The following is a 215297-nucleotide window of genomic DNA, read 5'->3' as shown; positions in this document are numbered from 1 at the left end:
TCCCCCCGACGGGGGTCGTCCCTTTGCGTCCGCAGTGAGATCAGGGCGCGTACCCGGGGCCGGCGACCGCCTCGGCGATGCGGGTGAGCCAGTGCAGATCGTTGGCCCGGGACTCCGTACTGGCCGCCGGATCGAGGATGCTGCCCAGAAACGCCGCTACGTCGTCGAGGTGCCGCTCGCTGCGGTAGTAACGCAGCAGGACCGGGTCCGGCTCCAGCGGTCCGTAGCCCTCGCGGAAGAGTTCGGCCCGGCGCGCGTTGATCGGGTGGTCGCCGAAGTCGGTGCTGTAGACGAACATCAGGTCCCGCTCGCGCGGCGCGAGGATCGGCGCGTCCCAGTCCACGACGTGCAGCGGCCCGTCGCCGTCGGCGATGAGGTTGCCCGGATGGATGTCCGCGTGGCAGATGACGTGCTGCCCCGGCGCCACGCGCGACGCCAGGTCGTCGACGGTCTCCGCCAACCGGTGCAGCGCGGCGCCGTGCCGCGCCCAGAAGGCGCCCAGAACCTCGCTCGTCGCGGCCTGCCCGCCGAGGGTGCGCAACCGCTCGCCCGCGCTCGACCGGTACGTCTCGGCCGGCAGGACGGCGGCGACCTCCGCGCTCGGCGTGACCCGGTGCAGCCGGCCCAGGAACTCGCCGTACTCGATCCACTGGCGGTCGGTGAGGCCGCGCCCCCACAGGCTGCCGCCGTCGTGGAACGGGTAGAGCAGTAGCCGATAGTCCCCGAACCCGCGCCCGGCGCCATCGTCGGGAAGGTCCAGCGGCGCGACCACCTGCCGAAGGCCCTGCGCCCGGAGTAAGCCGGGCAGCAGGACGGCGGCCGGCGTGAAGTCACCCCGCCGCACCTTCAGGAAGTAGCGCCCGCCGTCGGACGTCTCCACCCGGTACGCCCACGCCTGCCCGTCGAGTCCGACCGGCATGAACACCAGGTCGACGACGTCCACCGGCCAGGCGGCGGCGACCTCGGCCGCCAGCGTCCGCTCGTCGATATCAGGCTTGTCGATCACCCGGCGGAGCGTCGCAGCCGCCGGTCGGGCCCGGCAAGGGAGTTACCGGATCACCGCGCGCAGCGTCCGCCGGTCCGGCTCGAAGCACACCAGGCCTCGGCCCCGCTCGTCGGTCACGACCCACGGATGACCGACGTACGTCTGCTGCCGGTAGGACTGCCCGGGGCGCAGAACCGCGTACTGCTGTCGACGGCCGTCGTAGTTGATCCAGTGGACCACGACTGTCGACTCCCGGGCGTTGACGAAGTCGATGAAGGTCGACGGACCACCGCCGTGCGAGCGCAGCCGCGACTCGCGTGAGGCCGGCAGCGGGGCCAGCTCCCCGGGCCCGACCATCGGCGGCTTCGGCCGGGGAGGCGTGGGCTTCGACGAGGTCGGCCGGCTGCCCGGGGTGGGGCGGCGGGTCGGTGCGGCGGTGCGGCTGGGCGCCACGGCACGGCTGGAGAACGACACCGACGGCGGCGCGTAGGACTCGGCGGGCGTCTCCGTCACCGACCCCGCCCTCGTCGGGGACGCCAGGATCGCCTGGCCTTCGAGCGGCGGCGGGAGGTCGGGGCGACGGGGTGTGGCGAAGACGCTGACGATGCTTGCCAGCACCACGACCACGAGTCCGATGGCGATGGCGGCGAGCAGCGTCGGCGACGGATCGCGGAGCCAGATCTCGTTGCCGGCCGCGGGGGCGGACCGTGAGTGGGGTCGTACCGAGGGGGGCGTGAGGGGGTGCGGTGAATCGGTCATGGCCTCGATTCCGCAAGCCGGTGCCGTTCATCGAGCGGCGAGGGGCCCCGATTATCCGTTATTGATCGTCCCCGTCGTCAATGGCCGGCGGGCCACTCGTTGTCTCCGTCTCCGGCGCATAGCAGATCAACCGGGCCACCGAGGTCTGTCCACAACGCCCTCCGTTGTCCACAGGGCACCGGTCCCGCCTCCTCCGCCCGGGCACGCTGCACCCGGCACGTCCGAGTTCGACTGATGGAGGCCGCCATGCCGCCCCGTACCCCGCTCCCGCCGTACCGTCGCCTGCCCCTGCTCGTCACCTCCGACGGCGACCTTCTCGACGAGCTGTTGCGACTCGCGGCGGCCGGCGGCACCGAGGTCGAGCTGGCGGCCGACCCGGCCGCCGCCCGGGCCCGCTGGGCGCCGGCGCCGCTGGTGCTCATCGGCGCCGACCAGGCGGCGGCCTGCCTGCGGGCGCGCCTGCCCCGCCGCGCCCGCACGGTCCTGGTCGGTCGCTCCGGAGAGCTCGATCCGGGTACGGAGTTGGCCGAACTCGTCGGCGCGGAGCACGTCGCGACGTTGCCGGCGGCCGAGCCCTGGCTGGTCGACCGGTTCGCCGAGTGCGTGGCCGGTCCGGCGGGCCCGGGTCAGGGCCGGGTGGTGGCCGTCCTCGGCGGCCGGGGCGGCGCCGGAGCCAGCGTGCTGGCAGGTGGGCTCGCCGTCAGCGCGGCCCGGTCCCGGCTCCGCACGCTGCTCGTCGACGCCGACCCGCTCGGCGGTGGTCTCGACCTGGTGCTCGGCTGGGAGCAGCTCGACGGGTTGCGCTGGCCCGAGCTGGCCGGCACGGACGGGCGGGTCGACCCGCCGTCGCTGATCCGTGCGCTGCCCAGCCGGGGTGACCTGGTGGTGCTCTCCTGGGACCGGGGCGACCTGCGGCACCTGCCGGCCGAGGCGATGGCCGCCACCGTCGACGCCGGCCGACGGGGGCGGGACCTGGTCGTGCTCGACCTGCCCCGGCACCTCGACGACGCGGCGGTGATCGCGCTCCAGGCCGCCGACCGGGCTCTGCTCGTCGTACCGGCCGAGCTGCGGGCGGCAGCCGCCGCGGCCCGGGTCGCCGCCGTCGCCGCGCCGCACTGCGTCGACCTGTCGGTCGTCGTGCGCGGTCCAGCGCCCGGACGGCTGCGCGCGGCCGAGGTGTCCCGGGCGCTGGGGCTGCCGCTCGCCGGCACGCTGAGACCCGAGCCCGGGCTGTGCCGTGGGCTGGAGCGGGGCGAGGCGCCGGGCGCGAGCGGGAAGGGGCCGCTCGCCGTGCTGTGCCAGCGGCTCGTGGACGAGATGGTCGGGCCGTCCGCAGCGGGTGCGGCGTGACCGCGCTCGCCGACCAGGGGGAACTGGCCGCGCGGGTCCGGCACCGGTTCGCCGCCGAGGCCACCCCGGTCACGCCCGCGGCGATCGTCTCCGCGGTACGCGCCGAACCGGCGACGGCGGTGCTCGGCGACACCACGCTGCTGCGGATCGCCGACCGGGTGCACGACGACCTGGTCGGCGCCGGTCCACTGGCACCGCTGCTCGCCGACCCGCAGGTCACCGACGTACTGGTGAACGGGGTGCGGGTCTGGGTCGACAGGGGACGGGGCCTTCAGCAGGTCGCCGTGCCGTTGGGCACGCTCGACGACGTACGCCGGTTGGCGCAGCGCCTCACCTCGGCGGCCGGTCGGCGGCTCGACGACGCCTCCCCGTACGCCGACGCGCGCCTGCCCGACGGCACCCGCCTGCACGCGGTGCTGCCTCCGGTGGCGACCGACGGGCCCTACCTGTCGCTTCGTACCTTCCGGCAGCGGCCGTTCACCCTTGACGAACTCGTCGAGCGGGGCACGGTGCCCCGGCCGGTCGCGCCACTGCTCGCCGCGCTCGTGGCGGCCCGCCTCGCGTACCTGGTCAGCGGCGGCACCGGATCCGGCAAGACGACGCTGCTGAACACGCTGCTCGGGCTGGTGCCCGGCACCGAGCGGATCGTGCTGGTGGAGGACGCCGCCGAGCTGCGTCCGGTGCACCCGCACGTGATCGGCCTGCAGGCGCGGACGGCGAACGTGGAGGGCGCCGGTGCCGTCGGGCTCGGTGACCTGGTCCGGCAGGCGCTGCGGATGCGGCCGGACCGGCTGGTGGTGGGCGAGTGCCGGGGCGCCGAGGTGGTCGACCTGCTGGCCGCGTTGAACACCGGCCACGACGGCGGGGCGGGGACGCTGCACGCGAACGCGCCGGCCGACGTTCCGGCCCGGCTGGAGGCGCTGGGGATGCTCGGCGGCCTGCCCCGGCTCGCGCTGCACGCCCAGGTCGCTGCCGCGTTGCAGGTCGTCCTGCAGCTCCGCCGCACCGGCGAGGGACGCGTCCTGGACTCCATCGGCCTGCTGCTGCCCGACGGGCCCGACCGGGTGGTGAGAGTGGTGCCGGCCTGGGTGCGAGGCAGAGGTCTCGGTCCGGCGGCGCGGGCGCTCGCCGACCTGGTGCGCGAGCGGGGAACGCCGGTGCCGCCGATGCTCCAGGCGGCGTGGCCCACCCCGGCGGAACCGTCGTGACCGGCCACCTCTGGCTTGCGGTGCTGCTCCTGGCCGCCGCGGCGGTGGCTGTCGCCTGGCCGGTGCGGGCCGGTCGCGCCCGGCGGCTGGCGGTCCTGGGCGAGGCGGGCACCCCGGCCGAGCGGGCGAAGGGCGCGCGTGCAGCACCGCCGGACCCGCCACGTCGGCCGCTCGACTCCGGGCCGAAGGCGTTCCCCCGTCCGCCCGGCCGGGGCCGGGATCGGCGTCGCCCCGGGCATCAGATACGGCGGTGGACCGAGCTCGTGCCGGTTCCGGTGCCACCCTCCGCGGCATCGTCTCCTGCTCCGGCGCTCTCCGCCGGACGTGTGCTGCCGGTGGCGGCGCTGTGTGGCGCCGTGGCCGGGGCGCTGCTCGGTGGCCCGGTGGCAGCCGTGGTGCTCGCCGCCTACGGGGTGCTCGGGGCCCGGGCGGTGCTGCGCCGGCGTACCCACCGGACGGCCGCCCTCGCGCACCGCCGCGACCTCGACCGGCTCGCCGCCGTCGCCGCCGACCTGCGGGCCGGGCTACCTGCCGACGGCGGTGTCGACGACGGCCCGGGACGCGTCGCGCGGCTGGCCCGAGCCGCCGGAAGGCTGGCTGACCGGACCGGCGCGCCGCTGGCCGATCTGCTGGAACGGATCGAGGCGGACGCCCGCGCCGCCGACCGGGGACTTGCCGCTGCCGCCGCCCAGGCCGCAGGGGCGCGGGCGACCGCCTGGCTGCTCGCCGCGTTGCCGCTCGGCGGGATCGGGCTCGGCTACGGCATCGGGGTGGATCCGGTGGCGGTGCTCCTGCACACGCCGGTGGGTGCGGGTAGCGCGGTGGCGGCGGTCGTGTTGCAGGTCGGCGGTTTGCTCTGGGCCGAGCGGCTCGGCGTCACGCCCGGGCGGGCCGCCTGATGTCGCGCCAGGTGCTGGCCGCCGTCTGCCTCGGCGGCGCCGCGTCGCTCCTAGTCGTCGCCGGTCCGGTCGTCCGCCCGGTACGGCGGCTGCGCCGGCTCGCCCCGGCACCGCCGCCGACTCGCCCGGCGTGGTGGCCGGATCGGGTACGCCTCGGCGCAGCGCTGGCCGGGATCGCCGTGGCCGTGGTCGTCGGCGGGGTGACGGGCGTGGTCCTCGGGCTGCTGGCCGGTGTCGCCGCAGACCGTCTGCTGCGCCGGATCGAGCCGCGCGCCGTCCGGGAACGGCGACTGCGGGAGACCGCCGACCTGCCGCTGGCCGCTGACCTACTGGCCGCCGCGCTGCGGGCGGGCGCGCCGGTCGACCGCTCGGTGCTGGCCGTCGCGGAGGCGCTCGGCGGGCCACTCGCGGACCGGCTCGGCCGGGTGGGCCGGACGGTCCGGCTCGGTGGCGGCCCCGGCGAGGCGTGGGCGCACCTGGACGGCGTCGCCGGTGCCGAACCCGTGGTCGCGGCGGCCGTCCGCTCGTCGAACAGCGGCGCCGCCCTGGCCCGCGCGCTGACCCGGCTGGCCGACGAACTGCGTGCCGAACGGTCGACCGCGGCCGAGGCGGCGGCCCGTCGCGCGGGTGTGCTCATCGTGCTGCCGCTCGGGCTGTGCTTCCTGCCCGCCTTCATTCTCGCCGGTCTGGTGCCGGTGATCGTCGCCGTTCTCGGCGACGTGCTGTGAACCATCGAGAAGGGACGTACGACATGCGCAAGCTCCTCACCCGCCTGCGAGGTGACGCGGGTATGAACACCGCCGAGTACGCGGTGGGCACTCTCGCGGCGGTCGCCTTCGCTGGGATCCTGCTGAAGGTGCTGACCTCCGGCAACGTGCAGTCCGCGCTGACCGCCGTCATCGACCGGGCCCTGAAGTGATCGGGCGCCGGCGGGCCGGCCGTGGTGGCCGGTCGGCCCACCCGCTCGACGTGCCGACCGAGCCCGCCCGGGACACCGTCGGCCGCCGGGCCGGGGCGCTGTGGCGCCGGTGGCGCTCGCGGATCGCGTGCGAGCGGGGTTCGTTCACCGCCGAGTTGGCGGCCGGCCTGCCGGCGCTCATGCTGCTCCTCGTCGCCGGGCTGACCGCGGTGAACGCGGTGGGTACCCGGGTCGCGTGCGTCGACGCGGCCCGGGAGGCGGCTCTCGCCGCGGCCCGGGGCGAGTCCGGCACGGTCGCCGGAACCCGCTACGCCCCGGGCGGCGCCGAAGTGGCCGTGACGGTGGCCGGTGATCGGGTCACCGCGGCGGTCCGGGCACCGGTCCGGACGTTCGGCACGCGGCTGCCCCGACTGGTCGTGTCGGCGGAGGCGGTGGCCGCCGTGGAACCCGGCGCGCCGGGCCCGGTGCCGTGAGTCCCAGCAGTGCCGGGGCCGACTCCTCGTTCCGCCGGCTCGCCGTGGAAGGGCCAGCCGACACGAGCAGGCTCAGAACGAGCAGGCTCAGAACGAGCGGGCCCGGGACGACCACATCCCGGGTGGACGGGACCGTGGGGAGCGGAGAGCGCGGGGAGCCCGTTGGTAGGGCGCCCTCGGCCGACCGGGGCGGGGCCACGGTCTGCCTGCTCGCGATCGGACTGGTGTTCGTGCTGGTCGGGGTGTTCGGCGCCGCGGTCGGGGCGGCGCGGTGCGCGCGGCATCAGGCCCGCAGCGCGGCGGACTTCGGTGCGCTGGCCGGTGCCGGTCGGGTACTCGACGGGGCGGACGCCGCCTGCGCTCGCGCGGCCGACCTGGTCTCGGCCAACGGCGGCCGGATGACCGGATGCCGGGCCGACGGACTGGACCTGATCGTCACGGCACGGGTACGCGTCGCGCCGCTGCCGGGACTGACCCGGGACGCCACCGCGACGTCCCGAGCCGGCCCGGCCCGCTCCTGACACGCGAAGACCGTGCCTGAGCCGCGAGCCGGGCCCGGCTCGGCGGGTGAGCCGTCGGGCCAGGTCAGCGGGACTGGAGGGCGTCCAGTCCGACCGACATGGCGATCACCAGCCGACGGTCGATCTGCGGGTGCTGGATCTCCACCGAGTACCGGTCCCGCAGGCCCCACTTCCGGTCGACCGAGAACACCGGCTGGCCGCCGGCCATGAAGTCGAAGTGGTACGGCAGCCAGGAGAGCGAGTCGACGAACCGGCGCAGCAGCGCCACCGGCAGGCTGCGCTCCTGCCCGGTGGCGGGCGGCAGGCCGGGCTGCTCGACGTGCCACGTCGAGCGCAACAGCGACTGGGCGAAGTCCTTGCGGAACAGCCCGATGGGGTTGCCCGCGTGATCGGTCACGTCGTAGGTGGCGCCGAGGTCGAGGCGCTGACGGGCCTTGAAGCCGAGAAGGGGGTACTGCTTGGAGTCATCGGTGTAGATGGTCACCTGCTCCTTGAAGGCGAGCCGCTTCTGCTGCGCGAACGCGAGCAGCCCGCCCTCGGAGCCGTCGGGCGCGACCGAGTGCACCTCGTACTGGTTGACCATCATCCGGAGCCGCTGACGGATGATGAACCGGTGCTGGGCCTGCAGGTTGTCGGGCGACATGGGATCTCCTTCGAGGGGTCGCCGGAGTCTTGCACAGCAGACCGACCACCGCTCACCCGATCGCACCCACACACCCCGACGCCGGCACACCGGGCGAGGCGCAAGGTCAGCGAGGTCAACGACCGCCGTCGACCGTGGCCTTCATCGCCCAGCTGTTCAGCACCTGGTGGATGCCGCGCAGGCGCTCGTTGATCTGCTCCAGCCGTTCCGCCTGGGCGAGCGTGGCCATCGCGGTGCCCAGCGCTATCTGCTGGTCGGGCGTGAGGTTCTCCTGGTCGATGGTGTAGAGCAGCTCGACGGTCTCGGCGATCGTGTCGGCCACGGCGGCACCTCCGGCGGGACGGGTCTCGGGTCACCTGTGCGCTACCGGAAATGATGCATGGAAGCGCTCCCATACATCAATGCCCCGACGGCCCTACCCTCATGCACCCGTCCCACCAACCAGACACCTGGGCACCCGCGGAGCCGCACGGCCCAGCTTGATCGACACCAGTTCGGGGAAGTGGCGGGGTCCAGCACCTGTCGATACCGCAACCTCCCCGAAGTGGCGGCGGGCAGCCCCAATCGGCCTGGTGCGGTCAGGCGGGTGGGGCACCGGCCGCCTGAGCTGGGCGGGCCGCCCGGTCGTCCTGCCGGGGCAACACCTCGCCGCGCTCCGGGCCGCCCGAGTCCGGGCCGGCCACCGCCTCCGGGCCGGCCACCGCCTCCGGGCCGGCCACCGCCTCCGGGCCGGCCACCGCCTCCGGGCCGGCCACCGCCGCCTCGCCGCCGGCCGTGGCGAGGTTGGTCAGCACCACGTCGAGGACCTTCACCGCCTCCGCCTTGGCCAGCGGGTTGTTGCCGTTGCCGCACTTCGGGGACTGGACGCAGGACGGGCACCCGGTCTCGCACCCGCACTCGGCGATCGCGTCCCGGGTGGCGCGCAGCCAGGCGGCGGCGGTGGCGTACGCCCGCTCGGCGAAACCCGCGCCGCCGGGGTGACCGTCGTAGACGAAGACGGTGGGCGCCTCGGTGTCCGGGTGCAGCGCGGTGGACAGCCCGCCGATGTCCCACCTGTCGCACGTCGCCATCAGCGGCAACAGACCGATGGCGGCGTGCTCGGCGGCGTGCAGCGCGCCCGGCACGTCCGCCGCCTCGACACCGGCGGCGGTCAGCGACTCGGGGGAGAGCGTGAACCACACCGCCACGGTGCGCAGCTCCCGGGCGGGCAGGTCCAGCGGGCGCGTGTCGATCACCTCGCCGGTGGCGATGCGCCGCCGCTGGTACGACACCACCTGGCTGGTCACGTCCACCTCGCCGAGGAACAGGCCGACCGGGCCGGCGTCCACGTACGAGCGGACCGACACCACGGACAGCGAGGTCACGTCGCGGGCGTGGGTGGACCAGTCCGGCTCCTCGGCGTGCACCAGCGCGCACCCGTCGGCCAGGTCGAGCGAGTCGACCACGTACGAGACGCCCTGGTGCAGGTAGACCGCGCCGGTGTGCAGCAGGAAGTGCGCCGACCCGCCGTCGACGGTGCCGAGCAGCCGTCCGGTGGACTCCTCCACCACGCACACCGGGGCGCCGCCCTCGCCTCGCAGGTCGACCTCGGGGCGTTCCCGGTGCCGCCAGTACCAGCCGGTGGGCCGCTGCCGCAGCGCCCCCGCCTCGACCAGCGAGTCCACCGCCTCCTTCGCGCCCTCACCGAACAGGTCCAGGTCGGCCGGGGTGAGCGGGGACTCGTGGGCGGCGCAGGCGAGTTGCGGCGCGAGCACGTACGGGTTGGCCGGGTCGAGCACCGTCGCCTCGACCGGCCGCCCGAACAGTGCCTCCGGGTGGTGCACCAGGTAGGTGTCGAGCGGGTCGTCCCGCGCCACCAGCACGGCGAGCGCCTCGTCGCCGGAGCGCCCGGCCCGCCCGGCCTGCTGCCACAGCGACGCGCGGGTGCCGGGCCAGCCGCAGATCAGCACCGCGTCCAGCCCGACCAGGTCGACGCCGAGTTCGAGCGCGTTCGTGGAGGCGAGCCCGAGCAGGTCGCCGTGCAGCAGCGCCCGTTCCAGCTCGCGGCGCTCCTCGCGCAGGTAGCCGGCCCGGTAGGCGGCCACCCGGTCGCCCAGCCCGGGCACCGCCTCGTCGAGCGACCGCCGGGCGTTCGCGGCGACCACCTCGGCGCCCCGGCGGGACCGTACGAACGCGAGCGTGCGTACCCCCTCGACCACGCTGTCGGCGAGCAGGTCGGCGGTCTCCCGCAGCGCCGAGCGCCGGACCTGGACGAGGTCGGCGTCGACTGACGAGTCGGTGGGCGGCAGCAGCGGCGGCTCCCAGAGCGCGAACGTCACCCCGCCGCGCGGCGACGTGTCCTCCGTGACGGCGGTGACGGGCAGGCCGGTGAGCCGCCCGGCCGCCGTCGCCGGGTCACCCGAGGTCGCCGAGGCCAGGAGAAACACGGGGGTACGCCCGAAGCGCGCGCACTGCCGCCGCAACCGCCGCAGTACGTGCGCGACGTGTGAGCCGAAGACCCCCCGGTAGGTGTGGCACTCGTCGACCACCACGTACGCGAGCCGGCGCAGGAACCCGGACCAGTGGGCGTGCCCGGGCAGGATGCCGTGGTGCAGCATGTCCGGGTTGGTCAGCACGAACCGGGAGTGCCGGCGGATCCACTCCCGCTCGGCGCGCGGCGTGTCCCCGTCGTAGGTGGCGGGGCGTACCCCGTCGAGTTCGAGACCGGCGACGGCGCGGAGCTGGTCGGCGGCGAGCGCCTTGGTCGGCGCCAGGTAGAGGACCGTGGCGCGCGGGTCGGCGAGCAGCGTGCTCAGCGCGGGAAGCTGGTACGCCAGGGACTTGCCGGACGCCGTGCCGGTGGCGACCACCACGTGCCGGCCCGCGTACGCCAACTCGGCGGCCTCGGCCTGGTGCCGCCACGGGGCGGTGACGCCGCGCCGCGCGAACGCCGCCCGCAGTTCCTCCGGCGCCCAGCCGGGCCACCCGACCGGCTCGCCGGCGCGGGCCGGGACGCGTTCGACGTGGGTGACCGGGTCGGTGCTGTGACGCAGCCGCAACCGGCGCAGCAGCTCGCCCGGCGCACGCCGCGGGCCGGGGCTGTGGTCGGTCACGTCCTGCACTCTCGCACTGGTGTTCGGAATTGGGAACCGCAGGGTGGGGGTATGGGGAGGGCGTGGCCGGTGACCCGAGAGGGCCGCACGGGGGGATGGTTAGATGCCCAGGAGAGTTTACCGAGGAGGGACCGATGGAGCTGTCGCTGGCGACCCGCGCCGTGGGGGAGCACACGGTGCTCGAGGTCGGTGGTGAGGTGGATGTCTACACCGCCCCCCGCCTGCGGGAACGGCTCCTGGAGTTGATCGACGGCGGGGCCCGCCACGTGGTGGTCGACCTCGGCCGGGTGGACTTCCTCGACTCGACCGGGCTCGGTGTGCTCGTCGGCGCGCTCAAGCGGCTGCGCTCGGCCGGTGGCTCGTTCGCGCTGGTCTGCGACAAGGAGCCGCTGCTCAAGATCTTCCGGATCACCGCCCTGGACCAGGTCTTCCCGCTGCATCCGACGGTCGACGCGGCCATCGCCGCCGACTCCACCGGCGCGTGATGGCGACCGTCAAGCTGTCCTTCTCTCCGGCCCCGGTGCACGTGCGCACCGCCCGCCTGGTCGGCGTCGCGGTGGCCCGGCGGGCCGGCGTACGCGAGGACCTGCTGGACGAGGTGCGCCTGGCCATCGGTGAGGCGTGCACCCGGGCGGTGGCGCTGCACCGGCAGTACGGCCTGGCCGACCCGGTGTACGTGGAGATGTCCGACGGTGGCGGCTACACGGTCCGGGTGGTGGACCGGGCCCCGATCGAGGCGGGTCTCGGCCTGGCCGCGCTCGGCCCGGACGAGCTGGCCAAGGAGTCGCTCAGCGAGGACGCGCTCACCACCGGCGTGGGCTTCGCGCTGCTCGCCGGTTTCGTGGAGGACCTCCAGGTCCGCCCGGTCGACGACGGCGTCGGCACCGAGGTACGGATGTCCTGGCCGGCCGGCCGCGCCTGACCGATTCGCACACGCAGGCCGCGTTCCCCGCGAGGGGGGCGCGGCCTCGTCGTATTGGCCGCGCCATATATCAGATTTCTTCGCATAACACAGTTACGAAGATCATCGAGACACGGTGCCCCCTCGGTGTGACCTCCGCCACGCCGGAGGGCTACAGTACGCGGGTTGTCAGCAAGTGATCCCATCCCGTAGCCAGCGGGAACGGGAGTTCATCGCTGGTCCGCCGGGGTGGGTTGGCGCGCGCTTGCGAGTCCGCATCCAGGCGTCGGCCCGTGCGTCTCCACAGGTCGGCGCGAGTTGTTCGGTACAGGAGGACATAGATGTCCGGGACCTTGGCCGCCGACGGCGGCGCACTGTCCCTTACCGGAGCCAACGTGACGTACGTCGTCATCGCCGCGGTCATCGCGCTGGTGGCGCTCGTCTTCGCGGCCGCCCTCACCAGGGCGGTCCTGGCGGCCGGTAAGGGAACCACAAACATGCAGGAGATCTCCGGCGCGGTGCAGGAGGGCGCGTCGGCGTACCTGCTGCGGCAGTTCCGCACACTGGCGATCTTCGTGGTGATCGCCGTCGTGCTGCTCTTCCTGCTGCCGGTGCACGACACCGACGGCAACGAAACGCTGGTGAAGGTCGGCCGCTCGGCGTTCTTCGTGGTGGGTGCGCTGTTCAGCGCGTTCATCGGCGGCGCCGGCATGTGGCTGGCCACCCGCGCCAACCTGCGGGTGGCGGCGGCCGCGCGGGAGCGGGAAGGCGGGCGCGAGGGCGCCATGAAGATCGCCTTCCGCACCGGCGGCGTGGTCGGCTTCCTCACCGTCGGCCTCGGCCTGTTCGGTGCGGCGCTGGTCGTGCTGATCTTCCGGGGTGACGCCCCGACCGTGCTGGAGGGCTTCGGCTTCGGTGCCGCGCTGCTCGCCATGTTCATGCGGGTCGGCGGCGGCATCTTCACCAAGGCCGCCGATGTCGGCGCCGACCTGGTCGGCAAGGTCGAGCAGGGCATCCCCGAGGACGACCCGCGCAACGCCGCCACCATCGCCGACAACGTGGGCGACAACGTCGGCGACTGCGCCGGCATGGCCGCCGACCTGTTCGAGTCGTACGCGGTCACGCTCGTCGCGGCGCTGATCCTCGGCCGGGCCGCGTTCGGCGAGACCGGCCTGGTCTTCCCGCTGATCATCTCCACCATCGGCGTACTGGTCGCGATCGTCGGCGTGTTCATCACCCGGCTGCGTGCCAGCGACCGCAACGGCCTGACCGCCATCAACCGGGCCTTCTACCTGTCCGCGCTGATCGCCGCGGTGCTCGTCGCGATCGCCGCGTTCGCGTACCTGCCCGCGACGTTCGCCGAGCTGGAGGGCGGGCTGACCGACGTCGACCGCAACCCGCGGCTGGTGGCGATCGGCGCGGTCGTGATCGGTATCGTGCTGGCCGCCGCGATCCAGGCGCTGACCGGGTACTTCACCGAGACCAACCGGCGCCCGGTGCAGGACATCGGCAAGAGCTCGCAGACCGGCGCGGCCACCGTCATCCTCGCCGGCATCAGCGTCGGCCTGGAGTCGGCCGTCTACTCGGCGCTGCTGATCGGCGCCGGCGTCTTCGGCGCATTCCTGCTCGGCGGCAGCTCGATCACGCTGTCGCTGTTCGCGGTAGCGCTGGCCGGCACCGGCCTGCTCACCACCGTCGGCGTCATCGTCGCGATGGACACGTTCGGCCCGATCTCCGACAACGCGCAGGGCGTAGCCGAGATGTCCGGCGACATCGACGAGCACGGCGCGCGGACGCTCACCGAGCTGGACGCCGTCGGCAACACCACGAAGGCGATCACCAAGGGCATCGCGATCGCCACCGCGGTGCTGGCCGCGACCGCGCTGTTCGGCTCGTACACCGACACGCTGCGCTCGGCCTACGAGGACGCGGGCGTGGGCGACGTCGGCACCGAGATTCTCAACTCGCTCAACGTGTCCAACCCGCGCAACCTGGTCGGCCTGATCATCGGCGCGGCGGTGGTCTTCCTCTTCTCCGGCCTGGCCATCAACGCGGTCTCCCGCTCGGCCGGCGCCGTGGTGATGGAGGTACGCCGCCAGTTCCGCGAGCTGCCCGGCATCATGGACCGCACTCAGCGGCCCGAGTACGGCAAGGTCGTGGACATCTGCACCCGGGACGCGCAGCGCGAGCTGATGACCCCCGGCCTGCTGGCCATCCTGGCCCCGATCGCTGTCGGCTTCGGCCTCGGCCCGGGCGCGCTGGCCGCGTACCTGGCCGGCGCGATCGGCGCGGGCACGCTGATGGCGGTGTTCCTGGCCAACTCCGGTGGAGCCTGGGACAACGGCAAGAAGCTGGTGGAGGACGGCGCGTACGGCGGCAAGGGCTCGGACGCACACGCCGCCACCGTCATCGGCGACACCGTCGGCGACCCGTTCAAGGACACCGCCGGCCCGGCGATCAACCCGCTGATCAAGGTGATGAACCTGGTCTCGCTGCTGATCGCCCCGGCCGTGGTGGCCTGGAGCGTGGGCGACGACCAGAACAACCCGCTGCGCATCACGATCGCCGTGGTGGCCGCGCTGATCATCGCGGCCGCCGTGGTGTTCAGCAAGCGCAAGGGTGTGGCGATGACCGACGAGGACAGCGGCGCCGGCACGCCCGACCAGCGTCCGGAGACGGTGAACGCCTGATCGCACGCGACGGTTCCCGGCCGGCCACGGCCGGCCGGGAACCCCGTACCCGGCAAACCTGACCGGTGGCGGTTCCGCCCGGAGGTCGTACGCTGCTTCGCATGCGTACGCGCCGGGCGGCAACCGCCGGAAAGCTCACGGTGGTCCTGGCCACGCTGGTCCTCGTGCTCACCGGGTGCGGTGGCGGTCCCAGCCCTCGGGTCTGGGCCGCGTCGGTGTGCCAGGCGCTCACCCCGTGGCGCGCGGAGATCTCCAAGCTGACCAGCAGCACGCAGCAGCAGATGACCGCGCAGACCACCCCTGCGCAGGCCAAGGAGAACCTGGTCCGGCTCTTCGCCGGCGCCGAGCAGGCCAGCGAGACGGCCCGGCGCAAGGTCGAGGAGGCGGGCGTACCAGAGGTCGAACGCGGCGCCGAGGTGTCCGCCGGATTCCTCGGGTCGCTGAGCAAGATGCGCGACGCGTACGGCCGGGCCCGGGGCGCCATCGACCGGCTCGACACCGCCCAGGCCGGGCCGTTCTACGACGGCGTGCGCGCCGCCGTGGACACGCTCAACAAGGAGTACGACGCGAGTGCGCTGGACACCAGCAAGCTCAACTCGACCGAGCTGAAAGAGGCCTTCGACGAGGTCCCGGAGTGTCGCTGACCCCTCCCACCCCGAACCCCGCCCGCCAGCCCTCACTGTTCTCCACCGAGGCGGCCGATCCGGCCCTGGCGGATCTCGCCGGCCTGCTCGCCGGGCCGGGTGAGGTGGGGCGGATGGGCGGCACGGCCCGGATCTCCGTGGTGGTCGACGCCGCCTGGCGGGTGCACGTGCTGGTGGCCGAGCTGGGTGCCCGGGGCGTGCCGGCGAGCTGGGAGCCGACCGAGGACGGGCGGCACCGGGTGCGCACCGCGTACACGAGCATGCTGGCGCCGCTCGCGCGGGCCTGGCTGCGCGGTGGTGTGAAACGGCCGCCGGCCCGCTTCCACCTGGACGGACGGCGGCTGCGGCTCTGGGCGGCCGCGGCCGGCACGGCCGAGCCGGCCGGGTTCCGGCTGCGGCTCGGACCGGCCGACGAGCCGTCCTGGCCGGTGGTCCGCGCCGCGCTGGCGGCGGTCGGCCTGCCGGCCGCGTTCGTGGAGCCGGACGACGGCGGACCCGCGTTCCGGATCGGCGGGCGGCGCATGTCACGGCTCGCCGAACTGGTGGGGGAACGGCCGGCCACGGCGCCGGCGGCCGAGTGGCCGGGCTCGCCCGGCTGACCGCCGGGTGTCCGAAGCCGGACACCCGGCGACGGCTGCGCCGGGTGTACGCGATCGTCACAGTGACCCGCCTGTCGCCCTACCCACGGTGTACCGTGACGCCGTCCGGCAGGGTGCGGCCGGCGGTCGCCGGGAGGGCGGCCCGTTTGCCGCCCACGAAACCCGGAACGCGGACGGCGCGTTACGTTGGACATCCGGACCGCCTCTGGTCCGGGTGGCGCAACACGGCCCGAAGCGGGCATGGCGTAGGAGTGAGGTCGGGGAGAGACGTGCCGAGCAACGCTGGAACCACCCGTCTGGTCATCGTCGAGTCACCGGCGAAGGCCAAGACGATCTCGGGCTACCTCGGCCCGGGGTACGTCGTGGAGGCCAGCTTCGGCCACGTCCGGGACCTGCCCCGCAACGCCGCCGACGTCCCGGCGAAGTACAAGGGCGAGCCGTGGGCGCGCCTCGGCGTCGACGTCGACAACGGCTTCCACGCCCTCTACGTGGTGTCGCCCGACCGTAAGCAGCAGATCAGCAAGCTGGTGAAGCTGGCCAAGGAGGTCGACGAGATCTTCCTGGCGACGGATGAGGACCGCGAGGGCGAGGCCATCGCCTGGCACCTGGTGGAGACGCTCAAGCCCAAGGTGCCGGTCAAGCGGATGGTCTTCCACGAGATCACCAAGCCGGCCATCCAGGCCGCCGTGGCGAACCCCCGGGAGATCGACCGCGACCTGGTCGACGCCCAGGAGGCGCGGCGCATCCTCGACCGCCTCTACGGCTACGAGGTCTCGCCGGTGCTGTGGAAGAAGGTCATGCCGAAGCTGTCGGCGGGCCGGGTGCAGTCCGTGGCGACGCGGATCGTGGTCGAGCGGGAGCGCCAGCGGATGGCGTTCCGCACCGCTGAATACTGGGACATCCTGGCCACGCTCGCGGTGGCGAAGCCGGGCGAGGGCCCGCGCACGTTCAACGCCACGCTGGTCGCGCTGAACGGTGACCGGATCGCCACCGGCAAGGACTTCGAGCCGACCACGGGTCGTGTCCGGGCCGGTGCGGGTGTCGTCCACCTCGACGAGGGCGGGGCCCGGGGGCTGGCCGCGCGCCTGGCCGACCGGCCGTTCACCGTCACCCGGGTCGAGGAGAAGCCCTACCGCCGCCGCCCGTACGCGCCGTTCATCACCTCCACGCTCCAGCAGGAGGCGGCCCGCAAGCTGCGGTTCTCGTCGCAGCAGACGATGCGCACCGCGCAGCGCCTGTACGAGAACGGCTACATCACCTACATGCGTACCGACTCGGTGAACCTGTCCGAGACGGCCATCGCGGCCGCCCGTCGGCAGATCGTCGAGCTGTACGGCGAGCGCAGCGTGCCGCCGGAGCCGCGCCGCTATACCGGCAAGGTGAAGAACGCGCAGGAGGCGCACGAGGCGATCCGCCCGGCCGGAGACAACTTCCGCACCCCCGGCGAGGTGGCCAAGGAGCTGTCCGCCGAGGAGTTCAAGCTCTACGAGCTGATCTGGCGGCGCACCATCGCCTCGCAGATGACCGACGCGGTCGGCTCCAGCGTGTCGGTGCGCATCCGCGCCGTCTCCTCCGCCCAGGAGGAGGCCGACTTCGGCGCGACCGGCAAGACCATCACCGACCCGGGCTTCCTGCGTGCGTACGTCGAGTCCAGCGACGACGAGAACGCCGAGGCCGAGGACGCCGAGCGGCGGCTGCCCACGCTGGTCAAGGACCAGCCGCTGACCGCCGACGAGCTGGCTGCGCAGGGCCACCACACCCAGCCGCCCGCCCGCTACACCGAGGCGTCGCTGGTCAAGGCCCTCGAAGAGCTGGGCATCGGCCGGCCCTCCACGTACGCGTCGATCATGCAGACGATCCAGGACCGCGGGTACGTGGTGAAGCGCGGTCAGGCCATGATCCCGTCGTTCCTGGCGTTCGCGGTGATCGGGTTGATGGAGCGGCACTACCCGCGCCTGATCGACTACGACTTCACCGCCAGCATGGAGAACGAGCTGGACGAGATCGCCGGTGGTGACCATGCCGCCGTCGACTTCCTCACCTCCTTCTACTTCGGCAGCACAAACGGCACCGGCGACCAGGCCATCGCGCACGCCGGTGGCCTGAAGAAGCTGGTCACCGAGAACCTCAGCGAGATCGACGCGCGCAGCGTCAACTCCATCCCGCTGTTCACCGACGACGAGGGCCGCGAGGTCGTCGTCCGGGTCGGCCGGTACGGGCCGTACCTGCAGCGGGCGCTGCCCGGCTCGGCCTCGGGCCCGGCCTCGGCCGCGGGTGAGGGTGAGGGCGAGGAGAGCGGCTCGCAGGGCGACCGGGCGCCGATCCCGGAGGGCCTGGCGCCGGACGAACTGACCCCGGAGAAGGTGCACGAGCTGTTCCTGGGCGGCGGCGGTGAGCGCAAGCTCGGCGACGACCCGTCAACCGGCGAGCCGATCCTGCTCAAGTCCGGCCGGTTCGGCCCGTACGTGGCCAGCGGCGAGCGCAAGTCGTCGCTGCTGCGCTCGCAGACGCCGGACAGCCTCACCCTGGAGCAGGCGTTGCAGCTGCTGCGCCTGCCCCGGCTGATCGGCGTGGCCCCGGACGGTGCCGAGGTCGTCGCCAACAACGGCCGCTACGGCCCGTACGTCAAGCGCGGTGACGAGTTCCGCTCGCTGGACTCGGAAGACAAGATGTTCACCGTCACGCTGGACGAGGCGCTGGCGTTGCTGGCCGCCCCGAAGACGCGTCAGCGCCGGGCCGCCGCGCCGCCGCTGCGGGAGATGGGCAACGACCCGCTCACCGAGAAGCCGCTGGTGATCAAGGACGGGCGCTTCGGGCCGTACGTCACGGACGGCGAGTTCAACGCGTCGCTGCGGCGCGGGCAGACGCCGGAGGAGCTGACGCTGGAGCAGGCGTCGGAGATGCTGGCCGAGAAGCGCGCCAAGGGCCCGGCGCCGAAGAAGAAGGCCGCGAAGAAGGCCGCCCCGGCGAAGAAGGCGGCGGCTGCGAAGAAGACCACGGCGGCCAAGAAGACGACGGCCGCGAAGAAGACGACGGCCAAGAAGGCCGCCCCCAAGAAGGCGACCTCAACCCCGAACGAGTGATCTTGGTACGGAGGCGCCCCTGGAAGGGCGGGTCCGTACCAAGATCTCAGCCGGGCCAGCCTGAGGATCGCAGGGCGGCGCGCAACTGGGTCACGACGCGGGTCGGGTCGTTGCGGACGGCCCACGCGGGGAAGCGCAGGACCCGGTCACCGGTGGCCCAGACGTCGTTCTGCCGCTGCATGTCCGCCCAGGCGGTCTTCGGGTCGAGGTGCTGCCCACCGTCGATCTCGACGTGCACCCGCCACCGCTCGAACCAGACGTCCAGGTAGCGCCGCCGCCCGGTGGCGTCACGCCGGACGACCTGGAGGGACGGTTCGGGTAACCCGGCCCGCCGGACGAGATCGAGGAAGTCGATTTCGGCGAGGGAGTGAGCGCCGCCGGCCGCGTCCGTGGCGGTCGCCAGGATCAGCCGGCGCCGACGTGCGCGAGGGAGCCGCTCCAGCACCCGATGCAGGTCGTCGCCCCAGACCAGGCGTTGCTGGAAGCCTGCCGCGATGACAGCCCGTGCCTCCTCGTCGGTCGCCGCCCACTGTGCCGCGTCGACGAGCGAGCGGGCCGGCATGGTCCGGCGGGGCTTGCCGACGTCCAGCACGTCCTCCGGCGGCAGTGCGGTGGTGCGATGGATCCGCACACCCGGTGGCAGGGTTCGCGTCTGATGCCGGGCCGGCAGCAGCAGATGCACCAGCCGGCTCTCGTAGCGCCGCAGGCCCCATGCCTGGGCCGCGGTGAGTCCACCCAGCGTCGCTGCCGGTCCCGCCGCGAGCACCGCCACCCAACGCCACTCTTTCGGACCCACCGGCCCGTTGTGGGTGACGTAGACGCGCCGGTGCGCCTGCCGCCAGCGCCCGCTGCCCAGCCGGTGCCGGATCGCCTTCTCGGACAGGAACCGTCGAGCCTGCGTCGCTTCGAGCACCCGTTCCTGATGGAACAGCAACCAGCTCAACTCGTCCGCGTCATCCCCCGGCATCTCCACACATGAATCTCACCCGCTGTCCCGTCGTCCCTGCTGCCCCTGTGGACAGCCGCCGAGATCTTGGTACGGGAACGCCCCTCCAGGGGCGCCCTCGTACCAAGATCTTCAGCTGCCCAGGACCTGGGACAAGTACGGGTTCTGGAAGATGCGGGACGGGTCCAGGCGGGTGCGGACGGACTGGAAGTCCGCGAACCTCGGGTAGGCGGTGGCCAGCGACTCCGCGTCTCGCCAGTGCAGCTTGCCCCAGTGCGGCCGGCCGCCCAACTCCGCCGCCACCTCCTCGAACGCGCGGAAGTACGGCTCGTACGGCATGCCCACGTACTGGTGCACGGCGATGTACGCCGAGTCCCGCCCGTACGAGTGGGACAGCCAGATGTCGTCGGCGGCGGTGAACCGGACCTCGACCGGGAACAGCACCTTGAACGGCAACCGGTCCACGATCCGGCGCAACTCCGCCAGCGCGGTGGGCAGCGCCTCGCGTGGCAGGCCGTACTCCATCTCCACGAAGCGGACCCGGCGCGGCGTGCAGAACACCCGGTCGGAGCGGCCGGTGTAGGTGCGTTCGGTGAGCGCGCGTGCGGAGACGGCGCTGATCGTGGGTGCGAGGGCGGGCACGGCGCGGCCGAGGCGGCAGGCCCCGGCGAAGACGGTGTTGGAGAGGAACTCGTCGTCCAGCCAGCCGCGCCAGCCGGGCAGTGGCTGGTCGTCGGCGGGTACCCGGTCGTTGGTCTTGACCTGCACCCGGTCGGTGTACGGGAACCAGTAGAACTCGGCATGGTCGTGCGCGTCGTAGAGGCCGGGCAGGTCGTCGAGCACCTCGGCGAGCGGGGCCGGGCGTTCGTGTGCGCGCAGCACGAAGGCGTCCACGCAGCGCAGCGTGACCTCGACCAGCACGCCGACCGCGCCGAGCCCGACCCGGGCGGCGTCGAACACGTCACGGTTCTCCTCGGCCGAGCAGCGCAGCACCTCGCCGGTGCCGGTGACGAGCGTCAGCCCGACCACGAAGGTGGACAGGCAGCCCAGTTTCGCCCCGGTGCCGTGGGTGCCGGTGGAGAGCGCACCGGCAATGGTCTGGGCGTCGATGTCGCCCAGGTTCGGCATGGCGAGGCCGTGCCCGGCGAGCAGTTCGTTGAGCGTGTGCAACGTCATCCCGGCCGGTACGGTGACCAGGCGGCGCGCCACATCGACTTCGACGTCCGTCTCCAGCGCGGCGAGGTCGATCCGGTGCCCGTCGGCGACGGCGGTGGCGGTGAAGGAGTGGCCGCTGCCGGTGGCCCGGATGGTCCGGCCCGCCGCCGCGGCCTGGCGCACCGCCTCGGCTACGTCGGAGACGCTGTGCGGGCGCACGGTGAGGAGCGCGGTGCTGTGCTGGTTGCCGGCCCAGTTGGACCAGGTGGCGGTGGTACCGGTCATCGCGGCCACTCCTCGACATGAATATGAACTGAATTCATATCAGGAACGTTGTGCCTGGTAAATACCGCAATCGAGCCCGGCTCGTTGTACCGGTAGTCACAGACTCGTGACGTGCAGATATGTTCATCCGTCGAAGGGGGGTGGCGCCGAGTGTCCACACCAGCCGCCACGACCGGGCCGCTGCGTCGGGTACCGGTGCAGGGTCGAAGTGTCGCGCGGGTCCAGCGGATGCTGGACGCCTGCGCCGAGCTCGTCGACGAGGTGGGGTACGAAGGGCTGACCACGACCCTGCTCGCCGAGCGTGCCGAGGTGGCGATCGGGTCGGTCTACCAGTTCTTCCCGGACAAACGGGCGATCGTGCAGGCGCTGACGCTGCGCACCATGGAGTCCTACCTCCAGCGGCTCGACGAGCGGTTCTCCTCGGACGACCTGACCCACTGGTGGGACGGCGTCGACGCGGCGATCGACGAGTACATCTCGATGCACCGCACCGTCCCCGGCTTCCGTACCCTGCACTTCGGCGACGTGGTCGACCTGCACCTGCTGGACGACCAGCGGGACAACAACGGGGTCATCGCGGAGCAGCTCGCCCGCGTCCTCACCGAGCGTTTCGGCCTGGCCGGGGTGCCCGACCTGCGGTTCCACCTGGAGGTCGCGGTGGAGGCCGCTGATGCCCTGATCAAGCTGGCCTTCCGCCGCCGCACCGACGGCGACGAGCGGGTGCTGGTCGAGGCGAAGGCGCTCATCCGGGAGTACCTGCATCGGCAGGTGAACGCCCCCACGGAGGCCGCCCACCAGGGCTGAGCGGCACGCCGAGCGGCGGGTTCCCGGGTGCGCCGGGGCCCGCCGTCGTCACGTGGTGGGGCAGAGCCGCGGGGCGGCTCAGAGGAAGGCGTGCCCCTCGCCCCGGTAGGTCGGCACGGTGGCGACCACCGCGTCCCCCTCGATCAGGTGCACCTCGTTGACGTGCTCGCACAGCTCGCCCGCCTTGGCGTGGCGGAACCACACCCGGTCGCCGACGCGCAGGTTGTCGGCGGCCTTCCCGGCCAGCGGGGTCTGCACCTCGCCGGCGCCCTCCGCGCCGAGCAGCTTCAACCCGTCCGGCAGCCAGGGCCGCGGCAGCCGGCTGTCCGCCGCCGGGCCGGAGGCGATCCAGCCGCCGCCGAGCACCGTGGCCAGCCCGGGCGCCGGGCGGCGGACCACCGCGCAGGCGAAGAACGCCGCCGGGGTCGGCTGCCAGGCACGGTACGCGTCGAACAGCGTCGGCCCGTACAGGCCGGAGCCCGCGGTGACCTCGGTGACCGCGGGGTCCGCGCTGGTGGCGGCCACGCTGCCGGTGCCGCCGCCGTTGACGAACTCCAGGTCGGCGTGCTCGCGTACCGCACCGACCGCGGCCGAGCGGCGCGCGAGCAGTTCCCGGTACGACCCGCGCTGCGCGACCCGGATCGCCGAGCCGAGCATCGCCTGTCCGGGTGGTGCGTCGCCGAGGCCGGCGATCTGTGCCTCGTACGACATCAGGCCGACCAGCCGGAAGCCCGGCCGGCCGGCGACGGCGGCGGCGAGCGCGCCGGCCGCCGTGGCGCTGTGCACCGGGGAGCGGCGCACGCCGACGTGCACCCGGCCGCCGAGTGGGCGCCAGGAGGCGTCCAGGTCGAGGCAGATCCGCAGCGCGGGGCGGCGCGCGGGCGGGCACACCGCGTCGATCAGGTCGAGCTGTGCGGTGTCGTCGATCATCAGCGTCACCGCGTCGGCGAGCGCGGGGTCGGCGGCCAGGTCGGTGAGGCCGCCCCGGTGGGCCGTCGGGTACGCCACGAGCACGTCGTCGCTGACCCCGGAGCGGACCAGCCACAGCGCCTCGGGCAGCGTGAAGGCCATCACGCCGTGCCACCCGGGCCGCTTGAGCGCCCGGGTCAGCAGCTCGCGGACGCGTACCGACTTGCTCGCCACGCGCAGCGGCTTGCCGCCGGACCGGCCGGCGAGCGCCTCGGCGTTGGCGTCGAACGCGGTGAGGTCGACCACCGCGTACGGCGGGTCGAGGTGAGCGGTCGCCCGGTCGAGACGATCGCGAGTTTTGTCACGGTCGATGGCCACGTCTGCACGCTAACTGTCTGGACGGCAATGCGAAATACCCTCGCGTCTGTCCGGGCTGCGGGCGGTGGTCCCGGCGGCCTAGGCTCGGCGAGCAGGTGAATGTCGCGGGGGACGACCCTTCCTGCGCGACTAGAGTGTTCCACCGGGGATGCCCAGACCTGGGCCGGCACGTGGAGGTACGGCCATCGAAAGCCAGAACAACGGCGAGTCGCCCGGCGTGTCGTCGCCCGGGACAGCCGCCGACCACTCCGGCGTCGCCGCGATCCGCTCGGTGCTGCGCATCCGGCCGTTCCGCAGGCTGTGGATCGTGCTCAGCGCGGCCTCCTTCGGCGACTGGCTCGGCCTGCTCGCCACCGCGCTGTTCGCCGCCTCCCAGGTCTCCGGCAGCACCGCCCAGGGCGCCGCGTTCGGTGGCGTGACCGCGATCCGGCTGCTCCCGGCGCTGGTGCTCGGCCCGGTGGCCGGTGTGTTCGCCGACCGGTTCGACCGCCGGTGGACGATGGTCATCTGCGACCTGCTGCGCTTCGTGCTGTTCGCCTCGATCCCGCTGTACGCGCTCACCGGCGCCGCGGGCGGGCTGGTGGTCGGCTGGGCGCTGATCGCCACCTTCCTGATCGAGTCGATCACGTTGATGTGGATCCCGGCCAAGGAGGCGGCGGTCCCCAACCTCATCCCGCGTACCCGGCTGGAGGCGGCGAACCAGCTCACGCTGATCACCACGTACGGCCTCACGCCGGTCGCGGCGGCCATCGCCCTTGCCGTGCTGGACCGCGGCGTCCGCGGCGCGGTCGGCGGCGACCTGCCCGACTGGGCCGAACCCGCACAGCTCGCGCTCTGGTTCAACGCCTTCTCCCGGCTGGCCACCGCGCTCGTGGTGGCGTTCGGGATCAAGGAGATCAGCCACGCCCAGCGCGGCGAGGCCGAGCGCTCCGAGCAGAGCATGTTCCGGCAGTTCTCCGAGGGCTGGAAGTACATCGGCAAGACCCCGCTCGTCCGCGGCCTGGTGCTGGGCATCTTCGGTGCGTTCGCCGGCGGCGGCATCGTGGTCGGCACCGCCAAGTTCTTCGCCAACTCGCTCGGCGCCGGTGACGCCGCGTTCTCGCTGCTCTTCGGCGCGATCTTCGTCGGCCTGGCGCTCGGCATCGGCCTCGGGCCGATGATCGTGCGGGACATGTCCCGCCGCCGCTGGTTCGGCATGAGCATCGTGCTCGCCAGCGCCTCGGTGCTGGTGCTCGCGTTCGCCATCCACCTGTCGATGGCCATCCTCGGCGCGATCCTGGTCGGTGCGGGCGCCGGCATGGCGTTCCTGGCCGGCACCACGCTGCTCGGCGGCGAGGTGGCCGACGAGGTGCGCGGCCGGGTCTTCGCGGTGGTGCAGATCGGCACCCGGCTGGTGCTGATCCTGGCCATCGCGCTGAGCAGCCTCCTGGTCGGCGTCGGTGGCTCCCGCCAGCTCACCATCGCCGACCTGGGCATCTCCATCTCCTCCACCCGCCTGCTGCTGCTCGCCGCCGGCGCGGCCGGCATCATCGCCGGAATCAGCGCGTTCGGCCAGATGGACGACAAGAAGGGCGTACCGGTCCTCGCCGACCTCTGGGGCTCGATCCGGGGCCGCCCGCTGATGCCGGCCGAGCCGTTCGTCTCCAGCGGCCTGTTCGTGGTCTTCGAGGGCGGCGAGGGCGCCGGCAAGTCCACCCAGCTCGCTCAGCTCGCCGACCGGCTGCGCGCGCAGGGCCGCGACGTGGTGGTCACCCGCGAGCCGGGCGCCACGCCGGTCGGCGAGCGGATCCGCTCCCTGGTGCTCGGCACCACCCCCGGCGAGGCGCCGTCGCCGCGCGCCGAGGCGCTGCTCTACGCCGCCGACCGGGCGCACCACGTGGCCACCGTCGTCCGCCCGGCGCTCGTACGTGGTGCTGTGGTGATCAGCGACCGGTACGTCGACTCGTCGCTCGCCTACCAGGGCGCCGGCCGGACGCTTCCGGTGGACGAGGTCTCCTGGCTCTCGTCCTGGGCCACCGGCGGCCTCAAGCCCGACCTGGTGGTGCTGCTCGACGTCGAGCCGCGTACCGGCCTGAGCCGGGTCGAGGACCGCGCCGAGGGCACCGACCGGCTGGAGGCCGAGTCGCTGACGTTCCACGAGCGGGTCCGGTACGCCTTCCTCGACCTCGCCGCCGGCGACCCGAAGCGCTACCTGGTGCTCGACGCGTCCCGCCCGATCGACGAGACCGCCGACGCGGTCGCCCGCCGGGTGGGCGAGCTGCTCGCCGATCCGGCCGGCATCGTGCACCCCCGTCCGGCGCAGGGCCCGGACACCTCGGTCCAGCCCGAGTTATCCGACGCGGAGCTGGTGACGATGGAGCAACCCCGACGATGACCGACGTCTTCGGCGATCTGGTCGGGCAGAACGAGGCGGTGGCCATGCTGCGGCGGGCCGCCGCCTCGGCCGCCGCCCTGCTGCGTGCGCCGGTGACGTCCCCCGCGGGCGGGTACGACGACCTCGACGCGCTCGCCGAGGAGCACGACGGCGAGCCCGGCTCGGCCGCGCCGGCCGACCCGGGCGGCGGCATGACCCACGCCTGGATCTTCACCGGGCCGCCCGGATCGGGCCGCTCGGTGGCCGCCCGCGCCTTCGCCGCCGCGCTGGAGTGCGTGCACGGCACCGGCTGCGGCACCTGCCCCGGCTGCCACACCACGCTCGCCGGCACCCACGCGGACGTCCGTCTCGTGGTTCCCGAGGGCCTCTCCATCGGCGTCAACGAGATGCGCGCGCTGGTGCTGCGGGCGGCCAGCGCGCCGTCCGGCGGCCGGTGGCAGATCGTGATCATCGAGGACGCCGACCGGCTCACCGAGGCCGCCGGCAACGCGCTGCTCAAGGCGATCGAGGAGCCGCCGCCGCGTACCGTCTTCCTGCTCTGCGCCCCGTCCACCCACCCGGACGACATCTCCGTGACCATCCGGTCGCGCTGCCGCGTCGTACCGCTGCGGCAGCCGCCGCCCGCAGCGGTGGCCGAGGTGCTGGTCCGCCGCGACGGGGTTGCGCCGGACGTGGCCGAGTGGGCCGCCGCGGCGGCGCAGGGGCACGTGGGCCGGGCCCGGCGGCTGGCCCGCGACCCGGAGGCCCGGCAGCGGCGCGACGCGGTGCTGGCCGTACCGCGTCGGCTGACCGGCGTGGGCGCGGCGTTCGACGCGGCCTCGGCGCTGATCGAGGCCGCCGAGGCGGAGGCCGCCGCCTCGGTCGCGGAGATCGACGAGGCGGAGCGTACGGCGTTGCAGACCGCGCTCGGCGCGGGCGGCACCGGCCGGGGCGCGGCCGGCGCGATGCGCGGCGCGGCCGGTCAGCTCAAGGACCTGGAGAAGCGGCAGAAGTCGCGGGCCACCCGCGCCCAGCGGGACGCGCTCGACCGGGCCCTTGTCGACCTGGCCGGGTTCTACCGGGACGCGCTCGTCATGGCGCTGCGGGCGCCGGTCGCCCCGGTGCACACCGACACCGCGTCGCTCGCCGGTGCGGGCGCGCAGAAGTGGGACGCCGAGGGCTCGCTGCGCCGCCTGGAGGCGGTGCTGGAGTGCCGCGCGGCGATCGAGGCCAACGTCAAGCCGCGGATCGCGGTGGAGGCGATGATGCTGGCCCTCTGGCGCGGCTGAGCCGGCCCCTTCCGCACTGTCCACAGGGCATCGACACGCGCGATTGGCGTGCGGTACGGTCCGGTGATGCCGCGGTGACCGAGGCGGCACGCTCAGTGAAGGCCGGACCGGCCGGGAGGAGTCCGCCGATGCCGCGGGGCGAGATCGACGAGGCCTGGATCGAGGAGGCGGTGCGGCGCTACCGCCGGATCGAGAACCTGCAGGCCGAGTTCGACCAGGCGGTCGCGACGGTCGAGGTCACCGTCCGCTCACCCGACGGGCTCGTCGAGGTGGTGGTGACCGCCGGCGGGCGCATCACCGACGTGCGCTTCCTCGGCCCGCTGCACCACCGCAGCCCGCGCGACGTCGCCGGTTCGGTGCAGGCCGCGGTGACCGCCGCCGCCGACGCGGCGCAGTGGGCGCGGGAGAAGCTGCACAACGAGACGTTCGCGGCCTACCGGCCGCTGGCGGGGGCCTGACATGGAGACGCTGCGTGCCCTGGCCGCCCGTCTCGACGAGGCCGGCGCTACCCTCGCCACCCTCGCCCGCACGGTGCCCGCCACCGACCCGCCGCATCCCGCATTCGGCGCGCACGCCACCGGCCGCCCCGGCGAGGTGGGCCGCGCACTGCACCGCCAGTGGACGCTTGCCACAGCCGACCGGGCGCGCGAGGCGCAGGCCGCCGCCGTCCGGCTCGCCGCCGCCGCGGCGGCGCTGCGCAGCGCCGCCGACCGCTACGCCGCCGCCGACGACGCGGTCGCCCGGCGGCTGGCCCGGGAGGCCTGATGGACGCGCTCGACCGCCTCGCCGAGCCGGGGCTCGACCTGCTCGCCCGCGTCGACACGCTGCTGGCCGCCGGCGCGCCCGAGGGGCACCGGCTCTGGCCGCTGCTGCGCCGCATGCAGGTGCTCCCCGGCGCGGCCGTGCGCGAGTTCCTCGACCTGCATCCCGCGCCGCTGACCGGCGCCGGCCACGCCGTGCGCCGGCTCGTCCGGGGGTACGACGACACCTGCGCCCTGCTGGCCGACCAGGTCGCCTGGTCCGGTGCCGCCGCGTCGGCGTACGACGAGGCACGTGCCGCCCTGCTGCGGCACCTGGACGAAGGCCCGGACAGCCTGGTCGGGCGGCTGGAGTCGACGGCGGGCTACGCCGACGCGCTGGCCGGCTGGGTGGAGGGCAGCCGGGCCGCGCTGGCCCGGGCGCTGGCCGAGGTGCTCGGCTCGGCCGAGGCGGTCGCGGTGCACGCGGCGACGAGGCCCGGCGCCGAGGCCGGACGGGCCGGGGCGTCCGCCGCGGCCGAGATCGCGACGAGGATCCTGGGTGTGCTCGGGGTGGCCTATGACGGTGCCGAGACGCTGCTACGCCAGTGGGGGCCGAGCCTGGCCGAGACACAGTGGCGGGACCGCGCCATTACCGGCCCGCGCTACGGCGGCACCACCCGGATCGGCTACTGACGGTCCACGGCGCCGCGCGCCGATCCGGCCGTGGCCGGGTGACGGCGGCGACGCCGTGGCCTTCCCCTGCACCCCCCGCAGGTATGCCTTCACTCAACGCGCCCGGGCGGTGTTTGTCAGGAGCCCCACGCAGATTCAGCCGTCCGGGCGAGGCGATGGGGCCGGTTCGGCCGGGTCGACGACAATGATCGCTGCGGTGGGTGACCGGGCGGCGACAGGTGCGCCGTGCGGCGGTCGTCGATCCGCGTAGGGTGTGGCGTATGGGCATGCTCTGCGCGGTCAGCTTCAACCGGTACGGGCGCCTCTACTACCTCGACCCGGGCGAGCTGCGCCCGCAGGTGGGCGACCGGGTGCTGGTGCCCACCGACGAGGGGCCCGAGGTGGCCGAGTGCGTGTGGGCCGCGCAGTGGGTCAGCGAGGACACCGACAGCTTCCCGAAACTGGTCGGGATCGCCGGCGACGACGACCTGCGCCGCGACGAGACGCTGCGCCGACGCAAGGCCGAGGCGAAGGTCGCCGCCAAGCGGCTGATCCGCGAACACGGCCTGCCGATGAAGGTGGTTGCCGTCGACCACGTCCTGGCCACGCCGGAGAACGGCAGTGACCGCACCACCATCTACTTCACCGCGCCGCACCGCGTCGACTTCCGCTCGCTGGTCCGCGACCTGGGCGCCACGCTGCACTGCCGGGTCGAGCTGCGGCAGCTCTCCGCCCGCGACTCCGCCCGGGTGCAGGGCGGCATCGGCTCCTGCGGGCGCGACCTGTGCTGCGCCACGTTCCTGACCGACTTCGAGCCGGTGACCATCCGGATGGCGAAGGACCAGGACCTGCCGCTCAACCCGCTGCGCATCTCGGGGGCGTGCGGGCGGCTGATGTGCTGCCTCAAGTACGAACACCCGCTGTATCAGAAATTCCAGGAGTCGGCCCCGGCGGTCGGCAGCCGGGTGTCCACACCGCAGGGCGAGGGCAAGGTGGTCGGCCACAGTGTCCCGCGCGACGCGGTGACGGTCCGGCTGGACGCGGACGGCTCCCGCTCGATGTGCTCCCGCGCGTCGGTCTGCGGCCCCAGGCAGGCCCACGACCAGCACTACCCCCAGCCCTGACCCGCTGCCTCTCCTCCCGCCCCGGTCTTTCTCCGTCGATCATGAAGTTAGCGGTCGAAATGGTGATCGACTTCGCCGCCAACTTCATGATCGACGGAGTGAGGTCCGGTGTGTGCCGGGTGGGGTCAGCGGATGACGATGGGGGGTTCGGCGAGGCGGGGGGTCAGCGGGGTCTTCGGGGTCAGCCAGGAGGCGGTGGGGGACTGGTCGGGGTTCAGCTGCCAGTCGTGGGACACCTTGTCGACGGCGATCGGATAGATCGTCAGCGTGCCGTCCCTGTCGATCCGGAACCGCAGGAACGCCTTCGAGTCCTCGATGCCCTGCGCCGCGAACAACTCGTTCAGGTTCACCCCGAACGCGCCCGCCACCAGCAGGTAGAGCGCGACGAGCTGGCTGGCCACCAACCCGCTCACCGGCCCGTAGAGCACCACCGCGGCGACCGCCGGCATCGGCCACGGCCAGTCGTAGAACGGCAGCTGCAACCAGACCCACGTGCCCCCGGCGGCGAGGGCGATCTGGGCCAGCCCGTGCGTCACCCCGAGGATCCAGTGCCGGGCGTGCCGTTTCCCGCCCGCCGTCGGTGGCTTGGCGAAGAACACCGCACCCATCATCGCCACCACCAGCATGATCGCCAGCGGTACGCTGAACAGCCGCTGCTCGGTGGTGCCCACCCGCTGCACCGCCACCCCGGCCATCGCCAGCATCAGCAGCGTGTGCAGGGTGCCGAGCAGCGTGGTGAAGCCCGGGTTGCGGAACGGCAGCCGGGCGAAGATCCCCCAGCCGTACCGGCGGGAACGGGCCTTGTCCGGGTAGCGCGCGGCCAGGTTGTACTCCTGGGTGTTGCTGGCCCGGCGGGTCAGCGTGTCACGCGGCGGCACTTCAAGCTTCTCGGGCAGCCGGTGCGTGGGGTAGAGGTAGGCGCCGCCACCGCCGCACGTGATGAGCTGCCGGTCCGTCCCGGCATAGCGGGCGTAGTGGTGCAGGTCGCCGGAGATCAGCACCCGCACCTGCGCCCCGGTCGGTGCGACGAGGGTACGGATGAAGTAGTCGATCGAGTCGTACGCGTTGGGGTGGTCGACGGCCTTGACCCACGTCGGCGCCGGCACCGCCAGGATCACCTTGGACTCCGGGGTGAGCTTGCGGGCCACCTCGTCGAAGTAGGTGAGCTGCGGGTCGTCCAGGTACGAGCCGGACTGGTCGTCGAGGCCGAGCAGCCACCAGCCGGCCGGCAGCTCGACAGCGAAGTACGAGCGGGACTGGCCGGTGCCCCAGCCCCCGAAGTGCCGGTCCCGGGTACGTACGAACAGGCGCAGGAACGCGGTCAGCCCGTCGTACCAGTCGTGGTTACCCGGCACCGCGAACAGCGTCGGCTGCTCCGGCGGGGCGACAGGCAGCGCCGACTGGTACGGGCCCTTGCAGCGGTCCTCGTACGCCTCGTAGCCCGCCGCCGGGTAGACCTGGTCGCCGCCCATCACCAGCGTCTGCGCGCGGGGGAGGCGATGCCCGTCCACCGTCAGTTCCGGCTGGGCGAGCAGGTACGCCACCGAGTACGTGGCGTCGAAGCCGTCACCCAGGTCGGCCACGTAATCGAGCCAGAGCCCGCCGTCCGGCCCGACCTGCCGGAACGTGCCGTCGCCGAACGCGTTCTGCAACTCGCGCTTGTCCAGGTACGCCCCGAACAACATGGCCAGCAACGTCCGCAGGCCGGTGCTGATCAGCAGCAGCGGCGCGAGCCAGGGCACCGGCCGGCGCGGGGTGAAGCCCAGCTCCCGGGGGTCGATGCTGCGTGGGCGGCGGGTGGCCCGCTCGCCGGGATGCGCCTCGGGAGCCGGTGGTCGCGGCGGTTCGTCGGTCACCCGCCGCAGGGTAGTCCGGACCGGGCGCGAAGTCTCTCCCGTGGCGGGGCGGATGTGGCCCGGTGTCCGGGTTCGGCGACGGGGGGATCCGGTTCGGCTTCCGGCGGGGCGTGCCGTACACTTGACGATCGTTGCCGCCTTAGCTCAGTCGGCTAGAGCGACGCACTCGTAATGCGTAGGTCGACGGTTCGATTCCGTCAGGCGGCTCGGTACAGAAGCCCAGGTCATCGGCCTGGGCTTCGCCGTTTCCGAGGGCCGATCATCCCTCCGCCGACGGGGTGCCGGTCCGCGAACGCGGCCGGCCGACCAGGCCGGCGGCAGCCGCCCAGGCCAGCAGTACGCCCATGGTCAGGCCGGGCGGCAGGTACCAGAACGTGAGGAAGCCGGCCGGTGGCGTCAACGGCAGTGCCGCGACGAGCGCCCACGCGACGCGGCGTGGCAGCACACCGCGACGCAGCCCTTGCAGGCCACACCAGACGGTGCCCACCAGCGCCGTCAGCAGGGCCAGGAGGTCGAAAATCCACCCGTACCCGGGGCTGTTGTATTCCAGGCCGATCGCGATGGCCGCGGCGAGGAGCCCGTAACGCGTGAGGCGCCGGGGCGTCGCGGTGGCGTGGCCGGTCACCGTCCAGACGAGCGGCAGCGCCAGCAGCACCGACACGAAGAAGGGCCCACGCCAGATCCACGCGGGCTCCCCACCGTCGAACAACGGCAGGTTCTCGGCCATCCATCGCGCCGGAGCGGGGAGAGAGCTGACGGCTCGGCCGCCGCCGACCTCCCACTGCGTGGCCATCGCGGCGCCGAGCACCGCGGCGACCAGCGGCGCGAGAATCGCAAGGGCGCGCCGCCAGCGGGCGACCGCCCACTTAGCCTCGACACCGGGCGTGCCGGTGCGATCGGGTACGTGCCGCGGATGCTCCTGTCGCATCGGATGATCGTCCCCGCGCTGCTCGGAAATCCCATCAGGAGAACAGTCGGGATCACCAGTAGCGTTTCGGCTGTAGACGCGGTTACGAGGCCGCCCGTGCTCTTCTGCCCGGAGCGGGCAGTTCGGCGGCGACCGTGCCCAGCAGCGCCAGGGCCTGCGCCGAACGACTGCCGGGCTCGGCCTGGTAGACGACCATCTGCTGGCCGGTCGCGCCCGCGACGGTGAGGGAGTCGTACGTGAGGGTCAGCTCGCCGACGTCGTGATGGTGGAACAGCTTCGCCTCGTGCGTCTTTCCCCGTACGTCGTGGCGGGCCCACAGCCGGCGGAACTCCGGACTCTTCAGCGATAGTTCCCCGACTAGTTCGGTGAGCCGCGCGTCGTCGAGCATGTCGGCTGCGGCGGCCCGCAGCGCGCCCAGGCTGGACCGCGCGACCCGGTCCCAGTGGGGATAGAAGGAGCGGGCCGCCGGGTCGAGGAAGACGAACCGGACGAGGTTGGGCTCGTCGGCCTCGAACAGCTTGGCGAACAGGGCGCGTCCGAGCCGGTTGGCAGCAAGCACGTCCATCCTGCGGTCGATGATCAGCGCGGGTGTGTGCAACCAGCCGTCCATCAGGCGCAGCAGGCTCGGCCGGACGGTCTCCCGCGTACCCCGGCGGACAGGCTTGCGGCCGATCCTGGCCAGCAGGTGCAGATGCGCCGTCTCCTCGGCGTCGAGTCCGAGGGTGCGGGCCAGGGCGTTCAGCATCTGTTCCGACGGATGCTGTTCCCGCCCCTGCTCCAGGCGCGCGTAGTAGTCGGTGCTGACCCCGGACAGCTGGGCGACCTCCTCGCGCCGCAGACCCGGCGTGCGGCGCCGGCCCGAGGAGACGATGCCGGCCTCCGCCGGACTGGTCGTCTCACGCCGGGCACGCAGGAACTCGCCGAGCGGATTGCTGCCGTCCACCACCCCAACATAACCGCGGCCGACCGGCCGCCAGGAGCCTCAGCCGGGGTGTGACGCACCCTGGTTGCAGCAGGCCGTACTCCGCACCGTGGAGTCATGGAATCCACACAGAAGGTCGTTCTGGTCACGGGCGCGAGCAGCGGGATCGGTGAGGCGACCGCGCTGCGTCTGGCCGCCGAGGGGCACGCCGTGGTCGCGGGCGCGCGGCGCGGCGAGCGGCTCGCCGCGCTCGCCCAACGGCACGACAACATCAGGGTACGGCGGCTCGACGTGGCCGACCGTGAGGACGTCGCGGCGTTCGTCGGCAGCGCAGTGGCTGAGTTCGGGCGGGTCGACGTGCTCGTCAACAACGCGGGTCTGATGCCGTTGTCCCGGCTCGACGCCCTGCTGGTGGACGAGTGGGACCGGATGATCGACGTCAACGTCCGGGGTCTGCTGCACGGCATCGCGGCCGTCCTACCGGTCTTCCAGCGGCAGGGCAGCGGCCACCTGATCACCGTCGCCTCCGTCGGCGCGCACGAGGTGGTGCCGACCTCCGCGGTGTACTCGGCGACGAAGTTCGCCGCGTGGGCGATCACCGAGGGTCTGCGCCTGGAGGCCGACCCGAGCCTGCGGGTCACCACGATCACGCCCGGCGTCGTCGAGTCGGAGCTGGCCGAGTCGATCACCGACCCGGTGGCCCGGGAGGCGATGCGGGAGTACCGCCGGAACGCGATCTCGCCGGACGCGATCGCGCGAGCCATCTCGTACGCCGTCGGCCAGCCGGCGGACGTGGACGTCAACGAGATCATCATCCGTCCGACCCGGCAGCGAGGCTGACATGTCCGGCACCAACCACCGCAAGGCCGCCACCGTCTTCCTGACGGCGGCGCTCACCGCCTGCGGGACGGAGACGCCGCCCCCATCCCGGTCCGCGCCGGCCACGACGCAGGCGCGGCCCCCGGCCTCCGGAACCGTCCATCCGTACGTCGGGATGTGGGTCACCGCCGACGGCTACATCCGGCAGGAGCTGCTGCCCGACGGCCGGTACGACGAGGCGCGTGGCGACCGGGCGAGCGCCTACACCGGCCGGTACGAGGTGACCGGCGAGCACATCGACTACTGGGACGACAGCGGGTTCACCGCCGATGGCCGCTTCGACGGCGACGTCCTGCACCACGGCGGCTACCTGTTCTACCGGGAGGGCAGCGCTGCCCACCGGCAGGCGGTCTCGCAGCGGGCGTCCACTCGCCCGTCCGGATAGGGGAGCGCGCCGACCGACAGGGGAGCGCCGGGCGCCCCGGTGGCGGCGCCCGCTACCGGCGCCCGGCCCGCTGCCGGGCGGCCTCGTAGAGCGCCACCGTCCCGGCCGCCGCCGCGTTCAGCGAACTCGCCGCCCCCACGATCGGGATGCGCACCATCCGGTCGCTCGCCTCCTGCCAGCCCTTGCTGAGTCCGTGCGTCTCGTTGCCGATGAGCAGGAGAGTGGGGCCGGTCAGGTCGTGCTCGGCGACGTCGACGTCCCCGTGTTCGTCCGTACCGATGATCTGGACCTGCGGAAGTCCGTCCGCGCGCACGGCGGCGACCCAGTCCAGGACTTCGCGGTGACTGGCGACGCGCACCACCGGTACGGCGAACAGCGAGCCGGTGCTGGCCCGGACCGCCTTGGGGTCGTACGGGTCGGCGGCGTGGCCCGTGATGATCACGCCGGACGCGCCGAAGGCGTCGGCGGAGCGGACCAGCGTGCCGATGTTGCCAGGGGTCTTGGGGCGGTCGAAGACCACCACGAGCATCGCCGGCCCGACCGGGATGCGGACGAGGTCGTCGGTGGGCTGCGCCACCACGGCGAGCAACTCGGGGGACTCCTCGTCCTTGCCGCTCAGTTCCCGCATCAGCTCCGGCGCGAGCGCGACCCGCCGGGCGTCGGCGCGGTCGAGCAGGTCACGACACCAGCGGGACAGCGGCTGCCGGTCCGGGTACAGGAGCGCGCGGATCTCCCAGCCCTGCTCCAGGGCCACGGTGATCGGGCGTACCCCCTGGACCAGGAACTCCCCGGACCGCTGCCGCTTGGTGCGGTTGGTCAGCAGCGCCTGCCACTGCTGGAAGCTCGCGTTGCGGGTGGTGATCGTCAGGGTCTTCGCCACGCAGCCGATTCAACCGCATCGGGGTCGGCGGCCACGCGGCGGTGAGGCGTACGACGCGGCGCGATTGTCCCGCCGAGTGACCAGCCGCTATCGTTCCCTCGCCCCCAGCCGCAGAGTTTGAGGATCGCGATGACTTCCCCGCCGTTGACGAAGGTTGCCGATCGGGAAGGCTCACCCTCCGAGGAGCCGGGCGGTACGGCGACCACGCGCGAGCCGGGCAAGGAGGCGACGCCGAGCCGGTTCCGGGCCGACGTCGCCGGGCTCCGGGCCGTCGCCGTGGGGCTGGTGCTGCTCTACCACGCCGGGCTGCCGTTCATCCCCGGTGGTTTCGTCGGCGTCGACGTCTTCTTCGTGATCTCCGGTTTCCTCATCACCGGGCAGCTCATCTCCGAGATCGAGCGCAGCGGCCGGGTCTCGCTGATCGGCTTCTACGCGCGCCGGGCCAAGCGCATCCTGCCCGCCGCCACCGTGGTGCTGGCGGCCACCGCCGTCGCGGTCCGGCTGTTCGTACCCCGGGGTGAGTGGCAGGTCGTCGGCGGTGACATCGCCGCCGCGGCGACGTACATCGTGAACTGGCGCTTCGCCGACCGCGCGGTCGACTACCTGGCCGAGGACGTCGCGCCGTCGCCGGTCCAGCACTTCTGGTCGCTCGCCGTGGAGGAGCAGTTCTACCTGCTCTGGCCGCTGTTGATCGTGCTGGCCATCCTCGCCGCGCGCAAGCTCCGGCGGGCGAACGTACGGCCGGTCCTGTGGGTCGGTCTCGCGGTGCTGGCGGTGCCGTCGTTCGTCTGGTCGATCGTCGAGACGGCGAACTCGCCGCAGCGGGCGTTCTTCGTCTCCACCACGCGGTTGTGGGAACTCGGGGTCGGCGCCGCCATCGCGCTGCTGGCGGTCCGCGCCGCCCGGATGCCCCGGTCCGTGGCGGTCGTCCTCGGGTGGCTCGGCCTCGCCGCGATCGTCGCGGCGGCGCTGCTTGTCAGCGGGAAGACCGCATGGCCGGGGTACGCGGCGGCGCTGCCCACGCTCGGCGCGGCGGCGGTGATCGCGGCCGGCGCGGCAGCGGGCCCCCGCGGGCCGGTGATGGTGCTCGGCACGCGTCCGTTCCAGTGGATCGGTGACCTGTCGTACTCGCTGTACCTGTGGCACTGGCCGATGCTCGTGGTGGCCGCCGCGCACTTCGGTGACCTGTCGCTGACCGAGGGCCTGCTGGTGGCGCTCGCCTCGGTGATCCCGTCCTGGATCACGTTCCGGCTGGTGGAGAACCCGCTGCGCTACTCGCGGAAGATCTCCACGTCGCCTCGTCTGGCGTTGAGCCTGGGCGGCAACTTCACGCTCGTCGGCATCTGCGCCGGCATGGTCCTGGTGCTGATGGGCGCATGGGCCGCCGCCGCGACCACCACCAAGGGCCAGTACGCCCCGGGGGCCGCGTTGCTGTCGACAGCGCCCGGTACCGCCCCGATCGGCCCGGTCCCGGAGCGGTTCGACGTGATCAAACCGGATCCGCTGCAGATCCGGCAGGGCTTCATGGACGTGCCCGACACCAACCGGGACAAGTGCTTCCAGCAGGTCGACGGCGCCGAGGTGCTGTCCTGCACGTACGGCAACCCGAACGCGGCCACCACCGTCGCGCTCGTCGGCGACTCGAAGATGGACCAGTGGCTGCCCGCGTTCCAGGTGCTGGCCGAGCAGAACGACTGGAAGATCCTGATCGCCGCGAAGGCGTCGTGCCCGTTCACCAGCGCGCCGGCGGTCCGGGCCGACGACCCGAGCAAGCTCTACACCGACTGCATCGACTGGAACCGGTCGCTGATGCGCAAACTGGTCGAGGAGCGACCCGACTACCTGGTCACCTCGCAGGGCGCGGCGCGCGCCTTCGACAGCGACGCGAAGGAGCCGACGGTCGAGGCGATGGTCGCCGGGGTCCGGTCGGCGTGGAAGAAGCTCGACGCCGTGGGCACGCAGGTCGTCGTGCTCGCCAACAACCCCGGCCCCGGCCCGGCGGTGACGTGCGCCGACAAGAACCGCAAGCGCCTGTCCCGGTGCGCGTTCGACAGGGAGCGGCACGACCAGGACCCGGCGTACCGGATGCAGCGGCAGGCGGTGTCCGGCGCGCCGAAGGTCAAGATGATCGACCTGTTCGACGCCGTCTGCCCGACCGACAGGTGCCCCGTGGTATTCGGCAACGTGCTCATCTACCGGGGTGGCTCGCACATCGGCGCGGCGTACGTGAAGACGACAGCGCCGCACCTCGCCCGCGCCCTGTCCGACGTCGGCGTGCCGGCGCGCTTCAGCCCGGCCGGATAGCTCGCCCGGGTTGCGGCGCCCGGTCACGATGGCGGAGTGATCATGCGTCGGCCGCTCTGGCTCAGCCTCGCGTACGCGCTGCTGGCGGTCGCCGGTGCCACCCTGCTCTGGCTGCCGTTCCACACCCAGTCGGCGCTCGACGACTGGGGGGTGACGCTGCGCGAGCGGGGTACGCCCGCCCGGGCGACGGTGGTCGACCAGGTGACCGAGAGCGGCGGTAACAAGGGTTCCTCGTCGAGCACCATGTACTTCAGCTACGTGGTCGAGGGCCGGACGCACGCGCAGGAGGTGCCCTGCTTCGAGGTGTGCCGGGCGGCCGGCGCCGAGGTGCCGATCTGGGTCAACCCGGCGGACCCGGGCGATTTCGTCACCGACTTCGGGCAGCTCAGCGGGCATCGCGGGCGCGTGCAGGGCGTACTCGGCGTGGTCGGGCTGGCCGCTCTGGGCGCCGGTGTGGTGCTGACGCTGTCCCGCATCCGGCGCGCCGCCCGGCCAGGCCACGACCGCGCAGCCCGGCCGGGCAGAGACCGCGCCGTCCGGCTGCGCCGGGTGGCGCCGGCGCCGGTCGGAGACGGCCGCCTCTACACCGGCCGGGGCAAACGCAAGCGCAACGTCCGGCGCTGACGCACCGCTCGGCGGCGACGCGCTCAGCGGTAGAGCGTCTCCAGGTACGCCGGGCCGTAGTGGCGCTCCAGGTCGGCCAGGCTCTCCGCCGGGGCCTCCACCTCCTTGATCAGCCGGGCCCGCGTCGGCAGCACGTCCGGCTGCCAGGTCTCCGGCTGCCACAGCTCGGAGCGCAGGAACGCCTTCGCGCAGTGGTAGAAGATCTGCTCGATCGCGACCTCGACCGCGAGCAGCGGCCGGTGACCCTTGACCTCCATGTCGGCGAACCACGGCGCGTCGGAGATCAGCCGGGCCCGGCCGTTGATCCGCAGCGTGTCGGTGCGGCCGGGGATCAGGAAGATCAACCCGACGTGCGGGTTGGCCAGGATGTTGCGGTAGCCGTCGGCCCGCCGGTTGCCGGGCCGCTCCGGAATCGCGATCGTGGTGTCGTCGAGCACCAGCGCGAAGCCGGGCGGGTCACCCTTCGGGGAGACGTCGCAGGTGCCGTCCGCTCCGGCGGTGGCGATCAGGCAGAACGGCGAGGCGGCGAGCCACTCCCGGTCGCGTTCGTGCAGCGTACGGCGGTCCTTGGCGGCAGCGCGCGGCATCGGCGTGCCGATCAGCTCACGTAGTTCGGACTCGCTGGTGATCTCCCGGGTCGTCACGTCTTCCTCCCCCGTCCGTTGACCTTGACGGCGGTTTCGCCCCGCGACGGGCCGCGATCCGCCACTGTCAGCCTAGGAGAGCGCGTCGAGCGCCGGGTTTGCCCCCGGGGCCGGCGGGTAGGGACCGGTTCGCAGCGTGCGGCCGGACGTGACGGATGGAGGCCGAGATGGAGAGCCGGCTCAAGGTGCTCGGCCATCCCGTGCATCCGATGCTCGTGATGTTCCCGGTGGCGCTCTTCGTGACCGCGGTGATCTTCGACGTGGTGGACACCGTGGGCGGGCCCGGCTTCCTGGCCGAGGTCGCGTACTGGAACATCACAGTCGGTCTGATCGGCGGCCTGCTGGCCGCGGCGGCCGGGGCGTTCGACCTGCTCGCCCTGCCGGCCGGCACCCGCGCCAAGCGGGTCGGTGTCACCCACGCCGCCGCCAACGTGGCGGTCATCCTGCTGTTCGCCGCGGTCTGGGCGGTCCGGCTCAACGCCGACTCCCGGGCGGCCGGCGGCGCACTCGTCGCCATCGAGGTGGTCGCCCTGGCGATCCTCGGCGTCAGCGCGTGGCTCGGCGGCGAACTGGTGGACCGGCTCGGTGTCGGCGTCGACCCGGAGCACGATCTCAACGCGCCCAGCTCGCTGCGACCCCCCTCGGCGACACAGCGGATCGGAGACGCGCGATGACGGAACAGGGCGGCGGACGGGGCTGGCGTGGCCGCCAGCAGGGCTGGGATCCGATGGGCGAGCTCCAGTCGCTGCGCTCCGAACTGAGCCGGCTGGTCGGCGGACGCTCCGGCGGCCAGGACGTGGACCTGGCCGAGACGGCCGACGGCTGGGAGGTGGTCGTCCGGCTCCCCGGCGTCGCGCCGGAGGAGGTCGCCGTCGAGCTGGACGACCGCGAGCTGTGCGTCCGCGCCCGGTCGGAGGCCGAGGTGAACGCCGACCACGGCATCCCGGGCGGGTTCACCACCCGGGGCTTCGAGTACCGCGTGGACCTGCCGTCCCGCGTGGACCCGGACCGAATCGACGCGGTGATGGACCACGGTCTGCTCCGGGTGCGTCTGCCCCGGGCGACCCGGCCCGCGCCGCGCACCATCACCGTCGGGCGGACCGGTCCGCGACCGGGTGCCGACCGTACGCAGATGCCCGCCGACCCGGCCGCGGACCGGGAGCTGCACCACCCGGACACCGCGCTCGACGAGATCGACAGGCCGTAGGGGCCGCGTGACCAGCCCGTCGGGCGACTCCGACTCGCCGCGCCGCGACCCGGGGCCGTCGTCGGTGCTCGGACCGGTCGGCGAGCGCGTCCCTGACGTCGAGCGGATCGCCGTGCTGCGCGCCAACGCGCTCGGCGACTTCATCTTCGTGCTGCCGGCGCTGGACGCGCTGCGGTCCGCGTACCCGTCGGCGGAGATCGTGCTGCTCGGCGCGCCGTGGCACGCGGCGCTCTGGCGCGACCGGCCCGGCCCGGTGGACCGGGTGCTGGTGGTGCCGGCGGTGCCCGGCATCCGCGATCCCGGGCCCGGCGATTCGCCGGGTGACGTCCCGGCGTTCCTGGCCGCCGCCCGCGCCGAACGGTTCGACCTGGCGTTGCAGGTGCACGGCGGCGGCGGCAACTCGAACCCGTTCGTGGCCGGGCTCGGCGCGCGGGTCACCGCCGGGCTGCGGGCCGAGGGAGCGCCGCCGCTGGACCGGTGGCTGCGCTACGTCTACTACCAGCACGAGGTGATCCGCTACCTGGAGGTGGCCGCCCTGGTCGGCGCGCCCGCCACCACGATCACCCCGGCGCTGGAGGTCACCGCCGCCGACCGGGCGGAGGCCGCCGCCGTGCTCGGCGAACCCACCCGGCCGCGGGTCGCGCTGCACCCGGGCGCCACCGACACGCGGCGGCGCTGGCCGCCGGAACGCTTCGGCGAGGTCGCCCGCGAGCTGACCGGAGACGGGTACGAGGTGCTTGTCACCGGCACCCCCGCCGAGCAGGAGACGGTCGATGCGGTGGTGGCGGCGGCAGGCGTTCCGGTGCGTCCCCAGGTCGGCACGCTCAGCCTGGGCGCGCTCGCGGCCGCGTACGCGGAGTGCGCGCTCGTGGTCTCCAACGACACCGGCCCGCTGCACCTGGCCGCCGCGGTGGGCGCGCCGACAGTCGGCGTCTTCTGGGTCGGCAACCTGATCAACGGGGCGTCGCCGCTGCGCGGGCGGCACCGCCCGATCGCCGCCTGGACCACCCACTGCCCGGTCTGCGGCGTCGACTGCACACCCGGGATCTACCCGCACCGGCCCGGCGACGGCGAGTGCCCGCACCGCGTCTCGTTCGTGGCCGACGTGCCGGTGGCCGAGGTGGTCGAGGCGGCTCGCGAACTGCTCACACCTCCGCCGGCGACTCGCTGAGCACCACTTCCCACGCCTCCACGTCGCGTTCGGTGACAGTGGTCGGCGACTCCAGGTGGTAGGCCCCGCTGGGCAGCACCCCGGCGCCGCCGTGGCGCTCCAGCACGGCGAGCTGCGCGGCGACGTCCTCGCCCTGGTGCCGCTCGGGCAGCCGCTCCCAGAAGTCGAAGCCGCCGGCGTCGACGAGCTTGGCGCGGTCGTAGAGCACGCACCCGCCGATCCAGGAGACCTTGTACGCGCGCCACTCGCCCGCCGCCAGGTTCAGCTTCTCGGTGATGTGCAGCAGGTTCGCCGCCGGGTGGATGGACGCCCGGTGCCACTCCGGCGTGCCGGGCATGATCCGTTCCGGCACCGGCGGCCCGGTCCACTCCTCGTAGTGCCGGTGCGTGTCCGGGCGGACGTCGTCGGCGTAGGAGAGGCCGTGCACCGCGTTGCCGACGAACCCGCAACCCAGCTCGTCGAGCGCGGTGACCAGGCGGGACAGCGCACCCGGCTCCAGCCACACGTCGTCGTCGAGGCAGAGCACGACGTCGGCAGCCGACTGGGCCAGCAGGTAGGACCGGTGCTCGGCCAGGCCGCGGCGGGGCAGCCGCCGGGTCAGCAGCACCGGGTGCCCCCGGTGGCGCAGCGCCCGGACCATCGTGGCGGCGGCCGGGTGCGCGTACGCGGGCTCGCCGTCGGACTGGTCGCTGACCACCACGCCGAACCCGGGTACGCCCTCCTGGGCGGCCAGCCCGGACAGCGTGACAGCCAGTTCGGCGGGCCGGTTGCGGGTGGGGATCAGCACGTCGAGCCGCCGGTGGTGCCGGAACCGTCCGGGCGTGCCCGGGTCGAGCGGACGGGTCACGCCGGCCTGCTCTCGCCGACCGTGTCCGTGACCGGGTGGGCACGGATCCGGTCGATGATCGCCGAGGTGGAGCGGTCCGGCACGTACCCGAGCGTGCGCACCTGCCCGCCCAGCCGCCGTACCAGCGGCGCCTCCGGCACCATCTCCGGCGGGTAGTCGCCGCCCTTGACGTAGACGTCGGGCCGGACCGCCTCGATCAGCCGGGCCGGGGAGTCCTCCTCGAAGACCACCACATGGTCGACGCAGGCCAGCGCCGCCAGCAGGGCGATCCGGTCCTCGACCGGGTTGACCGGCCGGTCCGGGCCCTTGAGCCGCCGGACGCTGCCGTCCGAGTTGACCGCCACGATCAGCAGGTCACCTAGCGCGCGGGCCTGGGTCAGGTAGCGGACGTGCCCGGGGTGCAGCACGTCGAAGCAGCCGTTCGTGAACACTACCGACCGGCCTGCCTGCCGGTGCTCCTCCACCAGCGCGGCCAGCTCGTCGGCGCCGACCAGCGCCGGGTGCCCGCCCTCGTCCGGGCCGGTGCCGAGCGCGGCCAGCAGGTCCTGACGCCGGCACACGCAGGTGCCGGTGTCGGCCACCGTGATGGTGGCGGCGAGCTGGGCGAGCTGGGCGGCGGTGGGCAGGCCCGCGTCGGCGGCGAGCGCCAGCGTCATGGCCGCCAGGTACGCGTCCCCGGCGCCCACCGCGTGGCTGGCCGGGACCGGGGTGCTGTGGCTGCGCCGGGGCTCGCCCTCGGCGCCGCCGACCACAGCGCCCTCGGTGTCCAGGGTCACCGCAACCACGTCGGCGCCGGTGTGCGCGCGCAGCTCGGGCAGGCGCGACTCGGCCAGCACAGCCCGGTCCACCCCGGCGCCGGCCGCCGCGCTCACCGTCACGCCGGTCCCGGTGACGCTCAGCCCGTCGCCGGTCAGCGCCACCCGCTCCTCGCCCGGCACCGGCTCGCCGGTCGGCCCGGTGGGGGCCTCGGCGGCGGGCGTACCGGAGGTCGGATGCGGGCTGCCCGGTACGCGCTCACCCGATCCGCCGGGCGCGGCGCCCACCATCAGCTCGGACGGGCCGTCGGCCTCGGCCGGGTGGTCCAGGTGCACGTCGCCGCTGGGGACGGCACCCCGCTCGGCGTGCGCGAACCCGGCGGCGGCGCGGGCCAGCAGCCGGGTCGCCTCCGCGAAGCTCGGCGTCACCACAGTCGGGTTCAGTCCGCGCCAGTCGGCCAGGTCGTGCGCGTCGAGCGCCACGGTGCCGTACCGGTCGCGGTTGGCGACCAGCCAGGCGCGCACCGCCGACGGCAGCGCGCCCAGGCCGTAGTCGCAGACCACGAGCGTGAGCGGCTGGCCGGCGGCCACCGCCCGCAGCTCCTCGGTGGCGCAGTGCAGCGCGGTCAGCAGGCGGGCCACGCCGTCGGCGTCCAGCCCGTCCTCCGGGCCGCCGGAGTCCTCGCGGAGCAGGATCTGGTTGCCGGCGAGCATCCGCCGCTTGACCGGCGTGGGCCGGCCCGGCTGGCTCACCGTACGGTCCCAGACCGCCGCCCGGTCCAGGCAGTCGTGCAGTTCGTCGCCGGCCACGTCGGCGCCGACCGGGGCGACCAGCGCGGCCCGGCCGCCGAGCGCCGCGACGTTCACCGCCGTGTTGGCGGCGCCTCCGGCCGCGGAGATCCGCCGCCGCAGGGTGAGGACCGGCGCGGGTGCCTCGCGGCAGAGCCGCTCCGACTCGGCGAACCGCCACTCGTCCAGCATGGCGTCCCCGACGACCAGCACGGGGCGCTGCTGCCAGCTCGTCACGACTGTGGCGAGCCGGCGCTCTTCCGCTGCTGCTCCTGCCATGCCCCTGCGGATCCCCCCGGGCCGTCGGGCCAAACGCGACGCGGGCCACCCGATGCGTCCGGTTTCGTGGCATCGGGCCGGGGAACCGTCTCAGACGTACCCCGGAGAGGAGAGAACAGCATGGCAGCGACACTTCAGGGCAAGCGCATCGCCTTCCTGGCCGCCGACGGCGTCGAGGAGGTCGAGTACACCAAGCCCCGGGAGGCGGTGGAGAACGCCGGCGCCCAGGTCGAGCTGGTCTCCATCGAGTCCGGCACGATCCAGGCCTTCAACCACCTCGACCACGGCAAGCAGTACCAGGTCGACGTCACCACCGAGGAGGCGGACGCCGGGGCGTACGACGCCCTGGTCCTGCCCGGTGGCGTGGCGAACCCCGACTTCCTGCGGACGGACCCGGAGGCGGTCCGGTTCGTCAAGGCGTTCTTCGACGCCGGTAAGCCGGTCGGGGTGATCTGCCACGGCCCGTGGACGCTCGTCGAGGCGGACGTGGTGCGGGGCCGCACCATCACCTCCTGGCCGAGCCTGCGCACCGACCTCACAAACGCCGGCGCGAAGTGGGTCGACCAGGAGGTCGTCACCGACAACGGGCTGGTCAGCAGCCGCAAGCCGGACGACCTGCCGGCGTTCTGCGCCAAGATCGTCGAGGAGTTCGCCGAGGGGCGACACGCCGCCCGGTGAAACTCGTACGCCCACCGGGGGCATGATCCGCCCCCGGTGGGATAGGAAGCGGGATGACCGCCCAGGCCGCCCCTCCCGCGTTGCCCGCCCGACAGATCCGCCTGCTGATGTTCGGTCTGATGACCGGCATGCTGCTGGCGGCGCTGGACCAGACCATCGTCGGTACCGCGTTGCCGACCATCGTCGGCGAACTGGGCGGCATCAACCACTACTCCTGGGTGGTCACCGCGTACCTGCTGGCCTCGACCGCCTCGACGCCGCTGTACGGCAAGATGGCCGACCTGTACGGGCGCCGGCCGGTCTTCCTGTTCTCCATCGGGATGTTCCTGCTCGGCTCGCTGCTGGCCGGGCTGTCGCAGGACATGACCCAGCTGATCGTCACGCGGGGCGTGCAGGGCCTGGGCGCGGGCGGCTTGATGACGCTGGCGTTCACCATCATCTCGGACGTGGTGTCGCCCCGGGAGCGTGGCCGCTACCAGGGGTTGTTCGGCGCGGTGTTCGGCGTCTCGTCGGTGGCCGGACCGCTCGTCGGCGGTTACTTCGCGGAGAACAACTGGCGGTGGATCTTCTACATCAACGTGCCGCTGGCGATCCTCGCCATCGTGGTCTGCTGGCACGTGATGCGACTGGTGCCGTTCGAGCGGCGGGAGCACACGGTCGACTGGATCGGCGCGGCGCTGCTCGTGGCCGGCGTGAGCTGCCTGCTGCTGGCGCTGAGCTGGGGCGGCGCCGAGTACGCCTGGGGCTCCGGCGTGATCGTCGGGCTGTTCGCCGCGGGCGCGGTGCTGGGTGTGCTGTTCGTCGTCCAGGAGGCCCGGACCAGGGAGCCGATCCTGCCGCTGCGGCTGTTCCGCAGCGCCACGTTCGCGCTCGCCAACGGCGCGGGTTTCGTGCTCGGTCTGGTGATGTTCGGGTCGATCATCTTCATCCCGCTCTACCTCCAGATCGTCAAGGGCGCCTCGCCGACCCGCAGCGGTCTGCTGATGCTGCCGATGATGGCCGGCGTCATCGTCACCTCCGTGCTCACCGGCCGGGCGATGAGCCGGATCGGCAGGTACAAGTGGTTCCCGGTGGCCGGCGCGGCCGTACTGGTGGCCGGCATGCTGCTGTTCCAGCAGCTCCAGGTGGGCACCTCGCTCTGGCTCGCGTTCGGCTACATGGTGGTGATCGGCGTCGGGCTGGGCCTGTGCATGCAGTCGCTGATCCTGGCCGTGCAGAACGCGGTGAGCGTCCGCGACCTGGGCGCGGGCACCTCGTCGGCGACGTTCTTCCGGTCGCTCGGCGGCTCGTTCGGTGTGGCCATCCTCGGTGCGGTGCTGTCGTCCCGGCTCACCTCGGAGATGTCCGCGCGGCTGCCGGGTGCGCTGGCACAGCTCCCGCCGGAGCAGCGGGCCGCGGTGACTGCCGGCGGGGACTTCTCGATCAACGATCCGGCGGCGATCCTCGCCCTGCCCGCCCCGGTACGCGCCGCCGTGCAGGCCGCGTTCGTCGAGTCGCTGCACCTGGTCTTCCTGACCACCGGGCTGATCGCCGTGATCGCCGTGCTGGTCACGCTGGCGATGCCGAACCTTCAGTTGCGCGGCACCGGCCCGCAGGGCGCCACCGGTGGCGCCGACCCGCTCGGCGGGAAGGCGCCCGCGCCCGGCGGCAAGCCGCTGACGAAGGAGTCGAAGGACGAGGCCGCCGCCGACATGGAGGCGAAGTCGCAGACGATGCTGTGACCTGCGGCTACTTGAGGATCAGCCGGTTGGTCTGCTCGAACACGTCGAGGTCGGCGAGCGTCTCGTGCACGCTCGACGACAGCGGGTGCGGGAAGTCGGCCGGGTGGAAGAAACCGGAGTCGGTGGTCTCGTCGGTGAACCGGGCGAGTTCGCCGTCCCACTCGTCGACCCGGAACGCCGTGGTGAAGACCTGGTACGTGTGCCCGTACATGTTGGTGTGGGTGCGGTCGGGGCCGGTGTAGAGCGCGAACGCGCTGACCCGCAGCGCCCGCAGCCCGGTCTCCTCCCGGACCTCCCGGACCGCGCAGTCGGCGATCGACTCGCCGAGTTCCATGGCGCCGGCCGGCAACGCCCACTGGCCGTTGTCGGAACGCTGGATCAGCAGCACCCGGGCGGCGTTGTCGCGCACCACGGCGCGCGCGCCGACGAACATCAGGGTGCGGTCACCGGCCAGGGCGCGGAGCTGCCCCACGTACGAGTCGGCCCACGAGATGCTCACCCGGACAATCTACGCACCATCCGTGATCACCTCGCCGATTCCGGGGGGTTCCGCAGATGTGACCGCCGCCACTACCTTGTTACCCATGCGTAGCACGATGATGGATGCCCCTCTCCAGGTCGCCCGGATCCTCGAACACGGCTCCACCGTGCACGGCGCGGCGGAGGTGGTCACCTGGACCGGCGCCGAACCCCGCCGGATGACGTACGCGGAGGTCGGGCGCACCGCCGCCCGGCTGGCCCATGCGTTGCGTGACGAGTGCGGGGTGACCGGCGACGAGCGGGTCGGCACGTTCATGTGGAACAACAACGAGCACCTGGTGGCGTACTTCGCCGTGCCGAGCATGGGCGCGGTGCTGCACACGCTCAACATCCGGCTCTTCCCCGACCAGGTCGCCTACATCGCCAACCACGCGCAGGACCGGGTGGTGCTCGTCGACACCACGCTCATCCCGCTGCTCGCCCGGGTGATCGGCGAGATGACCACAGTGGCTCACGTGGTGGTGGTCGGCGGTGGCGACCCGGCGCCGCTGCTGGCCGCGGCCGGCGACCGGATCACCGTGCACCACTGGGATGCGCTGCTGGCCGACCGCCCGGACCAGTTCGACTGGCCGGAGGTGGACGAGCGCGACGCCGCCGCCCTCTGCTACACCTCTGGGACCACCGGCAACCCCAAGGGCGTCGCCTACTCGCACCGCTCGATCTACCTGCACTCGCTCCAGGTCTGCATGCCGGAGGGCTTCGGGCTCGGCCCGAACGATCGGGAGCTGGCGATCGTGCCGATGTTCCACGCGATGTCGTGGGGCCTGCCGTACGCGGCGTTCCTCTCCGGCGCGTCGCTGATCATGCCGGACCGGTTCCTCCAGGCCGAGCCGATCGCCGCGATGATCGCCGCCGAGCGACCCACGCTCGCCGGCGCGGTGCCGACCATCTGGACCGACCTGCTGGCCTACCTGGACGCGCACGAGGTGGACCTCTCCTCGCTCAAGGAGGTCATCGTCGGTGGTTCGGCCTGCCCGCCGGCGCTGATGCACGCGTTCCACGACCGCTACGGCATCGACGTCATCCACGCCTGGGGCATGACCGAGATGTCGCCGCTGGGCTCGGTCTCCCGGGCACCGGCCGGTGCGACCGGCGACGACGCCTGGCGCTACCGCTACACGCAGGGCCGCGTCCCGGCGGGCGTGACCGCGCGGATCGTCGGCCCGGCCGGCGAGCCGCTGCCGGCCGACGGGACGTCGGTGGGGGAGCTGGAGGTACGCGGGCCGTGGGTGACCGCCCGCTACATCGGCGACGACGCCCCGGACGAGGAGAAGTTCCGGGACGGCTGGCTGCGGACCGGTGACGTCGGCACGCTCTCGCCGGACGGCTACATCACGCTCACCGACCGCGCCAAGGACGTGATCAAGTCGGGCGGGGAGTGGATCTCCTCGGTCGAGCTGGAGAACGCCCTGATGGCGCACCCGGCGGTGCTGGAGGCGTGCGTGGTGGGCGTACCGGACGAGCGCTGGGACGAGCGGCCGCTGGCCACCGTGGTGGTCCGCGAGGGCACCTCGGTGACGGCCGAGGAGCTGCGGGACTTCCTCGCCGGCTCGGTGGCGCGCTGGCAGCTGCCGGAGCGGTGGGCGTTCATCGACGCGGTGCCGAAGACCAGCGTCGGCAAGTTCGACAAGAAGGTGGTGCGCTCGCGGTACGCCGACGGCGGCCTCGACGTGCGGGAACTGACCGCGTCGTAACGTTTCGCGGCGTACCGTCGCCTACACGGGTAGGACGCGTTCCCAACGGACATTCCTCCCAGAGGGCGGCCCCGGCGTTCGCACCGCGCCGGGGCCGCCCGTCCGTTACGGGGTGACCCGCACCGTCATTGTTGCGAAACTTGTTCGCTTCTGTCCGGCTGTCGCGGAAATCCGGTCGCCTACTCGTCGGCGGTGCTCACCAGCACCTTGCCCACCACGCTGTCCTGCACCGCCTGCTGCGCTGCAGCGGCCTCCGCCAGCGGATACCGGTGCAGCGGCAGGCCCGCCTCCTCACCGACCCGGATCGCGCCCTGAGCCACCGCCGCCGCGATGTCGGTGACCGCCTGCGCCTTCGCCACCTTCGGCGCGGTGTAGATCAGCACGAACTGCCAGCGCGCGTTCGGGACCATCAGCGGCCGGATCGGCAACGTCACCCCGTCGCCGCCGTCGTCGGCGTACACGCAGACCGCCCCGCCGGTGCGCAGCATCCGGACGTCGGCGGCGGCGTTGCGGGCGGCGGACACCTCGACGATCGTGTGCACCCCGTCGGGCGCGACCTTGCGGACCTCCTCGACCACGTCCTGCTCGCGATAGTTGATCACGAAGCTGGCGCCGGCCGCCGCCGCGAGCTGCGCCTTCTCCGGGCTGCTCACCGTGGTGATCACGCACGCGTCGGCCCAGCGGGCGAGCTGGATCGCCGCGTTGCCCACCGCGCCCGCACCGCCCTGCACCAGCACCACGTGGTCGCTCAACGCACCGGCGTGCAGCTTGTCCGGCATGAACTCACCGGCGGTCAGGCAGCGGTGCGCGGTCATGAACGGGATGCCCAGCGCCGCGCCCAAATCGAACGAGGCCGGACCGAGCGGCACCGCGTGCCGGACCGGCACCAGCGTGTACTCGGCGGCGGTGCCCCACGGCCGCTGCCACGCCGCCTCCCACACCCAGACCCGCTCACCGATCAGCGTCCGGTCGACGCCCTCGCCGACCGCCTCGACCACCCCGGCGCCGTCCTGGTGCGGGATCTGCCAGCCGGCCGGCAGCGGCCACGCCTGGCGGGCCTTCCAGTCGGTCGGGTTCACGCCCGACACGGCCATCCGGACCAGCACCTCGCCCGGCCCGGGTTCCGGCACCGGCCGCTCCACCACCTGGAGCACCGAGGCGTCCCCGCTGCGCTCGTACACGATCGCCTTCATCGCCGTCCCTCCGCCGTCCTTCCGGGTGCGCTACCCGGCAGCCGCCCGAACATGCGGCCCCGGGCACACCCGGCCACCGTACGACGGCTCGTCAGGCGGCCGGCTTGAGCACGACCTTCGAGTAGCCCGGTTCGCGGCGGTCGAAGCGCTGGTACGCCTCCGGCGCCGCGTCCAGCGGCAACTCCTTGCTCACCACGAAGCTCGGGGTCGCCCGCCCCGCCGTGATCAGGTTCCGCAGGTACGCGTTGTAGGTCTTCACGTTCGCCTGCCCGGTGCCGATCCGCAGGCCCTTCTCGAACAGCTTGCCCACCTTGAACAGCAGCTCACCCCGGGCGGAGTGCTCGTCCGGGGCGCCCGGGTCCGCCGAGAGGTAGAGCCCGACCACGCCGATCGCCCCGGTCGCGCGCACCACCTCCACCAGCGTGTTCAGCACCAGCGCCGGCTGCTCCTCGCCGCTGGGTGCGGACGCCTGGTATCCCACCGCGTCCACGCCGTGATCGGTCCCCACCCCGGCGGTCCGGTCCCGGATCTGCTCGACCGGGTCGCCCGCGCTGAAGTCGATCGGGGTGGCGCCGATCGACTCGGCCAGCCGCAGCCGGTCCGGCACCCGGTCCACCACGAACACCTCGGACGCCCCGATCAGCACCGCCGAGTACGCGGCCATCAGCCCGACCGGCCCGCCGCCCATCACCGTCAGGTTCTCGCCCGGCCGCAGCCCGGTCATCGCCACCCCGTGGTAGCCGGTCGGGAAGATGTCGGCGAGCATCGCGTAGTCGTTCTCGTGTTCGGTGCCCGGCGGCAGCTTCAGGCAGTTGAAGTCGGCGAACGGCACCCGCAGGTACTCCGCCTGCCCACCCCGGTACGGCCCCATCGACACGTAGCCGTACGCGCCGCCGGCGAAGCCCGGATTCACCGTCAGGCAGAACCCGGTGCGCTGCTCGCGGCAGTTGCGGCAGAACCCGCACGCCACGTTGAACGGCATCGAGACGCGGTCACCCACGCGCAGGCTCGTCACGCCCGGCCCGGTCTCCACGATCACGCCCATGTTCTCGTGGCCGAACACGATGCCCGGCTCGGCGGCCGTCCGTCCCTCGTACATGTGCAGGTCGGAACCGCAGATCGCGGTCGTCGTCACCTGGACGACCACGTCGTTCGGGTCCTCGATCCGCGGATCGTCGACCTCGTTGACGGCCACCTCGTGCGGCCCCTCGTACACCACAGCCCTCATGTCACCGACCGTAGGCCGGGTGGCGGCGGCGGGTGGGTGGTTCAGTCGATCCCCGCCACCACCTCGGGCGTGAGCGCGCCGATCGAGGGGAGCAGCACGGCCGCGAGCGCCTCGGCGTCCGGATCGAGCGGGTACGACGCATGCGGCACCGCCACCACCCGGCACCCGGCGGCGGCCGCCGAGCGGACCCCGTTCGACGAGTCCTCCACCGCGACGCACCGGGCCGGGTCGACGCCCAGCCGCTGCGCCACCGCGAGCCACACGTCGGGCGCGGGCTTGCCCCGGGCGGTTTCCTCGGTCGACAGCGTCGCGCCGAACGAACCGGCCAGGCCCGTCGCGTCGAGCGCCGCCGCGATCAGCCGGGTGGGTGAGGAGCTGGCCAGCCCGAGCGGCCACCGCGCGGCGATGCGGCGCACGACCGCGTCGGCGCCGTCGATCAGCGGTACGTGTTGCGCGTACCGCCGGGCCATCTCGGTCACCACCTCGGTGGCGACCTGCTCGGCCGACCTGTCGACGCCCAGCTCCCCGCTCAGGTAGCCGGCCCACTCGGCGGTGCTCATGCCCATCAGCCGACGCTGGGTGTCCGGCTGCCAGACGCCGCCGTGCTCGGCCACGTACGCCCGCCGGACCTCCTCCCACACCGGCTCGGAGTCCACGATCACGCCGTCCAGGTCGAAGAGCACCGCGTCCACCATTCCGCCATCCTGCCCCAGCCGGCGGCCCGGTTCACCGCGGCTGCGCCGCCTTCGCCGAACGCTGCGCCGGAAGGCCGATCGGGGCCTTGGCCGGGATGATCGTGCGGCAGCGCGTCGCGATCGGTTCCAGCAGCTCCCGCAGCCGGGCGGTACGCTCCGCGCCCAGCGCCCGCCACGGGCCCGACGCGGCCCGGTCGGTGGCCTCCTCGACCACGCGGAACGTCTCCGTGGCGTACGCCGTGGGGTCCAGGTCGTCGGTCAGCCAGCCCTTGTCCACGAGGCGCTGCTCGGCGGCGGTCCACTGCTCGTCGGTCCAGCCCCGGGCCGGCTGGTGGAACTCGCGCGACTGGTCGACCCGGCACCGCCAGGCCACCACCTCGACCGGTTCCAGGCCCGTGGTCACGAGCGCCGCCACGTGCCCGTCGCCCCGGTGCTCGCGCAGCGTCGCGGCGGCCTGCCAGAGCCGGGCGAGCGGGTACTCGCCCCGGGGCAGGGCGGCGTTCACCGCGCCGAGCACCCGCCCGGCCGTGTCCACCCGCCCGGCCGCCTCCTCCAGCAGGTCGGCGGCCTCGACCAGGTGCGATTCGGGCAGCTCGTAGGTGAACTCGGCGAGCGCCTGCACGCCACCGGTGAGCCGGGCCCGCAGTGCCTCCTCCGGGGTGGCCAGGCGCCACACCGACGGCAGTGCGCGGGCCACCATGGCCGGCGCGAAGCTGAAGAAGGCAGCAGTCACCGCCGGGGCGTCGACCGGTCCGAGCGGCGCGGCCCGGCCGGCGAAGTAGCCGCGCCAGTAGCCCCGCAGCCCGACCGCCTCGAACGCGGCCCGGGCCCGGGGGTGGAAGTAGGTCACCGCGTGGACCGGCTCGTAGAGCGTCCACATCTGCCGGGTCACCCCGGCCTCGTCCAGCGCCGCCACGTGCACCTCCGCGTCGGTGGGCAGATCACCACGGACGGATGTGCCGTCCGTGGTGACCATGAACCTACTGCCGCTGGGTGACCGGACGGAAGCCCGGAGTGATCTACTGCGCAGCGAGCACGTCGACGACGAAGCGCAGCGGCCCGGCCGGGCGACCGCCCGCGGCGTCGTTGCCGTACGCCAGCTCGGCCGGAAGGTCCAACTGGACCCGGCTGCCCACCGGCACGCCGACCAGGCCCTGGTCCCAGCCCTTGATGACCTGGCCCACGCCGATCTGGAAGGTGGCCGGCTGGCCGCTGTCCCAGGACGCGTCGAACTGCTTGCCGTCCTTGTAGAACACGCCCACGTAGTTAGTGGTGATGTTCTGACCGGCCTTCACCGCCGGCCCGGTGCCCTTCACCAGGGTGGTGACGGTGAGCTTCTTCAGCTCGCCGGTGCCGGCCTGCACTGTCGGCTTGGTCTTCAGCGCCGGGTCGATGCCGGCGGGCAGCTCCTGGGCGGGCGCGGTGGGCTCGGCCGGCGTGGTGGGGCTGGCCGACGAGCCTGCGGTGGACGTCTTGTCGTCGTCCCCGCTGTTCAGCCAGACCAGGCCACCGACCAGGGCCACCACCGCGAGCACGCCGACCGCCGCGCCGAGGATCGACTGCCGGCGGCGACGCGCCTCGGCTGCCTTCTTCTCGGCCAGCTGGGCGGCCAGCCGCCGCTGTGCCTTGGTGGCCGGGGCCTGGCCCGCCGACCGGTTCTCCACACGCTCGCTCACGTCGACTCCCTGCAGGGTGGGTGGGTGCGCCCCCGGCGGGCCGCCGCCGAGGCCAGCGCACACGGTACCCGCCCGGACCCCCAGCGTGCCCATACGGCCGCCACGATCCGGACGCGATGCCCGATACGGGGGCACCGCACGGGGTACGTTCCGACAATGGCGATCCTCAGCGAAGAAGACCTTGCCCTGCTCGGCGAGCCGCAGCTCGCGCACGTGGCGACGATCGAGGCCGACGGCACCCCGCACGTCACCCCGGTCTGGGTCGACACCGACGGCGAGCACATCGTGTTCAACACGGCCAAGGGCCGGCAGAAGTACCTGAACATGTCCCGCAACCCGGTGGTTGCGGTGTCGGTCGCGGACAAGGCCGACGACTTCCGCACGCTCTGGGTCAAGGGCACCGTCGAGTTCGTCACCGAGGGCGCCGACGAGCACATCGACCGGATGGCGAAGAAGTACCTCGGCCAGGACACCTACCCCTGGCGCCGCCCGGGCGAGGAGCGCGTCATCGTGCGCGTCACCCCGACCGAGAAGCTCGGCCGCGGCTGAACGGCGGGAGCCCCGCCCGCCACCGGGGCGGGGCCATCGCCGTACGCGTCAGGCGGTCTTCTTCTTCGCGGGCGCCTTCTTGGCGGCGGTCTTCTTCGCCGGTTCGGCCTTCTTCGCCGCCGTCTTCTTCGCGGGCGCCTTCTTGGCAGTGGTCTTCTTCGCCGGTTCGGCCTTCTTCGCCGGCGCCTTCTTCGCGGCCTTCTTCGCGGAGCGCGCCGACGAGATCGGCGTCGGCTCGGCCCCGCCGCCGGACGGCGCCTCGCCCCGGGCCGCCCGGGCCCGCTCCACCGACGCCTTCAGCGCGGCCATCAGGTCGACGGCGGCGGCCGGCGCCGCCTCTTCCTCCTCCGGCTGCACCACCTCGCGGCCCTCGACCTTCGCGTCGATGACCTCCTGCAACGCGGCCCGGTAGTCGTCGGTGAACGCGTCCGGCTCGAACTCACCGGCCATCGAGTCGATGAGCGAGCTGGCCATCGCCAGTTCCGGCGGGCGTACCTTCAGGTCCTCGTCCAGGAAACCGAAGTCGGGCCGGCGGATCTCGTCCGGCCACAGCATGGTGTTGAGGAGCAGCACGCCCTCGCGGACCCGCAGCGTGGCGAGCTGCTCCCGCTGGCGCAGCGCCACCTTGACGATCGCCACGCGCTCCGAGTCGGACAGCGCGTCGCGCAGCAGCACGTACGGCTTCGTCGCCGAGCCCTCCGGCTCCAGGAAGTACGCCTTGTTGTAGAGGATCGGATCGACCTGCTCGGCCGGTACGAACTCCAGCACGTCGATCGCGTGCGACGTGCTCAACGGCAGGTCGGCGAAGTCGGAGTCGGTGAGGATCACCATCTCGCCGCCGCCGATGTCGTACCCCTTGGCGATGTCGTCGTAGGTGACCTCCTCGCCGCAGACCGAGCAGGTGCGCTTGTAGCGGATCCGGCCGCCGTCCTCACGGTGCACCTGGTGGAAACGGATGTCCTTCTCCTCGGTGGCCGAGTAGACCTTCACCCCGATCGACACCAGGCCGAACGACACCGCTCCTTTCCAGATCGCCCGCATACCCGCGCTCCTCTCCCCGGTTGACCACCAGAATCGCAAACGATCGAACGGGACGCACGCGCTTCGCTACGCAACTACAGTCAGGAGGTGCCCGGCGCGCCGTTGAAGCCGATGCTCGCGACGACCGGGCAGCTCCCGGCCGGCGCCGCCTGGTCGTACGAGTTCAAGTGGGACGGCGTCCGCGCGCTCGCCGACATCTCCCGCGGCGACAGGCACTTCTACGCCCGCTCCGGCGTCGAGATCACCACCGCGTACCCGGAACTGCTCAACCTGGCCGAGCAGGTAGGTGACGCGCTGCTCGACGGCGAGGTGGTCCTCTTCACCGACGGGCAGCCCTCGTTCACCGCGCTCGCCGAGCGGATGCACGTCCGCAACCCGGCCAAGGCGGCGCGGCTGGCGGCGACCGTACCCGTCACGTACATGATCTTCGACCTGTTGCGGCTCGACGGCGTCGACCTGACCTCCCGGCCGTGGCGGGAGCGGCGGGCGGCGCTGGAGTCGCTCGGGCTCGGCGCCGCCCGGTGGGCGGTGCCGCCGGTCTTCGGCGACGGCCCGGCCACCTACGCGGCGGCCGGCGAGCACGGGCTGGAGGGGGTGATGGCCAAGCGGGTCGACTCGCTCTACCGGCCCGGCGTGCGCTCGCCGGACTGGGTGAAGGTCAAGCTGGAGGTCACCGCCGACTTCGTGGTCGGCGGCTGGCGGCCCGGCGCGCGGCGCGTCGGTGGCCTGCTCGTGGGCGTGCCCGGCCCGGACGGGCGGCTGGTCTACCGGGGACGGGTCGGCGGCGGGATCGGCGCGGCCATCGAACGGGAACTGCTGCGCGAGCTGGAACCGCTGCGCGCCACCGACTCGCCGTTCGCCGCCGGCGTGCCGCGCGAGGATGCCCGGGGCGCGATCTGGGTAACTCCCCGGATCGTGGTGGAGGTCAAGTACGGCCAGCGCACGCCGGACGGCCGGCTGCGCTTCCCGCGCATCCTGCGCCTGCGCCCGGACAAGCCGCCCGAGGAGGTCGACGATGCCGTCTGACCGGCTCAAGGTCGAGGTCGAGGGGCGCTCGCTGGAGCTGTCCAACCTGGACAAGGTGCTGTTCCCGAAGGCCGGCTTCACCAAGGGCGAGGTGATCGACTACTACACCCGGATCGCCCCGGTGCTGCTGCCGCACCTGAGCGACCGCGCGCTGACCCGGATCCGGTTCCCCAACGGCGTCGACGGCGGCTCGTTCTTCGAGAAGAACGCACCCGCCGCGACCCCCGGTTGGGTACGCACCGAGAACCTGCCCGCCCCCGGGTCGACGAAGGGGCGGGAGACCATCGACTACGTGGTCTGCGACGAGCTGCCCACGCTGGTGTGGCTGGCGAATCTCGCCGCGCTGGAGCTGCACACTCCGCAGTGGAAGATCGGTGCGCACCCGGACATGATGGTCGTCGACCTGGATCCGGGCGCCCCGGCCGCGCTCAAGCAGTGCTGCCAGGTGGCGCTGCTGATGCGCGACCGGCTGGCTTCCGACGGCGTCGAGGCGTATCCGAAGACGTCGGGGAAGAAGGGCATGCAGCTCTGCTGCCCGATCGCCGGCACGCAGGACGCCGATCTCGTCTCCGACTATGCCAAGCGGATCGCGCAGGAGCTGGAGCAGGCACACCCGAAGCTGATCGTGTCGAAGATGGCGAAGAACCTGCGCCCCGGCAAGGTCTTCATCGACTGGAGTCAGAACAACGCGGCGAAGACGACAGTGGCGCCGTACTCGCTGCGCGCCCAGCCGGTGCCCTCGGTGTCCACGCCGCTGACCTGGGACGAGGTGGAGGCCGGGGCGGCGGGGAAGCGGCCGTCGACGCGGCCGTACACCGCCGGCGAGGTGCTCAAGCGGGTGGAGAAGCAGGGCGACCTGCTGGCGCCGCTGCTCGACGGCGGTCCCGAACTGCCCGTGCGCTGATCCGGACTGCTTCGGCTGCTCCGGACGGGCGGCTCGGACGGTTAGGGTGAGCGGACCGGCAGACAGGAGTTTCGCGCATGGCACACCAGGCAGCCGTCGCCGTCGCGCCCGACGCGGTCGGGTACCCGCTGCTCAGCTACCACGACGACGCGACGGGCGAACGCACCGACCTGACCGCCGCGCAGCTCGGCGAGTGGGCGGCCCGCAGCGCCGGGCTGCTGCGCGACGGATGTGGGCTGCGCCCCGGTGACCGGGTGGCGGTGCTGCTGCCGCCGCACTGGCGTACCGCGGCGGTGCTGCTCGGCGCCTGGTCGATCGGGCTGACCGTCTCGTTCCGTCCCCGTGCCCTGGCCGGGCTGCCGGTGCTGGAACCCGGTGCCGACCGGCCGTACGACGCGGTGTTCGTGACGCCGGAACGCCTCGACGACTGGCTGGAGGACGTACCCGAGGGGACGCACCGCTACCTGGTGGGCACCGGGCCGGAGCCGCTCGGCGAGGTGCCGCCGGGCTGGCTGGACTGGTCGGCCGAGGTGCTGCGACACCCGACCGACCCGCCGGACTACACCGCCGTCGACCCGTCCGACCCGGCCACGCCGGACGGCACCAGCTTCGGCGCGTGGCGGCGCCTGGCCGCCGAGATCGCCACCCGGATGGACCTGCACCCCGGCGACCGCCTGGTGGTGGACCCGAGAGAGGACGAGCAGCCCGTGAGGTGGCTGCTGGCCCCGTTGTCCGCCGGCGCCACAGTCCTGATCCACGCCACCCCCACCCCCTAGCCCTGGCCCGAGCCCCCGCCCGAGCCCTCGCCCGAGCCCCCGTCGATCTTGCGGTTTCGGCCCTCCTGGTGCCCGGTCTGCGGCTTTCGTCGGGGCAGCAAGTGCATGATCGACAGGGCGGTGGGGCCGCTTCTGCCGATCTTGGAGTTGTGGCGCCCAGATGGTCGGATCGGCGGCCTTTGTGAGGTGCCACAACTCCAAGATCGCGGTGGGCGGGCGGGTGGGTGGGTGGGGAAACTGGTTGACCGTGGGGGACGGGGTGGGGCCTACTGCGTCGGTGTGCCGGACCGTGAGGGGCGGGCGGGGTGGCGGGAGTGGGAGTGGGCGTGGGCGGGACGGATGCGCTGGTGTGGCGGGAGTTCGGCGAGGAAGAACTGCCCGCCTTGACCGGCCTGGCGCAGGCGTGCCTCGCCACTGACGGCGGGTTGCCGCTGTTCGGGCGTACCCCGTTGGCGCGAGCGCGGCTGCTGCAGACGCGTACCCACGGCGCCTGGTCCGGCGACGACCTGGTCGCGGCCGTCGGGGTCGGCACGGGACGGACGCCCGCCACCGCCACCGGCCTGGTGCACCCGGCGTGGCGCGGCCGTGGGCTCGGCGGCGCGCTGCTGGACTGGGCCGAGAGGCACACCGGCGACGCGGGCCTGCTGGTCACCACGGAGACGTGGAACGTGGCAGCGGAGGAGTTGTTCGCGGCGCGCGGGTACACGCGGACGTTCCTGGAGTGGGTGCTGCGGCACGACCTCGACGTGCTGCCCGAGGTCGCCGTCCCGGACGGCGTGACTGTGGAGCCGGCGACGCTGGGAGCGGAGCTGTTCACCGCCTACCGCGCGTCGTTCGCCGATCGGCCCGGATTCGTGGAGCCGGAGGCCGACGAGTGGCTGGGCGACCTGCGTGACGACGAGGACTTCCGGCCGGAGTTGACGCTGCTCGCACGCGGCCCGGACGGCGCGGCGGCCGGCTTCGTCACCGTGCTGGACAACTGGATCGATCAGGTCGGCGTGGTGCCCGGGTGGCGCGGGCGACGGGTCGGCGCGTACCTGGTGGCGCGCGTCCTGCGCGGCCTCGCCGACGCGGGCGTGGACGCCGCATGGCTCTGCGTCAACGACGACAACCCGGCCGCCGGGCTGTACCGGCGGCTCGGCTTCCGCGACTTCGGCCGCCGCGCCCGCTATCTGCATGGCTGACCCGACGCGGGAGGCGATTCTGCGGGCCCTCGCCGATCTGTGGGCGAACGGCTGCCCGGTGCCCGCGCCCGAGCTCCACGAACGGCTCGCCGACGTCGGTCTGCGCCGCTGGCGCAGCGTCGCCCGCCGGCACCGGGGGCGGCTCGGCCCGGACGATCGGCTCAGAGATCTGGTACGCGGACTGGTCGCCGCGTTCGAGCCGGACCCCAAGCTGGTCGGGCCGCTGGTGCGCGACTACGAGTGCGTGGCGCGCGCCATCGCCGACGCCGTGCCATCGACCGAGTCGCCGGGGGCTGTTGCGGATGCCCGGTGACGTGGTCTTATGGCGGGACGACGACGTCATCGATCCGCAGCTTTGACAACCCCGCGTCGGTACTCCTTTCATGCCTCTCGAAAGGTGCAACGATGCACAGGAAACCGACGATCCACCTGGCAGTGCTCGTGGCTGCCGCAGCCACCTTCCTGACCGCCGGCGGAGCCCCCGTCGCGGCCACGGCTGCACCCGTGACCGCCTCTCCCGCCGCCGCCGAATGTGAGCCGGGCGCCGACACGCACAGCGCCGCCCGGGTACGCGAGGGCGCCACCGCCAAGGAGCCCGAGCTCTACTCGACGAACGAGGCCAAGGCGTACGGCGTCATCAAGGACTCGCCACGTCTGGCGAACGGCAGCGTCACCGTACCGACGATCTTCCACATGATCTCGGACCACGAGCTGAGCGCGGCCGAGAAGGCCCGCTGGAACACGCTCATCTCGGCGCAGATGACGGTGCTCAATGACTCGTTCGCGGGTCGTACCGCGGCCGACGCGTCGGACACGCCGTTCCGCTTCTCGCTCGTGGACACCACCTGGACCGTGAACAGCGCCTGGTACACGGTGGTGCCGGGCAAGAACGAGCGGGACATGAAGAAGGCGCTCTACACCGGTGACTCCCGCACGCTGAACGTCTACGCGGCGAACATCGGTGACGGGCTGCTCGGCTGGGCGTACTTCCCGAAGGGCTACAACAACGGCCGCGACTACATCGACGGCGTGGTGATGCTCGACGAGTCGATGCCGGGCGGTACGGCCGGCAAGTACGCGCTCGGCGACACGCTCACGCACGAGGTGGGCCACTGGCTGATGCTGGAGCACACGTTCGCGCACGGCTGCTCCGCGTCCGGCGACTTCGTGGCCGACACGCCGCGTGAGGCGGCGCCGCAGTTCAACTGCCCGATCGGGGCGGACACCTGCACCGCGCCGGGGCTGGACCCGATCCACAACTTCATGGACTACACGCAGGACTCCTGCATGAACATGTTCACCCCGGGCCAGGCCGACCGGATGAGCGACGCCTGGGTCGCGTTCCGCGCCAGCGGCAAGGGCTGACCGCCGGACCGGGCGGGCCGCGCCGATGCGGTCCGCCCGGTCGGCTCAGGCCACCCGAATCGGCGTACGCCTCTGTCGTCCCCCTTCGATACCCTCATGCGACTCGACGGCGATGCACGCCGTTGTCCTACGGGGGAAGGGGCATCGTCGTGCGCGCACGAAGAATGCTCGCCGCGTCACTGGGCATAGTGCTCGGTGCCGGCCTGATCAGCGTCGACACCAGCCCGGCGCAGGCCTACGAGCAGCGCGACACCAGCAAGTCCGGTTGGGCCTACACGGATTCGCACCTGCCGAAGAAGTCGTTCGTCAACCCGTCCGGGGATGCGCCGATCGGTGCGTGGACGGATGCGGCAGGCGCCCGGCACAAGTCCCGGTCCTACTTCACCTTCGATGTCGCACGCTTCCGCGGCACCGTCATCCACAAGGCCGACCTGGTCATCGCGGAGCGGTCGGCGGCGGACTGCTCGACCGCCCAGCCGGTCGAGCTGTGGCGCACCGACCCGATCACGGCGACCACGAGCTGGGAGTCCTCGCCGCGCCGGCGCGAACTGCTCGGCACGGTCCAGGCCGGCGGGGAGGCGGCCTGCCCCGGCTATCTGGTCTGGGACATCATGCCCGCCCTGCAGAAGCTCGCGGATCAGGGCAAGCAGACGCTGACCGTCGAGATCCGGCTGCCGCACGGCTTCGAGTCCAAGCTCTCGCACGGTCGTAAGCTCCGCCCGTTCCCGGTGATCCACAGCGAGTCGAACCACGCGCCGACGGTCGGGCAGATCGGCCTGGAGTTCCCGTCGTGGGCCTGCGGGACGGCGGCGAAGCCGCAGCCCGTGGGGCCGCGCTCCTACACGCTGATGGTCAAGGGCGCGGACGCGGACCCCTACGACTACAACTACAACGGGCAGTTCGCCGCGTGGCCGGTCGGTGACGAGAACCAGCGTGCCGAGCAGTTCGGGTACAGCTACGGCGGCGCCCTGTCGAAGCTCTCCTGGGACATGTCGCAGTACCCCGACGGCACCGTGGTGGCCTGGACCGTCCGGGCGTACGACGGGTACGACTTCTCGGCCTGGGCCAAGCCGTGCTACGTCAAGATGGACGCGCAGCGACCCGCCGCCCCCGTGGTGACCTCGGAGAAGTACCCGAACGACGGCCTGCCGCACGGTGGGTCGGGGGTGCCGGGGACGTTCACGTTCAAGGCCAACGGCTCGCCGGACGTGGTCGGCTACTACTGGGGCCGCTTCGGCGACACGTACCACTACATCCCTGCGCCGTCGCCCGGCGCCGACGTGACGCTCGAATACACCCCGACCTCGTTCTCCGACTCGCTGAGCGTGCGCAGCGTGGACAGCGCGTCCAACTCGTCCGAGACGGTCCACTACGAGTTCCGGGTGAAGTCGACCGCGCCGCAGGTCGAGGTGACGATGGCCGGCATCGGGCTGCCCAGCAAGCTGGCCGTCTCCACGAACGTGGAGGGGGTCACCGAGTTCGGGTACCGCATCGGCGACGGCGCTGAGACCCGGGTGCCGGTGAACCCCGACGGCCCGACCGAGATCCCGGTGACGTTCGCCGAGGGGGGCCTCGTCAAGGTCGAGGTCCGCAGCTACGCCGGGAGCGAGCTCGTCGGCGGGTACACCGAGAACGTATCGGTCCGCGACCTCCCGACCGTGGAGTCGGACGACTTCGACTTCCCCGAGCACGACGGGGTGGTGGACCGTCCCGGCACCTTCACGTTCCGGCCCGGCCGGACCGGTGTGGTGGCGTACGAGTACACGTTCGGTGGTGGCGATCTGCTGCGCATCGACGCGGCCGCGGACGGCACGGCGGTGCTGCACTGGACGCCCACCGAGGGTGGCTGGCACGTGCTGAACGTCCGGAGCATCAGCGCCGACGGCACTGTCTCGGAGACGCAGGAGCAGCAGTTCAACGTCATCGACACCAAGCCGTACGTCTCCTCCAGCACCTACTACGAGAACGGCGCATGGGGTGGCGTGGGCATCCCCGGTGAGTTCAACTTCGACACCGGCATGCCCGACGTCGACGTCTACCTCTACCGCCTGAACGACGGGCCGGAGCAGGTCGTCGACCCGGACTACAGCTGGGCGCGGGTGACGCTCACCCCGGACCGTTCCGGCAGCAACACGCTGACGGTGCGTACCCGGTTCCAGGACGGTTCCTTCTCCCCGACCCGGACGTACACGTTCGAGGTCAGCGACGCGCCGGTGGTGACGTCCGAGGACTACCCGGAGAACGGTGAGGGCGGCCAGCCCGGGCAGACGGGCCGGTTCACCTTCAACCCGGGCCGCTCCGGCGTGACCGAGTACCGCTACGTGCTGGAGTACACCGGCGAGGAGCAGGTGGTGGCCGCCGGCGCGGACGGCCGGGCCACCGTCGAGATCACGCCGGCGCACTCCGGCTACACGCTGCTGACTGTCACCAGCCGGACGGCCGACGGCACGGTCAGCCCGGAACGCCGGTACTACTTCCGGGTCCGCGACTCCCGGGTGAACGTGAGCAGCGCGTACGACGAGTACAGCCCGCGTGGCGGGATCGGGTCGGTCGGCACGTTCGGGGTCTACACCGAGATCAGCGAGGTGACGACCTTCGAGTACCAGCTCAACGGCGGCGCCTGGCAGAGCGTGCCGAAGAAGCCCGATGCGCTGGTCACGGACATCACGGTGATCATGGACCGCAACGGCGCCAACCTCATCTCGGTACGGGGCCGTACCGCCGCGGGCGACTACACGCCGCAGACCGACTATCCGTTCCTGGTCGGCACGGCGCCGCTCGTCAGCTCTGGCACCTACCCGGCCGGTCAGTGGTCCGGCGGTGTGGGCGTGGCCGGTGAGTTCACCTTCACCCAGGGCAGCCCGGGTGTGACCGAGTTCGAGTACACAGTCGAGGACGGGCAGCCGGTGACCGTGGCCGCGAACGCCGCCGGAGTCGCCACGGCCACCTTCACGCCGACCTCGGCCGGCTCGTACAGCATGCGGGTGCGCGGCCGGACCGCCGACGGCGTGTGGACCGACACGACGAGCTACTACTTCCTGGTCAACTACTCCTGATCCGCTGGTGACGGTGGGCCGCCCGGAACGGGCGGCCCACCGTCACTCAGTCGACTGTGGGCAGCGACGGCCCGAGCACGTCGTCGGCATCCACGATGGTGTACGCGTACCCCTGCTCGGCCAGGAACCGCTGCCGATGCGCGGCGTACTCGGTGTCGATGGTGTCCCGCGAGACCACCGTGTAGAAGTGCGCCTGCCGGCCATCGGCCTTCGGGCGCAGCACCCGGCCCAGCCGTTGCGCCTCCTCCTGGCGGGAGCCGAACGTGCCGGACACCTGGATCGCCACCGCCGCCTCCGGCAGGTCGATGGAGAAGTTGCCGACCTTCGAGAGCACCAGGGTCCGCAACGAGCCGGAGCGGAACGCGTCGAACAGCCGCTCGCGTTCCTTGTTCGTGGTGGAGCCCTGCACGATCGGCGCGTCCAGGTATTCGCCGAGCTGGTGCAACTGGTCGAGGAACCCACCGATGACGAGGACCTGCTCGTCCGGGTGCCGCTCCACCAGGGCCCGCACCACGGGCAGCTTCGTGCGGGCGGTCGCCGCCATCCGGTAGCGCTCCTCCGCCTCCGCCGTCGCGTACGCCAGCCGCTCGGCGTCGGTGAGCGTCACCCGTACCTCGGTGCACTCCGCCGGGGCGATCCAACCCTGCTGCTCGATGTCCTTCCACGGCGCGTCGTACCGCTTCGGGCCGATCAGGCTGAACACGTCGCCCTCGCGGCCGTCCTCGCGTACCAGAGTCGCGGTGAGGCCGAGCCGGCGGCGGGCCTGGAGGTCCGCCGTGAAGCGGAAGATCGGCGCGGGCAGCAGGTGCACCTCGTCGTAGACGACCAGGCCCCAGTCGCGGGCGCCGAACAGGTCCAGGTGGGTGAACGCGCCGCCGCGCCGCGAGGTGAGCACCTGGTACGTGGCGATGGTGACCGGGCGGATCTCCTTGCGCTCGCCCGAGTACTCGCCGATCTCCTCCTCGGTCAGCGAGGTGCGGGCGATCAGCTCGCGCTTCCACTGCCGTCCCGCCACCGTGTTGGTGACCAGGATCAGCGTGGTCGCCTTCGCCTCGGCCATCGCCGCCGCGCCGACGAGCGTCTTGCCGGCGCCGCAGGGCAGCACCACCACGCCGGACCCGCCGGCCCAGAACGCCTCGACGGCTTCCCGCTGGTACGACCGCAGCGTCCACGGCTTGCCGCCGTCGGAGCCGGACTCGGCCAGCTCGATCGGGTGCGCCTCGCCGTCCACGTACCCGGCCAGGTCCTCGGCCGGCCAGCCCAGCTTGAGCAGCGCCTGCTTGAGCCGCCCCCGCTCGGACGGGTGCACCGCGACGGTGTCGTCGTCGATCTTGGCGCCGAGCATGCCGGCGAGCTTCTTGCTCTTGGCGACCTCGATCAGGACCACTCGGTCCAGGGCGCGCAGCACCAGGCCGTGCACCGGGTCGTTGGCGAGCTGGAGCCGGCCGTACCGGTCCATCGTCTCGGCCACGTCGACGAGCAGAGCGTGCGGCACCGGGTAGCGGGAGTACTTGATCAGCGAGTCCACCACGCCCTCGGCGTCGTGGCCGGCGGCTCGGGCGTTCCACAGGCCCAGCGGCGTGAGCCGGTACGTGTGCACGTGCTCGGGGGAACGTTCCAGCTCGGCGAAGGGCGCGATCGCCATCCGGCACGCCTGCGCGTCGGGGTGATCCACCTCCAGCAGCAGCGTCTTGTCCGACTGCACGATCAGTGGTCCACCGCTCACGCCAGCGTCCTCTCGCATCGCCCGGAACCCGCTGCCCGGAAACTCGTCGCCCGGAACCCGGTCGCCCGGCATCCCGTCCACACCCCGGCTGACCTGCCGCAGGCCGACCATCCAGTGTTGCACGCCGGAGGGCGCCGCAAAAAAGTCTCGCTGGACAGGCAACGTCATACTCGTCCCACACGTCTAGCAAGCGGGACGACTGTCCAGGGAGGGCCCATGCAGCGTGTCCGGTTTCTCGCACGGGCCACCGCCCTGGCGGTGGTCGTGCTGGTCGGTGTCGGCGCCTGCGCGCTCGATCCGCAGGCGGAAGGCGCCGGGGGCAGCACCCCCGGCCCGGTCGGGCTGACGGAGGGAGCATCGGGGGCGAGCGCGTCGCCCATGCCGGAGCAGCCGGTCACGTCCCCGTCGGCGCAGCCGAGCCGGACGGCCTCGCCGAAACCCTCCCGGTCGCCGGAGGCGACGAAGACGACGAAGCCCAAGCCGAAGCCGAGCGCGTCCGCCGGGTGCCCGCAGGGGGAGCACCAGCGGGCGGTGGAGACGTACCTGACGCGGCTGGGCGGCTTCGGGACGCTGACCGTGGACGGCGAGCAGTCCGCCGCCGACTGCGCGGCGATCAAGAAGTTCCAGATCCGGTACGGGATCAGCCCGTCCTCCGGTCGCGCCGGTCCCACCACGTACGACGTGGCGAAGCGGCTCGCCGCCACCGACACCGCGCGGTGCAGGGCCGGTTCCCGGCTCACCTTCTGCGTCGACCTGACCCGGCAGACGGTCTGGGCGATGCGCGGCGGGAAGGTGGTGATGGGTCCGACGGTCACCCGCACCGGCATGTCCGGGTACGCCACCCCGGCCGGCACGTACTCGGTGGGGCGGAAGAACCCGCGCGAGTGGTCCAACCCGTACGAGGTGTGGCTGCCGTACTGGCAGCAGTTCAACGGCGGGATCGGCTTCCACGAGACCACCACCTACCTGCACAACGGCGCGATCGGCTCGCACGGCTGCGTGAACCTGCTGCACCGCGACGCGGTACGCCTCTGGGAGCTGGGTTCGGTCGGCACCCGCGTGGTCGTGATCGGCCGCCGCCCCGGCACCTGAGCCCGCCCGGAACCCGCCCCACCCGTGACCGGACCGCCCGGATCAGGGTTTTAACCCCTGTCCGCGCGATCCGGTTGGTGTAACCCTGGAAGCCGGGTCCATGCCGGGACGGGGAGGGACTGCCATGACCGTTGACCAGGACGTGCTTCCCGAGGACGAACGGACGCGGCAGCAGGAGGTGCCCACGGCGGTGGTGCTCGCCTACGCGGCCGCCGCCGCCGGGGTGTTCGGCTGGTTCCTGTTCGGGCTGTTCGTGCAGCAGCAGGGCTTCGTCGACTCGGTGGGTGAGGCGGCCGGTACCGCGTTCGCGTTGCTGCTGGCCGTGTCGGTGATCGGCACGCTGCGCCGCAACGGCGAGTAGCTCACTCCTCCAGCACTGCCGCCGTGATCCGGTGCAGCGCGAACGTGTGCAGCATCTCCGTCCGGTCGTCCTCGGCGCGCAGGTAACCGGCACCGATCGACACCGGCCGGACCAGCCGGGACGCCGTCGCCCCGTGCGCGTCGACGTAGCCCACCCAGACCAGCGCCTTGTCCCGTACCGCCTGTTGGAGCACCGCCAGCGCGTCGCCGTGCCCGGACACGGGCGCCGGGCCGCCCGCCGCCGGGGCGCCGCGGACCACCGCCGGGGCCCGCCGCGCCGCCCGGGCCGCCGCCTCGCCCCGGCGGATCTGCTCGACCACGCCGAGCAGGCGGGGCATCGGCAGCTTCGGCGTGGCGAGCGGATCGACCGCACGACCGATCGCGGTACGCGCCGGCGCCCGCCGGGTCTTCGGGCGCGCCAGCACCGTCGCGCCGCTGGCGTCCTCTGGCACCGGGGCGTACCCGGCGTCGCGCAACGCGGTGAGCATCCGGTTGACCTGGTACGGGGTGACCAGCACCGTCGGCGCGAGCCGGCGGAACGCCAGCGGCTCCAGCCGCCGGTCCGCCTGCACCTCGGTGAGCAGTGCCTCGTCGTCGCTGCGCACGTACGCGCCGGCCGACCCGACGCGCAGGCCACCGTGCTTGCGGGCCACGTCGTCGACCAGATAGGTCAGGCCCTGCGGCACCGGGGTACGCGAGCGGCGGCGGAACAGCGTGTGCAGGTCGTCGGCGGTGTAGCCGGCGTCGAGCGCCCGCCTGATGCTCCCCGTGGTGACCCGGTGCACGCTGGCTCCGCCCGCCGACTCGTGCTCGGCCACCACGTCCAGCTCGGCGGCGAGCGCCGGGTCGGGCGGGCCGGGCACCACCACCGACAGGTCGGCCTGCACCAGCACGTGGTCGACCGGGGCGGGCAGCAGCCCGTCCAGCGCCCGTACCGTCGTCGAGGCGTCGCCCGACTCGGCGTCGGAGCGCAACCCGAGCGGGTCGTCACCGCGCTCGTCGGCCTCGGTCAGCTCGGCGAGCAGCAGCCGCCCGTACGAGGTGAGCGCGCCGAGCCCGGTCACGCCCAGCGTGGCCGCCTCGGCGAGCACCTCCCGGTGCGCCGTCTCCCGCCCCCGGGCCCGCCGGGGCGCGCGCCAGTCCAGCAGTTCCAGCACCTCCTCCGGCGTCGGGGCGGTGCCGGGTGTCAGGTCGGCCAGCACGGCGAGCACCGCACGACGGGCGGCCGGCGCACCGGCTCGTTCCGCCTCGGCGGAGAGCACCGAGATGGGCCGGTCCCGGTCGTCGCGCTGCCCGATCAGGCCGGCCTGGCGGGGCATCGACATCCAGGCGCGGGCGAGCTGTTCCCAGCGCTGGGCCAGCGACACCGCGCGCCACACCTCGTACCCGCCGGTGGGCAGGATCTGCTGGTCGCCGCCGTACCGGGTGGTGACCGCGCCGGTCAGCTCCATCTCCCCGGTCAGCCCGGCCGCGTACGCCACCTCGAACAGCAGCGCGGTGGTCGGCTCGTCCAGCCCGAGGCCACGGGCGAGCCGCCGCAGGTCGCGGACGCCGACGCCGCCGGAGCGCAGCACCGGTGCCGGTTCCGCGGTCAGCGCCTCCAGCATCGCCTCGGTGTGCCGGACCACCTCCATCGTCTGCCCGGCCCCGGCCGAGTCGACGGACTTGACCTCGCGCGGTGGGCCGGACACCACCGGCGGGCTGGTGCGCAGCGGGCCGAGCGGACCGGCGTCGCGGCGCAGCACCAGCCCCACCTCGCGGGGCAGCTCGACGGTGCCGTTGCGGCCGCCGGACATCCGGACCAGCAGCCGGTGCTCGACCAGCCAGCGGATCGGGGATCCGGTCGGTGCGCCGCCGTTCACCAGGTCGGGCGGGAGCACGTCCTCGGCGCCGGTGGCGGGGGCCTCCAGCGCGCCGGGGGCCACGGTCCCGACCGGTGGCCCGGCGGCGAGCCGGTCCAGGACCGCCCGGGCCGAGGGCGGCGCGGACAGCAGCGTCCGCCGCAGCTTCGCCGGGTCCGCGCAGAGCGCCGCCGCGCGCGGATCAAGCTCCGCCGCCGGTCGGCCCAGCCCCGCCGGGTACGGGGACACCTCGTCGATGCCGCCGGCCACGCACAGGTCGTGTTCGGGGCCGTACAGCAGGAACCGCGCCCGGAGCCGGTCGACGGCGGCGCGGACCGCCGTCGGCGCGGGTGGGTGCGGCCCGGCGGTGGCCAGGGCGAGGATCTGGTCGGTGGAGGTGGCGCCTTCGGGGCCGCGGGTGAGGCGGGCGGCGTCGAGGATCTGGAGGGTGAACTGGTCCAGCCCGTCGAGCGCCCGGGCCACGGAGACCCGGGACTGGGCGCGCAGGGCGAGGGCGGACACGTCGGCCGGCACCGGCACGACGAGGTCCGGCCGCAGCTGGAGCAGCGCGGCGAGGGAGTCGTCGGGGAGGGCCCGCAGGTGGTCGGCGAGTGAGGTGGTCATCGTCGTACCACGCTAGCCCGCTGGGTAGGTTCTCGGCATGTCTCCGCTGATGGTCGGCTTCGACCTCGACATGACCCTGGTCGACTCCCGTCCCGGGATCGCCGCCGCGTTCCGGGCGCTGACCGCGCGCACGGGTGTGCACGTGGACGGGGATCTGGCCGTCTCCCGGCTGGGCCCGCCGCTGCGTACCGAGCTGGCGCACTGGTTCCCGCCGGAGCGTGTCGAGGAGGCGGTGACGCTCTACCGCGAGCTTTATCCGGCGTACGCGATCACCCCGACCGTGCCGATGCCGGGTGCGGAGGCCGCGCTGCGCGCGGTGCAGGCGCGCGACGGCCGGACGATGGTGGTGACCGCGAAGATGGGCCGGCTGGCGAAGCTGCACCTGGACCACCTCGGACTACCGGTGGACGAGCTGGCCGGGGACGTGTTCGCCGAGCAGAAGGCGGTCGCGTTGCGCGAGCACGGCGCGACGCTGTACGTGGGCGACCACGTGGCCGACATGGCCGCCGCGCGAGCCGCGGGAATCCCGGGCGTGGCAGTGGCGACCGGCCCGTGCTCGGCCGACGAACTGACCGAGGCCGGGGCGTACCTGGTGCTTGATGATCTCGTCGAATTCCCGAGGGCGCTGGACCGGATCATCGGGCTAGCCTTGGAGGGGTAGACGGTTCGAGTGGAGCGGGGTTCAACAGGTGCCGACGGGTCGAGTGAAGTGGTACGACGCCGCCAAGGGGTACGGGTTCGTCACCAGTGACGAGGGTGGCGACGTGTTCCTGCCGAAGGGCGCGCTACCGGCGGGTGTCGCCGACCTGAAGGGTGGCCAGCGGGTCGATTTCAGCGTGGTGGACAGCCGGCGGGGCGCCCAGGCGATGGGGGTCAAGCTGCTGGAGGCGCCGCCGTCCGTGGCGGAGCTGCGCCGCCGGCCGGCCGAGGAACTCCACGGCCTGGTCGAAGACATGATCAAGGTGCTGGAGGCGAAGGTCCAGCCGGACCTGCGCCGGGGGCGCTTCCCGGATCGGAAGACCTCCCAGAAGATCGCTCAGCTGGTCCACGCGGTGGCGCGCGAGCTGGAGGTCTGAGGGACGAGCCCGGCGTCGGCGGCCCGGCCCAGCAGCGCTTCCACGGCGGCGAAGCCGGCCTCTCCCAGGTCGGCGGTGAACTCGTTGACGTAGAGGCCGATGTGCCGGTCCACCACGTCGGGCTCCATCTCCTGCGCGTGCGCGAGGACGTACTCGCGGCTCGCAGCCGGGTCGGCCCACGCCTGGCGTACCGACTCGCGGATCCAGGTGGCGGCCTCGACCGGGTCGACGGCGCCCCGGCGGGCCAGGATGGCGCCGAGCGGGATCGGCAGCCCGGTGTCGCCCTCCCACCACTCGCCCAGGTCGACCAGGGCGGTCAGCCCGTGCCGCGGGTAGGTGAAGCGCGCCTCGTGGATGACCAGGCCCGCGTCGTACCGGCCGGCGGCCACGCCCGGCATGATCTCGTGGAACGGCACCACCTCGATGCGCGCCGGTGCCTGGCCGGCCGCCCAGAGGCGGAACAGCAGGTACGCGGTGGTCCGCTCGCCGGGCACCGCCACCGTCGCGCCGGACAGGTCGGTCCGGTCGCCACGGGTCAGCACCAGCGGGCCGCAGCCCCGGCCCAGCGCGCCGCCGCAGGGCAGCAGGTGGTAGTCGTCGAGCAGCCACGGCAGCGCCGCGTAGCTGACCTTCACCAGGTCGAACGCCCCACGCTCGGCGGCGGTGTTGGTGACGTCGACGTCCGCGTAGGTCACCTCGACCGCCGGCGCGCCCGGCACCCGGCCGTGCACGAGGGCGTCGAAGACGAACGTGTCGTTGGGGCAGGGGGAGATCGCCAGGGAGAGCGCCACGGTCCCACCGTAACCCCGGCGGCCGGGCGGCCCGTCACGGCGTCCGGTGTGACGTCCAGCCGGTCCGGTGCAGCCGCTCGATGCCGTCGAGCAGCAGGTCCAGCGCGAATTCGAACTCGAACTGGTCGTCGCAGCCCGGCCCGACCACCGAGTCGTCGTCGTGGGACGCGGCGGTGGCGATGGCCGCGAGGTTGGGGAAGCGGTCGGCCACCTCCGGTGGCAGATCGGCCGGCGCCTCGGGCACCGTCGCGCCGGACCGGCCGGCCTGCCGGGAGGTGTCGAACAGTTCCTGGCTGAAGCCCAGCACCCGGCTGCCCAGCGCGTGCATGACGTGATGGGCCAGGTCGGTGGAGAACCCGCCCGCCCGCAGCGCGCCGACTGTCGAGTCGAGGTACGCCAGGACGGCCGGGGTCGGCGTGGTCCGGGACTCGATCGCCAGCGACGCCCAGGGGTGGCGGAGCAGCATCTGCCGCGCCGACAGGATGCGTCGGCGGATCGCCTGCTTCCAGTCGCCGGGCACCGGCGGGTCGATCTCCGCGACGACGATGTCGATCATGCCGTCGAGCAGTTCGTCCTTGTTCGCCACGTGCTTGTAGAGGGCCATCGGCACGACGCCGAGGTCCTGCGCGAGGTTGCGCATGCTCAGCGACTCGATGCCGGTCCGGTCGGCGAGCACGACTGCGGTACGCAGGACGCGATCCCTGGTCAGGGGTGCCCTTCGCGCCGTCTCCGTCTGCTCCGCCATGTCGTCCCCAGTCCTCCCGAAGGCCGTTGACACAGTAACCGCCTTGACTGGTGTACGGCGTACACCTAGTCTTGTACTCATGAAGGTGTACGCCGTACACCTGGGAGGAGTGCGACATGAAGGCGATCGTCCAGGACCGGTACGGCCCCCCGGAGACACTCGCGCTGGCCGATGTCGAGACGCCCGAACCCGGCCCCGGCGACGTCCTCGTGCGGGTCGAGGCGGCAGCCGTGAACGCGTACGACTGGCACGTCATGCGCGGCGACCCCCGGCTGTCGCGGCTTGCGCTCGGCCTCACTCGGCCCCGCGCCCGCATCCGTGGCCGCGATGTCGCCGGCCGGGTCGAGGCCGTCGGCGCCCAGGTGCGGCACGTACGCCCCGGCGACGCCGTCTTCGGCGACCTCGGCGAGGCCGACGGCGCATTCGCCGAGTACGTCTGCGTGCCCGAGCACCTGGTCGCGCCGCGCCCGACGAACCTGACCCCGGCGCAGGCGGCGGCCCTGCCGCTGGCCGGCGTCACCGCGCTCCAGGGCCTGCGCGACGCCGGGCAGGTCGGGCCCGGCCACCACGTCCTGATCAACGGGGCCTCGGGCGGCGTCGGCACGCTCGCCGTCCAGTTGGCCAAGGCGCTCGGCGCGACGGTGACCGGCGTGTGCCGCACCCGCAACGTCGACCTGGTCCGCTCCCTGGGCGCCGACCACGTGGTCGACTACACCCGCGACGACTTCACCCGCGGCGGGCGCCGCCACGACGTGGTGTTCGACCTGGTCGGCAACCGCTCCCTGGCCGCGTTGCGGCGGGCGCTCACGCCGGACGGGACACTCGTGCTCTCCGGCGGCGGCGTCTACCGGGGCGGCAGCCTGCTCGGCCCGATCGGGCTGCTGGCGCGGGGACGGCTGCTCGCGCCGGTCATCAGCCAGCGCGTCGTCGTCCTCGCCACCTCACCCGGCCGGGCGCACCTCGACGTGCTGCGCGAGCACGCCGAGGCGGGCCGGCTCACCCCTGTGGTCGACCGGACCCATCCGCTGCGCGAGGTGCCCGAGGCCGTCCGCTACCTCGAAACCGAGCACGCGCGCGCCAAGGTCGTCATCACGATCTGACGCCGCCGTCCCCAGCCCGCCGACTTCTCCACAGGGTTGTCCACAGGTGGACGGGATCAGTGGAGGGCGGCCGCCGCGGCGGTGAGCGCGGCGAACGCCTCCCGCATCCGCCACGCGCTCCGGTCACGCGGGCCGATCGGGTTGGAGACGGTCCGCAGCTCGGCGAAGGGCACACCGGCCTGGGCGGCGGCGACCGCCACGCCGTACCCCTCCATCGCCTCGGCCACCGCGTCCGGGTGCCGTTCGGCCAGCTCCGCCGTGCTGGCGGCGGTGCCGGTCACCGTGCTGACGGTGAGCACAGTGCCGACGGTGGCCCCGGGCAGCGCGGCGCGCAGGCGGGCCAGCAGGCCCGGGTCGGCGGGCACGATCCGGCCGCCGCCCAGCAACTCGGGGGGCATGCCCAGGTCCTCGACCGGGATGAAGCCGGCGGGTGATTCGGCGCCGAGGTCGGCCGCGACGCTGCGGTCGGCGAGCACCGTGCCGCCCACCGCTACCCGGCCGACGAACCCTCCCGCGATGCCGGCGCTGACCACCGCCCGGTACGGCCGCCCGGCCGCCTCGGCCAGCGCCAGCAGCCGTGCCGTGGCGGCACCGGCGACGGCCGGGCCGACCCCGACCGGCAGCACAGTCACGTCCGGCGCTGCCGGTGCGGTGAGGCCGGCACGGATCGCCTCGGCCTCGGCCGGCACGGCCGTGACCACGAGCAGACCGGTCACGCCACCGGCCCCCGGGGGTCGCGCCGCTCGGTGTCCTCGACGCCGCCCGGCCCGCCCACCGAGGAGGACGGCCGGTAGATGTGGAAGCCGGGCGGGGCCAGCCCGTCGTCGTCCGGCGGCGGGCCGGAACGCTGGGGCGCCGGTGACGTGGGCGCCGGGTCGTCGAACGAGGTGGTGGCCGGTTTCTCGTCGCGGGTCGCCTGCTCCGCCGCCAGTTCCTCGTCGCCGAGCGGCCGGCCGGCCAGGTGCTCGCCGCGCAGCTTGCCGGCGACGAGCACGCCGCGTACGGCCACCAGCGCGGCCACCGCGGCGGCGACAGTCACCCCGATCAGGCCGGTGAACGGCACCAGCCCGAGCCCGCCCCCTGCTACGAACGCGAGCATCAGCGCGGTCTCCGAGTGCGCGAACGAGCTGGCGCGCAGCCGCTCCGGTATGCGTTCCTGGATCGAGGCGTCCACCGCCAGCTTGGCGATCCCGCTCATCATCGCGGCCACCAGGCAGAGCAGCGCCACCATCGGCAGCGAGAACTTCAGCGCGGCGAGCACCGCCACACCGGCCACCACGATCGTGCCGCTGGACTGGAGCGCTGTCGGCCGGTGGATGCGCAGACGGGTGCCGAGCGCGGTGGCCAGGAACGTGCCGACCGCCAGCGCGCCGCCGACCAGGCCCAGCGCGCCCTGGGCGCCGAGGTCGCGGCCGAAGAAGTCGGTGGTCAGGTCACCGGCCTTGATCGCGAAGGCCAGGAACAGGAGCAGGAAGCCGTAGAGCCCGCGTAGCGCCGCCGCGCCGATCAGCGTGGCGATCACCAGCCGGCCACTGGGGCGACCCCGGCCCAGCGGGCGCTCGCCGTCACGGCGGCGCAGCGCGCGCAGCGGGTGCGGCATCCGCTCCGGCGGCTCGGAGTCGGCCTTCGGTGGCAGCCGGAGCGAGATCACCATGCCGATCAGGAAGATCACCGAGGCGACCCGCAGTGGCCACTGCGGCCCGAACCAGAACGCGGCCAGCCCGATCGGCGCGACGAGCGCGCCGGCCACCGTGCCGTAGACGCTCGCGCGCGCCCCGACCTGGGACAGCCCGAGCCCTTCCGGAAGCAGCCGGGGGACAGCCGCCGAGCGGGCCACGCCGTACGCCCGGGAGAGCGCGAGAACGCCGAACGCCGCCGGATAGAGCCCGAAGCTGCCGATGTAGTCGGAGATCAACCAGGCCAGGAACGCCCGGCCGAGCATGGTGGTGGCCAGCGCGTACCGCCGGCCGTGGCGGAAGTGGTCGAGCAGCGGGCCGACCACCGGGGCGAGCATGGCGAACGGAACCATGGTGACCAGCAGGTAGAGGGCCACCTTGTTGCGCGCCTCGCCCAGCGGCACGTCGAAGAAGATCGTCCCGGCCAGGCCGATCGCGATGAGCGTGTCACCGGCGCAGGAGAGCGCGTGCAGGTCGAACAGGCGGACCATGCCCACCTCGTTGCCGGCGCTGCGGGCCCGGGCGGTCCCGGCCCGCCGGGTCATCCAGCGCCCGCCGTGCATCGAGCCCCGCAGCAGCAGCCGGGTGGCGCGGATGCCGGTGCCGACGGTCCGCCCGAGGAAGGAGCGGCCGGAGCGGGAGGACAGCGCCATGCGTCCCATCCTCGCCCATCCTTTCCACGTGCGCCGCATCACCCGGAGAGAATGACTCCGGGGAGTGCCTGTCGCCCGTGGACGGGCATGGGGAACAATGGTCCGGTGACCAGGCCCGCCTCCGCCCGCGCTCCCCGGCTCGACCAGGTCTGCGCCGCCGCCGTCGAGGTGGCCCGCGACGCGATCACCGAGGTGGAGCCCACCGACATCGGCGATCATCTCCAAGCGGTCGCCGAGGGCGATCGGGTCGTCACCCACTACTTCGAATGCCGGATGGCCGGCTACCGCGGCTGGCGCTGGGCCGTCACGGTGACCCGGGTGCCGCGCAGCCGGCACGTCACCATCTGCGAGACGGTGCTGCTGCCCGGCCCGGACGCGCTGCTCGCCCCGGGCTGGCTGCCGTGGCAGGAGCGGCTCAAGCCGGGCGACCTGGGCCCCGGCGACCTGCTGCCCACCCCTGCCGACGACGAGCGGCTCGCCCCCGGCTACCTGCTCTCCGACGACCCGGCAGTCGAGGAGACCGCCTGGGAGCTGGGCCTGGGCCGGCCCCGGGTGCTGTCCCGGGAGGGTCGCGCCGAGGCCGCCCAGCGCTGGTACGACGGCGACCACGGCCCGGACGCCGCGATCTCGGTCGCCGCGCCGGCCGCCGCCCGCTGCGGCACCTGCGGTTTCTACCTGCCGCTCGCCGGTTCGCTACGCCTGGCCTTCGGCGCCTGCGGCAACTTCTTCGCCCCGGACGACGGCCGGGTGGTGAGTGCCGACCACGGGTGCGGCGCGCACTCGGAGACCCTGGTCGAGGCGGCCGAGTCGCCCGTCGACGAGCTGCCGACCGTCTACGACGACAGCGCGGTCGAGGCCATGACCGTCAGCCGGGCACCGGGCTCGGTGGAGTCGGCCGAGCCGGCGGAGCCGTACGGCCACCCCTGACGGGTCAGCGCTGTCGCTGCGCGGCGGCAGCGCGTCGGCGACGCCGGTTGGCGTCGTGCCGCATCATCACCGCCAGGCCGGGAAAGCCCCACAGAAAACCGGCCAGGCAGGTCCAGAGCCAGTTCTGACGCCCGGACTCGGTGAGCCAGTCCCGGAAGAAGATCAGTAGCACCAGGCCGGCCACCGCCCAGGCGATCAGCCCGGCGACGGCGAACGGCACCATCGGCGGGTCGAGCGGCTCCGGCCGCGGCTGTTGCTCCTGTGACACCGGCCCAGCCTACGTGATCGTTCTTCCCTGCCGGCCAGGTGATCTGGGACGATGCGCGCGACAAAACCCGGCCGATGACCAGATGAGGAACCATGTCCATTGCCCCGCCGCCGGATCACGGCACGCCGCCCGATCCCGCGCATCCACGTAACGCCTTCGACCGCTACTTCCTGATCTCGGCACGCGGGTCCACGCTGAGCCGGGAGCTGCGAGGCGGCTTCGCCACGTTCTTCACGATGGCGTACATCGTGGTGTTGAACCCGCTGATCCTGGGCAGCGGGAAGGACGGCGACGGCCGTTCGCTTGCGATTCCGGCGCTCGCCGCGGCGACCGCGCTGGTCGCCGGCCTGATGACCATCCTGATGGGCGTGGTGGCCCGGTTCCCGATCGCGCTCGCGGCCGGCCTGGGTGTGAACGCGCTCGTCGCCTACGAGATCGCGCCGCAGATGACCTGGGCGGACGCGATGGGCCTGGTGGTCATCGAGGGTGTGCTGATCGGCATCCTGGTGCTCACCGGCCTGCGTACCGCGGTGTTCCGCTCGGTGCCGACGCAGCTCAAGACCGCGATCGGCGTCGGCATCGGTCTGTTCCTGACCATCATCGGCCTGGTCGACGCCGGTTTCGTCCGGCGTGTGCCGGACGCCGCGAACTCCACCGTGCCGGTGGGGCTTGGCATCAACGGCAAGATCGTCAGCTGGCCGATGCTCGTCTTCGTGGTCGGCCTGCTGATCACGCTGGTCCTGGTGGTACGCCGGGTCCGCGGCGCGATCCTGATCGGCATCCTGGCCTCCACCGTGCTGGCCATCGTGGTCGAGGCGATCGCCAACGTCGGCCCGTCCTTCGTCGACGGCAAGCCGAACCCGAAGGGCTGGGCGCTGAACGTGCCCGAGCTGCCCAAACAGATCGTGGACCTGCCCGACCTGTCGTTGCTGGGCCAGTTCAACGTGCTGAACTCGTGGAGCCGGGTCGGCTGGCTGGTGCCGCTGATGTTCATCTTCACGCTGCTCATCACGGACTTCTTCGACACGATGGGCACGATGGTCGCGATCGGCCAGGAAGGGGACATGCTCGACGAGACGGGTACCCCGCCGAAGGCCAAGGAGATCCTGCTCGTCGACTCGATCGCCGCCGCCGCGGGTGGTGCCGCCTCGGTGTCCAGCAACACGTCGTACATCGAGAGCGCCGCAGGTGTCGCGGAGGGTGCCCGGACCGGCGTGGCCAACCTGGTCACCGGCGCGTTGTTCCTGCTCGCCATGTTCCTGGCGCCGCTGTCGCTGATCGTGCCGTTCGAGGCCGCGTCGACGGCGCTGGTGGTGGTCGGCTTCCTGATGATGACGGCGGTCCGCACGATCGACTGGACCGACTACGAGATCGCCATCCCGGCGTTCCTCACCATCGCGCTGATGCCGTTCACCTATTCGATCTCCAACGGCATCGGAGCCGGCGTGATCAGCTTCGTGCTGCTCAAGGTGGCCAAGGGTAAGGCCCGCGAGGTCCACCCGCTCCTGTACGGCGTCGCCGTGCTGTTCATCGTGTACTTCCTGCGCGGGCCGGTCGAGTCCGTGTTGCTCTGACGCTGGTGAGCCTGGTCATAACGCATGTCGTTAGCCAGGCTCATTAGTTAAGCTAACTAGTGTGACGGAGCGGACGGTGACGGCGAAACGCGTGCCACCGGCGCAGCTGGCTCCTCAGCTGCGAGATGCGATCACCCGGCTCAACCGGCGGGTCCGACAAGCCCGGCCGGTCGGAGACCTCACGGTCACCCAGCTGTCGGCGCTCACCAGCCTCAATCTGGCGGGCGCCCTCACGCCACGGGAACTCGCTGATGTCGAACGGGTGCAGCCGCCCACGATGACGAAGATCGTCGCGAAGTTGGAGGAGCGCGGCCTCGTGCAGCGCACCCCCCATCCGACCGACGGACGGCAGGTCATCCTGGCGGCGACCGAAGGGGGACGGGCCGTACTCGACCAGTTCGAGCGGGCCCGCAACGAGTGGCTGGCCACCCGGCTGGCCGCGCTGACCGAGGACGAACGCGAAACGCTACGGCGTGCAGCGGAGATCCTCCAGGGTATCGCTCGCGCCTGACACCGCCGCCCGCGGTTCGCTTCGTCAGCTGTGGATGAAGCGTACCGACGCAAGGAGGCGCACCTAGAGTGCAGGCCAAGCTGAGCACGATGTTCCAGTCCCTACGAGTCCGTAACTACCGGCTCTTCGCCACCGGACAGCTGATCAAACTGATCGGCGTCTGGATGATGTTCATCGCCCAGGACTGGCTCGTCCTCGAGCTCAGCGACAACTCCGCGACCGCGCTCGGCGTCGTCACCGCGTTGCAGTTCACGCCCGTACTCCTGCTCACGCTGCTGTCCGGCCGGCTCGCCGACCGCTACGACAAGCGGATGCTGCTCTTCGTCGCCAACGCGTTCTGGACCGTCCTCGCGCTGGCCATGAGCATCCTGGTCCTCACCGGCCTGGTGCAGCTCTGGCACGTCTTCACGTTCGCCGCCCTGCTCGGCGTCTCCAACGCGGTCGAGACGCCGGTCCGCCAGGCGTTCGTCTCCGAGCTGGTCGGCATGCCGCTGCTGCCGAACGCGCTCTCGCTCAACGCGGCAGTGTTCAACTCCGCCCGGATCGTCGGCCCCGCCGTCGCCGGTCTGGCCATCGCCGTCGTCGACGTCGGCCCGGTCTTCCTGGTCACCGCGCTCAGCTCGATCGCCCCGCTGGTGAACGTGGTCCGGATGCGTACCGACGAGCTGCACCGCAAGGACCTGCCGCCGGTCGGTGAGCGGGACCAGGCCCGGGTGGTCGACGGCCTCCGGTACGTGGCACGCCGCCCCGACATCCTGCTGCCGATGGTCCTCATGTCGGTGATCGGAATGAGCCTGTTCAACTTCCAGCTCACCCTCGCCGCGCTGGCGAAGACCGTGTTCAACACCGGCGCCGCCTCGTTCGGCCTGTTCAGCACCGCGCTCGCGGTCGGTGCGCTGGTCGGGGCGTTGGCCGGCACCGGACGGCGTAGCCGGCCCTCGGTCTGGCTCGTGCTCGGTGCCGCGATCGGCTGCGCGGTCTTCGGCACGCTCGTCGGGCTCGCCCCGGCGTACTGGCTGGTCGTGACGTTGCTGCTGCCCGCCGGGTTCTTCATGATCTACTTCGCCCAGGCCGCCAACCAGCGCGTACAGCTCGGTGTCGACGCGTCCTTCCGGGGACGGGTGATGGCGCTGTGGGTGCTGGTGTTCCTGGGCACCAACCCGGTCGGCGCGCCGCTGATCGGCTGGGTCGCCGAGAAGTACGGCGCCGGCGCGAGCATCTGGGCCGGCGGCCTGATCTCGCTGACCGCCGCGTTGCTGGCGCTTACCTGGCAGCTGCGCCGCTCCGGCGCCCGCCTGCGGATGCGGGTGCTGCCGATGCCCCGCTTCTACGTGGTGTCGCCCGGGGCGAAGTAGCCCCGATAGCCGGTCGTACCGGTCCGATTACCCAAACGGGTGGCGGGCCGGTGCGGCAGGGCTTAGCGTCGATGTGTGGAAGTGGGGCAGGGAGTGCTGCTGGCGCTGGCGATCCTCGCCGTCTGCTGCCTGCCCGCCCTGTTCGCGCTGCTGTTCTGCGCTGACGAGATCATCGACCGGGTCGCATGCGGGTGGGCCGAGTGGCGGGAGCAGCGCCGGGAACGCCGTACCATCGCGCGGCTCGACCGCGCCATCGAGGCCGAGGCGTTGACCCGCGACATCGACCTCACCGAGTTCGACAAGGACGGCCGCCGTCCGCTGGAACAACTCGCCACCGACCTGCGCCGGCTCGGCGGCCACCGGCTCGCCGCCGCCGACCGCAGCGTGGTGTGGCACGGCGCGGTCATCGAGGCGTACGACGAACGGCTGCGCGCCGCCTGCCACGCGCTCGGCATCGCCGAACACCTGGCCGAGCTGGACGGCGTCGACCGGGAGATCGAACGGGTACGCGTCGAAGGGCTGCTGCACGCCGCCGGGCTGACCCTGCCGGCCGCCCGCGCCGCGCACCACCAGCGGCACCGCTGACCGGGTGCGTCTCTTCGCGGCGATCTACCCACCTGCCGTGGCGGTCGCCGACCTGACCGCCCGGATGAAGGGCCTACGGGTCGCGTCCGCCCGCCACGCCCGCCTGGCCGACCCGGCGAACCTGCACCTCACGCTCGCCTTCCTCGGCGAAGTGCCGGACGACCGGCTGGCCGATGTGAAGCACGCGCTCGCCTCGGCTGCCCGGGCGGTTCGCTCCCCACTGCTGCGTCTGGCGGGCGGCGGCAGTTTCGGTGCGGGCCGGTCCACAGTGCTCTGGGTCGACGTGCGCGGCGAGGTGGAGGTGCTCGACGCGCTCGCCCTGTCGATCCGCGACGGGCTGGGCGAGGCCGGGCTGCCCTGCGACGACAAGCCGTTCCGGGCGCATCTGACCATCGCCCGCCCCGGCGGCCGGGTGCCCGAGCCCGATCTCCGCGCCGACCTGGCGACCCTGGACGACTACACCGGCCCGGAGTGGCCCGCCGACCGCCTGACCCTGGTCCACAGCAATCCAGGCCCGCCCACCCGCCACACCCGAGTCGCCACCTGGCCGCTGTAGCGCTGCCCTCCGCCCTCGCCCCGCCCTCTCCCGCGATCTTGCAGGTTCGGCCCGGGCGAAAGCCCTGAACCGCCCTCGATCGGGGGCACAAACTGCAAGATCAACGGGGTGAGGGGGAGGGACGGGGGAGAGGGCGGGACGGGGGCTACCAGGCCCAGGCCTCGGGGCCGGGGCCGCCGTTGCCGACCGGCGGGAACAGCTCGTCGAGGCGCGTGAGCGTGGCCTCGTCCAGCTGGACGTCGAGGGCGCCGAGGTTGCGGTCGAGCTGGTCCATCGTGCGCGGGCCGACGATCGGCGCGGTCACGCCCGGCCGGGACAGCAGCCACGCCAGCGCCACATCCGCCGGGTCGTGGCCGAGGTCGGCGCAGAGCTTCTCGTACGCCTCGATGGTGTTCCGGTGCTCGGCCAGCGCGTCGGCCGAGCGGCCGGTGGTGCCGCGCGCCGCGCTGCCGTCGGCCATCTTGCGGATGATGCCGGAGAGCAGCCCGCCGTGCAGCGGCGACCAGGGGATGATGCCCAGCCCGTAGTGCTGCGCGGCCGGTACGACCTCCAGCTCGACGTACCGGGTCAGCAGGTTGTAGATGCACTGCTCGGAGACGAGGCCGAGGAAGTTGCGCTTACCGGCCGCGGCCTGCGCCTGCGCGATGTGCCAGCCGGCGAAGTTGGACGAGCCGACGTAGAGCACCTTGCCCTGCGCGACGAGCGTCTCCATCGCCTGCCAGATCTCCTCCCACGGCGTGGTCCGGGAGATGTGGTGCATCTGGTAGAGGTCGATCGTGTCGGTCTGGAGCCGGCGCAGCGAGTCCTCACAGGCCCGGATGATGTGCCGGGCGCTCAGGCCCTGCTCGTTGGGCCACTCGCCCATCTTGCCGTACACCTTGGTGGCGAGGACGACCTTGTCGCGGCGCCCGCCGCCCTGCGCGAACCAGCGGCCGACGATCTGCTCGGTGACGCCCTCACCGAGCTTCCAGCCGTAGACGTTCGCGGTGTCGAAGAAGTTGATCCCGTGTTCGAGCGCCCGGTCCATGATGGCGAAGCTGTCCGGCTCGTCGGTCTGCGGACCGAAGTTCATCGTGCCGAGGCAGAGTCGGCTCACGGACAGACCGGTGCGTCCCAGGTTCGTGTACTCCATGACTCCACCCTGGCACGCCGGCACTTCGAGTGCCCTCTCAACGAGCCAGGGTGGAGCTTGCGATCAGGAGGATTCGCGGGCCGCCGGGCCGGTGCCGAACAGCACGTCGTCCCAGCTCGGCAGCCGCTTGCGCGGCTTGCCGGCGGCGTCGGTGGACTCGGTGGCCGCACCGCCGGTCGCCGCCGCCGGGCCAGTGCGGCGGGGCCGCAGCACGGCAAGCGAGGGTACGGCCGGGATCTCCTTCGGCGCGTCCGAGTCGTCGTCGAAGGCCGAACCCTGCCCACCACCGAGCAGCGCGGCGGCACCACCGGCGACGGCCCGCTGACGGGGCGCCTCCTGCCCGGCCAGCGCGGCCGGGGAGCGGGTGTCGAGACCACGCCCGGACGTGCCGCCGAGGGGACGGTCCAGCGAGGCGAGCAGCGCGTCCCGGCCGGCGCGGATCGGGTCACGCCCCGGACGGGCGTGCTCGGAGGCGGCCGGCAGGCCGTGTCCACCCCGGCTCGGCTCGCCGCGCGACGGACCGGGCAGCGCGTGACCGCCTCGCTCCGGCGCCGGCTCCTGGCCGAGGATCGGCGTGGGCCGCTCGGCGCACAGGTATTGCGCCATGTCGTCGTGCGGGGCGACGTTCTGCCGGGTCTTGTCCAGATCCCACACCGCCTGCGCGGTGGCCTTGCCGGACGGCCAGGTCGCGATGATCCGCCAGGTGCCGTCGTCGCGGCGGTAGGCGTCCCACGAGATCTTCTCGGTGTCGATGCCGTGCTGGGCCAGCCGGCCGTTGACGACCTCGGCCAGCGGGGTCGGCTTCTCCGCGCCCTTGAGCCGGGTGCGGCGGGCGTGCTGGGCGAGCATGGCCCGCTCCTGGAGCACCGGACCGGCGTAGCGCAGCACCCGGTCGACCGGCACACCGGCGATGCGGGCGACGTCCTCCGCGGACTCGCCGGACCGGATCCGGGCCTGAATGTCCCGTGGGGACAGCGACGGCGTCGGGTCGGTGGCGCTCGGCACCACCGCGAGCGGCGGGGCGCCCGGCTCGGCGTGCAGCGCCGACGCGATCCGCTCGTCGATGGGCAGCGCCAGCAGGCGCCCCACCTCGTCGGCGAGCACCAGGGCCTGGCCGTCCTCGGAGAGGGCGACGAAGCGTACTGGGCGCATGGGCTTGCCTCCGTCCCGCTTCGCTGGCCGTCACGCCACGGGAGCCGGCCACCCGGGCGTCTCGCACCACCGTACGCTCATCTACCCGCCGATGGGGACTGCGACACCCCGGCATGTCGTGACTGAGCTGCGGTAACGATCACGGTGGGTGGCCGCCGGAGCCCCGACGGCCACGCACCGTGACGACGTGATCAGAGTCGCTCTACCACGTAGTCGATGGACGCGGTGAGCGCCTCGACGTCGGCCGGCTCGACGGCCGGGAACAGCGCCACCCGCAGCTGGTTGCGGCCCAGCTTGCGGTACGGCTCGGTGTCGACGATGCCGTTGGCGCGCAGCGCCTTGGCGATCGCAGTGGCGTCCACCCCGTCGGCGAAGTCGATGGTGGCGACCACGTTGGAGCGTAGGGCCGGGTCCGACACGAACGGCGTGGCGAACGACGAGCGCTCGGCCCAGCCGTACACGATGCCGGCGCTCTCGGCGGTGCGCTTGGCCGCCCAGGCCAGCCCGCCCTGGGAGTTCATCCAGTCGGTCTGCTCCGCGGCCAGGAAGATGGTCGCCAGCGCCGGGGTGTTGTACGTCTGCTCCAGCCGCGAGTTGTCGATCGCGGTGACCAGGTCGAGGAAGGCCGGGATGTAGCGGCCCGAATCCTTGACCTCGGTGGCACGGGCCAGCGCGGCCGGCGACATCAGGGCCAGCCACAGCCCGCCGTCGGAGCCGAAGCACTTCTGCGGGGCGAAGTAGTAGACGTCGGTCTGGGCGACGTCCACGTCCAGCCCGCCGGCGCCGGAGGTGGCGTCGACAAGCAGCAGCGAGCCCTCGTCGGCACCCGCCACCCGGCTGATCGGCACCGCGACACCGGTGGAGGTCTCGTTGTGGGGGGTGGCGTAGACGTCCACGCCGGCCTCGGCCACGAGCGCCGGGGCGCTGCCCGCGTCGGACTTGCGGACGGTCGGCTCGCCCAGGAACGGCGCATCCTTGACCGACTTGGCGAACTTGGCGCCGAACTCGCCGAAGCTGGCGAACTGGGCCCGGTCGCGGATCAGGCCGAACGTGGCGACCTCCCAGAACGCGGTGGTGCCGCCGTTGCCGAGCACCACCTCGTACCCCTCGGGGAGGGAGAAGAACTCGGCCAGGCCGCGGCGCAGCCGGGCCACCTGGTCGCGGACCGTCTTCTGCCGGTGCGACGTGCCCAGGTAGCTGGTGGCGACGTCGGAGAGGGCGGAGACCGCGGCCGGACGGACCTTGGACGGGCCGCAGCCGAATCGTCCGTCGGCGGGCCTGATCTCGTCGGGAATCCGGATGGTCGGTGCGTCAGCCACGGTCTGAGGATCCTTCCGCATGGGCGAGAGGTGAGCTGGCAGGGCGCGGACGATGTGCTGCCGCGTGGCGGCGGGCGTCCGAGCCCGTTCCGGCGACACTGCCACGGCCATCCTCGCACCTGCCCGGGCACGTCCGGCGGGCTGTCCCACCCCGGTCGGTGAGGCGTCCGCCACACGTGGGCCGCACCCGTTCCGGAAATGCCGGAGCCCCGCTCCGCCGGCTGGGGAACGGGGCTCCGGGCGAGACGTCAGACGCCGTGCGGGATGGCGTCCCAGCCCTCGACCTGCTGCGGCTTGCGCGGGCCGTGGCCGACGTACGTGGCCGACGGCCGGACCAGCCGCTGGAGCTTCTTCTGCTCCAGGATGTGCGCGGACCAGCCGCCCATCCGGGCGCAGGTGAACATCGAGGTGAACATGTGCGCCGGCACCTCGGCGAAGTCCAGCACCACCGCCGACCAGAACTCGACGTTCGTGGCGAGGACGCGGTCCGGGCGGCGGGCCTGCAGCTCGGCCAGCGCGGCCTTCTCCAGCGCCTCGGCGACCTCGAAGCGGGGCGCGCCCAGCTCCTTGGCGGTACGCCGCAGCACGCGGGCGCGCGGGTCCTCGGCCCGGTAGACCCGGTGGCCGAAGCCCATGAGCCGCTCGCCCCGGTCGAGGACGCCCTTGACGTACCCGTCGGCGTCGCCGCTGCGCTCGACCGCCTCCAGCATGCTGAGCACCCGGGACGGGGCGCCGCCGTGCAGCGGGCCGGAGAGCGCGCCGATGCCGGAGGAGATGCAGGCCGCGGCATCCGCGCCGGTGGAGGCGACGATCCGGGCGGTGAAGGTGGAGGCGTTCAGGCCGTGCTCGGCGGCCGAGATGAAGTACGCGTCGACGGCCTTGACGTGCCGCGGGTCGGGCTCACCCCGCCAGCGCTTCATGAACCGCTCGACGATGGTCTCCGCCTTGTCGATCTCCTTCTGCGGCACGGCCGGCAGGCCCAGGCCGCGCGCCGACTGGGCGACGAAGGACAGCGCGGTGACCGACACCCGGGCCAGGTCCTCGCGGGCCTGCTCGTCGGAGATGTCGAGAAGCTGGTTGAGCCCCCAGTACGGCGCGAGCATGGCGACCGCGGACTGCACGTCGACGCGGATGTCACCGGAGTGCACCGGCACCGGGAACGGCTCGGCCGGCGGCAGGCCCGGGCCGAACCGGCCGTCCACCAGCAGCGCCCAGACGTTGCCGAACGAGACCTGGCCGATCAGGTCCTCGATGTCCACGCCCCGGTAGCGCAGTGAACCCCCCGCGCGGTCGGGTTCGGCGATCTCGGTCTCGAAGGCTACGACGCCCTCCAGGCCCGGTTTGAAATCGGACATGTCGTCTCCTGGCTTCGGCTCGGCGCGCCCGGGCGGGCTGATCGAGCCCCGCAGCTCAGGCGACCCTTCAGGGATGTGGTTCGGAACATCTTGCCCGCTGGGTAACAAGCTGCGCGACCCACAGCCACTGTGCGCCACGCGACATCCCCGCCGCTGGACGTCGGTGAGAGAGGGAGAAGACTGGGTACCGGGGCCTGGCCAGCGTCGGGGGACGCCGGCACGCCCGGGAGAGGGACTACCACAGTGACAGGCGACACACCCGCCCCGGCCGGTATGCGTAACGAGTACGCCGCCGACCTGGGCCTGACCGAGACGGATCTGGCGCCGGACTGGCACACCCAGTTCGCCCGCTGGTTCGCCGACGCGGTGGCCCATCCACTGCCGGAGCCGAACGCGATGGTGCTCGGCACCGCCGACGACCGGGGCCGGCCCAGCGGGCGCACCGTGCTGCTCAAGGGGTACGACCCGGAGGGCTTCGTCTTCTACACCAACCACGGTTCGCGCAAGGGCACCGAGGTGACCGGGAATCCGTGGGCCAGCCTGGTGTTCCCGTGGTTCCCGATGCAGCGGCAGGTGACGGTGACCGGCCGGGTCGAGCAGGTGGACCGGGCCGAGACGCAGGCGTACTTCGCCGGCCGGCCGCGCGGCTCGCAGCTCGGGGCGTGGGCCAGCGCCCAGTCGGCGGTGGTGCCGGACCGGGCCGCGCTCGACGCGGCGTACCGGGCGGCGGCCGAGCGGTTCGCCGACGTGGACCCGATTCCCGCGCCGCCGCACTGGGGCGGGTTCCGGGTCCGGCCGGAGACCGTCGAGTTCTGGCAGGGCCGGGCCAGTCGGCTGCACGACCGGCTGCGCTTCCGGCGTACCGGGGACGGGGTCTTCGTCGTCGAGCGGCTCGCGCCGTGACCGACGTCACAACGCCCCGGCGGCGGGGACCGCGCCGCTGGGCGATCGACCTGCGCCCGCTGCGCGTGCCCGCGTACCGGCGGGTCTGGACCGGCAACGCGATCGCCATGTTCGGCTTCCAGTTCACCGCCGTGGCGGTGCCGGTGGAAATGTTCGACCTGACCGGCGGCTCGCTCTGGGTCGGTCTGCTCGGCATCGCGGGCTTCGTACCGTTGCTGCTCTTCGGGTTGTGGGGCGGCGCGGTCGCCGACGCGCGGGACCGCCGCCGGGTGCTTCTCGTCGGCGGCTGCGTGCTCTGGGCCTCGACGCTCGGGCTGCTGGTGCAGTCGCTGGCCGGGGTGCGCAGCCCGCTGCTGCTCCTGCTGCTCGTCGCCCTCCAGTCGACCGCCTTCGCGATCACCTCGCCGGCCCGCAGCGCGATCCTGCCCCGGCTCGTGCCGGCCGAGCTGGTCCCGGCGGCCACCACGCTGAACTTCACCACGTTCACCGCCGCCGCCGTCTTCGGCCCGCTCGCCGCCGGCCTGATCTTCGCCGCCTGGCAGGTCGAGACGGCGCTGCCCATCGCGTACGCGGCGGACGCGCTGCTGTACACGGCGGCGCTCTGGGCCACGCTGCGGCTGCCCGCGATGCCGCCCACGCCGGACCCGGACGGCGGCGTCCGCAAGGCCGGGCTCGCCAGCATCGTCGACGGCTTCCGCTATCTGGCGACCACGCGGGTGCTGCTGCTCTCCTTCGCCATCGACCTGATCGCGATGATCCTGGCCATGCCGCGGGCACTCTTCCCGGAGCTGGCGCAGGAACGCTTCGGCGGCGCGTCGGCGGTGGGCTGGCTCTACAGCTCCATCGCCATCGGCGCGATGCTCGGCGGCCTGACCTCCGGGTGGATCGGCCGGGTCCGCCGCCAGGGCCTCGCGCTCACCGTGGCGGTGGTCGGCTGGGGCGTGGCGATCGCGCTCGCCGGGCTGGCCGGCCAGTTGTGGGTGGCGGTGGTGCTGCTGGGCGTCGCCGGCGCCGCCGACCTGGTCAGCGCCACGCTGCGCCAGTCGATGCTGCTGGTCTACGCCCCGGACCGGATGCGGGGCCGTCTTCAGGGCGTGAACACGGTCGTGGTGGCCGGTGGCCCGCGCCTGGGCGACCTGCGCGCCGGTGCGACGGCCGCCGCCTTCGGCACCGGCTTCGCCATGGTCGGTGGCGGTCTCGCCGCCGCCGTACTCGCGGTGCTGCTGGTGGTGGCGTTCCCGGCGCTGCTGCGCTATCGCTCGACCACCCCCGCCGAGGAGCGCCACTGACGGTAGGGTCGCCGACATGGGGATCGACGCGCAGCCACCGTCCGGTGCACAGTGGACCATCGCGGCCGACGGCCACGAGGCCGTCGTGGTCGAGGTGGGCGGCGGGCTGCGGGCCTACCGCTACGACGGCGTGGACCACCTCGACGGGTACGCCGAGGACGAGGTCTGCCCCGGGTCGGCCGGGCAGGTGCTGGCGCCCTGGCCGAACCGCATCCGGGACGGCGTCTACACGGTCGGGGAGCGGTCGTTTCAGCTCGACCTCACCGAGCCGGAGCGGCACAACGCGCTGCACGGCCTGGTGAACTGGGTGCGGTGGCAGCCGATCGAGCAGTCGGCCGACAGCGTGACCATCGGCTACGACCTGCCGCCGAGCCCCGGCTACCCGTGGGCGCTGCGGCTGCGGGCCCGGTGGAGCGTCGGCCCGGACGGACTGCGGGCCGAGCACGAGGCGACGAACCTCGCCGACGAGCCGGCGCCGTTCGGCTTCTCCGTCCACCCCTACCTGCAACTGCCCAAGGTCGGCGTGGACCAGCTGCGGCTGCACCTGCCGGCCCGGCGGCGGGTGCTGGTGGACAGCCGCCTGCTGCCGGTCGCCGCCGCCGAGGTGTCCGGCTCCGAGTTCGACTTCACCAGCCCGCGCCCGATCGGCGATCTGGTGCTCGACACCGCGTTCGGTGACGTCGAGCGGGACGCCGACGGCGGCTCGGCGGTGGTGCTCAGCGCGCCGGACGGCTCGTCCGGGCTGCGGATCTGGGCGGACCGCGAGTTCGGCTGGTGGCAGGTGTTCACCGGCGACACGCTCGGCGGGGAGCGGCACCGCCGGTCGGTGGCGGTGGAGCCGATGACCTGCCCGCCGGACGCGTTCCGCTCCGGCAAGGACCTGATCGTGCTGGAGCCGGGGCAGACCTGGCGGGGCGCCTGGGGCGTCCGACCGGAGGTCTGAGCGTGGAGTTCGCCGAGGTCGTCCGGCGCCGCCGGATGGTGCGCAACTATGACCCCGACCGGCCGGTGCCGCCGGAGGTGGTGGACCGGCTGCTCGACCACGCCGTCCGGGCCCCGTCGGCCGGGTTCTCGCAGGGCTGGGGCTTCCTGGTGCTGGAGGAACCGGAGGACCGGGAACGGTTCTGGGCCGCCACCACGCCCGGTGGCGGCGGCCGGGAACGCTGGCTGGCCGGGATGCGCCGGGCACCGCTGATCGTGGTGCCGCACGCCAACCGCGACGCCTACCTGGACCGCTACGCCGAGGCGGACAAGGGCTGGTCGGACCGCGACGAGGACCGCTGGCCGGTGCCCTACTGGTACGTGGACACCGGTTTCGCGGCGCTGCTGATGCTGCTCACCGCCGTCGACGAGGGGCTGGGCGCCTGCTTCTTCGGCATCCCGCCGCAGCGCATCGGGGCGTACCGGGACGCGTTCGGGGTACCGCCGGAACTGCACCCGATCGGTGCGATCACAGTAGGTTACCGAGCTGTCGACCACCGGTCACCGTCGCTGCGCCGAGGGCGTCGTCCGGTGCAGGATGTGGTGCGGCGGGGACGGTGGACCTGAGCGGTTAGGCTGACATCCACATTGTCAGCCTGGCCTGGGGAGGAGAGCACGCCGTGATCTTCAGGGCGGTCCGGGACGGGCGTCCCTACCCGGAGCACAACCTCACGCTGAAGCAGTGGGCCGAGATTCCGCCGCGCCCGCTGCGGCTTGACCAGCTCATCACCACCAAGCGCGAACTCGCGCTGGACAAGCTGCTCGCGGAGGACTCCACCTTCTACGGCGACCTCTTCCCGCATGTGGTCCAGTGGAACGGCGGCCTCTACCTGGAGGACGGCCTGCACCGGGCGCTGCGCGCGGCGCTCCAGCAGCGCAACCAGATCCACGCGCGGGTGCTCGTGCTCGGTGACCAGGGCGAGTGACGCCTCCCTGAGTCTTGGTTAAGGTGACGCCATGACTCCTCTCGACCTGCTCGACATCGATGCGTCGCTCAGCGACGAGGAGCGGCAGATCCGCGCCGTCGTGCGCCGGCTCGTGACCGACCGGGTACGCCCGCACGTCGCCGGATGGTACGAGGACGGCCAGGTGCCGGCCCGCGAACTGGCCCGCGAGTTCGGCAAGCTCGGCCTGCTCGGCATGCACCTGACCGGGTACGGCTGCGCCGGTTCCTCGGCCGTCGCGTACGGGCTGGCCTGCCTGGAACTGGAGGCCGGCGACTCCGGCGTCCGGTCCCTGGTCTCGGTGCAGGGATCGCTGGCCATGTACGCCATCTGGCGCTACGGCAGCGAGGAGCAGAAGCAACGCTGGCTGCCCGCGATGGCGGCCGGCGAGGCGATCGGCTGCTTCGGGCTCACCGAACCCGACCACGGCTCCGACCCCGCCTCGATGGCGACCCGGGCCCGCCGGGACGGCGACGACTGGATCCTCAACGGCAGCAAACTGTGGATCACCAACGCGCCGATCGCCGACGTGGGCGTGATCTGGGCGCGTACCGACGACGGGGTGCGCGGCTTCGCCGTACCCATGGACACGCCGGGGGTGACGGCGCGCGAGATCCGGCACAAGATGTCGCTGCGCGCGTCAGTGACCGGTGAGATCGCGCTCGACGACGTCCGGCTGCCGGCTGATGCGCGACTGCCCGAGGCGATCGGGCTGAAGGCGCCGCTGGGGTGCCTGACCGAGGCCCGGCACGGCATCGTCTGGGGCGCGCTCGGCGCGGCCCGCGACTGCCTGGAGACGGCGCTGGAGTACGCGACCACCCGCACCCAGTTCGGCCGCCCGCTCGCCGGGTTCCAGCTCACCCAGGCCAAGCTCGCCGACATGGCGGTGGAGTGGAACAAGGGCATGCTGCTCGCGCTGCACCTGGGCCGCCTCGCCGACGCGGGCACGCTGCGGCCCCACCAGGTGAGCGTGGGCAAGCTGAACAACGTCCGCGAGGCGCTCGCCATCGCCCGGCAGTGCCGCACGATCCTCGGCGCGAACGGCGTCTCGGGGGAGTACCCGGTGATGCGGCACGCCAACAACCTGGAGAGCGTGCTCACCTACGAGGGCACCTCCGAGATCCACCAGCTCGTCATCGGCCAGCGGCTGACGGGCCTGTCCGCGTTCGCCTGACCTGCGGTTTCACCCGATCGGGTCGCTCGGCGAGCGACTGTCGCACGGTGGCCGTACCGTCATTGTCAGTCGATGTGTCGGACGAGGACGGTGAGGGCGATGGCCCGCGACGGTGACATCAACGAGCCCACCCGGGAGTTCCCGGACTACCCCACCAGCGAGTCCCTTCGCGACCGGGCGGAGGGCACGCCCGACCACGACCGCGAGTACGCCCCCGGTGCCCCGGCGTCGGGCGGCGGTGCGGCGCGCGGCCTGCTCTGGGTGCTCGGCGCGGCGGCGCTGGCGGTGGTGGTGCTGCTCGGCGTGCAGGCCACCGGTCTGCTGCCCGACTTCCGCAACCCGTTCGCCAAGGAGCAGACCGACCGCAGCCAGCCGCCGCTGCTCAAGTCGATCCGTGACCTGAGCCGCTACGTCGCCGCCGAGGGCAACTTCCAGGTCGTGGTGGACGTGCAGAACGACAGGCGCAACGTGCCCGACTTCCTGCTCAACGAGCGCACGCTGTTCGTCGGGGCGGGCCGGGTCGAGGCGTACGTCGACTTCACGAAGATCGCCGACGGTGCCGTGGTGGTCTCCGAGGACGGCAAGTCCGCCGAGATCAAGCTGCCCGCGCCGCAGCTCGGCGAGACCGATCTGGACATGGACAAGAGCTACGTGTTCGCCGAGCAGCGCGGTCTGATCAACCGGCTCAACGACCTGGTGGCGGGCGACCCGAACCGGCAGCAGCAGATCTACAAGCTCGCCGAGGACCGGATCACCGCCGCCGCCCGGGACAGCGGGCTCACCGCCCGCGCCGAGGAGAACACCCGCAAGATGCTCGAAGGGCTGCTGCGCTCCCTCGGATACGAGAAGGTGACAGTCACCTACGCGGCACCCTGAGCTTCCTGCTCTGACGCCGCGCGCCCGCCCCGAGGATCCGGGGCGGGCGCGTCGCGTGTGTGCCGGCGTCCCGGCTCGTGTCGCGTCAGCGGGTGGCGAGGTAGCGGTCCTCGTTCGGCATCAGGACCCACAGGACCAGGTAGATGATGACCTGCGTGCCGGGCAGCAGCAGCGACAGCAGGAACAGCAGCCGGACCATGCCGGCCGACATGCCGAACCGCTGCCCCAGGCCGGCGCAGACACCGGCGATCATGCGCCCCTGGCGGGGCCGGACCAGTTTGCGACTCATCGTCGTCTCCCACTTCTGCGGCGATCCGCCGCGCTGATTCCACGGTAGAAAGGGGTACGCGCCGCGCCCTCAGCCCCGAGGAGGATCGGCGACCCGGGCACCCGTAGGTGCTTACCCCGGCCCCTCCCCGCCAACGCACCCCCGCTCCCCGCCCCGCTCCCCGCCCCGCTCCCCGCCCCCCGCCTCCCGCCCTGCTCCGCTTCCGCGATCTTGCACTTGCGGCCCATGTTCTGCCCCATTCACACCCTTTCCGAGGGCCGCAACTGCAAGATCGCGGGATTGGTGGGGTGGCGGGGCGTTCGGCCGGACCGCTGCGTCGAGCGCGTTCCGCCTCGCCGGGAGCCGGGATGGATGCGTCGATCTTGGAGTTGTGGCACCTCGCGAACTGCGTTAATCGGGCATCCTGGGTGCCACAACTCCAAGATCGACGGGGCGGGGCGGGGCGGGGCGGGAGGGGGGCGGCGGGTCGGGTATGTGGCGGAGTGGGGGCGGGTATTCACGGGGGCGAGGTAGGCTCGCCGGTCGGGCGCCCCCACCCCGGGCGCCGGCCGTCTACCCGCCCGGCGGGCGCGGCACCTACGCACCGGCTCGGATCCGCACAACGGGGACGACGGCGAGGAAACAGCAAATGATCAGTGTCTTCGATCTTTTCAGTGTCGGTATCGGGCCGTCCAGCTCGCACACCGTCGGGCCGATGCGGGCCGCCCGTACGTTCGTGGCGGGCCTGAAGGCCGACGGGCAGCTCGCCGACGTGGCGCGGGTACGGGCGGAGCTGTTCGGTTCGCTCGGCGCGACCGGGCACGGGCACGGCAGTGACCGGGCGGTGCTGCTGGGGCTGGAGGGCGAGGTCCCGGAGACCGTCGACACCGACTCGGTGGGGCCTCGGGTGGAGCGGATCCGCACGCAGCGGCGGCTCGACCTGTTCGGCAGCCAGGGGATCGACTTCGACCCGGACACCGATCTGGTGCTGCACCGCCGGCGGTCGTTGCCGTACCACCCGAACGGGATGACGTTCGCGGCGTACGACGCGGCCGGGAACGAGGTGCGGACGCGCACGTACTACTCGGTCGGTGGCGGGTTCGTGGTGGACGAGGCGGCGGCCGGGGCGGACCGGATCAAGGCGGACAGCACCCGGGTCCGGCATCCGTTCCTCACCGGCGCGGAACTGCTGACCGTCACCTCCGAGACGGGTCTGTCGATCAGCGAGGTGATGCTCGCCAACGAGTTGTCCTGGCGCAGCGAGGCGGACGTGCGGGCGGGGCTGCTGGAGATCTGGCGGGTGATGCGCGAGTGCGTGGAGAGCGGCTGCACCCGCGACGGCGTACTCCCGGGTGGGTTGAAGGTCCGGCGGCGCGCGGCGGAGATGCGGCGCGGCCTGGAGGCGGAGACCGGCAGCGGGGATCCGCTGCGCGCGATGGACTGGGTGACGTTGTTCGCGTTGGCGGTCAACGAGGAGAACGCGGCCGGCGGGCGGGTGGTCACCGCGCCGACGAACGGGGCTGCCGGGATCATCCCGGCCGTGCTGCACTACTACACCCGGTTCGTACCGGGTGCCTCCGAGGAGGGCGTGGTCCGGTTCCTGCTGGCGGCGGGCGCGATCGGTGTGTTGTTCAAGGAGAACGCGTCGATCTCCGGGGCCGAGGTGGGCTGTCAGGGCGAGGTCGGTTCGGCGTGCTCGATGGCGGCGGCCGGGCTGGCCGAGGCGCTCGGCGGTACGCCGGAGCAGGTGGAGAACGCCGCCGAGATCGGCATGGAGCACAACCTGGGGCTGACCTGCGATCCGGTGGGCGGCCTGGTGCAGATCCCGTGCATCGAGCGCAACGCGGTGGCGAGCATCAAGGCGATCACCGCGGCGCGGCTGGCGTTGCGGGGCGACGGGGTGCACCACGTGTCGCTGGACAAGGTCATCAAGACCATGCGGGAGACCGGCGCGGACATGAAGGTCAAGTACAAGGAGACCGCGCGCGGCGGGCTCGCCGTCAACGTGATCGAGTGCTGACCTCGTTGGGGTGATCCCGGCCCGCACCCGGCCCGGGAGCGCGACTGGCAAAGCGACCATCATGCGGTGACGTCAGGCGTCGCGGCGCTCTGGTCCGCCCGCACCTCGCTGCGCATCCTGGTCCGCCGGGATCTCGCGGTGAAGTACCAGCAGTCGGTGCTGGGCTACTTCTGGTCGCTGATCGAGCCGCTCGGCATGGGCCTGATCTACTGGTTCGTCTTCGGCGTGCTCTACTCCGGCGCGACCCGGCGGCACCTGGGCGAGGCGGCCGGGTCGTACCCGCTGTTCCTGATCACCGGCATCTTCGCCTGGATGTGGGCGAGCTCGGCGCTGACCGAGGCCGCGAACGCGCTCACCGGGCAGTCCCGGCTGATCACCACGATGAACCTGCCTCGGCCGATCTTCCCGATCGGGCGGGTCGCCGGCCGGTTCGCCGAGTACCTGGCCGGGTTGCCGATCCTGGCCGCCGTCGCGGCGATCTATGCGAGCCAGGGGAAGATCCGCCCCGGCTGGAGCCTGCTCGCCCTGCCGCTGGCGGTGTCGGTGCAGTTCGTGCTGCTGGTGGGCCTGGCGTTGCTGCTGTCGGCGGGCAACGTGCTGATGCGCGACATCGAACGCACCATGCGGTTGATCATCCGGCTGCTGTTCTACGCGACGCCGATCATCTATCCGCTCGGCCTGGTGCGGGAGTCGGGCATGCCGGGCTGGCTCAAGATCGGGTACGAGCTGAACCCGCTGGTCGGGATCTTCCAGCTGCACCACGCGGTCTGGTATCCGGACGAGTTCCCCGATGCCCGGCTGCTCACGATCACGGTGTCCGGCAGCGTGCTGGTGCTGGCGCTGGGCTGGTGGGCGTTCCACCGCCTCGAACCGGCAGTGCTGAAGGAACTCTGAATGGCTCCGATCATCGAGGCGGACGGGCTCGGCATCCGGTTCGTCCGCAACCGGCGCCGTCAGCTGCGGCTGCGGGAGCTGATCGTGCACCGGGGCGCCCGCGACCCGGACGCGGGCCGGTTCTGGCCGCTGCGTGACCTGTCGTTCCGGGTCGAGCCGGGCGAGACGGTGGGCGTGGTGGGCCGCAACGGCACCGGCAAGAGCACGCTGCTGCGGCTGATCGCCGGTGTGCTCATCCCGGACGAGGGCTCGATCCGGGTGCACGGCCGGGTGGCGCCGCTGCTCGAACTGTCCGCCGGGTTCTCCGGCGACCTGACCGGGCGGGAGAACCTCTACCTGGTGGGCGGGCTGCACGGGCTGTCGTCGGCGTACCTGCGGGAGCACTTCGACGAGATCGTCTCGTTCGCCGGTGAGCAGGTGGAACGGGCCATCGACACGTCGGTGCGGCACTACTCGTCGGGGATGAAGGTGCGGCTCGGGTTTGCGGTGATCGCGCACCTGCCGCACCCGGTGCTGCTTGTGGACGAGGTGACAGCGGTCGGGGACGCGGAGTTCCGCGCGAAGTGCTATGCGACCATCGAGCGACTTCTCGCGGAAGGGCGCACGCTGGTGCTGGTGTCACACAACGACAAGGACCTCACCCGGTTCTGCCGTCGGGGGCTGTACCTCGACGCCGGACGGCTGATCGTCGACGGGACGATCGACGAGGCGCTGGCGGCCTACGCCGACGCGGCGAAGCGGTGACGCTCGCGATCGTGCTCGCCGCCGAACCGGCGGCGGGCCACCTCACCGAGCCGCCGGGCCGTCCGGCCGAGCCGGGCCGTCCGATCGAGCCGACAGCGGGCCGACCTGCCGGGGAACCACTCACCGAGCGGCTGGCCGCGCAGTGGCGCCGGGCCGGGGCGGACGACGTGCGTATTGCCGCCGACCTGACCGAGCTGGCCGACCTGGTGGCCGGCGCGACCGGGCCGGTGCTGGTGAGCGGCGCTGACCTGGTGGCGCACACCGCCGTACTCAAGCACCTCGCGACCAGCCCGGTGGGGCCGACGGTGGCGCTGGTGCTCACCGATCCGCCCGCTCCTGGGCAGGCCACGGTGCGCGAGGAGCGCGGGCAGGTGGTCGAGGTCGGCGCCGCCGACCCGAGCGGCGTGTTCGGCGGCGCGCTGCGGGTGGGCGCGGCCGACCTGCCCGCGCTCGCCGAGGCCGCCCGCCGCGCCGCGGGTACCGTCCCCGACGTGCCGCCGTCCGACCTGGCCGCCCCGGCCGCGCCCGGCACCGCCGGGGGCGGGCCGCTGGACGCGGTGGACCGGCTCGTGGCCGGCCTCGCCGCCCGCGGCACGCTGATCTTCGCCCACCGGGTACGTCTGCTCGTGGCGCACCGGGTGGGCGACGAGGCGCAGCGGGAGGCGGCCGAGGCGGCGGTGGCCGCCGTCGACGAGGACCGCGCCGAGTTGAAGCTGTCGGTGAAGGAGCGGGACGACTTCTTCACCACGTTCTTCGTCAGCACCTGGTCCCCGTACGTCACCAAGGCGGCGGCACGCATCGGGATCGGTCCGACCGGGGTCACCCTGGTCTCGGTGGCGTTCGCGGTGGCCGCGGCGGTGCTGTTCGGCACCGGTGGACGGCCGGCGCTGGTGGCCGGTGCGGTCCTGCTCTACCTGGGTTTCGTGCTGGACTGCGTGGACGGGCAGCTCGCCCGCTACACCCGGCACTTCAGCGCCTGGGGCGGCTGGCTGGACACGATGGCCGACCGGTTCAAGGAGTACGTGGTCTACGCCGGTCTCGGCTTCGGCGCCACGCATGCCGGATTCCGCTACGGCTGGGCGCTGGCGCTCGCCGCGATGACGTTGCAGACCGTGCGGCACATGACCGACACCTGGTACGGCGCGCTGCACGACGAGGCGGCCCGGCGGCCGAAGGTGGTGAGCGCCGACGCGGGCGGCATCGGCGGGAAGCTGAACGCCGCGTCGACCCGGGTGCAGGCGGACACCGGCTCGGTGTCGTACTGGCTGAAGCGCACTGTGGTGTTCCCGATCGGGGAGCGGTGGGCGCTCATCGCCATTGCCGCCGCGCTGTTCGGGCCGCTGGTGGCGCTGGTCGCGGTGCTGGTCTGGGGGACGCTGGCGTTCGCGTACACCGGGGGGTTGCGGACCTTGCGGGCGCGGTGGATGCGGGTGCCGGTGATGGCCACCGTGGACGCGGCTCTGCACCGGGACGACGGCCTGCTGGCCCGGACGCTGCCGGTCGCACGACGGCCGCTGCTGCTGGCGGTGCTCGGCGCGCTCGGCGCGGCCGGGACGCTGGTGTGGGCGCTGCTCGCGGTGCACGGCGGCGGCGACCTGCCGATCTGGGTGCCGGTGCTCGCGCTGGTGCTGCTGCTCGGTGCGGCCCAGGGCTCGCGGGCGTCGCACGACGGGTCGCTGGACTGGCTGGTGCCTGCTGCGCTGCGAGCCGCCGAGTACCTGTTCGCGATCGCGATCGGCGTGGCGGGCCGGGCGCCCGCATGGCTGATCTTCGGGTACGTGCTGGTGCTCACGCTGCTGCACTACGACCTGACCGCCCGGCTGGAGAAGCGGCAGTCGGCACCACCACTGCACGCGGCCACGTTGGGCTGGGCGGCACGTTCGGTGTTGCTGGTAATCGGGCTGATCGCCGGATATGCGAGTATCGCTCTGGCTACACTCGGTGCGTACCTTCTCGTGGTTTTTGTCGCGAGCGTGGTCCTCGCCTGGGTGGTCCTGCCGGCCCGCGCCCGTGGGGGTGTGCGCTCGCCGGGCTGACGGAGGGCGGGCCGGGGTGACCTTGATCAGCTTCGTCGTGCCGGCCTTCAAGGTGCAGGGCTACCTGCGGGAATGCCTCGACTCGATCCTCGACCAGCCGTTCGGCGACATCGAGGTGATCGGTGTCGACGACGCCTCCCCGGACGACAGCGGCGAGATCCTGGCCGAGTACGCGCTGCGTGACCCCCGGGTCCGCCCGGTGCGGCTCGCCGAGAACGTCGGGCTCGGTCCGGCCCGCAACATCGGGCTGGACCGGGCCGTCGGCGAGTACGTGTGGTTCGTCGACGGGGACGACTGGCTGGTGCCCGGCTGCCTGCCGCACGTCGCGGACCGGCTCCGCGACACCGCGCCGGACGTGCTGATCGTCGACCACGTCCGGGCGCACTGGAACAACATCGGCACCCGCAGCGCGATGCGCGACGTGTTCCCCGACCCGCCCGGCGCGACGACGTTCACGCTGCGGGACCGGCCGGAGACGCTGAAGCTGCTGCACACCGCGTGGAACCGGGTGGTACGCCGGGAGTTCCTGCTCGAACGCGGGCTGCGCTTCGAACCGGGCTGGTACGAGGACGTGTCGTTCAGCTATCCGGCGCTGATGGCCGCCGGGCGGATCGGCGTACTCGACCGGATCTGCCTGAACTACCGGCAACGCCGCACCGGCGCGATCACGAAGACCCGGGGGGACCGGCACTTCGAGGTCTTCGCGCAGTGGCACCGGGTGTTCGGGCTGATGGACCGCTGGCAGGTGACCGGACTGCGGCCGGCCGTCTTCGAGCGGATGATCTGGCACTACCTCACGGTGCTCGGCAACGGCGACCGGATCGCGCCCGAGCTGCGGGCACCGTTCTTCGCCCAGATGCACGCCGACTACGTGCGGTTCCTGCCGTCCGAGGGCTACCCGGTCCCGCCCGGCCCGGAAGGGCTCAAGCACCGGCTGGTGGCGGCCGGGCGCTGGCGGACGTTCAGCGCGTTGCGCGAGGCGCACCAGGCGGGGGAGACGGCCCGGCGGACCGCGCGGCGGGCCCGGCGACGGGTGACACCTGTGGTGCGGCGTACCGCCCGGCGGGCGCGTGACCTGGCGCTGGGCGAGTACTACCGGGCCGAGTTGCACCGGCCGATCGACCCGACGCTCGCCGTGTACGCGGCCTACTGGTACCGGGGCTACTCGTGCAACCCGGCGGCGATCTACGAGGCGGCCCGCCGGCTCGCGCCGCAGGTACGCGGCGTGTGGGTCGTCCGCCGCGACCGGGTGGCCACGTTGCCGCCGGGCGTCGAGTACGTGGTGGCCGGCAGCCGCGAGTACCACCGCGTCCTGGCCCGCGCCCGCTGGCTGGTCAACAACGTCAACTTCCCGGACTTCGTGCGCAAGCGGCCCGGGTCGGTGCACGTGCAGACCCACCACGGCACGCCGGTCAAGGTGATGGGCCTGGACCAGCAGCGCTACCCGGTGGGAGCGATGGGGATGAACTTCGCCGGCCTGCTGCGCCGGGTCGACCGCTGGGACTACAGCATCACCTCGAACAGCTTCTCCACGCAGATGTGGGAGCGGGCGTACCCGGCGGACTACACCACGCTCGAGGTCGGCTACCCGCGCAACGACCGGCTGGCGCTGGCCACCGCCGAGGACCGCGGCCAGGTCCGCGCGGCGCTGGGCATCGCACCCGACGAGTACGTGGTGCTCTACGCGCCGACGCACCGGGAGCACCTGCCCGGGTGGCGGCCGCCGTTCGACCCGGACCGGATGCTCGACGTGCTCGGGCCCCGGGGCCGGCTGCTGATGCGCAGCCACTACTTCCACGACCGGGAGCGGCATCCCCGGGGGCCGGCGGCGGACGGCGTGCTGGACGTGAGCGCGTACGAGCGGGTGGAGGACCTCTACCTGGCGGCGGACGTGCTGGTCACCGACTATTCCTCGGCGATGTTCGACTACGCGGTGCTGGACCGGCCGATCGTGGTCTACGCGCCGGACTGGGACGCCTACCGGGTTGCCCGTGGCGTCTACTTCGACCTGCTGGCCGAGCCGCCCGGCGCGGTCGCGCGGGACTTCCCCGGGCTGCTCGACGTGTTCCGTTCCGGCGCGGTCGACGACGAGGCGGCCGAGTTGGCCCGGACGGCGTTCCGGTCGCGGTTCTGCGCGCTGGACGACGGCCACGCCGCCGAGCGCGTGGTGCGCCGCGTGTTCCTCGGCGAATCGCCGTAAAAGGGGTTACCGGCAGGTCACTTAACGACAGAGACCGGCGAATACCGCTTAATAGGACTGTCACGAGCTGAACATGGCACGTTTACCCGATGTGCGAATCAGATGATCCTGGTCACAGTCATTCCCGGGTTTGGGGCGAAGAACTGGGGAGGTGACGGTGGCGACCGTCGCGCTCAAGGATGTCACCAAGGTGTTCCCGGACGGAACAGTCGCGGTCGACACCATCAATCTGGACGTCAACGACGGCGAGTTCATGGTGCTGCTCGGCCCGTCGGGATGCGGCAAATCGACAGTGCTGCGCATGGTGGCCGGGCTGGAGGACCCGTCCTCCGGTGCCATCATGCTCGGCGGTGAGCTGGCGAACGACCTGCCACCGCGCGACCGGAAGATCGCCATGGTCTTCCAGGACTTCGCGCTCTATCCGCACATGACGGTCGGCGACAACATCGGCTTCCCGCTGCGCCTGAGCGGCGTCGAGCCCGCCCCGCGCGGCGAGCGGATCCAGGACGTGGCGAGCGCGCTCGGCATCGGCGACGTGCTCGGGCGCAAGCCCAGCCAGCTCTCCGGCGGCCAGCGGCAGCGGGTCGCGATGGGGCGGGCGATAGTGCGCCGGCCCGGCCTGTTCCTGATGGACGAGCCACTTTCCAACCTGGACAGCGGGCTGCGCGCCGAACTGCGGGCGGAGATCTCCGGACTCACCCGCGAACTGGGCGTAACCACCATCTACGTGACCCACGACCAGGCCGAGGCGCTGACCATGGCCGACCGCGTCGCCATCATGCGCAAGGGCGTGCTCCAGGACGTGGGCACCCCCACCCAGGTGTACGGGCGGCCGGCCACGCTCTACGTCGCCGCGTTCCTGGGCAGCCCGCGGATGAACCTGCTGGAGGCGTCGGTCTATGTCCACCTCGACCGGTACGTCGCGCTGAACCTCGGTGAGCAGTCGCTCTACCTGCCCTGGGACGACATCCGCAGCCGTGCGGTGGCGCACTACCACGGTGAGCGGATCGTGGTCGGCATGCGCGCCGAGGCGCTCACCCCGGTCGCCCCGGACACCGCCGGTGACGTGCTGCACGGGCGCATCCGCTACCTGGAGCACCACGGCCACGAGTCGCTCGCGTTCCTCGACATCGGCGCGACCGCGATCGTGGTGGACGAGATGGGCACGCCGGTCGAGCAGGCCGCACCGGGCCAGCGCGGCCTGCGCCGGTTCAACCAGGTGATGCAGCGGCTCACCGGCCGCGCGACGGAGTCGTCGGCCCCGGCCCCGGAGGCGGGCGGAGGCGGCGGCAACCGGACGAGCGTGCTGCCCGACCCGGGCCGCCACCACCGTCGTCCGGCGGAACTGGCGGTACGGCTCGCGCCGTACCCGCAGGTGTCGCCCGGGCACCCGCTCGCCGTGCAGGTGCGGATGGACGCGCTGCACTTCTTCGACGAGCGAGGCGACCGTATCGACGTCGGCTGGCGGTGAACTGCCGGTCGCATCCGCGGACGGGCGGACGGCTCATCCGCGGATGATCGGCCGCCGGTGCGGGCCCCAGGCGACGAAGCGGGCGAACATGTCGGCGGGGGCGGGCGCGTCGTCCGGGTTGAGCCGGTAGAGGTCGCGCGTGGCCTCGTAGAACAGCCCGCACAGGTAGATGGCCAGGCCGATCTGGTTGTCCTCGTACTCGGTCTTGAGCAGCAGGCGGGCCATCGGGCACGGCCACGGCTGGCCGCAGGCCCGGCAACACCACATCGGACGCAGCGGCGTGTGCGGGGTGGCGTGCAACGGATACGGCCGGGGACGATCGGGCCTGGGCCCGTCCGGCGGCTGCCCGAGCTGGTGGCTGATCACCGGCGCTCCTCGTGGTGGCCGTCTCGCCGGTTGTCGGCGTCGCCTCCGCGCTGCTCCGGTACGGACCAGCGACCGCCGTTCGCCCGCCACTGCTGGGCCGGGGTGAGGTTGCCGACCCGGCCGGGGCCCATCGTCGGCAGTGGACGCGTCGGCTGCCGCATCCACTCCGGCAGGTTGTCGCCCCGTACCCGGTGGGGCAGTGTCGGTGCCGACGCACCCCGGCAGCGGAACCAGCGCAGTCGCACGGCGCAACTCCTCTCGGTAGCGGGAACCGGACGAATTCGGCTCCACTGCGTGACAGTCTCGTCACCGCGCCGCTAGGGTCGGAAGGCGTTCCACCCCCACCTTCCCGGCCGTCCGACCGGCCGATTTCCGTGTGCAGCCGTGTGCAGAGGTGTGCAGATGATCCGTGTGCCGTTGTGGGAACTGTTCGCCGGTGAGCTACGCCGGTTACGTACCGATGCGGGGCTTACCCAGGAGGCGCTGGGCGAGCGGGTGAGCTATTCGGCGTCGCTGGTGGCGGCCGTCGAGCAGTGCCGCCGCGCGCCGCGCGCCGAGTTCACCGAGCGCTGCGACGAGGTGCTGAACGGCGGCGGCCTGCTGGTGCGGATCCGGGACGCGCTGATGCAGGAGGCGCTGATGCCGTGGTTCCGCGAGTGGGTGAGCATCGAGCAGGAGGCTGCCTCACTGCGTAGCTTCCAACCGCTGGTGGTGCCCGGCCTGTTGCAGACCGAGGAGTACGCCCGTGCGCTGCACGAGGGCGCTAGCCCACTTGTCGGTGATGCGATGGAGCAGCAGGTAGCCGCGCGCCTGGCTCGCCAGCCGGTGCTGGACCGCCCCGCGCCGCCGCAGTTCGTGGCGGTGCTCGACAATTCGGTGCTCACTCGCGCCGTCGGCGGCCCAAAGGTGATGCGGGAGCAGTTGGCGCATCTGGTCGAGGTGGGTCGTCGGCCTCGCGTGCACCTGCACCTGGTGCCGGAAGCGGTCGGTGCCTATCCGGGGCTCAACGGTGCTTTCGTGCTCGCGACCCCCGCCGACGGTGACGACGTGGGCTACCTGGACAACCAGTTGCACGGCACGATTGTGGAGCGGCACGCGGACGTAAAATCACTTCGGCAAACCTGGGAGTCGGTGGGTGCGGAAGCTATGCCGCACGGGGCGACTCTGGCGGCGATCTCGGAGGCGGCGAAGCGATGGAGTTGACCGGCGCGATCTGGCGCAAGAGCACCCGCAGCAGCGGCAACTCCGGCGACTGCGTCGAGGTGGCGGACAACCTGCCCGGTGTGGTGGGGGTGCGGGACAGCAAGGACCGGCAGGGGCCGGCGCTGACGTTCACGCCGTCGAGCTGGGCGGCGTTCGTCGCGCACACCAAACGGGCGTGACCGACGTACCGGATCTCGGTCCCCCGCCACGGCGCACCGCCGTCGACGTGGCGCAGGTGCGTCGCCTGGTCGCCGACCAGTTCCCGCACCTGGCCGAGCTCCGGATCGAACCGGTCGCCAAGGGCGGCTGGGACAACTGGACCTTCCACCTCGGCCCCGAGCTGCTGGCGCGCCTGCCCAGCGCTGCCGAGTACGCCCTGGCTGTCGAGAAGGAACACCTGTGGCTCCCGGCCCTCGCCGCTCGGCTGCCGCTACCAATCCCCGCACCGCTGGCGAAGGGCGAACCGGGTGCGGGCTACCCGTATCCGTGGTCGATCTACCGCTGGCTCGACGGCGAGACCGCCGCCGTGGGCCGGATCGCCGACCCGGTGCGGTTCGCCCTCGACCTGGCCGGATTCCTCGCGGCCCTGCGGGACGTCGACGCCGCCGGTGGTCCGCAGCCGGGCGTCCACAACTGGTTCCGGGGCGGCACGCTGCGCACGTACGACAAGAAGGTCGAGGATGCGCTCGTGGCGCTGGACGGCCACGTCGATGCCGCGCTGATACGCGAGATCTGGGCGCGAGCGGTCGGCGCCCGCTGGGACGGGGTGGACCGCTGGTTCCACGGCGACATCGCCCCGGGGAACCTGCTGCTCGCGCACGGCCGGCTGGCGGCCGTCATCGACTTCGGGACATGCGGCGTCGGTGACCCGGCCTGCGACCTGGCGATCGCCTGGACGTTGCTGACCGCCGAGGGCCGGGCGGCGTTCCGCGAGCGGCTCTCGGTGGACGACGCGACCTGGGCGCGCGGACGTGGCTGGGCCCTCTGGAAGACGCTTTCCACCTACTCCCGCACCTTCGACGACCCCGAGGACGCGGAGGAGTCGGCCGAGGCGCAACGCATCCTCGGGGAGATGTTCGCCGAATAGGCGGCCGGTCTCTCAGCCGGCGGCGGCCCGCTTCTCCGGCGCGAACGGCCACTCCTCGAACGACACGCACCGGCCGTCCTCGGCGAACCGCATGATCCAGAGGTCGCGCCACTCCTGGTGCACGGGGTCGCCGTACCGCACCTGTACCCGGGCCACAGCGGTGTCGCCGTCGACCGCGACGATCTCCGATGTCATCTCGAAGACCTCGTCGGGTCCGTCACGCTCGCTGTCCCACATGCGGGTGATGGCGGGCAGGCCGACGACCGGATCCCGGTACGGCCCCTGCCGATAGGTCGCGTCGGAGGTGAACATCGTGCCCAGCGCCGCCGTTCCCGGTGTGCGCCACGCCTGCTCGTACGCCGCGATCCAGGCGGCCACCCGATTCCTGTCCATGATTGCCAGCCTGCCACCCGGGTGGGTCCGGGTCTCCCAGATCGGCTGCCGGGGATCGTCGTTGTGCACGACGACGTGGGCGTGCTCGGCCGGGCGGGCCGTGGCGAAGTAGAGCCGCTGGGCGGGCAGGTAACGCTCCCGCCAGCGCCGTTCCACGTCGGCTCTCGCTGACACGCGGCTCTCGCGGATCACGGCACGATCCACCGTCTTGTCGAGCGCGGTGGACACGAAGACGCGCAGCTCCCACCGGTCGAGCAGTTCCGGGCGCAGGAGGAAGACGCCGTCGAACACCAGCACGGCGTCGGCGGGAGCGGTGGTGAGCGGCGGGGACAGCACCTCGTCGGTGGCGTGGTCGTAGACCGTGTGCCGGAAGCGCCGCTCGCCGCCCGGACCGAGCGGATCGAGCAGCACCCGCTTGAGCGTCCCGTGGTCGTGGGTGTCGACGTAGCAGCCCTGCGCCGAGAACTCGCCGCGTCGGTAGCGCCGTGCCCGGGGGAAGAGGAAGTCGTCGACCGTCGCCCGGATGACGTACCGGCCGCGGGCCCGCAGGGCGGCGGCCAGCTCGTCGGCGAGCGTGGTCTTGCCGGCGGCGGGCGGCCCGTCGACGGCGACCCGCGTCGGGTGCGCCACTGTGACGGACCCGACCGCGTCGGCCAGGAGGTCGATCAGCCGATCGCGGCGGGGATAAATGGATTGCCCCCGCGCCGGGCCGGGAGTTTGACTGCCGTCCATGCCGTCCCCCTCACCGGTCTTCGTCGCGGGCACTGGTCGTTCGGGCACGTCGCGGATCGCCGACGTCATCGGCCAGCATCCGCTGATCCACCGGATCCCGATGGAGACCAAGTTCCTCGTCGAACCGGGTGGCCTGCGGGACCTGGCCGACGCGCTCACCGACCGGTACGACCCCATCGTCGGCGAGGACGCGCTGCACCGGCTGAGCGACTTCCTCACCGTACGCGTGCCCGGGCGGCGTGACGACCGAGGCAAGACCGTGCCCGAGCTGGTCGGCGTGGGTCGGTACCGGGACGCCGTACACCGGCTCTGGCCGCAGCTCATCGCGCACGCCTTCGAGGAGCCCGCGCCCGCGGAGGGCTTCGGCGACGGCGACCGGCCCGCCGGGCCGTTCGGGCCGGCCAGCCGACGGCGGGCCGTCCCGAGGTACTTCAGTGACCGGAGCGAACTGATCGGCGTCCTACGGGGCCTGGTCGACACCCTGTTCGGTGGGGCGGCGGCCGACGCGGGCAAGCCGACCTGGTGCGAGAAGACGCCGTTCAACCTCTTCAACCTGGACTTCCTCTGGGAACTGGTGCCCGAGGCGACGATCGTGCACATCAAGCGTCACCCGGTCTCGGTGCTCGCCTCCCACCTGGCCCAACCGTGGGCGCCGTCCACTGTCGACGGGGTGCTCGCCTACCTCGTGCCGGTCTACCACCGATGGCTGGCCTGGAGGAACGCGGCCGACCTGACGGGCCGGCGATACGTCGAGGTGAAGGCGGAGGACCTCGCGGCCGACTGGCCCGGGCAGCGGCGGGCCCTGTTCGAGCGGCTCGGCGTCGAGGACGCCGTCACCGCGTTGACGTTCCAGGCGGACAAGCTGGCGCACCGCGACGACCAGTTCGACGCCGGCACCCGCGCGTACGTCGAGCGGGAGTTGGGCGAGATCATCCCCGCGATGGGGTACGAGTGACGGCCGCGATGGCTCCCCGGATCACGCCTTGTGGCGCAGTTCGCGGAGCACGCCGTGCCGGCGCAGGGCCCACCCCAGCCGGCGCGCGCTGGGGTGCCTGACGAACAGTACCGCCGCCCGGCGGATCAGCCCGAACCGGTTGTCGCTCACCTGGTCGTCGACCGCCCGCCAGATCAGCTCGCGGACGTCGGCGCTGTCCAGCATCGCCCGTACCTCGTGGCGTACCCGGGGATCCTCGGCCGCGGACGTGACGGCGGTGACCAGGCCGGGCCGGTCGGCGAGCGGCTCCACCGCCGCGGCGACGAGCGGCCGGCGTACGGTGTCCCGCTCCAGCAGCAGCAACACCGCCTCCCGGACCTCGGTGCTGTCGAGCCCGGACCGCAGCAGGCCCAGCGCGCTGCGCTCGACCTCGCGGTCGCGGTCCGGAAGGGACAGCGCGGCCAGCAGCACTGTCACCTCGTCGAGGTCGACGAGGTGACGCAGCCCGTCGCGGAACTCCGGCAGCGCCCACGCCACCGTCAGCCCGCGCGCGAGATCGCGGTTCATGGGCCACTCGCTACCCGGAGTCGGCAGCCGCCGAAACGCCGCTGGACTGATCACCGGGCCGGACAGCGCCGTGAAATGGACCGTGGTTACAACCGCTCACCTGAGCCGGTCGTATTGGCAGCCTCGGTCGCGAGAACGACCGGCATGGCCGGATAGGGGTCGCTGATCGGCTTGCGCTGAGCATGGACCCGTTCCCGCACCATCACCAGCGTGGGACCGGCGACGTAGTGCCTTCCCCGCCGTTCGCCACGTGCTTCCAGTAGCCCGTGCTCGACAAGGTTGGCCAGATCACGAGATGCGGTCCGATCCTCGACATCGGCAAGTTTGACGTACCCGGAGCGGCGGATGCGATAGCCCAGGACTGCCTCGTAGAGCAGATCGGTCACCCGCTCAGGGAGCCTGTTCTCGCCAACGATCGCGTCCAACTTCGACCAGATGCCAGACGCCTCATCGAAGCGGCGCGCGACGGTCTGCGCCTGCATGTGATGGGCGCGCAGGTTGAACGACACCCAGAGGTGCGCCGAACCCTCGGGGTTCCAGCGGCCCCGTCCGGTAACCGCCAGCACTCGGTAGTAGTCCTCCGTGTTGCTGCCCAGCCATTCCTCGATGCTGGAGAAGGCTGGCTCAACGATTGCGCGGCGGGAAAGCACCAGCGTCTGAAGGGCGCGTGCCATCCGCCCGTTGCCATCGCGGAACGGATGGATCATCACCAGGTTCAGATGCGCCATGGCTGCTTTGACGAGCGGGGAGGCGGTCACGTCCGACCGTAGATCTTCGGCTAGTTCCTCCATGAGGTGAGGTACGTGGTCAGCGTCCGCGCCCTCGTACACCCGCTCATCGGTCCGCTCATCGTGTACATAGATCGAGCCCTTGCGATATTGCCCCGGGCTCTTGCCCAAATCGTGCGAGAGCATCATGTAGTGCATGCTGCGGATCACCGACGTCTCGAAGCGGAAGTGCGAATCCCCGGCGGTTTGCAGCACGTATCCCAGAGCCTGCCGATAGCCCCGGATCTCGGCGAAGGTCCGGTCGTCGGCGCTCAGCGGTTCCTCGCCGTCGAGCGCGGCGGCGGCGTCGTCCTCGGCGACCACGTAGCCCTCAATGCTGTTGGAGCCGAGAATCGCGCGGGCCAACATCGTGCGTCGGAGGCCACCGGTCCACCGGCGAGGAGTGCGCAGGACATCGGCGAGGGTGCGGCGCATGTCATGCACCTCCGCCAGCACGGTCTCGTCGTGATCGCTGAGTTCTGGGGTGGCGTAGATCATCTCATGTCCTAATGTCTCTTAATAAGAGACAAGCCTAGCGTTTGTCGACGCGGATGTCACTTAGTTAGTGACATTGGGACATCGTGACCCGATGCCTTGCCGGGGAAGTTACTGGCGAGTAGCGTTCGGGCATGAGTATCGACTCTCGCCAGGTGGCGGCCGGTCTCCTCGAAGCCGTGCCGTTCGCCCGCACGCTCGGAATCGAGTTCGTCGAGGTGGCGCCCGAGGCCGAGGGCGGGGTCCGGGCCGTGGTCCGGCTCCCCGACGACCCGGCGCACCACAACCACGTGGGCGGCCCGCACGCCGGGGCCATGTTCACGCTGGGGGAGACCGCCTCGGGCGCTGTTGTGCTGGCCGCGTTCGGGCAGGTGCTCGACCGGGCCGTACCCCTGGCCGTGACCGCGACCATCCGCTACCTCAAGGTGGCGATGGGGCCGGTGCTGGCGACGGCGCGGCTCGGCGGCGTACCCGCCGAGGTGCTTGCGGAGCTGGACGCCGGACGGCGGCCGGAGTTCCCGGTCGAGGTGGAGGTCCACACCGAGGACGGCACGCTCACCTCCTCGCTCACCGTGATCTGGACGCTGCGCCCGAACCGCTGAGCGCCGAATGGTGTTTGCCCGGTGCGAGGGCTGGATAGATTCAAGCGATGCTGGGCCTCCCCGCGCACGTGCGCGCTTGTCTCTTCGATCTGGACGGTGTGCTGACGCAGACCGCCAAGGTGCACAACGCCGCCTGGGCGGAGACGTTCGACGCGTACCTGCGGCGACGGTCGGCGGAAACCGGCGAGCCGTTCCACCCGTTCGACAGCGGACCGGACTACAACCGGTACGTGGACGGCAGACCGCGCGCCGACGGGGTGCGCACATTCCTGGCCTCGCGCGGCATCACGCTGCCCGAGGGATCGCCTGACGACCCGCCCGAGGCGGACACCGTCAACGGCCTCGGCAACCGCAAGAACGTCGTCCTGCTCCAGCGGATCGAGCAGCACGGCGTCGAGGTGTACGAAGGCTCGGTGCGCTACCTGGAGGCGGCCACCACGGCCGGGCTGCGCCGTGCCGTCGTCTCCGCCAGCGCCAACTGCGCCGCCGTGGTGCACGCCGCCGGGCTGGACCGCTGGCTGGAGGCGCGGGTGGACGGCGTGGTCGCCCGCACGAGCGGGCTGCGCGGCAAACCGGCCCCGGACACGTTCCTGGAAGGCGCCCGGCTGCTCGGCGTCGAACCGGCGCAGGCCGCCGTCTTCGAGGACGCCCTCGCCGGCGTCGCCGCCGGTCGGGCCGGCGGATTCGGGTACGTGGTGGGCGTCGACCGGGTCGGCCAGGCCGACGAACTGCTGGCGCACGGCGCCGACGTGGTGGTCACCGACCTCGCCGACCTGCTCGCCCCGGAGGCGGCCGCGTGATCCGGGAACGGGCGTATCCGGTCGAGCCCTGGCACGTCCGGGAGATGCAGCTCGACATGGACGTGCTGGCCCAGTCCGAGTCGGTGTTCGCGCTCTCCAACGGGCACATCGGGCTGCGCGGCAACCTCGACGAGGGCGAGCCCCACGGGCTGCCCGGCACCTACCTGAACTCGTTCTACGAGCTGCGCCCGCTGCCGTACGCGGAGGCCGGCTTCGGTTTCCCCGAGTCCGGGCAGACCATCGTCAACGTCACGAACGGCAAGCTGATCCGGCTGCTCGTCGACGACGAGCCGCTCGACGTGCGCTACGGCGAACTGCTCGCCCACGAGCGGGTCCTCGACATGCGCGCCGGCACGCTCCAGCGGGACCTGCACTGGCGCTCCCCGGCCGGCCGCGAGGTCAAGGTCCGCACCACCCGCCTGGTGTCGTTCACCCAGCGCTCGGTGGCGGCGATCCACTACGAGGTCGAACCGGTCGACGGGCCGCTGCGGCTGATCCTCCAGTCCGAGCTGGTCGCCAACGAGTCGCTGCCGCCGCAGAGCCGCGACCCCCGGGTCGCCGCCGTGCTGGAGTCGCCGTTGCAGGCCGAGGAGGAGCTGACCACCGACGACGGCGGGCAGCTCATCCACCGCACCAAGGTCAGCGGCCTGCGGGTCGCCGCCGCGATGGGCCACGACGTCGACGGGCCCGAACGCACCACGATCGAGAGCGAGGGGTACGAGGACTGGGTCCGCACCACCATCGGCTGCGTGCTCAAGCCCGGCCAGACGCTGCGCGTGGTCAAGTACCTCACGTACGGCTGGTCCAGTCGCCGGTCCCTCCCGGCGCTACGCGACCAGGTCGGCGCGGCGCTCGCCGCAGCCCGGCTCGACGGCTGGGACGGCCTGCGCCGGGCCCAGCGCGAATACCTGGACGCGTTCTGGGACGCCGCCGACGTGCGCGTCGAAGGCGACCCCGAGGTGCAGCAGGCCGTCCGGTTCGGCCTCTTCCACGTCCTCCAGGCCGGCGCCCGCGCGGAACGGCGGCCGATCTCGGCCAAGGGCCTCACCGGCCCCGGGTACGACGGCCACGCGTTCTGGGACACCGAGATGTTCGTGCTGCCGGTGCTCACCTACACGCAGCCCAGCGCGGTGCGCGACGCGTTGCAGTGGCGGTACGACACGATGGCCCAGGCCCAGGAACGCGCCCGCACGCTGAACCTCGAAGGTGCCGCCTTCCCGTGGCGCACCATCGAAGGGCCGGAGTCGTCGGCGTACTGGCCCGCCGGCACCGCCGCGTTCCACATCGCCGCCGACGTCGCCGACGCGCTGCGCCGCTACGTGCTGGTCACCGGCGACGAGGCGCTGGAACGGGAGATCGGGCTGGAACTGCTCGTCGAGACCGCCCGGCTGTGGCGTTCGCTCGGCCACCACGACCGCGCCGGGCGGTTCCACATCGACGGCGTCACCGGCCCGGACGAGTACACGGCGGTGAAGAACGACAACGTCTACACCAACCTGATGGCCCAGCGGAACCTGCGTACCGCCGCGGACTGCGCGATGCGCTACCGGGACCAGGCGCTCGACCTCGGCGTCACCGAGGAGGAGGCCGCCGCATGGCGGGACGCCGCCAACGACATGCACGTCCCGTACGACGCGGAGACCGACGTGCACGAGCAGGTGGAGGGATTCACCCGCTTCCAGGAGTGGGACTTCGAGCACACGCCGCCGGAGAAGTACCCGCTGCTGCTGCACTATCCGTACTTCGACCTCTACCGCAAGCAGGTCGTCAAGCAGGCCGACCTGGTGCTCGCCATGCACTGGCGGGGCGACGCGTTCAGCGCCGCCGAGAAACTGCGCAACTTCGTCTACTACGAGCGGCGCACCGTACGCGACTCGTCGCTGAGCGCCTGCACCCAGGCGGTGCTGGCGGCCGAGGTCGGCTACCTCGAACTGGCCCACCGCTACCTGCGCGAGGCCGCGCTGATGGACCTGCACGACCTCAACGAGAACACCCGCGACGGCGTGCACATGGCATCACTCGCGGGCGCCTGGATCGCGCTCGTCGCCGGGTTCGGCGGGCTGCGGGACCACGACGGGATGCTCTCCTTCGCGCCCCGGCTCTCCAGCCGCCTCAGCCGCCTGGAGTTCTCGCTCCAGTGGCACGGGATGCGGCTGCGGGTCGACGTGCGGCCGCACCAGACGACGTACTCGCTGCGCAACGGCGGCCCGGACACCGTCGTCGAGCTGCGGCACCACGGCGAGCCGCTGCGGGTCACCTCTGCGCAGCCGGTGACCGTGGCGGTGCCGCCGGCACACCCGAGCGGGGCGCAGCCGGAGCAGCCGCAGGGCCGCGCGCCGCTGATGCACCTGCCGGAACGCGCGAACTGAGCGGCCCCGCCACGACGGGCGGGACCGCTCGGTACGCGTACCTCAGAACTGGCGGCCGTTCGACGGACGCCTGCCGGCGTCGCGCGGCGCCGTGGCCCGCGGATCGTCGGACGTCCGCGCCGTCGAGGCGCGGTCGGCCCAGTCCGGCGAGTCCTTCAGCTCCTGCTTACGGCGTTCCTGGTCGGTGAGTTCCTGTTCCCGGGACCTGTCCTGTTTCGCCATGACGATCCTCGCGATCGGTCGGGGTCCGTGGTCACCCCGCCGCGTTCCCGCCCGGCGGCGGCTCAACCGTCCGGGTGCGGGCTCAACCGTCCACGTGCTGGGCGAAGCTGCGCCGCAGGTGGTCCTTGGGGCGGGAGCCGACGATCGAGCCGACCACCTCGCCGTCCCGGAACACCAGCATGGTCGGCGCGGACATGATCCGGTGCGCACGTGCGGTGGCCGGGTTCTCGTCGGTGTTGAGGGTGACGAAGCGCAGCGCGTCGCCGAACTCCTCGGCCAGCTCGGCCAGGTGCTTCGACACCACCCGGCACGGCGGGCACCACTCGGCCCAGAAGTCCACCACCACCGGCCGGTCGGCGGCCAGCACGGTAGCCGCGAACGTGTCGTCGGTGACCGGGTTCAGCCGGCCGGTCCCCGTGTCCTGAGGCATGTTTCCTCCCGTTGGGCGATCGCGTGGGCGAGCTGGTCGTGCAGCCGGCGGCGGACGTCGCCCAGCCGGTCGAGGTAGTCGTCCACCTCGGCGAGCTTGCGCCGCAGCACCGCCACCGAATCGGGGCAGACGTCACCGGAGTCGTTTCCGGCGCGCAGGCAGGCCACGAACGGGCGGATGTCGTCCAGGCCGAAGCCGATCGCCAGCAGGGACCGGATCTCGCGGACGACGCGTAGTTCCGCCTCGTCGTAGACCCGGTATCCGTTGGCGGACCGGTTCGGCCGGACCAGGCCGTGGGCCTCGTAGTAGCGCAGGGTGCGGGTGCTCGTACCGGCCCGCTGCGCCAGCTCCCCGATCCGCATCCGCCGCCCCCCCGTCCCTCACTGCCAGGCTGACGCTAAACCTTGCCGCCGACGTCAACGCAACCCCGCGCGCGTCCGTCTTCCCCTGCTGTCCCCGTCGATCATGAAGTTGACGGCGTTGTGGATCTCGGAATCTGCCGCCAACTTCATGATCAACCCGATAGGGGGCGGGGGCTTTCTGGGCCGTCAACTTCATGATCGTCGGGGTGGGGGGTATGCCGTGGGGGAGAGCGGGGGTGGGCGAGAGGGGGGTGGAGGAGATGCGTGAGGTCTCGGTGCCTGTGGTGGACGGCGGGCTCGTGGGAGACGTGGTGGTGCCTGCCGAGGCGCGGGGGGTGGTGCTGTTCGCTCACGGGAGCGGCAGCTCGCGGCACAGCCCGCGCAACACGGCCGTCGGGCGCGCGCTCAACGAACGCGGGCTCGCCACGATGCTCGTCGACCTGCTGACCGCCGACGAGGAGGCCCGGGACGAGATCACCGCCGAACTGCGTTTCGACATCGGCATGCTGGCCGAGCGCCTGGCCGGGATCGTCGACTGGATGGGTGCCGACCCGGAGCTGAGGCGGCTCCCGATCGGACTGTTCGGCGCCAGCACCGGCGCCGCCGCCGCACTCGTCGCCGCCGCGGCCCGGCCGGACCGGGTGGGCGCTGTGGTCTCCCGGGGCGGCCGGCCCGACCTGGCCGGCAGCTCACTGACCGCGGTACGCGCACCGACGCTGCTGCTCGTCGGCGGCCTGGACGAGCAGGTGATCGTGCTCAACGAGCAGGCCCGGGACGCGCTGGGCGAGGTCGCCGAGCTGCGGATCGTGCCCGGCGCCACGCACCTGTTCGAGGAGCCCGGCACGCTGGAGCAGGTGGCCGACCAGGCAGGTACGTGGTTCACCACGCACCTGCGCCAGCCACACCCCGCCTGACCGGCGCCGTCAGCCCGCCGCCTCGGCGGCGCGGCCCGGGTCGGCGGTCGGTGCGGGAACGTCGGAGCCGCTCCGCTCGGCGGCGCGGTGCCGCTGGACGGTGTCCAGCACCCGCCACAGCACCGCCGCGATCGGCACCGACACGAACGCCCCGGCGACCCCGGCCACCAGCGTGCCGGCGGTGACCACCACCAGGATGACCGCCGGGTGCAGCTGCACCTGCCGCCGCATCACCAGTGGTTCCAGCAGGTTGCCCTCGATCTGCTGGACGGCGATCACGGCGGCCAGCGTCAGCAGCGCGGTGGTGGGACCGTTCGCGGCGAGCGCGACGAGCACCGCCACCGCACCGGCCACCGTGGCGCCGATGATCGGTACGAACCCGCCGAGGAACGTGATCAGGGCGAGCGGCAGGGCCAGCGGGACACGCAATACCACCAGGGCCAGCCCGATGCCGATGGCGTCGATGGCCGCGATGATCATCGTGCCCCGGCTGTACGCGCCGAGCGTCCGCCAGCCCGCCCGTCCCGCCTCGGCGGTCAGCTCCCGGCGCGGGCCGGTGAGCCGGCGCAGCACCCAGCGCCACATCGAGCGGCCGTCCTTGAGCAGGAAGAACAGCAGCACCAGGGCGAGCAGCACCGCGCCCGCCACCTCGGCGACCTTGCGCGCACCGGCGACCGGGTCGGGCGCGCCGCTGCTCAGGCCCTGCCGGATCTGCTCGACGAGCCGGTCGAGCTGCTGGTCGGTGACCGGCAGGCTGGACGTGACGAAGTCCCGGGTGCGCTGCAACCCCTCGTCGAGTTGCTGGCTCAACTCGCTGAACTGGCTCGCGGTGAGGTTCCAGACCAGGACGCCGGCGCCGCCCAGGATGCCGAGCAGCAGCAGGATGCTCAGCAGTGCGGCGAGCCCGGCCGGCACCCGCAGCCGGCGCAGGCGTACCAGGATCGGGTCGAGCAGCGCGGCGAGGAAGAGCGTGCCGGCCAGCGCCACCGCCAGCGGCGCGAGCAGTACGGCGATCTGCCCCAGCAGCCACAGCCCGGCGGTCACCACCAGCAGGCAGGCGCTCCAGGTGACCGCCGTCCGTACCGGCCAGGGAAGTCCCGCCCAGGTCTGCCGCGGTCCGGCGGTCGGTGCCCGCCCGGTTATGCCAGCGTCGTCGTCCACGTCGCCCTCCTCGATCCGGGCCGTTGGTACCCGACGCGGGCCGATCCGACACCAGGGACGTAACCGCCCACCCGGTGTTTGTGCCCCCGGCCTCCGGGAAGGCATTCACCGTATCGAAGGGAGATCGGGCATGAGTGACTTCATGGACAAGGCCAAGGACTTCGCCGACAAGCACGACAAGCAGGTCGACCAGGGCATCGAGAAGGCCGGTGACGCGGCGGACAAGCGCAGCGGCGGCAAGTACGACGCGCAGATCGACAAGGGCGTCGACATGGCGCAGCAGCGCACCGGCGACGGCGACACCGGCCGCTGACGTACCTCGACGGCGGGCCGGCCCCCCAGAAGGGGACCGGCCCGTGCGGGTCAGGAGCTGTAGCCGCGGCCGGCGATCCAGTTGGCCAGCTCGGTCACGTCCATCCAGTACGTCGGCTCGTCCGGCCGGGCCGGGTCGGCGATCAGCACCCGGTCGCCGTCGCCCTCGTACCGCACGACAGTCACGTAGTGGCCGGGGTAGCTGTGCTCCACCCCGTCGATGTCCCGGGCGCCGCCCAGGATGTTCGCCACCACCGGGCGGTCGTCGTCCACAGCGGTACGGATGTCCGCGCGCAGACGTTCGACCTGGTCCCGGGTGGCCACGTCGTCGCGGATCTCGGTGGTCCTGTACTTGCCACCCGTGTACTCGTTGAGCACGCGGGTGATGTCGATGGCCGAGTCGGTGCCGTTCTCGGTGGTGCCGAGCTTCGTCGCCAGCTCGTCCTGGCTGACGTCCCTGCCCTCGGCCGACAGGGCGATCCGGGTCGAGGCGGGACCGCAGTAGAAGTAGTTCGGCTGTGCCTGGTACTCGTAGTCGGCGGCACGGTCGCCCTTGCCCTTGACCGGGGCGGCGTGGGCGGCGGCCGGACCGGCCACGGCACCGCCGGCCGCGGCCAGACCGGCGACGGACAGCACACACTTACGGATGATCGGGTTCATGGTCGAGGCTCCATTCGGGGGTCGACGGCTCCGTGCGGGAGACGCGGCACCAGGAGTGGCGCTCGGCGTACGGAGAGTTCAACCGCCCTGCCGCTGCGGCTCATTTCCGGCCGTGACCGGTGCCACCGCGGAACCGGACAGACGCCTCAGTCGGGGAGGCTTCCCAGGAGCCCGGTCACCGCGATCTCGATGACCACCCGTTCCGGATTCGGGCGCGGCGTGCGATACCGCTCGGCGTACCGGCGCTCGGCCTCGGCCACCGACTCCGGGTCGCGGCGCAGCACCGCGCGGCCCTCCACCGTCAGCCACCAGCGGCCGTCGACCTGGCACACCGCGACCGGGACGCCGTCCGGCCCGGCCGCCGCGACGTGCCGGGCCTTGGCCGACCCGGCTGAGGTGATCACCCGGGCCAGCCGGGCCGCGGGATCGAAGGTCACTCCCACGGGTACGACGTGCGGAGTGCCGTCGGCACGCGGAGTGGTGAGCGTGGCGAGGTGCCGGTCCGCGAAGAAGCGGGCCACCCGCTCGTCGTTCGGATCCAGCCGGTGCCGTGCCGCCATGTCGTCTCCTCGTTCCGTGCCGGTGACGTCTCAGCGGCGGGGTGCCGCGCCGGGCGGCAACGTCGCCACCGGAGACTCCCCGGCGGCCCGCTGCTCGGCGCGGTGCTTGGCGACCAGCCGGCCCAGGTAGAACAGCGCGCCGGCCAGCACGCCCATGTCGTCCAGGTAGATCGGGTCGGGCAGCAGGTCCACCGGCAGGATCGTGTAGATCAGCGCGCCGTAGAACGCGACCTTGCCGCCGGCGCCGAGCGCGCCGAGCATCCGGCGGGTGCGGACCACCCGGATGGCGAGCAGTACCGCCCCGGCCAGCATGGCCGCCGCGAGGACGGCGGCGAGGACGACCAGCACCCAGGCTTCACGGGACACGCCACCACGCTAGCCGAGCCGGGCCCGGGCCGCGCGGTGTCGAAGCTCCGAGCCTCCCCGTTCTCGGTGGTGTCCGCTACTTCCTGTGGCCGCCGCCGACAAACGGCTCGGAAGTCATCCATCCGCGAGCCCGGGCCACGGTGCTCTCAGGCCACGACCGCCGCCCGGCCCCGGGCCACCGGTGTCGGCTCGCGAGTGGTCTCCACGCCCGCCGCGGTCGGCAGTTCCCGGGTGGCCTCGGGGCCGGCGAACCCGACGATGGAGAGTTCCGTCTGCGGCTCGGCGACCGGGTGCAGGGCCGCGAACGCCTCGTCACGCAGGCTCTGCGCCGCCGCCGCGGCCAGCTCGGCCGCCTGCCAGGCGGCCTGCTCCCGCTGCATCGCGGCCCGGTGCCGGGCCGCCATGTTGTCCCGGACCAGCCGGCGCAGCAGCAGCTCCTGCTCCACCGGATGCCGGCTCGGGTCCCAGCCGTTGCCGCCGAGGATGTCGCTGAGCTGCCGCACCGTGATCTCGTTCCGCCACTGGGCGTCCATCGCGGCCCGGTGCAGCCAGCGCTCCCGGTCCGCGTACTCGGCCGGGGTCCGGGCGGTCCGGGGCAGCGGCAGCGCCGCGGCGGCACTCAGGCGACGGACGTCCTCCTCGGCCGCCTGGTACGCCTGCCAGGCGGCCTCGGCCTCCTCCTGGGCGGTCAGCCACTCGGATCGGCTCCGCTCGGCGGTCGCCGTGGCACGGGACGCGGCCACCGCCACCTCGTCGGCGTAGCGGATCTGCTCCTGGTCCCGTACGCGGGCACGCTCGGCCCGATCGATGCTGCTCGGCCGGGCGGCGTCGCTGATCCGGTCGATCAGTTCCGAGCGGAACCGGGACGGGCGGACGATCAGCGCGGTGACCACTGTCGCAGCCACGGCGAGCAGGACCAGCCAGATCACGGCGACCGCGGGCATGTCGGGCAGGACGGAGGAGAAGACGGTCTGCATCACCAGCACCTCGTGGTGGAACGAAGGACGATAAACGGTCGTGGCCCGGACATCCGGGCGGGTGCGCGTCGTGACTCGGACGCGACGGGACGCGCGGCAGGGCGCGAGGCGTGCGGCCGGTGGGGCCGCGCCGGGGCGTACCGGAAGGGGCGCCCGGTCAGGCGCGCGGCGGACCGCGACGGGCGATGTCCGCCCGGCCGGGGTCGGCGGCGACGACGACCTCGACGCCGGGGACGCGCCCGGCGGAGTCGGTGGAGAGGGCTTCCGTGACGGCCGGGCCGGTGCCGGGGCCGGTGGTCCGCGGGGCAGCGGTCGTCGCGTCGGCGGCCGGGAGGCCGGCGGAACGCGCGGCGCCGGTCGTGACCGCCTGCCGCGCCGCGACGTGCTCGATCGCGACGGCGTGCGAGACGACTGTGGCGTGCGAGGCCGCAGCGGTGTGGGCGGGTGCGGCGGCGATGCCCTGGAGGCCGACGATGATCACCAGGCCGGCCACAGCCGTGCGGGCGATCCGGCGCAGCGTCGCCGTCCAGGTGGACGGGGTGAACGCTACGGGCAGCACCTGTTCAACCTATCGGTCGACGGACGATCCCGCAGCTCAAGGATCTTGCGGGTTACGTGAGCCACCCCACGGGTCGGTGTGGACGGACATCCGCGCAGGCCCGACGCGCAACGGCGCGGCGCCCCTTCCGGGGTGCCGCGCCGTCTCGTGAAGGCCGGGCTCAGTTGCCGCCGAGCACCGGCGGCGGGGCGGCGTCGCCGTCGCTCCAGACCATCTCGTCCTCGGTGAGCCAGGTCAGCCGGCCGTCGGACTCGTCGTCGCCGTGGCCGCCGCGCCCGCCCAGCACGCCGCTGCGGCCGGCCATCGCGGGCCGCCCGGTGGCGCCGCCGGTGCGCTCGGCGCCCTTGCTTCCGGCGTCGACGACGAGGCCACGACCGGAGGTGAGCCGGCCGGTGCCGGCCGCCGAGCGGTTCTCCGCGCCGGACATGCCGCCGAAGCGGGCCGAGGACGCCGCGTTGGTGCCGGTGCCCGCGAGCGAGCCGGTGCTCAGCACACCGGGGGCGCCGTAGAGCCCGCCACCCGGTCCGCCGGCGCTCATCGTCGTCGGGCCGGCACCGCCTGGACCGAAGCCCGGGCCGCCGCCGATCGTCGGACCACCGACGGTGCTGGTCAGCGGCGCGGCACCGGCCAGCGAGGTGCCGCCCGGGTCGACGGTGCCGCTGGTCGGCACCGAACCCGGAGCGCCGGCGCCGGGCTGGCCGCCCGGAGTGCCCGCACCGGGCGTGCCCTCGCCCGGCGTACCGCCGGTCGGGGCCGTGTGGTGCACGCCCGACGAGGTGGCGGTGGCGTTGGCGCCCGGGCCGAAGCTGCCCAGGCTCGGGCCGGACGACGGCGTCTTCACCGACGGGCCGTTCTGCAGCGTCGGGTCGCCGTTGCTCGTGTGGCCGGGCAGTTCGGTCTCCGGCGGGTCCGGCACGACGATGCGGCCGTACGCCGAGAAGTCGTAGCCCTCGGCGAGCTTCGCCACGACCTGCACCATCCGCTGGTGCGCCTTTTCCTGCTCGGCCTTGTCCTGCTGGTGGCCGACGATCCCGCCGATCACCGCGCCCGGGGCGCCGCCGATCAGGAAGCCCTTGCCGGCGCCGGAGAGCAGCTTGTCGTTGTCGTCGGTCTTCTCCGGGCTCTCCGCCTTGGACTGCGCGGCCCGCAGCTCGCTGGACATCATGTCCAGGCCCTGCCGGATGCCGGTCATGCCCTCGGACAGGTTGCCGGAGTAGCGGACGACCATGTCCAGCCGACGGTGGAACTCCCGCGCGGCGTCGCCGGTCCAGGTCTTCGCCAGCGCCTCCAGGTCGGCGGTCAGGTCGCGGCCGAGGTCGTCGAGCGTGCCCTTCAGGGAGGTCCACTGGGCGCTGAGCGCCTCGATCTGCTTCGGGTCGCCGGCGTTGACGCCCTGGTAGAGCTCCTCGTGGCTGACGTGCTCGTAGCGCCGGGTGTACTCAGACACGCGGGTCCTCCTTCGGCTGCTTCATCGCCTCGTTGAGCCCGGAGAGGGCGGCGGCGATGTCGGCCGCGGCGGCGGCGTTGCGGGCCTCGGCGGTCTTGTAGTTCGTCATGATCTTGTGGGTCGCCTCGCGGGCGGCCAGGATCGCCCGGCGCAGCCGGTCGACGTGGTTGACGTAGCTCTGGTGCGTCTCGGAGTAGCGACGTGCGTTGTCGGTCGCGTCGGTGAACGTGCCGAGCGCCGGCGGGCGGCACTGCATCTGGGTGTTGAGCTTGCGCAACACCGACTCCGCCTCGTGCAGGCGCCGCTCGAGCCGCTGGTGGAAGTCCTCCAAGGACAGTACGTCTACCGTCGTGCGCCCCGTCATGGCTGCATCCCCGTAGTCATCGTCGATAACCGTTCGCCGTACTCAGGTTAGTCGAAGCGAGCCAACCCGGGCGACCCGTGACGGGGTTCCTCCACTTCGGATCGGCCGACGGCCGTTCAACCGCCCTGGACCTGCGCCGCCGCGCCCCCGGCCGAGGGCGTCGCGGTGGCCCCCGGGGGTGCCGACACATCGAAGTAGGTCATCGCGTCCTCGCGGGACAGCGTCGGGCCGGTCGGCACCAGCGCCAGCAGCGAGGCCGGTACGGCCACTGGCGTCACGTCGCCGTACCCGAGCGCGCTCTTCGCGTCGCCCCCGGCGGTGCCGAGCGGATAGCGGATGCCCTGGGCGGTGATCAGGTAGACGGTCGAACCGGCCGCCGCCTTGCCGCTCTCCCCGGCCGTGGCCTGCACCAGCACGCCCTTGCCGCCCGGTAGCAGCACGTTCTCGGCGGTGCGTACCGCGTCCCGGGCGCCCTGCCGGGCCGGCATCGCGGTCGCCGAGGTCAGCTCGGCCGGCGGGGAGTCGAAGACCTCCAGCGTGGTGGTCGGCGGCTGACCGGCCGGGCCGGGCCGGTAGGTGGCGCACAGCACGGTGCGGCCCGGCCGGACCTCGTGCAGCGTCGGCAGCCGGGCCGGCAGGCCGTCCGCGTCCAGCCGCTGGTCGGTGAGGAGCCGGCCCGCCTCGTCCGGAGTGATCTGCGTCACCTCGCCGCCGCTGCCGAGCAGCAGCAGCGCGGTGACCTCGCGGACTGTGGCCAGGCCCTGGCGGGTGAGCACGTAGTACTGGCCGGCGGCCTGGTAGACCTGGCCGATCCGGGCCGGCCGGTCGGCCACCGTGAGGCCGCTCGCGCTGCCGTCCCCGGCGATCGTGGGCTTGCGCAGCACCGGGCCGACCGGCACCGCGTTCAGCAGTTGCTGCCCGACCGTCAGGTTCGTCGCGCCGGCCATCTTCAACGCCACCAGCGCCTGCTCGTCGCCGGCGACCTGCAGCCGGGAACCGCCGGTGAGCAGGTAACGGGCGTCGCTGGTCCGCACCACCACGGCCCGGTCGGTCAGTGCCGTGCCGCCCGGCAGCGCGCGGTCGATCACCAGGTGTGTGGTGGAGCGCTGCGGGTCGTTCGGATCCGGTACGTCGCACACCGACCACGGCAGCCCGACCAGGGACTTGCGGTCCGGCAGGTCGTCCGGGGCGCCCACGATGCCGACCAGCCGCCCGCGTGGACGGTCCTTGATCGACGCCTGGGACATGGTGCGCGGCTGCGCCGCCGCGTCGTTGACGATCAGCCGCGCCGAGGCGTAGTTGAGCGTCGGGCGCAGCACCTGGTCCTCGCCGAAGTAGTACGTCGCGCCGGTCTCCCGCTCGATCACCAGCGTGTTCGGCTCCAGCGGCGCGGAGTTGCTGGTGAGCTGCCCGTACGCGCCCACACCGCCGAGCACCACGGCGGCCGCGATGACGCTGCCGAACACCGCCATGCCGAGGCGGCGCATCGGCAGGTCGTTCGTCTCCGGATCACCGGAGAGCAGCGCCGAGACGATGCGGCGGGTGACGAAGCGGTACGCCTGCACCTGATCGCGGCGGGTCCGCATGACTAACCTCCGGCGGGGGTGGGTCCGCGGCGACAGGTCCGAACAGCGCCGCGGGCTTCCCTACGATAAGGGGCCGTCGGGGGTGCGCCGGACCCCGTCCGCCGCCCGAACGACCGCACCCGCCCGGCGGATGCCCAGGATGTCCAGAAGGGACGCACACCGATGACGCAGCTCCAGGCGCCACCCGGTCGTACCGCCACCGCTCCCGCCGTGCCGCCGGACCGGCCGGTCACCCCGGCCGACAAGCGCCGCCGGGGACGCCTCGGCCCGGTCGTGGTCGGGCAGCTCGTGGTGGTGGAGTGCGCGGCGCTCGCCGTCTGGTTCGCCACCGCCGGCCCGGCGTGGCTGCTCGCGGCGGTCGGCGTCCTGGCGCTGCTGGCAGTGGCCGCGGCGTTCGCGCGCCGGGGCGGCCGCTGGTGGTACGAGGACCTGATGCTCCGCCGCCGGCTGCGCCGGCGCCGCGACCGGGCCCGGGGCGCGGCGCCGGGCGGTGACCCGCGGCTCGCCGCGCTCGCCCCCGAGCTGACGGTGGTGGAACTGACCGAGCGCGGCACCCGGCTCGGCATCGGGCAGGACGACCGGGGCTGGTTCGCCGCGCTGGCGCTGACCGGCCGTCCCGGGGCGCCGGCCGGCTCGATCGATGCGGCGGTGGTGGACCGGGCGCTCGCGGTGCTCGCCGACTTCTCCGGCCCGGTCACCCAGACCCAGGTCGTCTCGCACACCCTGGTCTGGTACCCGGCACCCGGCGCGCCGCCGTCGGCGTACCGGACCGTGTGGGTGGCGCTGCGCCTGTCGGTGTCCGACGCGCGGGCCGAGGCGGTGAGCCGGGGCGGCGGCCTGCGCGGCGTGCACCGCACGGTGGCGGCCGGGGTGGGCCGGCTCGGCAAGGCGCTCAACGCCGCCGGCCTCGGTCACCGGGTGCTCGACCGCAACGAGCTGCACGCGGCGGTGGTGTCCGGCGCCGGGCTCGACCTGGCGCCGGAGTCCCCGGTGGAGACGTGGACCAGCCTGCGCGGGGGCGGCTGGACGCAGCGCTGCCTGGCCCTGCGGGTACGCCCCAACGGCTCGCTCGGCGCGCTGGTGGACGCGGTCACCTCCACCTCCGCGCCCTCGCACACGGTCGCCGCCGTGGTGCTCCCGGGCGGCCGGCGGGTGCCGCCGCTGCTGCGGGTGGCGGCCATGGACGGGCACGCCGAGGCGCTGGTGAAGGCGGTCCGGGAGATGGCCCGGCGTGCCGGCGTGCCGGCCCGCCCGCTGGACGGCCAGCACGGCCCGGGCGTCTACGCCACCGCGCCGGTCGGCACCGCGATGGGGACCGTCACGGTCGAAGGTTGACGATCCAGCCGTACGCGCCGCACACCCAGACGGCCAGCGGCACCAGCGCGATGATCAGCAGGATCTCGACGATGTCCAGGGTCCGGCCCCAGACCGGGGAGATCCGCTTGCCGGCCACCGTCAGGCCGTAGACCAGGCTGATCACGGCCACCACGGCCAGGCCGCCGAGGATCAGGCCGAGCCGTACCGCCAGTGAGCCGGCGGCGAAGGTGGCGGCGGCGACCAGCCCGAGACCGACGGTGCCGGCCAGCAGCACCGGCGTGCGCTGGGCGCGGCCGAGGAACGGGCGGGCCCGCAGCAGCGACAGCAGCGCCAGCACCAGGCAGAGCAGGACCGCCGGGAGCCGGCCGTCCTCGGCCAGCACCACCTCGCCGCCGAGCACCAGCAGCGAGACGGTCCACAGCAGGCCGGTGAGGAACGCGTCCGCGCGCTCGCTGTTGCGCAGCACCGACGGCCCGTCCACCGACTCGGTGTCGGTCTTGAGGTCGTCCGGGCCGGTGGGGATGGACGGCACCGGCAGCCGGGCCAGGCGGTAGGCGAGCATCGGCAGCGCGGGCAGCGCGCCGAAGGCGACAGTCGCCACGACCGCCGCCGAGGCCGCCGCGCCGATGTCGAAGGACAGGCTGAGCACCGCACCGAGGCCGACCGCGCCGCCCACACCGACCGCGCCGAGGAACAGTGGCAGGCGGTCGCCGACCGCCAGCGCGGCGATCGCGCCGAAGACCACCACCGCGGTGCCGGCGAGCAGGACGTGCGGGCCGGCCAGCTCGCCGAGCGTCCGTTCACCGGCGAGCACCAGCAGGCCGCCGACGCCCGCGTACCCGATTCCGACCAGGGCCAGCACCGCGCCGGTGCGGCTGTCGCCGGCGGCGCGGGACAGCACCGCGGCGCCGACCAGCAGTGCCACCGCGACCACGAACGCGGCCGCCGCGCCGGGTAGCTGTGGCGGGCCGGTGAGCAGCGTCGCCACCGCGCCTCCGGCCAACGCCGAGGCGGCCAGCAGGACCGCGAACGCCCGGGTGGTGCCCACCTGCCAGGCGCCCGCCCGCTGGGTGGTGGAGGTGGCGACCGCATCCACCACGTCGTCGAAGACGATCTCGGGGGCGGTCGCGGCACGCGGGTTGAAGTAGAGCACCTCGCCGTCGCGGACACCGAGCTGCGCGGCGGTGCGGCCACCGTCGAGCGGTTGACCGCCGAGCCGGGACAGGGCCCAGCCGCCGTGCCGTACGCCCTCGTCGGCCAGGTCCTCGCCCGCGTACCGCAGCAGCGTGGGGAGCAGGTCGGCGAGCGGCACGTCGGACGGCAGCGCCAGATCCATCCTGGTACGCGGCGCCACGATGGTGATCCGGCTCAGCCCGCCGGTCGCCGTCTTCGTCGCCACAGTGGCCTCCTCGTGCTCGCATACGATCCGCTGGGCCGTCGGCGTCGCGCCCCACGGGTCCACGACGCCTGACGGAGATTACCTACGATGGCGGTCGCACAGGTTGCCCACCCGACGCTCACCGGCGGTGGCAGACCACGATCAGGGCCGCTTCTGGGGAGGGGAGAGCCGTGAGTACGGTGGTGTTCCGCCGACTTCCGCGTCAACCGGGGCCCGCGCTGCCGCGCGGCGAGGTGCTGCTGGAATCCCCGCCCGAACTGCCGGAGCCGCAGGCCAAGGGCATGGGCCAGGTGCTGATGATCCTGCCGATGCTCTGCGGCGTGGGCGCGATGGCGTTCCTCTACGCCGGCCGGGGCGGCGGCATGATGACGTACGTCGCGGGTGGTCTGTTCGGTGTGTCCATGTTGGGCATGGCGATCGGCACGCTCGGCAACGGCGGCAAGGACAAGGCCGAGCTGAACGCCCAGCGGCGCGACTACATGCGTTACCTGGCGCAGATGCGCAAGCGCACCCGGCGGGCGGCCGAGCAGCAGCGCGCCGCGATGACCTGGCGGCACCCGGAGCCGGACGCGCTCTGGTCGATCGCCGCCTCGCGCCGGCTCTGGGAGCGGCGGATCACCGAGGACGACTTCGGCGAGGTGCGGATCGCACTGGGCCCGCAGCGGCTGGCGGTGGAGATCGTGCCGCCGGAGACCAAGCCGGTGGAGGACCTGGAGCCGATGAGCGCGATCGCGCTGCGCCGGTTCGTCCGGGCCCACTCCAGCGTGCCGGATCTGCCGACCGCGCTGTCGCTGCGCGCGTTCAGCCGGATCGCGTTGCGCGGCGACCGGGAGCCGGTGCTGGACCTGACCCGGGCCGCGCTGGGCCAGCTCGTCACGTTCCACGCCCCGGAGGACCTCCTGGTGGTCGTGGTGGCGGCGCCGGACCGGCAGGCCGCCTGGGACTGGGTGAAGTGGCTGCCGCACGCCCAGCACCCGGGGCGTACGGACGCGGCCGGCGCGCGCCGGATGGTGTTCGCCGCGCTGGACGAGGCGGAGACCGCGCTGGCCCAGGACCTGGGCGGACGGCCCCGGTTCGCGCCGGAGGCGAAGCCGCTGACCACCGCGCCGCACGTGGTGGTGGTGCTGGACGGCGGTGAGGTCTCGGCGACCTGCGCGCTGACCGGGCCGGGCCTGCTCGGCACGACGGTGTTCGACCTGTCCGGCGCGGTCCCGCGCGACGCCGGCCGCTGGCTGCTCTGCCTGGACGCCGGGGACGGCACCGGGCTGGACCTGGTGCGCGGCACCGCCACGTCGCGGCTCGGCCGGCCGGACCGGCTCTCCCTGAGCGCGGCCGAGGGGCTGGCCCGGCAGATCGCCCCGTTCCGGCTCTCCCAGCAGCAGGGCGCCAGCACCGAGGAGCCGCTTGCCCGCAGCATGGAGCTGCCCGACCTGCTCGGCGTCGGCGACGCGGCGACTGTGGACACCCGGCAGACCTGGCGTCCGCGCAGCCACCGCGACCGGCTGCGCATCCCGCTCGGCCTGGGACCGGACGGCAACGTGGTGGAGCTGGACTTCAAGGAGTCCGCGCACGAGGGCATGGGCCCGCACGGCCTGGTGATCGGCGCTACCGGTTCCGGCAAGAGCGAACTGCTGCGTACGGTGGTCGCGGCGCTCGCGGTGACGCACTCGTCCGAGGAGCTGAACTTCGTCCTCGTCGACTTCAAGGGCGGCGCCACGTTCGCCTCGCTGGACGCGTTGCCGCACACCAGCGCGGTGATCACCAACCTGTCCGACGAGCTGCCGCTGGTCGACCGCATGCGGGACGCGCTCGCCGGTGAGATGAACCGCCGGCAGGAGGTGCTGCGGGCGGCGGGCAACTACGTCTCCCGGTACGACTACGAGAAGGCGCGGGCCGCCGGTGAGCAGCTGGAGCCGATGCCCAGCCTGCTGATCATCTGTGACGAGTTCTCCGAGCTGCTCGCGGCCAAGCCGGACTTCATCGACCTGTTCGTGATGATCGGCCGCCTCGGCCGGTCGCTCGGCGTGCACCTGCTGCTCGCCTCGCAGCGGCTGGAGGAGGGCAAGCTGCGCGGCCTGGACACGCACCTGTCGTACCGGATCGGTCTGCGCACGTTCTCGGCGGTGGAGAGCCGGATCGTGCTGGGCGTGCCGGATGCGTACGAGCTGCCCAGCGCGCCCGGTCACGGCTACCTGAAGACCGACACCGCGACCATGCTGCGGTTCCGCGCCGCCTACGTGTCCGGCCCGTACCGGGCGCCCGGGCAGGTGCAGCGCTCCACCCGGGCGCAGGTGCAGCGCCGGATCGTCCCGTACGGCATCGACTACGTGCCGGTGCCGGCGGCGCCGAGCCCGGCGGAGGCCGCTCCGGAGCCGGAGCAGAGCGGCGACGGCAAGGCCGTGGCGATGCTGGACGTGCTGATCGACCAGCTCAAGGGCCGGGGCAAGCCCGCACACCAGGTGTGGCTGCCGCCGCTGGCCGAGCCGTCCGGGCTGGCCGAGCTGCTGCCGAAGCTGAGCGTGCACCCGACGTACGGCCTTACCACCGCCGACTGGCCGGGCCGCGGGCGGCTCGCGGTGCCGGTCGGCATCGTGGACCGTCCGTACGAGCAGCGCCGCGACCCGATGATGGTGGACCTGGCCGGGGCCGGCGGCAACGTGGTGATCGTCGGGGCGTCGCTGAGCGGCAAGAGCACCATGCTGCGCTCGATGCTGGCCTCGCTGGCGCTCACCCACACGCCGCGCGAGGTGCAGTTCTTCTGCCTCGACTTCGGTGGTGGCGCGCTGCGCAGCCTGGACGGGCTGCCGCACACCTCGGGTGTGGCGGGGCGGCGCGACGTCGAGGCGGTCCGGCGGACGGTGGCCGAGGTGGTCGCCGTGATCGACGAGCGGGAGAACCGGTTCACCCAGCACGGCATCGACTCGGTGGCGAGCTACCGGCGCCGCCGGGCGGCGGGTGAGTTCACCGACGACCCGTTCGGTGACGTCTTCCTCGTGGTGGACGGCTGGAACACGCTGCGCCAGGAGTACGAGGAGCTGGAGCAGACGATCACCAACCTGGCGAATCGGGGCCTCGGCTTCGGCGTACACGTGGTGATCACGGCGGTGCGCTGGGCGGAGATCCGGATCAACATGCGGGACCTGCTCGGCACCAAGCTGGAGCTGCGGCTCGGTGACCCGTCGGAGTCGGAGATCGACAGGCGGGCCGCGCAGAATGTGCCGGTGGGCGCGCCGGGTCGCGGTCTGACCCGGGACAAGCTGCACTTCCTGACCGCGATCTCGCGGATCGACGGCAAGCGTGACATCGAGGACCTGACCGAGGCGTCGGTGGCGCTCGCCGGTCACGTCGCGGCGAACTGGCCGGGACAGCCGGCGCCGAAGGTCCGGCTGCTGCCGCGCAAGCTGGCGGTCAGTGAGCTGGCGAAGGTCGTCGACAGGTCCGCCCCGGGCATCCCGATCGGCGTCAACGAGTCGGCGCTCGCCCCGGTCTACCTGGACCTGGCCGGCGAGCCGCACCTGACCGTGTTCGGCGACGCCGAGTGCGGCAAGACGAACCTGCTGCGGCTGATCGCCCGGGGGATCGCCGAGCGCTACACCCCGGCCCAGGCGCGGCTGGTCATCGCCGACTACCGGCGTGGTCTGCTGGGCGCGGTCGAGGGGGATCACCTGCTCGACTACGCGCCGTCGAACCAGGTGTTCAGCCAGGGCCTCGGCTCGATCCGCAGCGCGTTGCAGAACCGGCTGCCCGGCCCGGACGTGACCACCGCGCAGCTGCGTGACCGGAGCTGGTGGAAGGGCCCGGACCTGTACATCCTGGTGGACGACTACGACCTGGTCGCCTCCGGTGGCAGCAACCCGCTGAGCGCGCTGCACGAGCTGCTGCCGCAGGCGCGGGACATCGGCCTGCACCTGATCGTCACGCGCCGGGTCGGCGGTGTGGCCCGGGCGCTGTACGAGCCGGTGCTGCAACGCCTGCGCGAGCTGGACTCGCCGGGCCTGCTGATGTCCGGCAGCAGGGAGGAGGGCGCGGTGTTCGGCAACCTGCGGCCGACCCCGCAGCCGCCGGGCCGGGGCACGCTCGTGCGCCGCCGCGACGGCCAGCAGCTGATCCAGACCGCGTGGACGGAACCGGCCTGACGGGACGGACGGCGGGCCGCCCGTCCGGTAGCGTCGGCCCGATCGACAGCCGCGAGTGGAAAGGGGCGCGTCCATGAGCAGCCCGTCGGGTTTCGGTGCCGCCGTGGAGGGTCTGCTGCGGCAGGCGCAGGAGCAGCAGCGCCGGCTGGCCGAGGTCCAGCGGCAGCGCGCCGAGCTGCGGGTGACCGGGGAGAGCCCGGACGGCCTGGTGCGCGTGACGGTCGACGGCGACATGAAGGTCGGCGACGTCGAGCTGAACGCGCGGGCGATGCGGCTGGACAGCTTCTCCCTGGCCGAGGCGATGCAGGCGGCGATCGACGCGGCCTACGCCGCCTTCGAGGAGCGGCAGCGGGAGATGCTGGGCGAGATGCTCGGCGACTCCGAGATGGTCCGCCGGGCGCAGGACGGCACGCTCACCCCGGAGGGCTGGTTCCGCCAGTTCGGGGTGGACCTGTCCGACCCGACCCGCAATCTGCGGCGCTGAGCGAGAGGAGCCGACGATGCCGAACACGGTCGACGTCGACGCGATCCGGAAGGCCGGGCAGCGGCTCGACGCCCCGGACGGCCCGATCCAATACCTGCGCAACGTCGAGACGTTGCTGGCCGAGGTGAAGCTGCCCGGTGGCGCGCTGAGCTGGTTCGGCACCGGCGCGGTGGAGCGGCACAACGCGGCGGTGGACGGGCACCTGGACAACGTCCGCACCGGCGTGGAGCATCTGCGCAGGGCCGCCGCGCAGCTCGAACAGAGCGCGAAGAACTGGGAGAAGTCGGATCAGCCCTGGGTGGTCAAGTGATCGGCCGGGTCCGCCACGGGAAGGACGCCTGATGCCACCGGAGATCCTCATCGCCAATGCGTCCGGGACGGTGACCGGCTCGGTGTCGGTCGCGCAGACCACGGCGCCGGTCCGCTCGGCGGCGGCCATCGCCAAGGGCAACCTGGTCTGGATCGCCGCCTCGGCGGCGCTGATCGGCACGATCCTCTACCTGGAGTCGTTCGACAACCAGGAGGTGAACGAGTCCATCAAGAAGTGGGACGAAGCGGCCCGTCTGCTCGGCGCGGACCAGTTCGGCGCGGCGATGGCGGCTGTCCCGCCGGACGCGGCGGAGTGGGACTTCGACGACCGGGACGCGTTCGACCTGTTCCTGCGCAAGCTCGGTGCGGAGATCAACTCGCTGGCCGAGGCGTTCGCCGCCAACCGGGACACGCTCACCGCCGCCCGGGACGCGTACAACGACGCGGTCTCCGGTCTGGCCCAGGCGCTCATGCCGATCCTGGTCGCGGTGATCGCCTCGATCGCGCTCCAGTTCTTCCCCGCGACCACCGCGCTGGCTCAGGCCATCGGCATCGCCGGCCTGGCCGCCACCGCCGCCATCCTGGTCCTGGTCTTCGGCGAGATCAGCGCGTTGCTGCACGCGCTGATGGCCGCCTTCCACGCCGACAGCAGGTTCACGTTCACCGCGGACTCCCGTCCCGGCTGGGCGCCGACCGGCTCCGACCCGGACATCAAGGACATCAAGATCGACTGGCTGCGGGACTCCAAGTTCTACGGGTGACGGGAGCGACGCGTGGACACCCTGCACTTCTCGCTGCTGCTGTACGTCCTGCTGACCATCCCGGTCTTCGTGGTCCTGATGCTGTTCGCCGGGCTGAACCGCTCGGCGCGGTTGCGACGGGCCGCCGAGATGGTGGCGCTGAGCACCTGCGCGGCGCTGCTGGTGCTGTCGTTCCAGCGCGCGTTCGAGAAGCCGGTGCTGTGGGTCGTGGTGGTGATGCTGGTCGCGGTGCTGGCCTTCGGCGTGTCGACGATCGTCAAATCATCACGCGATCGGTCCTGACCTCGCCCTCGACCGTCCACCTGGTACGGAGGGGGTGCGGTCCGCGACCGTCGACAGTGGCATGTCGGAATACGACGATGGGTCAGCAGGGCTGCGCGGGTTGGACGTCGTCCGCTACGGTTCGGATGAAGTGTCCGTCGGTGGGGTGTGTACGCCTTGCCGCGGGGGAGGGCGCGGCGGAACCGCCGCCACAAGATGACGGAAGGGTGTGAAGCATGGCGTTCGAGGTCAGTGCAGCGACTCTGCACACCGCCGCGAGTGACGTGCGGTCCACGCGCAGCGACGTCGACGGCGAGCTCAAGAAGCTGTGGAACGTGGTCGACGACCTGGCGATGGCCTGGAAGGGCCAGGCGTCCACGGGCTTCCAGAGCCTGATGACTCGCTGGAACGAGGACACGACGAAGCTGCTGACCGCGATGGACAACATCGCGGACCTGCTCGACAAGTCGGGCACCACGCACCAGGTCAACGACGAAGAGCAGCAGCAGATGCTGGACAAGTTCCACGCTGCGCTCAACCCGTGATCCGCGAAGACAGGCAGAGGAGGAATCGATGAGCATCAAGGTTGACTACGCTGTTCTGGAGAGCAGCAACCAGCAGATGCAGGCCATCTCGCGGACCATCGACGAGAAGCTGGACACGCTGCGGGCGATGCTGACCAAGCTCGAGTGGGAGGGCCAGGACCGGGCCGCCTACCAGCAGCACCAGGCCCAGTGGGACGCCGCCGTGCGGGACATCAACAAGGTCCTGAACGAGATCGGTGGCGCGGTGGGCATCGCGCGCGAGAACTACATGACCACGGAGATGAGCAACTCCAAGGTCTGGGGCAACTGACCCCCGACCGGTCCACAGCGGCTCCGCTACGGCTCGCGCCGGGCGGAGCCGTCGTGCATCGTCAGGCGTCCTGCGGGACGTCGCGCCGGCCCGGCCGCCACCCGCGCCGCCGTCCGCGTACCAGGATGGGCCGCAGCGTCAGCAGGACGCCGGCCAGCAGCGCGCCGACGACGGCGACCCAGATCGCGACGGTACGTTGCCAGGCCAGCGGGTCGGCCGGCGGCGCCGGCGGCGGCATCGCGCCCAGCGGCGGGTCGCTGCGGGTGCCCAGCAGGCTGGTGACGGCCCGGTACGGGTTGACCATCCCGTAGCCGACCTCGGCGTTGTGCCCGTCCGGCGGGCTGTCGGCGGTGCGGGTCAGCCGGTAGGCGACCTCGTCGGCGCTGATGTCCGGGTGCGCGGCCCGCACCAGCGCGGCCACCCCGGAGACGTACGCGGTGGCGAAGCTCGTCCCGCCCTGCGGCTCGCCCCGGTAGCCCGGCCCCTGCGGCGCGGGCCCGACGATGTTCAGGCCGGGGCCGGCGATGTCCACGTAGTCCCCGCTGACCGAGCTGCCGACGTGCCCGCCCTGCTCGTCGATCCCGGCGACGGCGACGACACCCTCGTACGCCGCCGGATAGGCGGGCCGGTCCTCCCGGTTCTCCTGCCGGTTGCCGGCGGACGCGACGATCACCACGTCCTTGCCGAGCGCGTACTGCACGGCGGACTTCAGCGCCGGGTCGTCGAGCGTGACCAGAGACAGGTTGATCACGTCGGCGTCATGGTCGACGGCCCAGCGGATCGCCTTGCCGATCTCGGCCGGCACGTCCGGGTCGAAGTTCTCCTTGTTCTCGGCCAGCACCCGCAGCGGCAGGATCTTCGCCTCCGGCGCGATGCCGGTGTACGGCGTGCCGGTGCCCTCCCGGCCGGCGATGATGCCCGCGACCAGGGTGCCGTGGCCGACCAGGTCGCACTGCCCCTTCAGGCGGACGAGCTGGTTGAAGTCCTCACCCGGCAGCACCCGCCCGCGCAGCAGGGGATGGGTCGGTGAGACCCCGGAGTCGATCACCGCGACGGTGATGCCGGCGCCCTTGCCGAGCCGCCAGGCGGCGGCCGGGTCGAGACGGCTCAGCGCCCACGGCACCTCGGTGGGTGCGGGGCCGCCGGCCGGGCCGCACTTCGGGGCCGCCAGCGCGGGCGCGGGCACCGCCAGCGTGCCGCCGAGCAGGGCGGCCACCGCCGCTCCGGTAAGGACGGACCTGATCCGGTGTCCGGCCCGGACGCGTCCCGTGGTCGCGCCCGGCCGCAAGCTGTCGCGCACGCGGTGAGATTACCCGCCGCGCCCGTCCGCGCGGGGCACACGTGGTGCCGGCCGGGTCACCGGCCGGCGGCGGCGTCCCCGGCGGGCTCGGCGGCGAACAGGGCCAGTAGCGCGCCGACCTGCTGGTCGGCCTCGGCCGGGTGCCGGAAGCGGCCCTTCGGGTTGATCGTGTACTCGTTGCGCCGTCCCACCCGCGTACGCCGCAGGTAACCCCCGGCTTCCAGGTCGGCCACGATGGCCTGGGCCGCCCGCTCGGTCACGCCCACCTCGTCCGCCACGTCCCGCAGCCGGGCGGTGGGGTTGCGTGCGATCGCCAGCAGCACATGGCCGTGGTTGGTGAGGAAGGTCCAGTTACGGCGGCTCCCGTCCTCAACTGGTGTGGTCGCCATGATGGTCATGCTATGGCCACCCGCGCCACCGGCCGAATCGGCGCGTGCCGGTGCGTCCGGCGACGGGGAAAGTATGAAATGCGTATCACGAATCTTGACGGACCCCGAGGGGCGTGTGACCGTGGGTCGCGAGGCCGTTCGGCCTGGTGGTTCCCCAGGTAGACGAGGTGAGGGACATGACGCCGAGCACCCCGGAACAGGCACTGACCGAGCTGCGTGCCGGTAATCACCGGTTCGTCACGGGCGTCCCGCAGCATCCGAATCAGGACGCCGGGCACCGGGCGGCGGTGGCCGACGGCCAGCACCCGTTCGCGGTGATCGTCGGCTGCTCCGACTCGCGACTCGCCGCCGAGATCATCTTCGACCGCGGTCTCGGTGACCTCTTCGTGGTGCGTACCGCCGGGCACACCGCCGGGCCGGAGGTGCTCGGCAGCGTCGAGTACGCCGTCACCGTGCTGGGCACGCCGCTCGTGGTGGTGCTCGGGCACGACTCGTGCGGCGCGGTCCAGGCCGCCCGGGAGGGGGTCCGGACCGGCGCCGCCCCGGCCGGTCACCTGGGCGCGGTGGTGGACGCGGTCTCGCCGAGCCTGCTGCGAGCCGCCCGCCAGGGCGTCGAGGACCTCGACGGCATCATCGACGTCCACATCGCGCAGACCGTGGAGACGCTGCTGGCCCGGTCCGCCGTGCTGGCCGAGCGGGTGGCCGCCGGGCGCTGCACGGTGGTGGGCATGTCGTACCGGCTCGCCGGTGGCGAGGTGCGGACCGTGGCGCAGTCCCCGGCCCCGCTGCCCGCCCCGGCCGCGCCCGCCGACCCGGCGCTGGCGGGCTGACCCGTACGGACGAGAAAAAGGGCCGCCCTCGGGCGGCCCTTTTTCGTGGTGCCCGGATCAGAGCAGCGACATGTGGACGTGGTCGGTGTGGTTCGACGGCCCGCTGTACGAACTCCAGCCGGTGGCCGGGAACCAGATCTGCCGGTTCCAGATGACGTAGTAGATGCCCAGCCGGTCGGCGTTGCGGATGAGGAACGCGGCCACCTCGTTGCCGTACCGGCGGGTGTCGTTGTTGTGCCAGGGCGCGAAGCCGCTGTTCTGGAGCGACCAGTCGCACGCCTTGCCCTTGGGGTGCTCCCACGGCCCGCCGGGCCGGTAGCAGCCCACGAAGCGCTTGAAGCCGGCGCGCCGGACCTCCTTGTACGCGTGCAGCGTGCGCGGCGTGACGCAGCCCGAGGTGGTCGGGTCGTCCTCGCTGCACGACTCGGCCTTCCACCCGCCGTCGGAAGTGCGGCCGGGAGCGATCTTGGCGACCGGTGAGGTGGCGGAGACCAGGCCGCCGGTGAAGCCGAGACCGCCGACGAGCTTCAGTGCGCGCTCGGCCTGCACCTTCTCGCGCTCCATCGCGTTCTTCTGCTTCTCCTGCTCACGCACCTCGGCGTCGAGCGCGATCTTGGCCTGCTCGGCGCGGGTCTTGACCGCGTTGATGGCGGCCAGGCGCTGCGCGTTGAGGAGGTTCAGCTCGTCCAGGGCGTTGACCCGGCGGACGAACGAGTCGGGGGAGTTGCTCTCCAACAGCATCGCCATCGCACCCATCCGGCCGGTCCGGTAGGACTGGGCGGCGAGCTGGTTGACCTGCGGGCTGAGCGCGTCGAGTTCGGCCTGTGCCGTCTTCACCTCGGCCGCCAGCCGCCGCTGGCGGTCCTGGGACTTGGCGAGCTTCGCCTTGGCCTGGAGGAAGTTCCGGTTGGCGGAGTCGATCGCCTCGGTGATGAGTGGCGGATCGCCGTCCTCCTCGTGGCCCGAGGGGGTGCCGGGGGCCGCCGCGGCGGGGGCCGCGGTCGCCGGGTTCGGGCCGGCCAGCACTGCTAGCGAGGCCAGCACGGCCACCACGGGTGTCAGCCAGCGGCGCAGGGGTGCCGTCACAGTGTTCCCTTCCGTCGGCCGCCGACCGGGTTAGCTGACGGGTTCGGGACGGAAGTGGCCCCTACCGCTGTCGCGGATTCACCCCATGTACCTGGTTCCCCGGTTCGCCCGTGGGCGATTGGGCGGCGGCACCGCTGGCGCCGGTGCGCGCCTTCGGCGGTGACCGGCAGCGAGGTTACCTGACAGCACTCGTGAGGATCTACGTCCGGAAGCCGACCAATAGCGAGATTTCGCCGTGGCACACCGTGACCAGCGTCGCGTTTAGATTCGATGGTCACGCTGCGGAGTGTCACCATGCGGCCTCCGTACTCTTCCCGCCGCCGAGCGCCTCCAGTGCGTCGTCCCGTCCGGCCGGCGGCCGGGGCGCGGCGGGCGCCGGCTCCGCGCCGGGCGAGCGCCGCCCGGCGGTGGTCACGATCGCGGCCAGTCCGGTCGTCAGCGGTACGGCGGCGATCAGGCCGAGCGTCGCCACCGCGCTGCGGACGATCTCCTGGGCGAGGAACTCACTGGTGAGGATCTCGCTCACCGGGCGGGAGTCGGCGACCAGGAGGAGCAGCAGCGGCAGTGAGGCGCCCGCGTACGCCAGCACGATGGTGTTGACGGTGGACGCGATGTGGGCCCGGCCGACCCGGGTCGCGGCCCGGTAGAGCTGCCGCCGGGACAGTCCGGGGTTGGCGTGCGCCAGTTCGGTGACGGTGGCCGCCTGGGTGACCGTGACGTCGTCCAGCACGCCCAGCGAGCCGATGATGATGCCGGCCAGAAGCAGTCCGTGCAGGTCCACGCCGCCCTGGAACATGGACAGCGTGGTGGCGTCCTCGCTGCCGAAGCCGGTCAGGTGGGTGGCGGACGTGGCGAGCAGGCCGAGCACGCCGGTGACCACCAGGCTGCCGAGCGTGCCGAGCACCGCGACGGACGTCTGTGCGGTGATCCCGTGGGTCAGGTAGAGCACCACGAACATGATCAACGCGGCGCCGACGATCGCGACGAGCAGCGGCGGCTGGCCGGCGCCGATACCAGGCAGCACGAAGCCGAGCAGGATGGCGAAGCTGGCCACCAGGCCGCCGAGCGCGGCGAGCCCGCGCCACCGGCCGAACGCCACGATCGCGGCGGCGAACAGCACCATCAGCCAGATCAGCGGCGTACCGCGCTGGTGCTCGGCGATGTTGTAGGACTTCACCGCCGGGTCGGCCGGGTCGGTCAGTTCGACCAGGACGACCTCGTCGCCGACCGCGACCCGGGGCGCGCCCGGCCCGGCCGGGATCGGCGTCTCGACCTGCCGGCCCGCGTCCGGGCCCTGCTCGGCGGTGACCGTCACCGTGCCGCACGGGCCACCGCCGCCCTCCGGGGCCTCCGGCGTCGGCGGGCAGGGCTCGGTGACCACCCGGGTCACCGTGCCGTGGTAGCGGGGGACGTCCGCGCCGCCGACCGGCTCCCGGTCCTGCCGGGGCCAGAGCACCAGCGCCGCGATCACGGTGAGCGCGAACAGCGGCACCACCACGGCGACGAGCAGCCGTCGTACGCCCGGCGGCGCGGCGGGTGCGGGGCGGGTGTGGTCGGCACCCATGAGGTCTCTCCCAACGGTCGCGGCGACGCCTGGTCCGCCGGACCGGTCTGGTCACCCGGCCGGGGCGGACGTGTCGACCACGTCCGGGTCGTCGCCCGCACATGGTAGGCAGCCCGGCCGTCCGGTCCCGCACACCGTGGCCGTTGACGCTCGCCCCGCGTGGTCAGGCCAGGCCGGCCCGGCGTCGCCGGTACTCGTCCTCGTCGATCTCGCCACGGGCGTACCGCTCGTCCAGGATGCGCCGCGCCGTCGTCGGGCCCAGGTACTGCGGGCCGGTCCACCGCACGGCCGCCCAGACGAGCCCCGCCAGCACGGCGAGCACCAGCAGGGACCAGATCCACATCCAGCCCATCATCGGGCTCTGCCACATCATCGGGCCGCCCTCCGTCCGTCACCGCGGGTCCGCCGGGCCGGCCTGCCCGCCACGTCGACGGTACGTCCGCCCGGGTGCGCCGGCACGGGTCGATGTGCCCTGGTCCGAGGGTCGGAGGTCCCCGCTCAGCCGCGCTTCATCAGGCGGCCGACGGCGGCCATCATCTCGGTCGCCATCTCGTCGGCCCGGCCCTCGGCGGCGCCCTCGTGCATGCAGTGCCGGGCGTGGCCGTCGAGCAGACCCAGGCCGACCTTGTCCAGCGCCGCCTGGATGGCCGAGATCTGGGTCAGCACGTCGATGCAGTAACGGTCGTCCTCGACCATCTTCTCGATGCCACGGACCTGGCCCTCGATCCGGCGGAGCCGGGCGAGGAGTTGGTCCTTGCTGGCGGTGTAGCCCCGGGTCGGGCTGGACGGCGCGGTCATGAAACCGAGGATAGCGTACCCCTCGGGGGTATGCTAACGTTCGGAACGTACCCCTGGGGGGTATCAGATCGGAGGGCGAGATGGAGACCACCTACCAGGTGAACGGCATGACCTGCGGGCACTGCGTCAACTCGGTGAGCACCGAGCTGAGCGCACTTCCGGGCGTCACCGACGTCCAGGTCGACCTGGCCGGCGGCCGGGTCACCGTCACCAGTCAGAACCCGCTGGACGTGGACGCGGTCCGCGCGGCGGTCGACGAGGCCGGCTACGACCTCGTCGGTGCGTGACGGGTCCGGCGGACCCGCGACAACCGAGGAGACACCATGAACACGGCGACGAAGCTCAGCGGCTTCGCGCTCGGCCTCGTGGCGGTGTTCGGCGCGGCGTACGGGATCGGCAACCTGGCCGATCCCGTCGCCCCGGCCGCCGAGACCCGACACGACGACACCGACAGCGAACACGGGGCCGGCGACACCGGCCACGGTGACGAGAGTGGCGCCTCCGCGCACCTGCCCGGCGGGCTGCTCGTCTCCGAGCGTGGCTACACGTTCCAGCCCGCCGACGCCCCGGCCGGGCAGTTCGCCTTCCGGATCACCGGCCCGGACGGCGCACCGGTCACCCGCTTCGAGGTGGCCCACGACAAGCGCATGCACCTGATCGTCGCCCGCCGGGACCTGTCCGGGTTCCGGCACGTCCACCCGGAGATGGCCGGCGACGGCACCTGGCGGGTCGCCTCACCGCTCGGCGGCCCCGGCGTCTGGCGGGCGTTCGCCGACTTCACCCCCGAAGGCGGCGAGCCGCTGACGCTCGGCCTGGACGTCACGGTCCCCGGCGAGCTGACCGCCCGGCCGCTGCCCGCGCCGGCGACCAGCACCACAGTCGACGGCTACACGGTCACCCTGACCGGCACGCCGGAGCCCGGCCGGACCAGCCGGCTCACGCTCTCCGTCAGCCGCGACGGGCGGCCGGTCACCGACCTTGCGCCCTACCTCGGCGCGTACGGCCACCTGGTGGCGCTGCGGCAGGGCGACCTGGCGTACCTGCACGTGCACCCGGAGGGCACGCCCGGCGACGGGCGCACACCTGCCGGTCCGGCGGTCACGTTCGCCGCCGAGGTGCCCTCGGCCGGGGCGTACCGTCTCTACCTGGACTTCCGGCACGGCGACGCGGTGCACACCGCCGAGTTCACCGTCCTCGCCGGCGACCGGACCGCGCCGCCGCCCGCCGCGCCGGCATCCACCACCGCACCGACCCCGGACGCCGGACACGGCACTCCGGGGCACGGGCACAGTTGAGCGCCGGAGGTGCCGCGATGACTGCCACGGGAAAGGCGCTGCCCACCGCGCCGAACCTGATCGAACTGGCGATCGGCGGGATGACCTGCGCGTCCTGCGCCGCCCGGATCGAGAAGAAGCTCAACCGGATGGACGGCGTCGAGGCGACGGTGAACTACGCCACCGAGAAGGCCACCGTCCGGTACGCCGACGACATCGCGCCGGCCGACCTGATCGCCACCGTCGAGAAGACCGGCTACACCGCCGTGGTGCCGCCGCCGCCCGAGCAGGCGGAGGCGGCAGCGGCCGGGGAGCCGGTGGACGAGCTGCGCACCGCGCGTACCCGGCTCTGGGTCTCCGCCGTGCTCACAGTGCCGGTGATCGTGCTCGCCATGGTTCCGGCCTGGCAGTTCGACTACTGGCAGTGGGCCTCGCTCACGCTGGCCGCCCCGGTGGTGGTCTGGGGCGGGCTGCCGTTCCACCGCGCCGCACTGGTCAACCTGCGGCACGGTGCGGCGACCATGGACACGCTCGTCTCGCTCGGCACGCTGGCCGCATTCGGCTGGTCGCTGTGGGCGCTGTTCCTCGGCGACGCCGGCATGCCCGGGATGAAACACCCGTTCAGCCTCGACATCACCCGCGGCGACGGCGCCGGCAACATCTACCTGGAGGCCGCCGCCGGGGTGACCGTGTTCATCCTGGCCGGGCGGTACTTCGAGGCCCGCTCCAAGCGCACCGCCGGGTCGGCGCTGCGCGCCCTGCTCGAACTCGGCGCCAAGGACGTGGCGGTGCTGCGCGACGGGCAGGAGACCCGGATCCCGGTCGGCCGGCTCGCGGTCGGGGACCGGTTCGTGGTCCGGCCCGGCGAGAAGGTCGCCACGGACGGTGTGGTCGAGGAGGGTACGTCGGCGGTCGACGCCAGCATGCTCACCGGCGAGTCGGTGCCGGTCGAGGTGGGCCAGGGCGACGCCGTGGTCGGCGCCACGGTGAACGCCGGCGGGCGCCTGGTGGTCCGCGCCACCCGGGTCGGCGGGGATACCCAGCTCGCCCAGATGGCACGGCTGGTGGAGCAGGCACAGACCGGCAAGGCGGCGGTGCAGCGGCTCGCCGACCGGATCTCCGGCGTGTTCGTACCGATCGTGATCGCGCTGGCCGCCGGCACGCTCGGCTGGTGGCTCGGCACCGGCTCCGGGCCGACCGCCGCGTTCACCGCCGCGGTGGCCGTCCTGATCATCGCCTGCCCGTGCGCGCTCGGCCTGGCCACCCCGACCGCGCTGCTCGTCGGCACCGGCCGTGGCGCGCAGCTCGGCGTGCTGATCAAGGGGCCGGAGGTGCTGGAGTCCACCCGCCGGGTCGACACCGTGGTGCTGGACAAGACCGGCACCGTCACCACCGGCCGGATGGCGCTGGCCGAGGTGCTGCCCGCCGACGGCGAGGACGCCGACGAACTGCTCCGGGTGGCCGGCGCGCTGGAGGCCGCCTCCGAGCACCCGATCGCGCGGGCCGTCGCCGAGGCCGCGGCCGAAGCCGGACCGCTGCCGCCGGTCGGCGAGTTCGCCAACGCCGAAGGGCTGGGCGTGACCGGCACCGTCGACGGCCGGACCGTGGTGGTCGGCCGGGCCCGGCTGCTGCGGGAGCGGGGTCTCGACGTACCCGAGGAGGTCGTGCGGGCCGCGACCGGCGCGGAGGCCGCCGGGCGGACGGCGATCCTGGCCGGCTGGGACGGGCGGGCCCGGGGTGTGCTCGCGGTGGCCGACGCGGTGAAGCCGACCAGCCGGGCGGCCGTCGCGCGGCTGCGTGAGCTGGGCCTGAAGCCGGTGCTGCTCACCGGCGACAACACCACTGTGGCGAAGGCGGTGGCGGCCGAGGTCGGCATCGACGAGGTGATCGCGGAGGTGCTGCCCGCCGACAAGGTCGACGTGGTCGAGCGGCTCCAACGCGAGGGCCGCGTGGTCGCCATGGTCGGCGACGGGGTGAACGACGCCGCCGCGCTGGCCCGCGCCGACCTCGGGCTGGCCGTGGGCACCGGCACCGATGCGGCGATCGAAGCGGCCGACCTGACGCTGGTCCGGGGCGACCTGATGGCCGCCCCGGACGCCATCCGGCTCTCCCGGCGGACGCTGGGGATCATCAAGGGCAATCTGTTCTGGGCGTTCGCCTACAACGTCGCGGCGCTGCCGCTGGCGGCGGCCGGACTGCTCAACCCGATGCTCGCCGGGGCGGCCATGGCGTTCTCGTCGGTGTTCGTGGTGGGCAACAGCCTGCGGCTGCGGAGCTTCCGCCCGATCGGGTGAGGGGATTGAGCCGACGGCCGAGGGGGTAACAAGTTGTCGTCAGGCAAGCGCATCAGTGGAGGTCATCATGGGTCTGGACGACAAGATCGACAACGCTTCCCAGGACACCGCGGGCAAGGTCAAGGAGGGCGTGGGCCGGGCGACCGACAACGAGCGCCTCGAGGCCGAGGGCCGCAACGACCAGGCGGGCGCCAAGCTCAAGCAGGCCGGCGAGAAGATCAAGGACGCCTTCAAGAGCTGAGTACGCGACGCACACACACCACCGGGTCGGCCCACGGGCCGGCCCGGAGTGCTGTCCGGGCGCGGGTCAGCGCGGCCGGTCACCGGCCAGGCGCGCGGCGCGTACCTCCAGATAACGCCGCTCCGGCAGGCTCGTGGTGGCCCGCGCGGCGGCCAGGTACGCGGCCCGGGCCTCCGCACGGTCACCGGCCAGGTCGAGCAGGTGTGCGCGGACGGCGGCGAGCCGGTGGTGCCCCGCGGTCCGGTCGTCGCCGTCGAGCGTGGCCAGCAGCGCCAGCCCGGCACGCGGGCCGTCCACCATTGCCACCGCGACGGCCTGGTTGAGCGTGACCATCGGGTTCGGCGCGACCTGCGCCAGCACCCGGTAGAGCGCGACGATCTGCCGCCAGTCGGTGTCCTCGGCGGTGGGCGCCTCCGCGTGCACAGCGGCGATCGCCGCCTGCACCTGGTACGGCCCGGGCGCCGACCAGGTGAGCGCCTCGGTCACCAGCGCCACCCCCTCCGCGACGGCGTCCCGGTCCCACCGGCTGCGGTCCTGCTCCGCCAGCGGCACCAGCTCGCCGTCCGGCCCGGTACGGGCGGCCCGGTGCGCGTCGGTGAGCAGCATCAGCGCCAGCAACCCGGCCACCTCGCCGTCGTCCGGGAGCAGCCGGCGCAGCTCCCGGGTCAGCCGGATCGCCTCTGCGGTCAGCTCGGCCCGGTGCAGCGCCTCGCCGCTGGACGCGGTGTAACCCTCGTTGAAGACCAGGTAGAGCACCCGCAGCACGGCGGCCAGCCGCTCGTCCCGGTCCGCCGGGGACGGCAGCGTGAAACGCGCGCCGGACGCCTCGATCCGCTGCTTCGCCCGGCGGATCCGCTGGCTCATCGTCGCCTCCGGCACCAGGTACGCGCGGGCGATCTCGGCCGTGCTCAACCCGCCCACGGCGCGCAGCGTGAGCGCCACCTGCCCGCTCACCGGCAACGCCGGATGGCAGCAGAGGAACAGCAGCTTCAACGTGTCGTCGCCGCTCGGGGTCTCCTCGTCGGCGGGCGGGACGACAGCCGCGTACGCGGGCTGCCGGACCGCGACAGCCACCTCGCGTTCCCGGCGGGCGTGCTCGCTGCGCCACTCGTCGGTGAGCCGCCGGGTGGCGACGGTGACCAGCCAGGAGCGGGGGTGGTCGGGCAGGCCCTGCTCCGGCCACTGCACGGCGGCGGCGAGCAGCGCCTCCTGGACGGCGTCCTCGCAGGCGTAGAACTGGCCGTGCCGGCGGACGAGCACGCCGAGGACCTGCGGCGCGAGCGTACGCAGCAGGTCCTCGACCACAGGTGATGTCACATCTCCGTCCCGGCCTGCTCCATCACCGCGCGCACCTCCAGCACACCGAAACCGTGCCGTACGTCCGGCCAGCGCGCGGCGATCTCGGCGGCCCGCTCCGGGGTCTCGCAGTCGACGGTCAGGTAGCCGGCGAACTGCTCCTTGCTCTCCATGAACGGCCCGTCGGTGACCTCGGCGCCGCCACCGGCCGCCGGGCGGGCCGTGCGGGTCTGCGAGGGGTGGGCCAGCGCCTCGCCGCCGACCAGTTCGCCGGACTCGGTCAGCTCCTTCATGATCTCGTCGACCTCACCGAAGATCGCGGTGCGTTCCGCCTCGGACAGCTCCTCCACGAAGCCGGGCCGGTTCCAGATCAGCAGCATGTACTTCACGGTGTACTCCTCGGGTGCGGGCCACCGGCGGTGGCGCCTCGCAGACGGGTCGGAGCCGGTCCGCCCGATCCGACATCATCACCCGGGAAGGTCAGCGGCCCCCGCGAACCGGACGGCGTGCCGGACGGCCGGGGTCGAGCGAGGCGCGGTCGGCCGCGCTGGTGCCGGAGACCCAGCCCTGCTCGTCGCGCACCTGGAGGCGGTGCCGGGTGGTACCGGGAAAGAGCTGGTCGACGCGTTCCCGGACGGCGTCGGAGCGGGCCGCGAGCACCGGCAGCAGCCGGTCGTCGGCGAGTTCCTCCGCTGCCGCCGCGCTCGCCTCCCGCAGCCGGTCGCCGACGCGTAGCGCGAACGCGTTGAGGAACGACTCGTCGTAGCCCTTGGTACGCCGCCCGCCGGCCCTGCCGCGCTCGCCCCGGCCGCGCAGCATCGCGGCGGTGGCCTGCACGAGCAGCGAGGTGTGTAGCAGTTCGACAGCCGCCAGATCGGCCGGGAAGCCGAGCACCGTGGCGAAGCCCAGGTCGTCGGACCAGACCGACTCGCACCGGTTCGCCGCCGCGACCTCCTGGATCAGCAGCGCCTTCGCGGCCGCGTACGGGGCGTCGACGCCGATCCGCACGCCACCCGGGCCGCCGGTCCGGTCGGCCCCGGCGTCGAGCAGCGCCGCGTCGATGCTGTGCCGGGCCATCAGCTCCTGCGCCTTCGCGGTGAACGCCTCCGCCTCGGCCGGGTAGCCGGTCGACTCGGCCTTCGCCAGCAGCGCGCGTACCCGGTCGAGCATCCGGGAACCGCTCGGTGTCGTGGCGGCCAGGGCGGTACCGGCCGAGCCGGGCGGCGGCCGGAGCACCGCGATCGGCGGCAGCCCCACCACCAGGACGACCGCGTCGACCGCGTCCCGCAGCGCGGTGATCCGGTCGCCGTAGGCCCGCCGGTCCAGCCAGCCCGCGTCGTCGTCCCAGCGGGCGCCGGTCTCGGTGAGCTGCTCGTCGAACCAGGCCGGGACGGGCGCGGGCAGCGTGCGCCGCTGCGCGGCCATCGCGTCGCGCAGCAGCCGGGCACCGCGGGGAGTGAGCCGCCGCGTGGCGAGCCGGTCCAGGTCGGCGGGCTGCCAGCCGCGCGGCCAGAGCCGTCCCACGTCCCGCGTGAGCCGGGCGAGCAGCGCCGCGTCGACCGCCGCGCCGTCGGCCACCACGAGGCCGTCGAGGGCTCGCTCGGCAGCGCGTACGTCGGTGCCGCGCGCGGTCGCGACGGCGGCGTCGAGCAGTCGCTCGGCTGGTGACACGGGTGGCTCTCCCTGGACTCCGACAGGCGGCAGGTCGCCCACCCCGGCACCGACGGTACCCGGCCCGCCGTTCAACCGTCCGGGCCCGCCGTCCGTACTCCTGCCCGGAGCGGGGCGGCGCGACGGACGGAGATCACGTGGGCGGGCACGACCGGGGGCTGCACCGGCGACGACGGAGGCCGCGATCACCACGGGTCCTGGCGGTGGTCCTGGTCGGTGCCGCGCTCGCAGCCGGGGGGTACGCCGCCCGGCACCCGGACCTGCTGGACCGCATCGACGTGCGGCGGACCGTACAGGCGGCGGCACCGAGCGCGCCCGCGCCGGACGCGCGTCCCACGCCGACGGTCGCGCCGACACCGGTTCCGGCGGCCGGCCGGGTGGCCCCCGGCATCGGCTACCCGGCCCGGGGCGACGGCACCTTCCGGACCGCCGACACGGTCGGCGCGGTCGCCGGGCGCTCCGGTGAGCTGCTGCGCTACCGGGTCGCGGTCGAGGACGGCATCCGCAACGTGGACGTGGAGCGGTTCGCCCGGGACGTCGCCGCCACCCTCGCCGACCGGCGGGGCTGGACCGGCGACGGCCGGTGGCGGCTGCAACGGGTGGGCCGCGACGACCGCGCCGACTTCACAGTGCTGCTCACCACGCCTGTCACCAGGGGGCGGCTGTGCGGCGACCCGAGCGACAGCTACACGTCCTGCCGCAACGGCGACCAGGTGGTGATCAACGTGGCCCGCTGGGTGTACGGGGTGCCGCACGTCAGCGATCTCTCCCGATACCGGCAGTACCTGCTCAACCACGAGGTCGGCCACCGGCTGGGCCGCGGCCACGAGCGCTGCCCCCGGGCCGGCGGTCCGGCGCCGGTCATGGTGCAGCAGACGCTCGGCCTGCACGGCTGCACACCGAACCCGTGGCCGATCGTGGGCGGCGAGCCGCTGTCCGGACCGCCCGGCCAGTACGACGACCCGATCCCGGCCGGGGACCGCTGAGCCCTCGCCCGGCGGCCGCCCCGGCCCTTCACCGGGAGAACGAGGCCCAGATGTTCTTGGTCTTCTCGGTGGCGTACCAGCCCACGTCGAGCGAGACCGACTGCGCCAGGAACAGACCCCGCCCGCCCGAGTCCGTCGGACTGATGTCGGTCAGCTCCGGCACCGAACTGACGTCGTGGTCGGCCACGTCGAGCAGGAACCGGTCGTCGGTGGTGAGCAGCGTGACGATGGTGGGCGGCCGGCCGTGCCGCAGCGCGTTGCTCGCCAGCTCGGTGGCGACGAGCACTACCAGGTGTGGCACCTCGTCCAGATTCTCGCCCTGCACCAGCCCGTGCCGGTTCAGCGCGTCACGGAGCGAGGCGCGCAGCCCACGAAGATCCTCGGGACTGTCGAGCACCCACTGCTCCAGCTCGGTGGCCTGTGGCGGCGGCGGCGAGGTGCGCAACTGTCCCATGATCTGCCTTTACCCTGCGTAGCCGCTCGTTAAGCAGCTCAGCGGCGCAGCAGCGCGAAGACGCCCCACCCCATGTACTCGCGCTGGAAGCGGACGTACCGCACCGGGTCCTCGGTCAGCTCCCGCCGCAGCTCCGGGGCCAGTTCGTCGTCCGGGTTGGCGTCCAGCCAGCGGCGCAGGTTCAGCCAGTGCGCGGCGGCGTACCGGTCCCAGCTGTCCTGGTCGGCGAGGACCATCTCGACCAGATCCCAGCCGCACTCGCCGAACGACGCGACCAGGCCGGGCAGGTCGGTGAACTCGTCGCGGGACCGGGCGTGCGAGCCGGTGACCGCCTCGTCGTCCGGCGGGTCACGCCGCCAGTAGGGCTCGCCGACGAGCGCCATGCCGCCCGGCCGCAACGCCCGGCCGAGCAGCTCCAGCGTCCCGGGCACCCCGCCGCCGATCCAGGTCGCACCGACGCAGGCGGCCATGTCGACCGGACGCTCCGGGATGTACGCCGCGGCGTCGCCGTGCACGAAAAGTACCCGGTCGGCTACACCGAGTTCGGTGGCGCGCTCCCGGGCGGCGGCGGTGAAGGCGGTGCTCAGGTCGACCCCGGTGCCGGTGATCCCGTGGTCCCGGGCCCAGGTGCAGAGCAGTTCCCCCTTGCCGCTGCACAGGTCGAGCACTTCGTCGCCGGGGCGCAATCGGATCGCCCGGCCCAGTGTGGCCAGCTTGACGTCGTCGATCGGGTTGAGGATGCGCAGTTCGCCTTCGCGGATGGTGAACTGGCGCGGCAGGTCCGGTGAGGTCATCAGTGGAGGGTGCCGCCCCCCGGTGACGCGGAGCAACGGAATTCCGGTCTGGGCCCGTCCGGGTCTCCTGGGGTACGGTCACCGCATGGTGGTCGAGGAACACTGGTGGAACGGCGTCAGCAACCCTCGCGGACGGCGCGACGTATACATCCGTACCGACGGAAGCCAGTGGCAGGTCCAGGCGCAGATCGGCGGAGCGAGCGGCCGGTCGAAGATTCAGCAGTGCCCGAGTCGTGGCTCAGCGACGATCCTCGCCGGGGCGTGGCGCGCGAGCGGCTCCGGCTGGCGGGCGATGCCGCGCTGACCTCACGCTCAGTCACGAGGTCCGTGCACCGCGCGATCGACGAGTGACTCGGCGACCTCGCGCAGCTTGCGGTTGGAGTCCTGCGACACCCGGGCCAGGATGGCGAACGCCTCGTCGGCCGAGCAGCGCCGCTGCCCCATGATGATGCCCTTCGCCTGCTCGATCACGGCCCGGCTCTGCATCGCCTCCTGCATCTGCTGCGCCAGCGTCGCCGTGCTCTCGTAGAGGTGGACGTTGGCCAGCGCGATGGCGGCGTACCCGGCCAGCGTCTGCGCCAGCTCGACCTGGCGGTCCAGGACGCCCGGGGACGCGCCGTAGATGTTCAGCGCGCCGACCATCGCCTCCTGAATGGGCAGGCCGATCGACAGCGAGCTGGCCGCGCCCGCTGCGTGCGCCCGGGCCGCCCACTCCGGCCAGCGGCTCTCCGCCGCCATGTCCGGTACCAGCATGGCGGTGCCGGTGGTGGCGGCGTCCAGGCACGGGCCGCGGCCCTGCGCGTACTGCCACTCGTCGAGCGTCAGTGCCAGTTCGCCGGTGTACGCGGCGGTGTGCGCCTCGGTGCCCTGGACCAGGGTGACCGAGACCTCTGCGGTCCCGGGCAGGGTGTCCTTGGCGACCTGGGCGATGGTCGACAACACCACGTCGAGGTCGACTTCGTCGTACTTGATCCGACCGAGTCTGATCAAGGCAGCGGCGAGGTCGGGGTGGTCCTGCGGCATGAGCGGTGACGTCCTTGTGCGAAGCGACGCCGCCGGCCCGCGAGGGGCGCGACGGCTGGTGGTGGGGATCGGCCCGTGGTGACGGACCGGCGTCCCGATTCCTGACGGAGATCGGGACCGCGCCGCTTCTTGACGCTCGTTCGTGACGCCCCGGACGGGACGTCGACTACCGGGACAACTCTACGACCCGGAACGGGTCGGTAGGACGGGACGTGCCGACGCGTGGCCGGCGGCCGGTAGCGCCGGGCGATCGACGACCTCGAACGCGCCGAGCGTGCCGGTGACGGCGAGGACGCGCCGGACCACCGGGGAGGGGCGGTGCAGGATCAGCCGCCGGCCGTGCCGGGTGAGCATCCGATGCGCCAGCACCAGCGCGTTCGTGCCGTACGCGCCGAAGAAGCTGACCTCCGCGAGGTCGATCACCACGAGCGGGGCGGGCGCCGCGACGGCCGTCTCCACGAGTTCGGTGAGCAGATGCGCGTTGCTGAGATCCACCTCGCCGGCCACCGAGACCTGAGTCACGTCCGTGCCCGCGTGGCAGCTCAGCCACATGATCGGCTGTTCGTCGGACACGGCACCCCCACCTCAACGTCCGAGGAGGCTCCCGGCGGCACTCGCCGGGAGCAGGAGGGCGCATGTCTTGACCCGTATCCGAAGATACGCCGACGGGGTGGACATCGCAGCGTGGGACGAGTTCGGACCCGCCGGTCCCGGGTACCGTCATCGCAACGAGCGCTGCCGATGATCCCCGTCAGGACAGGACGAGAGCATGGAAGCCCCCCGCATCGACCCCGGCGAAGCCCTCGCGGAGCTGAGTCGGATCCGGCTCGACGAGGTGGCGCTCGACGACGTGCTGGCGCGCGTCGCCGACCTGGCGAACCGGGCGGTGCCGGGCAGCGCCGAGGTGTCCGTCTCCCTGGTGCAGGCCGGCGCGAGCCGGGCCATCGCCTACACCAGCGACCTGGCCCGCAGCCTGGACGAGTGGCAGTACGAGCACGACGACGGGCCCTGCCTGGACGCCTCGGTCAGCGCGGTGAGCATCTCCCTGCCCGACCTGACCGATGAGCCGCGCTGGCCCGGCTGGGCGGCGCGGGCCCGCTCGGCGGGCGTGCAGAGTTCGCTGTCGATCGGACTGCCGATCCAGGAGGCGGTCACCGGGGCGCTGAACGTATACGGAAGATCCACCGACGCGTTCGACAAGGCGTCGATCGAGCTGGCGGAGGAGTTCGCCGCGTACGCGGCGGTGGCGCTCGCCAACACGCACCTCTACGAGAGCACCGCGACGCTGGCCCGGCAGATGCAGGAGGCGATGCGCAGCCGGGCGGTGATCGAGCAGGCGAAGGGGATCATCATGGGACAGCGGCGCTGCTCGGCCGAGGAGGCGTTCACGCTGCTCGCCAAGCTCTCCCAGGACTCCAACCGCAAGCTGCGCGAGGTGGCCGAGGCACTCGTCTCCCGCGCCGCCGCCCGCTGATCCGTACACGTCGTCGCGGGGCGTGAAACCGTCGTGAAACCGCGCTGATCCTGCCTGCCGTCACGGTTGCGGGCATGACGACGACGAACTCTCCCGGCGCGATGGTCGAGGTGTCCGGGCTGCGCAAGGCGTACCGGAGACAGGTGGTGCTCGACGGTGTCGACCTGCGCGTACCCGAGGCCACCGTGTTCGCCCTGCTCGGCCCGAACGGCGCCGGCAAGACCACCACCGTGCAGATCCTCTCCACACTGATCCGCCCCGACGCCGGCACCGTCCGGGTCGCCGGCCACGACGTGACCGCCGAACCGGACCGGGTACGCGCCGCGATCGGCGTGACCGGCCAGTTCTCCGCCGTTGACGCGCTGCTCACCGGCGCGGAGAACCTGCGGCTGATGACCGACCTGCGGCACCTGGGCCGGACCGAGGGACGGCGGGTGGTGGACGACCTGCTGGCCCGCTTCGACCTGACCGAGGCGGCGGGCAAGCCGGTGGCGACATACTCGGGCGGGATGAAGCGCCGGCTGGACCTGGCGATGACGCTCGTCGGCCGCCCCCGGCTGATCTTCCTGGACGAGCCGACGACCGGCCTGGACCCGCGCAGCCGCCGGGCCATGTGGCAGATCGTCCGTGAGCTGGTGGCCGAGGGCGCCACCGTCTTCCTCACCACCCAGTACCTGGAGGAGGCCGACCATCTGGCCGATCGGGTCGCGCTGCTCGACGGCGGTCGGCTGGTCGCCGAGGGCAGCCCGGCCGAGCTGAAGCGGATGGTGCCCGGCGGCCACGTACGCCTGCACTTCACCGACGCGGCGCACCTGGCCGCGGCGGCCGGGCTGTTCCCGGCGGCCACCCGGCACGACGACGACCTCACCCTGCGGGTGCCGGGCGACGGGAGCGTCAGCGGGGTGCGGGGGCTCCTCGACCGGCTCGACGCCGCCGGTGTCGCTGTCGATTCGTTGAGCCTGCACACCCCCGACCTGGACGACGTCTTCCTGGCCCTCACCGGCCACCCGACCGAGGAGAAGGTGACCGCATGAGCACGCTCGCCCACACCATCGGCGACTCGGCGACCATGCTGCGCCGCAACCTGAAGCACGCGGTGCGCTACCCGTCGCTGACCGTCGTGGTGATCGCCCTGCCGGTGATCTTTCTGCTGTTGTTCGTCTACGTCTTCGGCGGCACGCTCGGCAACGGACTCGGCGACGTGGCCGGGGGCCGGTCCGCGTACGCCGACTACGTGACCCCCGGCATCCTGCTGCTCGCCATGGCCGGCGCGGCGCAGGGCACCGCGATCGCGGTGGCCATGGACATGACCGAGGGCATCGTGGCGCGGTTCCGCACCATGTCCATCGCCCGCGCGGCGGTCCTCACCGGCCACGTCGTCGGCGCGGTGACGCAGACGCTGCTCGGCCTGGCGGTGGTGGTCGGTGTCGCGTTGCTGGTCGGATTCCGGCCGGACGCCTCCCCGGCGCAGTGGATCGCCGCCGTCGGGCTGCTCACCCTGACCGCGTTCGCGATCACCTGGCTGTCGGTGGCGCTGGGCATGGTGTCCAAGAGCGTGGAGAGCGCCAGCAACCTGCCCATGCCGTTGCTGCTGCTGCCGTTCCTGGGCAGCGGGTTCGTGCCGACCGGCTCGATGCCCGGGTGGCTCGGCTGGTTCGCCGAGCACCAGCCGTTCACCCCGATCATGGAGACGTTGCGCGGCCTGCTCCTGGCCGGCCCGGTCGACGGCGGTGACGCGCTCGTGGCGGTGGCGTGGTGCGCCGGGATCAGCCTGCTCGGTTACCTGTGGGCGCGCCGGCTGTACGACCGGGATCCCTCCCGCTGAGTTCCGCCACGGCGGCGAGCCGCAGCTCGTCGTGGTCGAGAGCGGCGTACGACGCGCTGGCCGCGTCGTACGCCGCCGCGTCCGCGTCGCGCGCCGCCCGGCGGGCCGCCGCCGAGGACATGGTGGGCTGGAAGTTGCGCAGGTAGCCGAAGCGTTCGGCGAGCGCGACCAGCCGGGCGCCGGCGGCACCGTCGCCGGTACCGCCCGACCGGTCCAGCTCGACCAGGGCGAGGGCGAGCAGCAGCGACCCGTGGAGCGGCAGCTGCACGAGAAAACCGGGCGGGTCGGTGATCGGGTCGGCCAGCAGGGTCACGCTCCGGCGGCGCAACGTCTCGGCGAGCCCCGGCACCAGGTCCAGCCGGCCGTACCGGGCGTGCGCGGCCAGGGCAGCCGCCCGGATCTCCAGATGCCACGGCGCGTCGCCGGGCGGGCCGGACCAGACGAGCGGATCCGACGGTTGACGCAACCCGTGCAGCGCCTCCCGCCAGCCGGCCAGTCCGGCCTCGACATCGCCCCGGGCCAGCGCGAACTCGGCCCGGATGCCGCGCTCGTACGCCCGCATGCCGTACTGGTCGTCCGGCACCGGCACGGCGTCGTATCGACTGTCGCAGGCATCGGTGGTGGCCAGCCGCAGCCAGCGTTCCGCCTCGTCGACCTCGCCCAGCGCCAGGTTGACCAGCACCAGGCTCCAGCGGATCTGGAGGCGGTCCCACCACGGGCCGGAGTCGGCCAGCAGGTCCAGCGCGGCGGTCAGGTTGTCCCGGGCCTCCGCCGAGCGTTCGGCCTGCATGCAGAGTTCGCCGACCCGGGAGTGGGCGAGCACCAGGAGCCACCGCAGCGGCCGGTGCGCCACCGCGTCGAGCATCCGCCGGGCCGCGTCGAGCGCGTCGTCGGGCCGGCCGGCCTGTTCCAGCAGGTAGCTGGCCAGGGCGTTCGCCATCGCGACGACAAGCGGTTCGCGGTGCGCGCGCAGCGCGGTGAGCACGGCCGGGTCGGCGCCGATCTCGGGGAGCGCGCCCAGTACCACCGCCATCGCACCGGCGACCGTGTCCGGCGGGGGCGGCGGCAGGCGGCGCAGCACGACCAGCGAGCGGGTCGAGCGACGCCCGGCGATCATCAGGTTGTGCGCCACGCCGAGCACGGCGACGGTACGGACCGGCGCCACGAACTCCGGCGCCGGACGGTAGTGGGACAGCAGGAAGTCGGTGTCGGCGACCAGCGCGAGCATCCGGGTGTAGCTGGTGTCCAGCGTCCACACGGCGGCCAGCGCGGCGGCGACACCCGCCACCGTCGGCGCGTCGGACCGGGCCACTGCCAGGCGCAGCGCGGCGACCAGGTTGTCCTGCTCGGCGCGGACCGTCGCGACCGTGGTGAACGGCTCGGCGCCGAGCAGCGCCTCGTGGTGCCCGAGGCCGAACTCGCGGGCCCAGGCGAGGAACGCCGCCACCACCCGCTCGTCCTCGCCGGCCTCGGCACGGCGGGCGGCGCCGAACTCCCGCACCGTCTCCAGCATCCGGAACCGGATCGCGTCGGGCGTCTCCTCCACCCGCAGCAGTGACTGGTCGACGAGGTGTTCCAGCACCGGCAGCGCGTCCTCGCCGAGCACCCGGTCCGCCGCCTCCGTGCTGAACCCGTCCGGGAACACCGACAGCGCCCGCAACGCCGCCCGCCCTTCCGGCCGCAGCAGGTTCCAGCTCCAGTCGACCACCGCGTGCAGCGTGTGGTGGCGTGGTGGCGCGTCCCGGGGGCCGCCACGCAGCAGCCCGAACCGGTCGTCGAGGCGGCGGGCCAGCTCCGGCACGCTCATCGCCCGCACCCGGGCTGCGGCCAGCTCGATCGCCAGCGGCATCCCGTCCAGATGCCGGCACACCTCGGCCACCTGGTCGGCGGGCAGCACAACGCCCGGCCGGGCGGCGCGGGCCCGCTGCGTGAACAGCTGCACCGCCGTGTCCAGCGGCAGTTCGGGCAGCGCGTGCACCGCCTCCGAGGTCAATCCCAGCGGGGTGCGGCTGGTGGTCAGCACCCGCAGCTCCCGGGTCGCCGCCAGCAGCGCCGCCACCAGCTCGGCGACGCCCCGGACCACCTGCTCGCAGTTGTCCAGCACCAGCAGCACCGGCCCCGGTCCGAGCGCCGCCACGATCGCGGCGACCGGGTCGGCGGGCATCGGCAGCGCGCCGACCGGCCCGGCCACCGGCTCGCCCACCCCCAGCGCCGCGGCGACCGCCTCCGGCACGTCGCCGTCGACGGCGACCGCGCCGAGCGCCACCAGACGTACGCTGCGCTGCGGTGCGCGCCGGGCCACGGCGTACGCGAGCCGGGTCTTGCCCAGCCCGCCCGGGCCGACGACGGAGACCACCCGGGAGCCGGCCAGCAGGGACTCCACCGAGGCCAGGTCGCCCTCGCGGCCCAGCAGCGGGTTCGGCTCGTACGGGATGCCGGGCCGGGCCACCCGGCTCTCCCCGTCGAGCAGTTCCCGGTGCAGCTCGCGCAGCGCCGCTCCCGGCTCGGCGCCCAGCTCGTCGCGGAGCGAGCGGCGGTAGTCCTCGTACCGGTTCAGCGCCGCCGACCGGCTCGTCACCGCTGCCTCGCAGCGGAGCAGCTCGGCCAGCAGTTCCTCGTCGTACGGACCCCCGGCGGCCAGCGCGGCGAGCCCGGGCAGCGCCTCCGCGGACCGTCCGAGCCGGGACAACGCGAGCGCCCGTGCCCGGGACAGTTCCCGGTGCGTGGCCGCCCTCTCCGCACGCAACGCGGTGAGTGGATCGCCCTCGCCCGGGTCGTCGGCCGGCGGCCCGGACCAGTTCCTCAGGCCCGCCTCCGCCTCGGCGAGGGCTTCCGCGTGCGCACCCGCGCGGGCGTGCCGGGCCGCCGCCGCGGCGTGCCGCAGCACTGCCGCCGCGTCCACCTGCGCGTCGGTGAGCGCCAGCCGGTAACCGGTGGCGGTCCGGACGATCAGGTCGGCGCCCAGCTCGGCGCGGGCCCGGGAGACCAGGATCTGCAACGCCTTGACCGGATGCCGGGGCGGGTCGTCCGGCCAGAGCGCATCGACGAGCGCGCCGGTGCCGCAGCCGGACCCGAGCCGGCCGGCCAGGAGTGCCAGCAGCCCGCGCAGCCGTGCGCCGCCCACCGGCACTCCTCGGCAGACCACGTCCGACAGCAGGGTCAGTTCGGTGGTCACCGGGCCAGCGTAGGCGGCGGACCGGCTCGTGACGGCCCCGCGCCGGGCGGTCCGTGAAGGCGGCGTGAAAAGCCCCGGCCCGCCCGTACCGGATCCGTCAAAGCAGTCGACCGTGCGCACCCGGCCCGGTTGGTATGGCCCGCGAAGGACGTACCGACGCGGGAGGCGGAAATGGGACGAGAACGGGCGGACGGGTGCACCGGATTCCGGGTGGCCGCAGGCGCCGCAGTGGTGGTCGGCGCGGCGCTGATGGCGGCCGGGGTGTTTACACCCGGCGAGCGGCCCGGGCGGGTCCTGGCGATGGCGGGCGTCGTCGGGGCGTACGCCGCTGTGGTGGCCGATCTGCGCGCGGTCGCGGCGGTGACCGCGCTGGGTGCGGCGGTCTTCGTCGGGTTCCTCGCGCACGGCTACGGCGAGCTGACCGGCCCGGGTGACGCCTGGTCCCGGGCCGTGCCGATCGGGTTCGCCGCGGTGCTCGGCGCCGGCTACCGGCACCTCCGGTCGATCGGCGCCGAGGCCCGGCCGGTGACCCGGATCACCGGCCCCGGAGACGGCGTGAAAAGCGCGTCAAGAAACCGTGGCCGCGCGTGATGGTCGCGTCAAGACCCCTGTCCGTGCGCCGGATACGGCGCTGTGATTGCCCGGCGCGGCCGGGAGGCGGTCGCGAGGACATCTTCCGCTAGGAGAGATCAGCCGTGTCTGACGTGCTGTTCGTGTTGCTGACGGTGGGGCTGTTCGCGGCTCTCGCCCTCGTGGTGAGGGGCGTGGAGAAGCTGTGAACGCCGTCAACGCCGTCGGCCTGGTGCTGGCGATCGGCCTGGGCGTGTTCCTGGTCGTCGCCCTGCTGTTCCCGGAGCGCTTCTGATGAGCATGACGACAGCCGGCGTGCTCTTCGTCCTGTCGCTGGTGGCGGCGCTCGTCGCCGTGCACCGGCCGTTCGGCGACCACATGCACCGCGTGGTCGCGGGAACCCGGTCGTCCCGGGTCGAGCGGGGGATCTACCGCCTGGTCGGGGTCGACCCGGCCGCCGAGCAGACCTGGGGCGTCTACGCCCGCTCGGTGCTGGCCTTCTCGGCCGTCTCCCTGCTGTTCCTGTACGCGTTCCAGCGCCTGCAGAACCACCTGTGGCTCTCGCTGGGATTCGATCCGGTGGTGCCGCACGGCGCCTGGAACACCGCCGTGTCGTTCGTGACCAACACGAACTGGCAGTGGTACTCGGGTGAGTCGACGATGGGCCACCTGGTGCAGATGGCCGGCCTGGCGGTGCAGAACTTCGTCTCGGCCGCCGTCGGCATCGCCGTGGCGGTGGCGCTGGTCCGGGGCTTCGCCCGCAGCCGTACCGGCGAGCTGGGCAACTTCTGGGTCGATCTGACCCGGGTCACGCTGCGGATCCTGCTGCCGATCGCGGTGCTCGGCGCGCTCGTGTTGATGCTCGGAGGCGTGGTGCAGAACCTCTCCGGCGGCACCGACGTGACCACGCTGACCGGCGGCACCCAGACCGTCACCGGCGGGCCGGTGGCGAGCCAGGAGGTCATCAAGGAGCTGGGCACCAACGGCGGCGGCTTCTACAACGCCAACAGCGCCCACCCGTTCGAGAACCCGACCGCGTGGACGAACTGGCTGGAGATCTTCCTGATCCTGGTGATCCCGTTCAGCCTGCCCCGGGTCTTCGGCCGGATGGTGGGGCAGAAGCGGCAGGGCTACGCGATCGTCGCCGTGATGGCGATCCTGGCGTTCGCCAGTGTCACCCTCACAAACGTCTTCGAGCTGGCCGGCGACGGCACGGTGCCGCAGGCGGTCGGCGCGGCGCTGGAGGGCAAGGAGGTGCGCTTCGACGTGTCGAACTCGGCCACGTTCGCGGCGGCCACCACGCTCACCTCGACCGGCGCCGTCGACTCGTTCCACGACTCGTACACCGCGCTGGGCGGCATGATGACGCTGGGCAACATGATGCTCGGCGAGGTCGCCCCCGGCGGTGTCGGCGCCGGCCTGTACGGGCTGCTGATCCTCGCGGTGATCACGGTGTTCGTGGCCGGCCTGATGGTCGGGCGCACCCCGGAGTACCTGGGCAAGAAGATCGGCTCGCGCGAGATCAAGTTCGCCTCGATGTACTTCCTGATCACCCCGGCGCTGGTGCTCACCGGCACCGCCGCCGCGTTCGCCACCGGCAACGCCTCGACAGCGCTGAACGCCGGACCGCACGGGCTGTCCGAAGTGCTCTACGCGTTCACCTCGGCCAGCAACAACAACGGCTCCGCGTTCGCCGGCATCACCGTGAACACACAGTGGTGGAACACTGCGCTCGGGCTCTGCATGCTGCTCGGCCGGTTCCTGCCGATCATCTTCGTGCTCGCGCTGGCCGGCTCGCTGGCCCGCCAGCAACCCACACCCGCCTCCGAGGGCACCCTGCCGACCCACCGGCCGTTGTTCGTCGGCATGGTCGTCGGCGTCACGGTGGTCCTCGTCGCGCTCACCTTCCTTCCCGCACTCGCGCTCGGCCCGCTGGCCGAAGGGCTGTGACCACCATGAGAGACAAGGACATGACAGCACCTGTGCAGACCGCCGACGCGCCGGTCACCGGCGACACCGCGGCTCCCGGCACGCCGGGCCGCCGCGACCGGGTCGGCGGCGGACTGCTCGACCCTCGCCAGTTGCTCCGGTCGTCGCCGGACGCGCTGCGCAAGCTCGACCCGCGCACCCTGTGGCGCAACCCGGTGATGCTGATCGTGGAGATCGGCGCGCTGTTCACCACAGTGCTCGCGGTGGCCGACCCGTCCGTCTTCGCGATCGCGATCACCGTCTGGCTCTGGCTCACCGTGATCTTCGCGAACCTGGCCGAGGCGGTCGCCGAGGGGCGCGGCAAGGCGCAGGCCGACACGCTGCGCCGGGCCAAGCAGGACACCGTCGCCACCCGCCTGGTCGGCTGGACGCCGGGTGCCGCCGCGAACGCGTACCGGGACGAGGCGGTGCCCGCGCCGCAGCTGCGGCAGGGTGACGTCGTCCTGGTCGAGGCCGGTCAGGTCGTCCCCGGTGACGGCGACGTGGTCGAGGGCATCGCCAGCGTCGACGAGTCGGCGATCACCGGCGAGTCCGCCCCGGTGATCCGGGAGTCCGGCGGCGACCGCAGCGCGGTCACCGGCGGCACCCGGGTCCTCTCCGACCGGATCGTCGTCCGGATCACGCAGAAGCCGGGCGAGAGCTTCATCGACCGGATGATCGCGCTGGTCGAGGGCGCCAACCGGCAGAAGACGCCGAACGAGATCGCACTGAACATCCTGCTGGCCGCGCTGACGATCATCTTCCTGCTCGCCGTCGTCACACTCCAGCCGATGGCGATCTTCGCCAAGGGTTACCAGGCCGCCGCGCCGGACACCGCGGCGATCACCGACTCCGGCGTCACCGGCGTCGTCCTCGTGTCGCTTCTGGTCTGTCTCATCCCGACCACCATCGGGGCTCTGCTGTCCGCGATCGGCATCGCCGGCATGGACCGGCTCGTGCAGCGCAACGTGCTGGCGATGAGCGGCCGGGCGGTCGAGGCGGCCGGCGACGTCAACACGCTGCTGCTGGACAAGACCGGCACGATCACGCTCGGCAACCGGCAGGCCGCCGAGTTCCTGCCGGTGGACGGCGTGGACGCGGCCACGCTCGCCGACGCGGCGCAACTGTCCAGCCTGGCCGACGAGACCCCCGAGGGCCGCTCGGTCGTGGTGCTCGCGAAGAACGAGTACGGGCTGCGCGAGCGCGAGCCCGGCCTCATCCCGCACGCCACGTTCGTGCCGTTCACCGCGCAGACCCGGATGAGCGGCGTCGACCTGGACGCCGGCGGCGACGTCCGGCACATCCGCAAGGGCGCCGCCGCCGCGGTGATGAAGTGGGTACGCGACAACGGCGGCCACCCGACCGAACAGGTCGGTGAACTGGTCGACGCGATCAGCGGCACCGGCGGCACGCCGCTCGTGGTGGCCGAGCACGTGGCCGGGGAGCCGGCCCGGGCGCTCGGCGTCATCCACCTCAAGGACGTGGTGAAGGCCGGGATGCGGGAGCGCTTCGACGAGATGCGCCGGATGGGCATCCGCACCGTGATGATCACCGGCGACAACCCGCGTACCGCGAAGGCGATCGCCGACGAGGCGGGCGTGGACGACTTCCTCGCGGAGGCCACGCCAGAGGACAAGCTCGCGCTGATCAAGAAGGAGCAGGAGGGCGGCCGGCTCGTCGCCATGACCGGCGACGGCACGAACGACGCGCCCGCGCTGGCCCAGGCGGACGTCGGTGTCGCCATGAACACCGGCACGTCGGCCGCCAAGGAGGCCGGCAACATGGTCGACCTCGACTCCGACCCGACCAAGCTGATCGAGATCGTGGAGATCGGCAAGCAGTTGCTGATCACCCGGGGTGCGCTGACCACGTTCAGCATCGCCAACGACATCGCGAAGTACTTCGCGATCATCCCGGCCATGTTCGCCGGCATCTACCCGTCGCTGGACCGGCTCAACATCATGCGCCTGGCCAGCCCCGAGTCGGCGATCCTCTCCGCCGTCGTCTTCAACGCGATAGTCATCGTGGCGTTGATCCCGCTGGCCCTGCGCGGCGTGCGCTACCGCCCGGCCGGCGCCTCGACGCTGCTGCGCCGCAACCTGTGGCTCTACGGCCTCGGCGGCATCGTGGTGCCGTTCGTCGGCATCAAGCTCATCGACCTGCTCGTCCAGTTCGTCCCGGGGATCTCGTGATGCGCCTTCCCAGTTGGCTCTCCCAGCACCTGGCCGCCCTGCGCGCGGTGCTCGTCTTCACCGTGCTGCTCGGCCTGCTCTACCCGCTCGCCCTGGTCGCCGTCGGCCGGTTGCCCGGCCTCGACGGCAGGGCGGACGGCTCACTGCTCACCGTCGGCGGCCGGACCGTCGGCAGCTCGCTGATCGGCCAGTCGTTCACCGACGCGGACGGCAACCCGATCCCGCGCTACTTCCAGTCCCGCCCGTCGGCCGCCGGGGAGGGCTACGACCCGACCTCCACCGCGGCGAGCAACCTCGGCCCGGAGAGCGTGGTGGACACGCTCGCCGCCGACCCCGCCGGCTCCACGCCGAGCCTGCTCACCCAGGTCTGCGCGCGCAGCAAGGCGATCGGCGACCTCGACGGCGTGGACGGGCGGCGCCCGTACTGCACGCCGGACGGGGTGGGCGCGGTGCTCGCCGTGTTCCGCGCCGACGGCCTCACCGGCCCGATCACCCGTGTGGTGAGCGTCAACCAGGCCGCGCCGGCGACGCCGTTCGTCACCACCTGGCAGGGCGTACCGGTGGAGGCGGCCCAGCCCGGCCACGACTACGTGGCGGAGGGCGGCATCGTCACCCCGGTACGCGGGGACGCCCCGGCCCGGCCCGCCGTACCGGCCGACGCGGTCACCGCAAGTGGCAGCGGCCTCGACCCGCACATCTCCCCGGCGTACGCGGAGATCCAGGTGGCCCGGGTGGCGCGGGAGCGCGGCGCGGACCCGGCGGCGGTACGGCGGCTGGTCGCCGAGCACACCACCGGCCGGGCGCTGGGCTTCATGGGTGAGCCCGGGGTGAACGTGCTGGAACTCAACCTCGCGCTGGACGAGGCGTTCCCGGCGCGCTGACGCGACAGCGACCGGAGCGGCCCCGGGGAAGACCCGGGGCCGCTCCCGGCCGGTCAGGGAGGATGGACGCTGTGGGCAGGGGTGAACTGCGGATCTATCTCGGGGCCGCCCCGGGCGTCGGCAAGACGTACGCGATGCTCGAGGAGGCCCAGCGCCGGGCCGAGCGCGGCACCGACGTGGTGATCGGCCTGGTCGAGACGCACGGCCGCCGGCACACCGCCGAGATGATCGGTGACCTGGAGCTGGTGCCCCGCCGCGCGATGACCTACCGGGGCGTCGAGTTCACCGAGATGGACCTGGACGCGGTGCTGGCCCGGCGGCCCGAGGTGGTCGTGGTGGACGAGCTGGCCCACACGAACGTGCCCGGCTCCCGTCACGAGAAGCGCTGGCAGGACGTGCAGGAGCTGCTCGACGCCGGGATCAGCGTGCTCTCGACGGTCAACGTGCAGCACCTGGAGTCACTGAACGACGTGGTCGCGCAGATCACCGGCACCACCCAGCGGGAGACGGTCCCGGACCAGGTGGTCCGGGCCGCCGAGCAGGTCGAGCTGGTGGACATGACGCCGGAGGCGCTGCGCCGCCGGATGGCGCACGGCAACATCTACCGGCCCGACAAGATCGACGCCGCGCTCGGCAACTACTTCCGGGTCGGCAACCTCACCGCGCTACGCGAACTGGCGCTGCTCTGGCTGGCCGACAAGGTCGACGAGCAGCTCGACGCGTACCGGGCCCAGCAGGGCATCTCCGACACCTGGGAGGCGCGGGAACGGGTGGTGGTCGCGCTGACCGGCGGCCCGGAGGGCGAGACGCTGATCCGCCGGGCCGCCCGGATCGCCGCCCGCAGCAAGGGCGCCGACCTGCTCGCCGTGCACGTGGCCCGCAGCGACGGGCTGGCCGGCGCCGACCCGGCCCAGCTGGCCCGGCAGCGGGTGCTGGTGGAGAGCCTCGGCGGCACGTACCACCAGGTGCTCGGCACCGACATCCCGGCATCGCTGCTCGACTTCGCGCGGGGCGTCAACGCCACCCAGCTCGTGCTCGGCGCGAGCCGCCGGGGCCGGTTCGCGCAGGTGTTCGCCCGGGGCGTCGGCGTGACCACCACCGCGCTGTCCGGCCCGATCGACGTGCACCTGGTCACCCACCCCGAGGCGGGCCGCGGGCGCCGGGGCACGTCGGTGCCCGCCGCGCTGTCGCGACGCCGGCGGCTGATCGGGTACGCGCTCGCGGTGCTCGGCATGCCGCTGCTCACGCTCGTGCTGCGGACGCTGCCCGACCTCACCCTGACGAACGACATCCTGCTGTTCCTCGCCGGTGTCGTGGGCGTGGCGCTGGTCGGCGGACTGTGGCCCGCGCTGGTCGCCGCGCTCGGCGGATCGCTGCTGCTCAACTGGTTCTTCACGCCGCCGTACCGGACGCTCACCATCGCCGAGGCGGACAACCTGCTCGCCCTGGGCGTGTTCGTCGGCGTCGCCATCGCGGTGAGCTGGGTGGTCGACGTGGCGGCTCGCCGTACCCGGGAGGCGGCCCGGGCCTCCGCCGAAGCGCAGACCCTGGCCACCGTGGCGGGCAGCGTGCTGCGCGGCGAGCGACCGCTGCCCGCGCTGCTGGACCGGCTGCGGGAGACGTTCGGGCTGCGCGCGGTCAGCGTGCTGGAGCTGACCGACGAGGCCGGCGGACGCCCGGCGCGCGCCCGGGGCGCGGACGCCTGGCGGGTGGTGGCGAGCGTCGGTGACCGGCCGCCCGGTAGCCCGGGCGCGGGCGAGACGGTGGTGCCGGTGGACGACCGGCTGAGCGTGGTGCTCGCCGGCCGGCGGCTGGAGGCGGCCGACCGGCGGGTGGTCGAGGCGTTCGCGGCGCAGGCCGCCGTCGCGCTGCGCCAGGAGCGGCTGGCCGAGGAGGCCGCGACCGCCCGTCCGCTCGCCGCCGCCGACCGGATGCGGACCGCGCTGCTCGCGGCGGTCAGCCACGACCTGCGTACGCCGCTGGCGTCGGCGAAGGCGGCGGTGAGCAGCCTGCGCAGCCACGACGTCGAGTTCGACGCGGACGACCGGGAGGAACTGCTCGCCACCGCCGACGAGTCGCTGGACCGGCTGAGCCGGCTGGTGGCGAACCTGCTCGACATGAGCCGGTTGCAGGCCGGCGCGCTGGGCGTGAGCGCCACCGCGATCGGGCTGGAGGACGCCGTACCCCTGGCGCTCGACGAACTGGGCCCGGCGGCGGCCGAGGTGACCACCGACATCCCGGCCGACCTGCCGGCGGCGCTCGCCGACCCGGGCCTGCTGGAGCGGGTGCTCGTCAACATCGTGGCCAACGCGCTGCGGCACAGCCCGCCCGGTAGGCCGCCGACGATCACCGGCAGCGCACACGCCGGACAGGTCGAGCTGCGGGTGATCGACACCGGGCCGGGCATCCCGGAGGACCAGTGGGAGCACGTCTTCCTGCCGTTCCAGCGCCTCGGCGACCGGGACAACCAGACCGGGGTGGGCCTGGGGCTGGCGCTGTCCCGGGGACTCGCCGAGGCGATGGGTGGCAGCATCACCCCGGAGACCACGCCCGGTGGCGGTCTCACCTTGGTGCTGCGGCTGCCGGCCGCCACCCAGCCGGAGAGGCCGCAGGAATGACCCGGATCCTGGTCGTCGACGACGAGCCGCAGATCCTGCGCGCGCTGCGGATCAACCTGCGGGCCCGGGGCTACGACGTCGAGGTCGCAGGCAGCGGCGCTACCGCGCTCAAGGCCGCCGCCGCCCACCCGCCGGACCTGGTGGTGCTCGACCTCGGCCTGCCCGACCTGGACGGCACCGACGTCATCCGGGGCCTGCGCGGCTGGACCGCCGTGCCGATCATCGTGCTGTCCGGGCGGGCCGGCAGCGAGGACAAGGTGTCCGCGCTCGACGCGGGCGCCGACGACTACGTGACCAAGCCGTTCGGCGTCGACGAACTGCTCGCCCGGATCCGGGCGGTGACCCGGCGGCTCGCCCCGGCCACGCCCGCCGTACCGGCGCTGCGAATCGGCCGCAACACCGTCGACCTGGCCGACCGGACGGTCACCCGGGACGACGGCGTCGAGGTCAAGCTCACCCCCACCCAGTGGGCCATGCTGGAGAAGCTGCTGCGCAACCCGGGCAAGCTGGTCAGCCAGCGCCAGTTGCTGCACGACGTGTGGGGACCGGAGTACCACCACGAGACGAACTACCTGCGGCAGTACATGGCCCAGCTGCGGCGCAAGCTGGAGGACGACCCGGCCCGGCCCCGGCATCTGATCACCGAACCGGGCATGGGCTACCGCTACCGACCCTGACGTTTGCGCGAGCGCGGGCGGGGGACTCGGCGACCCGGCCGAGCAGCGGGGGAGGGGCATGGCGGACAACCGGTCCTCGGAGGGGTTCGGCCGCCGCCTGGACGAGCACGCCATCGACGCGGGCGCGGCCGAGCCGGAGCGACCCGACGGGCTGGTCGACAGCGGCGTCTACGTCGACGGCGTACGCCGGGCGTCGCCGGTGAGCCTCGCCGACACGTTCCGCTGCCTGCAACAGCTCGACGACGCGATGGCCTGGATCGGGCTGCGCCGGCCGGGCCGGGAGGAGGTGGCCTCGCTCGCCGCCGAGTTCCAGCTTCCCGACCTGGCCGTCGAGGACGCGATCAACGCCCACCAGCGTCCCAAGCTGGAACGCTACGGCGACACCCTGTTCGTGGTGCTGCGCGCCGCCCGCTACCTGGACGCCCGGGACGCGGTCGAGTTCGCCGAGCTGCACCTGTTCCTCGGCCCCGGTTTCGTGATCACCGTGCGGCACGGCGGCACGCCCGACCTGGCCGGCGTACGGCGGCGGCTGGAGGCCGAACCCGAGGTGCTCGCACTCGGCCCGGAAGCAGTGCTCTACGCCGTACTCGACCGGGTGGTGGACGGCTACGCGCCGGTGGTGGCCGGGCTGGAGAACGACATCGACGAGATCGAGACCGAGGTGTTCGGCGGCGACCCGAACGCCAGCCGCCGCATCTACGAGCTGAGCCGCGAGGTGATCCAGTTCCAGCGGGCCGCCCGGCCGCTGCTGAAGGTGGTCGACGCGCTCACGCACGGCTTCGACAGGTACGGCACTGACGAGGAGCTACGCCGCCGGCTGCGCGACGTGGCCGACCACCTGACCCAGGTGGTGGAGCGGGTGGACGGGTTCCGGCACCTGCTCCAGAACATCCTCACCGTCAACGCCACGCTGGTGTCGCAGGCGCAGAACGAGGAGATGCGCAGCCTGACCGCTGCCAGCTTCGAGCAGAACGAGGAGATCAAACGCGTCTCCGCGTGGGCGGCCATCCTGTTCGCGCCCACCCTGATCGGCACCGTCTACGGGATGAACTTCACCCACATGCCGGAGCTGGACTGGCGGTACGGCTACCTGTTCGCGGTCACCCTGATGCTTGCTGTCTGCGGCGCGCTCTACCTGCTGTTCAAGCGCCGCGGCTGGCTCTGAGCCAGGCCCGGCGCGTCTCGGCCCCGGCCGCCCGCCCTCGGTGATCCACTAAAGTGTCCGGGTGGCTACCCCCCGTCGTGCGTGCGTCGTCCGGCTCCGGCCCTCCGGAGGGGAACGCTGATCGGGGACACGGTTCCGGCACCGCGCGGCGGGCGACGGACCAGTGACGGAAAGCGTGGGCTGGCCGGCCACTGTGCCCGGATCGTCGCGTCCCGGCCGTTCGAGGTGGCCATCGTGGTGCTCATCATGGCCAACGGCGTGGTGCTGGGCATCGAGACGTACCCGAACCTCGGCGCGGCCGGGCCGGTGCTGCGGTGGACGGAGTGGATGTTCCGGGCGGTCTTCGTCGTGGAGATCACCATCCGGGTGCTCGCGTACGGCCGCCGCCCGCAGGACTTCTTCCGGCACGGCTGGAACGTCTTCGACCTGCTGGTGACAGCGGCCATATTCGTCCCGGGCCTGCACGGCGACTCGGCGGTGCTGCGGTTCATCCGGGTCGCCCGGGTACTGCGCCTGGTGCGCTTCTCACCCGGCCTGCGGACCATCGTCGCGGCGCTGTGGCGCAGCCTCCCAGGTGTCGCGGGTTTCCTCGCGCTCGCCGCCGTCACGCTCTACGTGTACGGCATGGCCGGCTGGCTGATCTTCGGCGACCGCTACCCCGAGCAGTACGGCGACATCGGCCGTTCGCTCGTCACGCTGTTCGTGCTGCTGTCCCTGGAGACGCTGCCGGACCTGCTGGAACAGGGTCTGGAGGTGTCGCCGTGGACGCTGCTCTACTACGTCAGCTTCGTGATGATCGCGGTGAACCTCCTGCTGAACATCCTCATCGCCGTCATCGTCAACTCGATGGAGGAGGCGCGCCGGCTGGAGATGACCGAGGGGCTGGCGTCCGACTACGACTCCGACGGGGACGGGATTCCGGACGAGGTGGACCGGATCGCGATCAGCCAGCGCCTGGACGACCTGCGCATGGTGATCGCCGAGCTGGAGCGGGAACTGCGCATCGACAGGGAGGAGCCGCCCGGCGCGCCGCGCCGCCGGCAGCCCTCGGACCACTGATCAGAGACGGTCATGACAGTTCCGTGACGAAAGCGGTTCCCGGGTTTGACCGACTGGTTGATCGGGGCAACCAGGCTGACGCCAACACATTTGAGGGAAGGGACGCCTCTCGTGGAGATCACGGGCTTCTTCACCGCGCTCATCATCGGTCTCATCATCGGTGCGCTCGGGCGCCTGGTGGTGCCGGGCAAGCAGAACATCCCGATCTGGCTGACCCTGCTCATCGGTGTGGTCGCCGCGTTCGTCGGCACGCTGGTGGCCGGCGCGTTCGGCGTCGACGACACCCCCGGCATCGACTGGATCGAGCTGGCGCTCCAGGTCGGCTTCGCCGCCATCGGTGTCGCCGTCTTCGCCGGCCTCTACGGCCGCCGCCGCATCTGAGGCACCCGACGGGGCCGCTTCCGCACGTCGCGGAAGCGGCCCCGTCGTGTCACTCCCGCCAGCCGGTCAGCTCGACGCCCTTCGCCAGCTCCACCCGGAAGCCCAGGGCGATCTCGCCGCTCTCACCCGGCGCCGGCGACAGCCGCCAGATCAGCTCGCCCAGCTCCGTACGCTCGGCCGGTGGCGGCGTCAGCGTCGTCTCGCGTACCACCACCGACTCGTCCCGGGACACCGGCAGCTGATCCCGCACCTCCACAGTGGCCGGGCGGGACGTGTGGTTCGCCACAGTGATCCGGTACTCCACCTCCCGCCGCCGCGTCGACCCGAGCGTGGCCTTGCTCTCGGTGCGCCGGGACAGCTTCCGCTCCACCCGCACCCGGTCGTCCACCCCGAGCGCCAGCTCGGTCTCCTCGCCCGGCGCCCATGTCTTCAGCCGCGTCGCCGCCACGAAGTCGGCACCGTGGAAGACCGACGCCGGGCCGGGCAGCAGCGTGTGGTCCGACGTGTTGCGGACCGTGGCCCGCAGGTGCGCCTCGGCGGCGCGTACCGGCACGCTCACGTGGTCCAGCCGGGCCGGCAGCTCCAGCACCGCGATCGTCACCCGGTGCGCGCTGCCGTCCGCCGGCACCGCCACCGGCCGCGCGGGCCGGTAGGTGGCCGCCGTCACGCCCTGCTCCACCTCGGCGACGCTCTCCCGCACCGGCGGCGCCGCGGCCCGCGCCGCGCGGGGACGGCCCGCCGCCAGCGCCGCGCCGGGCGCCGGGGGCGGCACCGTGCCGCCGAACGACGCGGTCGACACGGCCATCGGCGGCTCCGGCCGGAACCGGTCGAGATACCAGGGCGACAATTCGGGTACGCCGCTCGCCGCCGCCGGGCGGGCGGTGGAGAGCTGGAGTTCGCACTCCGGCCAGTCCTCCCCGGTGCCCTGGCTGACCAGCCCGAACCAGGTGACGGTCATGGTGTCCTCGACCAGCCGCAGGTCGTATGAGGGCGTCCAGCGGGCGCCGTCCACCAGGTACGTCAGCTCCAGCTCCACCTCGGTCTCGTCGGCGTCCACCGAGACGGACACCTCGGCGGCCAGCCGGTCCGGCTCCCGCTTGCCGCGCGCCGCGTCCAGCTCCCGGTCGACGGCGGCCAGCTCCTCCGCCAGCTCGGCGCGCCGCCGGGCCAGCCCGCGCCGCCGGGCCCGCGACTCGGCGAGCTGACCGGCCACCGAGTCGGTGAAGGCCGCGACGTCAGCCGGGGCCGCGTCGCCCGCGGCCAGCGCCCGGGCGTACGTGCCACCCGCCCGCTCGGCCAGCCGGGTGAGGAAATCGCCGCGCTGGTCCTCGATCGCGTCGGTGTCACCGACCTCGGCCAGCTCGTCGGACAGGTCGCGCCGCCGCCGTTCCAGCTCGACGACCTGGGCGTCGGTGCTGCGGGCCTGCCGCCACGCGGCCATGTCCACCCCGAGCACCGTCACCGCGCCCCGGCCACCCACCCGGATCGAGTCCCGGCGCAGGCCCAGCGGGAGCGGGGCGACGCGTACCCGGTGGTCGCCGGCGGTCAGCCGGACGCGGCCGCGGCGGGTGACCCGGGCGCGGTCCGGGTAGACGGTCACGCCGACGACAGGCGCATCGATCTCCAGAGTGTCCACGGCGGCGAGGGTAGTTCAGCCGCGCCCGCGGCAGGGCTACCGCAGATGGAGCCGCTCGTCGACGGCGACAGCGGCCAGGTCGCGCGCGGTGAACGGCAGCGGTGACGCGGGCGCCTGTCTGTCGTACGCGCCCTGCGCGACGAAGACCACCACGCCGTCGGGGTGGCGGTAGGCGGCCCACTGGTCGAACCGGTCGTCCGCGCCGGGCCGGACCACCACGCCCACAGTCGCGTCGCCGATCGTCACCGGCTGGCACTCGCCCCCCATGCCCCAGAACTCGCGCGCCAGGGCACACGGCTCGGACGGCAGCAGGTTGCCCGCGGTGTGCACCTCGGTGAGCAGGCGCCCCTTCCACGTCCCCTTCGCCACGTCGACCGAGGCCAGGTAGCTCCACAGCTCGACGCCGTCTGCCCGTCCGGTGAAGTCAGCCTGATGGGTGCCCAGCGTCTCCTTCCCGGTCTCGGTGGAGACGGTCTTCTCGGCGGTGTACCCGTCGGGCACCACTGTGACGAGCCGGTCGAGCAGCAGGGCGGCCTGGTCGTACCGGGTGCCCGCCCGCGCGGTCCGGTCCTCCTGCGGCAGGCCGTCGGGCCCGGTCGGCATCGGCTCGGCGCTCGTGTCCGCCGACGGCGGCGGGGCGGCCTGCGGCAGCGCGGCCGGCGGGCGCCGGTCGCCGCCGCCCGGGCTGGCGAGGGCCACGACACCCACGACGGCGAGTACGGCCGTCGCCGACCCGGCGCACGCCTGGACGGCCCGGCGCCGGTTGCGCGCCCGCCGAGCGGTCCGGAGCATGGCGTCCGTGCTCGGTCGCGGTGGCGCGGCGACGCCGAGCATCTCGTCGCGAAGCGCCTCGCGCAGCTGGTCTCCGTTCATCGTTGCCCCTTCTCGCTCGATGAGTGCATGGGTGACAGGAGGCCGCGCAACGTGTCCAGTCCGCGGGCGGACTGGCTCTTCACCGTTCCCGGCGAGCAGTTCAGCAGCGCCGCCACCTCGTCGATCGGCAGGTCCTCCCAGTAGCGGAGGACCAGGACGGCCCGCTGCCGGGGCGGTACGGCGGCGAGCGCCTGGAGCAGCACGAGCCGGTCCTCGTGCGGACTCGCCGGCACCGGCGGATCGGCGTCGGGCGTGCCCACCCGTTCCCGCCGCCACCAGCCCCGCCGCCGTTCGTCGAGGAAGGACCGGACGATGATCTGGCGCAGGTAGGAGTCGAGCGCCTCGTGCCGGGCGATCCGGTTCCAGACCAGGTACAGCTTGGTGAACCCGGTCTGGACCAGGTCCTCCGCGCGGTGCCAGTCGCCGCAGAGCAGATACGCGGTGGCGCGCATGGCGTGGTGCCTCGCCGAGAAGTACTCCGCGAACGCCGTGTCGCGATCACTCATTCGGACCTCCGATCGAATTCGGGATAGTCACGCCATGTGTGGCTCCCGGGGTTGCTCAGAGGACGCGGCGAATCTGCGCCGCCGCCGGTCAGCCGCGGAAACCGCGTGCGAGCAACCGGAGCCCTCCGGGTACGTCGGCGGTGGCGACGGCGCCGTAGCCGAGCACCAGACCGGCCGGGCCGGGCGGCCCCGCCTGGTAGCCGGCGATCTCGCGTACGGTGACGCCGGCCTCGGCCGCCCGTGCGACGACAGTCGGCAGGTCGACGCCGGCGTCCGGGCGCAGGCGCGCGCACAGGTGCAGGCCCGCCGTGGACGGCACCGGGTCGAGCCAGCCGGCGAGGTCGGAGCGCAGCGCGGCGTCGATCAGGTCGCGCCGCTCGGCGTACACCCGGGTCGCCTTGCGGATGTGCCGGGCCAGCTCGCCGGAGCCGATGAACCGGGCCAGTGCGGCCTGCGTGGTGTGGTCGCCGTGCCAGTCGGTGAGCTGCCGGGCGGCCAGCAGCGCCGGGCGCAGCGAGGCGGGGGCGACCAGGAACCCGAGGCGCAGCATGGGCAGCAGCGTCTTGGAGAACGTGCCGACGTAGACCACCTTCCCGGCCCGGTCCAGCGTCTGCAGCGGGTCCAGCGGGCGCGCCGAGAAGCGGAACTCGGTGTCGTAGTCGTCCTCGACGATCACCGCGTCCCGGGTCGCCGCCCAGTCCAGCAGCGCCGCCCGGCGGGCCGGGGACATCCGGACGCCCAGCGGGAACTGGTGCGACGGGGTGACGTAGACCAGCCGCGCGTCGCCTGGTAGCGCGCGTACGTCGATGCCCTCGTCGTCGACCGGTACCGGCACGACCCGCGCGCCGTGGCCGGCGAACAGCCACCGGGCCGGGGGATAGCCGGGGTCCTCGACGGCCACCCGGTCGCCCGGCTCGAGCATCACCCGGGCGATCAGGTCCAGCGCCTGCTGCGCGCCGTGGGTGACGACGACGTCGTCGGGCCCGGCGAGTACCGCGCGGGCGAGACCTACGTACCGGGCGACGGCGCTACGGAGGCCCCGGTGCCCGGCCGGGTCGGCGTAGCCGCCCCGGATCGTCGCGGTACGCAGTTCCCCGGCGACCAGTCGCCGCCAGGTGGCCAGCGGGAACAGCCCGGTGTCAGGGGTGCCGGCCCGGAAGTCGTGTCCCGGGCGGGGCGCGGCGGTGGGCGCCGGCTCGGCGGACGCCCAGAACGCGCGGGGGCGTACCCCACCGGCCGGCGCGGGACGGGGCCGGGCGCGGGCGATCGGCTCGTCGGCGACGAACGTCCCCGCGCCGACCCGGGCGGTGAGCAGCCCCTCGGCGGTCAGCCGCTCGTAGGCGACGGCGACCGTGTTGCGGGAGACGCCGAGGCGCCGGGCCAGTTCGCGGGTGGGTGGCAGCCGTTCCCCGGGCCGCAGCCGGCCGTCCAGGATCGCCTCCAGCAACTGCCTGTGGATCCGGGTGGCGCGGTCGCCGGGACCGGCCAGGCTGACGTGGACGTCCACGGCGACGACACTACATTGGCCCAATCGAATCGCCTGGAATCGGCGCTTCTGCGAGCCAATCCGCAGGTCTTGGATGAAGGAAGGAGCATGACGAACGGGGGACGAGCAATGACCGATGTCGACACCGGCCGCCGGGTCCGGGTGCTGGCCCTGGCCCAGCTCGCGAACTCGGTGGGTGACGGCGCGTTCTACGCCTGCTCGGCGCTGTTCTTCATCCGGGTGGTCGGGTTGTCCCCGGCGCAGGTCGGGATCGCCCTCACCGTGGGCTGGTCGACGGGCATCCTCGCCGGGGTGCCCGCCGGCCAGCTGGCAGACCGCTACGGCGCGCGGCGGATGACAGTCGTCTTCGCCGTCGCCACCGCCGCCGCACTCAGCGGCTTCCTCGTGATCCGTTCCTTCCCGCTGTTCGTGCTGCTCGCCTGTTGCTACGCCGCCTGCCAGGCCGGGCTCACCGCCAGCCGGCAGGCGCTGCTGGTCGGGCTGATCGAGCCCGCGCGGCGCACCGCGGTACGGGCCCGGTTGCAGTCGGTCTCGAACGCCGGCCTGGCCGCCGGGGCCGGGCTGGGCGCGCTCGTGCTCTGGGCGGACAGCCGCCCGGCGTATCTGTCCGCCTTCGCGCTCGACGCGGCGAGCTTCCTGGCCGCGGCCCTGCTGGTGCGCCGGCTGCCCGAGGCGGCGGCGCCGGTCCCGGCCGGACCCGAGCCGGGACGGCTGGCCGTGCTGCGCGACCGCCCGTACGCGCTGATCACCCTGCTGAACGCGGTGATGTGCCTGAACATGCCGCTGCTCAGCCTGGCGTTGCCACTGTGGATCGCGGAACGGACCGACGCCCCGGCGCCGATGGGCGCGATCGTGCTCACCGTGAACATGCTGTGCGTGGTGCTGTGGCAGGTCCGGGTGGCCCGCCGGGTGACCGATCCCGGCACGGCGGCGCGGGCCAGCGGGCACGCCGGTTGGGTCCTGCTTGTCGCCTGCGGCGCGTACGCGGTCTCCGGGGTGGTCGGCGGCGCGTGGGTGGCCTCGGCGGTGCTGCTGGGCGCGGCACTGGTGCAGGTGTTCGGCGAGATGGTGCAGGCGGCCAGCGGCTGGGAGGTCGGCTTCACCCTGGCCCGCCCCGACCGGCAGGGGCAGTACCAGGGCTTCTTCGGCATGGCGCCGCAGTTGGCCCGGATGCTCGGCCCGGTGCTGCTGACCTCGCTGCTGCTCGGCTGGGGCACGCCGGGCTGGCTGGTGCTCGGCGGGCTGTTCGTGGTCGCGGGCCTGGCCATGCGTCCGGCGGTACGCCTCGCCGAGCGCCGCCGGGCCGCCACCGAGGTGTGGATTCCCGCTCCGGCACTGGGCTCGACCGGCACTGAGGTGTCCTCCACCACGTCGCGGCGAGGCCGCTGAGCCGTTGCGCACCTACGGGAGGCGATCAGGGCGGATTTCTGGCACGGTGGGTAGAAGTGAGATGCCTTCTGCGGCGCGGTTGAGGGGGAGTGGTGGAGTTCTCGGTGGCGACCAGGCAGGGGCGCGTCGGCCCGGTGATCGAGGTCGCCGGCGATCTGGACATGGCCAGCGCGCCTCAGCTGCGTGACCGGCTGCTCGATGTGGTGGAGGCCGGTGCGCGGACGGTGGTCGTCGACCTGACCCAGGTCGGGTTCGTGGATTCCAGCGGCCTGGGCGCACTGGTGCTCGTCTACAAGAACCTGCGGGAGCGCGACGGCTGGCTCGGTCTGGCCGTCGTCCGCCAGTCGATCCGCAACGTCTTCTCGATCACCTCGGTGGACCGTGTCATCCCGCTCTTCGGCACCGTGCGGGACGCCGAGGACGGCTCACCGGCGGCGGTGCGCTGAGCGCTCCTCGTCGGGACTGACGCGAGTGGTGTCGGCGCCGGCGGTGCTGCGCCGCGGCCCGTGGCCGCCGTACCAGTCGACGACGAGCAGCGTGGCGTCGTCGGTCAGCGCCGGCCCGGCGGCTGCCAGCACCGCGTCGGACAGCGCGCGGACCGCCTCGCGGGGATGCAGGTGGGTGAGGCTGAGCAGCGCCCCGGGCAGGTCCAGGTCGGCAGCGTTGCGTTCGCGCATGCCGTCGGTGACCATCACCAGCCGGTCGCCGGGCAGCAGGGCCAGCTCTCCGCTGCGGTAGCTCTCGCCGGGGAACATGCCGAGCGGGAAGTTGCCGGGCAACTCCACGGGTAGAACCTGGCCGTCCCGGACCAGCAGCGGTGGGACGTGTCCCGCGTTCAGCAGCTCACAGCGGCCGGTGGTGAGGTCGATGCGGCCCAGTACGGCGGTGACGTACGCGCCGCGTACGTTCGCGTGCTCCGCGACGGCCCGGTTGGCCTCCTCGGCCTGGGCGATCAGGCTGCCGCCGCGCCGGCGGGTGTTGCGCAGGCTGCCCACGCCGAGGGTGGCGGTGAGCGCGCTCGCCACGCCGTGGCCCATCGCGTCGGTGACGCTGAGGTGCAGCAGATTCCGCGCGAGGCTGTAGTCGAAGGTGTCCCCGCCGACGCTGGCGGCGGGTTCCAGCCAGCCGGAGAGGGTGAAGGCGCCGCCCTCGCAGGTGAACGAGGCGGGCAGCAGACGGCGCTGGATCTCGGCGGAGAGGCTGAACGGGGTGGTCCGCTGTCCCCACTCGAACAGGTCGGTGTGCCGGCGGTTGGCGATGACCACGAACGCCAGCGCGTGCGCGGTACGGGCTACCCAGTTCACCACGTCGTCGTCCGGCTCGTCGGGCAGGTCGATCTCCAGCAGGCCGATCGCCTCTCCGCGGTCGGTGACCGGTGCCAGCACGGTCCACGTGCCGTCGCCGGGGACGACCTCGGGGGCCTGCTGCCGGAGGGCGCGTTCGTAGGGTCCGCCGTCGAAGGGGAGGACCTCGGCGTCCTCCTCGCCGTGGCGCCGGCCGGGACCGCCACGGGCCGGCTGGTGGGTCAGCCGGACCAGCGCACGGCCGCTGAGGTCGGCGATCAGCAGCGAGACGCCGCGCGCGTTCAGCGTCGTGGCGATGACGCCGGTGACGGCCTCGACCGCCTCCACCGGGGCGGCGTCCTCGGCCGACTGCAGCATCCCGGCCAGCACCGCCTGCTCGCTGTCCTCCACGCTCTGAGCATATTCAGCGCGCCGGGTGGCCGCCTCACGAGCGGACGCCCGAGCCCGGAGGGCCGTCCGCCGTCGATGGCTCCCTATTGCATATGCTTGGCAACTACCGAATAGTGGCAGAAGTGGGCGGGCGCTCGGGCACCCGGTGATCTGATCTTCGCCGGAGCGCCCGCCCGCTACCTAGGACGAGTTCGAGGGGTTGCCGGTGGCGATCAAGCCCAAGCCCGTACGCGTGGCCGCGGCACTCGCCGCCCTGCTCGCCGTTGCCGGCTGCTCGTCGCCGACGGCCTCGACCGGACGGACGGGCAGCGCCGGCACGCTGGTGGTCGCCACAGCGGGCGAGCCGGACACGCTCAACCCGGTGCTCAACTACGGCGTCGACGGCGCGTCGCTGATCTTCGACGGGCTGGTCGCCCGGGACGCCCGCAACGAACTGGCGCCCGCCCTGGCCCGCGAGCTGCCCACCGTCTCGGCGGACGGGAAGACGGTCACCGCGAAGCTGCGCGAGGGCGTGCTGTTCCACGACGGCGGCCCGCTGACCGCCCAGGACGTGGTGTTCACCTACCAGGCGGTGCTCGACCCGAGAGTCGACTCCACGCTGCGCTCCGATCTGGACATGCTCGCCTCCGTCACCGCGCCCGACCCGGCGACTGTCGTGTTCACCCTGAAGTACGCGTACGCGCCGTTCCTGCAACGGCTGGCGCTGGGGATCGTCCCGGCGAAGGCGTTCGCCGGGCAGGACGTCAACAAGGCCGCGTTCAACCGCAAGCCGGTCGGCACCGGCCCGTACCGGTTCACCTCCTGGACCCCTGGTGACCGGCTGTTGCTCGCGGCGAACGAGACGTACTGGGACGGCAAACCGGCGAACTCCGGCGTGGTGGTGGCGTTCGTCGCCGACGACAACGTCCGGGCCCAGCGGATGCGCGCCGGCGAGTTCGACGCGGCGGAGCTGGCGCCGAAGCTCGCCTCCGGGTTCGAGAACCGGAACGGCTACCGGGTGCACCGGGTGCCGACCGCCGACTACCGGGGCGTCATGCTGCCGATGGGCAACCCGGTCACCGGCGACCTCGCGATCCGGCGGGCGCTGAACGTCGCCGTGGACCGGCAGGCGATGGTGACGGGGGTGCTCGGCGGTGCGGGCGAGCCCGCGTTCGGGCCGGTGCCGCCCACGTCGGAATACGCCGAGTCGTCGATCACCGGCCGGCCCGCCGCCGACACCGCCGCGGCGACCGCCGCGCTGGACGCCGCCGGGTGGAAGCCCGGCCCGGACGGCATCCGCGTCAAGGACGGGCGGCAGGCCGCGTTCGCGCTCATGTACCCGGCCACCGACAGCCTGCGCAAGGAACTCGCGCTGGCCGTCACCGCCGACGCGAAGAAGGTCGGCATCAAAGTCACGCCGGAGGGGCTGACCTGGGACGCGATCACCCCGCGGATGAAGAACGACGCCCTGATCATGGGCTACGGCACCCCGTACGACCCGGACTTCGTCTCCTACAAGCTGTTCAGCTCGGCCTTCGCCGGGCAGGGCTTCTTCAACCCCGGCTCGTACCGGTCCACTGTCACCGACGCCGCGCTGCAGGACGGCCGGGACAGCGCCGACCCGGCCGTCCGCAAGGCCGCGTACGCCACGTTCCAGAAGCAGCTCGCCGCCGACGTGCCGTGGGTGTTCCTCACCTACCTCCAGCACACCTACGTGCTGAAGGACGCCGTGACCGGGGTGACGCCGCGGGTGGAGCCGCACGAGCACGACGTCGCCAACAGCATCTGGTGGAACGTGCACACCTGGACGAAGAAGCGGTGACGGCAGCCGTGACCGGCCGGCGACGGCTGGCCGGGGCGGGCACTGTGATCCGCCGGCGGCTGCTGGTCGCCGTACCGGTGCTCGCCGCCACCAGCATGGGCATGTTCGCCCTCGGCGCCGCCTCCCCGATCGACCCGGCCCAGCAGTACGCGGGCGCGGCGGCGTTCACCACGAGCGAGGAGAACCTCGCGCAGATCCGCGCCAACTGGGGTGTCGACGATCCGCTGCCGGTGCAGTACGCCCGCTGGATCGGCAACCTGCTGCGCGGCGACCTGGGCTGGTCGACCAGCCGGCACGAGCCGGTCACGTCCGTGCTGGCGGCCCGGGCCGGCTGGACGCTGCTGCTCGTCGGCACCGCGCTCGCCCTGGTGCTGGTGGCGAGCGTCCTGCTGGGCACGCTCGCCGCGTACCGCCGTGGTGGCTGGTTCGACAGGGCGCTGCGCGCCGTCGCGTACGCCGTGCAGTCCATGCCGGTGTTCTGGATCGGCCTCGCGGCGATCGCCGTGTTCGCGCTCAGCCTCGGCTGGCTGCCCGCCGGCGGGCTCACCGACATCACCGCCACCGGTACCGACCCGGCCGACGTGGCCCGGCACCTGGTGCTCCCGGTGACGGTGCTGGCGATCTCCCAGGCGCCGTGGTTCGTGCTGTTCGTCCGCGACGCGGTCGCCGAGAGTCTGCGCGACGACCACGTCCTGGCCGCCCGCGCCCGGGGGCTTCCGGGCCGGGTCGTCCTGTTCGGACACGCGCTGCGGACCGCGTTGCTGCCGTTCCTCACCCTGGTCGGCACGCACCTGCCCGAACTCGTCGGCGGCGCGGTCCTGGTGGAGACCGTGTTCTCCCTGCCCGGCCTCGGTGCGGTCACCGTCGAGGCCGCGCTGGGCGCCGACTTCCCACTGCTCGCGGCCACGACCCTGGTCACCACCGTCGTGGTGCTGACCGCGAACCTCCTCACCGACCTCGCCTACGCCGCCGCCGACCCCCGGGTACGCCTCGATGACTGACCTCGCCCTTCCCGCGCGCGTCCGGCGCCTGCGCCGAACCGGCGGCATCGGCACGACTGCCGCCGTCGTCGTGCTCGCCGGTGTGGTCGCCGCCGCGCTGCTCGCCCCGCTCCTGTGGCCGCTGGACCAGAGCGCCGTCGACCTCTCCCGTACCCGCCTCGCGCCCTCGCCGGAGCACCTGGCCGGCACCGACGACCTCGGCCGCGACGTGGCGTTGCGCAGCCTCTACGGCCTGCGCGTCTCGCTGCTCGTCGGCGCGGTCGCCGCGCTCGTCGCAGCGGTCATCGGCGGCCTGGTCGGCGCCGTCGCCGGCAGCGTCGGCGGCTGGGTCGACCGGGCGCTCATGCGCGTCGTGGACACCGTCGCCGCGCTGCCGCACCTGCTGCTGGGCATCTTCATCGTGGCGATGCTGCGCCCCAGCCTCGGGGCGGTGATCGCATCCATCGCGCTGACGCACTGGCTGTCCACCGCCCGGATCGTGCGGTCGGAACTGCTCAGCCTGCGCAACCGGCCGTTCGTGGACGCCGCGATCTCCGGCGGTGCCGGGCGCATTCGGGTGCTCACCCGGCACCTGCTGCCGCACGTGCTGCCGCGCCTGGCGCTGGCGACCACGCTCATGGTGCCGCACGCCGTCTGGCACGAGACCGCGCTGTCGTTCCTCGGCCTGGGCCTGCCGCCGCACCTCGCCTCGATCGGCAACATGATCAACGACGGGCAGCGGTCGCTGCTCACCGGCGCCTGGTGGGCCAGCATCGTCCCCGGCCTCCTGCTCGTGGCGGCCACGCTGGCGCTCGCCGTGCTCACCGGCCGGTGGCGTGACCGCCTCGACCCGCGCGTACGGGCGGAGCTGCAGCTGTGACCGCCCCGGCGCTGCTGACCGTCGACGGGCTGACCGTCCGCTTCCGGCTGCGCGACGCGCTCGTGCACGCCGTCACCGACCTGAGCCTCACGCTGCGGCCCGGCGAGCTGCTCGCGGTGGTCGGCGAGTCCGGGTGCGGCAAGTCCGTCCTCGCGCACGCCCTGCTCGGCCTGCTGCCGCGCAACGCCGCAGTCACCGGGCAGGCCCGCCTGCACGCGCCGGGACGCGAGGCTGTCGACCTGATCGGCGCGGGGGAGCGGCACCTCGCCCGGCACGTACGCGGCCGGGGCGTCGGCCTGGTCCCGCAGAGCCCCGCCACCGCGCTCACCCCGGTGCGTACCGGGCGGAAGCTGCTGGAGGAGACGCTGCGCGCGCACGGGCACACCCGCCGCGACGCGCCGGCCGCCGCCGACCGGATCGCCGCCGACGTCGGTCTCGACCCGGCCGACCTGGACCGGTACCCGCACGAGCTGTCCGGCGGCATGGCCCAGCGGCTCGCCACCGCGCTGGCTCTCGCACCGGACCCGCCGGTGCTGCTCGCCGACGAACCCACCACCGGCCTGGACCGGCCGCTCGTCGACCACACGCTGGACCTGCTGCGCCGCCGCTGCGACACCGGCGCGGCCGTCCTGCTCATCACGCACGACCTGGCCGCCGCGCGCCGCGTCGCGGACACCGTCGCGGTGATGTACGCCAGCCGCATCGTCGAGCACCGCCCGGCCGAGGGGCTGTTCGACGACCCGGCCCACCCGTACACCGCCGGGCTGCTCGACGCGCTGCCGGACCGCGCGTTCGTGCCGGTGCCCGGGCACCCGCCGGCGCTCACCGACCTGCCCGGCGGCTGCGCCTTCGCCCCGCGCTGCGTCCGCGCCACCGACACCTGCGCGACAGTGCCCCGCCTGGCCGCCGACGGCGCGGGCTCGGTCGCCTGTCACCACCCGCGCCGCGAGGAGGTACCGGCATGACGCTCACGGTTCCGGGCGCGACCGATGCCGCCGCCCCGGGCGCCGCGCCGGCCGCCGGGCTCGCCGCGTACCAGGTCTCCGTCGCGTACGGCGGGCGGGGCGTCCTCGACCGGGTCGAACTGCACATCGCCCCGGGCGAGACGGTCGGGCTGCGCGGCCCCTCGGGCAGCGGCAAGTCCACTCTCGCCCGTGTCCTCGCCCTGCTGCACGCCCCGGACGGCGGTCACGTCACGATCGACGGGAAACGGGTCGGCGGCGTCCGCCACCGCCTGCCGGCGGAACTGCGCACCCGTGTCGCGATCCTGTTCCAGAGCCCGCGTGCCGCCACCGACCCGCGGCTCAGCCTCGCCGACATCGTCGCTGAGCCGCTACGTGCCACCGGCACACCGCGTGAGCAGGCGGCGGCCCGCGCGGCGGAGCTGGCCGACCTGGTCGGACTGACGCCCGACCTGCTGACCCGCCGCCCGCACGCGGTGAGCGACGGGCAACTGCAACGCGCCTGCCTGGCCCGCGCCCTGGTCCACCGGCCGGACTACCTGCTCTGCGACGAGGCCACCGCGATGCTCGACGCCTCCACCCAGGCGCACGTCGCCGCCGTCGTCGGCGACTACCAGCGCCGGCAGGGCGCCGGGGTCCTGGTCATCACCCACGACCCGGCGCTGATGGCCCGCTGGGCCACTCGGGTGGTGGACCTGCCGGCGGCGTGACCTCGCGTCACTCCTGCACCGGGCGGCGTACGGTGCCCAGCGCCCCGGCGACGACGGCCCCGAATCCGGTCGCCATGAGCGGCATCCCCATCTCGAACGGCAGCTCACCGACCCAGTTGATGCTGTCGCGTTCCGGCAGCGCGCCCAGGCTCACCGCGACCACCGCACCGGCGAGGAACATCCCGGCCACCGCCGCCCCGACCGCGAGCTTGGCGCACGCCACGCTCCGCCCGGCCCAGAGGCCGGCGAGGAGGGCGATCACCAGGGACACCACGACCAGCCAGGTCCAGCCGCCCTCGGTCTCCAGGTAGGCCCAGCCCGAGTACGACCACTGGTGCAGGCGGCTGGCGCGGAACCACGGGATCAGGTAGCCGAGCAGCGCGGTGGCGCTGCCGACCGTGAGCAGCACGTCGGGGGCCGGGCGGTACCAGCGAGGGGAGTCGTCCATGCGTCCGGAAGGTAGCAGTCAGAGCTGTCCGCACGCACGGCCGGCGACGTCGGGCCGCGCGCGGTCGCGCGCGGCCCGGAGTGGTCAGCACCAGCCGTTTATCGGCCCGTTGACGCCGGTGGACAGGTAGGCGTCGGACACCCAGCTGCCGTCGCTGAGCCGGTCCCACAACGCGGTGGTGCCGTACCGGCCGGTGTGCGAGGTGCCGTTGGCGGAGCAGGAGACGGTGACCGTGGCGCCGTCCGCGAGCGATCCGAGGACGCCGTACCCCGTTCCGGGACCGGAGCGCCGGGTCAGCGTGCCGCCGCCGTTGGCGTCGACGACTCCCTGGTTGAAGCCGAGCGCGCCGTAGTTGTAGACGGCGCCGCCCACGCCGGCGTAGGCGGATCCGTGCCGGGCGCCACCCTGGTACTCGCCGGCGCCGCTGACGAAGTCCCACTTGCCGATGCCGTGCCCGGCGATCGGGACGTAGACCGAGTTCTGCCGCAGCCCGAAGTGCACGTGCCGGCCGGTGGCGGAGCCGCCGCAGGTGACGTCGGTGCCGGTGTAACCGAGGTAGGCGCCCTGCCCGACGGCGGCGCCGTTTACGGAGATGCTGCTCCACAGGTGGTAGTAGTCGGTCGAGTAGCCCCGGTCGTGGATGACCCGGATCCACCCGGTGCACATCGTGTACGCCGTTCCGGCCCGCGCGGCTCGGACCACCTGGTCGCCGCCGGCGAGGTCGACGGAACTCCACGGCGCGCCGCCGCCCCAGCCGTGCGGCCCGCCGGTGAGCGTCCACGTCTGCCCGACCGCGAACGGCAGGGCCATGCCGGTCCGGAAGTCGCTCCCCGCGTACATGGGGGCGACGGGCGCGGTGAACACCGCCTTCTCGTCCTTGTTCACCAGCGGTGACGCGGCGGCCAGGTCACCGAACGACGCCTCGCCGTCGAAGGCGACGGTCCAGCCCTTGCCGTCGGCCCGCGCGAGGAAGACCGACCCGGTGGGGTGCGCGTCGGCGGACCGGTCCGCCAGCAGCACCGCGGTACCGAAGGCCCATCCGCCGCTCGCCCGGGTGACGGTGACCCGGGTCCGCTGCGGCCCGGCGGTCCGGGTCGCGGCGTCGGCCTGGCCGAGGAGTTTCGCGGTCACCGCTTCGGTGACGGGCGCGGGTGCCGGGCGGGGCGCGGCCGAGGCCGGGGCCGGTACCACGGCCCCGGCGCCGATCGCCGCCAGCGTGAAGGAGAGCACGAGCCGTCGCATGGGGCCTCCTATCGACAAGCATCACTGAATGGCGAGGCTATCGAAGGGCATGAAAATTGTCTACGAGTTCCGCCTGCTTCGGTGAAGGATCTGTGCGTCGAGGCGCACCTGGAAGCGGATCTTCAAACGGCGCGGGTTTATTCGCCGCCGGCCGGGTAGCTGAGCGGTATGCGAGTACCGACCCTGGTCAAGACCGCGGCGGCGGTCACCGCGACCGCCGCCGCGGGCGCCGCCGCCACCTCCACCGGCACCTCGTCGCGCTGGTACCGCCGCCTGCGCAAGCCTGCCTGGCAGCCGCCGTCGGCCGCGTTCCCAGTGGTCTGGACCCCGCTGTACGGGCTGATCGCGGTCGCCGGTGCGCGGGCGCTGGACCGCTCCGAAGGGTCCGAGCGTGCCGCCTTCGCCCGCGGCTACGCGCTCAACCTGGCGCTCAACGCCGGCTGGACCGCCCTGTTCTTCGGCGCCCGCAGGCCCGGCGCCGCGCTGGCCGAGATCGCCGCGCTCAACGCGTCAAACCTGGTGCTGCTGCGCCGCGCGGCGCGCACCGACCGTCCCGCCGGAGCGGCGCTCGCACCGTACGTCGCGTGGACCCTCTTCGCCACCGCCCTCAACGGCGCGATCGTCGGCCTCAACCGGGGACGGTGACCGGATCAGGCCGGGTCGACGTCAGCGGACGCCGGGCGGGTCGCGCGCCACGACGCCAGGAGTCGTAGCCGATCGGCGTCCGGACTGCCCGGCTCGGCGGTGAAGACGAGCACGACCGGGCCGGGATTGCCCGGCAGCGGATAGGTGTCCCAGTCCAGGACGATGTCGCCCAGTCCGGGCACCCGGAACGTCTTGGTGCCGCTGACCGAGGCGCGGACGTCGTGCCGTGCCCACAGCCGCCGGAACTCCGCGCTTCGGATGCTCAGCTCGCCGACGACAGCGGTGGCGCGGGGATGGGTCGGGTCGTCGGCGACGGCGGCGCGCATCATCCCGATGTAGTCCAGCGCCTGCCGCTCCCAGTCCGGGCAACTCCGTCCCCCGGTCAGCGCGTCGTCGAACAGCAGCAGGAGCATGTTGAGTCGGCCGGGCGGGAGGTCCGCCGGGTCACCGAGCAGCGCCTGCGCCATCGGGTTCCAGTCGAGCAGGTCCAGATGCCGGCCGAGGACGACAGCCGGGGTGTCCATCACCCGCAGCAGCCGCCGGGTGCCGTCCGGCACCCGCTCCGGACCGTGGTCGACGCGGGTCGGCATCGGCCGCCGGGCGGCCCGGGCCAGCGTGAACAGGTGCCGGCGTTCGGTGTCGTCGAGAGCGAGGGCGCCGGCGAGCGCGTCCAGGACGTCGTCCGAGGGGCGTACCTCCCGGCCCTGCTCCATCCGCTGGTAGTAGTCGGTGCTCAGCCCGGCCAGCAGGGCCAGCTCCTCCCGCCGCAGGCCGGTCACCTTGCGCCGCCCGCCCGGCTCCAGGCCGACGTCGCGCGGACGCAGTCGGCCACGTCGGGCGCGGAGGAAGGCGCCCAGCTCGCGTGCGTACGGATGCCTGCTGCTCATGCCGCCAGTCTGCCGCGACGCCGCCCGCCCAGGGTAGGTCCCGCGGACCTAGGCAACCGCGAACGACCGAGACCGCCCGGATCGCTCCTAGCGTCATCGCTGAACGCGACCGCCGGACCCGAGGAGTAGCAGATGACCGGATGGACCACCGACCGCATCCCCGACCAGCGCGGCCGGGTCGCCGTCGTGACCGGCGCGAACTCGGGCCTCGGCCTGGTCACCGCCACCGAACTGGCCCGCCGCGGCGCCCACGTCGTACTGGCCGTGCGGAACACCGCCGCCGGCCGGGAGGCCGCCCGCCGCATGGGCGGCGACACCGAGGTACGCGAGCTGGACCTGGCCCGCCTCGAATCGGTACGCGCGTTCGCCGCGAAGCTGACCGCCGACCACCCGACGATCGACCTCCTCGTCAACAACGCCGGTGTGGTGCTGCTCGGCCCGCGCCGCACCTCCGCCGACGGCTTCGAGCTGCAGTTCGCCACGAACATGCTGGGCCCCTATGCGCTGACCGGCCTGCTGCTGGACGCGCTCGCCGGGGCGCGGGCGCCGCGGGTGGTGAGCCTCAGCTCCCTCACCCACCGCAACGCACGGCTCGACTTCGACGACCTGATGTCCGAGCGCGACTACCGGGCCTCTGCCGCGTACGGCCGATCGAAGCTCGCCACCACTGTCTTCGGCGTCGAACTGAATCGCCGCCTGCGCGCGGCCGGGTCGCCTGTGGTCAGCGCGCTGGCGCATCCCGGTCTCACCCGCAGCAACCTCACGCCGCGCGCCTGGGAACACCGCGGCCGGCTCGGCCGGATGATCGGGCGGCTCGGATCGCTCGCCACCCAGCCGGTCGAGCGGGGCGTCCTGCCGCAGTTGCGGGCCGCGACCGACCCGGAGGTACGCGGCGGCCAGTTCTTCGGTCCGTCCCGGTTCTTCGAGACCTGGGGTCCGGTCACCGAGGCGCGGCTCAGCCGGCAGGCCGCCGACCCGGCCGTGGGCGAGCGCCTCTGGGCTGCGGCGGCGGAGCTGACCGGTGTTCGTTACCTGTGAACCGGCGGTGCGCAACGACGGGGGCGAGTGGGATTTTGCACTCCCAGTGCACTTGTCTGGAGTTTCGCGTCTGCCTAGCGTCAGGCCATGGCTGACTCGTGGACGTTCGCTGTGGCCCGTGCCGACCTCTCCCGCACCACGCTCGCCGACGGCGCGGTGCCCGCCCTCGCCGACGGGGAGGCGCTGCTGCGCGTGGACCGGGTCGGCCTGACCGCCAACAACGTGACGTACGCGGTGCTCGGCGAGGCGATGCGCTACTGGGAGTTCTTCCCGCCCGAGCCGCGTGGGCTGGACCGGCAGTGGGGGCTGCCGCCGCTGTGGGGCTTCGCCGAGGTGGTTGCATCCACAGTGTCGGGAGTCGAGCCGGGCCGGCGAGTCTACGGCTACCTGCCGCCCGCCGGTCACCTGGTGGTACGCCCCGACCGGGTGGACGAGTCCGGATTCCGCGACGCCAGCACGCACCGGGCCGGCCTGCCCTCGCCGTACAACGCCTACCGGTCCACCGACGGCGACCCCGCGTACCGGGCGGAGCAGGAGGACCTGCTCATCCTGTTCCGGCCGCTGTTCTTCACCTCGTTCATGCTCGCCGACCAGGTGATCGACGAGAACGCCTACGGTGCGCGGTCGCTCGTGCTGTCGTCCGCTTCGAGCAAGACGGCGTACGCCACAGCGTTCGAACTGCACGGCCGCGGCCCACGCCTGATCGGGCTCACCTCGCGGGGCAACCTCGCCTTCACCAGGTCGCTCGGCTGCTACGACGAGGTCCTCTCCTACGACGACATCGGCACGCTCGACGCCGTACCGACCGTCTACCTCGACCTGTCCGGCTCACCCACTACCCGCGCCGCCCTGCGCGCGCACCTCGGCGGCCTGCTGGTCCGGGACATCGCCGTCGGCCTCACCCAGCAGACACCCAACGCGGGTGCCGCCGGGGAGGTCTTCTTCGCGCCGGTGCGCATCCGCAAGCGGAGCCAGGACTGGGGTCGCGACGGCCTCGACGAGCGGTTCGCCGACGCCTGGCAGCGGTTCTCCCAGGTGGTGAGCGGATGGCTCGACGTGCGGGTCGGCACCGGTCCGGAGGCGCTGCGGGACGCGTGGCTCGACGTCCTCGCGGGCCGTACGCCACCCCGGGTCGGCCACGTCGTCCAGCTCTGAGCACGTCGCCGATTCCGGCCGTGGTGCGCCCGTCCGGCCGATGCGCGCTAGGCTGACGACGCGGGGTACCGATGACTGATCGCCACCGCTTGCTTCTCCCACGGTTTCCCAGCCGCGACGACTGAGTCGAGCGCTGCCGTGCAGATTCCCTTGGAGCACCTCGTGCCCGACAACACGTTCGCCCTGAACCCCTTCCGTGTGGAGGGGGTCGGTGCCACAGACGACGAGCGCGGTCCGATCGCGGACGTCAGCGTCGAATCCATGACCCGTCTGCGGAGCCCGTTCGCCGCGGCGCAGCCCGCTCGTGAGCCGGCCGGCGCGCCCGACGGACGCTAGGCCGTCAGCAGGGCGTGACGGCCCCGGCCGCGGCGCACCGATCTCCCCGAGGGTGCCGCCGGGCGCGGTCGAGTGGTCAGCGATTGACGTAGGCGGCCAGGCCGCCGAGTTCCTCGTTGGCGATGAAGACCGAACGCACGTTGATGATTGCCTCCTCGACGTGGAGCGGGCAGCCCCATGCCGAGTCGCCCCACGAGTCAGCGATCTTGATCTCGGCGGGTGCTGTGCAGCCGTCGCCGCCGCCGAGCTGACACCGCTCGGGGCGCGGAGTGGCGGCCTGCGCGGCTGCGGCGGCGCGCAGCCGGGCGGTGAGTTCCGCAGCCGCGGCGGCGCGCTGCTCCGCCTCGGCCCGTAGTTCCCGCTCCGCCCGCACCACCCGGGCCAGCTCGTCGTGGGCGGCCCGGGCGCGGGCGTCCGCGTCGGCCTTCGCCTGTTCGATGTGGTGGCGTTCGATGGCCAGGGCGGCGGTGCCGGTGAAGACCCGGGCGAGCGCCAGGTCGGCGTCGCGCGGGACACGCGGGGTGCGGTGGTACATGGCGAACGTGCCGAGCAGGCTGCCATCGCGGGCGAGGATCGGCGTGGACCAGCAGGCGGCCAGCCCGGCCCGCTCGGCCAGGTCGCGGAAGTCGGCCCAGAACGGGTCGGTGGCGATGTCGGTGACGATGACCGGTTCCCGCCGATGCGCGGCGGTGCCGCACGAGCCGACACCTTCGCCGGTGGCGATCCCGTCGATGGCCTGGTTGTAGAAGTCGGGCAGGCTGGGCGCGGCGCCGTGGCGCAGGTGCCGGCCGTCGGCGTCGGCGAGCAGGACGGAGGCGAGCACCTCCTGGGGCGCGAGGTTCTCGATGCAGCGGGCCATCCCGTCGAGCACCTCGGCCAGCGGCGCCTGCCGGGCGATCTGCTCCAGCATCGCGCGGTGCTCGGCCATCAGCCGTTGCGCGTGCTTGACCTGCGTGGTCTCCACCCCGATCACGCGGATCCCGGTCACCGTGCCGTCGGCGTCGCGGCGCGCCTCGTAGGTGAAGTCGAAGAACGCCTCCCGCGCCTGCGACCCGGTGCCGAGCATGATCCGGGCGTCGTGGCCGGTGTACGACTCGCCCGTGCGGTAGACCTCGTCCAGCAGGGCGATGAAGCCCTGGCCGTCCAGTTCCGGCATCAACTCGGCGAGGGCGACCCCGGTACGGGCGCGTTCCTCGCCGATGGCGGCGAAGAACGCCGGGTTCGCCGCCTCCACCACGTGCGTCGGCCCGGCAAGCGCCGCGAACACGGCGATGGACTGCCCGAACAGCGCCCGTAGATCCTCGTCGGCGGGCTGCCCGGCGACCGACGAGCTCGCCTGCTGGCCCGGTAGCGCCGTCATGCCTGGTCTTCCTCCCACGCCTGCCTCGTCGATCGCTGCCACATTACGGGCCAGTGGCAGGCGTTCACATCTTGGCATCGACGCTCGCCTCCGTTACCGTCGTGGGAACGCTCCCACAAACTTAGATACGTCTATGTGATCAGGAGGAAACACGACGTGGCTATCCTCTCGTCCCGCCGCAGATCAGCGGCCATCAGCGTGGCCGCCGTCGCGGGCCTCGCCGCGGCCGGCGTCGGTTTCGCCGTCGGTGGCGCATCCGCCGGAACGGTGTCCGGATCGCTCTACCGTGACCCGAGCTCGGCAGTGGTCCGCTGGGTCGCGGCAAACCCCGGCGACTCCCGCGCCGCCGTCATCCGCGACAAGATCGCCAGTCAGCCGCAGGCGCGCTGGTACGCCAACTTCAACCCGTCGACCATCCAGTCGGAGGTCTCCAGCTTCATCGGCGCCGCCAACGCGGCACAGCAGATTCCCGTGCTGTCGGTGTACGAGATCCCCAACCGGGACTGCGGTGGGGCCAGCGCCGGTGGCGCGCCGGACCTCAACCAGTACCAGACCTGGGTGTCCAACTTCGCCAGAGGGCTCGGCAACCAGACGGTTCTGATCATCCTGGAGACCGACTCGCTCGCGCTCCAGACCTGCCTGAGCCCCAGCGAACTCAGCGCGCGCAACCAGGCGCTGACCACGGCGACCCAGACCATCAAGTCGGGCAACCCCAACGCCAAGGTCTACCTCGACGGCGGGCACTCGACCTGGAACAGCGCCAACGACACTGCGAACCGGCTGCGGGCGGCCGGCGTGCAGTACGCCGACGGCTTCTTCACCAACGTGTCGAACTTCAACCCCACGTCCAGCGAGGCGAACTTCGGCCGGGCCGTCATCTCCGCGCTCAACGGCATGGGCATCTCCGGCAAGCGGCAGGTCATCGACACCAGCCGCAACGGCGGTGCCGCCGGTGACTGGTGCGCCGACGACAACACCGACCGGCGCATCGGGCAGTACCCGACGACGAACACCGGCGACGCCAACATCGACGCGTACCTATGGGTGAAGCCGCCGGGCGAAGCGGACGGCTGCCGCTACACGGCCGGTTCGTTCCAGCCGGACCTGGCCTTCAGCCTGGCCAACGGCGCGCCCAATCCGCCGCCCACCACCGCGCCGCCGACGACCAATCCGCCGACCACCGCTCCGCCGACGACCGCTCCGCCGACCACGGCGCCGCCGACCACGCCGCCGCCGGCCGGTAACGGCTGCTCCGCGTCGGTCGCTGTCAACCAGTGGAACGGCGGCTTCACCGCGAGCGTGAACGTCACCGCCGGCTCGGCGAGCATCAACGGCTGGACCGTGACCGTCGCGCTGCCTGGCGGCGCCGCGATCACCGGCACCTGGAACGCCCAGGCCAGCGGCACCAGCGGCACCGTCCGGTTCACGAACGTGGGCTACAACGGGCAGGTCGGCGCCGGCCAGACGACCAACTTCGGTTTCCAGGGCACCGGCACCGGCCAGGGCGCTACCGCCACCTGCGCCGCCTGACCGGACCCGACGCCAGGGCCCGGCGCGGAGGATCGCTCTCCGCGCCGGGCCCCCGTCGTCAGCCCTGGTCCGCCGAGCCGATCCACAGGGGAATCGAGTCGTGGGCACGGACGTCGTGGGCCGGCACCACCTGCATCAGGCCGGCCAGCGCGACGATGCGCCGAAGGCCCTCCCGGACCCGCGTCGCGTCCACGTCCGCGAGTATCCGCAGCAGCGCCGGGCGCTCCGCCCGGAGCGTCACGCCCTCCATCTGCCAGGTCAGGTCGCCGATGAAGGCGTACCGGCGCCCGTCGGGCAGGCTGACGAAGACCACGACCGAGCCGTCCGTGTGGCCGCCCGCCTCCACGATCACCACCGAGCCGTCGCCGTGGACGTCGTGGCTGGCGGGGAAGCCGAGGTACGGCGGGCCGTCGAACGTGTAGTGGTGGATCCGGCGGTGGCTCGCGACCTCCCGGAACACGGCGGCATCGGCGGCCCGGTCGACGTACCGGCCTTCCGCGGGGTTCAGCCAGATCGGCACGTCGAGGTCGGCCAGGCCGCTGACGTGGTCCCAGTGGGCGTGCGTGATGACGACACCCCGCAGCCGTGCCATGTCGTAGTCCCGCGCCCGCAACTGGTCCCGGACGGTCGCGCCGACTTCGTGCGGGGTGCGCCGGTAGGACGGCATGGCCGCGATATGCGCCTCGACGTCCGCGCCGAACCCGGCGTCGATCAGCAGGTCACCGCGCGGGTGCCGGACGAGCACGGCGGTGGCGGCGAACCGTCGCCGGTCGCCGAACGCGCCGCCGCGGTAGGCCAGGAATGCCCGATTCTCGTACGTCCCGGTGGGGAACTGGTAGATCGCCATCCCGGGTGGCGGTGCGGCGTCGGGCAGCGGACCCGTCCACGGTTCCGGCGCCGGAAAGGGCGCGGGCCGGAACGACCGGACGGCGACCAGCGCGGCGGCGACACCGGCGAGCGCGACGGCGCTCCACACGTAGATCATCTGTCGTGCCTCTTCGCGTTTCTCACCGGTCGATTCGACAGCCGGTGGCGCGTCGGCGTCCAACACCTGATCGGGGGCGGCAATACCTTGAGGGTATGGTTCCCCGGTGGTGGACATGCGCTCTCTGGGCTACTTCGTCGCGGTGGCCGAGGAGCTCAACGTGGGCCGCGCGGCGGCCCGCCTGCACATCTCGCAGCCGCCCCTGAGCCGGGCGATCCAGCGCCTGGAGGTCGAACTCGGCGTCGAGTTGTTCAACCGCTCGGTCCGGGGCATGACGCTGACGCCCGCCGGTCAGGTGCTGCTCCCGGAGGCGCGCGAGCTGCTCGCCCGCATGGATTCCCTGCCGTCGCTCGTCGCCCCGGCGGCCGAGCCGCGCAGCATCACCATCGGGACGCTCGCGGACAGCGTGGACCGGGCGGGCAGCACCCTGATCGACGCCTTCCGCTCCCGGTACCCGGGCGTCGAGATCCGCGTCGTCGAGGGCGACCTCACCGACCCCACGGTGGGCGTGGACCGCGGTCTGGTCGACGTCGCGCTCACCCGGGGGCCGTTCACCGCCGGCACGGTCGCCGTCGCCGAACTCCGCCGGGATCCGGTGGGGGTCGTCCTGCGGACGACCGACCCGCTCGCGTCCCGGGACCGGGTGCGGCTCGACGAACTGCGGGACCGCCGCTGGTTCCGCGTCCCGGACACCGTCGACCCCGTGTGGCGGGACTACTGGACCGGTGGTCGCGAACCCGTGGACGGCACCGACACCGTGGTGCGGACCGTCCGCGAGTGCATCCAGGCGGTCCTGTGGTCGGACTCGATCGGGCTGGCCCCGCTGGCCATCACCCCCGTACCCGGCATCGTCGTCGTCCCGGTGGACGGCGTGGCGCCGAGCCCGCTCGTCGTGGCGTGGCGGCGGCGCGACCGCAGGTCCCTCGTGCACGGCTTCGTCGACCTCGCCACCGCCCGGTGAGAACCTCACCGGGCGGTGGCGGCCGGAGTCACGCGCCGGCGAACCGCCGCGCCCTCCTCAGGTTGAGCGCCAGCTCCTCGCGGTTCTGGTGCGCATGGCGGAGCCACGCCGGCTGGCCCGGGCCGGTACGCCAGGACTCGCTGAGCGGACTGTTGTCCACAGTGTCGAAGCCGAATCGGTCGTAGAGCCGCGTCACCAGCTCGACCGCCTCCGGGTGGTCGCTGGAGACGGACAGCGCCAGCCGGTCCGGCGCGCCGGCGGGCCGGGCCGAGGTGAGCAGCCGGGGCGCCTGGATGTGGGTGAACGCCTTCGCGACCTTCGACGTGGGGAGCTGTTCCTGGCGCAGCTCGTGGACCGTCTTCTCGCCGGAGTCGAGGACCGGGATGTTCCCGTCCCGCCAGACCATGTAGTTGTTCGTGTCCAGCACGACCTTGCCGGCCAGCTCCTCGACCGGCATGTCGTTCACGACCTTGAGCGGCACGGCGACGATCGCGAAGTCGCCCGCTGCCGCCGCCTCCGCGGCGTACGCCGCCCGCGCCGACGGCCCGAGTTCGGCCACCAGGTCCGTCAGCGTGTGCGGCCCCCGGGAGTTGGCGATCACGACCGTGTACCCGGCCGCTACCGCCGCGCGGGCGAGCTGGCCGCCGACCTCACCCGCGCCGATGATGCCGATGGTGGTCATCGTCGGTGTCCCTCAGCGGGCGGCGGTGAGCTGCCGGAGCATCTCGGCCGAGTCGTGCAAAGCGGTCATCTGCACGAACCGACCGTCGCTGACCTTGTAGATGGCGTACTCGACGATCTCGAACGAGGCGCCGGAGGGCGGTACGCCCAGCCACTCCTTCACCGGTGTGCCGTGGTTGATCGCGCGGACGGCGATCCGGTCGCGGTCGAACAGCAGTTCCTCGACCGTCCAGCGGAGATCCGGAACGGCGTCCACGTCGTGCTTCTGCACCGCGATGACGTCGTCCCGGGTGCCCGGCTCGCCGTTCAGCATCACCGTGTCGTTGATGAACTCGTCCATGCCGTCGAACTCGTGGGCGTTCAGTGCGGCGACGTAGCGCAGGTACCAGTCGCGGAGATCGTGCTGAGTCATGTCACTCTTCCTCTGCTGTGCGGATGATGTGCGGATCGCGGTCGGGGCGGACGGCTACCAGCTCAGGAGCCCGGAGTCGTCCTGGAGGGTTCCGGTCGGGCCGTCGGGGGGAAGCGTCGCCAGGCGTACGACGGTCCTGGCGCTCTCCGCCGGGGTCCTGCCGCCGCCGATCGCGGCGGTCAGGTCGGTGGCGGTGTAGCCCGGCTCGACCGAGTTGAACCTGATCCCCGGCTGGGACTTGGCGTACTGGAGGGTGATCATCGTGGCGGCGGACTTCGACGCCGAGTAGAGCGGTGACGTCAGGTCGTACTCCGGCCGGTCGGGGTTGGTGACCGCCCAGAAGGAGCCGGCGCTGCTCGACACCGTGACCACTGTCGGATTGGACGACCGGCGCAGCAGCGGCAGCGCCGCCTCCGTGACGCGGACGATCCCGACCACGTTGGTGTCGAAGACGCGCAGGGCGGTCGGCCCGTCGACGACGCCGTTCTCGGCGATGCCCGCGTTGTTTACGAGGACGTCCATCCGCCCCTCGTCGGCGTCGATGGTCGCCAGCGCCTTTGTCACCGAGTCGTCGTCGGTCACGTCGAGCGGCACGAACCGTGCCCCCAGAGCCGAGGCGGCCTCCTCGCCCCGCCCGGTGTCGCGCGCTCCGACGTAGACGACGTGCCCCAGGTTGAGAAGCTGTCTGGCGGTCGCGAAACCGATGCCCTTGTTCGCGCCGGTGATCAACGTGACGGTCATGCTGTTCCCTCGTGTTCCCAGTTTTGTACTGATCGGTTCGGGGATCACCATAACAGGTTTCTGTACCGATCGGTTCGTGGGCTGGGTCACGTTCTGTACCGAGCGGTATAGTCGGGGTATGAGCGCTGAGACTCCGACCCCGGGACGGCCGCGGGCCTTCGACGAGCAGACGGTCCTCGACCGGGCCGCCGAGGTCTTCTGGCAGCAGGGGTACGAGGGTGCGTCGCTCAGCTCACTCACCAGGGCGATGGGCATCAACCGGCCCAGCCTCTACGCCGCGTTCGGCAGCAAGGAGGAGCTGTTCAGGCGGGCCTTCGACCGCTACCACGAGACCAACCTCGCGAACGCGCGCGCCGCCCTCGAACAACCCACCGCGTACGCCGCGATCGAAGCCTTCCTGCGCGCCAGTGCCGACAACCTGACCGCCGGCGGCCACCCCGCCGGCTGCCTCTCCATCCAGGGCGGCCTGGCCTGCTCCCCGGAGAACGCCCGCATCTCCGAGATCCTCGCCGCCGGCCGGGCGGCCACCGAGGCCGCGCTCGAAGAACGGCTGTCCCGTGCGGCGAAGGAGGGCGATCTCCCGGACGGCCTGGACAGCCGGGCGCTCGCCCGGTTCGTGATGGCGCTCAGCGAGGGGCACGCCGTCCACGCCGCTGCCGGCGCGAGCCGCGAGGACCTTCAGGCCTCCGTCGACGTCGCCATGCGGGCCGTCGCCGCACTCCATCCCGGTCCCGCGCCGGCGGGGTCCGCGTAGTCGAGGGCGGCCTCAGTACTGGGTGGACTCAGAAGCGGCGGCGGACCCATCTGCCGATCATTCCTAGCGTGAACAGCAGCATGAACAGGAATATCCCCGCGCGCCAGTTGTCGCCGCTGGTGTTCCGCCCGGTGTAGGCCGACATCCCGTACAAGAAAAAGATCACGTTGGCCGGCAGGACGACCAGGAGCGCCTTGGTGTCGAGGTGCGGTCCGCGTTTCTGCGCAAGGTTGTTGTTGATGTTGATGTTTCCGGTCTGGGTGGCGTAGACGTTGCCCGAGTTCGTGTTGATGTTCTGGCCCGACCCGGGTGGGGTCCCCTTCTGACCGGAACTCATCGCGGCTTCACCATCAGCTCCGGTGCGGCGCCCGGTCGTGCCACCAGTTCGGCGATACGCGGATCGGCGGAGCCGCTCACGCCCAGCATGGCGACCGCCTGCTTGAACGCCTGCGGAATGGTCCGGCCGAAGCCCAGAGCGGAGTAGAAGGAAGCGGCGAATGCGATGGCATCGTCGTCGGGGATGGCCGCGTTCATGCCGACGACGTAGTCGACGTATCGACTGAGGGCCTGCACCGCGTTGGCGGAGTGGCAGGCGTTGACGACAACGACCCGAAGGTTGTCGCCAGTGGCGTGGAAGAGCTCCGCGAGAGAGGCGAGACTGACGGATCGGGCGATGCCGTCATCTGCGGAAAGCAGGATTTCCCCGGTGCGATCGCCGTGGCCGCTGAAGTGGACGATGTGCGGGCTGTGCTGGTTGAGGTACTGAAGGAGATCCATCGGACGGACCGCCCAGCAGGTGATGAGTTCGAACGCCTCCCGGTCCCGGGAGAGGCGTAGTCGCTCCGTGATCTGCCGCGCCTCCTCGTCGATGGCCAGCCGCGCGGTGGCCAAGGGATTGGCGGCGAGCATGAGGACGCGGATCCGGTCGTCAGGAGCCGCCGTCTCGTGAACGTTGACGTCGCCGGTCTGTGTGGCATAGACGGGACCACCGTTTGTGCTGATCTGTTGGTGCCAGCCGGTGCCGGCAACCGACTTCTTCGCGTCCCTCATGCGCTGCCACTCCATCATGATCTTGTCGACGTCGGATGACGGCGACATGCCCTCGACGGCTGTCGACAGCCCGTCCACCCCGGCTGTCCCGACGGCAACTACTGACGGACAGCCGTCCGTCAGTAGTTGCCGTGCGATGCCTGTCAGGTCCGGCGCCGCCTGCCGGCTCTCGATTGGAGCTGTGCGTCGAATACCAGAGCTTCTCGGGTTCGTACGACTGCTCACTCTTGTTCGTCAACTGCGGCACCCCGACGTGGTGGATCCCCGCAAGCTGGCCGAGTTCGTCGACGCCGGCGGCTGTCTCTACGTGTCCGACCTCGCCGGTGACCTGTTGGCGCTCGCGTTCCCGGAGCTCTTCGTCTTCGACGGACGCGGCGGCCGGACTGGCGAGATGGATGCCCTCGTCGTCGATCGGGGACTGCGTGAGATGTCCGGTCGCATGATCAGGATCAGGTTCGACATGGGCAGCTGGAAGGTCTTGCGCCACTGCCAGGGCCACGCCGTCATCCGGTCGGCCGCCCCGGGCGAGTACGCCGATCTCCCGATCATGGTTTCGGTTCGCTGTGGCCGCGGGACGGTCTTCTACACCTGTTTCACAACCGGTCCCAGCAGTTCACGTACCCGGACTTCGGCGAGAAGCGCGGCCGCTACTTCCTGGCCCGGGATGGCGCCGTGGTCCCGGAGGTCCTGAGCGCGATCGCCACCTCGGTCATCGGCTCAGCGCTGAGTACCGGCAGTGGCAAGCCTCAGTACCTGCCGCCGCGAAGGACGCCGTCGGCGGCATGAAGGGCAGCCTCATCCGCTGAGGGGCGGGCTGTCCGTCAGGGAGGAGCAGGCGGGATTCCGCCGTCCCCCAAGACCATCGGAGGAGAAGCCATGTCCGAGCGGGCCACCGAGGGGCAGGTAGTCATGCCCTTCTACATCGTCTGTGACGTCTCCGGATCCATGTGCGGCGACATGGCCGATCTGAACGCAGGCCTCGCCGGTCTGCGCCAGGAGATCATGAAGGACCCCGTCGCCGACGACCTGGCGATGCTCAGTGTCATCGCGTTCGACGACACCGCTCGCACCGTGATGCCACTCAACTTCCCGAGCGCGATGGAACTGCAGACCCTGAGCTGTGGTGGCCTGACCAACTACACCGCTGCCTTTCAGGAGTTCCACCGGGCCTTCGAGGCCGATCGGGTCCGGCTGAAGAACGAAGGCAAGAGGGTCTTCCGTCCGTGCATCTTCTTCCTCACCGACGGCGAGCCGACGAGCAGGGACCACCTGCAGGTCTTTCAGCAGCTGCTCGGGTACGACCCGGTCACGAAGCAGGGGAACCCCCGCTACCCGTACGTCACACCGTTCGGATTCCGTAGTGCGACGGAGGAGTCGATGAAGGCCCTCGCCTACCCCAACTTCGGTGAGAAGAAGGGACGCTACTTTCTGGCGAAGCAGGGCGCATCGGTCCCGAGCCTGCTCAAGGCCATCTCCGGAATGATCGGCACCTCGGTGCTCTCCTCCAGCCTGAGCGGCACTGTCGGGACGTTCCAGTACACCCCGCCGGCCACCGACGCGTCGCCGGAACTGGAGGGCAGCTTTGTCGACTGACGTGTGGCGGCGCACCGAGACACCCGGGGCGGGTGCGTACGTGATCGGCGATCCGGGCCGTGCCGCCACGCAGTTGGAACCCGGCCCGCCCACGCGCTTCCCGGACTCGGCCGATCATGAGCTGAGCGACTTTCGAGTGCCAGGCGCACAGGTCCGTGCCGCCAGCGTACGAGGAATCCTGCATCGCTATCGCAATCAGCCGCGGCAGGACCGCTTCTCCGTGGTCTTCGACCCGTCCACGATGACGCTTGTCGTCACCGTCTGCGACGGCGTCGGGCAGTTCCCCCTGTCGCAGGAGGCGGCCGGGTTCGCGGCGGCCGACGTACCTCGCGCCTACCTCCGTCACGGTGACTGGCAGATCGCCGTGAACGAGGTCAACGAGCGTCTCAAGGACTTCGTCGCGGCGGCCGGGAGCCGTCCGCACCTCGATCACGTCCCTGATGGCGTCCGGATGGCGACAACCCTCGTGGCCGCAGCGGTATGTCTCGATCCGGCCGAACGGCACGTCTCCGTCGCCTGGACCGACGACTCGTCGGCCTGGGTACTGGCCGACGGCCGGTGGCGGAATCTGACGCACGATCCGGACGCCTACGACGACGACAACGGCTTGCACTCCGGCCGGGTCAGGGCACTGCCGCATGCGGATCCTCGGCTCAGGACGGCCGAGCACCTCCTCGGCGACGGACCGATCTTCCTCATGACCGATGGCGTCGGCGTCCCGCTCGAGGGCTCCGTGCAGGTGCGTGAGACCCTCGCCGGCTGGTGGGCCACCGCCCCCGACGTCTTCACCTTCGCTCAGCAGGTCGGCTTCGCGCGGAAAGGGCACATGGACGACCGCACCGTCGTCGGTGTCTGGTTCGAGGCGAGCCGGCCGTGATCCGCATCGACAGACGCCGGCTGGGCACACTCAAGCCGCTCGGCCAGGGCGGGATGGCACAGGTGCATCTCGTCGGTGACCACATTCCTGAGGTGCCGGGCAGGCTCGCGTTCAAGGAGCTGTTGCCGTCCGTCGACGCGAAGAACCGTGGACCGATGCTCAGCACGATGCGGCAGGCTGTCGCGCTGCGTGACGCGATGAGCCCGGCGGAGCAGGCCGAACTCGACCTCCTCACCGTGTGGCCGCTGGCCATGGTCCATGAGAAGGGCACCGACGTGGGCATGCTCATGCGGTGCATCCCCGACGACTTCTTCATCGACGCCAATGGCGGACGCCGGGTCTTCGAGTTCCAGTTGCTCGGCGCCGACTCGGAACAGGCCAAGGAGAACGGTTTCGACAAGAGCCGCGCACCGGCCGACAAGGAACTCGTCCGCCTGGCCCTGATGGCCCGCCTCGCGTACGCGATCGAAGTGATCCACCGGCCACGAGGCGGCCGGCGTCTCGTCTACGGCGACATGAATTTGCGCAACGCCGCCGTGGCCACCGATCCGCCACGAATCCTGCTGATGGACTGCGACGGGGTGGCCGATGTCGCCGACGCCACCCGGATCCAGCCGAACACCCCGTTCTTCGTGCCGCCGGAGGTGCGGCACAAGAAGCAGAAGCTGCAGGACCAGCTCACCGACGTCTACAAACTCGCACTGTGCGTGATCCGGGGCCTCGCCACCGGCCGCGGATCCACCCAGCTGCACGATCCGGCCAGCCCGCTCGTCCCCCCGGGCCTGCTCGACCAGGTAGGAATCGACCTGCTCAACCGTGCGCTCAGTGACGACCGTGCCCAGCGGCCGACCGCCCAGGAGATCAAGGAATATCTCGTCGGCCGGGTGCTCGATCTTGCTGACCCACCGACACTGCTGTCCGCGGAACTCAGTACCGACGTGACGCTGCGTGGCTCCGAGGTCTTCGTCCGCTGGCAGCACAGGGGCGCCAGATCGGTCCGCATATTCAGCGATGTCAACAACTTCGCCGTCGGGGATATCGACCCCGACGGCTACCCGAACGGCTATCCCGTCAAGCCACCCACTGCGTGCGAGATCCGGGTAGCAGTCGTCAACGACCACGGCGAGGACGAAGGACCGGCGGGCCGGCTGCACTACTACGAGATGCCGCCGGTGCAGGTCTCGGTCAACCCGCCCGCGGTCGTGCTGCCGGACCTGCCGGTGATGCGGCTGCCTCGTACACACGCAGAGCTTCCGCCGTACCCACTGCCCGCGGCGGACGTCGTTCCGCTGCCACCGTTGCACTGGCCGCAGGTGCCGCCGGTTGACCTCGCGCCGGCAGTGCCTGAGGCGCACACGTCGAAGCAGCTACGGGACGTGATCGGGAGCGCCTACCGCGCCGCCGACGTCGGGGTCGACGCCGCGATCCGCGAAATGCTGCGGCGTACAGCACAGAAGCTTCGTGCGGATTCCAAGCAGAAGGCCTCCGCCAACGGTTTCCCTCCCCCGTGAAGACTTTGAAGGACTGATGCATATGCAGAGATCCAGCACATTTCTGGCTCGTCTCGGCGGTGCCGACCCGGGTGTGCTCGCGCGCGCAAAGCAGATCAGCCGAGGCGGTGTGGCCAAGGACCAGGCCCGCTTCGTGGCGCTGGGGCTCGTGCTGCTCGCCACTGCCGGCTTGGCCGTGGTGTCGATGGCCTTCGCGATGACCGACGGGCTGCGCGTCGGTGTGGCCGGCGCGGTGCTCATCGGCATCTTCTGGGGCGTGATCATCCTGGTCGTCGACCGTGCGCTGATCCTCAGTCTGAAGCCGACCGGCAGCAGGTGGTTGCTTTTCTGGATGGTCCTGCCGCGGATTCTCATGGCGGCTCTGCTCGGCCTGGTCATCTCGACTCCGCTGACGCTGCGCATCTTCGCCGACGAGATCGAACAGCAGATGACGCTCGACAACATCAGGAAGGCGGAGGGTGCGTCGATCGTACTGGCCGAGGGAAACCGGCAGAAGGAGCTGGCGGATCTCAAAGAGGAGATCACGAAGTACGAGCGATACCTCGCCGGCGAGGTCGCGGTCAGCTCACCCGTCCTGGCCGCAGCCGAGGCGGAGCACAAGCAGGCCACGACCGACTACCAGGCAAAACAGGCGACCGCAGAGAAGGCGTGGGCTGCCTGGCGGTGCGAACTCGACGGTGAGCTCTGCGAAGCCGGCAGCGGCAAGCGGGGCGATGGCCCGCGTGCCCGGGCGCTTCGGCGGGAGTACGACCGGAAGGAGAAGGACGCGACAGCGGCCCGGGAGCTCGTCCAGACGAAGCTCGCAGCCCTGGAGAAGGCCCGGTCGGACTTGCGCCGAGACAGCGGCCGGACGGTCTCCGAGGCGCAGGACGAGGCAAAACGAGTGCTCCCGGGCCTGCGTCAGCAGCGCGACATCCTCCAGGCGGCGATCCAGAGCGACTTGGACACGAGCAACAAGGAGGCCGCCGACAACACGGGGTTGCTGGCACGCCTGGTCGCGTTGGCTCACCTGGGGGATGAGAACGGCTGGGCGAAGCTGGCTCATCTACTGGTCGCCGCACTGTTCTTCATGATCGAGCTACTGCCTGTCGCGATCAAGTCGCTGTCCATCCTCGGTCCACCCAGTGCCTATGACCAGATCGACGAACTCGACACCAAGGAGGTCGTCAAGGCAGCAGGACGACAGGAGTACATCGACAAGGATCTGGAGAAGCGCAAGAAGCGGATTGCTGAGGCGGTTCATGACGAAGTCGAAGCGGTGATGCTCGAACTCGCCACTGACCAGGTCGAAGCGTGGAAGCAGAAGGTGAGGCAGATGGCTGTCCAGCCGCCCCAGAGCACCGGCAAGGGCAGTGGCCTCTGGCCCGGCAACGGCCAGCCTGCAAAGGCCACCGGATCGGTCGCGCCATCGGCCCGCGCCACCGTCACGGGTCGACGTTCGGCGGCAGCGAGGGTCGCTGCCGCGCTGAACCTGCCCCCGTCGGCCAAGCGCCCGTCATGAGCTCCGTCGGCATGAACCCGTACTGGCCCGCCGAGGAGGACTGGGCCGGTTTCCTGGTGGTGATCGTTCCCGTCGGTCCGCTGCCGCTGCCTGCCGAGGAGCTGTGTCGGCAGGTGCAGGCGCAGATCGGTACCGACCCGGTGCTCTACGATCTGGTCACGGTGCGGCTCGCTCCCCGTTTCAAGCTCACGCCGGAGTGGGACCGCGCGTTCGTGAGCACTGTGGTCGAGGCAGCGATGCCGGCCGGCCACTTCTTCGCGCCGCGGGGCGTCATCGGGTTGGTGGTGGTGTCCGACGACCGGGAGAAGCTCCGCAACGTCTTCGACAGCCTGCGCGACCTGCCACCCAGCAGACGTCTGTGGGCGCGGATCTTCGGCACCGGCGTACGGGACTCCCGGAACGGCAGCTCGCCGACCGCCGCCGGAAGAGTCGCGAGCACTGTCAACACACTCATCGAGATGTACGACGAGCAGCCGCAGATCGCCCTGAGCGAGTCAGCGTTCCTCGATCGGGTCGGCGCTCTGATCGAAGAGGGTTACCTGAGCCCTTCGGCGCTCGGTCCCGAGCCGTCCCCGGCCTCGGCTGCGGGTCCGGCGTCGACTCGAGAGCGACCGGGGCAGGTCGTCGAGTCGCCGCGCGCCACCGCGTCGGCACCCGTGGTCGAACGGCGGCCGCGTGTCGTACCGGCTCCCGATCCGGTGCCGGTGGACGTGCGGACCCCGGCCGCCCGGAATGCGGGGGCGGCGAAGAAGCCCATGCTGGAAGCGGTGATGTACGACGGCTCCGAGATCGTGGCCGTGGACCAGCGCACACCGATCCAACGCCTGACCGGTCGGCAGCAGACGGATGCCGACTGCATGGACGAGCTGCATCGAGGCGGAACGGCGGTCGGGCTCGTCCATCTCGTCTTCGTTCCGGACGACGGTGTCGTGCCCAGGCGGGTGACGAAGCGGCGCAATGAGGTTGCTCTGGAGCTCGATCAGCTGTTGGATTCCGTCGAGTTCGACGCGGCGAGCGGCCAGCCGGTGCGCATAGCGGTCGAAGTTCTCTCGGCGACCAACCCGTTGCAGAAGCACGGCGTGCTTCGTGTCGCGGGCACCATCACCGAGGTCGCGCTGCCGAAGGTGAAGATCGAATACTTCTCGATGACCGATGTCGTCGAGCCGCTGCTCGACGCGGCGGGCCGTACCTCGCGTGCACTGCACGCCCGGGGGGTGCAGGTCGTGAGCCAGCACTTCGTCTTCCTGGCCGCGATGAGGTTTCCGGCCGACGAGGCGACCGAGGACGACTGGGTCAGACTGCTGGAGAACGGTCGAGTCACCTGGGTCGACTTCAGCCCGTCTGGCGGACGTCATGCGCTGCATCCGATGCCGCCGTCGCCGTTCGGCCTGCATGTGCTGACCGACAAGGAGGACGTACTGGCAGTGATCAAGGAGCAGTCCGGAGTCATCTACCGGTACGCGCAGCGGATGCCCACCCACACGGCGGCGTACGACACGCCCGGGCACGACGGGCACGAGCCGATCTCTTCGACGGTCGATGGCCGGCGCTGGTGGCCGTTCGGCAGAAAGCCGGGTGCATGAGGGCCCCTTCGTCCGCCTGCGCCGCATCCGACCTGCCCGAACGGCACCAACCGCGTCATCAAGACGATCGGCCGCGTCCTCTCTCAACCTCGAAGAGCCGGAATGGTACGAGGGGTTCCCGTTGCGGTGAGGGCCGCTGCAGCCAGCATGCAGCAAGCGCCGATCGAAACCAGCGCGAGCTGGTAGCCACCCGTTGACGAGTTGATGAAGCTCGCGGCCAGCGGGGCGCCCGCCTTCGCCAGCGTCATCGGAATGGCGACCATTCCGGCGAGAGTCCCATAGTCCTGCGAGCCATAGCGCTCGGACAGGAGGATCGGTTTAGCGATGGTACCGACGCCGGCACCGATGCCGAATCCGATCACCGCACCGATTGCTCCGAACGGACTCGTGGCGATGACGGGCAGCAAGAACGCGGCCAAGGCCTGCAGACAGAACACGGCTGCGGTCAACATGGCCGTCGCGCACCAACGTCGTAGCCCGGTCGTCACGAGACGCCCAGCGACCGAGAATACGCCTAACAGCCCCGCAATCCCGGCCGAGAACGCCGGGCTGTGTCCCCACTGGCCCAGCGCCGAGACGATGTGCACATTGAAGGCGTTGACGGCGCCCGTCTCTAGTGTGAGGCCCACCGCGATCAGCCAGAATGCCCTGTCGCGTAACGCCACGGACCGGCCCGGCGCAGGGGCCGCCTGCGGTCCGGCGGTGCCGATTCGGCGGTGCGGTCGGCGTACCAGGGTGTGCAGCGGAATGGTACTGGCATAGAGGAGGCCGAGAACCACCAGGCTCGTACGCCATCCGTGGCGTTCGACAAGCCAGCCGGACAGCGGCAGGAAGATTGTGCTGGCGGAGCCCGCCGCCACGGTGACGGTCAGGAGTGCACGGGGCCGAGTGCGTGTGCCATACCACGACACCACGACTGGGATGGCCGCGTCGTAGAGGGTCGCGGCGCCGACGATGCCGATCCCGCACTGCACGACGTACAACTGCGCGACGGTCTCGACCCGGGACCAGGCGAGCAGGAGCAGGGCGCCGCCCACCGAACCGGTGGTCATCAAGGCCCGCCCGCCATGACGGTCGAGCCACCTCCCGAACGGTACGGCGACCACCGCGCCGGTGAGGACGCTGGCGGTATAGGCGCCCGTCACCACGGCCGGTGAGCTGCTCAGATCGCGGGTCATTGGTTCGAGCAGCACGGCGTACGAGTAGAGGAGGATGCCGTAGCCGATGGTCTGTGTGATCGAGAGTGTGGTCAGGACGGTGCGTCGTCGCCGAGAGTCGAAGCCTTCCTCTCCCGTCATCACCGATTTCCGGATCGCCCCGCGCGACCGATGTCGTGCGATGGCGAGGTGATCAGTCGCATCGGCATCGGCTCCACGATGAGCGAATCCCGGTACCGTAGTATCCGTCCATGCCTGACGAGTTCCCCTCCAAAATGGCCAAGGCCGGTCTCGCCTTCGACGACGTGTTGCTCATTCCGGCTCATTCGCGGGTCACGCCCGCGTCTGCCGACACCCGCACACGCGTGACACCCTCGATCGAGCTGGCTATTCCGCTGGTATCGGCGGCAATGGACACCGTCACCGATGCCCGGATGGCGATCGCGCTCGCCCGGCTGGGCGGCATCGGCGTGCTGCACCGGAACTTGAGCGTCGAGGATCAGGTCGCCGAGGTCGACAAGGTCAAGCGGACCCAGTCCGGAATGATCACAGACCCGGTGACGCTCACCGCCGACCGCGATGTCGCAGAGGCACTCGAGATCATGGCGCACTACAAGGTCTCGGGCGTACCGATCGTGGACGACAGCGGCCGGCTGATCGGCATTCTGACCAACCGGGATCTGCGTTTCGTGGAGCGCACCGACGTGCGGATCGCCGAGGTGATGCGGGGCCTTCCTCTGGTGACCGCGCCGGTGGGGACCGATCTGGAAAGCGCGAAGAAGCTTCTCGGCGAACACCGGGTCGAAAAGCTGCCCATCGTGGACGAGGCTGGGATTCTTCGCGGGCTCATCACGATCAAGGATATTCTGAAGAAGACGGACTTCCCCTCGGCTACACAGGACGCCGAGGGTCGCCTTCGGGTGATCGCCGCCGTCGGGGTCGGCGACGACTCGGTCGAGCGCGCGAAGGCCCTCGTCGCGGCCGGCGTCGACGCCCTGGTCGTCGACACGGCGCACGGTCACTCGCAGGGTGTGCTCGACACGGTCGCCGCGATCAAGCGTTCCCTCGACATCGAGGTGATCGGCGGGAACATCGCCACCGGCGACGCCGTTGACGCGCTCGTGGAGGCGGGCGCCGACGCGGTGAAGGTCGGCACCGGCCCGGGGTCCATCTGCACAACCCGAGTCATCTCGGGCGTGGGTATGCCGCAGATCACCGCGATCTACGACTGCGCGCAGGCCGCCGCTCGTCATGGCATCCCAGTCATCGCCGACGGCGGCATCAAGCTCTCCGGCGACATCCCCAAGGCCATCGCAGCCGGTGCCGACGCCGTGATGATCGGCGGCCTCTTCGCTGGCGTCGACGAGGCGCCCGGCGATCTGATCCTGCACCAGGGGGAGAGCTACAAGCAGTACCGGGCGATGGGCTCGCTCGCGGCCATGCGTGCCCGCTCCTTCTCCAAGGACCGCTACTTCCAGGCTGATATCAGCCAGGCGGACAAGCTCGTGCCGGAGGGCATCGAGGCCCGGGTCTCCTACAAGGGGCCGCTGTCCGGCGTCGTCTACCAGCTGGTCGGTGGCCTGCGATCCTCGATGGGCTACTGCGGGACCGCCACCGTGCGGGAACTCAAAGAGCGTGGTCAGTTCGTCCGGATCACCGGCGCCGGTCTCCAAGAGAGCCACCCGCATGACGTGGTCATCACCTCCGACGAGCCTAATTACCGTCGACGCTGAGGGGGACGGGGCGACCTCGGGGTGGAGTCGTCATCCGCTCCGGGGTCATCCCGTCCGGTCCCGCATCAGGGTCGCACCGAGGTCGGCGAGGAACTCCGGCAGACGGTCACGAAAGTAGAAGTGCCCGCCAGGGAACCGGCGGAACGTGCATGCTGCCACCGTGTGGTCGATCCAGGCCGCAAGCCGATCCTCGGTTTCCCCGTCGTCCTGACCAGACCACACGGTGACGGGGCAGGTGAGCGGTGCGTCCTCGACATAGCGGTGGGTCGCGGCGATGGTGAGGTCGGCCCGTAGTGGACGTAGATGCCTCTCGAGGGCGTGCGGATCGTGGCGCAGCTCATCCGGAATCGCGCCGAAGAGGCGGGTGACGGCGTCAACGAGGTCCGGGCCGTTCGCTGTCTCGAGAGAGATGGGTGACCGGTGCAGATGCGGCGCGGCGTAGGAGGAGGCGATCAACCGCGTCGGCTCCGGAAGCGACCTGTCGCGGAGGAGCCGGGCGGCGTGGTAGGCGATCCCGGCACCGAGGCTGTGGCCGAAGAACGCGTACGGAGGGGTCAACCGGGTCTCGGACACGAACGCCTCGACGACGGTGTTCAGGTCGGTGATCGGCTGCTCCCCGCCCCGGCTTCCTCGCCCAGGCAGCTGGACCGCCCAGACCTCGATCGTGTCCGGGACGGCGTCGGCCCATCGAACGTACTCGCCCGGTGACCCTCCGCTGTGCGGGAAGCAGTAGAGCCGGAGGGCCGCGGCCGGCCGTCGACGTCGGCACAGCAGCCAGCGTGGTTCACGGGCGGTCATCGGCGGCCTCTCGTCCGCGGCGGGGAAGCCTGCGCGGCCAGCTGGTCGACGCCACGCTGGTCGACCTTGCCGTTGGGCAGCGTCGGCAGCTGGCTGCGGACCTCGATCCGCCCCGGCACGGCGACCCCGGGCAGGTGTCGCAGCGCGTGCGCCCGCACCGTCCCCGGAGTGAGCGACGGATCCGTCGCGGTGACCACGCCCAGCACGGCGAACCTGCCGTTGCGTTCGGCCACGCCGACGGCGGCCTCCGCCACACCCGGGCAGTTCGTCAGCACCGAGATTATCTCGCTGCGTTCAATCCGCATGCCGCCCAGCTTCAACTGGTCGTCGGCGCGGCCGTGGAAGAGCAGCCGGCCCTCGGTGTCGACCGAGACCAGATCTCCGGTGCGGAACTCACCTGCGGTCCGGTACTGCTCGGCCAGACCCGGCCCTCCGACCACCAGCTCTCCCGGTGCATCGCCGGCGCTCTCGACGTACAGGGTCGCGCCCGGGATCGGACGACCGATAGGCACGCTCTCGGCGGACGCATCCTCCTGTCGGCAGCGATGCACGGTGCTCCAGACCGTGCACTCGGTCGGTCCGTACTCGTTGAACAGCTCGCTGTCCGGCGCCGCCGCGAAATGCTGCCGCAGCAGGTCCGGCGGGCATGACTCGCCCGCCACTATGACGGTTCTGGGCGCGACGGCGTTCGTGAACAGCTCTCCGCGCAGCATCATCCGGTAGAGCGACGGTAGCGTGAGCATGTGCGAGGCGCCGGCGGCGGCGCGGGCGATCGCCAGGATGTCGGTCTGGCGGTCGCTGGGGATGACCAGCTCCCCGCCGGAGGCCAGGGTCCAGTAGATGCCCGCCACCGAACTGTCGAACGAGATGGAGGAGCAGAGCACGAACCGAGTGACGGGAGCGTCGTAGTACTGGAGCCGGGCCGCCGTCGAGGCGGCCAAGGCCCGGGTGCTGATGGTGACACCCTTGGGCGTCCCGGTCGATCCGCTGGTGTAGCAGGTGTACGCGAGCGGTCCTCGCACCGTGCCGGACCCGGCCTCACGAACGTCTGCCGGGATCATCACGGGAGTCGGGGGCACGCCGGTCAGGCCCTTCTCCACCACGGCGTACCGGGCACCGCTGGCGCGGGCGATGTGTTGCCGACGCCCGGCGGGGAAGGCGGCATCGACCGGGACGTAGGCGGCGCCGCTGCGCAGCACGCCGAGCATCGCCACCACCGCCCACCGGCTGAGCCGGGCGTGTATGAGGACATGGTCGCCCGGTTGCACGCCGGCCTTGAGCAGAACCCGCGCAATCGTCGCCGACCGCTCGTCAAGCTCCCGATAGGTGAATCCGCCCTCGTGGTCGGTCACGGCGGGAGCATCCGAACCGAGGTACGGCTCCACCAGGTCGAGGACGTGCTCAGGTGCGTGCAGGGCGGCGCCGTGCAACTGATGGCGGCTCGCGGTCCCGGCGGGCGGCGGCGCCGCTGTCACGACCGCCGCCGTGCCGGGTTGCCGGTCACCACGAGTTTCTTGAAGCCGCTGAGGAACGTCGAGTGCACCCGAACGGCCTCCCCGGTCACCGCCAGGTCTTCGAACGTCACGAACAGCTCGCGGAAGAAGCGCCGCAGCGTGTAGCGCGCCAGGTGCGAGCCGACGCAGTAGTGACGGCCGACCCCGAAGGCGAGGTGGCGGTTCTGTTGTCGTCTGATGTCGAACGTTTCCGGATCGGGAAAGACCTCGGGGTCGCGGTTGGCGGAGCCGAGGTAGGCCACGACGGCGACACCCTCCGGCAGCTTGCGGTCGGCGAGGGTGACGGGGCGCCGCGTGTAACGCATGAAGTTGCTCGCCGGGCTCGCCCACCGCAGGGCTTCCTCCACACCGCTCTCGAGGAGTTCGGGTCGCGTGGCCCAGCCGCGGTAGCCGCCCGTACGCGAAAGCTCGGCGATGGCGGCTGTCGGCACGTGCGGCACCGTGCCCGCGGCGCCGAGCAGCATGCTGTAGCAGTTGGAGACTATCGCTCCGATCGGCGGGACCGCACCGTTGACCTCTGCGGTGAGGAGGTAGCTGACCAGGTCGTCGCCGGGTCGACGTCGGCGGAGGCGAACCAGGTCGGTCAGATAGGCGAACAGCTCGCGGTGGCCGTGTCGCAGCGTCGCCTCCGTGGTCCCGCCGATCTGGTACTCCGGATCCTCCTCCGCGTTGCACATCGACACCAGCCGGATCAGATCGGCGGTGTCGGCAGGAGGCAACCCGAGCATCGGGGTCATGGCGACCATCGGCAGACGCGCCGTCGCCGCGGCCAGGTCGAAGGGCTCGCCGTCGACGCCGGAGGCCAGCAGCCGCTTGATGCCCGCCGTTATCTCGTCGCCGTACGCCTCGATCGGGCGTGCGCCCAGGGCCTTCTGCAGCGGCGCCCGTAGCTGGTCGTGCAAGGGCGGATCGGTAGCGGCGAGCTGGGCGCCGGCCGCGGGATCGCCCTTGCCCAGAAGGTTGACAAGTGTGCCGCGCTCGGAGGTGAACGACTCGTGGTCGCGAATCACCTGCTGAACGTCCGCGTACCGGGTGACGGCCCAGAAGCCGGAATCCTCGCCGCGGTCCGGCAAGGGCTGCCACCGCACCGAATCGTGCTCGCGCAACCAGGCCCAGGCCGCAAACTGTCGGCCGTCGGCGTAGAGCGCCGGGTCGGACAGATCCACAGGCGCCGGTGTCTTCCTCGCCTCCTCGATCGCCGCCGCCACCGCCGATATCGTCGGTTGGCGATAGAGCACGGACGACGGGATCTCCACCCCGAAGGCATCGTCCACCTGTAGCTGCAGCTCGGCGGCGAGCAGCGAGTCGCCACCCAGCTCGAAGAAGTCGTCGTCGTGCCCGATGTCGTCCAGATCGAGGAGCTTCGACCAGAGCGTGATCAGCTGCGCTTCGACTGGGCTCGACGAGGAAAGCTCAAATGGTTTGTAGGCAGGGTCCACGGCACAACTCCATGAGGCTCGAAGAATGCGTCAGGAAGTGGCCAGTTGTCCACAGCCGGCCCGATCTTATGCGTCGCAGAATAAGACCGACAACCGGCTCGCCAGCGTGGCCGGTTATGCAGGAACCCGGCCGATGAATTCTGTGAGGAATTCACTGGACCGGTCCGCAAGAAGTAAAAGTGTCGAGCGACTGCCCCCCGCAGTTTAATGATTGCCAGGCTTCCGGTGACGGGAAGATATCCTGATCAAGTTGGACCCTACCCACGCTTATCGGTCTTAGCAAGGCAATGAGACGTGGACCGCTTTTGACCTCTTGATCGGCTGGTCGATACCGCATTTTCCCAGCTCAAGAGCCATCTGACCTGGATTGTTGTCGATGATAGCATGCCTGCTCGTTGCCTGGGGGGCGCCGATCGATCGCCCGGTTGGCGCCGCCGGCGAACACGCTCCGTATAAGCGAAGGTCGGTCAATCACGCGGGCTCGAAGCGGTTTTTGGCGAAGATTCCCAGGTGGCGGGAGGGTTATTCGGTGGCCTCGGAGGGCCATCGAGGGGTAATGATGTTTCGACCTTGTGCTGCGGTCTTGGACGGATCTACCATCGACAATGACGACCCGATGGGCGACTTATGCGTTGCGTGGCTGCAGGTCTCTGACGTCAAAGTCGAGGGGAAGTCACGGGGGTCATCCTGTCGTCCTCTAGCCATGGGAGAACCGATGGCACGCGAACTCGTGGATCTACGGAGTGAGACGGTGACGAAGCCGTCGCCGGCGATGCGTCGGGCGATGGCATCCGCCGAGGTCGGTGACGACTGTTACGCCGAAGATCCGACCGTGGCGCGTCTCGAGGACATGCTTGCCGACGCCTTCGGTTTCTCCGCCGCGCTCTACCTGCCAACCGGTGTGATGGCGAACCATCTGGCTCTGCGCCTGCTCGCCGCGCCGGGGCAGGAGGTGTTGTGTGACGCAGACGCGCACTTCCTGCTTTACGAGGACGGCGCGCTGGCCTGGCACGCCGGTATCCAGACGCGCAGCACGCTGTCTTCCGACGGCGTGATCAGGCCGGACGACCTGCGAAAAATGATCAGGCGGCCGAAGCCGTTCAGCATCGGCACCGCGGCGGTGGCGGTGGAGAACACGCACAACCGCTCCGGCGGCCGGATCTTTCCACTCCCCGAACTGCAGGAGATCCGCAAACTCGCGGACGAGGGTGGCGTCGCCGTGCACTGCGACGGTGCCCGGATTTGGAACGCGCACGTCAGGACCGGCATCTCCCTCGCGGAATACGGCCGGTGTTTCGACACCCTGTCCGTCTGCTTGTCGAAGGGCCTCGGGGCGCCGGTCGGTTCGGTCCTGCTCCTCGACCGGAGCCGGCTCGCGGAGGCGCGGGTCATGAAGCACCGCATGGGCGGTGGTATGCGGCAGGCCGGCATCATCGCGGCCGCCGGGATCTACGCCTTCGAGAACAACATCGATCGGCTCGCCGAGGACCACGAGAACGCACGCGTCATCGCGGACGTGCTGCGTGACGTCGGCATCGATGTGCAGGAACCCGAGACCAACATGGTTCTCGTGCCGGTCGACGACCCGGACCGGGTCGTGGCGGCCTGTGCGGAGGCGGGGGTGAGGGTGTCGGCGATCAGCGCCACCGAGATCCGCATGGTGACGCATCTCGACGTGTCCGAGTCCGACGCCAGGCATGCCGCACACGTCGTGTCCGAGGTGCTCTCCCGGCTCTAGGCCGTCTTCGGAGAAGGGCCGTGCGGGGAGACGAAGCCCTGCTTCGAGCGGGCCGGTGGGTCCGCATCGAAGCGTGCATTCAAGGCCGTTCAGTGACATCGAATTCGGGGGCAAGATGCTGAGCCAGCAGCCAGAAAATGATCTCGCTCGTTTTCACCAGACCATTCCTGCACTCGCCGGCTTCCGGGAGAACGTCAAGTTCCGCGACATCATGCCGATGCTTGCGAATCCGGAGGCGCTGGCGTTCACGCAGCAGCAGTTGCTCGACTGGGCGCGGCCCTTGGAGCCGGACTACGTGGCTGCGGTGGACGCTCGCGGGTTCATCTTCGGTGGCGCTCTGGCGCTTGGGCTGAACTGCGGATTCCTCGCCATCCGCAAGAAGGGGAAGCTGCCTGGCAAGACCGTGGGCAGGGAGTTCACCGGCGAGTACGCGACCGACTACATCGAGATGCGTACCGACCTCTTCCCGCCGGGCGCCAAGATTCTGTTGCACGACGACATCGTGGCGACCGGCAACTGCACGAGGGCTGCGGCTCAATTGATCGAGAGCCTCGGCGGTGAAGTCGTGGGGATTTGCTCGATCCTGGAAAAGGCGTTTCTGGGTGGCCGGGAGAAGATCTCGACCTACAAGTTCAAGCCGGTCTTCATCTATGAGAAGTGATGTGGAGCGGGCATCGGAGCCCGACGCAGGAGGCAATCGGCCGGCGGTGCATTTAGCCGATTCGCGGCCGGCCCGTGGCTGCGAACCCACATCCGGTCGTTCCGCCCGTCCCGCATCGGTGCGGGACCTCTTCGAGGAGGGGCAATGAAGAAGGGTCTTCGCGCACTGCTGGGTGGTCCCGATCCGGTCAGGGTGATGGGTGCTCACGACGGCATGACCGCGGTCCTGGCGCAGCACTACGGCTTCGAGGCCATCTGGGCCGGTGGCCTGGGAATCTGCACGGCGGCGGGGGTGCCCGACGCCGGCCTGCTCACGATGACCGAACTGTTGGACGTGGCGGTCACCATGCGTCGCCGGGTCGACGTCCCGATCATCGCGGATGTCGACTCGGGCTTCGGCGACGTCAACGTGGTCCGGCGGATGGTGCAGCTCTACGAGGGCGAAGGCATCGCCGCCGTCTGCATCGAGGACAAGCAGTACCCGAAACGCAACAGCTTCCGCGACGGAAACGTCCTGGAGGACGCCGGGGTGTTCGCGCGCAAGATCGCGGTGGCGAAGACCGCGCAGCGGGGCGACGACTTCATGGTCATAGCGCGGCTGGAGTCCCTGATCGTCTCGGCCGGCCTGGACGACGCAATCCGGCGGGCCCAGGTGTACTGCGAGGCGGGAGCCGACGCCCTGCTCATCCACAGTCGAGCCCGGACCGCGGACGAGGTCGCGGAGTTCGCCACGGCGGTCCGTGCGGCCGGTATCACCGTTCCCCTCTTCATGATTCCCACCACCTACCCGGGCGTCAGTGCCCGGCAACTACGCGCTTGCGGCGCGGACGCGGTCGTCTACGCCAACCAGGTCATCCGGGCGGCGCTCAAGGCGATGACCGCTGTGCTGGACCATGTCGCCCACCAGGACTCCACCCGGCTGATCGAGAGTGACATCGCCAGCGTGGCAGACCTGTTCGACCTGGTGAAGACCGACGAGCTCCTCGACGACTCGCCCTGGACCGGCCTGCCCGAAAAGGCCGGTAGCCGGGCATGACGCCGGTGACGCAGCAGACGACACGGACCGACAGCTCAGGAAGGGACGCCATGCGTAACGACATCATCATCGAGGACACCACGCTGCGCGACGGGGAGCAGACGCCGGGCGTCGCGTTCTCGTTCCAGCGCAAGACCGACATCCTCAACGGGCTGTTGGACGCCGGTGTCCGGTGGCTCGAGGTCGGCATTCCCGCGATGGGTGGCGAGGAGCTCAAGTTCGTGCAGTCCACCGTCGAGCGCCAGGACGAGAACACCCATCTGGTCGCCTGGCACCGTGGTGTCCGCGAGGACGTCGAGAAGTCGCTCGACATGGGCTTCAAGACCATCCACATCGGGTTGCCGACGTCGGACAACCACCTCAAGGCCAGCGTCCGAAAGGACCGCTCCTGGCTGTTGGAGACCGCGAAGTCGCTCATCAGCATGGCGAAGGACCGCGGTGCGTTCGTCTCGGTCAGTGCGGAGGACCTGGCCCGTACCGAGGGCGGTTTCCTGCAGGAGTACGCGGGCGCCGTGCACGAGGCGGGCGCCGACCGGCTGCGGCTCTCCGACACGATCGGCGTCATGACGCCGGAACAGTACGGCGAGCGCGTCCGCCTGGTGCGGGAGGCGGCGCCCATCGACCTGCAGTGCCACACCCACAACGACTTCGGGCTGGGGCTGGCCAACACCATCGCCGGGCTGCAGGCCGGCGCCCGCTACTTCCACGTCACCATCAACGGCATCGGCGAGCGGGCCGGCATGACGGACCTCGCCCAGGCGGCGGCCACCCTGCAACTGCGGTACGACGTCGAACTCGGTGTCGATCTCACCAAGCTCACCCGACTGAGCCAGCTCGTCGGCGTCGCCACCAGCCGTCAACTGCCTCCCTGGCAGCCGGTGGTCGGTGACAACGTGTTCGCGCACGAATCCGGCATCCACGCCAACGGGATGCTGCGCGACACGTCGAGCTTCGAGCCCTTCCCGCCGGATCTGGTCGGCGGCGAGCGACGGTACGTGCTGGGCAAGCACTCGGGCCGGGCGCTCGTCGCCTGGGCACTCGAGGAGGCCGGTGTGACGCCCCGCCCCGAGCTGCTCTCGCCGTGCCTGGAGGAGATCCGGTCCCGGTCGATCGAGGTCGGTGGTGAGGTCTCCCCGGCCGAGGCGGTCGAGATCTACCGTCGCCTCGCGGTCTGAGCCTGCGAAGCCGATGCTCTCCCACCTCGCCGGCTCGCCGGGCGACCGCATCGTCGACCTCGGCGAACTGCAGAAGCGGGTACCCGCTCTCGGCACGGCGCCCCGGGTGACCCGGATCTTCGCCGAGAACATCGTACGCGCGGCTCTGCGTGCGCCGGGCTCGTCGCGGCCGTCCTCCGTCGCGGAAGCGACGGAGGCAGTGGCGGCCCTGGTGGCCGCGGGGTCGTCCGGCGAGCCGGTCGAGTTCGACCTGTGGCCCACCCGCCTGGTGCTGCAGGACCATTCGGGCATCCCCGTCCTCGCCGACCTGGCCGCCCTGCGCTCCCAGGTCGCCGCCGCCGGCGGTGACGCCGCGGCGGTACGGCCGGCGCTGCCGGTGGATCTGGTGGTGGACCATTCCATCGAGGCGCACCTGTCCGGGAACGACGCCGCCCTGGATCGGAACATGGAGCGGGAGTTCGCGCTCAACGGCGAGCGGTACCGGTTCCTGCGCTGGGCCGAGGGTGCGGTTCCGGATCTGCGGATCGTGCCACCCGGCGGCGGCATCGTCCATCAGATGCACCTGGAGCACCTTGCCGCCGTCGTGCTGCGCGACCGGAGCGGCATCCTGGCGCCGGACACGGTCCTCGGCACCGACTCTCACACCCCGATGATCAACGCGCTGGGCGTCCTCGGCTGGGGCGTCGGGGGAGTGGAGGCCTCGTCGGCGATGTTCGGTCACCCCGTGTCGGTCCGGAGCCAGCCGGTCATCGCGCTCCGGCTCACCGGCGCGCCGCGCCCAGGCATCATGTCGACCGACATCGCCCTGACCTTGGCGCAGTACCTGCGCGAGCGCGGTGTGGTCGGCACCATTCTCGAATTCGTGGGGCCGGGCATCCGGGCACTGTCGGTCGAGGACCGTTCGACCATCGCCAACATGGCGCCCGAGTACGGCTGCCTGGCGGCGTACTTCCCCGTGGACGACGCCGTTCTCCGCTACCTGACGGCGACCGGCCGGTCCGCGTCGCACGTGCGCACGGTCGCCGACTACACCCGCCAGCAGGGCCTGTTCGACGACGGCGGGACAACGCCGGACCTCTCCGGCTACTCGGATGTCTGGTCCTTCGACCTCGCCACCGTGCGGGGCAGCGCGGCCGGCCCGCGTCGGCCCCAGGACCGGCTGTACTTCGCCGAGGTGCCCCGGAGCTTCCAGCAGTCCCGCCAGGACCGTGGCGAGCGTTCCGTCGGAGCCGACCGTCCGCATTCGAACGAGGGCGCGATCGCCATCGCGGCGATCACCAGCTGCACCAACACCGCGAACCCCAGACTCATGATCGCCGCCGGGGTGGTGGCCCGGAACGCGGTCCATCGCGGCCTGGCGGTGCCGGAGTGGGTCAAGACCAGCCTGGCACCCGGTTCGCGGCGGGTCACCGACTACCTGGCCGCCGCCGGCCTGCTCGAACCGCTCGCTCGCCTGGGCTTCGACGTGGTGGGTTACGGGTGCACCACGTGTATCGGCAACTCCGGCCCGTTGCACGACACCGTCGAAAAGTGGGTGGCGGCCGGAGCGGGAACGGCTGCCGTCCTGTCCGGCAACCGGAACTTCGAGGGCCGGATACACCCAGCGATCAGCGGCGCCTACCTCATGTCGCCGCCCATGGTGGTTGCGTACGCCCTGGCCGGAACCGTGTTGATCGACGTCGAACGGGATCCGCTCGGACACGGCCCCGCCGGTGAGCCGGTCTACCTGGCCGATCTTTGGCCGCCGGAGGAGGAATTGACGGCATCCGTGTCGTCGGCCGTGGCGCGCCTGTCGGGGCATTCGCGCGACGTCTTCCGGGGGGACGCGCGCTGGCACGCGATCACGGCTCCGTCCGGCCCCTGTTACGACTGGCCGTCGAACTCGTCCTACCTGATGCCGTCGCCGCTGGTGTCCCCGGACGGCCACTGCGGCCACGGCGATGTCATCGACGCCCGGGTGCTGGTCTTCGCCCCGGACTCGACCACCACCGATCACATCTCACCGGCGGGGCGGATCGCCCCTGACTCCGAGGCCGGCCGGTACCTGCTCGACCTGGGCGTGCCGGTGGCGGAATTCAACTCGTACGGGTGCCGTCGGGGCAATCATCACGCCCTGGTCCGGGGCACGTTCGCGAATGTGAAGTTCCGCAACCGCCTCACCCCGGACCGGCCGGGCGGATGGACCCGGCTGGCGCCGTCCGGTGAGACGGCGACGGTGTACCGGGCGGCGCAGGAGTACGCCGCCGCCGGTGTTCCGGTGATCGTTCTCGCCGGTCGGGACTACGGCATGGGAAGTTCCCGGGACTGGGCAGCCAAGGGGCCTCGGCTGCTCGGTGTGCGTGCCGTGCTGGCGACGAGCTTCGAGCGGATCCACCGGAGCAACCTCGTCGGCGTCGGCATCGTGCCGCTGCAGTTCCTCGACGGAGACGACCCGGACCGGCTCGGGCTCACCGGAACCGAGTCGTTCACGATCCGCGGCCTCGGCACTGCGGCGCCGCTGTCGACGGTGTCGGTGAGCGCCACCGACCCGGACGGTGGTGTCCGGAGATGGCAGATGCTGGTCCGGATCGATACGGCCGCGGAACTGCGATGTGTGCGGCAGGGCGGCTTCCTCAGTCTTCTCGCACGCGAACTGACGCCTGACCCGACCGAAGCGGAGGACTGACATGACCTCGTTGAAGCCCGCGCCGTCCGGCTTCACCAAGTCCGATTGGGAGGAGTTCGAGGAGAACGGGCTCATCCACCTGGACGACCGCATCACCCCGGAGGCGATCGAGCGCTACCTCGACATCGGCCGGCAATTGGTGGCCGGCATGGTGCCCTCCTCGAAGAACACCAACAAGATCGAAGATCTGGTGCTGAAGCACCAGGGTCTCCAGGAGCTGATCGACCACGAGCGGCACATCGGCTTCGCGTATGACATCTTCGGCGACTGCGTGCGCCTGTCCCAGAACGACATGATCGTGCGCCAGCCGGGTGCCGTCGTCAACCACTGGCACATCGACGGTCCGCGGGCCGTCCCGTTCCGGGTATTCGCGCCGGTGCTGCCGCTCAAGCTCCGCATCGGATACTGGCTGACCGACGTTCCGCACGACGAGATGGGCAATCTGGTCTACCTGCCCGGCAGCCACCGGCCCGGATACGAGGGCGAGCACACCTCGACCGGCGCGTTGCCGGGGGAGCGGGTGCTGCGACCGCGGGCAGGCTCGATCACCGTCTTCCACGCGAGCCTCTGGCACCGTGTGCAGCCGAACAACAGCACGTCGACCCGGGTGAACTTCTTCCTGTCGTACACGCCGAGTTGGATCAGTGGCTACCGCTTCTACGACCCCCGGTGGGCCGCGTCGCTCACTCGGGAACGCCGCATCATCGTGCGGGCGTACGGCGATGACCAGGAGCGCTTCATCCGGCCACCGGCCGACGACCTGCCGCTCTACGACGACCCGGACAGCGCCCGCACGGTCGACGGCGTCGAGAAGCACAAGGTGCGCCGGCTGACCCGCTACGAGAGGGAGTTCGCGTCGCCCCATCGCGGGCAGCCATGAGCCGTACGGTCCGGGCGGCGCTCGGCCCGCTGGTGGCCGCGCTTGTCCGGGACGACGGCGAGGAGGCCCTCGTCGAACTGCTCCGGCGGGCGCTCCCGGCCGGCCCTTCGCCCGGTGCGGCGGGGGAGCACCTGGTCGTGGCGGACACCGGGCCCGACGGGGTCGCGATCATGGCCTCGGCTCTTCCCGTATGGGCCGGGCGAGGCTTCGTCCCTCTCCGCGTCAAACCGCTACGGCACGGCCCGGTGGCCCGGCAGAGACTGCGAGTCGTGCTGGCGACGCTGCGCCGCTGCGACCTCCACACGCTGGTTCCACATTGGATTGCCGGCGACGCGCTGGTGACCCTGCAGCAGCCCGCTGCGGTGGACCTGCGGGATCTCTCCGGTCACGCCCCAGAGGTCGCCGGCCGTGCGCGCCGCAGCGGGCTGGACCTGCTGGACCAGTTCGTCGCCGTGGAACGCGCGGTACGGGAGGCGACGGCCCGACACGACGCGGCACCGAGCCTGCCGTTCCCGGTCGCGGACCGCTACACCGCAGCGTTGGCGCGGATGGAGAGCCTGGTCGGTGGTGACGTGACGGCACGGCTTCCGGCCGTCATCGAGGACGCGCCCGGCCCGCGGGTCCTCTTCTGCGACCCGAAGCCGGCCAACCTCGTCCTCGCCGCGTCCGAGGTGGACAGCTGGCGGGAGACCGGTTCGCCGGCACCGGTCGGGGTGGATCTGGATCTGGTCCACCACGACAGCTCGTACGTCCTCCAGGCGGTGCTGGCCACCTTCTCCACGCCGCTGCCCGCCACCGACGTCGCGTTCGCCGCGTGCCGCAGGCAGGCGCACGACGCCTGCGCACGCCAGGGGGTCGACCCGGACGCCGTGGATCTGATCCTGATCTACCATCTCGTGCGCAACCTGACGACCGCGCTCGAGCGAGCGGATCTACCCAAGGCGAGGGCCTTCGCCGAGGCGCTGGCGCTGGCGGACGGTGCGCTACGCCTCGGCCTGGGCGACATGCGCAGGGACCGGCTGCGCGACGCCGCCCGGTCGCCGGTCGGACCGAGACGCTAATGCAAGCCGAGCGCCGAGCGGAAACCGGCATCGCCG

The 215297-nt window shown here is 72.4% G+C and carries 212 protein-coding genes, 1 tRNA gene, 1 pseudogene and 1 riboswitch (1 of these 215 running past the window's edge); of the genes and pseudogenes, 127 read left to right on the top strand and 87 right to left on the bottom strand.

What is annotated here, in order from left to right; all coding sequences use genetic code 11:
* Positions 1-40: 40 nt before the first annotated feature.
* Positions 41-1006, bottom strand: coding sequence for an aminoglycoside phosphotransferase family protein (locus tag IRY44_RS03250; RefSeq protein ID WP_194798949.1), 966 nt, complete (start codon positions 1004-1006; stop codon positions 41-43).
* Positions 1007-1048: 42 nt separating this feature from the next.
* On the bottom strand, positions 1049-1744 hold the full coding sequence (locus tag IRY44_RS03245; protein WP_194798948.1) for a hypothetical protein: 696 nt from the start codon (positions 1742-1744) through the stop codon (positions 1049-1051).
* Between the two features lie 246 nt (positions 1745-1990).
* On the opposite strand from IRY44_RS03245, the gene ssd reads away from it, so the two are divergent.
* From ssd to IRY44_RS03210, 7 genes are all read left to right on the top strand, one after another.
* On the top strand, positions 1991-3094 hold the full coding sequence (gene ssd, locus IRY44_RS03240; RefSeq protein ID WP_194798947.1) for a septum site-determining protein Ssd: 1104 nt from the start codon (positions 1991-1993) through the stop codon (positions 3092-3094).
* The gene (locus tag IRY44_RS03235) at positions 3091-4302 is read left to right on the top strand and encodes a TadA family conjugal transfer-associated ATPase (RefSeq protein WP_194798946.1); all 1212 of its coding nucleotides are present in this window, start codon (positions 3091-3093) and stop codon (positions 4300-4302) included. The genes ssd and IRY44_RS03235 overlap by 4 nt, the downstream gene beginning before the upstream one ends.
* Positions 4299-5201, top strand: coding sequence for a hypothetical protein (locus IRY44_RS03230; RefSeq protein WP_194798945.1), 903 nt, complete (start codon positions 4299-4301; stop codon positions 5199-5201). The genes IRY44_RS03235 and IRY44_RS03230 overlap by 4 nt, the downstream gene beginning before the upstream one ends.
* Positions 5201-5929 (top strand): type II secretion system F family protein, encoded by a 729-nt coding sequence (locus IRY44_RS03225; protein WP_194798944.1) that lies wholly within the window; start codon positions 5201-5203, stop codon positions 5927-5929. The genes IRY44_RS03230 and IRY44_RS03225 overlap by 1 nt, the downstream gene beginning before the upstream one ends.
* Before the next feature lie 23 nt (positions 5930-5952).
* Complete coding sequence (locus IRY44_RS03220; RefSeq protein WP_013283643.1) at positions 5953-6120, top strand: DUF4244 domain-containing protein; 168 nt, start codon at positions 5953-5955, stop codon at positions 6118-6120.
* Between the two features lie 50 nt (positions 6121-6170).
* A complete protein-coding gene (locus tag IRY44_RS03215; protein ID WP_370584828.1) occupies positions 6171-6593 on the top strand; it encodes a TadE family type IV pilus minor pilin in 423 nt (140 codons plus the stop codon).
* A 134-nt stretch (positions 6594-6727) separates the two neighbouring features.
* Positions 6728-7114 carry an Rv3654c family TadE-like protein gene (locus tag IRY44_RS03210; protein WP_194798943.1) on the top strand — a complete coding sequence of 129 codons (387 nt, stop codon included), beginning with the start codon at positions 6728-6730 and terminating at the stop codon, positions 7112-7114.
* Positions 7115-7178: 64 nt separating this feature from the next.
* On the opposite strand, the gene IRY44_RS03205 is transcribed toward IRY44_RS03210, so the two are convergent.
* The 3 genes from IRY44_RS03205 to IRY44_RS03195 all read right to left on the bottom strand — a co-directional run bounded on the left by IRY44_RS03205 (position 7179) and on the right by IRY44_RS03195 (position 10891).
* Complete coding sequence (locus IRY44_RS03205) at positions 7179-7757, bottom strand: hypothetical protein (RefSeq protein WP_194798942.1); 579 nt, start codon at positions 7755-7757, stop codon at positions 7179-7181.
* Positions 7758-7872: 115 nt separating this feature from the next.
* Positions 7873-8079 carry a hypothetical protein gene (locus tag IRY44_RS03200; protein ID WP_013283647.1) on the bottom strand — a complete coding sequence of 69 codons (207 nt, stop codon included), beginning with the start codon at positions 8077-8079 and terminating at the stop codon, positions 7873-7875.
* A gap of 256 nt (positions 8080-8335) precedes the next feature.
* Positions 8336-10891 (bottom strand): DEAD/DEAH box helicase, encoded by a 2556-nt coding sequence (locus IRY44_RS03195; RefSeq protein WP_228531430.1) that lies wholly within the window; start codon positions 10889-10891, stop codon positions 8336-8338.
* A gap of 92 nt (positions 10892-10983) precedes the next feature.
* On the opposite strand from IRY44_RS03195, the gene IRY44_RS03190 reads away from it, so the two are divergent.
* The 6 genes from IRY44_RS03190 to topA all read left to right on the top strand — a co-directional run bounded on the left by IRY44_RS03190 (position 10984) and on the right by topA (position 18766).
* The gene (locus IRY44_RS03190; protein ID WP_013283649.1) at positions 10984-11334 is read left to right on the top strand and encodes an STAS domain-containing protein; all 351 of its coding nucleotides are present in this window, start codon (positions 10984-10986) and stop codon (positions 11332-11334) included.
* Complete coding sequence (locus IRY44_RS03185) at positions 11334-11771, top strand: ATP-binding protein (protein ID WP_013283650.1); 438 nt, start codon at positions 11334-11336, stop codon at positions 11769-11771. The genes IRY44_RS03190 and IRY44_RS03185 overlap by 1 nt, the downstream gene beginning before the upstream one ends.
* 320 nt (positions 11772-12091) lie before the next feature.
* Positions 12092-14440, top strand: coding sequence for a sodium-translocating pyrophosphatase (locus tag IRY44_RS03180; RefSeq protein ID WP_194798940.1), 2349 nt, complete (start codon positions 12092-12094; stop codon positions 14438-14440).
* A 101-nt stretch (positions 14441-14541) separates the two neighbouring features.
* A complete protein-coding gene (locus IRY44_RS03175; RefSeq protein WP_194798939.1) occupies positions 14542-15084 on the top strand; it encodes a hypothetical protein in 543 nt (180 codons plus the stop codon).
* A complete protein-coding gene (locus tag IRY44_RS03170) occupies positions 15075-15683 on the top strand; it encodes a hypothetical protein (protein WP_194798938.1) in 609 nt (202 codons plus the stop codon). The genes IRY44_RS03175 and IRY44_RS03170 overlap by 10 nt, the downstream gene beginning before the upstream one ends.
* Before the next feature lie 269 nt (positions 15684-15952).
* On the top strand, positions 15953-18766 hold the full coding sequence (gene topA, locus IRY44_RS03165; RefSeq protein ID WP_194798937.1) for a type I DNA topoisomerase: 2814 nt from the start codon (positions 15953-15955) through the stop codon (positions 18764-18766).
* 46 nt (positions 18767-18812) lie between these two features.
* On the opposite strand, the gene IRY44_RS03160 is transcribed toward topA, so the two are convergent.
* Both IRY44_RS03160 and IRY44_RS03155 read right to left on the bottom strand, forming a co-directional pair.
* Entirely contained in the window at positions 18813-19733 is a 921-nt protein-coding gene (locus IRY44_RS03160) for a DUF559 domain-containing protein (protein WP_194798936.1), read from the bottom strand.
* 111 nt (positions 19734-19844) lie between these two features.
* Entirely contained in the window at positions 19845-21161 is a 1317-nt protein-coding gene (locus tag IRY44_RS03155) for a D-arabinono-1,4-lactone oxidase (protein ID WP_194798935.1), read from the bottom strand.
* A gap of 219 nt (positions 21162-21380) precedes the next feature.
* On the opposite strand from IRY44_RS03155, the gene IRY44_RS03150 reads away from it, so the two are divergent.
* Positions 21381-21956, top strand: a complete 576-nt coding sequence (locus tag IRY44_RS03150) for a TetR family transcriptional regulator (protein ID WP_047893935.1) — start codon at positions 21381-21383, stop codon at positions 21954-21956.
* A gap of 78 nt (positions 21957-22034) precedes the next feature.
* On the opposite strand, the gene IRY44_RS03145 is transcribed toward IRY44_RS03150, so the two are convergent.
* Entirely contained in the window at positions 22035-23243 is a 1209-nt protein-coding gene (locus tag IRY44_RS03145) for an amino acid deaminase/aldolase (protein ID WP_194798934.1), read from the bottom strand.
* Positions 23244-23460: 217 nt separating this feature from the next.
* Here IRY44_RS03145 and tmk point away from each other — a divergent pair, with 217 nt between their 5' ends.
* The 6 genes from tmk to IRY44_RS03115 all read left to right on the top strand — a co-directional run bounded on the left by tmk (position 23461) and on the right by IRY44_RS03115 (position 29421).
* Complete coding sequence (tmk, locus tag IRY44_RS03140) at positions 23461-25617, top strand: dTMP kinase (protein WP_269695957.1); 2157 nt, start codon at positions 23461-23463, stop codon at positions 25615-25617.
* Complete coding sequence (locus tag IRY44_RS03135; protein WP_194798933.1) at positions 25614-26885, top strand: DNA polymerase III subunit delta'; 1272 nt, start codon at positions 25614-25616, stop codon at positions 26883-26885. The genes tmk and IRY44_RS03135 overlap by 4 nt, the downstream gene beginning before the upstream one ends.
* 128 nt (positions 26886-27013) lie before the next feature.
* Positions 27014-27343: a YbaB/EbfC family nucleoid-associated protein gene (locus tag IRY44_RS03130; protein WP_013473591.1), complete on the top strand. Its 330-nt coding sequence runs from the start codon at positions 27014-27016 to the stop codon at positions 27341-27343.
* Position 27344: 1 nt separating this feature from the next.
* Complete coding sequence (locus IRY44_RS03125; RefSeq protein WP_194798932.1) at positions 27345-27650, top strand: hypothetical protein; 306 nt, start codon at positions 27345-27347, stop codon at positions 27648-27650.
* Positions 27650-28318 carry a hypothetical protein gene (locus IRY44_RS03120; RefSeq protein ID WP_194798931.1) on the top strand — a complete coding sequence of 223 codons (669 nt, stop codon included), beginning with the start codon at positions 27650-27652 and terminating at the stop codon, positions 28316-28318. Before IRY44_RS03125 ends, IRY44_RS03120 begins: the two co-directional genes overlap by 1 nt.
* Positions 28319-28578: 260 nt before the next feature.
* Positions 28579-29421 carry a regulatory iron-sulfur-containing complex subunit RicT gene (locus tag IRY44_RS03115; protein WP_194798930.1) on the top strand — a complete coding sequence of 281 codons (843 nt, stop codon included), beginning with the start codon at positions 28579-28581 and terminating at the stop codon, positions 29419-29421.
* 125 nt (positions 29422-29546) lie between these two features.
* On the opposite strand, the gene IRY44_RS03110 is transcribed toward IRY44_RS03115, so the two are convergent.
* Positions 29547-31277, bottom strand: coding sequence for a metallophosphoesterase (locus tag IRY44_RS03110; RefSeq protein ID WP_194798929.1), 1731 nt, complete (start codon positions 31275-31277; stop codon positions 29547-29549).
* A 133-nt stretch (positions 31278-31410) separates the two neighbouring features.
* On the opposite strand from IRY44_RS03110, the gene IRY44_RS03105 reads away from it, so the two are divergent.
* Positions 31411-31484 (top strand) — tRNA-Thr (locus IRY44_RS03105).
* 52 nt (positions 31485-31536) lie between these two features.
* Here the strand turns inward: IRY44_RS03105 and IRY44_RS03100 are convergent.
* Positions 31537-32205: a hypothetical protein gene (locus IRY44_RS03100; RefSeq protein ID WP_194798928.1), complete on the bottom strand. Its 669-nt coding sequence runs from the start codon at positions 32203-32205 to the stop codon at positions 31537-31539.
* Positions 32206-32287: 82 nt separating this feature from the next.
* Positions 32288-33148, bottom strand: coding sequence for a helix-turn-helix transcriptional regulator (locus IRY44_RS03095; protein ID WP_194798927.1), 861 nt, complete (start codon positions 33146-33148; stop codon positions 32288-32290).
* A 96-nt stretch (positions 33149-33244) separates the two neighbouring features.
* Between IRY44_RS03095 and IRY44_RS03090 the strand changes: the two genes are divergently transcribed.
* Together IRY44_RS03090 and IRY44_RS03085 are read left to right on the top strand one after the other, a co-directional pair.
* Positions 33245-33967 carry an SDR family oxidoreductase gene (locus tag IRY44_RS03090; RefSeq protein ID WP_194798926.1) on the top strand — a complete coding sequence of 241 codons (723 nt, stop codon included), beginning with the start codon at positions 33245-33247 and terminating at the stop codon, positions 33965-33967.
* A 1-nt stretch (position 33968) separates the two neighbouring features.
* Entirely contained in the window at positions 33969-34391 is a 423-nt protein-coding gene (locus tag IRY44_RS03085) for an Atu4866 domain-containing protein (RefSeq protein ID WP_194798925.1), read from the top strand.
* A 52-nt stretch (positions 34392-34443) separates the two neighbouring features.
* On the opposite strand, the gene IRY44_RS03080 is transcribed toward IRY44_RS03085, so the two are convergent.
* On the bottom strand, positions 34444-35271 hold the full coding sequence (locus IRY44_RS03080) for a TrmH family RNA methyltransferase (protein ID WP_194798924.1): 828 nt from the start codon (positions 35269-35271) through the stop codon (positions 34444-34446).
* A 129-nt stretch (positions 35272-35400) separates the two neighbouring features.
* Here IRY44_RS03080 and IRY44_RS03075 point away from each other — a divergent pair, with 129 nt between their 5' ends.
* Both IRY44_RS03075 and IRY44_RS03070 read left to right on the top strand, forming a co-directional pair.
* Entirely contained in the window at positions 35401-37575 is a 2175-nt protein-coding gene (locus tag IRY44_RS03075) for an acyltransferase family protein (protein WP_194798923.1), read from the top strand.
* A gap of 42 nt (positions 37576-37617) precedes the next feature.
* On the top strand, positions 37618-38199 hold the full coding sequence (locus IRY44_RS03070) for a DUF3592 domain-containing protein (RefSeq protein ID WP_194798922.1): 582 nt from the start codon (positions 37618-37620) through the stop codon (positions 38197-38199).
* A 23-nt stretch (positions 38200-38222) separates the two neighbouring features.
* Here IRY44_RS03070 and IRY44_RS03065 read toward each other — a convergent pair whose 3' ends face one another.
* Positions 38223-38843, bottom strand: a complete 621-nt coding sequence (locus IRY44_RS03065; RefSeq protein ID WP_194798921.1) for a pyridoxamine 5'-phosphate oxidase family protein — start codon at positions 38841-38843, stop codon at positions 38223-38225.
* A 167-nt stretch (positions 38844-39010) separates the two neighbouring features.
* Here IRY44_RS03065 and IRY44_RS03060 point away from each other — a divergent pair, with 167 nt between their 5' ends.
* From IRY44_RS03060 to IRY44_RS03050, 3 genes are read left to right on the top strand one after another with little or no spacing between them, the layout of a single operon-like run.
* Positions 39011-39517, top strand: a complete 507-nt coding sequence (locus tag IRY44_RS03060) for a DUF2231 domain-containing protein (RefSeq protein WP_194798920.1) — start codon at positions 39011-39013, stop codon at positions 39515-39517.
* The gene (locus IRY44_RS03055; protein WP_194798919.1) at positions 39514-40050 is read left to right on the top strand and encodes an Hsp20/alpha crystallin family protein; all 537 of its coding nucleotides are present in this window, start codon (positions 39514-39516) and stop codon (positions 40048-40050) included. Before IRY44_RS03060 ends, IRY44_RS03055 begins: the two co-directional genes overlap by 4 nt.
* 7 nt (positions 40051-40057) lie before the next feature.
* Positions 40058-41221, top strand: coding sequence for a glycosyltransferase family 9 protein (locus IRY44_RS03050; RefSeq protein ID WP_194798918.1), 1164 nt, complete (start codon positions 40058-40060; stop codon positions 41219-41221).
* Here the strand turns inward: IRY44_RS03050 and IRY44_RS03045 are convergent.
* Positions 41196-42068 carry a glycosyltransferase family 2 protein gene (locus IRY44_RS03045; RefSeq protein ID WP_194798917.1) on the bottom strand — a complete coding sequence of 291 codons (873 nt, stop codon included), beginning with the start codon at positions 42066-42068 and terminating at the stop codon, positions 41196-41198. The genes IRY44_RS03050 and IRY44_RS03045 overlap by 26 nt on opposite strands.
* Positions 42065-43891, bottom strand: a complete 1827-nt coding sequence (rfaE2, locus tag IRY44_RS03040; RefSeq protein ID WP_194798916.1) for a D-glycero-beta-D-manno-heptose 1-phosphate adenylyltransferase — start codon at positions 43889-43891, stop codon at positions 42065-42067. The genes IRY44_RS03045 and rfaE2 overlap by 4 nt, the downstream gene beginning before the upstream one ends.
* 120 nt (positions 43892-44011) lie before the next feature.
* On the opposite strand from rfaE2, the gene IRY44_RS03035 reads away from it, so the two are divergent.
* Both IRY44_RS03035 and IRY44_RS03030 read left to right on the top strand, forming a co-directional pair.
* Positions 44012-44569 carry a type 1 glutamine amidotransferase domain-containing protein gene (locus IRY44_RS03035; RefSeq protein WP_194798915.1) on the top strand — a complete coding sequence of 186 codons (558 nt, stop codon included), beginning with the start codon at positions 44012-44014 and terminating at the stop codon, positions 44567-44569.
* Positions 44570-44622: 53 nt separating this feature from the next.
* Entirely contained in the window at positions 44623-46290 is a 1668-nt protein-coding gene (locus IRY44_RS03030; protein WP_194798914.1) for an MDR family MFS transporter, read from the top strand.
* Between the two features lie 7 nt (positions 46291-46297).
* Here the strand turns inward: IRY44_RS03030 and IRY44_RS03025 are convergent, their stop codons facing one another.
* Entirely contained in the window at positions 46298-46789 is a 492-nt protein-coding gene (locus IRY44_RS03025) for an NUDIX domain-containing protein (RefSeq protein WP_018785677.1), read from the bottom strand.
* A 100-nt stretch (positions 46790-46889) separates the two neighbouring features.
* Between IRY44_RS03025 and IRY44_RS03020 the strand changes: the two genes are divergently transcribed.
* A complete protein-coding gene (locus IRY44_RS03020; RefSeq protein ID WP_194798975.1) occupies positions 46890-48524 on the top strand; it encodes a fatty acid--CoA ligase in 1635 nt (544 codons plus the stop codon).
* Positions 48525-48703: 179 nt separating this feature from the next.
* Here the strand turns inward: IRY44_RS03020 and IRY44_RS03015 are convergent, their stop codons facing one another.
* The 5 genes from IRY44_RS03015 to IRY44_RS02995 all read right to left on the bottom strand — a co-directional run bounded on the left by IRY44_RS03015 (position 48704) and on the right by IRY44_RS02995 (position 53409).
* Entirely contained in the window at positions 48704-49717 is a 1014-nt protein-coding gene (locus IRY44_RS03015) for an NADPH:quinone reductase (protein WP_194798913.1), read from the bottom strand.
* Between the two features lie 91 nt (positions 49718-49808).
* Positions 49809-50945, bottom strand: a complete 1137-nt coding sequence (locus tag IRY44_RS03010) for a glutathione-independent formaldehyde dehydrogenase (protein WP_194798912.1) — start codon at positions 50943-50945, stop codon at positions 49809-49811.
* A 41-nt stretch (positions 50946-50986) separates the two neighbouring features.
* Entirely contained in the window at positions 50987-51640 is a 654-nt protein-coding gene (locus tag IRY44_RS03005) for an HAD family phosphatase (RefSeq protein WP_194798911.1), read from the bottom strand.
* Between the two features lie 31 nt (positions 51641-51671).
* The gene (locus IRY44_RS03000) at positions 51672-52520 is read right to left on the bottom strand and encodes a hypothetical protein (RefSeq protein WP_194798974.1); all 849 of its coding nucleotides are present in this window, start codon (positions 52518-52520) and stop codon (positions 51672-51674) included.
* Positions 52521-52659: 139 nt separating this feature from the next.
* Entirely contained in the window at positions 52660-53409 is a 750-nt protein-coding gene (locus tag IRY44_RS02995) for an FKBP-type peptidyl-prolyl cis-trans isomerase (protein ID WP_228531260.1), read from the bottom strand.
* 63 nt (positions 53410-53472) lie between these two features.
* Between IRY44_RS02995 and IRY44_RS02990 the strand changes: the two genes are divergently transcribed.
* Entirely contained in the window at positions 53473-53865 is a 393-nt protein-coding gene (locus IRY44_RS02990) for a PPOX class F420-dependent oxidoreductase (protein WP_174536027.1), read from the top strand.
* A 48-nt stretch (positions 53866-53913) separates the two neighbouring features.
* Here the strand turns inward: IRY44_RS02990 and IRY44_RS02985 are convergent, their stop codons facing one another.
* Positions 53914-54906 carry a Ku protein gene (locus IRY44_RS02985; protein WP_194798910.1) on the bottom strand — a complete coding sequence of 331 codons (993 nt, stop codon included), beginning with the start codon at positions 54904-54906 and terminating at the stop codon, positions 53914-53916.
* An 87-nt stretch (positions 54907-54993) separates the two neighbouring features.
* Here IRY44_RS02985 and ligD (IRY44_RS02980) point away from each other — a divergent pair, with 87 nt between their 5' ends.
* From ligD (IRY44_RS02980) to IRY44_RS02950, 7 genes are all read left to right on the top strand, one after another.
* Positions 54994-55932 carry a non-homologous end-joining DNA ligase gene (gene ligD / locus IRY44_RS02980; protein ID WP_194798909.1) on the top strand — a complete coding sequence of 313 codons (939 nt, stop codon included), beginning with the start codon at positions 54994-54996 and terminating at the stop codon, positions 55930-55932.
* On the top strand, positions 55922-56836 hold the full coding sequence (ligD, locus tag IRY44_RS02975; RefSeq protein WP_194798908.1) for a non-homologous end-joining DNA ligase: 915 nt from the start codon (positions 55922-55924) through the stop codon (positions 56834-56836). The genes ligD (IRY44_RS02980) and ligD (IRY44_RS02975) overlap by 11 nt, the downstream gene beginning before the upstream one ends.
* Before the next feature lie 77 nt (positions 56837-56913).
* A complete protein-coding gene (locus IRY44_RS02970; RefSeq protein WP_194798907.1) occupies positions 56914-57612 on the top strand; it encodes a TIGR03089 family protein in 699 nt (232 codons plus the stop codon).
* A 326-nt stretch (positions 57613-57938) separates the two neighbouring features.
* Positions 57939-58796 (top strand): GNAT family N-acetyltransferase, encoded by an 858-nt coding sequence (locus IRY44_RS02965; protein WP_194798906.1) that lies wholly within the window; start codon positions 57939-57941, stop codon positions 58794-58796.
* A complete protein-coding gene (locus IRY44_RS02960) occupies positions 58789-59109 on the top strand; it encodes a hypothetical protein (RefSeq protein WP_194798905.1) in 321 nt (106 codons plus the stop codon). Before IRY44_RS02965 ends, IRY44_RS02960 begins: the two co-directional genes overlap by 8 nt.
* Before the next feature lie 92 nt (positions 59110-59201).
* On the top strand, positions 59202-60161 hold the full coding sequence (locus IRY44_RS02955; RefSeq protein ID WP_194798904.1) for a zinc metalloprotease: 960 nt from the start codon (positions 59202-59204) through the stop codon (positions 60159-60161).
* 149 nt (positions 60162-60310) lie between these two features.
* Positions 60311-63217, top strand: a complete 2907-nt coding sequence (locus tag IRY44_RS02950) for a hypothetical protein (RefSeq protein WP_194798903.1) — start codon at positions 60311-60313, stop codon at positions 63215-63217.
* Between the two features lie 46 nt (positions 63218-63263).
* Here IRY44_RS02950 and IRY44_RS02945 read toward each other — a convergent pair whose 3' ends face one another.
* Positions 63264-64943 (bottom strand): DNA repair helicase XPB, encoded by a 1680-nt coding sequence (locus IRY44_RS02945; protein WP_194798902.1) that lies wholly within the window; start codon positions 64941-64943, stop codon positions 63264-63266.
* A gap of 216 nt (positions 64944-65159) precedes the next feature.
* Between IRY44_RS02945 and IRY44_RS02940 the strand changes: the two genes are divergently transcribed.
* Together IRY44_RS02940 and IRY44_RS02935 are read left to right on the top strand one after the other, a co-directional pair.
* Positions 65160-66035 (top strand): L,D-transpeptidase family protein, encoded by an 876-nt coding sequence (locus tag IRY44_RS02940; RefSeq protein WP_194798901.1) that lies wholly within the window; start codon positions 65160-65162, stop codon positions 66033-66035.
* A 124-nt stretch (positions 66036-66159) separates the two neighbouring features.
* Entirely contained in the window at positions 66160-66396 is a 237-nt protein-coding gene (locus IRY44_RS02935) for a hypothetical protein (RefSeq protein ID WP_194798900.1), read from the top strand.
* A gap of 1 nt (position 66397) precedes the next feature.
* On the opposite strand, the gene IRY44_RS02930 is transcribed toward IRY44_RS02935, so the two are convergent.
* Positions 66398-68860: a helicase-associated domain-containing protein gene (locus tag IRY44_RS02930; RefSeq protein ID WP_194798899.1), complete on the bottom strand. Its 2463-nt coding sequence runs from the start codon at positions 68858-68860 to the stop codon at positions 66398-66400.
* Between the two features lie 37 nt (positions 68861-68897).
* On the opposite strand from IRY44_RS02930, the gene IRY44_RS02925 reads away from it, so the two are divergent.
* Entirely contained in the window at positions 68898-69521 is a 624-nt protein-coding gene (locus tag IRY44_RS02925; protein ID WP_194798898.1) for an HAD family hydrolase, read from the top strand.
* A 28-nt stretch (positions 69522-69549) separates the two neighbouring features.
* Entirely contained in the window at positions 69550-69936 is a 387-nt protein-coding gene (locus IRY44_RS02920; protein WP_030503574.1) for a cold-shock protein, read from the top strand.
* Here the strand turns inward: IRY44_RS02920 and IRY44_RS02915 are convergent.
* Positions 69897-70727 (bottom strand): 1,4-dihydroxy-6-naphthoate synthase, encoded by an 831-nt coding sequence (locus IRY44_RS02915; RefSeq protein ID WP_194798897.1) that lies wholly within the window; start codon positions 70725-70727, stop codon positions 69897-69899. The two genes, IRY44_RS02920 and IRY44_RS02915, sit on opposite strands and share 40 nt — an antisense overlap.
* A gap of 34 nt (positions 70728-70761) precedes the next feature.
* The gene (locus IRY44_RS02910; protein WP_194798896.1) at positions 70762-71472 is read right to left on the bottom strand and encodes a TetR/AcrR family transcriptional regulator; all 711 of its coding nucleotides are present in this window, start codon (positions 71470-71472) and stop codon (positions 70762-70764) included.
* Between the two features lie 116 nt (positions 71473-71588).
* On the opposite strand from IRY44_RS02910, the gene IRY44_RS02905 reads away from it, so the two are divergent.
* The gene (locus IRY44_RS02905; RefSeq protein ID WP_194798895.1) at positions 71589-72572 is read left to right on the top strand and encodes an NAD(P)-dependent alcohol dehydrogenase; all 984 of its coding nucleotides are present in this window, start codon (positions 71589-71591) and stop codon (positions 72570-72572) included.
* A 56-nt stretch (positions 72573-72628) separates the two neighbouring features.
* Here IRY44_RS02905 and IRY44_RS02900 read toward each other — a convergent pair whose 3' ends face one another.
* Positions 72629-73288 (bottom strand): futalosine hydrolase, encoded by a 660-nt coding sequence (locus tag IRY44_RS02900; RefSeq protein ID WP_194798894.1) that lies wholly within the window; start codon positions 73286-73288, stop codon positions 72629-72631.
* Entirely contained in the window at positions 73285-74901 is a 1617-nt protein-coding gene (locus IRY44_RS02895; RefSeq protein ID WP_194798893.1) for an MFS transporter, read from the bottom strand. The genes IRY44_RS02900 and IRY44_RS02895 overlap by 4 nt, the downstream gene beginning before the upstream one ends.
* Before the next feature lie 87 nt (positions 74902-74988).
* On the opposite strand from IRY44_RS02895, the gene IRY44_RS02890 reads away from it, so the two are divergent.
* Positions 74989-75828, top strand: a complete 840-nt coding sequence (locus IRY44_RS02890; RefSeq protein WP_194798892.1) for a DUF3027 domain-containing protein — start codon at positions 74989-74991, stop codon at positions 75826-75828.
* 4 nt (positions 75829-75832) lie between these two features.
* Here IRY44_RS02890 and IRY44_RS02885 read toward each other — a convergent pair whose 3' ends face one another.
* On the bottom strand, positions 75833-76096 hold the full coding sequence (locus IRY44_RS02885) for a DUF2530 domain-containing protein (protein ID WP_135242968.1): 264 nt from the start codon (positions 76094-76096) through the stop codon (positions 75833-75835).
* Between the two features lie 92 nt (positions 76097-76188).
* Here IRY44_RS02885 and IRY44_RS02880 point away from each other — a divergent pair, with 92 nt between their 5' ends.
* The 5 genes from IRY44_RS02880 (at position 76189) to thpR (ending at position 80677) form a co-directional block, all read left to right on the top strand.
* Positions 76189-77670, top strand: a complete 1482-nt coding sequence (locus IRY44_RS02880) for an NCS2 family permease (RefSeq protein ID WP_030274922.1) — start codon at positions 76189-76191, stop codon at positions 77668-77670.
* A gap of 61 nt (positions 77671-77731) precedes the next feature.
* Positions 77732-78181, top strand: coding sequence for a MarR family winged helix-turn-helix transcriptional regulator (locus IRY44_RS02875; RefSeq protein ID WP_194798891.1), 450 nt, complete (start codon positions 77732-77734; stop codon positions 78179-78181).
* Positions 78182-78249: 68 nt separating this feature from the next.
* Positions 78250-79536 (top strand): MFS transporter, encoded by a 1287-nt coding sequence (locus IRY44_RS02870; RefSeq protein ID WP_194798890.1) that lies wholly within the window; start codon positions 78250-78252, stop codon positions 79534-79536.
* Between the two features lie 75 nt (positions 79537-79611).
* Entirely contained in the window at positions 79612-80121 is a 510-nt protein-coding gene (locus IRY44_RS02865; protein WP_194798889.1) for a hypothetical protein, read from the top strand.
* A gap of 4 nt (positions 80122-80125) precedes the next feature.
* Entirely contained in the window at positions 80126-80677 is a 552-nt protein-coding gene (thpR, locus tag IRY44_RS02860) for an RNA 2',3'-cyclic phosphodiesterase (RefSeq protein ID WP_194798888.1), read from the top strand.
* Positions 80678-80822: 145 nt separating this feature from the next.
* Here the strand turns inward: thpR and IRY44_RS02855 are convergent, their stop codons facing one another.
* The 4 genes from IRY44_RS02855 to IRY44_RS02840 form a co-directional block, all read right to left on the bottom strand.
* Positions 80823-81809 carry an aldo/keto reductase gene (locus IRY44_RS02855; RefSeq protein ID WP_194798887.1) on the bottom strand — a complete coding sequence of 329 codons (987 nt, stop codon included), beginning with the start codon at positions 81807-81809 and terminating at the stop codon, positions 80823-80825.
* Positions 81810-81872: 63 nt separating this feature from the next.
* On the bottom strand, positions 81873-82961 hold the full coding sequence (gene sepH / locus IRY44_RS02850; protein WP_194798886.1) for a septation protein SepH: 1089 nt from the start codon (positions 82959-82961) through the stop codon (positions 81873-81875).
* Positions 82962-83152: 191 nt separating this feature from the next.
* The gene (gene serC, locus IRY44_RS02845; protein WP_194798885.1) at positions 83153-84280 is read right to left on the bottom strand and encodes a phosphoserine transaminase; all 1128 of its coding nucleotides are present in this window, start codon (positions 84278-84280) and stop codon (positions 83153-83155) included.
* Positions 84281-84528: 248 nt separating this feature from the next.
* Entirely contained in the window at positions 84529-85635 is a 1107-nt protein-coding gene (locus IRY44_RS02840; RefSeq protein ID WP_013283721.1) for a citrate synthase 2, read from the bottom strand.
* A 273-nt stretch (positions 85636-85908) separates the two neighbouring features.
* Here IRY44_RS02840 and pdxH point away from each other — a divergent pair, with 273 nt between their 5' ends.
* The 7 genes from pdxH (at position 85909) to IRY44_RS02805 (ending at position 91802) form a co-directional block, all read left to right on the top strand.
* On the top strand, positions 85909-86538 hold the full coding sequence (gene pdxH / locus IRY44_RS02835) for a pyridoxamine 5'-phosphate oxidase (RefSeq protein WP_194798972.1): 630 nt from the start codon (positions 85909-85911) through the stop codon (positions 86536-86538).
* Positions 86535-87827 carry an MFS transporter gene (locus IRY44_RS02830; protein WP_194798884.1) on the top strand — a complete coding sequence of 431 codons (1293 nt, stop codon included), beginning with the start codon at positions 86535-86537 and terminating at the stop codon, positions 87825-87827. The genes pdxH and IRY44_RS02830 overlap by 4 nt, the downstream gene beginning before the upstream one ends.
* Before the next feature lie 16 nt (positions 87828-87843).
* Complete coding sequence (locus tag IRY44_RS02825) at positions 87844-88770, top strand: aldose 1-epimerase family protein (protein WP_194798883.1); 927 nt, start codon at positions 87844-87846, stop codon at positions 88768-88770.
* A 2-nt stretch (positions 88771-88772) separates the two neighbouring features.
* Positions 88773-89375: a nitroreductase family protein gene (locus tag IRY44_RS02820; protein WP_194798882.1), complete on the top strand. Its 603-nt coding sequence runs from the start codon at positions 88773-88775 to the stop codon at positions 89373-89375.
* A 53-nt stretch (positions 89376-89428) separates the two neighbouring features.
* Positions 89429-89734: a type II toxin-antitoxin system VapB family antitoxin gene (locus tag IRY44_RS02815; protein ID WP_013283726.1), complete on the top strand. Its 306-nt coding sequence runs from the start codon at positions 89429-89431 to the stop codon at positions 89732-89734.
* A 31-nt stretch (positions 89735-89765) separates the two neighbouring features.
* Positions 89766-90926 (top strand): acyl-CoA dehydrogenase family protein, encoded by a 1161-nt coding sequence (locus IRY44_RS02810; RefSeq protein ID WP_194798881.1) that lies wholly within the window; start codon positions 89766-89768, stop codon positions 90924-90926.
* Positions 90927-91025: 99 nt separating this feature from the next.
* On the top strand, positions 91026-91802 hold the full coding sequence (locus IRY44_RS02805; RefSeq protein ID WP_194798880.1) for a DUF4230 domain-containing protein: 777 nt from the start codon (positions 91026-91028) through the stop codon (positions 91800-91802).
* An 85-nt stretch (positions 91803-91887) separates the two neighbouring features.
* Here IRY44_RS02805 and IRY44_RS02800 read toward each other — a convergent pair whose 3' ends face one another.
* On the bottom strand, positions 91888-92091 hold the full coding sequence (locus IRY44_RS02800) for a PspC domain-containing protein (RefSeq protein WP_135242981.1): 204 nt from the start codon (positions 92089-92091) through the stop codon (positions 91888-91890).
* Between the two features lie 628 nt (positions 92092-92719).
* Here IRY44_RS02800 and IRY44_RS02795 point away from each other — a divergent pair.
* The 6 genes from IRY44_RS02795 (at position 92720) to IRY44_RS02770 (ending at position 101435) form a co-directional block, all read left to right on the top strand.
* Entirely contained in the window at positions 92720-94090 is a 1371-nt protein-coding gene (locus IRY44_RS02795; RefSeq protein WP_194798879.1) for an L-serine ammonia-lyase, read from the top strand.
* Positions 94091-94156: 66 nt separating this feature from the next.
* Positions 94157-94984, top strand: a complete 828-nt coding sequence (locus tag IRY44_RS02790; RefSeq protein WP_194798878.1) for an ABC transporter permease — start codon at positions 94157-94159, stop codon at positions 94982-94984.
* Positions 94985-95728: an ABC transporter ATP-binding protein gene (locus tag IRY44_RS02785; RefSeq protein ID WP_013283732.1), complete on the top strand. Its 744-nt coding sequence runs from the start codon at positions 94985-94987 to the stop codon at positions 95726-95728.
* Positions 95729-95811: 83 nt separating this feature from the next.
* Positions 95812-97764, top strand: coding sequence for a DUF5941 domain-containing protein (locus tag IRY44_RS02780; RefSeq protein WP_194798971.1), 1953 nt, complete (start codon positions 95812-95814; stop codon positions 97762-97764).
* A gap of 16 nt (positions 97765-97780) precedes the next feature.
* A complete protein-coding gene (locus tag IRY44_RS02775; protein WP_194798877.1) occupies positions 97781-99964 on the top strand; it encodes a bifunctional glycosyltransferase family 2 protein/CDP-glycerol:glycerophosphate glycerophosphotransferase in 2184 nt (727 codons plus the stop codon).
* 157 nt (positions 99965-100121) lie between these two features.
* Positions 100122-101435: an ABC transporter ATP-binding protein gene (locus IRY44_RS02770; protein WP_194798876.1), complete on the top strand. Its 1314-nt coding sequence runs from the start codon at positions 100122-100124 to the stop codon at positions 101433-101435.
* Between the two features lie 33 nt (positions 101436-101468).
* Here IRY44_RS02770 and IRY44_RS02765 read toward each other — a convergent pair whose 3' ends face one another.
* Both IRY44_RS02765 and IRY44_RS02760 read right to left on the bottom strand, forming a co-directional pair.
* The gene (locus IRY44_RS02765; protein WP_194798875.1) at positions 101469-101801 is read right to left on the bottom strand and encodes a hypothetical protein; all 333 of its coding nucleotides are present in this window, start codon (positions 101799-101801) and stop codon (positions 101469-101471) included.
* Positions 101798-102046, bottom strand: coding sequence for a hypothetical protein (locus tag IRY44_RS02760; RefSeq protein WP_194798874.1), 249 nt, complete (start codon positions 102044-102046; stop codon positions 101798-101800). Before IRY44_RS02760 ends, IRY44_RS02765 begins: the two co-directional genes overlap by 4 nt.
* A gap of 157 nt (positions 102047-102203) precedes the next feature.
* Here IRY44_RS02760 and IRY44_RS02755 point away from each other — a divergent pair, with 157 nt between their 5' ends.
* From IRY44_RS02755 to IRY44_RS02745, 3 genes are read left to right on the top strand one after another with little or no spacing between them, the layout of a single operon-like run.
* Entirely contained in the window at positions 102204-103004 is an 801-nt protein-coding gene (locus IRY44_RS02755; protein WP_194798873.1) for a helix-turn-helix transcriptional regulator, read from the top strand.
* Positions 102995-103183 carry a DUF397 domain-containing protein gene (locus IRY44_RS02750; RefSeq protein WP_194798872.1) on the top strand — a complete coding sequence of 63 codons (189 nt, stop codon included), beginning with the start codon at positions 102995-102997 and terminating at the stop codon, positions 103181-103183. Before IRY44_RS02755 ends, IRY44_RS02750 begins: the two co-directional genes overlap by 10 nt.
* Complete coding sequence (locus IRY44_RS02745) at positions 103180-104091, top strand: aminoglycoside phosphotransferase family protein (protein WP_194798871.1); 912 nt, start codon at positions 103180-103182, stop codon at positions 104089-104091. The genes IRY44_RS02750 and IRY44_RS02745 overlap by 4 nt, the downstream gene beginning before the upstream one ends.
* 12 nt (positions 104092-104103) lie before the next feature.
* Here IRY44_RS02745 and IRY44_RS30600 read toward each other — a convergent pair whose 3' ends face one another.
* Together IRY44_RS30600 and IRY44_RS30595 are read right to left on the bottom strand one after the other, a co-directional pair.
* Positions 104104-104484, bottom strand: a complete 381-nt coding sequence (locus IRY44_RS30600; protein ID WP_228531403.1) for a nuclear transport factor 2 family protein — start codon at positions 104482-104484, stop codon at positions 104104-104106.
* 27 nt (positions 104485-104511) lie between these two features.
* Positions 104512-105216: pseudogene (locus tag IRY44_RS30595) on the bottom strand (AAA family ATPase); the annotation flags it as partial.
* Between IRY44_RS30595 and IRY44_RS02735 the strand changes: the two are divergent.
* Positions 105215-106171 carry a sulfotransferase gene (locus IRY44_RS02735; protein WP_228531256.1) on the top strand — a complete coding sequence of 319 codons (957 nt, stop codon included), beginning with the start codon at positions 105215-105217 and terminating at the stop codon, positions 106169-106171. The pseudogene IRY44_RS30595 and the gene IRY44_RS02735 overlap by 2 nt on opposite strands.
* A gap of 21 nt (positions 106172-106192) precedes the next feature.
* Here IRY44_RS02735 and IRY44_RS02730 read toward each other — a convergent pair whose 3' ends face one another.
* Together IRY44_RS02730 and IRY44_RS02725 are read right to left on the bottom strand one after the other, a co-directional pair.
* On the bottom strand, positions 106193-106717 hold the full coding sequence (locus IRY44_RS02730; RefSeq protein WP_194798868.1) for a hypothetical protein: 525 nt from the start codon (positions 106715-106717) through the stop codon (positions 106193-106195).
* A gap of 86 nt (positions 106718-106803) precedes the next feature.
* Entirely contained in the window at positions 106804-107982 is a 1179-nt protein-coding gene (locus IRY44_RS02725) for a Fic family protein (protein ID WP_194798867.1), read from the bottom strand.
* A 131-nt stretch (positions 107983-108113) separates the two neighbouring features.
* On the opposite strand from IRY44_RS02725, the gene IRY44_RS02720 reads away from it, so the two are divergent.
* Genes IRY44_RS02720 through IRY44_RS02710 form a run of 3 tightly spaced genes read left to right on the top strand, consistent with a single transcriptional unit; the run spans position 108114 to position 111750 of the window.
* Positions 108114-108581 (top strand): DUF4442 domain-containing protein, encoded by a 468-nt coding sequence (locus IRY44_RS02720; RefSeq protein WP_194798866.1) that lies wholly within the window; start codon positions 108114-108116, stop codon positions 108579-108581.
* A gap of 47 nt (positions 108582-108628) precedes the next feature.
* Complete coding sequence (locus IRY44_RS02715; RefSeq protein WP_194798865.1) at positions 108629-109381, top strand: HAD family phosphatase; 753 nt, start codon at positions 108629-108631, stop codon at positions 109379-109381.
* Positions 109378-111750, top strand: a complete 2373-nt coding sequence (locus IRY44_RS02710) for a glycoside hydrolase family 65 protein (RefSeq protein ID WP_194798864.1) — start codon at positions 109378-109380, stop codon at positions 111748-111750. The genes IRY44_RS02715 and IRY44_RS02710 overlap by 4 nt, the downstream gene beginning before the upstream one ends.
* Positions 111751-111792: 42 nt before the next feature.
* On the opposite strand, the gene IRY44_RS02705 is transcribed toward IRY44_RS02710, so the two are convergent.
* The 3 genes from IRY44_RS02705 to IRY44_RS02695 all read right to left on the bottom strand — a co-directional run bounded on the left by IRY44_RS02705 (position 111793) and on the right by IRY44_RS02695 (position 112764).
* Positions 111793-111972 carry a hypothetical protein gene (locus IRY44_RS02705; RefSeq protein WP_194798863.1) on the bottom strand — a complete coding sequence of 60 codons (180 nt, stop codon included), beginning with the start codon at positions 111970-111972 and terminating at the stop codon, positions 111793-111795.
* 82 nt (positions 111973-112054) lie between these two features.
* Positions 112055-112402 (bottom strand): thioredoxin, encoded by a 348-nt coding sequence (trxA, locus tag IRY44_RS02700; protein WP_228531255.1) that lies wholly within the window; start codon positions 112400-112402, stop codon positions 112055-112057.
* The gene (locus IRY44_RS02695; protein ID WP_013283752.1) at positions 112372-112764 is read right to left on the bottom strand and encodes a MerR family transcriptional regulator; all 393 of its coding nucleotides are present in this window, start codon (positions 112762-112764) and stop codon (positions 112372-112374) included. Before IRY44_RS02695 ends, trxA begins: the two co-directional genes overlap by 31 nt.
* Before the next feature lie 260 nt (positions 112765-113024).
* Between IRY44_RS02695 and IRY44_RS02690 the strand changes: the two genes are divergently transcribed.
* Complete coding sequence (locus IRY44_RS02690; RefSeq protein WP_194798862.1) at positions 113025-113678, top strand: dienelactone hydrolase family protein; 654 nt, start codon at positions 113025-113027, stop codon at positions 113676-113678.
* A 9-nt stretch (positions 113679-113687) separates the two neighbouring features.
* Here IRY44_RS02690 and IRY44_RS02685 read toward each other — a convergent pair whose 3' ends face one another.
* On the bottom strand, positions 113688-114839 hold the full coding sequence (locus tag IRY44_RS02685) for an AI-2E family transporter (RefSeq protein ID WP_194798861.1): 1152 nt from the start codon (positions 114837-114839) through the stop codon (positions 113688-113690).
* Positions 114840-114969: 130 nt separating this feature from the next.
* Between IRY44_RS02685 and IRY44_RS02680 the strand changes: the two genes are divergently transcribed.
* The gene (locus IRY44_RS02680) at positions 114970-115152 is read left to right on the top strand and encodes an antitoxin (protein ID WP_194798860.1); all 183 of its coding nucleotides are present in this window, start codon (positions 114970-114972) and stop codon (positions 115150-115152) included.
* Between the two features lie 50 nt (positions 115153-115202).
* On the opposite strand, the gene IRY44_RS02675 is transcribed toward IRY44_RS02680, so the two are convergent.
* The 8 genes from IRY44_RS02675 to eccB all read right to left on the bottom strand — a co-directional run bounded on the left by IRY44_RS02675 (position 115203) and on the right by eccB (position 121670).
* Positions 115203-115811 (bottom strand): C39 family peptidase, encoded by a 609-nt coding sequence (locus IRY44_RS02675; protein WP_194798859.1) that lies wholly within the window; start codon positions 115809-115811, stop codon positions 115203-115205.
* Positions 115812-115957: 146 nt separating this feature from the next.
* Positions 115958-116371: a pyridoxamine 5'-phosphate oxidase family protein gene (locus IRY44_RS02670; RefSeq protein WP_194798858.1), complete on the bottom strand. Its 414-nt coding sequence runs from the start codon at positions 116369-116371 to the stop codon at positions 115958-115960.
* A gap of 30 nt (positions 116372-116401) precedes the next feature.
* Complete coding sequence (locus tag IRY44_RS02665) at positions 116402-116737, bottom strand: YkvA family protein (RefSeq protein WP_013283759.1); 336 nt, start codon at positions 116735-116737, stop codon at positions 116402-116404.
* A gap of 146 nt (positions 116738-116883) precedes the next feature.
* A complete protein-coding gene (locus tag IRY44_RS02660) occupies positions 116884-117714 on the bottom strand; it encodes a hypothetical protein (protein ID WP_194798857.1) in 831 nt (276 codons plus the stop codon).
* Between the two features lie 157 nt (positions 117715-117871).
* Positions 117872-118273, bottom strand: a complete 402-nt coding sequence (locus tag IRY44_RS02655; protein WP_194798856.1) for a hypothetical protein — start codon at positions 118271-118273, stop codon at positions 117872-117874.
* A gap of 160 nt (positions 118274-118433) precedes the next feature.
* Positions 118434-119720 (bottom strand): WXG100 family type VII secretion target, encoded by a 1287-nt coding sequence (locus IRY44_RS02650; RefSeq protein ID WP_194798855.1) that lies wholly within the window; start codon positions 119718-119720, stop codon positions 118434-118436.
* Positions 119713-120084 carry a hypothetical protein gene (locus IRY44_RS02645; RefSeq protein WP_013283763.1) on the bottom strand — a complete coding sequence of 124 codons (372 nt, stop codon included), beginning with the start codon at positions 120082-120084 and terminating at the stop codon, positions 119713-119715. The genes IRY44_RS02650 and IRY44_RS02645 overlap by 8 nt, the downstream gene beginning before the upstream one ends.
* A 116-nt stretch (positions 120085-120200) precedes the next feature.
* A complete protein-coding gene (eccB, locus tag IRY44_RS02640) occupies positions 120201-121670 on the bottom strand; it encodes a type VII secretion protein EccB (protein ID WP_194798854.1) in 1470 nt (489 codons plus the stop codon).
* 162 nt (positions 121671-121832) lie between these two features.
* Between eccB and IRY44_RS02635 the strand changes: the two genes are divergently transcribed.
* Positions 121833-123005, top strand: a complete 1173-nt coding sequence (locus tag IRY44_RS02635) for a type VII secretion protein EccE (RefSeq protein ID WP_194798853.1) — start codon at positions 121833-121835, stop codon at positions 123003-123005.
* Here IRY44_RS02635 and eccD read toward each other — a convergent pair.
* Complete coding sequence (eccD, locus tag IRY44_RS02630) at positions 122989-124386, bottom strand: type VII secretion integral membrane protein EccD (protein ID WP_194798852.1); 1398 nt, start codon at positions 124384-124386, stop codon at positions 122989-122991. The genes IRY44_RS02635 and eccD overlap by 17 nt on opposite strands.
* A gap of 170 nt (positions 124387-124556) precedes the next feature.
* Here eccD and eccCa point away from each other — a divergent pair, with 170 nt between their 5' ends.
* From eccCa to IRY44_RS02595, 7 genes are all read left to right on the top strand, one after another.
* Positions 124557-128522, top strand: coding sequence for a type VII secretion protein EccCa (gene eccCa / locus IRY44_RS02625; RefSeq protein ID WP_194798851.1), 3966 nt, complete (start codon positions 124557-124559; stop codon positions 128520-128522).
* A 73-nt stretch (positions 128523-128595) separates the two neighbouring features.
* Entirely contained in the window at positions 128596-129006 is a 411-nt protein-coding gene (locus IRY44_RS02620) for a YbaB/EbfC family nucleoid-associated protein (protein ID WP_194798850.1), read from the top strand.
* Positions 129007-129022: 16 nt separating this feature from the next.
* A complete protein-coding gene (locus IRY44_RS02615; RefSeq protein WP_194798849.1) occupies positions 129023-129316 on the top strand; it encodes a hypothetical protein in 294 nt (97 codons plus the stop codon).
* Between the two features lie 31 nt (positions 129317-129347).
* Positions 129348-130076, top strand: coding sequence for a hypothetical protein (locus tag IRY44_RS02610; RefSeq protein ID WP_194798848.1), 729 nt, complete (start codon positions 129348-129350; stop codon positions 130074-130076).
* Positions 130077-130088: 12 nt separating this feature from the next.
* On the top strand, positions 130089-130358 hold the full coding sequence (locus tag IRY44_RS02605; RefSeq protein ID WP_194798847.1) for a hypothetical protein: 270 nt from the start codon (positions 130089-130091) through the stop codon (positions 130356-130358).
* A gap of 215 nt (positions 130359-130573) precedes the next feature.
* Complete coding sequence (locus IRY44_RS02600; RefSeq protein WP_013283772.1) at positions 130574-130882, top strand: WXG100 family type VII secretion target; 309 nt, start codon at positions 130574-130576, stop codon at positions 130880-130882.
* A gap of 28 nt (positions 130883-130910) precedes the next feature.
* Positions 130911-131192 carry a WXG100 family type VII secretion target gene (locus IRY44_RS02595; RefSeq protein WP_013283773.1) on the top strand — a complete coding sequence of 94 codons (282 nt, stop codon included), beginning with the start codon at positions 130911-130913 and terminating at the stop codon, positions 131190-131192.
* A 61-nt stretch (positions 131193-131253) separates the two neighbouring features.
* Here the strand turns inward: IRY44_RS02595 and mycP are convergent, their stop codons facing one another.
* Both mycP and IRY44_RS02585 read right to left on the bottom strand, forming a co-directional pair.
* Positions 131254-132492, bottom strand: a complete 1239-nt coding sequence (gene mycP / locus IRY44_RS02590; protein ID WP_269696018.1) for a type VII secretion-associated serine protease mycosin — start codon at positions 132490-132492, stop codon at positions 131254-131256.
* A gap of 56 nt (positions 132493-132548) precedes the next feature.
* Entirely contained in the window at positions 132549-132890 is a 342-nt protein-coding gene (locus IRY44_RS02585; protein WP_194798846.1) for a helix-turn-helix domain-containing protein, read from the bottom strand.
* Between the two features lie 167 nt (positions 132891-133057).
* On the opposite strand from IRY44_RS02585, the gene IRY44_RS02580 reads away from it, so the two are divergent.
* Positions 133058-133711: a carbonic anhydrase gene (locus IRY44_RS02580; protein ID WP_194798845.1), complete on the top strand. Its 654-nt coding sequence runs from the start codon at positions 133058-133060 to the stop codon at positions 133709-133711.
* A 57-nt stretch (positions 133712-133768) separates the two neighbouring features.
* On the opposite strand, the gene IRY44_RS02575 is transcribed toward IRY44_RS02580, so the two are convergent.
* The 4 genes from IRY44_RS02575 to IRY44_RS02560 form a co-directional block, all read right to left on the bottom strand.
* On the bottom strand, positions 133769-134797 hold the full coding sequence (locus tag IRY44_RS02575) for a hypothetical protein (protein ID WP_194798844.1): 1029 nt from the start codon (positions 134795-134797) through the stop codon (positions 133769-133771).
* Between the two features lie 3 nt (positions 134798-134800).
* Positions 134801-134932, bottom strand: a riboswitch (cyclic di-AMP (ydaO/yuaA leader).
* Positions 134933-135086: 154 nt separating this feature from the next.
* Complete coding sequence (locus IRY44_RS02570) at positions 135087-136361, bottom strand: YibE/F family protein (RefSeq protein ID WP_194798843.1); 1275 nt, start codon at positions 136359-136361, stop codon at positions 135087-135089.
* 163 nt (positions 136362-136524) lie between these two features.
* Complete coding sequence (locus IRY44_RS02565) at positions 136525-136734, bottom strand: SHOCT domain-containing protein (protein ID WP_030503502.1); 210 nt, start codon at positions 136732-136734, stop codon at positions 136525-136527.
* Positions 136735-136859: 125 nt separating this feature from the next.
* Entirely contained in the window at positions 136860-137159 is a 300-nt protein-coding gene (locus IRY44_RS02560; RefSeq protein WP_013283780.1) for a metal-sensitive transcriptional regulator, read from the bottom strand.
* Positions 137160-137239: 80 nt separating this feature from the next.
* Between IRY44_RS02560 and IRY44_RS02555 the strand changes: the two genes are divergently transcribed.
* From IRY44_RS02555 to IRY44_RS02540, 4 genes are all read left to right on the top strand, one after another.
* Positions 137240-137446 (top strand): heavy-metal-associated domain-containing protein, encoded by a 207-nt coding sequence (locus IRY44_RS02555; RefSeq protein WP_013473785.1) that lies wholly within the window; start codon positions 137240-137242, stop codon positions 137444-137446.
* A gap of 36 nt (positions 137447-137482) precedes the next feature.
* Entirely contained in the window at positions 137483-138454 is a 972-nt protein-coding gene (locus IRY44_RS02550) for a hypothetical protein (RefSeq protein WP_194798842.1), read from the top strand.
* A gap of 17 nt (positions 138455-138471) precedes the next feature.
* Positions 138472-140727, top strand: a complete 2256-nt coding sequence (locus IRY44_RS02545) for a cation-translocating P-type ATPase (RefSeq protein WP_194798841.1) — start codon at positions 138472-138474, stop codon at positions 140725-140727.
* 67 nt (positions 140728-140794) lie between these two features.
* Positions 140795-140968 (top strand): CsbD family protein, encoded by a 174-nt coding sequence (locus IRY44_RS02540; protein WP_013283784.1) that lies wholly within the window; start codon positions 140795-140797, stop codon positions 140966-140968.
* A 66-nt stretch (positions 140969-141034) separates the two neighbouring features.
* On the opposite strand, the gene IRY44_RS02535 is transcribed toward IRY44_RS02540, so the two are convergent.
* From IRY44_RS02535 to IRY44_RS02525, 3 genes are all read right to left on the bottom strand, one after another.
* Positions 141035-142285, bottom strand: coding sequence for an RNA polymerase sigma factor (locus IRY44_RS02535; RefSeq protein ID WP_194798840.1), 1251 nt, complete (start codon positions 142283-142285; stop codon positions 141035-141037).
* Positions 142282-142644, bottom strand: a complete 363-nt coding sequence (locus IRY44_RS02530) for a YciI family protein (protein WP_228531393.1) — start codon at positions 142642-142644, stop codon at positions 142282-142284. Before IRY44_RS02530 ends, IRY44_RS02535 begins: the two co-directional genes overlap by 4 nt.
* Positions 142645-142744: 100 nt before the next feature.
* Positions 142745-143935: a DUF2786 domain-containing protein gene (locus IRY44_RS02525; RefSeq protein ID WP_194798838.1), complete on the bottom strand. Its 1191-nt coding sequence runs from the start codon at positions 143933-143935 to the stop codon at positions 142745-142747.
* Positions 143936-144138: 203 nt separating this feature from the next.
* On the opposite strand from IRY44_RS02525, the gene IRY44_RS02520 reads away from it, so the two are divergent.
* Positions 144139-144921, top strand: a complete 783-nt coding sequence (locus IRY44_RS02520; protein ID WP_194798837.1) for a DUF3152 domain-containing protein — start codon at positions 144139-144141, stop codon at positions 144919-144921.
* 28 nt (positions 144922-144949) lie between these two features.
* On the opposite strand, the gene IRY44_RS02515 is transcribed toward IRY44_RS02520, so the two are convergent.
* The gene (locus IRY44_RS02515) at positions 144950-145375 is read right to left on the bottom strand and encodes an ATP-binding protein (protein ID WP_194798836.1); all 426 of its coding nucleotides are present in this window, start codon (positions 145373-145375) and stop codon (positions 144950-144952) included.
* Between the two features lie 38 nt (positions 145376-145413).
* Entirely contained in the window at positions 145414-146169 is a 756-nt protein-coding gene (locus IRY44_RS02510; protein ID WP_194798835.1) for a cyclopropane-fatty-acyl-phospholipid synthase family protein, read from the bottom strand.
* 85 nt (positions 146170-146254) lie between these two features.
* Between IRY44_RS02510 and IRY44_RS02505 the strand changes: the two genes are divergently transcribed.
* On the top strand, positions 146255-146473 hold the full coding sequence (locus IRY44_RS02505; RefSeq protein WP_194798834.1) for a hypothetical protein: 219 nt from the start codon (positions 146255-146257) through the stop codon (positions 146471-146473).
* Between the two features lie 8 nt (positions 146474-146481).
* Here the strand turns inward: IRY44_RS02505 and IRY44_RS02500 are convergent, their stop codons facing one another.
* Both IRY44_RS02500 and IRY44_RS02495 read right to left on the bottom strand, forming a co-directional pair.
* The gene (locus IRY44_RS02500) at positions 146482-147192 is read right to left on the bottom strand and encodes a GAF and ANTAR domain-containing protein (protein WP_194798833.1); all 711 of its coding nucleotides are present in this window, start codon (positions 147190-147192) and stop codon (positions 146482-146484) included.
* Positions 147193-147372: 180 nt separating this feature from the next.
* A complete protein-coding gene (locus IRY44_RS02495; protein WP_269696033.1) occupies positions 147373-147765 on the bottom strand; it encodes an STAS domain-containing protein in 393 nt (130 codons plus the stop codon).
* A 196-nt stretch (positions 147766-147961) separates the two neighbouring features.
* Between IRY44_RS02495 and IRY44_RS02490 the strand changes: the two genes are divergently transcribed.
* The 3 genes from IRY44_RS02490 (at position 147962) to IRY44_RS02480 (ending at position 150491) form a co-directional block, all read left to right on the top strand.
* Entirely contained in the window at positions 147962-148666 is a 705-nt protein-coding gene (locus IRY44_RS02490) for a GAF and ANTAR domain-containing protein (protein ID WP_194798832.1), read from the top strand.
* A 74-nt stretch (positions 148667-148740) separates the two neighbouring features.
* Positions 148741-149700 carry an ATP-binding cassette domain-containing protein gene (locus tag IRY44_RS02485; RefSeq protein ID WP_194798831.1) on the top strand — a complete coding sequence of 320 codons (960 nt, stop codon included), beginning with the start codon at positions 148741-148743 and terminating at the stop codon, positions 149698-149700.
* Positions 149697-150491, top strand: a complete 795-nt coding sequence (locus IRY44_RS02480; RefSeq protein ID WP_194798830.1) for an ABC transporter permease — start codon at positions 149697-149699, stop codon at positions 150489-150491. Before IRY44_RS02485 ends, IRY44_RS02480 begins: the two co-directional genes overlap by 4 nt.
* Here IRY44_RS02480 and IRY44_RS31160 read toward each other — a convergent pair.
* Entirely contained in the window at positions 150433-153666 is a 3234-nt protein-coding gene (locus IRY44_RS31160; protein WP_194798829.1) for a BTAD domain-containing putative transcriptional regulator, read from the bottom strand. The genes IRY44_RS02480 and IRY44_RS31160 overlap by 59 nt on opposite strands.
* Before the next feature lie 171 nt (positions 153667-153837).
* Between IRY44_RS31160 and IRY44_RS30580 the strand changes: the two genes are divergently transcribed.
* The 10 genes from IRY44_RS30580 (at position 153838) to IRY44_RS02425 (ending at position 165177) form a co-directional block, all read left to right on the top strand.
* Positions 153838-154257: a hypothetical protein gene (locus IRY44_RS30580; protein WP_228531253.1), complete on the top strand. Its 420-nt coding sequence runs from the start codon at positions 153838-153840 to the stop codon at positions 154255-154257.
* 184 nt (positions 154258-154441) lie between these two features.
* Positions 154442-154531, top strand: a complete 90-nt coding sequence (gene kdpF / locus IRY44_RS02465) for a K(+)-transporting ATPase subunit F (protein WP_088643699.1) — start codon at positions 154442-154444, stop codon at positions 154529-154531.
* Complete coding sequence (gene kdpA / locus IRY44_RS02460) at positions 154531-156186, top strand: potassium-transporting ATPase subunit KdpA (RefSeq protein ID WP_194798828.1); 1656 nt, start codon at positions 154531-154533, stop codon at positions 156184-156186. The genes kdpF and kdpA overlap by 1 nt, the downstream gene beginning before the upstream one ends.
* Before the next feature lie 20 nt (positions 156187-156206).
* Entirely contained in the window at positions 156207-158396 is a 2190-nt protein-coding gene (kdpB, locus tag IRY44_RS02455; RefSeq protein WP_194798827.1) for a potassium-transporting ATPase subunit KdpB, read from the top strand.
* Entirely contained in the window at positions 158396-159277 is an 882-nt protein-coding gene (locus tag IRY44_RS02450) for a potassium-transporting ATPase subunit C (protein ID WP_194798826.1), read from the top strand. Before kdpB ends, IRY44_RS02450 begins: the two co-directional genes overlap by 1 nt.
* A 71-nt stretch (positions 159278-159348) precedes the next feature.
* Positions 159349-161895: a DUF4118 domain-containing protein gene (locus tag IRY44_RS02445; protein ID WP_194798825.1), complete on the top strand. Its 2547-nt coding sequence runs from the start codon at positions 159349-159351 to the stop codon at positions 161893-161895.
* Entirely contained in the window at positions 161892-162572 is a 681-nt protein-coding gene (locus IRY44_RS02440; protein ID WP_194798824.1) for a response regulator, read from the top strand. The genes IRY44_RS02445 and IRY44_RS02440 overlap by 4 nt, the downstream gene beginning before the upstream one ends.
* Before the next feature lie 58 nt (positions 162573-162630).
* Positions 162631-163737, top strand: coding sequence for a magnesium and cobalt transport protein CorA (locus IRY44_RS02435; protein WP_194798823.1), 1107 nt, complete (start codon positions 162631-162633; stop codon positions 163735-163737).
* Between the two features lie 81 nt (positions 163738-163818).
* On the top strand, positions 163819-164796 hold the full coding sequence (locus IRY44_RS02430; RefSeq protein ID WP_269696041.1) for an ion transporter: 978 nt from the start codon (positions 163819-163821) through the stop codon (positions 164794-164796).
* Positions 164797-164907: 111 nt separating this feature from the next.
* Positions 164908-165177 carry a GlsB/YeaQ/YmgE family stress response membrane protein gene (locus IRY44_RS02425; protein WP_174533488.1) on the top strand — a complete coding sequence of 90 codons (270 nt, stop codon included), beginning with the start codon at positions 164908-164910 and terminating at the stop codon, positions 165175-165177.
* A 49-nt stretch (positions 165178-165226) separates the two neighbouring features.
* On the opposite strand, the gene IRY44_RS02420 is transcribed toward IRY44_RS02425, so the two are convergent.
* The 4 genes from IRY44_RS02420 to IRY44_RS02405 form a co-directional block, all read right to left on the bottom strand.
* On the bottom strand, positions 165227-166813 hold the full coding sequence (locus IRY44_RS02420) for a mucoidy inhibitor MuiA family protein (protein WP_194798822.1): 1587 nt from the start codon (positions 166811-166813) through the stop codon (positions 165227-165229).
* Between the two features lie 36 nt (positions 166814-166849).
* Positions 166850-167686 carry a hypothetical protein gene (locus IRY44_RS02415; protein WP_194798821.1) on the bottom strand — a complete coding sequence of 279 codons (837 nt, stop codon included), beginning with the start codon at positions 167684-167686 and terminating at the stop codon, positions 166850-166852.
* A complete protein-coding gene (locus IRY44_RS02410) occupies positions 167683-168192 on the bottom strand; it encodes a SigE family RNA polymerase sigma factor (protein ID WP_194798820.1) in 510 nt (169 codons plus the stop codon). The genes IRY44_RS02415 and IRY44_RS02410 overlap by 4 nt, the downstream gene beginning before the upstream one ends.
* Before the next feature lie 88 nt (positions 168193-168280).
* The gene (locus IRY44_RS02405; RefSeq protein WP_194798819.1) at positions 168281-169699 is read right to left on the bottom strand and encodes a PLP-dependent aminotransferase family protein; all 1419 of its coding nucleotides are present in this window, start codon (positions 169697-169699) and stop codon (positions 168281-168283) included.
* A gap of 108 nt (positions 169700-169807) precedes the next feature.
* On the opposite strand from IRY44_RS02405, the gene IRY44_RS02400 reads away from it, so the two are divergent.
* Positions 169808-171088 carry an MFS transporter gene (locus IRY44_RS02400; RefSeq protein ID WP_194798818.1) on the top strand — a complete coding sequence of 427 codons (1281 nt, stop codon included), beginning with the start codon at positions 169808-169810 and terminating at the stop codon, positions 171086-171088.
* Positions 171089-171192: 104 nt separating this feature from the next.
* Entirely contained in the window at positions 171193-171534 is a 342-nt protein-coding gene (locus IRY44_RS02395; RefSeq protein ID WP_269696046.1) for an STAS domain-containing protein, read from the top strand.
* Here IRY44_RS02395 and IRY44_RS02390 read toward each other — a convergent pair.
* Positions 171514-172782 (bottom strand): PP2C family protein-serine/threonine phosphatase, encoded by a 1269-nt coding sequence (locus IRY44_RS02390; protein WP_194798816.1) that lies wholly within the window; start codon positions 172780-172782, stop codon positions 171514-171516. The genes IRY44_RS02395 and IRY44_RS02390 overlap by 21 nt on opposite strands.
* A 205-nt stretch (positions 172783-172987) precedes the next feature.
* Between IRY44_RS02390 and IRY44_RS02385 the strand changes: the two genes are divergently transcribed.
* The 5 genes from IRY44_RS02385 to IRY44_RS02365 are packed head-to-tail and all read left to right on the top strand — an operon-like array spanning position 172988 to position 178115.
* Complete coding sequence (locus IRY44_RS02385) at positions 172988-174583, top strand: ABC transporter substrate-binding protein (protein ID WP_194798815.1); 1596 nt, start codon at positions 172988-172990, stop codon at positions 174581-174583.
* Positions 174580-175584 carry an ABC transporter permease gene (locus IRY44_RS02380; protein ID WP_194798814.1) on the top strand — a complete coding sequence of 335 codons (1005 nt, stop codon included), beginning with the start codon at positions 174580-174582 and terminating at the stop codon, positions 175582-175584. Before IRY44_RS02385 ends, IRY44_RS02380 begins: the two co-directional genes overlap by 4 nt.
* Positions 175577-176443 carry an ABC transporter permease gene (locus IRY44_RS02375; RefSeq protein ID WP_194798813.1) on the top strand — a complete coding sequence of 289 codons (867 nt, stop codon included), beginning with the start codon at positions 175577-175579 and terminating at the stop codon, positions 176441-176443. Before IRY44_RS02380 ends, IRY44_RS02375 begins: the two co-directional genes overlap by 8 nt.
* Positions 176440-177408, top strand: coding sequence for an ABC transporter ATP-binding protein (locus IRY44_RS02370; protein ID WP_194798812.1), 969 nt, complete (start codon positions 176440-176442; stop codon positions 177406-177408). The genes IRY44_RS02375 and IRY44_RS02370 overlap by 4 nt, the downstream gene beginning before the upstream one ends.
* Positions 177405-178115 (top strand): ABC transporter ATP-binding protein, encoded by a 711-nt coding sequence (locus IRY44_RS02365; RefSeq protein WP_194798811.1) that lies wholly within the window; start codon positions 177405-177407, stop codon positions 178113-178115. Before IRY44_RS02370 ends, IRY44_RS02365 begins: the two co-directional genes overlap by 4 nt.
* Positions 178116-178122: 7 nt before the next feature.
* On the opposite strand, the gene IRY44_RS02360 is transcribed toward IRY44_RS02365, so the two are convergent.
* Positions 178123-178563 (bottom strand): hypothetical protein, encoded by a 441-nt coding sequence (locus IRY44_RS02360; RefSeq protein WP_194798810.1) that lies wholly within the window; start codon positions 178561-178563, stop codon positions 178123-178125.
* 84 nt (positions 178564-178647) lie between these two features.
* Entirely contained in the window at positions 178648-179805 is a 1158-nt protein-coding gene (locus tag IRY44_RS02355; RefSeq protein ID WP_194798809.1) for a peptidoglycan DD-metalloendopeptidase family protein, read from the bottom strand.
* Positions 179806-179973: 168 nt separating this feature from the next.
* Between IRY44_RS02355 and IRY44_RS02350 the strand changes: the two genes are divergently transcribed.
* Positions 179974-180450, top strand: a complete 477-nt coding sequence (locus tag IRY44_RS02350) for a TspO/MBR family protein (protein WP_194798808.1) — start codon at positions 179974-179976, stop codon at positions 180448-180450.
* Positions 180451-180455: 5 nt separating this feature from the next.
* Here the strand turns inward: IRY44_RS02350 and IRY44_RS02345 are convergent, their stop codons facing one another.
* A complete protein-coding gene (locus IRY44_RS02345; protein WP_194798807.1) occupies positions 180456-181337 on the bottom strand; it encodes a helix-turn-helix domain-containing protein in 882 nt (293 codons plus the stop codon).
* Positions 181338-181469: 132 nt separating this feature from the next.
* Between IRY44_RS02345 and IRY44_RS02340 the strand changes: the two genes are divergently transcribed.
* A complete protein-coding gene (locus tag IRY44_RS02340) occupies positions 181470-182375 on the top strand; it encodes an oxidoreductase (protein WP_194798806.1) in 906 nt (301 codons plus the stop codon).
* An 87-nt stretch (positions 182376-182462) separates the two neighbouring features.
* On the top strand, positions 182463-183530 hold the full coding sequence (locus IRY44_RS02335; protein WP_194798805.1) for a DUF2855 family protein: 1068 nt from the start codon (positions 182463-182465) through the stop codon (positions 183528-183530).
* Positions 183531-183942: 412 nt separating this feature from the next.
* Here IRY44_RS02335 and IRY44_RS02330 read toward each other — a convergent pair whose 3' ends face one another.
* Positions 183943-185226 carry a GAF domain-containing protein gene (locus IRY44_RS02330; RefSeq protein ID WP_194798804.1) on the bottom strand — a complete coding sequence of 428 codons (1284 nt, stop codon included), beginning with the start codon at positions 185224-185226 and terminating at the stop codon, positions 183943-183945.
* A 156-nt stretch (positions 185227-185382) separates the two neighbouring features.
* Here IRY44_RS02330 and IRY44_RS02325 point away from each other — a divergent pair, with 156 nt between their 5' ends.
* Positions 185383-186756: a glycoside hydrolase family 6 protein gene (locus IRY44_RS02325; RefSeq protein WP_194798803.1), complete on the top strand. Its 1374-nt coding sequence runs from the start codon at positions 185383-185385 to the stop codon at positions 186754-186756.
* A gap of 58 nt (positions 186757-186814) precedes the next feature.
* On the opposite strand, the gene IRY44_RS02320 is transcribed toward IRY44_RS02325, so the two are convergent.
* Positions 186815-187741, bottom strand: coding sequence for an MBL fold metallo-hydrolase (locus tag IRY44_RS02320; RefSeq protein ID WP_194798802.1), 927 nt, complete (start codon positions 187739-187741; stop codon positions 186815-186817).
* Positions 187742-187856: 115 nt separating this feature from the next.
* Here IRY44_RS02320 and IRY44_RS02315 point away from each other — a divergent pair, with 115 nt between their 5' ends.
* The gene (locus IRY44_RS02315) at positions 187857-188702 is read left to right on the top strand and encodes a LysR family transcriptional regulator (RefSeq protein WP_228531382.1); all 846 of its coding nucleotides are present in this window, start codon (positions 187857-187859) and stop codon (positions 188700-188702) included.
* 28 nt (positions 188703-188730) lie between these two features.
* Here the strand turns inward: IRY44_RS02315 and IRY44_RS02310 are convergent, their stop codons facing one another.
* The 3 genes from IRY44_RS02310 to IRY44_RS02300 are packed head-to-tail and all read right to left on the bottom strand — an operon-like array spanning position 188731 to position 190536.
* On the bottom strand, positions 188731-189384 hold the full coding sequence (locus tag IRY44_RS02310) for an NADPH-dependent F420 reductase (RefSeq protein WP_194798801.1): 654 nt from the start codon (positions 189382-189384) through the stop codon (positions 188731-188733).
* A gap of 12 nt (positions 189385-189396) precedes the next feature.
* On the bottom strand, positions 189397-189795 hold the full coding sequence (locus tag IRY44_RS02305) for an ester cyclase (protein WP_194798800.1): 399 nt from the start codon (positions 189793-189795) through the stop codon (positions 189397-189399).
* A 54-nt stretch (positions 189796-189849) separates the two neighbouring features.
* A complete protein-coding gene (locus IRY44_RS02300) occupies positions 189850-190536 on the bottom strand; it encodes an SDR family NAD(P)-dependent oxidoreductase (RefSeq protein ID WP_194798799.1) in 687 nt (228 codons plus the stop codon).
* Between the two features lie 118 nt (positions 190537-190654).
* Between IRY44_RS02300 and IRY44_RS02295 the strand changes: the two genes are divergently transcribed.
* Positions 190655-191290: a TetR/AcrR family transcriptional regulator gene (locus IRY44_RS02295; RefSeq protein ID WP_194798798.1), complete on the top strand. Its 636-nt coding sequence runs from the start codon at positions 190655-190657 to the stop codon at positions 191288-191290.
* Between the two features lie 28 nt (positions 191291-191318).
* On the opposite strand, the gene IRY44_RS02290 is transcribed toward IRY44_RS02295, so the two are convergent.
* Together IRY44_RS02290 and IRY44_RS02285 are read right to left on the bottom strand one after the other, a co-directional pair.
* The gene (locus tag IRY44_RS02290) at positions 191319-191627 is read right to left on the bottom strand and encodes a hypothetical protein (RefSeq protein WP_194798797.1); all 309 of its coding nucleotides are present in this window, start codon (positions 191625-191627) and stop codon (positions 191319-191321) included.
* Complete coding sequence (locus IRY44_RS02285) at positions 191624-192418, bottom strand: CHAT domain-containing protein (protein ID WP_194798796.1); 795 nt, start codon at positions 192416-192418, stop codon at positions 191624-191626. The genes IRY44_RS02290 and IRY44_RS02285 overlap by 4 nt, the downstream gene beginning before the upstream one ends.
* A 178-nt stretch (positions 192419-192596) precedes the next feature.
* Between IRY44_RS02285 and IRY44_RS02280 the strand changes: the two genes are divergently transcribed.
* The 6 genes from IRY44_RS02280 to IRY44_RS02255 all read left to right on the top strand — a co-directional run bounded on the left by IRY44_RS02280 (position 192597) and on the right by IRY44_RS02255 (position 199405).
* Positions 192597-193031 carry a hypothetical protein gene (locus tag IRY44_RS02280; protein ID WP_194798795.1) on the top strand — a complete coding sequence of 145 codons (435 nt, stop codon included), beginning with the start codon at positions 192597-192599 and terminating at the stop codon, positions 193029-193031.
* A gap of 185 nt (positions 193032-193216) precedes the next feature.
* Complete coding sequence (locus tag IRY44_RS02275; protein WP_194798794.1) at positions 193217-193933, top strand: VWA domain-containing protein; 717 nt, start codon at positions 193217-193219, stop codon at positions 193931-193933.
* A 40-nt stretch (positions 193934-193973) separates the two neighbouring features.
* The gene (locus tag IRY44_RS02270; protein WP_194798793.1) at positions 193974-194810 is read left to right on the top strand and encodes a protein phosphatase 2C domain-containing protein; all 837 of its coding nucleotides are present in this window, start codon (positions 193974-193976) and stop codon (positions 194808-194810) included.
* Entirely contained in the window at positions 194807-196321 is a 1515-nt protein-coding gene (locus tag IRY44_RS02265) for a hypothetical protein (protein WP_194798792.1), read from the top strand. The genes IRY44_RS02270 and IRY44_RS02265 overlap by 4 nt, the downstream gene beginning before the upstream one ends.
* Positions 196322-196343: 22 nt before the next feature.
* Positions 196344-197822, top strand: coding sequence for a DUF4407 domain-containing protein (locus tag IRY44_RS02260; RefSeq protein ID WP_194798791.1), 1479 nt, complete (start codon positions 196344-196346; stop codon positions 197820-197822).
* 11 nt (positions 197823-197833) lie between these two features.
* Positions 197834-199405: a hypothetical protein gene (locus IRY44_RS02255; protein WP_194798790.1), complete on the top strand. Its 1572-nt coding sequence runs from the start codon at positions 197834-197836 to the stop codon at positions 199403-199405.
* Positions 199406-199488: 83 nt separating this feature from the next.
* Here the strand turns inward: IRY44_RS02255 and IRY44_RS02250 are convergent, their stop codons facing one another.
* Positions 199489-200703, bottom strand: coding sequence for an MFS transporter (locus tag IRY44_RS02250; RefSeq protein WP_194798789.1), 1215 nt, complete (start codon positions 200701-200703; stop codon positions 199489-199491).
* A 110-nt stretch (positions 200704-200813) separates the two neighbouring features.
* On the opposite strand from IRY44_RS02250, the gene guaB reads away from it, so the two are divergent.
* Entirely contained in the window at positions 200814-202295 is a 1482-nt protein-coding gene (gene guaB / locus IRY44_RS02245; protein ID WP_194798788.1) for an IMP dehydrogenase, read from the top strand.
* Between the two features lie 45 nt (positions 202296-202340).
* Here the strand turns inward: guaB and IRY44_RS02240 are convergent, their stop codons facing one another.
* Genes IRY44_RS02240 through IRY44_RS02230 form a run of 3 tightly spaced genes read right to left on the bottom strand, consistent with a single transcriptional unit; the run spans position 202341 to position 206046 of the window.
* The gene (locus IRY44_RS02240; RefSeq protein WP_194798787.1) at positions 202341-203093 is read right to left on the bottom strand and encodes a thioesterase II family protein; all 753 of its coding nucleotides are present in this window, start codon (positions 203091-203093) and stop codon (positions 202341-202343) included.
* Positions 203090-204568 carry an amino acid adenylation domain-containing protein gene (locus IRY44_RS02235; RefSeq protein ID WP_194798786.1) on the bottom strand — a complete coding sequence of 493 codons (1479 nt, stop codon included), beginning with the start codon at positions 204566-204568 and terminating at the stop codon, positions 203090-203092. The genes IRY44_RS02240 and IRY44_RS02235 overlap by 4 nt, the downstream gene beginning before the upstream one ends.
* On the bottom strand, positions 204565-206046 hold the full coding sequence (locus tag IRY44_RS02230; protein WP_194798785.1) for a cytochrome P450: 1482 nt from the start codon (positions 206044-206046) through the stop codon (positions 204565-204567). The genes IRY44_RS02235 and IRY44_RS02230 overlap by 4 nt, the downstream gene beginning before the upstream one ends.
* A gap of 715 nt (positions 206047-206761) precedes the next feature.
* On the opposite strand from IRY44_RS02230, the gene IRY44_RS02225 reads away from it, so the two are divergent.
* The 7 genes from IRY44_RS02225 (at position 206762) to IRY44_RS02195 (ending at position 215261) form a co-directional block, all read left to right on the top strand.
* The gene (locus IRY44_RS02225; RefSeq protein ID WP_194798784.1) at positions 206762-207784 is read left to right on the top strand and encodes a low specificity L-threonine aldolase; all 1023 of its coding nucleotides are present in this window, start codon (positions 206762-206764) and stop codon (positions 207782-207784) included.
* 115 nt (positions 207785-207899) lie between these two features.
* Entirely contained in the window at positions 207900-208445 is a 546-nt protein-coding gene (locus IRY44_RS02220) for an adenine phosphoribosyltransferase (RefSeq protein WP_194798783.1), read from the top strand.
* 144 nt (positions 208446-208589) lie between these two features.
* On the top strand, positions 208590-209480 hold the full coding sequence (locus IRY44_RS02215; RefSeq protein ID WP_194798782.1) for an isocitrate lyase/phosphoenolpyruvate mutase family protein: 891 nt from the start codon (positions 208590-208592) through the stop codon (positions 209478-209480).
* 50 nt (positions 209481-209530) lie between these two features.
* Complete coding sequence (locus IRY44_RS02210; protein WP_194798781.1) at positions 209531-210655, top strand: hypothetical protein; 1125 nt, start codon at positions 209531-209533, stop codon at positions 210653-210655.
* 13 nt (positions 210656-210668) lie between these two features.
* Positions 210669-213320 carry an aconitate hydratase AcnA gene (gene acnA / locus IRY44_RS02205; RefSeq protein WP_194798780.1) on the top strand — a complete coding sequence of 884 codons (2652 nt, stop codon included), beginning with the start codon at positions 210669-210671 and terminating at the stop codon, positions 213318-213320.
* Between the two features lies 1 nt (position 213321).
* Positions 213322-214200, top strand: coding sequence for a phytanoyl-CoA dioxygenase family protein (locus tag IRY44_RS02200; RefSeq protein WP_194798779.1), 879 nt, complete (start codon positions 213322-213324; stop codon positions 214198-214200).
* Positions 214197-215261 (top strand): hypothetical protein, encoded by a 1065-nt coding sequence (locus tag IRY44_RS02195; protein ID WP_194798778.1) that lies wholly within the window; start codon positions 214197-214199, stop codon positions 215259-215261. The genes IRY44_RS02200 and IRY44_RS02195 overlap by 4 nt, the downstream gene beginning before the upstream one ends.
* Here IRY44_RS02195 and IRY44_RS02190 read toward each other — a convergent pair.
* Positions 215258-215297 carry the 3' portion of an inositol monophosphatase family protein gene (locus tag IRY44_RS02190; RefSeq protein ID WP_194798777.1) on the bottom strand. 767 nt of this gene lie beyond the right edge of the window, so 40 of the gene's 807 nt are visible here — the last part of the coding sequence; its start codon lies beyond the right edge, outside the window; it ends in the stop codon at positions 215258-215260. The genes IRY44_RS02195 and IRY44_RS02190 overlap by 4 nt on opposite strands.

It is taken from the genome of Micromonospora sp. ANENR4 (assembly GCF_015354395.1).
Lineage (GTDB): Bacteria > Actinomycetota > Actinomycetes > Mycobacteriales > Micromonosporaceae > Micromonospora > Micromonospora aurantiaca.
The sequence above is the reverse complement of the archived record's forward strand: the minus strand, read 5'-3'. Positions and strand labels throughout refer to the sequence as shown.

Bases quoted from the DNA above. Each gene is read 5' to 3' on its own strand.
- IRY44_RS03245 (WP_194798948.1), bottom strand. From the start codon at position 1,744: ATGACCGATTCACCGCACCCCCTCACGCCCCCCTCGGTACGACCCCAC.
- ssd (WP_194798947.1), top strand. From the start codon at position 1,991: ATGCCGCCCCGTACCCCGCTCCCGCCGTACCGTCGCCTGCCCCTGCTC.
- IRY44_RS03225 (WP_194798944.1), top strand. From the start codon at position 5,201: ATGTCGCGCCAGGTGCTGGCCGCCGTCTGCCTCGGCGGCGCCGCGTCG.
- IRY44_RS03220 (WP_013283643.1), top strand. From the start codon at position 5,953: ATGCGCAAGCTCCTCACCCGCCTGCGAGGTGACGCGGGTATGAACACC.
- IRY44_RS03205 (WP_194798942.1), bottom strand. From the start codon at position 7,757: ATGTCGCCCGACAACCTGCAGGCCCAGCACCGGTTCATCATCCGTCAG.
- IRY44_RS03190 (WP_013283649.1), top strand. From the start codon at position 10,984: ATGGAGCTGTCGCTGGCGACCCGCGCCGTGGGGGAGCACACGGTGCTC.
- IRY44_RS03185 (WP_013283650.1), top strand. From the start codon at position 11,334: ATGGCGACCGTCAAGCTGTCCTTCTCTCCGGCCCCGGTGCACGTGCGC.
- IRY44_RS03180 (WP_194798940.1), top strand. From the start codon at position 12,092: ATGTCCGGGACCTTGGCCGCCGACGGCGGCGCACTGTCCCTTACCGGA.
- IRY44_RS03175 (WP_194798939.1), top strand. From the start codon at position 14,542: ATGCGTACGCGCCGGGCGGCAACCGCCGGAAAGCTCACGGTGGTCCTG.
- IRY44_RS03160 (WP_194798936.1), bottom strand. From the start codon at position 19,733: ATGCCGGGGGATGACGCGGACGAGTTGAGCTGGTTGCTGTTCCATCAG.
- IRY44_RS03150 (WP_047893935.1), top strand. From the start codon at position 21,381: ATGCTGGACGCCTGCGCCGAGCTCGTCGACGAGGTGGGGTACGAAGGG.
- IRY44_RS03135 (WP_194798933.1), top strand. From the start codon at position 25,614: ATGACCGACGTCTTCGGCGATCTGGTCGGGCAGAACGAGGCGGTGGCC.
- IRY44_RS03130 (WP_013473591.1), top strand. From the start codon at position 27,014: ATGCCGCGGGGCGAGATCGACGAGGCCTGGATCGAGGAGGCGGTGCGG.
- IRY44_RS03125 (WP_194798932.1), top strand. From the start codon at position 27,345: ATGGAGACGCTGCGTGCCCTGGCCGCCCGTCTCGACGAGGCCGGCGCT.
- IRY44_RS03120 (WP_194798931.1), top strand. From the start codon at position 27,650: ATGGACGCGCTCGACCGCCTCGCCGAGCCGGGGCTCGACCTGCTCGCC.
- IRY44_RS03115 (WP_194798930.1), top strand. From the start codon at position 28,579: ATGGGCATGCTCTGCGCGGTCAGCTTCAACCGGTACGGGCGCCTCTAC.
- IRY44_RS03100 (WP_194798928.1), bottom strand. From the start codon at position 32,205: ATGCGACAGGAGCATCCGCGGCACGTACCCGATCGCACCGGCACGCCC.
- IRY44_RS03090 (WP_194798926.1), top strand. From the start codon at position 33,245: ATGGAATCCACACAGAAGGTCGTTCTGGTCACGGGCGCGAGCAGCGGG.
- IRY44_RS03085 (WP_194798925.1), top strand. From the start codon at position 33,969: ATGTCCGGCACCAACCACCGCAAGGCCGCCACCGTCTTCCTGACGGCG.
- IRY44_RS03075 (WP_194798923.1), top strand. From the start codon at position 35,401: ATGACTTCCCCGCCGTTGACGAAGGTTGCCGATCGGGAAGGCTCACCC.
- IRY44_RS03070 (WP_194798922.1), top strand. From the start codon at position 37,618: ATGCGTCGGCCGCTCTGGCTCAGCCTCGCGTACGCGCTGCTGGCGGTC.
- IRY44_RS03060 (WP_194798920.1), top strand. From the start codon at position 39,011: ATGGAGAGCCGGCTCAAGGTGCTCGGCCATCCCGTGCATCCGATGCTC.
- IRY44_RS03055 (WP_194798919.1), top strand. From the start codon at position 39,514: ATGACGGAACAGGGCGGCGGACGGGGCTGGCGTGGCCGCCAGCAGGGC.
- rfaE2 (WP_194798916.1), bottom strand. From the start codon at position 43,891: ATGGCAGGAGCAGCAGCGGAAGAGCGCCGGCTCGCCACAGTCGTGACG.
- IRY44_RS03035 (WP_194798915.1), top strand. From the start codon at position 44,012: ATGGCAGCGACACTTCAGGGCAAGCGCATCGCCTTCCTGGCCGCCGAC.
- IRY44_RS03030 (WP_194798914.1), top strand. From the start codon at position 44,623: ATGACCGCCCAGGCCGCCCCTCCCGCGTTGCCCGCCCGACAGATCCGC.
- IRY44_RS03020 (WP_194798975.1), top strand. From the start codon at position 46,890: ATGGATGCCCCTCTCCAGGTCGCCCGGATCCTCGAACACGGCTCCACC.
- IRY44_RS03015 (WP_194798913.1), bottom strand. From the start codon at position 49,717: ATGAAGGCGATCGTGTACGAGCGCAGCGGGGACGCCTCGGTGCTCCAG.
- IRY44_RS03010 (WP_194798912.1), bottom strand. From the start codon at position 50,945: ATGAGGGCTGTGGTGTACGAGGGGCCGCACGAGGTGGCCGTCAACGAG.
- IRY44_RS03005 (WP_194798911.1), bottom strand. From the start codon at position 51,640: ATGGTGGACGCGGTGCTCTTCGACCTGGACGGCGTGATCGTGGACTCC.
- IRY44_RS03000 (WP_194798974.1), bottom strand. From the start codon at position 52,520: ATGTGGACGCTCTACGAGCCGGTCCACGCGGTGACCTACTTCCACCCC.
- IRY44_RS02995 (WP_228531260.1), bottom strand. From the start codon at position 53,409: ATGGGCACGCTGGGGGTCCGGGCGGGTACCGTGTGCGCTGGCCTCGGC.
- IRY44_RS02990 (WP_174536027.1), top strand. From the start codon at position 53,473: ATGGCGATCCTCAGCGAAGAAGACCTTGCCCTGCTCGGCGAGCCGCAG.
- IRY44_RS02985 (WP_194798910.1), bottom strand. From the start codon at position 54,906: ATGCGGGCGATCTGGAAAGGAGCGGTGTCGTTCGGCCTGGTGTCGATC.
- ligD (WP_194798908.1), top strand. From the start codon at position 55,922: ATGCCGTCTGACCGGCTCAAGGTCGAGGTCGAGGGGCGCTCGCTGGAG.
- IRY44_RS02970 (WP_194798907.1), top strand. From the start codon at position 56,914: ATGGCACACCAGGCAGCCGTCGCCGTCGCGCCCGACGCGGTCGGGTAC.
- IRY44_RS02960 (WP_194798905.1), top strand. From the start codon at position 58,789: ATGGCTGACCCGACGCGGGAGGCGATTCTGCGGGCCCTCGCCGATCTG.
- IRY44_RS02955 (WP_194798904.1), top strand. From the start codon at position 59,202: ATGCACAGGAAACCGACGATCCACCTGGCAGTGCTCGTGGCTGCCGCA.
- IRY44_RS02940 (WP_194798901.1), top strand. From the start codon at position 65,160: ATGCAGCGTGTCCGGTTTCTCGCACGGGCCACCGCCCTGGCGGTGGTC.
- IRY44_RS02935 (WP_194798900.1), top strand. From the start codon at position 66,160: ATGACCGTTGACCAGGACGTGCTTCCCGAGGACGAACGGACGCGGCAG.
- IRY44_RS02930 (WP_194798899.1), bottom strand. From the start codon at position 68,860: ATGACCACCTCACTCGCCGACCACCTGCGGGCCCTCCCCGACGACTCC.
- IRY44_RS02925 (WP_194798898.1), top strand. From the start codon at position 68,898: ATGTCTCCGCTGATGGTCGGCTTCGACCTCGACATGACCCTGGTCGAC.
- IRY44_RS02910 (WP_194798896.1), bottom strand. From the start codon at position 71,472: ATGGCGGAGCAGACGGAGACGGCGCGAAGGGCACCCCTGACCAGGGAT.
- IRY44_RS02905 (WP_194798895.1), top strand. From the start codon at position 71,589: ATGAAGGCGATCGTCCAGGACCGGTACGGCCCCCCGGAGACACTCGCG.
- IRY44_RS02895 (WP_194798893.1), bottom strand. From the start codon at position 74,901: ATGGCGCTGTCCTCCCGCTCCGGCCGCTCCTTCCTCGGGCGGACCGTC.
- IRY44_RS02890 (WP_194798892.1), top strand. From the start codon at position 74,989: ATGGGGAACAATGGTCCGGTGACCAGGCCCGCCTCCGCCCGCGCTCCC.
- IRY44_RS02880 (WP_030274922.1), top strand. From the start codon at position 76,189: ATGTCCATTGCCCCGCCGCCGGATCACGGCACGCCGCCCGATCCCGCG.
- IRY44_RS02855 (WP_194798887.1), bottom strand. From the start codon at position 81,809: ATGGAGTACACGAACCTGGGACGCACCGGTCTGTCCGTGAGCCGACTC.
- sepH (WP_194798886.1), bottom strand. From the start codon at position 82,961: ATGCGCCCAGTACGCTTCGTCGCCCTCTCCGAGGACGGCCAGGCCCTG.
- IRY44_RS02840 (WP_013283721.1), bottom strand. From the start codon at position 85,635: ATGTCCGATTTCAAACCGGGCCTGGAGGGCGTCGTAGCCTTCGAGACC.
- pdxH (WP_194798972.1), top strand. From the start codon at position 85,909: ATGCGTAACGAGTACGCCGCCGACCTGGGCCTGACCGAGACGGATCTG.
- IRY44_RS02825 (WP_194798883.1), top strand. From the start codon at position 87,844: ATGGGGATCGACGCGCAGCCACCGTCCGGTGCACAGTGGACCATCGCG.
- IRY44_RS02810 (WP_194798881.1), top strand. From the start codon at position 89,766: ATGACTCCTCTCGACCTGCTCGACATCGATGCGTCGCTCAGCGACGAG.
- IRY44_RS02805 (WP_194798880.1), top strand. From the start codon at position 91,026: ATGGCCCGCGACGGTGACATCAACGAGCCCACCCGGGAGTTCCCGGAC.
- IRY44_RS02800 (WP_135242981.1), bottom strand. From the start codon at position 92,091: ATGAGTCGCAAACTGGTCCGGCCCCGCCAGGGGCGCATGATCGCCGGT.
- IRY44_RS02795 (WP_194798879.1), top strand. From the start codon at position 92,720: ATGATCAGTGTCTTCGATCTTTTCAGTGTCGGTATCGGGCCGTCCAGC.
- IRY44_RS02785 (WP_013283732.1), top strand. From the start codon at position 94,985: ATGGCTCCGATCATCGAGGCGGACGGGCTCGGCATCCGGTTCGTCCGC.
- IRY44_RS02755 (WP_194798873.1), top strand. From the start codon at position 102,204: ATGATCCGTGTGCCGTTGTGGGAACTGTTCGCCGGTGAGCTACGCCGG.
- IRY44_RS02750 (WP_194798872.1), top strand. From the start codon at position 102,995: ATGGAGTTGACCGGCGCGATCTGGCGCAAGAGCACCCGCAGCAGCGGC.
- IRY44_RS30600 (WP_228531403.1), bottom strand. From the start codon at position 104,484: ATGGACAGGAATCGGGTGGCCGCCTGGATCGCGGCGTACGAGCAGGCG.
- IRY44_RS02735 (WP_228531256.1), top strand. From the start codon at position 105,215: ATGCCGTCCCCCTCACCGGTCTTCGTCGCGGGCACTGGTCGTTCGGGC.
- IRY44_RS02730 (WP_194798868.1), bottom strand. From the start codon at position 106,717: ATGAACCGCGATCTCGCGCGCGGGCTGACGGTGGCGTGGGCGCTGCCG.
- IRY44_RS02725 (WP_194798867.1), bottom strand. From the start codon at position 107,982: ATGATCTACGCCACCCCAGAACTCAGCGATCACGACGAGACCGTGCTG.
- IRY44_RS02720 (WP_194798866.1), top strand. From the start codon at position 108,114: ATGAGTATCGACTCTCGCCAGGTGGCGGCCGGTCTCCTCGAAGCCGTG.
- IRY44_RS02715 (WP_194798865.1), top strand. From the start codon at position 108,629: ATGCTGGGCCTCCCCGCGCACGTGCGCGCTTGTCTCTTCGATCTGGAC.
- IRY44_RS02705 (WP_194798863.1), bottom strand. From the start codon at position 111,972: ATGGCGAAACAGGACAGGTCCCGGGAACAGGAACTCACCGACCAGGAA.
- trxA (WP_228531255.1), bottom strand. From the start codon at position 112,402: ATGCCTCAGGACACGGGGACCGGCCGGCTGAACCCGGTCACCGACGAC.
- IRY44_RS02695 (WP_013283752.1), bottom strand. From the start codon at position 112,764: ATGCGGATCGGGGAGCTGGCGCAGCGGGCCGGTACGAGCACCCGCACC.
- IRY44_RS02690 (WP_194798862.1), top strand. From the start codon at position 113,025: ATGCGTGAGGTCTCGGTGCCTGTGGTGGACGGCGGGCTCGTGGGAGAC.
- IRY44_RS02680 (WP_194798860.1), top strand. From the start codon at position 114,970: ATGAGTGACTTCATGGACAAGGCCAAGGACTTCGCCGACAAGCACGAC.
- IRY44_RS02675 (WP_194798859.1), bottom strand. From the start codon at position 115,811: ATGAACCCGATCATCCGTAAGTGTGTGCTGTCCGTCGCCGGTCTGGCC.
- IRY44_RS02670 (WP_194798858.1), bottom strand. From the start codon at position 116,371: ATGGCGGCACGGCACCGGCTGGATCCGAACGACGAGCGGGTGGCCCGC.
- IRY44_RS02660 (WP_194798857.1), bottom strand. From the start codon at position 117,714: ATGCAGACCGTCTTCTCCTCCGTCCTGCCCGACATGCCCGCGGTCGCC.
- IRY44_RS02645 (WP_013283763.1), bottom strand. From the start codon at position 120,084: ATGACGGGGCGCACGACGGTAGACGTACTGTCCTTGGAGGACTTCCAC.
- eccB (WP_194798854.1), bottom strand. From the start codon at position 121,670: ATGCGGACCCGCCGCGATCAGGTGCAGGCGTACCGCTTCGTCACCCGC.
- IRY44_RS02635 (WP_194798853.1), top strand. From the start codon at position 121,833: ATGACGCAGCTCCAGGCGCCACCCGGTCGTACCGCCACCGCTCCCGCC.
- IRY44_RS02620 (WP_194798850.1), top strand. From the start codon at position 128,596: ATGAGCAGCCCGTCGGGTTTCGGTGCCGCCGTGGAGGGTCTGCTGCGG.
- IRY44_RS02615 (WP_194798849.1), top strand. From the start codon at position 129,023: ATGCCGAACACGGTCGACGTCGACGCGATCCGGAAGGCCGGGCAGCGG.
- IRY44_RS02610 (WP_194798848.1), top strand. From the start codon at position 129,348: ATGCCACCGGAGATCCTCATCGCCAATGCGTCCGGGACGGTGACCGGC.
- IRY44_RS02600 (WP_013283772.1), top strand. From the start codon at position 130,574: ATGGCGTTCGAGGTCAGTGCAGCGACTCTGCACACCGCCGCGAGTGAC.
- IRY44_RS02595 (WP_013283773.1), top strand. From the start codon at position 130,911: ATGAGCATCAAGGTTGACTACGCTGTTCTGGAGAGCAGCAACCAGCAG.
- IRY44_RS02585 (WP_194798846.1), bottom strand. From the start codon at position 132,890: ATGACCATCATGGCGACCACACCAGTTGAGGACGGGAGCCGCCGTAAC.
- IRY44_RS02580 (WP_194798845.1), top strand. From the start codon at position 133,058: ATGACGCCGAGCACCCCGGAACAGGCACTGACCGAGCTGCGTGCCGGT.
- IRY44_RS02570 (WP_194798843.1), bottom strand. From the start codon at position 136,361: ATGGGTGCCGACCACACCCGCCCCGCACCCGCCGCGCCGCCGGGCGTA.
- IRY44_RS02565 (WP_030503502.1), bottom strand. From the start codon at position 136,734: ATGATGTGGCAGAGCCCGATGATGGGCTGGATGTGGATCTGGTCCCTG.
- IRY44_RS02560 (WP_013283780.1), bottom strand. From the start codon at position 137,159: ATGACCGCGCCGTCCAGCCCGACCCGGGGCTACACCGCCAGCAAGGAC.
- IRY44_RS02555 (WP_013473785.1), top strand. From the start codon at position 137,240: ATGGAGACCACCTACCAGGTGAACGGCATGACCTGCGGGCACTGCGTC.
- IRY44_RS02550 (WP_194798842.1), top strand. From the start codon at position 137,483: ATGAACACGGCGACGAAGCTCAGCGGCTTCGCGCTCGGCCTCGTGGCG.
- IRY44_RS02545 (WP_194798841.1), top strand. From the start codon at position 138,472: ATGACTGCCACGGGAAAGGCGCTGCCCACCGCGCCGAACCTGATCGAA.
- IRY44_RS02540 (WP_013283784.1), top strand. From the start codon at position 140,795: ATGGGTCTGGACGACAAGATCGACAACGCTTCCCAGGACACCGCGGGC.
- IRY44_RS02530 (WP_228531393.1), bottom strand. From the start codon at position 142,644: ATGCTGCTGATCTGGAACCGGCCCGGCTTCGTGGAGGAGCTGTCCGAG.
- IRY44_RS02515 (WP_194798836.1), bottom strand. From the start codon at position 145,375: ATGGGACAGTTGCGCACCTCGCCGCCGCCGCCACAGGCCACCGAGCTG.
- IRY44_RS02510 (WP_194798835.1), bottom strand. From the start codon at position 146,169: ATGACCTCACCGGACCTGCCGCGCCAGTTCACCATCCGCGAAGGCGAA.
- IRY44_RS02505 (WP_194798834.1), top strand. From the start codon at position 146,255: ATGGTGGTCGAGGAACACTGGTGGAACGGCGTCAGCAACCCTCGCGGA.
- IRY44_RS02500 (WP_194798833.1), bottom strand. From the start codon at position 147,192: ATGCCGCAGGACCACCCCGACCTCGCCGCTGCCTTGATCAGACTCGGT.
- IRY44_RS02490 (WP_194798832.1), top strand. From the start codon at position 147,962: ATGGAAGCCCCCCGCATCGACCCCGGCGAAGCCCTCGCGGAGCTGAGT.
- IRY44_RS02485 (WP_194798831.1), top strand. From the start codon at position 148,741: ATGACGACGACGAACTCTCCCGGCGCGATGGTCGAGGTGTCCGGGCTG.
- IRY44_RS02480 (WP_194798830.1), top strand. From the start codon at position 149,697: ATGAGCACGCTCGCCCACACCATCGGCGACTCGGCGACCATGCTGCGC.
- IRY44_RS30580 (WP_228531253.1), top strand. From the start codon at position 153,838: ATGGGACGAGAACGGGCGGACGGGTGCACCGGATTCCGGGTGGCCGCA.
- kdpA (WP_194798828.1), top strand. From the start codon at position 154,531: ATGAGCATGACGACAGCCGGCGTGCTCTTCGTCCTGTCGCTGGTGGCG.
- kdpB (WP_194798827.1), top strand. From the start codon at position 156,207: ATGACAGCACCTGTGCAGACCGCCGACGCGCCGGTCACCGGCGACACC.
- IRY44_RS02450 (WP_194798826.1), top strand. From the start codon at position 158,396: ATGCGCCTTCCCAGTTGGCTCTCCCAGCACCTGGCCGCCCTGCGCGCG.
- IRY44_RS02440 (WP_194798824.1), top strand. From the start codon at position 161,892: ATGACCCGGATCCTGGTCGTCGACGACGAGCCGCAGATCCTGCGCGCG.
- IRY44_RS02435 (WP_194798823.1), top strand. From the start codon at position 162,631: ATGGCGGACAACCGGTCCTCGGAGGGGTTCGGCCGCCGCCTGGACGAG.
- IRY44_RS02415 (WP_194798821.1), bottom strand. From the start codon at position 167,686: ATGAACGGAGACCAGCTGCGCGAGGCGCTTCGCGACGAGATGCTCGGC.
- IRY44_RS02410 (WP_194798820.1), bottom strand. From the start codon at position 168,192: ATGAGTGATCGCGACACGGCGTTCGCGGAGTACTTCTCGGCGAGGCAC.
- IRY44_RS02400 (WP_194798818.1), top strand. From the start codon at position 169,808: ATGACCGATGTCGACACCGGCCGCCGGGTCCGGGTGCTGGCCCTGGCC.
- IRY44_RS02375 (WP_194798813.1), top strand. From the start codon at position 175,577: ATGACTGACCTCGCCCTTCCCGCGCGCGTCCGGCGCCTGCGCCGAACC.
- IRY44_RS02365 (WP_194798811.1), top strand. From the start codon at position 177,405: ATGACGCTCACGGTTCCGGGCGCGACCGATGCCGCCGCCCCGGGCGCC.
- IRY44_RS02360 (WP_194798810.1), bottom strand. From the start codon at position 178,563: ATGGACGACTCCCCTCGCTGGTACCGCCCGGCCCCCGACGTGCTGCTC.
- IRY44_RS02355 (WP_194798809.1), bottom strand. From the start codon at position 179,805: ATGCGACGGCTCGTGCTCTCCTTCACGCTGGCGGCGATCGGCGCCGGG.
- IRY44_RS02350 (WP_194798808.1), top strand. From the start codon at position 179,974: ATGCGAGTACCGACCCTGGTCAAGACCGCGGCGGCGGTCACCGCGACC.
- IRY44_RS02345 (WP_194798807.1), bottom strand. From the start codon at position 181,337: ATGAGCAGCAGGCATCCGTACGCACGCGAGCTGGGCGCCTTCCTCCGC.
- IRY44_RS02340 (WP_194798806.1), top strand. From the start codon at position 181,470: ATGACCGGATGGACCACCGACCGCATCCCCGACCAGCGCGGCCGGGTC.
- IRY44_RS02335 (WP_194798805.1), top strand. From the start codon at position 182,463: ATGGCTGACTCGTGGACGTTCGCTGTGGCCCGTGCCGACCTCTCCCGC.
- IRY44_RS02330 (WP_194798804.1), bottom strand. From the start codon at position 185,226: ATGACGGCGCTACCGGGCCAGCAGGCGAGCTCGTCGGTCGCCGGGCAG.
- IRY44_RS02320 (WP_194798802.1), bottom strand. From the start codon at position 187,741: ATGATCTACGTGTGGAGCGCCGTCGCGCTCGCCGGTGTCGCCGCCGCG.
- IRY44_RS02315 (WP_228531382.1), top strand. From the start codon at position 187,857: ATGCGCTCTCTGGGCTACTTCGTCGCGGTGGCCGAGGAGCTCAACGTG.
- IRY44_RS02310 (WP_194798801.1), bottom strand. From the start codon at position 189,384: ATGACCACCATCGGCATCATCGGCGCGGGTGAGGTCGGCGGCCAGCTC.
- IRY44_RS02305 (WP_194798800.1), bottom strand. From the start codon at position 189,795: ATGACTCAGCACGATCTCCGCGACTGGTACCTGCGCTACGTCGCCGCA.
- IRY44_RS02300 (WP_194798799.1), bottom strand. From the start codon at position 190,536: ATGACCGTCACGTTGATCACCGGCGCGAACAAGGGCATCGGTTTCGCG.
- IRY44_RS02295 (WP_194798798.1), top strand. From the start codon at position 190,655: ATGAGCGCTGAGACTCCGACCCCGGGACGGCCGCGGGCCTTCGACGAG.
- IRY44_RS02290 (WP_194798797.1), bottom strand. From the start codon at position 191,627: ATGAGTTCCGGTCAGAAGGGGACCCCACCCGGGTCGGGCCAGAACATC.
- IRY44_RS02275 (WP_194798794.1), top strand. From the start codon at position 193,217: ATGTCCGAGCGGGCCACCGAGGGGCAGGTAGTCATGCCCTTCTACATC.
- IRY44_RS02260 (WP_194798791.1), top strand. From the start codon at position 196,344: ATGCAGAGATCCAGCACATTTCTGGCTCGTCTCGGCGGTGCCGACCCG.
- IRY44_RS02255 (WP_194798790.1), top strand. From the start codon at position 197,834: ATGAACCCGTACTGGCCCGCCGAGGAGGACTGGGCCGGTTTCCTGGTG.
- IRY44_RS02250 (WP_194798789.1), bottom strand. From the start codon at position 200,703: ATGACGGGAGAGGAAGGCTTCGACTCTCGGCGACGACGCACCGTCCTG.
- guaB (WP_194798788.1), top strand. From the start codon at position 200,814: ATGCCTGACGAGTTCCCCTCCAAAATGGCCAAGGCCGGTCTCGCCTTC.
- IRY44_RS02240 (WP_194798787.1), bottom strand. From the start codon at position 203,093: ATGACCGCCCGTGAACCACGCTGGCTGCTGTGCCGACGTCGACGGCCG.
- IRY44_RS02225 (WP_194798784.1), top strand. From the start codon at position 206,762: ATGGCACGCGAACTCGTGGATCTACGGAGTGAGACGGTGACGAAGCCG.
- IRY44_RS02220 (WP_194798783.1), top strand. From the start codon at position 207,900: ATGCTGAGCCAGCAGCCAGAAAATGATCTCGCTCGTTTTCACCAGACC.
- IRY44_RS02215 (WP_194798782.1), top strand. From the start codon at position 208,590: ATGAAGAAGGGTCTTCGCGCACTGCTGGGTGGTCCCGATCCGGTCAGG.
- IRY44_RS02210 (WP_194798781.1), top strand. From the start codon at position 209,531: ATGCGTAACGACATCATCATCGAGGACACCACGCTGCGCGACGGGGAG.
- acnA (WP_194798780.1), top strand. From the start codon at position 210,669: ATGCTCTCCCACCTCGCCGGCTCGCCGGGCGACCGCATCGTCGACCTC.
- IRY44_RS02200 (WP_194798779.1), top strand. From the start codon at position 213,322: ATGACCTCGTTGAAGCCCGCGCCGTCCGGCTTCACCAAGTCCGATTGG.
- IRY44_RS02195 (WP_194798778.1), top strand. From the start codon at position 214,197: ATGAGCCGTACGGTCCGGGCGGCGCTCGGCCCGCTGGTGGCCGCGCTT.